Source organism: Streptomyces sp. V3I8 (assembly GCF_030817535.1).
GTDB lineage: Bacteria > Actinomycetota > Actinomycetes > Streptomycetales > Streptomycetaceae > Streptomyces.
Genome location: NZ_JAUSZL010000002.1, coordinates 513,798 through 738,045, shown reverse-complemented (window position 1 = coordinate 738,045; position 224,248 = coordinate 513,798). Strand labels below are relative to the sequence as shown.

Genomic DNA, 224,248 nt, shown 5'->3' with positions numbered 1-224,248 from the left:
GCCAGCACCCCGAGCCCGACCCCGGCCGGCACCAGCAGCACGACGGTGAGCGAGGCGAGCAGGAGCGTGGGACCGAAGGCGTCCGAGAGGTACGAGCTGACGGGCCGCCCCGATGCCAGGGAGGTGCCGAAGTCCGCGTGCGGCAGTCCGGCGGCCCAGTCCGCGAGCCGTTCGTACGCGGGCCGGTCCAGCTCCATCGCCTCACGGATGGCGGCGACGCGGGCCGGGTCGGGCTGGTCCCCGGCGAGGGCCACCGCCGCGTCGCCCGGCAGCGCCTCGGTGAGCGCGAAGACCAGCAGCACCACGGCCACGGTCTGCGCGCCGCCGAGCAGCAGCCGCCGGACGGCCCACGAACCGAGTCCGCTCACGCCAGCCAGACCTTGTCGAACCGCGCCCAGTCCAGCGTGTTCGCGGGGGCCTGCTCCTCGACTCCCTTGACCCCCTCGGCCGTTCCGATGATCCAGTCGGCGAACCCCCACACCAGGAAACCGCCCTCCGCGTACAGCCTGCGCTGCATCCGCCCGAAGACGGCGGCGCGTTCCTCGGCGTCCCTCGTGGCCTGCGCCTGCCGGTAGAGCGCGTCGAAGTCCTTGTGGCGCCACCTGGTGGCGTTGGTGGTGGAGTCGGTGAGGAGGCGCTGCGAGATGTGCGCCTCGATGGGCATGGCTCCGGAGCGGTAGCAGCACAGGGTTCCGGAGTCGAGGACGTCGGCCCAGTACGAGTCCTTGCTGCCCGTCCTGACCTCGACCGTGACGCCGGCCTTCGCGGCCTGGTCCCGGAAGATGCTCGCCGCCTCGGTGAACCCGGCCGCGACCGCCGAGGTGTCCAGGGTGACCTTCAACTTCTCCGCACCCGCCGCCTTCAGCAGTGAGCGGGCCCGGTCGAGGTCCTGCTCGCGCTGGGGCAGCGCGTCGGCGTAGTACTCGTACCCCTTGCCGAAGAGATCGTTGCCGACCACACCCGCACCGGACAGCGCCCCGTCGACCAGCTCCTGGCGGTCGGCGACGAGGAAGAACGCCTCCCGGACCCGCCTGTCGTCGAAGGGTGCCCGGTCGGTCTTCATCGCGAACGCCTGCATGGCGCTGTTGCGCAGCCGTACGATCCCGATCCGTCCCCGGCCCTCGTGGGCGCGCGCGGTCGTCGGGTTCAACTCGTGGGCGTACTCGACCTGCCCGCCCAGCAGCGCGTTCACCCGCGCGGACTCCTCGTTGGCGACGACGAACTCCACCTCGTCGAGGTGCGGGGCGCCGTCCCAGTAGGCGTCGTTGCGGCGGAAGACCGCCGAGCGGCCCGGCGCGAACGACACGAAGCGGAACGGTCCCGAGCCGACCGGCTTTCCGTCGAAGTCGGACCCCGAGGACCCCGCGGGCACGATGTACGCGCCGAACGCGGCCAGGACGTTGGGGAATTCGGCGGTCGGCCGCTTGAGGACGAACTCCACGGTCCGCTCGTCGACGGCCCGGCTCGCCGCCAGGTCGACGGGTTCGAGGGACGCCTTCGCGCGGAACGCCTGCTCGGGGTCGGCGATGCGGCGGTAGCTGAACAGGACGTCCTCGGCGGTGACGGCCTTCCCGTCGTGGAAGTCCGCCTTGCGCAGGGTCACCGTCCAGCGGTCGAGGCCCGCGTTCGGCTCCCAGCCGGAGGCCAGGCGGGGCCGGGCGGAGAGGTCGTCGCCGTAGTCGGCGAGCTTGTCGAAGAGCGCCTTGGCGCGGGCCACGTCGGCGAACAGGTTGGCCAGGTGCGGATCGAGCGTCTCGCTCGCGCCGCCGCCCGCGAAGGCGGCCCGCAGCCGCCCGCCGCGCCGGGGCTTCCCGTCGCCGCCGCTGCCGGAGCCGCGGGTGTCCGGGTCGTTCGGACCGCCGCAGCCGACGAGGGCGAGCGCGCCGATGCCGGAGGCGGCCGCGAGGAGGCCTCTGCGGCGGAGGCCGGGGTGATCTTGCATGGGCATGTCCTTGCTGTGAGGTGTGGGCAGTGAGATGTGGCGCGGCAGGCAGGCAGGAGGAGGGGCGGGGCGCGGCCGGGTCAGCCGGTGCGGCGGGCCACCACGTGCAGCCGGTCGGCGTCGGCCGGACCGGCGGGCAGGTCGCCCTCCTGCCACGGCGGTTCGGTGCGTGGCCCCGGCCCGTCGTGCAGTTCCAGCACGGCGAAACCGTGCGAGGCCAGGAAGTGACGCAGTTCCTGGGGGAGGAGCAGCCGCCAGGCCGAGCGTTGTTCGACGGGCGCCGAGCCGTCGTCGGCGGTCCAGACGCGGGTACGGCGCAGGAGCTGCGCGGTGCGGTCGACGTGCAGAGTGGTCACCGAACGGTACGAAGTGCCCTGCCACAACAGGGTGTTGTGCCTCGGTGTGTCCAGCAGGCCGTCCCGGCCGAGGAAGTAGGCGCCGTTGCGCATCTCCGCGACGAGGAGCCCGCCGGGAGCCAGACTCCGGCGGCAGGAGGCCAGGAACCCGTCCAGGTCGTCGTTGGTGTGGCAGTACAGCAGGGCGCTGTCCAGGCACACCACCGCGTCGAAGGCCCCGGTCGGGAAGGAGAAGTCCCGCAGATCGGCGCGCACGTACCGCGGGCCCGGGTGGCGGGCGCGGGCGTACGCCAGCATCGCCCCGGAGAGGTCGGCGCCGACCACGCGGCGGCCCGCCGCGTGCAGGTGCGCCGCGTCCCGGCCGGTGCCGCATCCCAGGTCGAGGACGGCGGGACCGGCCCCGTGCCGGCGCAGGCAGTCCTCGGCCCACCGCCCGGCCAGCCGCCCGGGATCGGGGAACCTGGCCTCGTACAGCTCCGGGTGGTCGGTCAGCAGGTTGCCGCTCGTCATGCCGGCGCCCCCACCACGACGGCGCGTGCGGGAAGTGCTCCCCGGCGGCGCAGCCAGGTGACCGCGGACGCCGAGGCCAGACCGCACACCACGCAGCAGGCCCAGGGCAGCCAGGCCGTACCACGCTGGTCCCCGGCGTCCATGGCCCAGCCCACGACCGTGTTGCCCACGGCCGCGGCGACCCCGGACACCATGTAGAAGATCCCGAAGTACGTGCCGGTCAGCTCCGGTCTGCCGAATCCGGGAACCAGCTCCATCACGAAGGGCTGCGCGACCATGATCCCGACGTGGAGGAGCAGGACGCCCGCGAGCACGGGGACGGCGTGCCACGGGCGCGGGGCGGCCCCCGACACCAGCATCGGCGGGAGGAAGGCGAGCCCCATCAGGGCGAGTCCGGTGCCGACGGCCCGTCCGCCGTGCGCCTTCAGGGCCCGGGTGAGCCGCAGCTGCAGTGCGAGGCCGGCGAGCGTTCCCACCAGGAACACGAGTCCGGCGGCGCCGTCCCAGCCGGTGGCGCGGCGGACGCCGTCGGGCAGCAGCAGGTACAGCTGGTTCTCGAGGGTGAACATGCCGGTCATGGCGAGCGAGAAGGCGACGAACGCGCGGTCGCCGGCCACCTCGCGCCAGTCCGCGAGCACCCCGCCCGTGCTCGGCGGGACCGCCCGCGCCGGCAGTACCAGCGCCTGGGCCACGGTGAGCAGCGCGAAGATCCCGGCGGCGGCGAGCGCGCAGGCCCGGAAATCGACGAGCAGCAGCACACTGCCGAGCAGCGGCCCGACGAGCGCCCCGGTGGTCGCGAAGACGTTGAACAGCGCGAACGCCTCGGCCCTGCGCCCGCCCGCCTCCTGTGCGAGGTAGGTCCGCACAGCCGGGTTGAACAGCGCCCCGGCGAGCCCGCTCAGCACGGACGCGGCCAGCAGCACCGCGAGCCCGTCGCCGAGGGCGAACAGCGCGAAGCCGACCGTACGCACCGCGCAGCCGGCGATGACGACCCCCCGCGCCCCGAGCCGGTCCGCGGCCGAGCCGCCGATGAGGAACAGTCCCTGCTGGCTGAGGTTGCGCACCCCCAGCACGATCCCGACGACGGCCGCCGACATGCCCAGGTCCTCGCCCAGGTGCACGGCCAGATAGGGGATGAGCAGGTAGAAGCCGGCGTTGACGCCGAACTGGTTGAGGAGCAGGAGCCGGATCGCGGGCGGGAATCCGCGTATCTCGTACAGCGTTCTCACGGGCCGTCCGCCTCTCCGGTACGCCTCTCGCGTACGCCGAGCCCGGGCAGTCCACCGGCCCGTACGACACCGTCGGCGCCGCCGATCCCGGTCCACGGGTCGTCGGCGAGCAGCAGGTGGCCGTCGAGGTCGGCCCAGCGGGCCCGGTCGGCGAGGTGCACGGCGGGCGCGAGGCCGAGCGTGCTGGCGGTGAGGCAGCCCAGCATCAGGCCGGTGCCGCTGTCCGCGAGCAGCTCGGCGATCCGCAGGGCCGCATGGGGGCCGCCGCACTTGGCGAGCTTGACGTTCACCCCGTGCACACGGCCCGCGAGCCGTCGTACGTCTTCGAGGCCGACCGCGTCCTCGTCGGCGATCAGGGGCAGCGGCGAACGCCCGGCGAGCCGGGCCAGGGCCTCCGGGTCACCGGGGGCGACGGGTTGCTCGACGGCTTCGACGCCCAGCTCCGCGTACCGGCCCAGGAGGCGGTGGGCCTGTCCGGGGGTCCAGGCACCGTTGGGGTCGAGCAGGAGCCGGGTGCCGGGAGCGGCGGAGCGGACGGCGCGTACGCGGTCGAGGTCGTCCTCGGGGTCCGGGGCGCCGGCCTTGATCTTGAGGAGCGTGAATCCGGCGTCCGCCAGGGCCCGTGCCTGCGCGGCGGCGTGCGCGGCCGGGACGATGCCGATGGTGCGGGCGGTGCCGGCGCTCGGAGCGCTCGCGGCGCCGAGGAGCCGGTGGACGGGGGCGCCGGCCCGTCTGCCGCACAGGTCCAGCAGCGCCGACTCGACGGCCGCCCGCACCGCGGGGGGCCGCTCCCGTGCGCGGTGCCCGTCCGCGGAGTACGCGTCCGCCAGGTGCCCGCGCAGTGCGCTCTCGGGGTCGGGGAAGCGGCCCAGGTCGCGGCCGGACTCGTACAACTGCCGTTCCAGTGTGCCGGTGTCGAGGCCGTGGTAGACGCTGGTGACGGCCTCGCCGTGGCCGTGCAGGCCCTCGTGCCCGATCGTCAGCCAGACGGCGTCGCGGGCGGCCGTCGTCGAACGGGAGATGCGCAGCGGCTCGGCGAGGGTGAGCCGCACGGTGCGCAGGGTGGCCTTCACGAGCTTCCTTCCAGGGGGTGCGGGGCGGCCGGGCGGCCGGTCGCCGGGAGGGCCGCCGGGTCCGTCACCGGGTCGGTCACCGTGGTGCAGCGGGCCCAGCCGGTGGCCTCGACGGCGCGTGCGTGCGGGATCTCGACGGGGCGGGTGGCGGCGCCGGCCGGGTCGAGGCCGTGGGCCGCGGCGAAGTCGTCGTCGTAGACCGTGCCGAGGTAGCGGTGGGGCCCGTCGGGGAAGACGGTGGCGACCACGGCGCCGGGATGGACGCGGGCCGCCCAGGCGGAGACCAGCGCGACCGCGCCGGTGCTCCAGCCGCCGCTGACGAAGCTGCCGCGGGCCAGGCGCCGGCAGGCGTCCGCCGCCTCGGCCGGACCGACCCAGTGCACCTCGTCGAAGGCCTCGTGGGCCACGTTGCGCGGATGGATGCTGCTGCCCAGACCGCGCATCAGCCGGGGCCTGGCGGGCTGGCCGAAGATGGTGGAGCCGGTGGCGTCCACGCCGATCAGCCGCAGAGCGGGCCAGTGCCTGCGCAGCGGACCGGCGATCCCGGCACTGTGCCCGCCCGTGCCGACACTGCACACCAGTACGTCCAGGTGGTCGAGCTGCGAGGCGAGTTCGGCGGCCAGCGAGGCGTAACCGGCGACGTTGTCGGGGTTGTTGTACTGATCGGGCCAGTACGCGTCCGGCAGTGTCCCCAGCAGTTCGCGCAGCCGGGCCAGCCGGGCCGCCTGCCAGCCGCCCGTGCTCGCCGGCCGGTCGACGAGTTCGAGCCGGGCTCCGTACGCGCGCAGCAACTGCCGCATGGACGGTTCGAGTTCGGTGTCGCCGACGAGCACGATGGGGTGTCCCAGAGCCTGTCCGGCGAAGGCGAGGCCGATGCCGAGTGTCCCGGAGGTGGACTCCACCACCGGTGCGCCGGGACGCAGTTCACCCCGGGCACGGGCACCGAGCAGCATGGACACCGCCGCCCTGGCCTTCATCCCGCCGGCGGCGAGCCCTTCCAGCTTGGCCCAGAAACCGGGCTGCGGATGCGGCAGGTCGGTGGTCACCCTGGCCAGCGGCGTGCGGCCGAGCAGGGAGAGCAGGTCGGGGTTGGCGGTGCGCGGGCGCAGCGCGGTCGCGGTCACAGCGCGGCCCCCGTACGGCCGTGACGGTGGCCGTAGCGGTGCAGGACGCCCGGGCCGCCGTCCAGCCAGAAGAAGGGGTACGGCTCCGCGCACACCGCGCCGACCCCGGCGCCGAGGAACCGCGGCAGCACGGCACTGCCGGTCTGCGCGAACATCACCAACTGCCGTCCGGTGCGCAGGGCGTGCTCCCGCAGGGGTTCGAAGGAACCGTTGCCCAGGGTCATCCCCGAAGCCAGCACGGCGTCACAGCGGTCGAGTTCGGCGAGGGCGTCGGTGACGACGTGCTCGCCCCACTCCGTCGTACCGCCCTTGAGGTCACACGGTATGTACGTGATGCCGCGCGAACGCAGCGCCTCAAGAAGCGAGTTGACGACGCCGACGACGAGGACGGTCTGTCCCGGTCCGACATCCAGCAGCTCGACGACGGCCCGTGCCCGCGCCCGGGACTTCTCCAGGGAACTCCCGGCGGGCAGCGGGCAGGGAAGTGCCCCGTGCTCCGGCGAGTGGGGGCGCACGTGCATCAGATAGGCGTCCAGTGCCGCGACGCGCACCGCGGGGAGCGGATGCTCCAGCAGATGTGCGACGTCCGCCCCGGCGCAGTCGTCCACCGCGCCGCCCGGCAGCGCGCCGGGCTCGACCGCGCAGGAGCCGACCGCCCGGCCCAGGCGCAGGCTGAGCACCTCGTTGCGGTAGCCGCCGCGGCGCCCGTCGTGCCGTACCGCCTGACTCGTGGTGAACGCCACGGCGGTGCGCAGGGTCCGGGGGTCCGGGCCGAGTCCGCCGGCCAGGACCTGCCGGACGAGGCCGTCGTACGAGAGCGGACCCGTTCCCTGCAGGGCCGTGGCGGCGGGTTCCACGCCGGTCCGGGCCCTCATCGGACGGACACCCGCGGTCGCAGCCCGGAGAGCAGCGACTCGACCCGGGCCCGCGCGCCGAACCCCTCGGCGTCGCCCGCCATCACATGCCCGAGGTACTCGTTGTTGCTGCCCGCCACCCTCACCGCGCGCCCCGGTTCGGCGAACCGGACCTCCAGCACCGGCGGTTCGGCGCGCACCCGGTCCGCGCCCTCGATCGACTCCAGCGTCCCCGCGGTGTCCGGCACGAGGAAGCCGACGGCGGCGCTGCGCAGTCCGGTGTCCCGCCGTCGCAGGTCGGGGGTGCGGCCGAGGGCCACGTCCACGCAGACGGCGGCCAGGTCGAGACCGGTGACGTGACGGATCAGCTCGGTGATGCGGTTGCCGGCCGGACGCGGGTTGACCTCGACGACACGGGGCCCGGCGGCGGTCAGTCTGATCTCGGTGTGGGCCACGACGGAGTCGAGGCCGAGCGCCTGGACCGCCCGCACCGCGGTGTCCCGGGCGGCCGCCGCGTCGTCCGGGGCGAGGGCGGCGGGGAACATGTGCCCGGTCTCGACGAAGGCCGGTGCCCCGCCGAGGCTCTTGTCGGTCACCCCCACCACCCGCGTCCTGCCGTCGAACGACACGGTCTCCACACTGACCTCGGGTCCGTCGAGAAGTTCCTCGAGCAGCAGGACGGGCGCCCGCGTCTGGCCCCGGGCGTTCAGCGGGAAGTCCGCGATCGCCCGGCAGGCGTCGGCGAGTTCACGCGCGTCGTCCACCCGCCGTACGTACATGCCCGCACAGAGGTCGACGGGCTTGACCACCAGGGGGAAGCCCAGCTCCCGCGCGGCCCCCTCGGCCGCGGCCCGGTCGGCGCAGACGGCGAAACGGGGTCCGGGAACACCGGCTTCGCCGAGCACCCGCCGGGTGCGGTCCTTACGGCACGCGTCCTCGACGGATCCGGGCGTCGGTCCGGGGAGTCCCAGCCGGGCGGCGATCCGCGCCACGGTGGGCAGGTAGTAGTCGCAGGACGTCACCACCGCGTCGAAGCCGAGTGCCCCGTGCAGCCGCTCCGCCTCGGGGAGCAGGGCTTCGACGTCGTTCGTCTCGGCGGTCAGCACGTTGCGGGCCGCCAGCAGGGGGTGCGCCGTGCCCTCCGGGGCCGAGCGCAAGTAGTGGTGCAGGTCCCGGGTGAGGAAGGTGAACTCGTGCCCGCCCTCCCGGATCGCCCGTGGCAGCAGTCTGCTCATCGATCCGACCCAGCTTTCGACCACCAACAGATGAGCCACAACTCCCCTTCCGCGCACTCCGGTTGAGTGTCAGGGCACGCCGGTGGCTCCCCTCGGCGGGGTGCGGCGGGCGTGACCGACGCACACGTTATCGACAATCATTTTCATTGTCACTTGGCGGGACGAGTTTGTTGCCGTCACGGCAAAAACCGGTGGACAGGCCCCGGTCGCGGCCGCGTACAACGGAGGGCGCGCTCCGGCCCGCACCACCTGCCCCCTTTCCTCGGACCGAAGGAATCCCAGAAGTGGATCTGCCACGTAGCTTCACCGTCCGCGAGGGCGGACACCGCATACACAACCCGTTCACCGACGGGAAATTGGCGACCCTGGGCCGGGCCATCGACCCGCCGCCCGGGACCCGTGTGCTCGACCTCGCCTGCGGCAGCGGCGAGCTGCTGTGCACCTGGGCGCGGGAGCACGGGGTGACCGGCACGGGGGTGGACATCAGCACCGCCTTCCTGGCGAAGGCGAACGCCCGCGCCGCGGAGCTCGGTGTCGCCGACCGGGTCGTCTTCCGGCACGGCGACGCGGCGGGCCATGTCGCCGAGGAACCCGTCGGGATCGCCGCGTGCGTCGGTGCCACCTGGATCGGCGACGGGGTGGCGGGCACCGTCGAACTCCTGCGCCGGAGCCTCGCCCCCGGCGGGATCATGCTCATCGGCGAGCCGTACTGGCGGCGCGAGCCCGAGGACCGGGCCACCGTCGAGGGCTGTTCGGCCGGCAGCAGGGACGACTTCCGTTCGCTCCCGGAACTGGTCGAGCACTTCGGCCGGCTCGGCTGCGACCTGGTGGAGATGGTTCTGGCCGACCAGGACAGCTGGGACCGTTACGTGGCCGCGCAGTGGCTGGCCACCCGGCGCTGGCTGGACGCCCACCCCGACGACGAACTGGCCGAGGAGATGCGCGCGGACCTCACGGCCGGGCCGCTGCGCCATGTCCGCTATCAGCGCGAGTACTTGGGCTGGGGCGTCTTCGCACTGATGAACCGCTGACACACGTTCACCGGACCGACCCGACCTGGCCCGGACCGACCCGACCTGGCCCGGACCGACCTGACCTGGCCCGGACCGACCGCCCGGCGCCGCGGGGCGGCCGGGCACCGCGCGACGGCCCGGCATCGTGCGCCTGTTCGGCGCCGCCTCGTTGAACCGCCGGGCGGGGCTCCCCGTATCCCTTCTCGGTAGGGCCCTTCTCAGCAGCGCCCGGAGGGAGAGCAGGGTGTCGACACCGTTCGACCCGCAAGAGCCGTCGCGTCGTTCGGCGCTGGAGCCGACCCACGTCCTGCGCCGCAGGCAGCCAGGGTCGTTGGCGGACCTGCTGCGGCAGGTGCAGGAGAAGGAGAAGGAGAAGGAGAAGGAGCGCGACCCGGACGAGGACTACGAGGTCGTCGCCGTACCGGAGGCGTGGGGCGCCGCACCGTCCAGGCCGGTGGAGGACGACACGCAGGAACTGCCGCCGGTCGCCGGAGGCGCGGACCGGGACGCGCACCGGAGCGCGGACCGGAACGAGGGCGAGGACGGGGGTGACCGTGACGCCGGGCCGGCGCCACGAGGCCGCCGCCCGGCCGGACGCGGACCGGCGCACGGCCGCACCGGCGCCGTGTTCCGCCGTACCGCGCTCGGAGCGGCCGCGGTGGCCGCCGCGCTGGCGGGATTCGGTACGGCCCTCCTGCTCACCTGGGACAGGGACACCACCGGCGCCGCGGACGTGCCGCCCCCGGCCGCGTCGTCCGCGCCGCCCGCCTCGGCCCCCGTGCCGCAGGGCGCCGACCCGGACGGCCCCGGCACCCTGCGCGAGGGCGACAGCGGGCCGGCGGTGAGCGATCTGCAGCAACGGCTGCTGCGTATCCCCGACGTGTACGACCAGGGAACGCCCAGCGGCGTGTACGACGCCACGCTGACGGCGGCGGTGGCGCGTTTCCAGCTCTGGTACGGCATCCGGGGCGACGAGACGGGCGTGTACGGCAACGACACCCGCCACGACCTGGAATCCCGCACGGCACCCGGAGCGACGCGGGCCCCCGGAACCTGACGCGACGGTCCTGCGGCGTGCGTACTGCGCCGACGCCGCGAGCCGCTGGTTCGGGCGGCCCGCGACCACCGAGGAGACGGACCGGGGCTGACCGATGACGGGGCCGAGCTCCTGACGCCCTCCACCGGGCAGTTCGCCCCGTGGGCAGTCGCGGGTGGGTGACCCGCACCCGCGACTGCCCGGAGGGTTCACCCGGCCGCCCGCCCCACGAACTCCCACCCGCCGTGTCCCACCTCGTACACGACGAACCCCGGCTCCACCCGGACGAATTCCGCGCCGCCCGGAGCGCGTACCGCCGAGCGCGCCGGTGCCGGTACGTGCACCTCCGCCGTCGAGCCCACCGGCACCCGTACCGAGAGCCGGACCGAGCCGTCCACGGTCGACCAGGCGGCCGAGGCCTTGCCGCGGACCGTACGCAGGGACGTGTGGGCCCAGTCGACGCCCGTACGGCCGTCGGGGCGCACCGTGAAGGTGCGGTACCCCGCGTCGCCGGGGCGCAGGCCCGCCACGTTCTCGTACAGCCACTGCACGACCGTGCCCTGGAAATAGTGGTCCCGGGAGCGCGAGTCGAGCGGCCACATCTCCCACATGGTGTCGGCGCCGTTCTCGAACCAGTGGCCCCAGCCCGGGTACGTGCGCTGGGTGGCGATGGCGTGGGCCACCTCGGGATGCCCCTGCGCGGACAGCTGCCGCAGCAGGACGCTGGTGCCCAGCGCGCCGGTGTTCAGGTGGTTGCCGCGGCGTGCGATGTCGGCCAGCAGCGAGTCGACGACACTGGCCCGCGCGCCCGCCGGGACCAGGCCGAAGGCGAGCGGAACGCAGTTGTTCGTCTGGCGGTAGTCGGGGTCCTTCGCCGTGCGGTAGTGGCCGTCCGGCCCCAGGAACGCCGCGTTGAACGCTTCCTTGAGTCCGTTCGCGGTCGTCCGGTAGCGGTCCGCGACCGCCGTGTCGTCGAGCAGGTCCGCCAGCTCCGCCGTGCCGACGAGCGCCCGGTGCAGGTAGGCCGTCGCGGTCAGCCGGGTGTCCTCGGGCGGGTTGCCGCCGTACCCCGGCGGCAGGTAGTCGCCGAGCGCCGTCACGGCCAGGCCGTCCTTCAGGCGGGAGATCTCCCAGTCCAGGTAGCGGGTGAGCGGCTCCCAGTGGTCGCGGGCCAGCCGCTCGTCCCCGTACACGCGGTACATCTCCCGCAGCAGGAAGGGGTACACCGTCGTCCACTCGGGGGACGGACCGAGGTCGCCGTACCCCCAGCCGCCGCTCGGCACGATCACCGGCAGCTGCCCGTCGCCGTTCTGGCTGTCGTTCAGGTCGCCGAGCCACTTGGACAGGAAGCGGTGCACACCGAGCGCGTACGCCATGACGGGCGCGCCCAGCTGGGCGTCGCCGGTCCAGCCGTTCTTCTCGTACATCGGTGTGTCCGTCGGGATGCCGTGCAGGTTGTTCAGGAGCGTGCGCCGCATCGCCCGCTCCAGCTTCTCGTAGAACGGCTCGGAGCAGGCGAAGGACCCCGTCGCCTCCACCGGCGTGTGCACGACGCGGCCCAGCACCTGTGACGGTTCCGGCTTCGAGGGCAGCCCGCTGACCTGCACGTACCGGAATCCCTTGTACGAGAACTTCGGCTCCCACACCTCGTCGGCGCCGCCGCCCGCGCACACGTACTCGTCGGTCTGGAACCGGCCGGGCACGTGGCCGGTCTCGGCGTGCACGCTCCCGTCGGAGTTCAGCTTCTCGCCGTGGACCAGGCGCACGGTCGTCCCCGCCGGAGCGCGCACGGTCAGCCGTGTCCAGCCGGCCGTCGTGCGGCCCATGTCGACGACGTACACCCCTTCGCGCAACTCCTCGACGGCGACCGGGCGTACGGTCTCCACGATCTCGATCGCGTCGTGCGGCTGGGCGCGCAGCGTGCCCTTCGGGGCGGCCCGGCGCTCCGTGGCCTGCCAGCCGCTGTCGTCGAAGCCGGGGCGCGTCCATGCGCGGGGTGCCTTGCGCGCGTCGTAACTCTCACCCGCGTAAAGGGAGTTGGAGCGGGTCGGGCCCTCGGTGATGCGCCACCGGTCGTCCGTCGCGATCGTGGTGCGTGAGCCGTCGGGGTGGTCGATCTCCAGCTGGCCCAGGAGCCGCGGTTCGCCGTGCCACGGGGGGCGGTGCCAGTTCCAGACGTTCGGTGTCATCATGCCGAAGAAGCCGCGGCCGAGGGTCACGCCGATCGCGTTGGCGCCCCGGCGCAGGTGGTCCGTCACGTCGTGGACCGCGTACAGGACGGTCTCGTCGTAGTCGGTGAACCCGGGGTCGAGGACCTGGCGGCCGACGCGTTCGCCGTTGATCTCCGCGTCGTAGTAGGCGAGCCCGCTGATGTACAGGCGGGCCCGGGCGACGGGCTTGGGAACCGTGAACTCGCGGCGCAGCAGCGGCGCCGGCTGCTCGGGCGCCGTGAGGGAGACCCCGTCCCCCCAGGGGCCCTGTCCGTAGGGGGCGAGCACGGCGGCGGCCGACCACGAGGAGTCGTCGAAGTCCGGCTGCTGCCAGCCCGGTTGCTCCTCCTCGGCGCACCGCCAGCCGTCTCCCGTGACCAGTTCCGTGGTCGTGGTCCCGGTCCCGTGCTCCAGGAGGAGCCGTACGAGCAGACCGCCGGGGTTGACCGACGCGTTGCCGCGGTTCGTCGCGAGGGCGGCCACCACGAGGCGCCCCGGACCCGCGCCCCCGGGGTCCGCGGAAGCCGCCGACCTCACCTGCTCCGTGACATCGACGAGGTGGCCCTGGCGCCACGCGTCGACCTGTTCGGCCTGGTGCGCCACCTGCCGGCCGTCGAGGTACAGGGTGAAGTCGTCGTCGGCCGTCGCCAGCAGCGTGGCTCTGCGGATCTCCGCGCCCGCCGGCGGCGTCAGCGCACCGCGGAACCAACGGGGCCCGTTGGGTGCGTCGTTCGCGGTCGAACCGGGCGACCAGATCCAGGACGCCCCCTCGAACACCGGCGGTTCCGGAGCGGCCGCCGCACCGATCCAGAAGCCCTGCCAGGCATCCTTGGACAACGTTGTCTCCCACCAGCGCGGCGCGCTCCACGCCGAGGGCCGGCCCTCGGCGTCCCACACCCTGACCTGCCAGTGGTAGCGGGTGCGCGGCTTCAGGGCGGGACCCGCGTACGCGACCCCGACGCTGCGGTCCGACGCGACCCGGCCGGAATCCCAGACGGCGCGCCGCCCCTCGCGCAGCCCCTGTTCGCTCAATGCGACCCGCACGCGGTAGGCGCTCTGCCGGGCTCCGCGCCCGTCGGCGGCCAACTCCCATGTCAGCCGGGGGTGTTCCACCTCGGTGCCGAGCAGGGTCTCGGCGTACTCGACGGTCGTGCGCTCGACGCGCAGCCTGCCCGGCAGCGCCACGCCGTCCGTCACGGGCGCCGAGGCGGAGGCGGCGGCGGTGCCGGTGGCGAGGGCGGCGGAGGCGCCCGCTCCGGCCACCGAGCTCCGGAGGAAGGCGCGGCGGTTCCAGCCATTGGTCATGTGGGGTCCCTTGGGTGCGTGTGTACGTGCGCGGATGCGGGTGACGGAGCGAGCGGCCGGGAGGCGGGGTGTCGGGAGGCGCGGCGTCGGGAGGGGGTGGCATCGGGGGGCGTCGAGAAGTGCGGCATCGGAAGGGGTGGGGCGCGTGGGACACGTGCAGCGGGTTGAAACGTTTCACGCGTTGTTCAACGATCCTATGGGTGCCGCTGTGGGGCTTCAAGAGGCGTGCATGTGCCGGCATGGCGCGGTGGACGGGGGATCCGCGAACGCGAACGCGAGCTGGACCGGCTGGCCGCCGCCGCCAGGGACGCGGCCGACGGAGCCGGTTCCGTCGTGCTCGTCCACGGTGAGGCGGGCATCGGCAGGTCGAGTCCGGTGAAGGCCATGCCGGGCGGCGACCGGCCCCGGGTCTACGACGCGCTGCGGGCGGAACTCGTCGCGGCCCCGCACCCCGCCGTCCTCGTCGTCGAGGACGTGCACGGGGCCGACGTGGCCTCGCTCGACGCGCTGCGGTTCCTGGTGCACCGGGTGGAACGCCTGCCGGCCGTGCTGGTCCTGACCTACCGGGACGACGCATTCGACCGCCGCCACCCCTGCACCACCTCCTCGGCCAGGTGTCCCGGGCCGAACGCGTCCACCGCCTGCCGCTGTCCCGGCTCTCCCCGGACGCCGTGCGCAGACTCGGCGCGGTGAGCCGCCTCCCGGACAACCTGTTCCGGCTCGACCGGAACATCCGGCCGGCCGCGCGGACCTGACCGGCCCGGCCGGTCCCGGCTCCGGGTCCTGACGCCGACGGGGTGTCAGGGCCTGCGGGCCACCCCGCCGTACACGTCCGTCGGCCGCGGGTCGGTGCCCGGCTCGGGGCGCCACAGCGGGCAGGACACGATGCCGGGCTCCAGCAGCTCCAGGCCCTCGTAGTACGCGGCGACCTGCCGCGGGCTGCGCAGCACGTACGGCACGGCGCCGGTGTCGTCGTAACCCTCCTGCGCCCGCTTCAGCTCGGCGTCGGTGTCGGTGCTGTCGTAGTGCACGAAGTAGCTGCCCGGCGGCAGGGCGGCCTGCAGGCGGCGCACGATCGACCTGGCCTCGTCGTAGTCCTGGATGTGGCCCAGGATGCCCATCAGCATCAGTGCGACGGGCCGGCCGAGGTCGAGGATCCCGCTCGCCGCGGCGATGATCTGCTCCGGCTCGCGCAGGTCGGCGTCGATGTAGTCGGTGACCCCCTCGGGCGTGCTGGTGAGCAGCGCCTGGGCGTGCCGCAGCACCAGCGGGTCGTTGTCCACGTAGACGATCCGGGACTCCGGCGCCACGCGCTGGGCGACCTGATGGGTGTTGTCGTAGGTGGGAAGGCCGGTGCCGATGTCCAGGAACTGGCGGATGCCCAGCTCACCGGCGACGAACGTCACGGTACGGATCAGGTAGCCGCGGGAGGCGCGGGCCATCGTCTCGATGTTCGGCGCGATCCGGCGGTAGGCGTCGCCCGCCTCCCGGTCGACCTCGTAGTTGTCCTTGCCGCCCATCCAGTAGTTCCAGATGCGGGCCGAATGCGGCACCGTGGTGTCGATCCTGGACAGGGCGTCCTGGTCGGGGAGGGGCCGGCCGTCTGTCATGGGGGTCTCCTGCTGTGCGTCCAGCGGTCCTTCCCCAACGTACCGTCAACCTGCTTGCACGGTACGGACGTTGGGAAGCCGGGGCGTCGTGCGCGCGAATGGGGTGAGCGGATGTCACGGTGCCGGCCGTGACGACGGGGACATGCCGGGCGGGAGTGCGGGGCGCGCGGTCGTGGGCCGTGGCCGCCGCCGCGCTCCCGGCGAAGTCGAGCGCCTCGATCCAGGTCACCCGGGAGTGCCCGCGACGCAGCGGCCCGTGGACGGGTTCGGGGAGGAAGCCGCTGTCGGCGACCAGGGTCCCGTACGGCGCGACGGCCTCGTGGAGCGTGCGCACGGCACTCCCTCCGGGACGGCCGACCCCCACGGCGCGGCCGGACGCCCCGGACGGCACGAGGGGCGGGCCGGCCGTGTCCGGCGGGTCAGGCGACGAGGAAGTCGGCCTGACCGGATTTCGCACCCCGCAGGAACGCGATCATCTCGTCCCGGGTGTAGACGAGGGCGGGCCCGTCCGGGTCCCTGGACTGGCGGAAGGCCACGCTCCCGTCGGGCAGCCGCTTGGCCTCGACGCAACTGCCGCCGTTGGTGCCGCTCCAGGGCTTGTGCCACCCCTCGGCGCCCAGGTCGGTGGCCGGCACGCCGCTGTGCACGGGATCCGTGGAACTCATGGCTCACAACTCCTTACGCAGTTCACCCAGGATGGCCCTGGTCCGAGAGACCGGCTCCGCCTGCACGGACATCCGGTCCAGCACTTCGAGGTACGTCACGACGTCGGCGGGCTGGTCGACGTAGACCGAGCCGACGAGGCTCTCGGTGTAGACGACATCGGGGAGTTCGGAGAAACCGAAGCGGAAGTAGTGGAACGGGCCGAACGCGCCGGGGTGCGCGCCCGCCGAGAAGCGGAGGACCTGGATGCGGACCTTCGGCATGTCCAGGCACTCGGCCAGCCGGTCCAGCTGGGCCCGCATCACCTCGGCCCCGCCCACCGGGCGGCGCAGCACCGTCTCGTCCAGAACCGCCCAGACCGCCGGGGCGTCGGACTTGGCGAGCAGGTCCTGGCGCTTCAGCCGCAGGGCGACACGGCGGTCGACCTCCTCTTGCGTCTCGTTGGGGAAGCCGGTGCGCATCAGCGCGGCCGCGTAGTCGTATGTCTGCAACAGGCCCGGAACGTAGTGGGGTTCGTAGAGACGGATGACATCGGCCTCGCTCTCCAGGCTCACGTACGCGCTGAACCACTCCGGCAGCACATCGCGGTACGAGTACCACCAGCCGGGCCGGTTGGCCTCCCGCGCCATCGACAGGAAGTCGTCCACCTCCGGCGCGGGCACCCCGTAGGTGCGCAGCAGTTCCTTCACGTAGGGGATGCGGAGACCGACCTCGGCCTTCTCGATGCGACGGACCGTCAAGGACGTGACCTCTATGGCGCGCGCGGCGTCCTCGAACGAGACTCCGGCCCGCTCCCGCAGGTGCCGCAGCCGCTTCCCGAGGACCATCCGCAGGACGGTCGGCGCGCTGCCGCCGGAGCGGTTGTCGCTCACGTCCTGTCTCCCGGAACGGCCGTCACAGCCAGCAGTGTGCCACGCCGTGACGGACACAGACAGGGGTGCGCGGATCGTTCCGAAATTATCAGAACGCTTGTTTCGGCTCGCGCGTGTACGCAATCATAGGGAGCGAGTGACCTGCCGCACGGTCCGGCGGCCACGGCGCACGACGGCGCCCGATCCCGGCGCATGTGACGCCCCCGCAGGACGGTCGCCTCCGCGGCACCCCGATGCGAGACCTGGATGGCCACCGTGACCGACGTGAGCGACGAGACCCGGGCGGGGCGGGACAGCACGGGGCTCGCGCACGACAGCGCGTGCGACGGCGGCGTCCACGACGGGCGGCGGGACCGGGACGGCCGTCCGACCGTGGCTCCGGCACTCGCGTCCGCCCTCGCCCGTGAGCTGGTCCGCCGGGTGGAGGAGGAGCACCGGGCGATGACGCAGGCGCACCGCACCCCCACGCCGGCCGCCCGGCGCCGCGTCGACCGGTGCCGCGAGGACAACGCGGAGGCGCTCAGGACGATCGTGCGGCGCCACGCCTGGCCGACCGCGGAGCTGATCGGGGCACCCGCCTCCACGGCGGCCCTGATGATCCTGCTGCACGCCCCGGACCTCGACTTCCAGCTCGCGTGCCGTGACCTGATCGCCCAGGCCACGGCGGACGGCCGCTGCCCGGCGCCGCACCACGCGTACATCGCCGACCACTGCGCCGTGGAGCTGGGCGAGCCGCAGTTCTACGGGACCCGGGTCGACCCCGCGACCATGCGCCCGTACCCGGTCCGCCGGCCGGGGACGCTCGACGAGCGCCGCCGTGATGTCGGACTCGCCCCCCTCGACGTGCAGATGCGGACCCTGCGCCTGGGCGGATGAGGCCGTTGGGCCCGACGGGTGAGCCGCCGCCCCGGCGCACCGGCGGGGGCGGCCCCGAAGCGGCTCCCGGCCACGGCGGGCCTACGGCTCGAGACGCAGTTCCCGCTCCTGCTCCTGGTCGCCGGAGGCCGCGCCCCCCTCCTGGACCTTGAAGGCCGCGGAGAGCGTCTCGTCGGCCCGGCGCACCGCGTCGGGACTGCCCTGCAGGGTGACGGTCACGGACGTGCTGAGCCCGGACCCGGCGGGCGCCTCCTGGTTCCCGTCACCCTGCGCGTCGGTGTCGAAGGTCACCGTGTAGACCGTGGCGCCGTCGTCGCCGGGCAGGGTGTCCGGCGAGCCGAAGACGGGTTGGAGCGTGTGGACGACAGCCCGCGCGTCGGCGGCCGAGCCGCCGGTGAGAGTGAGCGTCAGAGCGAGATGCGTGCCGGACGTCATGAACAGCCACCTTTGTTTGTACGGATGCGCGCCACCGCTCGGGTAACCGGTTGCCCCCGGCACAAACGGCGGCTCGGTCCTGTGTGGACCTGTTCCCATGACACCGCCATCGGCCCGGCCCCGCAGCCCCGGCGGCCCGCCCGGCCCGCCCTTCACCCCGACGCGGTCGGTTCCGCCCGGACCAGCCCCTCGCGGTACGCGATCGCCACCGCCTCCGTACGGCTCGCGGCGCCCAGTTTCGCGAGGATGTTGGAGACGTGCACGCTCGCCGTCTTGCCGCTGATGAACAGCTCCTCGCCGATCTGCCGGTTGGTACGGCCCCGCGCGAGGAGCAGCAGGACGTCGTTCTCGCGGGAGGTCAGCGCGGGGATCCCGTCCGCCGCCCGGGGCGCGTCCGCCAGCCGGGCCCGGCGGACCAGCCGCTCCACGTCCTCGCGCAGCGGCACGGCGCCCAGCCGGACGGCCGTGTCGTGCGCCGCGTGCGCCTGCCCGGCGGCCTCCTCACGGCGCCCCGACGCCACCAGGCTCTCCGCGAGCCGGAGGCGGCAGCGGGCCTGCTCGTAGATGTCTCCGTAGCCGAACGCCGCGACCGCCTTCTCCCAGGCCGCCGTGTCCGGGTCGCCGCCGGCCCGCGCATGCTCGGCCTCGGCGCGCGCCAGCCAGGCGCGTCCCTCGGGCCCCTGCGGCATACCGTCCTCGCCCTCGGCCGCCGTGACCCGGGCCGGACCGATCAGCTCCGACGCGGTCCGCGTCCAGTGCCGTACGCCCTCCTCGTCGCCGGTCCGGCGGGCGGCCACGGCCGCGTCCGCCACGGGGGCCAGGGCGAGCGCCGCGAGCCGCACCGCCACGTCGGGCGTCGCGCCGTCGTCGTCGTCGAGGGCCGCGAGCGTCGTACGGACCTGCTCGACGGCCGCCCCGGGATCGTGGCGCAGCACCGCCGCGTCGGTCAGGAGGATGCCCGCCACGAGCGTGGCCATCCAGTCGAACGGTCCGTCCAGGAGCGCCCGGGCCCGCTCGGCCACCCCCTCCTCACCGCGCGCCAGCGCCACGGACAGCGCCGGGGCGATCGCGTACCCGCCCGCGGTGGGCAGCCCCTCGGCGTCGCTCTCCGCCTCGCGCACGCACGCGTCCCACCGGCCCAGCGAACAGAGCACCAGCAGGCGCAGATAGCGCATCTCCAGCGGATAGGACGCGGAGAGCAGTCCGGCGCGGCCCGCCCGCTCCAGACCGTCCGAGAGCCAGGCCAGGCACTCGTCCAGGTCGCCGGACTCGTACGAGCCGATGGCGAGGTTGAACAGCGCGCGTATCTCTATGGAGGTGTTCCCCGCGCCCCGGGCCAGCTCCCGTGCCTCCTGCAGCCGAGCCCGCCCCTCCGGGACGCTGCGCCCCGCGCCGTCGAGGCCGACCAGGGAGATCAGCAGGTCGGCCCGGGCGTCGGGCAGGCCGAGCGTCTCCGCGACGCCGAGGGCCTGGCGGGCCACGCGGTGCGCGGTCTCGTCGTCGCCCACGTAACGTGCCGCCATGACGTGGGTGGACGCGGCCCAGACCCAGGTGCGCGACGGAGGGTCGGCGGGGATCATCGCGAGGGCCTCGCTGCTGTACGTGAACGCCGCCGCCAGGTTGTCGGTCCGCATGAGGTCGCCCGCGAGCGTGTAGCGGACCCGGGCGGCGAGTTCCGCGTCCTCGTCCGAGCCCACGCGCGCCAGCGCGGCCCGGGTGAGCGAGACCGCCCGGTGGGTCTCACCGGCGTGCGCGGCGGCCGCCGAGGCGCGCAGCGTCAGCGTGACCGTGTCGAAGCCGTCCGGGCGGGCTCCGGGGGGCACCGCGGACCACAGGTCGAGGGCGGCCTCCAGGTGGTGCAGTTCTTCGGCGGGGGCACGGACCCGCCCGGCGTGGTCGGCGGCCTCCAGCGAGGCCGCGAGCGCGTCCGGCAGGTCGTGGCTCTCGCGGGAGTGGTGGGCGCGCTCCGCCGCGCACTCGGCGGGCAGGCCCCGTGCGGCCAGCACCCGCGCGAACGACCGGTGCAGCCGCACCCGTTCGCCCGGCAGCAGGTCGGCGTAGACCGCCTCGCGGATCAGGGCGTGCCGGAAGGAGTAGGTGCTGTCCCCGCCGGAGTCGCCGCCGGAGACGAGGAGCTGCCGTCCGACGGCCTCGCGCAGCGCCGACTCCAGTTCCTCCTCGGGCAGCTGGACGGTGTCGCGCAGCAGGTCGTGCTCGACACGGCGCCCGGCCACCGCCGCGGTGCGCAGCACCTGCTGTGCGGTCGGCGGCAGTTGCTCGAAACGGATGAGCAGCACATCGGCCAGTCCGCTGGGCACGGCTGACGCGGACCCGGACCCGGATCCGGACCCGTTCCCGGACCCGGGAACGGTCTCCGCGGTGGCGGCCAGCAGCTCCTCGGCGTAGAACGCGTTGCCCTCGGCGCGCTCGACGATACGGCGGACCGTGGCGTCCGGCACGGGCGCGGACCGCTGGGCGCGGACGAGCCGGGCCATCTCCCCGTCGGGCATCGGCCGCAGCTCCAGCCGCTCGACGGCGGGCAGCCGCACCAGCTCGGCGAGCAGCGGCCGCAACGGGTGCCTGCGGTGCAGGTCGTCGGCGCGGTACGAGGCGAACACGGCGAGCCGCTGACCGGACCCCTCGCCCGTGGCTCCCGCGCCGTCCACGGCTCCCGGACCGGATGCTGCCCCGGTCGTCCGCAGTCGCGCCCGCGGGTTCTGCAGGGTGCCCCGGCTGAGCAGGAAGCGCAGCAGGTCGCGGGAGGACTGGTCCGCCCAGTGCAGGTCCTCCAGGACCAGCAACAGTGGCGCGACCTCGGTCAGTTCGGCCAGCAGCGCGGCCATGCCCTCGAACAGCTGGGGGCGCCCGCCCGCGTCCCGCGCCCCGTCGCCGCCGTCACCGAGCAGGCGGTCGACCACGGGGTGTGCCGCCATCGCCCCCGCGAACCGGTCGTCCGCGGCCAGCATCCCCAGGATCTCGGTGAACGGCAGGTAGGGCAGACCCACGTCACCCAGGTCCACGCAGTGCCCCGTGACGACCGTCGTGCCCGTCCCGGCGGCGTGTCCGGCGGCCTCGGCCAGCATCCGGGTCTTGCCGACCCCCGCGTCCCCGGCGACCAGCACGGCGCGCGCCTCGCCGGCCCGGGTCCGGTCCAGGACCCGGGCCAGGCGGGCGAGTTCGTCCCTGCGCCCGATGAACGGCGCGGTGAAAGCGGTGGTCGACACGGATCCATCCTGGCACGCGCCACGGACAGCCCCCGGGCCCGGTCAGCGCAGTGTCTGCGCCCAGTTCGCCGGCACGCGTCCCGCGGGTCCGGGCGCGGGCTGGTCCGACGGGTGGCTCAGCGGCGGGGCGAGGTCGGGGCCGGACTCGTACAGCTCGGACGTCTCGAAGTTCCAGAACCAGGCCTCGCCCGGCTCGAAACTGCGGATGAAGGGGTGGCCCGTGCTCCGGTGGTGGGCCGTGGCGTGCTGGGAGGGGGAGTCGTCGCAACAGCCGACGTGTCCGCACCGGGCGCAGCGCCGCAGATGGAACCACCAGCCGCCCGAGGCGTCGCACTCCACGCACCCCGTGCCGCTCGGCGGCACGCCCGGGTCGATTCCGTCCAGGTCCGAAGTGCTCATGACGCCTCCTGAGGGGTGCCGGGTTGCGTGTCGTCGGTGTCGGTGTCGGTGTCGGTGTCGGGTTCCGCCGCCGTGAGCGGGAGGAAGACCTGGAAACGGGTGTCGCCGGGTACGGAGTGCACCTGCAGGTGCCCGTGGTGTTTGTTCACGACGATGCGCCAGGAGATGTCCAGGCCCAGCCCGGTGCCCTCGCCCACGGGCTTCGTCGTGAAGAACGGGTCGAAGATCCGGCCGCGGATCTCCTCCGGCACGCCGGGCCCCGTGTCGCGGAACTCGACGAGCAGCTGCTCCCGTTCGAGCGCGGTGCGCACGGTCAGGGTGCCCTCGCCGCCCATCGCCGAGGCGGCGTTGTCGATGAGGTTGGTCCACACCTGGTTCAACTCGCCCGGGTAGGCGGGGATCCTGGGCAGCGAGCGGTCGTAGTCCTTGACGACCCGGACGCCGGGGCCGGTCTTCCCGGCGAGCATCATCAGGGTGCTGTCCAGCAGTTCGTGCACGTCGGCGACCTGGTAGGGCGCCCGGTCGAGCTGCGAGTACTGCTTGGCCGCGTTCACGAGGTTCGAGACCCGGGTGGTCGAGTCCTCGATCTCGTTCATCAGCAGCTCGGTCTCGACCGTGTAGTTGAGCCACCGGACCGCGCCCTCGAGCGTCCCCTCGTCCACGGTCGCCGCCACCTGGTCCAGCCAGTCGGTGTCGAGGCCGGCCTGCACGAACGTCGGCGCCAGCTCCCAGCCGCCCGCGATGCCGTGGTCGTCGAACCAGTCGCCCAGCGCGTCCTCCCGGTCGGAGGCCTCCAGCGGACTCAGGGGTGTGGCCTTGGCGACCTGCTCGGCGGTACGTTCCTGGATCTCGACCAGCGTTCCCAGGGCGTCGCGCGCGAACGGGCCCGTCGCGATCATGCCCAGTTTGTGCCGCATCCCTGCCACCCGCTCCCGCAGCGCGGACGTGGCCCGCACCGCCGCCGCGGCCGGGTTGTTCAGTTCGTGCGTCAGTCCGGCGGACAGCGAGCCGAGCGCCAGCAGCCGCTCACGCTGTCCGACGGTCCGCTGGGTGTTCTGACTGCCGAAGAACAGCCCCTCCAGCAGGTGCACCGCCATCGGGAACCACTCCCGCAGGATCGCCGAGAACGTCTCGGCGGGCAGCACGAAGAACCGCGAGGGCTCGGTGACCCGCATCGAGCCCTTGTAGCGGGCCTCGTCCGGGACGGCCAGGTAGGCCTGCATGGCGCCCGCGTACACCCCGCGCTGTGACGTACGGCTGATCTCCACGTCGTCGCCGCCGACCCGGCGCGACATCACGACCGTGCCCTCCAGGAGGACGAAGAAGCAGGTGGCCGGCTCGCCCTCCTCGTACACGTAGCCGGGTTCGAAGAGCTCCACCCGGCCCTCGGCGCACAGCCGCCCGAGCTGTCCGGCGTCCAGCTCCTCGAACAGGAACAGCGAGCCCAGCTCCGTGATGTCGCACGGCATCGGCCGCCCGCTCACGACTGCTCCAGGTACCGGTGGACGAGCATCACGGCCATGGCTCCCTCTCCTACGGCGGAGGCGACACGCTTCGCGGACTCGGCGCGCGCGTCACCCGCCACGAACACCCCGGGCACGTTGGTCTCCAGGTGGTACGGCGGCCGGTCCAGCTCCCAGTCCGACGGCGGCCGCCCGTCGGCGGTCAGGTCGGGCCCGGCGACGATGAACCCGCGCTCGTCCCGCAGGACCGTGCCGTCCAGCCAGCCGGTCAGCGGCGCCGCGCCGATGAACACGAACATCCACTGCGCGTCGACGAGTTCGGTGCGGCCGCTCGCCAGGTCGCGCAGGGTGAGCTGCTCCAGGTGGTCCGAGCCGTGCACGGCGTCGACGACCGTCCCGGTGCGCACCGAGATGTTCGGCGCGCCCGAGATCTGCTCGATCAGATAGTGGGACATGGACGCGGTCAGGGAGGAGCCGCGCACCAGCAGGGTGACCGACTTCGCGCCCCTGGCCAGGTACATGGCGGCCTGTCCCGCGGAGTTCGCGCCGCCGACGATGTACACGTCGTGCCCCTGGCACGCCGGGGCCTCCGTCAGCGCCGACCCGTAGTAGACCCCGCACCCGGTCAGGTCCTGCGCGCCCGGCGCGTCGAGCTGCCGGTACGACACCCCCGTCGCCAGGATCACGCTGTGCGCGGCGATCGCCGAGCCGTCCGAGAAGCGCACGGTGCGCGAGGCGCCCGTGACCTCCAGGCCGGTCACCTCGCGCGCCGTCAGGATCTCGGCACCGAACTTCGACGCCTGGCGCCGCGCCCGGTCGGTCAGCTGGCCTCCCGACACCCCGTCCGGGAAGCCGAGGTAGTTCTCGATGCGGGAGCTCTGGCCGGCCTGTCCGCCGGTCGCGGAGCGCTCCACCAGCACGGTCCGCAGGCCCTCCGAGGCGCCGTACACCGCCGCGCCCAGTCCGGCGGGGCCGCCGCCGATGACGACGAGGTCGTAGAACTCGGCCGCCGGCGTCGTGGCGAGACCCACCCGGGCGGCCAGCTCCGGATCGTCCGGCTCGACCAGCACCGCCCCGTCCGCGGTGACCACGAGCGGCAGCCGCTCGCCGTCCACTCCCGCGCAGGCCAGCAGCCGCTTGCCCTCCGGCTCGTCCGAGGAGTACCAGCGGTACGGCACCTGGTTGCGGGCCAGGAACTCCCGTACGTCGGAGGAGCGCGCCGACCAGCGGTGACCGACGACCTTGGCGATCGGCACGGCCCGGTGGTCGGAGGCCCGCCAGGCGGCCAGCAGATCGTCCAGGACGGGGTAGAGCTTCTCCTCCGGGGGGTCCCAGGGCTTGAGGAGGTAGTGGTCCAGGTCGACCACGTTGATCGCGTCGATGGCCGCGTTCGTGTCGGCGTACGCGGTCAGCAGGACCCGGCGCGCACCCGGGTACACGTCCAGGGCCTGCTCCAGGAACTCGATGCCGTTCATCTGCGGCATGCGGTAGTCCGCCAGGATCACCGCGACCAGGTCGCCGCGCAGCTTCAGCTCGCGCAGGGCTTCGAGAGCGCTCTCCCCGGACTCCGCGCGCACGATGCGGTACGTCTCGCCGTACCGGCGCCGCAGGTCACGGGCGACGGCACGCGAGACTCCGGGATCGTCGTCCACGGTCAGGATGACGGTCCGTGCTGCGTCGGTGCCCTGTGCCATTCGTCTCCCACCCCGAGCGGATCGGTGTCCCGGCGCGGTTGCGCGCGACACCCTTGCGGTTGCGCGTCCATCGTATGTTCGATCCTGCCGATCCGCTGCGAAAAAGGGACGTATCCCCTGGTCGCGACCGCAGGGTGTCGTACGGCCCAGCCGGGGCAACCGGAGACGGGAGGCAAACGATGAACGCAGGAACGTTGACACGAGGCAGCCGGGTGGGGAAGCAGAAGGCGGCCCCTGCCATCGAGGGGGCGGCGCGGGCGGGTTTCACCGCACGCGGTGTCATCTATGTGCTGGTGGGCCTGCTGGCGCTGCAGATCGCCTTCGGCGGCAGCGGCAAGCAGGCGGACCAGGGAGGTGCGCTCCAGGAGGTCTCCGGGAAGCCCTTCGGGGCGGTCGTCCTCTGGGCGCTGGGCGTCGGACTGGTCGGCATGGCGCTCTGGCGGCTGTCCGAGGCGGTCTTCGGCGCGGCGGGCCCCGACGGCCACAAGGCGAAGAAGCGGCTGGCGTCGGCGGGACGGGCCGTCTTCTACGGTTTCGTCGCCTACTCCGTCCTGTCCTTCGCGGCGGGTTCCGGCGGGAGCGGTTCGAGCGACGGCAAGTCCCGGGACGCGACGGCCAAGGCCATGGACCTGCCCGCCGGGCAGTGGCTCGTGGGGGTGGCCGGCGTGGTCATAGGGTGCGCCGGTCTGTGGATGGCGGTGCAGGCGATCCGCCGCAAGTTCCACAAGCACCTGCAGCTCGGTGCGATGTCGCGCAAGGTACGGCAGGCGGTCGACGTGACCGGCGTCGGCGGCGGTGCGGCCCGCGGTCTGGTGTTCGCCGTCGCCGGGGGCTTCGCGGTCAAGGCGGCCGTGGCGTACGAACCGGACAAGGCCAAGGGCATGGACGACACCCTGCGCTCGTTCACCGAGACCCCGGCGGGGCCGTGGCTGCTGGTGCTCATCGCCGTCGGCCTGATGCTGTTCGGGGTGTTCTCGTTCGGCATGGCCAGGTACCGCAAGGTCTGACCCGGCGGTCACCGAAGACGACCGTGGCCCCGAGTCCCGACGGACTCGGGGCCACGGTCGTGTCAGGTCAGCGGGGCAGTCCGGCGGGCGCGGTCGCCCACCGGGTGTCCGGCTCCGCGACGAGGCGGTACCTCAGGGTGCCCCCGGTGCGCAGGAGGCCGCCGTCCGTCCAGGACCGGTCGTGCGGACGGCCGTCGAGGCGGACTCCGGCCACATACGCGTGGGTGGCGTCGGCGGCGGGCGCGTCGATGACGATGTCGCGGCCGGGCCGGTCGATCACCGCGTGCGGGAACAGCGGCGCGCCCAGCAGGAGGTCGGCGCTGCCCGGTGTCCGCGGGTAGACGCCGAGGGCCGAGAAGACGTACCAGGCGGACATGGTGCCCAGGTCGTCGTTGCCGGGCAGTCCGGCCGGTCCCGTGCCGTAGACGGTGTCGACGATCTGCCGGACGGTGGCCTGGGTCTTCCACGGCCGGCCGAGCGCGTTGTAGAGCCACGGGGCGTGGATGCCGGGCTCGTTGGTCGGGTCGTAGCGCAGCGCGTCGCCGCCCTTCACCGACCAGGACCCGTCGGCCTTGTGGAAGAAGGCGTCGAGCCGGCCCGCGGCCGCCTCACGTCCGCCCATCGCCTCGGCGAGGCCCTGCACGTCCTGCGGCACCATCCAGGTGTACGTGGCGCTCGTGCCCTGGGCGAACCCGCGGTCGCTGCCGGGGCTGAACGGCGTGACCCAGGAACCGTCCAGGTTGCGCGCCTGGACGTACCCGGTGGTGCCCGCCCCGTCCGTGGCCGCGGGGTTGAAGACGTTGCGCCACCAGCCGCCGCGCTCGGCGAAGCCGGCGGCCTGCTCGTCGCGGCCCAGCAGCTTCGCCCACCGGCCCAGCGCGTCGTCGGCGACCGAGTCCTCCAGGGTCTCGGCGGCGCCGCCCCAGCAGTGGCACACGTCCTGAGCGGCGTACCCGGAGCTCATGTACTGCGCCAGATTGGGCCGTTGGCCGGTGCACTGGCCGGGGCAGCCCGCGTCGGAGAGCCCGTCCGGGTGCGGCACGGTGGCCTGCTTCGCCAGCGAGTCGAAGGCGCCGCGGTAGTCGAAGTTGCGCACCCCCATGGCGTAGAAGGTGGCGAGCGTGGCCGCGGTCGGGTCGCCGGTCATGACGTGCGTCGGGCCGTTGATGTGCACCCAGCGGTCCCACACCCCGCCGTTCTGCCGCGCGAAGTTGTACAGCGACTGCGCGAAGTCCCCGGCGATACGCGGCTTGAGCAGGGCGAGCAGCTGGATCTGCGCCCGGTACTGGTCCCAGCCGGAGAAGTTGCTGTACTGCGCCCCCTGCCCGCGGGCGAGGCGATGGGGCCTGCCGTCCATGCCCGGGTAGCGGCCGTCGGTGTCGCTGACCAGGTTGGGCTGCTGGAGGGAGTGGTAGAGCGCGGTGTAGAAGGCGGTCCGCCGGGCCTCACTGCCCCCGCCGACGCGCACGGACCGCAGTTCGCGGTCCCAGGCCCTGCTGCCCGCCGCCGCGACCTCCTCGACGCCCGCCCTCGGCGCTATCTCCTCGCGGAGGTTCGCCTCGGCTCCCGCGAGACTCACGTACGAGATGCCGAGCCGCATGTGGACATCGTTGTCGGACCCGGTGTCGAAGCCGACGTAACCGCCGGAACCGCGGCCCGCGCGGTCGGCGCCCGTGGCGTACCCCTCGCCACCGCCGCCCGTGGTCGAACCGGGGGAGAGGGTGCCGTCCTTCCAGGTGCCCGTGGACGAGAAGGCACGGTCGAACGAGGCGCTGAAGTACAGCCGGTAATAGCTCTTGCGGTTGTTCGCACCGCCGTTGGCGCGCCGGCCGCAGAACGCGCCCGTCAGTACCGACCCGGTCACCTTGCGGTTCGCCCGGTCGATCTCGACCTGCGCGTCCTCGCTGCCGTTGAGCGAGTTGGAGACCCGGAAGAGCAGGTTGGCGGGCTTGTCGGCGGGGAACGTGAAGTCGGCGACGCCGGCCCGCTGCGACACCGCGAGGTCCGCGCGGGCGCCGGAGTCGAGCCCCACGGAGTAACGGCCCGGCACGGCCCGCTCGTCCGCGTGCGAGAAGTTCGCCGCGTAGACGGAGTCCGTGGTGTCCGCCGAGGGCGAGGAGGTGACGTCCCCGACGAACGGCATGATCGGCACGTCGCCCGCGGCGCCCGGGTTGCAGCCCGCGCCGTTGACGTGGGTGAGACTCAGTCCGCGCAGCCGGGTCACGCCGTACTCGTAGCCGTTGGCCGCGCCGGTGCTGGTCTGGTCGCCCCTGGTGCTGGTCGGCGACCAGCCGATCATGCCGTACGGAAGATTGGCGCCGGGGTAGGTGTTGCCGCCGTTCGCGGTGCCGATGAGCGGGTCGACGTACGCGGTGGGGCGGGCCGGCGCGGCGATGGCGGCGTCGGCCGCCGAGGAGACCGGGCCGGGCAGCGCGGCGGCGAGCGCGGTGGTCAGCGCGAGAGCGGCCGCTCTCCTGCCGAACCTCCGCCCGCCGGTGGATCTGAGGACCATGTGCGAGGGAACCTTCCGTGTGGACGGGCGGCGGGTCCGGCCGTCTGACGGCGGACCGGACCCGCGGGGTGCCGCCGACGAGCGTAGGCCGCCGGAACACGGGGCGGACCGACGCCGGCGGCAACCCCGGTGAACGGCCGGTGAACCCGGGGCACGTGCAGCGCCCCGTCAGGGGCGCGGGGCCGTGACACGGTGCGGCTCCGCCGCGCGGGCGCGCCCGGCTGCCCGAAGCAGGCACGCGGCGCCGGGCCGCGTCCCGGCAGGGGCGCGGGGAACTGCGCTCTCAGCCCCCGCGACCCGCGGGTGACATCCCCCGTGCGGAGCGCTGAGGTGCCCCGCTACGGGACCCGTGCGGGCAGGAAACGGCCCCGCCACCTCCGGCGACGGGGCCACCCCGCACTGCTACGGCGTCACGCCGTGTGCAGCGTCAGCCCGTACCGGTTGAGGATCTCGTTGATCGGCTGGTACCAGGTCTCGCCGCCGGTGGAGCAGTTGCCCCAGCCGCCCGACGTGACGCCCTGCGCCTGGTCGCCGCTGATGAAGGAGCCGCCCGAGTCGCCCGGCTCCGCGCAGACACTGGTCTTGGTCATCTGACGCACGGCGCCCTGGCTGTAGTTGACGGTCTCGTTCTTGGCCAGCACCGCGCCGCAGTGCCAGTGCGAGGTCGACCCCGACCGGCAGATGGACGCGCCGACCGGTGCCTCGTTGGAGCCGCGCACGAGCTGGTCGGAGACGGTGCCCCAGCCCAGTACGACGGGCACCGTCCACCAGCCGCTGCCGACGTTGACCCAGGCGTAGTCGTTCTCCGGGAACGACGAGCCCTGGATGTTGCCTATGTAGGAGCGGTCCCAGCCGCTGACGCCCTGCCCGGCGCCGCCGCAGTGCCCGGCGGTGACGAAGCCGCCGTGCACCGAGAAGCCGATGGAACAGCGGACGTTGCCGGTGTAGAAGGGGTCGCCCCCGACCGTCCCGGCCGCGAAGGTCTTAGGCGCCTTCGCGGTCTCCTCGACGGTGACGGGGCCGGCGGCCCCGGCCCGGTCGAGGAAGGAGCGGACATCGTTGTCAGCGCGCTGGGCGGCGACGACGCCCACGACGACCGAGCTCGACTCGGCGTCGACGTACCAGTTGCTGATTCCCTCGGGCGCGTCCAGCTCGTCGATGCGGGCCTTGGCCGCGTCGAGCTGCCGCGCGCTGTACTTGACGGTGCGGACGGCCGCTCCGGTGTCGCGTACGGCGTCCAGCGTGCCGGCGGACGCGCCGGACCTGACGGCGACGGTCAGCCTGCCGCTGTCGGCGTCGAACCAGGAGCCGCCGTACGCGGCTCCGGCCGCGCGTTCGGCCTTCGGTTCGACGGCGGTCGCCTTCTTCTCGGCGGCGAGCCGTGCCTCGGCCCCGGCCTTGGTCAGGCCGAAGTCCCTCTGCATGGCGTCGAGGAGGGCGTCGGAGGCGGGAGCCTTCGAGGTGGGGGCGGCTTCGGGGGCGGGGGCGGCCGAGGCGGATCCGGTGCCGACGGCTGCCCAGGCGCCGATCAGCAGGAGGGAGGCCAGGCCGGTGCTCAGGGTCGTGGTGCGTCTCAAGGCGGTAGCCCTTCGTTGTTCCAGCAAGGTGGGGGCGGAACAGCTGAACGGTGAGAGCGCTCTCATGAATGCGGGGCAGAGCTTAGCGGCTGACCATCGACAGGTACAGACCAAAAACAACGGTTGTTGAAGGGGTAAGCGGACGGGCCGGTCCGAACGGGCCGGCCCGGACAGGCCGATTCGGCCGGGGTGGTTCAGCGTGCGAGGGGAATGCCGTACGCGCGCTCCACCCGCAGCCGCAGCACGAGCCGGCCGTCGCGGACCATGGCGGCCCGGTAGTCGTCCCAGTCGGGGTGCTCGCCCTGGACGTCCCGGTAGAGCCCGATCAGCTCCTCCACCGTCTCGTCGTCCACGTCGCGGGCCACGGGGGAGAGGTCGGCGACACCCTCGGCGACGGTGTAGGCCCAGCGGTCCGCGCTGGTCACGTGGTACGAGGCCCGCGGGTCCCGGCGCAGGTTGCGGGTCTTGGCGCGGCCGTCGGTGAGCGAGACGCGCACGATCCGCTCGGCGGGGTAGTAGGCGTGGTTGACGTTCGACAGCTGCGGGCGGCCGTCGCGCTTGAGGGTCGTCAGCACTCCGCCGTCGTACTCGGAGAGGAGCTGGAGCAGTGTGTCCTGGCTGATGTCATCCGTCATGCGCTGGTCAATACCCGTGACGGTGCCGGGCATTCGGGTCCGCGCGGACGGCTTCATGCGTAACCCGCGTCCCTACGGGTACTCCGACGGGTCGGACGTGGCGCGGCGACCGGAACCGCCGCGCCATGTCTGCGTACCGATCCCTGTGTCGATCTCTGTACGGATCTCCGCGCCGACCTCTGCGCCGGCCTCCGTGCCGTCGGAGGCGGTTCAGGAAGCGCTGCACGAACCGATCGCCGGTGCCGCGGAGTTGCCGTTCTTCATGACGGTGAAGCCGAAGCTCGTCGACGCACCCGCCGCGAGGTTTCCGTTGCCGTTCGGCTTCATGGTCATCACGTTGCCGCTGGAGTCCCAGCTGGGCGTGCCGTTCCAGGTCGCGGAGACCTTCTGCGGGGAGGTCACCGTGACGGTCACGGTCCAGCCGGTGACGGCGGCACTGCCCGCGGTCACCGTCACGCTCCCGTTGAAGCGGTCGCTCCAGTCGTCCGTCCTGCTGTACGACACCGTGCAGGCGGCGTTGCCGCCTCCGCCCCCTCCGCCACCCCCGCCCGACCCGCTGCCGCCGAGCGCGGTGAGCACGGCGGTGTAGGCGGCCTTCTTGGTGTAGTTGCCGTCGAACAGCAGCGGTGTGCCGCTCGCCCGCCAGGAGTACTTGTCGGTGACGCCCCAGACGGTGATGCCGGTGCAGCGCGAGACGGCCAGGCAGGCGTTCACCACATTGGTGTAGTTCGCGGCCTGCGCGCTGCCGGAGCCCTCGATGTCCAGCTCGGTGATCTGCACGTCGACACCGAGGTCGGCGAAGCGCTGCAGGTTCGCCCGGTAGTCACCGGGCACCGGGGAGGCGCTGTTGAAGTGGGACTGGAAGCCGACGCAGTCGATCGGCACACCGCGTGCCTTGAAGTCCTTCACCATGGCGTAGACGGCGTTGCTCTTCGCGTTGACCCCGTCGGTGTTGTAGTCGTTGTAACAGAGCTTGGCGGCCGGGTCCGTGGCGCGTGCGGTGCGGAAGGCCTCCTCGATATGGCCGTCGCCGAGCTTGTCCTGGAAGGGCGAACTGCGCCGTGCGCCGCTGCTGCCGTCCTGGAACGCCTCGTTGACGACGTCCCACGAGTGGATTTTGCCCTTGTAGTGCTGCATGACCTGGGTGATGTGGTTGTTCATCGCCGACCTGAGGTCGCCGGCGCCGAGCCCGCCGACCCAGCCGGGCAGCTGCGAGTACCACACGAGGGTGTGCCCGCGGACCTTCATGCCCTTGCTCTGGGCGTGGCTGACGATCTGGTCGGCGTTCCCGTACGAGAAGGAGTTGCGGCTGGGTTCGACGGCGTCCCACTTCATCTCGTTCTCGGGGGTCACCGAGTTGAACTCCGTGTCGAGCGTCGAGGCGTACGCGGCTTCGCCCAGGTGGTTGGCCGCGACCGCGGTGCCGAAGTAGCGGCCCTTCTCCGCCGCCGCGGCACCGAGGGTGCCGGCCGCCGCGGCCGGTTCCGCGAGAGCCGCGACACCGGCCGTGGCGAGCAGGCCCGCCACGGCGAAAGCCAGGGCTCTTCGGGTGGGGGACCGGCGGGGCGGTGGGGTTGCCGTGCGGTCCGTGAACGTGCGGGTGATCATGTCGTCCCCTTCTGTTGTTTCGAAAGTTTCGAGCATGTTTCCGAATGGCTGCGCAGACCTTACGGCTGACCTCACGGACCGTCAACGACTTGCGCCGCACCGAATTTCGGTTGGCTCAAGATGATCGGGCCGCCCCATGCGTCGCCCGCATCCCCTTGCCTGACGGTTCATATCTGCCTACATTTCCCAGAACAATCGTCAGTAGCGTCGAATGTTTCGAAGACGGGCGTGCCGAACAGAAGGTGGGTGCGAGTTCCCCGTACGGGACGGCCCCGCTCAGACGCCGAGGGAGTTTCCTCCGGTGCCTCCCCGCTCCCCCTGACGGGTGGTGCCGGTACCAGGATCCGTGGTCCTGCCCACAGGAGGGGCCTGGTTGCCCGGGCGCCCCTGGTGCACCGTGGACGCATGGACACCACCCAGCAGCCGACTGATCAGCAGGCGACGGATCAGCAGGGGGTCAGGATCCGTGTGACACCGCTGCGTCGCCTCGGCGGCGGCGTGTACGTGCCGCGCGGCGCGCCGCCCAGGGGTGCGGGGAACCGCGCGAGCGGCCCACGACGGGCCGCATCCGCCGCCCCGCCACCGGAAACGGACACGGCGGCGCCGCCGCGCGGCCGGTTGCGCAGTTCCCCCCGCCCCTGAGATCCGTGTACTTGAGATCCGCGCCCCCGGGGTCCGCGGACCCCGGAAAGCCCTACGGGCCCCAGGACATCCTGGGGCCCGTAGGGCTTTTCGACCGCGCTCGGGGCCGGGGCGGCGGGCGGCGCGGGTCAGTCCGCCGCCCGGTTCGAACCGGCCAGCTGCCGTACGTCGGGCCGCGGGCGCGGCCGCTTCGACGCCAGGAGCGTGACCAGCGCCGTCAGGGCCCCCAGCGCGGCGAGCACGGCCGCCAGGCCGGCGAGCCACTGGGGCGCGAGGGTCAGCTCCAGGGCGCGGGACAGGCCGGGCGAGGTGACGCGGCCGTCCAGCAGCTGGGCGATGGCGAGTGCCGCCGGAACCAGGATCCCCGCGGCGAGCACCGGCAGCGTGCTCCGACGGACCAGTGCCAGACCCAGCAGGACGCACAGGGCGGCTGCGCCGAGGGCGAACCCGTAGGCGCCGGCGGAGGCTCCGTCCCGGCTCGGCGGGAAGTGCGCCGCGCCGCACAGGACGAGCAGCAGCACCGCGGCCAGGCGCGGCCAGGCGGGGGAGACGCCGTTCTGCGCCGGCCGGCCTCCGCGTCCCCGGGCCGTACGGCCGACGGGGACCGTGCCGGCCGCGGCGAGGAGCGGGTCCCCGGCGGGCGGACCGTCCTTGAAGGAGGCCGCGCGCGCCTTCCCGGAGGCCGACTTCGTCCCCGTCCGCGCGTCCGCTCCCGCCTGCAGCAGGTCCTCGCGTACGCCCTGCTGATGGGCCATGCGGCCGATGAGCTCCACGAGTTCCTCGACCGGGCGGCTGGTGGCGGCCGCCCGCACCGCGGCCTCGCCGCAGTGGGGTTCGAGCGGGGGCCGGTGCAGCAGCGCCATCAGCTTGGTGACCTCTTCCACCGGCCGGCCCCGGGCCGCCGCGCGGATCGCCTCGTCGGCGCTGTCGGCGTTCCTCGGCGGCCGGGTCAGCAGGGCCACCAGCCGACTGACGTCCTCCACGGACCGGTCCGTGCCGGCCGCCCGCAGCGCGTCGACCGTCGCCCGCGCGTACTGCGGTGACTGCTCCAGCATCTCGATGAGCTGGATCACCTCTTCCAGCGGCCGGTCGGCGACGGCCGCGTGGACCAGCCCGTCGACCGGGTTGTCGTACGACGGGTCGGGCTCCACGGGAGGCTCGGCGTACCGGTCCTCGGCCTCGTCGTCCGCCGTGGTGCTGCCGGCCGGACGGGGGCGCGCGCGGTCGGGTTCGTCGGCCGGCTCGGCGTACCGGCGGCCGGAGTCGTCGGCCGGCCCCGGGTACCGCCGGTCGAGCTCGTCGGCCAGGTCGGTGTAGCGGCCGTCCCCGTCGTTCCGGTCGGCAGGGTCGGCGTACCGGTGGTCGGGCTCGTCGGCGGGGTCGGGGTACGCGTGGTCGGGTTCGTCGGCCGGATCGGCGTACCGGTGCTCGACGGCGTCGGCCGGCTCGGCGTACCGGCGGCGGTCGACCGCGTCGGCGTACCGGTGTTCAGCCCTGCGCGTCGGCCTGTCCGGCGCCTCGGCCGGCGGCGTGTGCCAGGGGGCGGAGACGGGTGGCGGCGGCATGGGGGCCTCGACCACGCTCTCGGGAGATATGCCAGGTCGGTCGGAGTCGAAAGGCGAACGGGTTGTCATACTCGGCTCCCTACGAAGGGTGCAGTCGCTGTCGTGGCCCGGACGTGCGGCCCGAGAGTTGCTGTTCGACCTTCTTTCTAAGCGCCCGCGCCGAAGGCCGCCAACCGGATGAGGCACACGTGTGACGCGGGCCGGGAGCGGGGCCTGTCACCGCGTCAGCTGTCGGGTGTGCCGTACAGCCACAGCCGCAGCAGCCGGCTGAGCCCCGGCATGACCAGGTACGTGAGCACGGGCAGCAGCACGAGCGGGAAGACGGCGGCGCGCAACGGCAGGGGCCAGGACGTCGTATTGGGTGCCACCAGCCACTGGATGAGGAAGGTCATCGGATAGGCGCCGAGGAACGTCGTCAGGACCATCTTCCAGCGCGGCGGGGCCTTCACGGTGGTGCCCGGCAGACGGAACCAGCTCTCCAGTCCGGTGGTCGACTGGCGCTCGTCACGGACCTCGGTGGCGATGCCCTGGATACGCGCGTGCCACTCCGCGCGCTCGGCCGAGACCAGCCAGTCGGTGAGCCGCTGGGGGTCGGAGAAGCGGAGCACCGCGTGGAACCGGTGCCCGGGCTCGGGGCGTAGCCAGGACAGTCCCTGACTGCCGGGGAACCGGGCGACGCAGTCCGCGACGCCCCGGGTCCACTCCTCGAAGTCGGCTTCGTGGCCGGGGCGTACCTGCCAGGTGAAAACCGTGGTGACGGGTTCGCCGCGCGAGGCCTGCGTGGTGCTCATGACCATGACGAGTTCCATGGGCCGCGCGGGTCATGCGCGGTCGGGCCGAAGGGGTCGGGCCGAAGGGTGGGACGGGAGAGGCCGGGCCGAAGGGGCCGGACCGTCCGGCTTCAGCCGTCCGCGTCGTGCACGCCCGGGGTCACTATCTCGTCCAGCGCCTTGCGCACCGCCTCGTAGGTCCGTCCGCGCAGTTCGGCGTCGCGCGCGCCGTCCGGATCACCGGTCCTGAGCTCTTCGCCCCGTGCCTTCCATGTCTGCTCCTCCCGGCCGGCCCAGGAGCGGGCCCGCTGGATGCGGCGCAGGAGTTCGTCGGAGTCCACCACGTCAGTCATGAGATACGGGTACCCGCGCGGACCCGTTCGACGAGTGCGGATCGGTGCCGCGTCTGTGAACGTGATGGGGACATGACGCGGAGAAGGCCGCCGACCGCCCCGAAGGAACGGCCGGCGGCCTTCGTGCCCGGTGCGAGCGGGAACGCGGCGGCAGGAATCAGGTCGTCGGCGGCGTGGAGAGCTGGGGGAGCCCGCCGCCCGAGCCGCCGGTCAGCAGCCCCAGCACGGACGACAGGACCTTCGGCACCGTGCCGACGATCCCGCCGATGTCGAGGGCGGCCAGCGACGAGACCAGACTGTCGACCGACGTCTCCAGGTCGGTCGCGGTGTCCCGCCCGGGAGCGTCCGCCGCGGACCCCACCGGCGCCATGGAGTCGGCGCTCGTCGTTCCCTCGAACGGTGCCGGGTCGGTCACGGTGTCTTCGGGCGTCGTGGCATCGGCCGTGTCCCGCAGCTGCTGCTGGAGCAGGGCGGTGGTCTCCTTCACGGCCTGCGCCTGCTCGGCGGCCACGGCCGCGTCGAGGGTGCCGCCCTGCCCGCCGCCGACCAGACCGGTCAGGTCGGCCAGTACGGTCAGGAGGGGGGCGAACGCGTCACCCTGTTCCGTGTCGGCCACCGTGCGCAGCCGTTCCGGCGTCATGTCCGTGCCGGGGAGCCGGGGCTCCGTGGCACGGGCGTCCGGGGTGCCGGGCCGTACCTCGGCGGCGGTGGCGACGCCCACCGGACCGAGGACGAGCGCGGCGCAGACGAGGGGCGGGAGGAGCAGCCCGCGGGATACCAGGGCGCGCATACGGTTTCCTTTCCAGAACGGCTGTCGTGTGCCCCCACCGTGGAAAACCCCCGGGCCCGCCGCAACCGGTCGCGCACCCGCGAGCGGTTCGGGGAACCCGGCTGCCGTACCCCCGGACCAGGACTTTCGCCCGCCGACAGGTGCGCTCCCGGTGCCCCCGCGGCGTACGGCCGTCGGAGTAGCACGGGAGGCGACGCCGCGGACCGGGAGTCCGCGTCACTCCTGACGCGTGCCGTCGTCCGTCTCGCGGTGGAGCACGAGGTGCTCGTGGAACAGGACCCCGTCGCGGACGTCGCCGGTGGCGGTGAAGCCCGTGTCGTCGAGGTAGTCGATATGGCTGCCGGTCACCGTGTACCTGCCGGTGTACGCGCTCGCGCGGGTGCCGCGGGCCTCGTCGTAGCGGCCGTCGGGCAGCAGTTCCTGGCGGATGTGGCCGTCCGCGGTCACCCACATCCCGACGTACGGGTGCGGGGCCGTCCCGACGTACGGGTGCGGGGCGCGGGACGAGCCGTTGTCCGGGCTCGGGTTCGTGGTCGTCATGGGTCCAACGGTCGCCCCGGTCCGGCACCGCGACCAGGCCGCCGTTCTCCCCGGTGCGCGTTTCCCGGGTGCCGCACACCCAGGAAACGGTGGCTCGGTCACCACAGGGTGTCCAGGAACCCGGCGAGGTTCGCCCGGGTGCGCCGGATCTTCTCGTCGACGCCGAGGGACTCCTTGGGGTGCCCGCCCGGCTGCACCCGCTTGAGACCCCGCACGTACAGCGAACAGGACAGGTCGCTGCAGATGTAGGTGCCCACGGTGTTGTAGGCGTCGCCCGTGGAGCGGGCCTTGTGGGCGGTCATCAGCTCCACCCCGTTCGCCGGGTGCGTGGTCAGGCACAGCGAGCACATGCTGCGGTGATGCGACCCGCCGACCCGGGAGGCGCGACGGAACTCGACCCCGACCCATCTCCCCCGGTGCTCCGTCACGATGTAGCTGCGTTCCGGCGCCGACGGGTCGCGCCATCCCAGGAAATCCAGGTCGTCCCAGGGCAGTTCGGTCAGGAGTCGGGGGACCGAAAGGCGCTTGGCCGCCCCTTTCGAGCAGTTGACGAACGACGCACGAATCACCGGCTCACTCAGTTCCTTCATGACGCAGCACTGTAGCGCAGAAATACCTAGGGCTATTAGGTGTGAGTCAAGTGGTGCTAGCTTCGGTAGGACTGGGGACCTTGCGTGGGGGCGGTCCGGTCCGCCGCCCTGCCCGCGCACCACGGTCCGAGCGCACCCGTGGTCCGCAGCTGACCGCCTTCGGGGCGTTTCGCAAGGAAAGCGGGATCTCGCACCGGAATCCACTTCCGGGAACGAGTCGGTATACGCGCCTTCCGGCCCCGTACGTCCAGAAGCCCGGATGCACTAGGATTCTTTTATGAGGCCAGGAAGGGCTGATGCGTGATATGGGAGTGCATGCGGGTCTGACGGTCGACCGGATCACCCGGGCCGCGGCGGAGCTGGCCGACGATGTCGGTATCGAAAAAGTATCCGTCTCGGCGCTCGCCAGAATGTTCGGGGTGAAGGACGCCAGTTTTTACTCACATGTCAAAAACCTCCAGGAGATTCGAATCCGGGTGGCCGTCCTGGCGTCCGGTGAGATGAACGACCGCATCGGCACCGCGATCGCCGGGCGGTCCGGCGGTGAGGCGCTCGCCGCCTTCGCCGACGCCTATCGCGGATACGCGCTGCGCCACCCGGGCCGGTACGCGGCGACCCAGTTGCGGCTCGATCCGTCGAAGATCGCCGACACCACGGTCTTCGCCCGCAGCGTCGAGCTGACTTATGCGGTGATGCGCCACTACGGGCTGGAGGAGCCCGACCTGACCGATGCGGTCCGGCTGCTGCGCAGCACTTTTCACGGCTACATCAGCATCGAGGCCGTCGGCGGCTTCAACCACCCGCGCGAAGTGGAACGCTCCTGGCGCAAGGCCGTCTCCTCCCTGCACGCGATGCTGGAACAGTGGCCGCGTACGGAAGAAAAGGCCGAAACCGCTGCCGTGAGCTGAATACCGGCTATCGGCTACCGGCTACCGGTCAAGACCGGCACCGCTCATTCGTCAGCGGACGGATCTCCGACAGCGCCCCGGTTCGAACCACCGGTAGGCTCACGGCCGATGCCGGAAAACCGCCAGCCTTCCCCACCGTCTCCCGCGCCGTCCTCGACGGCACTCAACGGCGCGGGCCGGCTCCCGCACGGCTACCACCTCGACACGCACTCCCATGACGCCGGTCAGCTGGTGTACGCGGTTGCGGGCGCGGTGGCCACCACGACCGAACGCGGGACCTGGGTCGCCCCGGCCGACCGCATGACGTGGACGCCGCCCGGCTTTGCGCACTCCCACCGCTTCTACGCTGAGACCGATGTCCGCCTGCTGACCGTCCCGGCCGGCCTGTGCGACACGCTGCCGGCCCGTCCCGGCGTGTTCGCCGTGAACCCTCTGCTGCGCGAAGCCCTCCTGGCGCTGACCGAGCGGGCACAGATGCGCCCGGAGGCCTTCGAGCGGCTGCTCGCGGTCGTGATCGACGAGGTCGCCGGGACGCCCGAGCAGTCCCTGCATCTGCCCGAACCGGCCGACGACCGCCTGCGCACCGTCACCCGTCTCCTGCACGCCGACCCCGGCCGGACCGCGACCCTGGCCGAGCTGGGACGTGCGGCCGGGGCCGGTGAACGCACCCTGAGCCGTCTGTTCCACACCGAACTCGGCATGAGTTTCCACCGCTGGCGCACCGTGCTGCGTATCCACCACGCCCTGGTGCACCTCACCGCCGGCCGGTCGGTCACCGACACCGCGACCGAGTGCGGATGGTCCAACCCCTCCGGCTTCATCGACGCCTTCACCGAGGTCGTCGGCCAGACCCCCGGCCGCTACCAGGCGGAGCTGCGCGGCCGTACGAGGTAGCCCGTCCGCAGGTTGGCGGGTTTTCGGTATCTCGGGTTCATCCACCGGTTGGCGACAGCGCCGGCGGATTCCACAGTGGTGGTCGGAAGATCCGAACCCACTCGAACCCGTCCGTGCCGGCACGCCCTCCACGCTCCGCCAGGACCGCGGGCCGCCACTTTCCGAAAAGGCTCCGACATGACAGAAACATCCGAGACCACGACCGTCGTCATCGTGGGGGCCGGGGTGGCCGGGCTCACGCTCGGCACCCTCCTGCTCCGCAACGGCATCGACTGCATCGTGCTGGAGAAGCGCAGCCGCGCCTACGTCGAGCAGCGTCAGCGCGCCGGCACCATCGATACCCGCGGAGTGCGTCTGTTCCGCGCCTGGGGACTCGAAGAGGTGCTGGCGGGAAATCCCGTCACCGAGTCGCAGGGCGGCTTCTTCATCGACGGTGAGGAGATGCCGATCGACACCGGTGACGACAACGAAAGCCTGTACTGCCCCCAGCAGGTCCTCGTCCGCAACCTCACCGACGTCTTCCTCCGCGACGGCGGAGACCTCCGCTTCGAAGCCGCCGACGTCGCCCTGGAAGGCATCCAGGGCCCCCGCCCTCTGGTGCGCCACCGGGACGCCACGGGCTCGGCCGTGACCATCGGCTGCGACGTCGTCGCCGGCTGCGACGGCTACCACGGTGTCAGCCGCGCGAGCATCCCCGAAGGCGTCCTGACCCGCTTCTCCCACGCGTACGGATACTCCTGGCTGAGTGTTCTCGCCGGCATACCCGCAAGCCACCCCTCAGGGATGGCGATCCACTCCCGCGGCCTGGCAGGGCTGATCCCGCGCGGCGCGAACGCCAGCCGCATCTACCTCCAGTGCCCGCTCGACGACACCGTCGAACAGTGGCCCGACGAGCGCATCTGGAGCGAGCTGGGCGCCCGCTTCGGCACGTCCGTGACCACCGGGCCGATCGCCGAGAAGCGAATCCTGCCCCTGCGCAGTGTGGTGCACAGCCCGATGAGCCACGGCAGGCTGTACCTGCTCGGCGACGCCGCCCACATCGTCCCGCCCATGAGCGCGAAGGGCATCAACCTCGCCCTCAACGACGCCGAGGTCCTCGCCCGCGCCCTCGTCCGGTACAGCGGGCAGGGCGACACGAGCCTCCTCGACAGCTACTCCGACGCATGCCTGAGCCACATCTGGAACTACCAGGCGTTCGCGGCATGGATCACCGAACTGATGCACAACGCCGGTGACGCCTCCCATGCGGGAGAGTTCCGCAAGCAGATCGCCCGGGCCGAACTGCAGCGCCAGTTCACCTCACCCGCCGCGAACCAGCTCTTCAGCGAGCTGACCTCCGGGGTGAACTGACTCCGAGGCGGTGGACCGGCTCCGGGCGGCCGGACCGGTCACCTGCCGTTGTCCTCGGCGAGCGTGTGCGCGACCAGCGCGTTGGCGTGTCCGTGACCGATTCCGTGCTCGGCCTTGAGCCAGGACACGAGTTCCATGTGCTTCGTCAGGGGCGAGGACCGGATCAGGTCCTTCCACTCGGCGACGGGGCGCCCGTACGTGGCCTCGATCGAAGGGAAGTAGCTCGCGGGGCCCTTCACGGTCTCGCTCATGTCCGTGTCCTGTCTTTCGGTGTCGCGCGTCTTGCCGATGTCGCGCGGTGGAAGCTGTCGTGGTCTTGGACCGGCGGTACGGCCCGACATCATCGCCCACAGGGTGTGATCCGGGTCACTGGTGACCGTCGGTTAGGCTCGGCTTCTTGATCAGCACGTCATGGCAGCTGCACTGCGGGCGTGGCACACGAGGAGGACACATGGCGGTCGAAGTCAAGGACGTTCCCGAGGCGCGGCGTTACGAGGCGCGGCTCGACGGGGCGTCGGCGGTCGCCGGTCACGCGGACTACATCCGCACCACCGAACTCATCGCGTTCGTCCACACCGAGGTGAGCCCGGAGTGCGAGGGCAAGGGGATCGGCTCCGCGCTGGCCCGGGCCTCCCTCGACGAGGCGCGCGCCGCCGGCCTGCGGGTGCTGGCCACCTGCCCGTTCTACGCCGGCTGGATCGCCCGCCACCCCGAGTACGGTGACCTGCTCTACCAGGCCCGCAGCAGGGTCAGCGACTGAGACCCCGCACCGGGGAACCGCTACCCCCGGCGGGCCGACGGCTGCCAGCCGAGGGCCGGACCGAGCACGGTCGCGATGTCGGTGAGGATCTGAACGTAGTCCGCGTGCTCGAAGGTGAACGGCAGCGCGAACGCCACCTCGTCGATCTCCCGGAACGCGGCGTGCGCGTACAGCCGTTCGGCGATCTCCGCGGAGGTCCCGACCAGGTCGGGCGCGAACATCATGCGCGCGGGACCCTGGGGGGCCGTGGTGCGCGGGGTCCGCTTCCCGGCGTACGCCTCGTACTTCGCGCGCTGCTCCGGAGTGGCGCTGTCGGTGGGGATGACGACGAGCCCCTGCGAGACGCGGGCGCGGTCGCCGTCGGGGTGGTGGGCCCGGAAAGCGCGTACGTGGGACAGCTGGATCTCGGCGAAGTCCTCGGACTCCTCCGCCTTGACGACGCTGCTGGTCAGAAGGTTCATCGCGTGCTCGCCCGCCCACCGGGCCGACCGCAGGCTGCCGCCGCCGTACCAGAGGCGGCCGCCCAGGCCGGCGGCGTGCGGCTGGACGCGGTCCGAGAACACCTCGAACCCCTCGACCCCGCTGAAGTCGGTGGCCGGTCTGCCCCGCACGAAGTCCAGCAGCCGGGACACCCGCTCGTGGCCGAAGTCCTCGGCGTCGGCGGTGTCCGGGTAGAGCGCGCCCTTGACCTGGTCGTAGTGCATCGGCGGACCGACGCTGACGCCGGGGTTGAGGCGGCCCCCGGACAGGATGTCGACCGTGGCCAGGTCCTCCGCCAGCCGCAGTGGATTCTCCCAGCCCAGCGGGATGACCGCGGTGCCGAGCTCGATACGGGTGGTGCGCTGCGAGGCCGCGGCCAGGACGGCCACGGGGGAGGAGATCCCGTACTGGAGGTGGCGGTGACGCAGCCACGCGCTGTCGAAGCCCAGCCGTTCACCGAGCTCGATGATCTCCAGCGTCGACTCGTGGCCCGTACGGGGATCTGCCTCGTCGAACAGCCCGATGGTCAGGAAACCCAGCTTCCGCAACGGTCGTGAGGGCAGCGGCACGGGGACTCCTCCGTCGTCCGGGGGCGCACACTCTCGAACGTATGCGCTGATCCCATTCTGTCAGGCGATCACCGGGACTCGCGCTCGGCCTGCTTGTCCTTGATGCGGGCTGCTTCCTTGCGGACCTCGGCCTGGGTGGCGCGCTCCTTCCGGAGCCATTCCGGGGAGTCCTGCTTCAGCGCCTCGATCTGCTCCGTGGTGAGGGCGTCGTTCACGCCGCCGCGGGCGAGCCCCGAGATGGAGATGCCGAGCTTCGCCGCGATCACCGGCCGGGGGTGCGGGCCGTTGCGCCGCAGCTCCCGCAGCCACTCGGGCGGCTCGGCCTGGAGCGCGGTGAGCTCGGAGCGCGAGACGACACCCTCCTGGAACTCGGCGGGTGTGGCCTCGAGGTACACACCCAGTTTCTTCGCCGCGGTCGCGGGCTTCATCGTCTGGGTGTTCTGGTGCGACGTCATGCGGCCAAGGGTATCGAGCATGTGAACCGGCCCCGACCACGGCGGGTAACCTGGCCAGGTGACAGGCGCCCAGGACCCCCCTTCGTTCCGGCTCGCGTACGTCCCGGGAGTGACGCCCGGCAAGTGGGTGAGGATCTGGAACGAGCGACTGCCCGACGTTCCCCTGACGCTCCTCGCGGTGTCCGCCGCCGAGGCGCCCGACGTGCTGCGGCGCGGTGACGCCGACGCCGGTCTCGTGCGCCTGCCGGTCGGCGGTACGGATCTCAGCGCCATCCCCCTCTACGCCGAGACCAGTGTGGTCGTCGTGCCGAAGGACCACGTCGTGACCGCGGTGGACGAGGTCACCGCCGAGGACCTGGCGGACGACGTCGTGCTGCACCCCCTGGACGACCTCCTCGACTGGGAGCGCCCGCCGGGCCGTCCCGCGATCGAGCGCCCCGCCACGACGGCCGACGCGGTCGAACTGGTGGCGGCGGGGGTGGGACTCCTCGTCGTCCCGCAGTCGATCGCCCGCCTGCACCACCGCAAGGACCTGACGTACCGGCCGGTCACGGACGCCACCGAGTCGCGGGTCGCCCTGTCGTGGCCCGAGGACAGGACCACGGACCTGGTCGAGGACTTCATCGGGATCGTCCGGGGCCGCACCGCCAACAGCTCCCGGGGCCGCTCGCAGCCCGCTGCGGACGCCGGTCCGAAGACGGCGGCCGCCGGCAAGGGCACGACCCGGCGCGGAGCCGCCGCGGGCAGGACCAGCGGCAAGAACCCCCGGACGGGCTCCGGCACCTCCAAGGGCGGCAAGGGAGCCAAGGGGGCCAGGGGAGCGAAGGGCGGCAAGCCCCGCCGCCGCTCCTGACCCGCCTTCGCGTGCGGTCCCCGCTGCCGCCGGGTGGCGGGACGCGTTACGGACCGTGCGGGACCTCGTCCGTGTCGCACACCAGGCCGGCGACATGGTCGGTGATCGTGTCGAGGATGTCCGCCCACGCCGAATCGTCGCCCAGGACGAGGAAGTTGAGGGTCAGCCCGTCGGTCATGGCGGCCAGATAGCGGGCCAGCACCGGTACGGGCACGCGCAGCGTGAAGTCCATGTCGTGGGCGAGCTGCCCGACGAGTTCGGCGTACGTGTCGCGGTACAGCTCGTACTGCCGCCGGGCCAGGTGCTCGAACCCCGGCCGGCGCAGGGCGTACTGCGTCAGCTCGTAGGTGAGCATGTGCTCGCCGGGGTGGGCCGACACATGCTCCCAGTAGGCCCGGAAGCCGGCCGCGACGGTCTCCCGCAGGGTTCCCCTCGGCCGGATCGCCTCGCGCACCACCGCGACGGAATGGCTCGTGATCGTCTCGATCACCGACTCGACGAGCGCCTGCTTGGAGTCGAAGCAGTAGTGGAAGACGCTCAGTGACACGCCCGCCTCGGCCGCGATGGACCGGGTCGTCGTCCTGGCGACGCCGTCCCGGGTCATCACGCGGATGGCCGCCTCGGTGAGCTGACGGCGCCGTTCCGCCGACGGCCTGCGGACCATGGGGCCCCTTTCGAGCCTGCTGCCGGACGGCGGGCGTCAGCTGCCGTGGACGCCCACCTCGTACAGGGAGTAGCCCCAGTCGGTGCCGCGGTCCAGTGCGTGGACCCGTACGTGGCGGGCGGGCACGCCGGCGAACAGGACCGTGTCCAGGCCCCCGTCACCGGTGGTGGTGGACCACACGGACCGCCAGTTCGTGCCGTCGGCGGAGACCTCCACGCGATACGCCTTCGCGTAGGCGCGCTCCCAGTCGAGGGTGACGCGCCCGACCGTGTGCGTGGAGCCGAGGTCGATCCGCAGCCACTGGTCGTCGCTCCAGCCGCTCGCCCAGCGCGTGTCGCGGTTGCCGTCCACGGCCCGGCCGGGCGCGTAGCTCGTGAAGGGGTTCGACTCCGCCGAACTGGCCGTGGCGGGCGCGCCCGCAGCGAGGTCCACCGCGGCCTCGTGCCGCTCGGAGGCACCCCAGGTGCCGAGGTAGGACTCGGCGCCCCGGAACAGGTCGTCCACCACCTCCTGCCCCGCGACCACCCGGATGTCCTCGATCCAGTCCGGTACGAGCCCGTAGTGGGCGGCCCCGTCGGTGTTGATGTCCCAGGTGCGCTGTCCGGTGGTCTGCCGGTCGATGACCGCCGTGCCGTCGGTGCTGCGGAACGGATACCGCACGGGGTTCGAGGTGTCCGCGCCGCGCGGGGCCGGCCAGCCGCCGACGCCGTTCATGTCGGTGCCGTACCCGTAGCCCACGCCGTACTCGTCGCGCAGGGCCTTCGTCCGCGCGGCCTCCGCGCCGAACTGCTGCGAGCCGTGCATGTACTGGGCGATGAAGCCGCCGAGGCGGTAGACGCGCTCGGTCCAGTTCAGGTCCATCCAGCTGTGCGAGGAGATGACACCCGGGTAGGACTCCGCCTCGAGGAGGTCGAGGGCCCGGCCGGTGGCCTTGACGCCCATGTGGTCGATCTCCAGCATCATCTTGCGCTTCATCAGACCGCGCACGGCGTACTCGCCGAGATCGGTGAGCCCTCGTTTGTTGCACCGCGCGTCGTCGTCGTACGACGGGACCTCGACACCCGCCGGCAGTTCCTTCTCGGCGCCCGGTGCCGCGGCGCCGCCGATGGGGTTGTCGTGCTGCGGGCCCGTGCACTTCTCGGTCTGCCAGAACGTGCCCGTCGACAGGAACTGGCCGACGTTGATCGCCGTACCGAGGCCGCCCTCGTCGAACCGGACCCCGCACAGGGCGTTGTCGAACTTGTGGCACAGGAACATGCTGCGCACGCCGAGGTCGTACAGCTCGTCCAGTCCCGCGTCGATGTCGGCCCTGTCGCACTGCGCGACGTCCAGGATCTGCTTGCAGCCGAACGGCTCGGAGGTCTCGACACCGAGAACGACGGCCAGCTTGCCCTGCTCGACGACCCGGCGGGCCTGCGCGCTGTCGGTGACGATCCTGAACCAGCCCTTGCCGGGGCCGCCGTACATCGCGTCGATGTAGTCCTGCATGTCGTACGTCAGCTTCGCCTGCAGCCGGATCGAGGTCATCTCGTCGCAGCCGCGGTCCTTGAAGGGGTAGACCGAGCAGATCACCCCGTTGGTGACGAGGTCGTTGACGAGGACGCGCTGGCCGCCGCGCCAGGCGCGTTCGACCCAGGCGTAGTAGTTCTGCTGGTGGGTGAGCGAGTCATGGGCGGGCCAGTCCGCGAACGTGGGCCAGCCGTCGGGATCGTGCCTGCCGTCACCGCCGTTGGTGATGAAGTCGAAGATCGCCAGCGAGCCGTCGGGATAGTGCTCGGGACAGTCCTTGAGGGCGGCGGCCACCCCCGCCGTCGAGAAGGGCTTGCCGCAGATGAGCCGCCCGCCGAACGCCTCGTTGGCCATCAGGTGGTTGTGCGCGTCGACGAACCCGCGCACCTCGCCCTGCGCGCCGGTACCCCTGAACGGCTCCCCGGTCACGTTGATCTGCGAGTCGGGCGCGGGTCGCGCGGTCGGGTTCCACCAGTCGGTCCCGGCCGCCGAACTGGGCGTGGGACCGAGCGACATCGCCAACACGACGAGCAGCAGCGACAAGGCCGTGAGGGGTCTGCGCCGGTGGAGGGGCTGCCGGGTCATGGTCATCACCCACGTCTTCGGTCTTCGACTTTTGTCATGACTCGTGCAAAAGCTGTGACGAGAATCCCGGCCGCCGCGGGGGGAGTCAAGGGTCCGGGACGGATGACCTGATGACCCGTCGGGCGCTGCGGCTCCGCACCCGCGCCGGCCGGGCACCCCGCCGGGGACGCGGGGGAACCGCGCGACCGGTCCCCACCGGCCCGTACGGGATGATAGAAGCGGGACATGACCATGTGCTCCACCTGTACGCGCACCGGCACCGATACCGGCGCGACCCCCGCCGCCGCCCGCCCCTCCTCCCCGGCCGGCACACGATGACCGCGGGCATCGACACCCCCGACCGCAGGGGCCGCACCGGACTCGACCGGGCCGGCCTGGACCTGACGGGCAACCCCCGGGTCAAGGTGCGGGACGTGACCCTGTTGTCCTGCCACTGGTACGTGGGGCGGACCACGACCTTCGACCTCCAGCGCGCCGACGGCACCTGGTCCACCCAGGAACGCGAGACGCACGACCGCGGCAACGGCGCCACGATCCTGCTGTACGACACCGCACGCGAAACCGTGCTGCTCACGCGGCAGTTCCGCTACCCCGTGTACGTCAACGGCCACCCCGACGGCATGCTCGTCGAGACACCGGGCGGCCTGCTGGACGAGGAGGACGAGCACCCCGAGGTCGCCGTGCGCCGCGAGGTGACCGAGGAGACCGGGCACACGGTCGGCGAGGTCCGGCGGGTCTTCGAGGTCTACATGAGCCCCGGCTCGGTCACCGAGCGCGTGACCTTCTACGCCGCCTCCTACGGGCCCTCCACCCGCACCCACGAGGGCGGTGGCCTGGAGGAGGAGGGCGAGGACATCGAGACCGTCGAACTGCCCTTCCGCCAGGCCCTGGCCATGATCCGCACCGGCGGGATCGCCGACGCGAAGACCATCATGCTGCTGCAGTGGGCGGCGCTGGAGGGGCCGTTCAGCGGAGCAGCAGCTGGATGAGGGCGGCCGTGCCGACCGTCACGATGAGGATGCGCAGGACCAGCGGGCTGAAGCGGCGGCCGACCGAGGCCCCCAGCCGGCCGCCGAGCGCGGAACCGACGGCGATCAGCGCGACCGCCGTCCAGTCGAAGTCGGCGACGAAGAGGAAGAAGGCCGCGGCGACGGTGTTGACGACCGCGACCAGGACGTTCTTGACCGCGGTGAGGCGCTGCAGGGGTTCGTCCAGGAGCACCCCCATCAGCGACATGTAGAGGATCCCCTGCGCCGCCGCGAAGTAGCCGCCGTAGACGCTGGCGAGCATCAGGCCGACGAACAGCGCCGGACCCCCGTCGCCGTGGGCGGGAGCCCGCTCCGGAGCGCCGTCGGGGCCGGGACCTGCGCCTGCCGCCGGTGCGGTGGCCGTGGCCGACGCCCGGCGGCGGCGCAGGTACCCGGTGATCAGCGGCTGGAAGGCGACCAGGACCAGGGCGAGGCCCACCACGACCGGCACGATCTTCTCGAACGCCGTCGCGGGCAGGGCGAGCAGCAGCACGGCGCCCGTGAAGCCGCCCAGCAGGGCGCCGACGCCCAGTGTGAGGATGCGCCTGCGCTGACCGCGCAGTTCCCGCCGGTAGCCGAAGGCGCCGCTGACGGCCCCGGGGATCAGCCCGAGCGCGTTGGAGACCGTCGCGGTGACGGGCGGCAGACCGGTCGCGAGCAGGACGGGGAAGGTGATCAGGGTTCCGGAGCCGACGACGCTGTTGACGGCGCCCGCGCCCACGCCCGCCGCGAGGACGGCGACGGCCTCGACAGGTGTCACGCGGCGCCCCGCCCCCGCCGTGCGCCGCGGCCGTCCGGACCGGGGGACGGCCGGGCGGCCGCCGGTCCGGTGCGGCATGGGATGCGTCGAGTGCGCGGGGCGACGGTCATGCCGGTGACGTTAGAGGGCTGACGCTTCGGCGCGTGCCGCACCGTCCCGGCACGCACCGCCTCCGTACCGCCGTACGACGGGTCACTCGAACCGCGTGACGTCGCCCGCTCCCTTGCGCACGATCTCGGCCTCGCCACTGGAGAAGTCGATGACCGTGGTCGGCTCGGTGCCGCAGTCGCCGGAGTCGATCACCGCGTCGACGGAGTGGTCGAGCCGCTCCTTGATCTCCCAGCCCTGGGTCATCGGCTCGTCCTCGTCGGGCAGGAGGAGCGTGCTGGACAGCAGGGGCTCACCGAGCTCGGCGAGCAGGGCCTGGGCGACCGTGTGGTCCGGGATGCGCACGCCGACCGTCTTCTTCTTGGGGTGGAGCAGTTTGCGCGGAACTTCCCTGGTCGCGGGCAGGATGAAGGTGTAACTGCCGGGCGTGGAGGCCTTGATGGCACGGAACACGTCGTTGTCGACCTGGACGAACTGGCCGAGCTGCGCGAAGTTCTGGCAGACGAGCGTGAAGTGGTGACGGTCGTCGAGCCGGCGGATGGAGCGGATCCGGTCGATGCCGTCACGGCTGCCCAGCTGGCACCCCAGCGCGAAGCAGGAGTCCGTGGGATACACGACGAGCGCACCCGCGCGGATGGAGTCGGCGACCTGGGTGATGGTCCGCTGCTGAGGATTCTCGGGATGAACGTCGAAGTACTTTGCCACCCGTCGAGCTTATGCCCCCCGTCCCTGTCACCGTCGCAGGCACCCTGCACCCTGCACCCCGGCCTTCGGGGACGCGGGGAATCCGCGCGGGCAACCCCGCCGGGCCGCACCGGACACGCGACCGCGCCCGGTGCCCGCCCAGGCGTCCGGTCAGTCCCGGAGCCGGTCGATCTGCCGGATCTTGTTGGTGGCGTCGAGCGCGGCGACCTTGTAGGACTCCGCGAGCGTCGGGTAGTTGAAGACGGCGTCGACCAGATAGTCGACCGTACCGCCGCAGCCCATCACCGACTGGCCGATGTGGATCAGTTCGGTGGCGCCCGTACCGAAGCAGTGCACGCCGAGCAGTTTGCGGTCGTCGGGGGAGACGAGCAGCTTGAGCATGCCGTGCGAGTCGCCGATGATCTGCCCCCGGGCGAGTTCGCGGTAGCGGGAGATGCCGACCTCGAAGGGCACCCGCTCCTCGGTGAGCTGGTCCTCGGTCTTCCCGATGAAGCTGATCTCCGGGATGGTGTAGATGCCGATCGGCTGGAGGTCGTGCATCCGGTTCACCGGCTCGCCGCACGCGTGGTACGCGGCCGTACGGCCCTGTTCCATCGAGGTCGCCGCCAGTGCCGGGAAACCGATGACGTCGCCGACGGCGTAGATGTGCGGCACCTCGGTGCGGTAGTGCTCGTCCACCTTGATCCGGCCGCGCCGGTCGGCGGACAGGCCGGCCTTGTCGAGGCCGAGGTCGTCGGTGAGGCCCTGCCGGCCCGCGGAGTACATCACGGCGTCCGCCGGGATCTTCTTGCCGCTCTCCAGGACGGTGAGGGTGCCCCGCGCATGGCGTTCGACGGCGGCGACCGTCTCGCCGAAGCGGAAGGTGACGGCCAGTTCCCGCAGGTGGTACTTGAGCGACTCGATCACCTCGACGTCGCAGAAGCCGAGCATCCCGGGGCGCTGTTCGACCACGGTGATCTTGCTGCCGAGGGCGGCGAACATGGAGGCGTACTCCATGCCGATCACACCGGCCCCGACGATGACCATGGACCGGGGCACCCGCTGCAGGTTGAGAACGTTGTCGGAGTCGAGGACCGTCAGCTCGTCGAACTCGACGGTGGCGGGCCGGGCCGGCCGGGTGCCGGTCGCGATGACGACGGTGTCCGCGGTCAGCAGCTTCTCGTTGCCGGTCACTTCGCGCAGGGCGACGGTGTGGTCGTCCACGAAGCGGCCGGTGCCGGCGAACAGGGAGACGTGGTTGCGGGAGAGCTGGCTGCGGATGACGTCGACCTCGCGGCCGACCACGTGCTGGGTGCGCGCGGTCAGGTCGGCGACGGTGATGTCCTCCTTCAGCCGGTAGCTCTGGCCGTAGAGGTCGCGTTGGGTGAGACCGGTGAGGTAGAGGACCGCTTCCCGCAGGGTCTTGGAGGGGATGGTCCCGGTGTGGATGGAGACCCCTCCGACCATGTCGGGGCGGTCGACGACGGCGACCCGGCGGCCGAGCTTGGCCGCGGCGATGGCGGCCTTCTGGCCGCCCGGGCCGGATCCGATGACGAGCAAGTCGAAGTCGCGCACCACCAGAGTCTGTCAGCCGGGCGTGCCGCCCGAAAGGGTGAACAGGTGACAGTTGTCCTGCGGACGGCCCGCGGATCGATCACCGCCGCGGGCCCGGTGGTGGGGGGGGGTGGGGGCGCACCGTCCCGCAGTCCCGCAGCTACGAACGACCCCCGCAGCCCGCCGCAGGCGTCCGCGCCACGCGGAACCCCACGTCGTCGACCTGGTAGCTCGGGTGGCTGCGCCGCCGCGCGGAGGCGCGGCAACTCCAGTGCTCGTCGAACCAGCCCCCGCCGCGCAGGACCCGGTAGGTGCCGTAGACCTCCGCGTCGTAGACGTCCCAGCACCAGTCCCAGACGTTGCCCAGCATGTCGTGCAGGCCCCACGGGTTGGGCCGCTTGCCGCCCACGTCGTGCACGCGCTCCTGCGAGTTGTCGCGGTACCAGGCGATCTCGTCGAGCGGTCCGTAGCGCGGTCCCGGCGTACCGGCACGGCAGCCGTGCTCCCACTCGGCCTCGGTGGGCAGCCGGTAGCCGTCGGCGGTCCTGTCCCAGGCGACGTCCTCGCCGTCGGCACGTAACGAGTAGGCGGGGGTCAGCCCCTCGTGCCGCGACAGGGCGTTGCAGAACCGGACCGCGTCCCACCACGACACACCCTCGACGGGCAGCTGGTCGCCGTCGGCGCTGCTCGGCCGTACACCCGTGACCCGCGCGTACAGCGCCTGCGTGACCGGGAAGGCCCCGAGCCGGTAGGGAGCGAGCCCGACCGACCAACTGCGTTGTGTCCGCCGGTCGGACAGCGTGACCCGGCCGGATGGGACAGCGATCATCTCGTACACCGCGCGTGTGTCCATGAACAGGCAATCCTACGGACGATCCCGCCGGCCCGCGGCGCATGGTGGCACGTACCGCCCGGTTATGCCAAGGTCATCCGGCCGGACTCGTCCAGGTACCCTGCTCGGCGGAGCGGACCATCGCGTCCAGCGCCTCCGCACTGTGCACCGCGTCCTCCAGGGTGGCCCCGTACGGTGTGCCCTCCGCGACGGAGCGCAGGAAGTTGTACGCCTCGACGACCTTCAGGTCGTCGTAGCCCATGCTGTTGGCCGCGCCGGGCTGGAAGGCCGCGTACTCGCCGTGCCCCGGTCCGACGTACAGGGTGCTCACCGGCTGGTCCTGGAACGACGTGCCGCGGCTGACGCCCAGTTCACCCATACGACGGAAATCCCAGAAGACCGCGCCCTTCGTGCCGTGGATCTCGAAGCCGTAGTTGTTCTGCTCGCCGACCGAGACCCGGCAGGCCTCCAGGACGCCCCGGGCACCGGAGGTGAAGCGCAGCAGACAGGACACGTAGTCGTCGTTCTCCACGGGGCCCGATTCGCCGCCCGTGGCGCGGGTGTGGCCCGCGGTCGCGCCGGTGGGCCGGGCCCGCCGAGGGACGAAGACGGCCGTGTCGGCGGTCAGCGACGCGATCTCACCGAGCAGGAACCGGGCCAGGTCCACACCGTGCGAGGCGAGGTCGCCGAGCACTCCGCTGCCGCCGCGCTCGCGCTCGTACCGCCAGGTCAGGGCGCCTTCGGGGTGGGCGGCGTAATCGCTGAAGAGACGGATGCGGACATGGGTGACGGTGCCGATCTCACCGGCGGCGATCAGCTCGCGGGCGGCGGCGACGGCGGGCGCGTTGCGGTAGTTGAAGCCGACCGTGCCCTGGACGCCCGCTCCGGCCACGGCGCTCGCGACGGCCCGCGCGTCCTCGGCGCAGAGGCCGACCGGCTTCTCGATCCAGAGGTGCTTGCCCGCCTCGGCCATGGCGACGCCGATCTCGCGGTGCAGGAAGTTCGGGGCGGCCACGCTGACGGCCCGGACCCGGGGATCGGCGGCGATCTCACGCCAGTCCCGGACCGCCGTCGCGAACCCGTACTGCGCGGCGGCCTCCTCGGCGCGGCCCGGCACCTCGTCGGCGACGGCGACCAGTTCGGGCCGCAGGGGCAGTCCGGGGAAGTGGTGCGGCACGCGCGTGTACGCCTGGGCGTGCACCCGTCCCATCCAGCCGAACCCCACGACGGCGACGCCGAACGTACTCCCCATGACTGTCCCTCTTCGGATCGGTTCCGGATCGCTTGCGGTCTGGCCCTGGCCCTGGCTCTGGTCCTGGCCTTGGCTCTGTGTCTGGCTCTGGTCCTGGCTCCGGCTCGGTTTCGGGCCGGTTTTGGATCGGTCCAGAGCCGTTCCGGATCACACTGGAGTTCGTCACCGCAGGTGTCAACCCTTTGACTTCCCGCCAGGCCCTGTGGAACGGTCCAACTCATGAGGCCACCGACGATCCGCGATGTCGCCGAACGGGCCGGAGTGTCGAAATCCCTGGTCTCACTCGTGCTGCGCGGCTCCGACCGGGTACGTCCCGAGAAGCGGCGGGCCGTCCTGGCCGCCGTCGAGGAGCTCGGCTACCGGCCCAACGCCGCCGCGCGCAGCCTCAGTGAGCGCCGCGCCCCCCAGGCCCTGGACCACGCCCGTTCGGGAGGCAGGCCGCTGGTCGGGGTGCTCCTGAACGACCTGCGCAACCCGTGGTTCGTCGAGCTGCTGGACGGCCTCAACTCGCTGCTCGACGCCCGCGGCCTGCACATGCTGCTGGCCGACGGTCACCTGAACCGGCGGCTCGGCGAGGACCTCACCCGCCTGTTCACGGACCTGCGGGTCGACGGCCTCGTCGCGGTCGGGACGCTGCCCGGTCCGCAGATGCTGCGGTCGGCGGCCGCCCGGCTGCCGACCGTCGTCGCGGGCGCCCGCGAGCCGGTGCTGCCCCGGGCGGACATCGTCGCCAACGACGACGAGCACGGCGCCCGGCTCGCCACGGAGCACCTCGTCGGCCTCGGTCACCGGCGCATCGCCCACATCGCCGGCCTGGGGACGGTCGGCGAACTGCGCCGCCGCGGCTTCGAGACCGTCATGCGCGAACACGGACTGACCGGCACCGCCGTCGTGGAGCAGGGCGACCTCACCGAGGAGGGCGGCTACCGCGCCACGGTCCGCCTGCTCAGCGCTCCCGAGCGGCCCACCGCCGTCTTCGCCTTCAACGACATCGCCTGCGTCGGCGCACTCTCCGCAGCGGAGGAACTCGGCCTCCGGGTCCCCCGGGACCTCTCGCTCGTCGGCTACGACAACACCTACCTCGCCCGGCTGCGCCACCTCTGGTTCACCACCGTCGACGGCGCGGGCCACGAGGTGGGCCGCCGCGCCGCGCAGTGCCTGCTCGACCGGATCGCCGACCCCGCCCGTCCCGCCCGGACCGTCCTCGGCACGCCCGTCCTCGAGGTACGGGGCACGACCGCGCCGCCCTCCGGAGCGGCTGTCCGGCACCGGTCGTGACCTGGCCGTGGACGAGGTGCGGGGCGTCTTCCGGGCGGAGATCCGAGGGCCGGGCGGCAGGCCGTCCCGTAGGGTGACGGGCATGGCATGCCGTATCAGTGAACTGGTCATCGACGCCGTGGACCCCGAACGGCTGGCCGCCTTCTGGAGCGACGTCCTGGGCTACGTCGAGCTGGACCGGGAGGAGGACGGAAGCATCGAGATCGGCCCGCCCGACGCCGGGTTCGGCGGCCCGCAGCCCACTCTCGTCCTCAGCCCGACCGGTGATCCCCGGCCGAAGAAGCTCCGGCTGCACATCGACGTCAACGCCACCGACCGCGATCAGGACGCCGAGCTGGAACGGCTGCTCGCGCTCGGCGCCCGGCGCGCCGACATCGGCCAGACCGGCGCCGAGAGCTGGTACGTCCTGCTCGACCCGGAGGGCAACGAGTTCTGTCTGCTGCGCAAGCGGCTCAAGCCCGTGTGAGCCGGCCCCCGCGTCCGGGGCACACAGCGGCCGGCCCGTTCCCCGGTTCAGGGTTCCGCCTCCTGGTGCGACCGGCCCGCCCGGTCCGTCCGGTCCGCGGCGAGCTGGGCCACGGCCGCGGACAGGTGCCGCCGCAGGGACTCGGGCAGCGGCTCGCCCCGGACGGTGGCCACCATGTCCTCGGCGAGGTGGTGCAGCTTGACGTTGGCGTTCTGGGAGACCGTGACGAGGACGCTCCACGCGTCCTCGGGGCTCAGCCCGAAGGTCGCCATGAGGACTCCGCGGGCCAGGTCGATGACCGGCCGGGTCCGCATGGCGCGCTTCAACTGGACGACCTCGACACGTAGTTCCCGCTCGGCGACGACGGGGCCGGCCGGGTCACGGACATCGGCGCCGTCGACGGTGTCCGTGGCGTCGTGGGACGACGGGCTCTCTTCCGTGGTGCCGTGCGCGGTGCCGGTCCCTCCGCCGTCCGCCGGTGCGAACAGCGGCGCCGTTCCCGTGAGGGTGAGCAGCCGCTCGACGGCGGGGCTCGCGGACCGGATGACGACCGTCCTGCCGTTGGCCGCCGCGAGCCGGTGGGCGAGCAGCAGGACGTTGAGCCCGGAACAGTCGCAGAAGCCGATGCCGCTCAGGTCGAGGTCGATGCCGTGGCCCGAGGCGTCGAGGGCCGTGCCCAGCAGCTTCCGCAGTTCCTCGCGGGTGTCCATGTCGATGTCGCCGGCCGCCACGACGGTCGTCCGTTCACCGTCGGGGCGTGTCCTGATCCGCAGCCGCGTCGGCGGACGCTCCCGTGCGGGGCCGGGCGACGCCGTGCGGGAGGTGGCGTTCCGGCCCGCAGGCCGGGCTGAAAGTACTGGTTCCGACATGGCCGCCGCTCCCCGGGCATCCACCGTCACTGTCCCCTCCAGGTTCGGCTCCAGGATTTCACACGTCAAGGGATACACGAAAACTGTTTCACCCTTTGTTTTACGCGAACGTCAGCTCGTATGCTGTGGTCCATGGGTGAAGTACCTGAGACACACAACGGCTGGACGTTCCTCACCAACCACGCCCGGGTGCTGGCGGCGATCGCCGAGGACCAGAACACCCGTATCCGGGACATCGCGGCGCGCTGCCGCCTGACCGAGCGCGCCGTCCAGAAGATCATTTCCGACCTGGAGCAGGACGGCTACCTCACCCACACGAGGCAGGGGCGCAGCAACGAGTACCGCATCCAGCCGGGGACGATCCTGCGCCACCCGGCCGACGCGGGCCTGAGCGTCTCGGGCCTGCTGGCGGTCCTCGCCCAGCACGACGCGGTACCGCGGGGACAGCAGCAGGCCGCCGTCCACGAGCAGGGTCCCGGGGCGGCCGACCGGTGACGCCGTGGCCGCGGACGGCCCGTCCGGCGGCCATGTGTGGGTCCATCCGTACGGGGGACTGGCAGGGGTGGTACAGAGCGGACCCGGCCAGAGAGGCACACCCCATGAAGGACTCCGAGCAGCGCAACCCCGTCGAACAGCACGCCCGGCCCGACTTCCCGCAGCAGGAGCAGCAGCACCCCGGCTGGACCGGCCCGATGGACCCGCCGCCGGACCACGGCGAGGAGTCGTACGAGGGCAGCGGTCAGCTCACGGACAGGAAGACGGTCCTGACCGGAGGGGACTCCGGAATCGGCCGGGCCGTCGCGGTCGCCTTCGCGCGGGAGGGCGCGGACGTCCTCTTCACGCACCTGCCCGAGGAGGCCGACGAGGCCCGTGAGACCGCACGGCTCGTCGAGGAGGCGGGCCGCAAGGCGGTCGCCGTGCCCTGCGACATCCGTGAGGAGGAGCAGTGCCGCCGGCTCGTCGAACGCGCGGTCGCGGAGTTCGGACGCATCGACGTCCTGGTCAACAACGCCGCGTACCAGATGTCGCAGCCCGACGGCATCGCGGCCATCACGACGGAGCAGTTCGACCGGGTGATGCGCACCAACCTCTACGGCATGTTCTGGCTGAGCAAGATGGCGCTGCCGCACATGCCCGCGGGCGGCTCGATCATCAACACCACCTCCGTGCAGGCGTACCAGCCCAGCCCGCACCTCCTCGACTACGCCATGACCAAGGGCGCGATCGTGACGTTCACCCAGGGGCTGGCGCAGATGGTCGCCGGGGACGGCATCCGGGTCAACGCGGTCGCTCCCGGGCCCGTCTGGACGCCACTGATCCCGGCGACCATGCCGGACACCTCCGAGTTCGGCAAGCAGTCGCCGATGGGCCGGCCCGCCCAGCCCGCCGAGATGGCACCCGCCTATGTCTTCCTGGCCTCCCAGCGGGCGAGCTTCATCACCGCGGACATCGTCAACGCCACCGGCGGTACGCCCCTGCCGTAGCGGCGACGCAACCTGCCGGGCCCGTGTCCCGCGGGCCCGGCGGCGGCACTTTCCGCAGGTGGTCCCGCGCCCGATTCGGTCGGCGGGCAGGGGGAACTCGGCGCCCATGACTGGTAACACCGACGAGCAGACGTCGTACTGGATCGAGACGGCCCCCCCGGGGAACCTGCACGCGCCACTGGCGGCCGACATCACGGTGGACGTCGCCGTGATCGGCGCCGGCATCGCCGGGCTCAGCGCCGCCCGGGAGCTGGCCCGTGCCGGTCGCAGCGTGGCCGTGCTGGAGGCCGACCGGATCGCCACGGGTGTCACGGGGCACACCACGGCCAAGCTGAGCGCCCAGCACACGCTGGTCTACGAGCAGCTGCGGCGCACCCGGGGGGCCGAGGCCGCGAAGCTGTACGGGCGCTCCCAGTCCGACGCGATCCGCCACGCGGCGGCGCTCGTGGCCGAACTGGGCATCGAGTGCGACTGGGAGGACACCGAGTCCTACACCTACACCCTGGACCCCAAGAGGACCGGGGAGCTGGAGGCCGAGGCGGACGCCGCCCGCGAGGCCGGACTGTCCGCGCGGTACGTGACGGAGACGGACCTGCCGTTCCCCGTCACCGGCGCCGTCCGGGTCGCGGAACAGGCCCAGTTCCATCCGCGCAAGTACCTGCTGGCGCTCACCGAGGACCTGCTGCGGCACGGCACCCGGATGTACGAGCACACCAGGGTCGTCGGTCTGAAGGAGGGCGAGCCGTGCCGCCTCACGACCGAGGCGGGACCGACCGTGACCGCCACGGACGTCGTGGTCGCCACGCACTACCCGATCTTCGACCGGGCCCTGCTGTTCACCCGCCTCTCCCCGCACCGCGAACTCGTCCTCACCGCCCCCGTGGCGGCCGACCGGGCTCCGCTGGGCATGTACATCACCCCGGAGCAGGGCAAACGCTCGGTGCGTACCGCTCCGTACGCGGACGGGCAGCGGCTGCTCATCATCACCGGGGAGAGCTTCCTGCCGGGGACGGCCGACACCGAGGAACGGTTCGGGCGGCTCGCCGGCTGGGCCACGGAACACTTCGGGCCGCTCGACTTCACCCACCGCTGGGCGACGCAGGACAACAGTTCCACCGACTCCGTGCCGCTGGTCGGGCCGTTCCACGCGGGCAGCCACCACACCTACGTCGCGACCGGCTTCGGCGGCTGGGGCATGAGCGGCGGCATCATGGCAGGCCGCCTCCTGTCGGACCTGATCACCGGGCAGAGCCCGCCGTGGGCCGGACTGTACGATCCCCGGCGGGTGCGGACGGCCGTACGTGAGGCACCGGCCTTCCTCAAGCACCAGGCCGTGGTCGCCAAGCACTTCGTCGGCGACCGGCTGCCGCCCACGTCGCACTCGGTGGACGACCTCGCCCCGGGGGACGGCGCGCTCGTCCGCATCGACGGCCACCGCTGCGCCGCCTACCGCGACGACGACGGAAAGCTCCACGCCGTCTCGGCCCGCTGTACGCACATGGGCTGCCTGGTCGCCTTCAACCGCGCGGAGCGCGCCTGGGAGTGCCCCTGCCACGGTTCCCGGTTCGACCCGGACGGCGCGATTCTCCAGGGCCCCGCGACCAAGCCGCTCGAACGGCGCGCCGTGCCCGGTGTCGACGCGCCGGCCGCGGACACCCCCGCGGAGGGTTCCTGAGCGCTCCCCGGTGCCCCGGAGCGGGTTTCCGGCCGCCGCCGCGGGGGACCCGGTAGCGGTCATCCGACCTACGGCAGCAACATGACGCAGCCCCGGCCCCGTGCGGGGCCCGGGCGCGGAAGGAATGTGAGAGTCGTGACCGCGTACGGCAGCATCCAGGACACCACCCGCCGCCCCGAGACCGGCTGGGCGCAGGCCCGCCGGCGCCGCGTCGGCGGCGTACGCATCTGCCTCCCGGCCACGGCCGACAGGGACGCGCGCCGCTCCGCCGCGCAGCCGGAGGGGAACATCGTGCGGGGCGAGGACTGACGGTTCAGGGCAGTGGCTGTTCGGCCCAGATGACCTTGCCGGCGGGGGTGTAGCGGGTGCCCCACCGCTCGGTGAGCTGGGCGACCAGGAACAGACCCCGCCCGCCCTCGTCCGTCGTCGCCGCGTACCGCAGGTGGGGCGAGGTGCTGCTGCCGTCGAAGACCTCGCAGATCAGGCTGAGGTCGAACAGCACGCGGACCCGGATGGGGCCGTTCCCGTACCGGATCGCGTTGGTGACCAGCTCGCTGAGGATCAGCTCCGTCGTGAACTCCATGTCCTCCAGGCCCCACTCGGTCAGCTGCCGGGTGACCGAGGCGCGCACCTCGCCGACGGACGCCGGGTCGGACGGCACCTGCCACTCGGCGACGCGGTCGGGGTCGAGCGCCCGGGTGCCCGCGACGATCAGCGCGATGTCGTCGCCCGGCTTGGACGGCAGCAGGTCCTCGAGGACGATCCGGCAGGTCTCCTCCGGCGACCGGTCGGCCCCGGTGAGGGCGGTACGCAGGAGTTCGAGGCCGGCGTCGATGTCCCGTTCCCGGTCCTCGACGAGCCCGTCCGTGTAGAGGACCAGTCTGCTGCCCTCCTCCAGGGTGAGTTCGGCCGTCTCGAAGGGCAGACCGCCGAGACCGAGCGGCGGCCCGGCCGGCACCTCCGGGAACTCGACACCGCCGTCCGGGCGGATCACCGCGGGCGGCGGGTGGCCGGCCCGGGCGACGGTGCACTGCCGGGAGATCGGGTCGTAGACGGCGTACAGACAGGTGGCGCCCGTGACGGCGGCGCTGCTCTCGTCGGCCGCCTCGTCCTGGTCGATCCGGCCGACCAGCTCGTCGAGGAGACCCAGCAGCTCGTCGGGCGGCAGGTCCAGCGCGGAGAAGTTGTGGACCGCCGTCCGCAGCCGTCCCATCGTGGCCGCCGCGTGCAGCCCGTGGCCCACGACGTCGCCCACGACCAGGGCGACCCGGGCGCCGGACAGCGGCAGCACGTCGAACCAGTCCCCGCCCACGCCCGCCTGGGCGGGGAGGTAGCGGTAGGCGATGTCCAGGGCGCTCTGCTCGGGCAGGCTGCGGGGGAGCAGACTGCGCTGCAGGGTCACGGCCATGGTGTGCTCGCGGGTGTAGCGGCGGGCGTTGTCGATGGAGACCGCGGCCCGGGCGACCAGTTCCTCCGCGAGGGCCAGTTCCTCCTCGTCGAACGGCTCGGCCTGCGCGGAACGCCAGAAGTTCGCCACGCCCATCACCAGGTGCCCGGCCCGCAGCGGGACCGTGATCAGCGAGTGGATGCCGTAGTCCACGATGCGCGCGGTGCGCTCGGGGTCCTGGGCGAGCCAGCCGTGTGCCTTCCTGAGATCGGGCGCCATCACGGCCTCACCGGTGCCGAGGCTGCGGGCCTGCGGCGTGGAGGCGATGAATCCGATCCTCTCGCCCACCGGATACAGCGGAGCGTCCCGGCGGATCCCGCTGAACGCCGTACGGCGCAGCGAGGTGCCCGCGTCCGGCTCCTCCCCGCTCAGCACGGCCTCGGCCAGATCCACCGTGGCGAAGTCGGCGAAGCGCGGTACGGCCACCTCCGCCAGCTCCTGGACGGTCCGGGTCACGTCCAGGGTCGTACCGATGCCCACCCCGGCGTCGTACAGGAGCTTGAGATGCTCGCGGGCCACCTCGGCCCGGCCGGACAGCGCGCGCAGCTCGGTCGAGTCGCGCAGGGTCGCGACGCTGCCGGCCGGGCCGCCCTCGAGGTCCGTGGGGCGCTGGTTGATCGCCAGCAGCCGGTCCCCGACGAGGTGCACCTCGTCCGTGGCGACGCGCCCCGAGGCCAGCAGACCGGCGGTGTCGGTGTCCAGGCCGAGTTCGAGGACGTGGCGCCCCTCGGCGTTGTCGGGCAGGTCCAGCAGGCGGTGCGCCTCGTCGTTGGCGAGCAGCAGGCGCCCCTCGCCGCCGACGATGAGCACGCCCTCCCGGACGGCGTGCAGCACCGCGTCGTGGTGCTCGTACATCCGGGTCATCTCGAACGGTCCCAGGCCATGGGTCTGGCGCAGCAGCCGCCCGCTCACCAGCGCTGTGCCCGCCAGGGCCACGACGAGCGCGAAGGCCGCGGCGGTCAGGAGCAGCGGCAGCTGCCGGTCCCCGACACCTCCCACGTTCTCCGTCGTGATGCCCGCCGACACCAGGCCCACGACCGTGCCGTCGTCCGCCTTGACGGGCACCACGGCCTGCACCAGGGGCCCGATGGTCCCGGTGATCTCCTCGGTGAAGGACTTGCCGGCCAGCGCCGGAGCGAGCGTCCCGACGAACTTCTTGCCGATCCGGTCCGGCTTGGGATGGGTGTAGCGCACGCCGTCGGTGTTCATGACGACGACGAAGTCCACCTCGGACCGCACACGGGCCGCCTCGGCGCGCGGCTGGAGCACCGCGGTGGGATCGGGGGCGGTCAGCGCCTCGCGGGTGCCCGGGGCGCTGGCGAACGTCTCGGCGACGGCCAGGGAGCGGTTGCGCGCCTCCGTCGTGCTGTCGTGGCGTACCTGCAGGACCAGCGCCACCGCCGCGGCCACGACCAGCAGCAGCACGATCGCCACCTGCAGCAGGAAGACCTGGCCTGCGACGCTGCGGCCGGTCAGGACCGAGCGCACCCACGCGGGTCCGCGCCGGGGTGCGTCCTGCGGGGAGCGGGCACGCGCGCGGAGGCCGCCGGGGCGGGAGGTCGACCGGGCCCAGGATCGACCCGAGAGTCGGACCATATGCCCATGTCTACACTGCCGGGGGCCCGGAGGCGAGAGGCACCCCGTGGGGCGGTGCCGCGGGCACGGCCCTGCCGGGCCGCGTCGTTCCCCGGCCCCCGGAAAAACCGCGCGGTTCCCCGCGACCGTCCGGGCGCCCGCCGGGCCGGATCGCGCTCCGCCGTCCGTGTGGTCCGGGCGCATGACGGAAGGGGGTGCGTCCGTGCCCTTCGTGGGGGACGCGTGAGTGGAGACCTTCCTACGGACTCCGGACCGCTACCGGCCCGCCTTCGCCCGCGGGGGTACGGGGACCGGCGCGGACGAGGTGGTCGTCGGGCCGGGCGGCGACCCGGTCTGCGGCCACCGGACGCTCGGTGCGCACCGGTACGCACCGGTACGCGTCGGCCCGCGTCGGCCAAGTCGCTCTCCGGGGCCGGGCTTTCCCACGACCGCGTGGCCGTGTGGCCGACGCGTCGGCACTGACGGAACGCCCTTCCCCCATCAGACCGCAGGAAAACGTGACTGCCCGGACACGGTTCTCGCAAACGTCTGGTTCGTGAGAGGTTTCTATGAATCCGAGATGTCTCTGAACACTCGGAGCTTCATCTCCGTATGAGGCGGGGGATTGCCATGCCGGTCGGCAACGAAGCGTAGGAGTAGATCCTTGGGACGCAACACGCGCAGACGCCCAACAGGCGCACGACGCGCGACCATCGGGGCGGTCGCACTGATGCTGGGAGGAGGCGGGATCGTAGCGGCGAACGTCTACGCCACGGCCTCCGAGAGCACCTCGGAACAGGCCGGCCAGGTCCTTGCCTCGGGTGCCGCCACGATCGACTGCCCGGACGTCGGCAGTGAGCTGGCGGCGGTGCCGGAGGGGGCCAAGGCGGAGGTCGACAAGGAACTCGCCCTCCTGGACAAGCAGATCGCCGAGGCCTACCAGCGGCTGCAGGGTTCCGCGGACGCGATCAAGCAGGACGGCGGCTTCGCCCAGAACTCGATCATGAATCCGCTCAAGGACAAGCGAGCGGCGACGATCGAGCGCATCGTGGCGGCCGTCGACGCCGCGGGGGACCGCCCGGAGGGGCTGGACGCCTTCGCGCCCTGCATCCTGCGTGCCTCCGGCAACCAGGACGAGCCGGGGACCGGGCAGGACGGCGCGGAGACCGGCGAGCAGACCGGCGACGGCCAGGGCGACGACGCCGGTGACGGCGCAGGCCAGGACGGCCAGGACCAGGGCGACGGTCAGGACCAGGGCGGCGAGCAGGACCAGGGCGGCGAGCAGGGGCAGGGCGAGCAGCCTCCCGGCAACGGCGGCCAGGCCGGGAACGGCCCCGTGGCGGCGGACTTCGTGGACATCTCCACCGTCCAGCCCAACGTGTCGAAGCCGGCCGCCCAGAGCGACGCCTCCACGGGCTCCTTCGTCACCAAGTGCGGTGTGAACGAGAACGGCCTGTTCAACTCCGACAACGTGATCGTGGCTCCCGGTGTCACCAACGGCGCCCACCACTTCCACGACTACGTCGGCAACCAGTCCAACGACGCCTTCGCGAGCGACGAGGACCTGGCGAACGCCGAGACGTCCTGCGAGGACGAGGGCGACAAGTCCTCGTACTTCTGGCCCGTGCTGCGGCTGCAGAACGGCACCGAGGAGAAGGACGCGGCGTCTCCCGGCGGCGGCATCGAGGGCAACGCCGGCGAGATCGTCAGGCCCAAGGCGGCCACGATGTCGTTCGAGGGCAGCCCGAGCGGCGACGTCACGGCCATGCCGAAGCTGCTGCGCATCATCACCGGCGACGCCAAGGCGTTCGTCAACGGCCCCGCCAACGCCAACGCCTCGTGGAGCTGCACGGGCTTCGAGGACCGGCAGCTGAAGGACAAGTACCCCCTCTGTCCCCAGGGCAGTGACGTGGTGCGCACCTTCAGGTTCCAGAGCTGCTGGGACGGCCGGAACATCGACAGTGCCAACCACCGCACCCACGTGGCCTTCGCCGGCGCCGACGGCAACTGCGCGAACGACTTCAAGGCCATTCCGCAGCTGGTCCAGCGCATCGTCTACGACGTCGACGCGCCCAGCGTCGCCGACGGGGGCAGGACCAAGCCGCTCTTCGCGGTCGACTCCTTCCCCGAGCAGCTCCACAAGCCGGTCACCGATCACGGTGACTTCATCAACGTCTTCGACGAGGCGCTGATGAGCGAGATGGTGGACTGCATCAACGAGGGCCGTAAGTGCGACGGCGCCGACGACGGCGGCGGCAACGGCGGCGGCAACGGTGGCGGTGGCGAGGAGCCGACCGACCCGCCGGCGCCCTCCCCGGACCCGACGGACGGCAACGAGCAGCCGGGCGGCGACGAGCCCGGGACCGAGCAGCCGGGCGGCGACGACCAGCCCGGTGACGGCGGCCAGGACGAGGACCCGGCGGACAACGGCGGCGACAACGCGCCGGAGCCCTCCGAGAGCAGCGCCCCGCCCGCGGACGACGCGGACCAGGGCGACGCGGACCAGGGCGACGCGGACAACGGGAACGCCGACAACGGGAACGCGGGCAACGGGAACGCGGGCGACAACGGCGCGGGCAAGGACAACGAGCCCAAGGCGGCCACCTCCCCGTCGGCGGTCCAGAGCGACGCGGCCGGTTCGACGGGCGGTTCGGGCTCCGACACGGCCCTGCCCGGACCCGAGCCCGAGGAGGCCGGCGGAGTGACCGAACCGCAGGCCGTCACGGGCGGACTCGCGGAGACGGGTACGCAGCTGTGGCCGGCCGCGGCCGGCGCGCTGCTGGTGCTCGGAGGCTTCGTCCTCCTGCGCCGCATCTCCAGCAGGTCGAGCTAGCCGGGCGATCCGCACCACGGGGAGGGCGGCCGGACCTGCGCACGCAGGACCGGCCGCCCTTCCCGGTTCGCCCGGCGAACGGCCGGATCAAGACAATCCGGTGTCTCAACTTCTCCCGCGCGGCGCACTTCTTGCCGTCCGGTGTGGCCGACACGGCTCTTGTTTGACATATTTGCCTACCGAGTTGGGCGCGCTGGAGCCCGTGCCGGTGGTCAGTATCGAGGATTCGGCGGACGCCGTACGACGGTGCCCGTGCTGAGGTTCACGGGGAGAGCGGTGCGCACAGGCAGAGCCAGAGAGATGCGGAACCTGATCGGTCAGCTGGTCGACGGGATCAGTCTGCCCGTGCCGACGGACCCCGACCTGCTCTTCGCCGCGCTCATCACGGTCGTCGGCGAGCTGCGGGGCCGGGAGGTCCGGCTCGTCAAGGAGGAGTTCCCGCAGCAGACCGCCAGCGGACTGTGGCTCGACCTCCCCGCCTACGACCTCATCGTGGTGGACAAGCGGGCCACGCCCCTGCACCAGCTGGCGATCTTCTTCCACGAGGTCTGGCACATGCTCAGGGGCGACTGCGGCAACCATGTGGTGGGCAAGGCGGTGGCGGCCCGGATGCTCTCGACCGGCGCCGAACTGCCCGAACTGCAGGAGCCGGCCCGCAAGGTGGCCGCCCGTACCGAGTTCGACCGGCGGGAGGAGGCGGACGCCGAGCGGTTCGGCCTGCTGGCGGTCACCCGCTTCCGCGTCTGGCTGGAGGGGGAGGCCGACAGCACGGCCGTGGACCGGGGCCGGATCGCCGGCCGCATCGGTGCGTCGCTGGGACAGCGCAGGCCACAGGGCTGAGCCGTGGACTCCTCGGACTACTACATACCGGCCGTCGCCATGCTGATCGGCCTGGCCGTCAAGCTGCCGGGCCTGGTCAAGGACTGGCGCGACCCGCTCGTACGGTCCGTCTGCCTCGTGATCGCCCTCGGCGGGGCGGGTTTCCTCTTCGCCGCACCCCCCACCATCACCGCCGTCAACGACGCCACCGGCACGGCCAACTTCTCCAGCCTGCTGGTGTACGGCATCATCAGCGCCTTCAGCGCCGCCTGCCTGCTGCTCATCGTGCACTGGAGAGGGGGCCCGCCCGAGCACGTACGGCGCGTCTCGCGGCGCTGGCAGGCCGGGTACGGCCTGGTCATCCTCCTGCTGGTCGTCCTCTTCGCCCTCGGTGACGCCCCGGTGGACCGGCTCACCGACTTCGACACCTACTACGCGACGACCCCGTTCATCCGCGAGATGATCGTGCTGTACCTGGTCGCCCACATGACCGCCGCGCTCGTCACGACCGTGCTGTGCTGGCGCTGGGCGCTCCAGGTCCGCGGCTGGCTGCGGGCCGGCCTGTGGATCCTCGTCGTCGGCTGGCTGCTGAACCTGACCTTCAGCGGCCTCAAACTGGCCGCGGTGGCGGCACGCTGGGCCGGCCAGGACTGGGGGACCCTCAGTACGACCCTGGCGCCCCTCCTCTCCGCGCTGTCCGCCCCCTGCGCCACCGTCGGATTCCTGCTGCCCCTGGTGGGACCCTGGGTGGTCTGGAACTGGCGGGCGGCCAGGACCTACCGCAGACTCGGCCCGCTGTGGCGCGAACTGGGCTGCGCCTCCCCGCGTACGCCGCTCGCCGGACCCATCGCCTGGTACTCGTCGCCCCAGGTACGGCTCACCCAGCGGGAGGCGGGCATCCAGGACGGGCTGAGCCTCGTGGCGCCGTGGTTCGACACCGAGGTCCGTACGCGTGCGCAGGCCGAGGCGACCGCCGTCGGACGCACCGACGACGAGGCGCTGCGGATCGGGCAGGCGGCGATGGTCGCCGCCGCCGTCCGGGCCGTCCGGCGGGGCCTGCCCGTCGGTGCCCGCGTCCGCCCCGACCACGCCGGGATCACCGCGGTGCGCACCGCCCCCGTGGGCGTGTCGGCCGCGCTGCGTACGTCCCCGATCGTCGCGGCGGCCCGTGCGCACCCCACGGCGGCACCGGCCGAGGACGGCGAGAAATCCCCCACATGAACCACCTGGGCACCGCAACCGAACCCGGCCCGCCCTTCCCGAAAGGCCGGTGAAGCCATGGACGTCGTCTTCTACATCCCCGGCGTGATCCTCCTCGCCACCGCGGTCTTCAACCTGTCGGGCATGCGGGGGTACTGGCGCGACCCCCTGATGGCCGCGAGCTTCTCCGTGCTGCTCATCGGCGCCGTCGTGTGCATCCTGTCGGCGCCGCCCACCATCGGCGTCGTCAACGGGCTCACCGGGATCACGAACTTCTCGGCGCCGCTCGTCTATTCGGGGATGTCGGCGCTCAGCGCCTGCTACCTCGTCCTGATGATCGCCTGGCGGGGCGGGGAGCCCGAGCGGGTCGCCCGCTCGTCCGGTCTGGTGATCTGCGTCTACGTGCTGGTGATCGTCGGCATCGTCGTCCTCTTCGGCCTGGCCGACGTGCCCGTCGAGCGCACCCGTGACCTGGACACGTACTACGCCAGGACGCCGTACATGCGCGAGATGATCCTCCTGTACCTGGTCGCCCACACCGCGGCCACCGCCGCGCTCGCGGGCATGTGCCTGAACTGGCTGCGGAAGGTGCGCGACCTCACCCGCACGGGACTGGCCCTGATCGTCGTCGGCGTGCTGTTCGACCTGTCGTACCAGATCGCCAAGTACCTCGCCATCGGCGCCCGTTGGTACGGCCACGACTGGGACTTCCTCTCCACGAGCGTCTCGCCGCCCCTGGTGGCGGTCGCGGGCGTCACCGTCGCCGCCGGCTTCGCGCTGCCGCGCGTGGGCCCCTCGGCCGCGGCCAACTTCCGTGCCTGGCGGCGCTGCCGGCTCCTGCGGCCCCTCTGGCTGGAGATGCGGGACCTCAGGGACCCGGTGGCCGACACGCACTGGTGGGACCTTCCCGTGGTGCGTCTGGTCCAGCAGGAGATCGCGATCCTCGACGGGGTCCTGGTGTGCTCGCCCTACCTCGACAACGAGGTCGGCCGGACCGCCTGTTCGGAGCTGCGCGCACAGGTGGCCCCGTCCGCCGCCCCCGCTTCCGCCGCCGTCCCGCACGCGGACCCGTATCCGCACCCGCCCGGGGGGCGACGGGTGCTGGACCACGCGGAGATCGTGGCCGAGGCGGCCATGCTTGCGGTGGCCAGGACGCGCGTCCGCTCGGGCCCGGACGCGGAACGCCCCTCGGACGTGGGCCGGTTGCGGTCCGTCGCGCAGCCGCACCTGATGGTGGCACTCGCCCGTGCCCTGTCCTCCTCGCCCCTGGTCGCCGAGGCTCGGCAGCGGGCGGCCCGGCAGCGGACCCCGGACGGCTGAGACGGCGGGAGCCATCGCCCAACTCGGTTTCCCGAGACTCCCGTTGGCTGTCCGGGGTCCGTGTCGGCCCGCCGGATCGATCATGGTTCGATCATGGTTCGATCCATGGGGCCGGATCGAAGGGGATCCCGGCCCCCGCGCTCCGACCGGCGAGCGCGGACACACGCGCGACCCGCGTGCCGCGCCGTGCGCCGCCGGCCGTCAACAGAGAGGGCCCACACCCATGCCTGACACCCACTCCGCCACCGGGCGCAGCGCGATCGTCGTCGGGGGAGGCATGACGGGCATGCTCGCCGCATCGGTGCTCGCGCGGTACGCGGACGTCACCATCATCGAGCGGGACCTCCTCCCCGAAGAACCCAGGCCCCGCAAGGGCCTGCCGCAGGCCCGGCACGCGCACGTCCTGTGGTCCGGCGGGGTGAAGGCGCTGGAGGAGCTCCTGCCGGGCATCGTCGACCAGCTGGTGCGCCGCGGCGCCCGCCGCACACCCGTCATGGCCGACCTGGTGTCCAAGGCGCCGTCCGGGCAGTGGTTCCGGCGCTTCACGCACACCCGGCACGTCAGCCTCATGTGCAGCCGCGATCTGCTCGACGCGGTGATCCGCGCCAGGGTGCTGGAGGACGACCGCATCACCTTGCGCCAGGAGACCGAACTGCTGTCCCTGCGGGGCGATGCCCGGCGGGTCCGCGCGGTGCGCGTACGGTCGGCGGGCACCGACAGCACCCTGCCGGCCGACCTGGTGATCGACGCCAGTGGACGGGGCAGCCGCGCCCCCGCCTGGCTGCGGGACCTGGGGCTCCCGCCGGTGGCGGAGCGCACGGTCGACGCCGGCTTCGGCTACGCCAGCCGGATCTACCGCGCCCCCGGGACGACCGCCGACGGCTTCCCGATCGTCAACGTGCAGGCCGACCCGCGGCAGAACCCCGGCAGGGGCGGCATCATCACCCCCGTCGAGGGCGGCCGCTGGCTCGTCACGCTGGCCGGAACGCGGGAGGGCAGGCCGAGCGCCGACAACGCGGAGTTCGTGCCCTTCGCGCTCGGACTGCCGCACCCGGTGATCGGGGAACTCCTCGCCGGCGCCGAACCCCTGACGGATGTCGTCACCACCCGCAGTACGGCCAACAGACGGCGCTACTACGAGAGGGCGGCCCGCTGGCCCGACGGGTTCGCCGTCCTCGGCGAGGCGGTGGCCGGCTACAACCCGGTGTACGGCCACGGGCTGAGCGCCGCCGCGCAGAGCGTGGTCGTGCTGCGCCGCGTCCTGGAACGGCGGGACCTCCGCGCGCCCGGGACGGCCCGGCGCATCCAGAGGGGGGCGGCGCGCCCGGTCGAGAACGCCTGGAACCTGGCCGTGGGCCAGGACGTGTTCTACCCGGGCGCCGCCGACGAGCCCCCGACCCGGCGCGAGAGGGCCCTCGCCGCCTTCGTGGACAGGGCGGTCGACGCCGGCTCGCGCAATCCTCGCGCCCTGCGCATCCTGCTGGACGTGATGAGCATGGAGAAGCCGCCTGCCCGGCTCCTCATGCCCGACATGCTGGCCCTGGTCTGCTTCGGCCGCAAGAAACCGCCCCTCACGGGCCCGCCCCTGTCCCGCCACGAACGCGAGGCCGCCACACCCTGAACGCTCCCACCCCCGTCCCCGCGGCTGCCCCCGCCCGGCGGCCGGTGTCCTTCAGGGCGCCTTCGGGTGCGGGGCGTCTGCCGGCCTGCCGTGTGCCGTCGTGTCGGTGGGTCCGCTCCGGGAGAGCGAGGCAAGGAGACGCAGCTTCTCGTCGCTGTCGCTGTCCTTGTCGGGGTAGTAGACGACGAGGATGACGTCGTCCACGGGGAGTTTGTCGCGGTGGAGCCGCAGTGCACCGACGACGGGGTGGTGGACGGTGGTGGTGCCTCCGTCGAGGTTGCGGACGTCGTGCCGGGCCCACAGGGTGCGGAACCGCTGACTGGCCAGTGCGAGCTCTCCGACGAGCTCGACGAACCGGGGGTCGTCGGTGTCGTCCCCGATGGTGGTGCGAAGAGCGGCGACGAAGCTGACGGCGGCTTTCGCCCAGTCCTGCTGGAAGGCCTGTTCCTCGGGATCGAGGAAGAGGGAACGCAGCCGGTTGTGGCCGGGCCGCAGGCGCGGGGAGAGCGCGACGGCCATGGGGTTGGAGGCCAGGACGTCGAACGCGCGCCCTTCGACGAACGCGGGAATCGGAAGGTGGGCGAGGAGCTGGTGCACCCGTGCCGGCACGTGCTCGGGCCGTTTGCGGCGCGGCGCCCTGGGATGTGCCGCCGTGAGGCCGAGCAGATACGTCCGCTCGACGTCGTCGAGGTGCAGGACGCGCGCGAGTGACGCGAGGACCTGGGGCGAGGGGTTCTTGTCGCGGCCGCGTTCCAGTCGCAGGTAGTAGTCGGGGCTGATTCCGGCGAGCAGGGCGACCTCCTCACGGCGCAGACCGGGCACCCGGCGGTTGCCGCCGGGCGGGAGCCCTGCCTGACCGGGGGAGACCAGCTCGCGCCGGGCGCGGAGGTAACTGCCGAGCCGGTTGCCGGATTCGTCGTCCTTCATACCGACACCGTAATGCGGTGTGCGGGATGCGGAGGGGGCCCTGGCAGGGCCAGGGAGGACGGGGGCACTGTCACACCCGGCGGATGCCGCCAAGACTGGAACAGCGCCGTTCGCGAGGACGGAGCACACCAACGGAACACCTTGTACGACGCGCCGCGGGCCTGAACGCCGGCGGCGCCCTGGACCGAAGGGAAGATCTGGTGGATCTCTCCAACCGCACCGTTCTCATCGTCGGCGGAACCTCGGGTATCGGGCGGGAGCTGGCCCGCCGGTTCGCCGCGGCGGGCAGCACCGTGGCCGTCGGCGGCCGCAGCCCGGAGGCACTCGTGGAACTCGCCGGAGAGGGTTTCGGCACGGTCGCCGTCGACGTCACCGACAGTGCCTCTGTCGCATCCGCCCGTGACGCCGTGCTCGCCCGGTACCCGGAGCTGGACACCGTCGTGACGATGCCCGGCGTCATGCTCCTGGAGGACCTGCGCGACCCCGCGCACTTCGAGGCGGCGCAAACGACGATCGACACCAACCTGGTGGGGACCATCCGGGTCATCGACGCCTTCACCCCGCACCTCGTCCGGCGGGGCGCCGGCACCTTCGTCACCGTCACCTCCGGCATCGCCTTCCTGCCCTTCCCGCCCATGCCCACCTACGCCGCCTCGAAGGCCGCGGTGCACGCCTACTCCGAGGCACTGCGCGCGCAACTCGACGGCACCGGCGTCGGCGTCGTCGAACTCGTCCCGCCGGCCGTCGCCACAGCGGGCCAGGAAAAGGTGAATCCGCACGCGCTGCCGCTCGACGACTTCGCCACCGAGGTCATGCAGCTGCTCTCGGCGGACCCCACCCCCCGCGAAATCCTGGTGAAGGGGGTCCGCATGCACCGCTGGGCCGAGCGCGACGGCACCTACGACGACCTCGTCGCCCAGCGGTCCCAGGCCCTGGCCATGCTCCCCGGCCGCGAAGGCTGACACCCCTCCCCCTCGGCGGAGGCGATCGCCACGCCCCCCGGGCCCCTCGGCCGGTTCCGGTCCTCCGTCACCCCCTTGACCGGTGACGCGCGCTCTGTGATGATCGCCACCGGTACGGCAGCTGACGTCGTGCAGTCGTGGGTCCGAGACACAGGAGGCCGGGATGGCGCAAGAAGAGCAGGTTTCGGATGTTGCCGGGGCGGCACGCCGCGCGCGGTTCGGCGCGCTTCCGGAGCGGATCCGCCTCGCGGACACCGTCGAGGAGAAGCAGGCCATCGCCCCGGACCCGGCGCGGAGCGCGTACGACGACGAGTGGCTCGTCCGCAACTGCGTCTGAGACGTACGCGCCCGCGGTGACCTTCGTGACCGGTGACGGTCCGGCAGGAGACGGCCGAACGGGTGACGGCCCGGCGGGCATGGCACGGATCGGGTAAGCGACGGGGTACGGGCGGCGTGACCCTTGACTCTTCAGGGCTTCCGCGCCACATTCCTGACTCCGCACCGGAACCGGGACGGCCGGACCTGAGGCCGTCCCGGGGCACAGCACGCTCTCCCCCTCCTCCGCCCGGTTGGAGCGCCCCTGCCATGGCCACGAACGCGGACCCCGCGAGACGCACCGAGCGCCCGCCCCGCCGACCCCCACCGCCCACCCTGCCCCCCACGCCGCCCGCGCCCACCGTGCCCGCTCCGGACGGCCCGTCGCGGCGCCGGATGCTCGGCGCGGCCACCGGAACGGGGCTCGCGCTCGCGGCCGGCCTCCCCGCGACGGCGGGTGCGGCCCGGGCGGCCGACCTACCCCCGCTCGGCACGTACGACGTCGTCGTGATCGGGTCGGGCGCGGCGGGGATGACCGCCGCGCTGACAGCCGCCAAACAGGGTCTGAGCTGCGTCGTCGTGGAGAAGGCGGCCACCTTCGGCGGTTCGGCGGCGCGCTCGGGCGCCGGGATCTGGATCCCGAACAACCCGGTCGTCCTGGCCGCGGGCGTGCCCGACATACCCGCGAAGGCCGCGGCCTATCTGGCCGCCGTGGCCGGACCCGAGGTCTCCGCCGACCGCAGACAGGCCTTCCTCGGACACGGGCCGGCCATGCTCTCCTTCGTCATGGCCAACAGCCCGCTGCGCTTCCGCTGGATGGAGGGCTACAGCGACTACTACCCGGAACTGCCGGGAGGCCTGTCCGGCGGCCGCTCCGTCGAACCCGACCAGCTCGACGGGAACATCCTCGGCGGCGAACTCGCCCGCCTGAACCCGCCGTACCTGGCGGTTCCGAGCGGCATGGTCGTCTTCGGCGCCGACTACAAGTGGCTCGCCCTCGCCGCGGTCAGCGCCAGGGGTGCCGCCGTCGCCACCGAGTGCCTGGCCCGTGGCACCCGCGCGGCGCTTCTCGGCCAGAAGCCGCTCACCATGGGGCAGTCACTGGCGGCAGGCCTGCGCGCCGGCCTGCTGGCGGCCCAGGTGCCCGTGTGGCTGAACACCCCGCTCACCGAGCTGTACCTGGAGGGCGGAGCCGCCACCGGAGCCGTCGTGACCAGGAACGGCACCCCCGGCCTGATCAGGGCGAGGCGCGGCGTGATCGTCGGATCGGGCGGCTTCGAGCACAACGCCGCCATGCGCGACCAGTACCAGCGACAGCCCATCGGCACGGCCTGGACGGTCGGCGCCAAGGAGAACACGGGTGACGGAATCAGGGCGGGCCGACAGGCCGGCGCCGCACTCGACCTGATGGACGACGCCTGGTGGGGCCCGGCCGTTCCGCTGCCCGGCGAGCCGTACTTCTGCCTCGCCGAACGCACCCTGCCCGGAGGGCTCCTGGTCAACGCGGCCGGAGCGCGCTTCGTCAACGAGGCGGCCCCCTACAGCGATGTCGTGCACACCATGTACGAGAAGGACGCGAGCGCCCCGCACATCCCGGCCTGGCTGATCCTCGACCAGAACCACCGCAACCGCTACCTCTTCAAGGACATCGCCCCGACCTTCGCGTTCCCCGACGCGTGGTACGCGGCCGGTGCCGCGCACAAGGCCTGGACGCTCGACGCCCTCGCCCGGTCGATCGGTGTGCCGGCGGCCGCCCTGCGCACGACCGTCGACCGCTTCAACGCCCTGGCGCGCGGCGGCACCGACACCGACTTCCACCGCGGCGACAGTGCCTACGACCACTACTACACCGACCCGGCGGTCCTGCCGAACTCCTGCCTGGCACCGCTGTGGCTGGCCCCTTTCCACGCCCTCAGGATCGTCCCGGGCGACCTGGGCACCAAGGGCGGCCTGCGCACGGACGCCCGGGCGCGTGTGCTGCGCCCGGACGGATCCGTCATCCCCGGCCTGTACGCCGCCGGGAACGCCAGCGCGGCTGTCATGGGACACAGCTACGCCGGCGCCGGCTCGACGATCGGACCGGCCATGACCTTCGGCCACATCGCGGCACGGGACATCGCGCACGGGACGCCGTGACGGGCACCGGGGCCTGAGACCCGCCCGCCGTCGGGTCAGTTGTGGAAGCGGATGTAGCCGTTGCCGTCGGAGTCCGAACCGCTCTTGGTGTAGGCGTGCACGTCGGAACGGCTGCGGGAGGGCTTGTAGAGGTAGATCGTGTCGCCCGGGTTGTTCCACAGGAAGTTGCAGTTGTCGCGGTAGACGACGTTGCGGCTGTCGGAGTCGGTGCCGTGGCCGCCGCGCAGCTTCACGTAGTCGCCGGGCTGGAGGTAGTGGTTCGCGGTGAAGAGGAACTGATTGCCGGTCCTGTCCTTCACGAGGTAGTTCTTCAGGTTGACGGTGGCCGAGGACGAGTAGTTCTTGATCGTCAGGTACTCCTGGGCCGTGTTGCCGGTGGCGCAGCTGTTGGAGTCGCTGCCCGGTGCGTCGTACTGGACGCCGCGGACCTTGAGCGCCGACCGGTACTCGGCCGCCTGGGCGGGCGCGGCGGCGACGACGGCCAGCGCGCCGGTGGTGACAGCGGTGACGGCCGCGGCTATGACTGGGTGCTTGCGCATGAGAAATTCCCCCTCCGGAAACGTGCAAGGCTCCGGATCTTAACCATGTCGTGAAACATCCGTGCGAGATGGATGGAAAATATCTCTTCTTTCATGGAAACCTGATAAGAGACGCCATCAGGTGAACGGTTCCTCTCCTCCCCGGTGTCGGCCGAGGGGCGAAGAACCCGCTCACAGCACTTGTGGGAGCGCTCCCACAGCGGTCAGGATGCTCGTCATGGATCCGCAGCCGAGAATCCGTCCCTACCGACTCGCAGACCGTGCCGCGGTCGCCACCGTCTGCGTGCTGACCGCGCTCGACGGAGGGGACTCCCGCGGGCGTTACCCCGACGAGGAGTTGATGCCCTCCGTCTTCGCCGCCCCCTACTGCCATCTGGAACCGGAACTGGCCTTCGTCCTGGACGACGGACGGGGCAGGGCGGTCGGGTACGTCATCGGTACCGCGGACACCCCGCGGCTCGTGAAGGAGTTCCGCGAGACCTGGATACCGCGCGTCGCCGGCCGCTACCCCGCGCCCACGGCGCCGCCCCGCACCCCCGGTGAGGAGATGGTCGCACTCCTGCACACCCCCGAGCGGATGCTGCTGCCGGAACTGGCGGCGTACCCGGCCCACCTGCACATCGACCTCCTGCCTCCATGGCAACGGCGGGGCTTCGGGCGGGCGTTGACGGACACGTTCCTGGCCGCCCTGCACGACCGCGCGGTCCCGGCGGTCCACCTCGGCATGGTCAGCGCCAACACCGCCGCGCGCGCCTTCTACGACCGTCTCGGCTTCCACGAGATCCCGGTGCCCGACCCCGGCCCCCTCACCTACCTCGGCAGGTCGACGGCCGCCGACGTGCGGTAGGGACCGCCCGCCCGGGGACGGCTGTCGTACCCGTCCTCTATGCTCCCGCGCATGAGCGAGGCGGACTCCGGCAGACGGGTCATCGACGGACGGTTCCGGCTGGAGGCACGGCTCGGCGGCGGCGGAATGGGCACGGTCTGGCGTGCCACGGACCTCGCCCTGCACCGGAACGTGGCCGTCAAGGAGGTGCGGCCGCCCGACGTCGACCTCGCCGAGTACGACCCGGCGGGCGCCCGGACACTGCGGGAACGGGTACTGCGTGAGGCCCGGGCGCTGGCCAGGATCGACCACCCCAATGTCGTGACGATCCATCACATCGTCGACGGCGGTGAGGGGACGTACCCCTGGATCGTGATGGAACTGGTCGGCGGCGGCTCGCTCGCCGACCGGCTGGAGCGCGGCCCGATGGACCCCGCGCAGGCGGCGCGGACCGGGCGGGAGGTGCTCGCGGCACTGCGCGCCGCGCACGGGGCCGGCATCGAGCACCGGGACGTCAAACCCGCCAACGTACTGCTGCGCCCCGACGGCCGCCCCGTGCTCACGGACTTCGGCATCGCGGCGATCCGGGAGTCCACGGCCCTCACCGCCACCGGCGCGATCATCGGCACGCCCGACTACATGGCGCCCGAGCGCATCGCGGGCCACGACGGCGGACCGGCCTCGGACCTGTGGTCGCTCGCGATGATGCTGTACGCCGCCGTCGAGGGCGAGCACCCGCTGCGCCGCGGCACGACGCTGGCCACCCTCGCGGCGGTCCTGTACGAGGACGTGCCGCCGCCCCGCAGGGCCGGCCCGCTGACGGACGTACTGGTGCGGGTGCTGGTGAAGGATCCGGCGGCCCGTCCGGACGCCGGCTCGCTGGACCGGATGCTGGCGGCCGCGACCGGGTCCCGTACGGAACCCACGTCCTACCGGCTCCCGCCCCCGCCGGACCCGGGCCCGCCCCCGCAGCGGCCGACGGCGCCGGACGCGCCGTCCCCCGCACGGCCGGCGGGACGGCGGCGCCGGACCACGATCGCGCTGTCCGTCGTGGGGACGGTGCTCGTGGGCGTGCTGGGGTGGACCCTGCTGCCCGACGGGTGGAGGTCGGACGCGTCCTCCACGAAGGATCCGGGGACCGGGGTGACCGCGGATCCTTCGGACAGGACGTCCTCGTCGGCCTCCCCCGCCGGCACCGGCACCGGCCCAGGCACCACGCCCCGGCCGGCCGAACGGGACAGGACCACCGGTCTGTTGACCGGGGACGGCATCCGCACCGCGATCGAGGCCCTGGAGAAGGAGACGGGCCGTGACCGGTACGGCAGCTTCTCGGTGTACCCCGACTTCGTTTCCGCCCAGGTGCTGGTCAAGGGCAGCAGGACCAGTTACGACCAGTACACCTACTACGTCGGCCGGGGCGTGCAGGAGAGCATCGTCAAGGGGCAGCTGGCCGGCGGGGCCCAGCCGATGAGCCTGGACGGCTTCGACTGGGACAAGGTCCCCGCCCTCTTCGCCGAGGCGGGGAAGAAACTGAACGTGGACGACCCCACGAGCCGCTATCTGCTCGTCGTCCCGCCCAACGACGTCTTCGACAGGCCCGCGTACATGGCCGCCTACCTCGGCGACGAGTACAGCAGGAGCGGCTACCTGCAGGCGGACGCCCGCGGCAGGGTGACCAAGGTGATGCCGGCCGGCGACTGACGCGTCAGCCGTCGGCCGGCACCGGGGGAGCGCAGTGCCGCACGGTCATCGAGGCCAGTTCCTCGGCGGTGCGCGGGCCGGGGGAGGTGCCGGTCCAGAGGCCCCGCGCGCGCAGGAGTTCCGTCACCGCGATGCCCCACGGCAGCCGCAGCCCCGCCGCCGCCAGCAGGTCCGTGCGGGCCAGGGTCGCGGCGGCGGGGCCGGTGACCGCTCCGGACGGGGTGAGGAGCGCCACGTCGTCGGCCCAGCGCAGGGCCAGGTCCACGTCGTGGGTCGCCATCACCACGGTGGTGCCGCTCCCGCGCAGCCCGTCGAGGGTCGTGAGCAGCCGCTCCTGCCCGTCCGGGTCGAGCCCCGCGGTGGGCTCGTCGAGGATCAGGACACGGGGACGCATCGCCACGGCGCCCGCGATCGCGGTCCGCTTGCGCTGCCCGTAGGAGAGCAGATGGGTGGGCCGGTCGGCCAGGGCCGTGATGTCCAGGGCGGCGAGCGCCTCGTCCACCCGGGCCCGTACCTCGGCGTCCGGCAGGCCGAGGTTCAGCGGCCCGAACGACACGTCCTGGCCGACCGAGGCGGCGAAGAGCTGGTCGTCGGGGTCCTGCACCACCAACTGGACGGTCGTACGCAGCAGGGTCAGGCCCTTGCGGTCGTGGCGGACCGGGCGGCCCTCGACCGTCAACTGCCCGCCGCGCGGCCGCAGTCCGCCGCTGAGCAGCCGCATCAGTGTGGTCTTGCCGCTGCCGTTGCGGCCGAGCAGGGCGAGCGCGCGCCCCGCGCGCACCTCGAAGTCCAGGCCGTCGAGCACGGTCGGCCCGTCCTCGTACGCGTAGGACGCGCCCCGCAGGGCGACCAGCACGGGCTCGCTCATCGCAGCGGCCTTTCCAGTACGAAGGTGAGTGCGGCCAGGCCCGCGAGCAGGGCCGTGCTCAGGAACGTGAAGCGCGCGGAGATCCGCGCCGGCGGCACCAGGACGCGCAGGGTGCCGTCGTAACCGCGCCCGGCGAGCCCGGCCTGCAGCCGGGTCGCCCGGTCGAAGGCCCGCACGAAAGCGGTGGCGCCGAGCCCGGCCAGGGAGCGCCAGGAGGCGGCCCGTGTGGTGTGCCCGAGCCGCGCGGCCTGCGCCTCCCTGATCCGACGTACCGAGTCCAGGAGCAGAAAGCTCATCCGGTACGTCACCAGGGCGACGTCGACGACCGGCGCGGGCACCCCGGCGTTCACCAGCCGGGGCAGCAGGTCGGACAGGGGAGTGGTGAACGCGAACAGCAGCACCCCGAGGGAGGCCGCCGAGGTGCGCAGCAGGAGTTCGCCGGCGCGCACCGGCCCGCCCCCGGCCAGGGTCACGAACCCGTCCGGACCGCCGACCTGGAACAGCAGCGGCAGCGCCCCGGTCACGCAGAACCCCAGCGGCACCCGGTAGGCGCGCCAGAGCCTGCGCCCGGGTACGGCGGCGGGGCCCAGCAGCACGACGAGGGCGGTCACCAGCACCAGGGCGGCGCCGGGCCAGGGCGGGAGCGAGATCGCCAGCACGGTCAGACCGAGCCCGAGCACGGCCTTGTCCACGGGGTGGCGGTGGCGCCAGCGGCTGCTGTGCGCCGCCGCGTCGATGGGCAGCACGAAGACTCAGGCCCGTCGGGACACGGACTCGGCGGTACCGCCGGCCGCGGACGTGCCGTGTGCCGCACCGGTACCGCCGGCCGGGGACGTGGCATGCGCCCTGTCCTGGCCGTCCTTTGTGGCCAGGGCCCGCAGTTCGCCCTGGCGGCGGCCCCGGCGCAGACCGAAGTAGTAGGCGAGGACGCCCGCGCCGAGGGCGGCCTGCAGGGCGAAGAGCGCCGACTCGATCTCCCCGGACGGCGGCTCGTACAGGGGCGAGAACCACGGCTCGTAGTCCGGTTCGATCTCGGTGATCGCGGTCTCCGCCTCCGCGTCGGAGCCTGTGAACGGTTCCTTCTTGTGGTCGCCCAGTCCCAGGGCCAGCGGCAGTACCGCGAGGGCGGCCACGACGAGCAGCAGCAGGGTGTTGATCTTCGCGTTACGGCTCATCGGGCCACCGCCTCCGTCGTGTCGGCCGTCCCGGTCCGGGACCGCTCCTTGGTGAGGAGCACGCCGAGCCGGGTCAGTTCGCCCTTGCTCGACTGCACCAGCAGACGCATCACGAGCACGGTGAGCAGGCCCTCGCTCACCGCGAGCGGGATCTGCGTGACAGCGAAGATCGAGCCGAACTTGCCGAGCGCGCCCAGGAACCCGCTGCTCGGGTCGGGGAACGCGAGCGCGAGCTGCACGCTGGTGACGCAGTACGTGGACAGGTCGGCGACGAACGCGGCGAAGAACACCGCGACCATCAGCGGCGCGCCGAACAGCCGGAGCAGCCGGTAGATCCCGTAGCCGGCCCAGGGCCCGGCGATCGCCATCGAGAAGACGTTGGCGCCGAGCGTGGTCAGCCCGCCGTGCGCGAGCAGCAGTGCCTGGAAGAGCAGGGTGATGGTGCCCAGCACCGCCATGACCGGCGGCCGGAACAGGACGGCACCGAGGCCCGTGCCGGTGGGGTGCGAGCAACTGCCGGTCACCGACGGCAGTTTCAGTGCGGAGAGGACAAACGTGAACGGCCCGGACGCCCCGATGAGCAGCGTGCTCTCGGGATGCTCCCTGACCTCACGGGTGAGCGACCGGACTCCGTGGACGACGAACGGCGCCGACGCGACGCCCCAGGCGACCGCGTGCGCCGGAGGAAGGAAACCCTCGGCTATGTGCATGGCTCTGCAGACCCTCTCCAGCACCTCGTGGATGGTTGACGCGCCTTGGCCGGTCTCCTGGCTTACGGGTCAAAACCGCCCGTGCTCCGCCTTCCCGGGTCCGAGGACCCAGTGGCTGCCCGTGAGGGCCGGAGCCGGACTTCCCGATCACAGTGGCGAGGGCCGCACCGGCATCACACCGATTTCCCGAGCACCAAGGCGTGGTGACACTAGTGCGCGTACCGGGGTGGTGACAAGCGGCCCCCCAGGGGCGTACGGGTGGTCACGGTGCCTGGGGCGGCCGGCGGTTCTTCACACCTGTTACGCGTCGGAACGTGCGTCAAGTCTTGACGTGCCCCTGACGAAGTGACTCTATGGGAGCGCTCCCACCCATCCGAAACTCACGTTTCTTGGCGCTCACTTTCTGGAGTCGCAGTGAGAAGAACAAGAAGCACGACTCGAAAGACCCTCGTCAGCGCGCTGCTGGCCGGGCTGGCAGCGTTCCTCGGGCTTGTCGTTCTCGGCGCCCTCGTCCCGACCGCCGCACATGCCAAGTCCCCGGACGTCCTCGCGACCGGCCTCCACATCGACGACGGACGCCTGCTCGAAGGCAACGGCAACGACTTCGTTATGCGCGGCGTCAATCACGCCCACACCTGGTATCCGAGCCAGACGCAGTCGCTGGCCGACATCAAGGCGTTCGGTGCCAACACCGTCCGCGTCGTCCTGTCCAACGGCCACCGCTGGACCAAGAACAGTGCCGAGGACGTGGCCGGCGTCGTCGCCCAGTGCAAGGCCAACCGGCTGATCTGCGTACTGGAGGTGCACGACACCACCGGATACGCCGAGGAGAGCGCCGCAGCCACCCTCGACCAGGCCGCCGACTACTGGATCGGCCTGAAGAGCGTCCTCGCCGGCGAAGAGAACTACGTCATCATCAACATCGGCAACGAGCCCTGGGGCAACACCGATCCGGCGGGCTGGACCGCTCCCACGATCGCCGCCGTCAAGAAACTGCGCACCGCCGGGTTCGAGCACACCATCATGGTGGACGCACCCAACTGGGGCCAGGACTGGCAGAACGTCATGCGCACCAACGCCCAGGCCGTCTACGACGCCGACACCACCGGCAACCTGATCTTCTCGATCCACATGTACAGCGTCTACGACACCGCACAGGAGATCACCGACTACCTGAACGCCTTCGTCAACGCCCGACTGCCGATCCTGATCGGCGAGTTCGGCGGACCGGCCGACCAGTACGGCGACCCGGACGAGGACACCATGATGGCCGCGGCGCAGCAGCTGCGGCTCGGGTACCTCGCCTGGTCCTGGAGCGGCAACACGGATCCGATCCTCGACCTGGTGATCGGCTTCGACCCCGGTCGGCTCAGCTCCTGGGGGCAGCGCATCTTCAACGGCGTCAACGGCATCGCACAGACCTCGAAGGAAGCCACGGTCTTCGGCGGCGGGAACCCGGGCGACACCCAGGCCCCGACCACTCCGGGAACCCCCGCCGCGTCCGCCGTGGCTGCCACGTCCGTGACCCTGACCTGGACCGCCGCGACCGACAACGTCGGCGTCACCGGCTACGACGTCGTGCGCGTCGGCACCTCCGAGAGCACGGTCGCCGCGTCCACCATGAACACCGCCACCGTGACCGGCCTCACCGCGAACACGGCCTACACCTTCGCCGTGTACGCACGTGACGCGGCCGGGAACCGGTCGGCCCGCTCGGCCACGGTGAACGTCACCACGGACGACGGGAGTTCACCCGGTACGACCTGCTCCGTCGGCTACCGCGTCGGCAACGAGTGGCCGGGGGGCTTCCAGGGCGAGATCACCATCCGCAACACGGGCACCACCGTCATCAGCGGGTGGCGGCTGGTCTTCGCCTTCGCCAACGGGCAGACCGTCTCCAACATGTGGGGCGGCACCCCGACCCAGAGCGGCGCCTCGGTGAGTGTCGCCGCGGCCTCGTACACCTCCACCATCCCCGCGAGCGGCTCGGTCACTGTCGGTTTCACGGCCAACAAGGGGACCGTCAACGCCGTTCCGACCGCGTTCGCGCTCAACGGCGCCACCTGCGCCGCCGTCTGATCCGGCGACCACCGGCCGGCGGGGTTCACCACGCCCCGTCGGCCGTCCGGTACGGGTCAGGCGGTATCCGGCGCCTGTTCGGTCCCGGTCTCGGTGACCTGCGTGGTCTCCGCGGTGTCGCCGGGAGCCGCGGCGGCCGCGGCCGTCGTGTAGAAGACGGACGACCCCTGCTTGGTGCGCTGGACCTGCCCCTTGGCGACCAGCCCCTCGATCGTGGTGCGGACCACCTTGGGCTTGATCTCGCGATCCGGGTGGGCCTCGGCCAGCGCGGTGGCGACCTCGGCGGACGAGCGCGGCTCGGACTGCCGGCCGAGGTGGTCACGGATGAGCTCGACGAGGGTGGGCCGGGCGGGGGCCGGCTTCGCGAGGGCCGGCTTCGCGGCGGCGGGCTTCGCGGCGGCGGATTTCGAGGCGACGGATTTCGAAGCGGCGGACGCCGAACTCCCGGACTCGGCCGCCGACTTCGTGGCGGCCGGTCCGGTGGCCGTCTTCTTCCGCTTCGCCGTGGTGGCCGCCGCCTGGGCGGAGTCGTCACCACCCAGCGCCCGCTGCAGCTGCGCCAGCAGGGTCCGGTCGTGCCGCAGGCCGCGCAACTGCTCCTCCAGCGAAGCCACTTCGGCGCCGATACGTTCCTGCTCCTTGGTGTTGCGTTCCAGGTCCGCGGCGACCTGGGCGGCGTACTGGGTCTTGAGCTGCGTGGCGGCCGATTCGACTTCGGACATGGCGGTGACCTTTCCTCGTCATCGTGTGCTGCTGGGGCCGGATGCTACCTGGATCCCGTCGCGTCATCCGGGCCATGATCCAGAACGCGTTCGCACCCGCCCCCGTGTCCGGGGCCACCCGGCCCGCACCTTTTCCGTCACGACCACGAGCCTTGACAGGCTGCATGCTGTTTCGCGAAGTGTGAGCCCCCGTCGAACACTTCGGGTCCCGGCCGTCGGCCGTCGGCCGGGGAACGTGCATCGACGGACGACGGACGACGGACGGCGGACGGCGGAGGCCGCGGGCCGGGAGGGCGCGCGGATCATGGACCTGAGCCGTGGCGACAAGGAGTACAAGGACCGGCTCAAGACGCGGGAACTGTGCGTGGGGGAGGGCTTCGCGAGCCGCCCCCGTCCGGTGGCGGCGGTGCACCGGCTGGGGCGCAGACCGGTGCGCGGCCTGCGGAACACGGTCCTGGCCCATCACCGGCTGCGCGACCCGGCCGGCCGGCCGGTGTCCCGGACGCGGTCGGTCCCGTACGTCAGCGGTGGTCGTCCCCGGCTTCGCCCGGGGAGCCGTCGGGCCTGCCCAGGGACCAGCCGGAGATGTCCGTGAGCCGCCCCCGCCACAGGGGCATGACGACGGGTCCGCCCGCGCCGACGACACTGGTGGCGTCCCGTAGGTGGATCCACTGGGGCAGTCGCTGCGGGGCCGGGCGCCCCTGCTTCTCGGCGACCGCCTGGTCCACCTGCTCGGGGAACCGCTCCAGCAGCTGTGCGCCGGGTCCGTCGACGCCGCGCAGGCTCTGCGCCCAGTCGGTCGTCCACGCCTTGTGCGAGATGAGGTCGCCGTGCAGGAGACCACCCCCGATGATCAAAGTGATCGGCAGGGCGGCCTGCGGGTCCTGGCCGACCAGCCGTACCAGCATCTGCAGCTGCAGATCGGGCGCGGGCTCGGCCACGATCGGCGCGGCCGCCTCACGGAGCGGATCCTGCTCTTCACTCACGGCTCTGCCGGTCCTTTCGATCCCTTGGCTCTGCTGTCGCTCGCGTCGCCGCCGGCGCCTAAGGTGCCGTCCCGACCGGAGAACGCATCGCCCGTCTCCTGCCCACTGTGCCCGCGGACATGTGCGCACGGACCCGACGGATCCTCGATCGTCGCGTTCGCCGCTCCCGGCGCCGCGTGTCCGGGAAGCCGGAGTACAGTCTGCTCGCCGCGCCCGTGCCGGACCGGGCCGCGTGCATCCTCCTGTCTCCTCCCCGTGCCGGCCGGGTGATGCCATGACCAGTACGAAGGACCAGTTGCAGAAGACCTCCCCCCGCGCCGGGACGCCGGCCGCGCCGGTCTACGAGGACCGTGCGCAGCGGATACGCCGGCGGCTGGAGAGACTCATCGGTATCGCGGCGACCGAGGGCAACACCCTCACCGCCCTGCGCAACGGCGACGAGATCTTCGCCGCGATGCTGGCGGGCATCCGGTCCGCCGAACACACCGTGGACATGATGACCTTCGTGTACTGGAAGGGCGACATCGCCCGTGAGTTCGCCGAGGCGCTCACCGAGCGGGCCCGGGCCGGTGTGCGGGTGCGGCTGCTGCTGGACGGGTTCGGCAGCAGGCTGATCGAGAAGGACCTGCTGGCGGCCATGGAGCAGGCCGGGGTGCAGGTGGCGTGGTTCCGCAGGCCGCTGGCGCTCTCACCGTTCAAGCAGAACCACCGCTGCCACCGCAAGGTGCTCGTCGTCGACGAGCAGACGGCCTTCACCGGCGGGGTGGGGATCGCGGAGGAGTGGTGCGGGAACGCGCGCAACGAGCACGAGTGGCGCGACACCCACGTCGAGGTCCGCGGGCCCGCCGTGGACGGTGTCGCCGCCGCCTTCGCGCAGAACTGGGCCGAGTGCCACGACGAACTCTTCGACGGGCGCGACCGGTTCGTCGGACACGAACCCGAGGGCGGGGCCGTGGTGCAGGTGGTGCGCGGCTCGGCCAGCTTCGGGTGGCAGGACATGCAGACCCTGCTCCGGGTGATGCTGGAGTCGGCCGAGGAACGCTTCCGGCTGGCCACGGCCTACTTCGCGCCGGACGCGTTCTTCATCGAGCTGCTGTGCGCGGCGGCCCGCCGGGGTGTGGAGGTGGAGATCCTGCTGCCCGGCCCGCACACGGACAAGCGGGTCTGCCAGCTGGCGGGCCAGCACTACTACGAGGACCTCACCGCCTGCGGCGTGAAGATCTACCAGTACCAGCCGACGATGATGCACGCCAAGGTCATCACCGTGGACCGGGTCGCCGCACTGGTCGGCTCGACCAACTTCAACCGCCGCTCGCTCGACCACGACGAGGAGATCATGCTCGCCGTCCTGGACGAGGAGTTCACCGCCACCCTCGACGCCCACTTCGAGGAGGACATCGCGAACGGCGTCCTGATCGAGGAGGGCCGCTGGAAGCGGCGCTCGGTCGTCCAGCGGGCCCGGGAAGCGGCGGTCGTCCCGATCCGCCGCTTCCTGTGAGCCCGCCGCCAGGAGGCACGGGCACGGCGGGCGAGGGGCCCGGCGGAGCGCGGCCCGGCGGTCAGCCGGGCCTCTCGCCCGTACGGCAGATCTGGCGGGCGATCTCGCGCACTTTGACGTTGCGGTCCTGGGAGGTCTTCTTGAGCACCTTGAAGGCCGCGTCCTCGGCCAGGCCGTAGCGCTCCATGAGGATGCCGATGGCCTCGCCGATCTCGTGCCGGGTCTCCAGGGCGTGACTGAGCTGCTGGTGCGTACGGGCCGCCGAGAAGGCCACCGCCGCGTGCGAGGCAAGGATCCAGCCGGCGCGTCTGGCGGCCTCGTCGAAGGTGTCCGGCTCGTGCGAGTACAGGTTCAGGGCGCCGAGGTCGTCGTCCTCGGTGAAGAGCAGGAAGCCCATCATGCTTCCCATCCCCAGCTCCCTGAGCCGGGGAGTGAAATGCGGCCACTGCTTGCTCGGCTTCGTCATGTCCTCGATCGTGTAGACCTGCTGACGGTCCGTCACGGCGTCGAAGCACGGGCCTTCCTGCAGGTCCTGCTGGATCCGGTCCGCGTGCCGGACCACGTCGCCCGTCGCCGCCAGGGCGTTCACCTTCCCCTGCCGTACGGTGAGGATGCCGGCTTCGTCACACCCGTTGATCAGGACCTTCGCGTGCTCCACGACCCGGTCCAGGGTGCCCTGGGCGGAGTCCTGCGCCAGCAGGTCCCGCGCCATCTCCGCCACGGCGATCGCGAACTGCTCCCAGACCTCGCCCGGCTGCTGCGACATGCGTCACCTGCTTGTTCGTAGAAATGTCCCGGCCGTGGCCCATGGAGATCCCATCTTGTCACCCGGGTGCCCCCGTCGTGCCGAGGCCGGGTCCCCCGGCGCCCCGCGCGTACGTGATCGCCCGTGCTGCCGGACACCGGAGCAGCACTGTCCCACAAGACTCCTTGTTTCACCGGTGCCGTCGTGGGTGACCCGGAGGGGGAACCGAACCCCGTGAACGACATCATCACCACCCAAGGAGGCACTCATGGAAGGCTGGCGCGAGGACGCGGAATGCCGCACCGTCGATCCCGATCTCTTCTTCCCCATCGGCAACACGGGCCCGGCGCTCGTGCAGATCGAGGACGCGAAGAGCGTGTGCCGACGCTGCCCGGTGCAGGCGCAGTGCCTGGAGTGGGCGCTCGAGACGGGCCAGAGCATCGGTGTGTGGGGCGGCAGGAGCGAGGGTGAACGACGCGCCCTGCGGCGCCGCGCCGGTGGCCGCGCCTCCCGCGGCAGCGCGTAGCCCCCGCCGCGCGCGCCACCCGACGTGGCGACGCGTTGACGTGATGACGCGTTGACGTGACGACGTGACGAAGCGTTGCCGTGACGACGCCTTGACGTGGCGCTTCGTCGGAGCCGGCAGGTGTCGGACCGTGTATGGGGGGCAGACGGGAACGGGACCGCTGAGGGAAGCGATCAGCGCCATAGCCGAACGAGGTGGAGCGGTGGGTCTGGAGCAGGACCGGGTGTCCGGTCTCGTCGACGACATGAACGACGAAGTGGCGGAGCCGTCCGACGACGAGCGTGACGCCTGGGCACGGGTACGGCGCTCGGCCACGGGAATGCGCCACCACGAGGCGAAGGAAGCGCTGGAGCGCGCCCGCGGGGCGGCCGGGGACGGGACGCTCACCGGCAGGGACGCGCTGGTCGCGCAGGCGGAGATCGAGGAGTGGGAGCGCATCACCGAAGCGCTCTTCGACCACGCCGGGGTGTACGACAGCGCCGACGACCCCTTCGTCCAGGGCGAATTGGAGGGCCGCGCCCACCACGGCCCGATCCCGCCGGACCACCGGTGAACCTGGACTCCCGGGGCCGGTACGGAGTGGCCTCGGCCGCATTGTCAGTGCCCTCCGGAAGAATGCAGAGCATCAAGACGTCATCGTCCCCGGTGACACGCGATCGAACCCGTCCGTCGAAAGGCCGCCCGCACATGACGCCCTCCTCCCACCTCCGTGCCGTGCCGCGAGCCGCGGACGGGAGCGCCGACATGCTGCGGGCCCTCTCGCGTACCCCCGCGCCACTGACCCCCGGCGGTGCCGAGGTGCTGCGCCTCATCCAGGTGCAGCGGGTCCCCGTCTGCCTGACCGTGCACGCCAACGGCCGCCGCAGGTACGGCTACTGGCAGTCCGTCAGCGCCGGTTCGGCGTACGGGGGTTGCTATGTGGCCCTGCCCACGGACGAGTGCGACGCGCTGCACGCGGCGGGCCGGATCGTGCTCGGGGATCCGGTGACGGACCCGGCCAAGACCACCTACCCGGTGCGTCCGGTGGCGCGCGGCACCTCGTCGACGAGCGTGCCCCGACAGGCCGTCCCGGCCCGGCAGGCCCCCGCGGCCTGGCAGACCCCCACGAACCGGCAGCCCCGCCCGGCAGCGGGACAGGCACTCCCGACCCGGCAGTCCCTCCCGACCCGGCGGGCGCTCACGGCGTAGCGGTGCAACGGCGTCACGGTCCTTCCCTGCCCATCGTCCGGCCCGTCCTCCGCTCCGTCCTGAGCGGTGTGTGCGGGCCGGCGATTTTCTGCGGACACGGGGGTAGTCGTCCCCAGGACCTGATGACCACCGACCACCGGGGAAGGCACACCGCACATGTCCGAGACGCACGATGTCGTCGAACTCATTCTTGAAGACCACCGCACGATGGAGGACCTCTTCCGGCGGATGCGCAGTGTCGAGGCGGACAGGGCGCAGGCGCTGGAGGAGTTCTCCCACCTCCTGATCGCCCATGCCCTCGCCGAGGAGGCCGAGGTCTACCCGGCCCTCAAGCGCTACCGGAACATCGACAACGAAGAGGTCGAGCACGGCGAGGAGGAGCACGAGGAGGGCAACGAGGCGCTGCTCGCCCTCCTGGAGGTCGACGAGGTCGGCTCCGACGAGTGGGACGAGAAGCTGGAAGAGCTCGTCGAGGCCATCACGCACCATGCCGACGAGGAGGAGCGCACGATCCTCAACGGCGCGCGCGAGAACGTCGCCATGAAGCGCCGCGAAGAGCTCGGTGTCGCCTTCCTGAAGGAGCGGGCGCACCAGCTGGGGTCCGGCTGCGGCTCGGTCGAGAACGTCCGCGGCATCGTCAAGGGCTGACCCGGGCGGGAGCGGCACACCCCTGTCCGTGACGACCGGGCGCCCCCGCGGGGGCGCCCGGTCGGACGTCTGCCGTGCCGGAGGGACGGGCCCGCGACGGCGGGGCTCACGGGTGGGCGAGCGGTACCACGGCCGTGATGCGCTTCCCGCCGGTCCGCAGCTCCGAGATCGTGATGTCGCGGGCCAGCCGGCAGACGATGGGCCAGCCATGGCCTCCGGGGCCCATGTATCCCCGCTCGCCGTCGTCGCGCTTCGGCGCGGGGTACTCCCGGCTGCTGTCGCTCACCGACAGGCGTACGACCTCGTCGTCCAGCGCCACTTCGAAACCGGTGACACCGCCGCCGTGCAGCATCGCGTTGGTCGTGAGTTCCGTGGCCACGAGCAGGGCGTCGCCGATGATCTCGTCGCCGCCCTGGGCGATGCGCCGCCGGGATCGCTGGGCCTCGGCCAGCGCGTGCCTCAGCTCCTCGCGCACCTCGGCCGGGCTGCTCGGCCGGGACGGGGCGCGCCGCGACGGCTCGGCCGTCAGGCCGTGGGGAGAAGACGTACGGTACTCCGCGAGCATGTTCTCGCTCCTTCTTAAAAGAAGCGGGCCCGCCGCAAGAGCGTGCGGCGGGCCCTGCGCATCGGCTGGCCCCTCAATGCCGGAATGCGTCCTTGGTCTTCTCCTTGGCCTGGCGGGCGTCACCCTTCGACTGTTCCGCCTTGCCCTCGGCGGTCATCCGCTCGTTGCCGACGGCCTGGCCGAGGGTCTCCTTGACCTTGCCCTTGGCCTGCTCGGTCTTTGCCTTGGCCTTCTCGTCCTGTGCCACTGCGGATCACGTCCTCACTGATGCTTCGTCGCTCTGTCCGTGCGATCTACTGGTACGGCTGACCGAACGAGGCCGGTCCAAACCCGGCTTTTCGAGAATGCGACGGGCTTCCCCCGAATGGCCTGATCACTCCCGCGAAGAATGCGGAAAACGAAATCGAATGACGACGGACGGCGTCGGGGGCGTGAAAGCGACGACATCCATGAACGATCTTCGGCGTACGTGTCCTGCCGGAATGCGCCGCGAATTGACGGCCTGTCCCACGGCCGTCCGCGGACAACTCACCCGCGGCGGGGGAGGCCGCCGGGACGCCGTGCGGCGATGGTGGCGGTCGCGGGGCGCGACACCGTGCCGGGACATGCGATGCCCGGCGGCGCTCCGGCACGGAAGGAGCACCGACCATGCGACGCTATCCCCCCATCGCCGACCACGGGCTGGTAGGCGATCTGCAGACCGCCGCACTGGTCTCCTCCGACGGCACCGTCGACTGGCTGTGCGCGCCCCGGTTCGACTCGCCCAGTGTGTTCGCCTCGCTCCTCGACCACGACCGCGGCGGCCACTTCGCCGTGTCCGCCGACACCGAACGGCCCCCGGTCCAGCTCTACCTCCAGGACACCGCGATCCTGGTGACCCGCTTCCTGGCCGAGTCGGGCGTCGGCGAGGTGGTCGACTTCATGCCGGTGGACCGCCCCGAGCGCGTGGCGGGCAGGCACCGGCTGGTCAGGATCCTGCGGGTCACCCGCGGCCGGGTCCGCTTCACCCTGCGGTGCCGGCCCCGCTTCGACTACGCCCGCGCCGGACACCGCGTCGACCTGGCCGAGGACGCCGTGCGCTTCGACGCCCCCGGCGCACAGGCGGTGCTCCAGACGGCCGGCGCGGTGCGATGGGCCCGGGACGGCGACGACGTCCGCAGCGAACTGACCCTGAGCGAGGGCGAGTCCGCGGCCGTCGTCCTGACGGTGGGCGACGCCGACGACACCCCCGTGCCGCCGCTGACGTACCCGGACGTCACGGCCCTGTTCGAGAGCACCCGGGACTTCTGGCACGCGTGGGTACGCCGCAGTCACTACCACGGACGCTGGCAGGACATGGTGAACAGGGCGGCCATCACCCTGAAACTGCTCACGTACGCGCCCACCGGAGCGCCCGTCGCCGCCCCCACCATGGGGCTGCCCGAGCAGATCGGCGGCGGCCGCAACTGGGACTACCGCTACACCTGGGTGCGGGACGGCTCGATGTCGGTCGGCGCGCTGCTGGGACTGGGCCACGTCGAGGAGGCCCACGCGTTCCGCGGCTGGCTCGGCGACCGGCTGAAGGCGGGCCGCACGGTCAGCGGGGAACCCCTGCAGATCATGTACCGCGTCGACGGCGACCCCGAGCTGACGGAGGAGCCCCTGGATCACCTGGAGGGCTACCGCGGATCGGCGCCGGTGTACGCGGGCAACGGCGCCGCGGGACAGCTCCAGCTGGACATCTACGGAGAGGCGGTGCTCGCCCTGTCCCAGGCGGTGCAGGACACCGGGGAAGCACCGCCCTACGACGGCTGGCAGGCCCTGGCCGGCGTGCTCGACTGGCTGGTCAAGGCCTGGGACCGGCCCGACGAGGGGATCTGGGAGACCCGGGGCGGACAGAAGGACTTCACCTACAGCCGCCTCATGTGCTGGGTCGCCTTCGACCGGGGCATCCGGATGGCCCGCGACTTCGCCCGGCCCGCCGACATCCCGGAATGGACCACGGCACGGGACGACATCCTGCGCCAGGTGATGGAGCGCGGCTGGAGCACGAGCCGGCGGTCGTTCGTCCAGAACTACGAGGACACCACCCTCGACGCGTCCCTGCTCCTGATGCCGTCCGTCGGCTTCATCTCGCCGAAGGATCCGCGCTGGCTGTCGACCCTCGACGCGATGGAGCACGAACTCGTCTCCGACAGCCTCGTGCAGCGCTACGACACACAGGCGTCCCCGGACGGCCTGCGCGGCAGCGAGGGCACGTTCTCCCTGTGCAGCTTCCTGTACGTCGACGCGCTGGCGCGGGCGGGACAGCTCGGCCCGGCCAGGTACGGCTTCGACAAGATGCTGACCTACGCCAACCACGCGGGCCTGTTCGCGGAGGAGATCGGGTCGACGGGGGAACAGCTCGGCAACTTCCCCCAGGCGTTCACCCACCTGGCACTCATCACGGCCGCCCTCTCGCTCGACCACGAGATGGACGCCCTCGGCTGACGGCACGACGCACGCGTACGAGGGAGGCGGTGCGGACCGCCGTACGCGGACCGCGAATGCTGTGACCACGAGCGGCGCCGGAGGGAAACGACGATGTCCAGTACCGGGCAGGCCACGCCCCGGACGGTACGCAGGGCCGAGCGCCGGGCCCGGGCCGACTGCAGCGGTGCCGTCTACGGGTCGATGCTCGCGGCCTCCGTGATCATCGGCGCGGGCACGCTCGGCTCCTTCCCCCGCGTCGAGATGGTGCTGTTGCTGCTGCTCACCGGCCTGGTGTTCTGGATCGCCCATGTGCACGCACAGCTTTTCGGCGCGAGCCTGGCACAACAGAGCCTGGACCGCCGGGTGGTACTGCGGGTGTGCCGCGACGAGTGGCCGATCGTCGAGGCCGCCGTCCCGCCGGCCTTCGCCGTGGCGGTCGGCCCCCTGGCGGGTCTCGGGATCCAGGGCACGCTGTGGCTGGCGCTCGCCGTCGCCGTGGCCGGCCAGGTGGGCTGGTCGACGGCCGCGGCACGGCGCGCCGGCGCCTCCCGGCGCATGGTGGCCGGCACGGCGGCGGTGAACCTGGTACTCGGCCTGCTGATCATCGCGTGCAAGCTGTTCCTGACCCACTGAACGCGGCGGGCGCGGGGCGTACGGCCGGCGGCGTGTCACCTCCGGACGAAGGCGGTCGCGCCACTCGCCGTGTCCCCGCGCGCTCCCAGAAGCCCGAGGAGCCTGAGAAGCCCGAGAAGCTCCGAGAGGTTCTCGAAGGCTCTCAGAGGTTCTCGGCGGTGACCCTTCCGAGGCGGACGGCCGCGCCCAGTGCCTCGAAGTCCCGTTCGTTCTGGTCGGCGTAGGCCTGCGCGAACCCGGCGAGCGCACGGTCGAAGCGGTCGCTGCCGCCGAGGTACGCGGCGATGGCCACGGGGTCGCCGGAACGGGCGTGGGCCCGCGCCAGGCAGGCGCCGCACAACTGCCCGAACAGGCGCAGGAGTCCGGGGTCCATGGTCTCCGGCCGGGCGATGCCCTTCCAGTCCCGTAGCTGGCGTACGTAGAAGTCGCGGCCCAGGCCGTCGAGGCCCACCACGTTCGTCCAGCCCAGGAAGATGTCACTGGTCGTCTGGATCAGCCGCTGTCCCGCCACCACCCGGCGGCCCTGGTTGTCGTAGTGGTCGCCGCCGTTCGTATAGGGGGCGAGGACCGATTCCTGTGCCTCCTTGGCCTGCAGCAGCAGGGGGTCCCCGTCGTCCCTGCCGAGCATGAGCAGGATCCAGCAGCGTGTTCCGACACTGCCGACGCCCACCACCTTCCGGGCCATGTCCACCAGCCGGTAGTGACGCAGCAGGTGCCGCCGCTCCGAGGACAGGGTCCGCGCGTACCCGTCCAGGACGTTCCTCAGCTCCTTCTCCTCCTCGTCCCCGGAGGAGTCCGCGAGCAGGTCGCGCAGCGGGGTGAGCAGCGGCGGGTCGGGTGCGATCCGCCGGCCCCCGGCCGTGACGCGGGTGAGCTTCTCGAAGGCCTGCAGGTGCGTGCGCGTCCTGGCCTTCGCCGTCGCGTCCGCGGTACGGCGCCTGGTGCGTTTGTCCATCGAGGAGGCCAGCAGTTCCCGTATCCGGTCGACGTCGTCCTGCGCGTACCAGATGTCGAGCGTGCTCATGCCGGCGAACCGGCGCATCCGCTGCCGGTAGGCCTGCACACAGGCCCGTACCGCTCTGTTCTGCTGCTTGACCGAGAACCCGTTGGCCCGGCCGGCGATCGCGAGGCTGGCGGCCAGCCGTTTGACGTCCCACTCGAACGGGCCGGTCAGGGTCTCGTCGAAGTCGTTGATGTCGAAGACCAGATGGCGCTCCGGCGAGGCCAGCAGCCGGAAGTTCAGCAGATGGGCGTCTCCGCACAGCTGCACCGGCAGGCCGGTGCCGGGGACGGGCCCGAGGTCCGCGGCCATGACCGACGCGGCGCCCCGGTAGAAGCGGAACGGCGACTCCAGCATGCGTCCGTAGCGGATCGGCACCAACGCGGTCAGCCGTGAGGCCGACTGGCGCTCTATCACCTCGACGGGGTCGGGCCGCTGCTGCTCGGCCTCGAACCAGCCGTGGCACGAACGGGAGGCCCGCTTGCGTGCTTCCCTGCCGTACGCCGCCCGTTCGGCGGGAGACAGGGAGGCCGTGAAGGCGACCGGTATGACCATGGCGCGAACCTCCTGAACCCGTGTCCCGGCACCAGGGGGTACCGCTCGTGCCGGGAGCGACGCGTGTCTGCGTCTCCACCTCAGCGCCGTCCCTCCGGTGCCGGATCACCCGCCGGGGGTGATCCGGTGGCCGGTGGCCGGCGCGACGCTGGCGGCGAGGTCACCACCCACCGTCTCGCCGGCGGTCCGTCCGCGGTGCTCCGCCGGCCGCGCGAGGAGGAGCCATGACCGTGTCGCGTGGTTCGGCACCGCGTTCCGCACCGCAGTCCCCGTCCGCCGGGGCCGCCCCGGGGGCCGCGGCGGATCCGGCGGAGGCGCTGGGCAGGCTCGGGCGCTCCTGGACGTGGATCCTCGGTTCGGCGCTGGCGACGTTCGTGTCCGGCATCCTCGTCCTGGTCTGGCCGGACGGGACGCTGCACGTCCTCGGGGTCCTGGTCGGTCTGTACCTGCTGGTGACGGGCGGCTTCCGGTTCGTCGCGTCCTTCGCGCGCGACGACCCCGGCGAACGGCTGCCGGGTCTGCTCCTCGCGGTGCTGTACGTCCTGGCCGGGGTGCTGTGCATGCGCAATCCGCTGCAGACCGTCGCCGCGCTCTCGCTGATCGTCGGGGTCCTCTGGCTGGTGTCCGGCATCCTCACGCTCTACACGGCCATCGTGGCCAGGGGCCTGCCCCACCGCGGCTTCCTCCTGGGCGCCGCGGTGATCGGCATCCTCGCGGGCATCGTGGTGCTGGCCCTGCCGACCGAGTCGGCCCGGGCACTGACCCGCCTGCTCGGCCTGTGGCTGGTCCTGCTCGGCCTGGCGGAGGTGGTGGTCGCCTTCGCGTGGCGGGCGGCGCCGAAGAGGGGGAGCGCGGCGGGACCGCACGGTTCCGAGGGCTCTGAGGGCTCCGTGCACTCCGCGGGTTCCGCCGGCGCCGCGTCCTGGCCCGGCCGCGCCGGGACCGACTGAGATCCCTCGCCGGCGCCGGGCGCCGCGGACCCCGTAACCCGTCGGCAGCGTGCCACTGCCGGACGTACACCTCCGAGGAGGAGCCATGGTCCCGGGCAGCAGTTCCGTACCGCCGCACTCCGGTGGCCCCGCGGGGACCGGCGAGGTGCTGGACCCCGCGGAACGCGCGGAGTACGACCGGCTGCGCACGGCCGCGACCCTGCGCCACCGGCGGGCACGCCGGCTGGGCGCGACGGTCCTGCTCCTGGCGGCGCTCCTGCTGGCACCCCTGGCGGTCGTCGCGGCCTGGGTGCACGACACGGTCTCCGACACCGGACGGTACGTGGAGACCGTCGCCCCCCTCGCGTCGGACCCGGCCGTGCAGAAGGTCGTGACCGACCGGCTGACCGACCGCGTGGTGCGGCAGGTGGACGTCGGGGCGGTGGCGGCCTCGCTCACGAAGGTGCTCGCGGACGCCGGGGCACCGCCGCGCGTGGTGGCGGGGGCACAGGCCCTCACCGGCCCGTTGGACACCGCGGTGCGGACCGTCGTACGGCGCAACGTCGACCGGGTGGTCACGAGCGACCTCTTCCGGCAGACGTGGGAAGGATCGAACCGCCGGGCGCACGCCGCCGTGCTGCGCATGCTCACCGGAGAGCGGCACGGTGCCCTGCGTGCCACCGGGGACGCCGTCGAACTGGACATCGGGTCCGTGGTCGACCAGGTGCGCCGGCGCCTCGTCGACCAGGGTTTCGAGAAGGCCGCCGCCATCCCGGACAGCGACCGGACCGTCACCCTGTTCCGCACCGCGGAACTGGCCAGGGCGCAGGACGCGATGCGGCTGCTGGACGTCGTCGGCACCTGGCTGCCCGTGCTCACCGTCGCCCTCGCGGCCCTGGCCGTGTGGACCGCCCCCGGACACCGCGTGATGCTGCTGGTCACGGCACTGGGCACCGGCCTGATGATGGTGGTGCTGCTCGTCGCGCTGGCGGTCGTGCGCCGGGTCTACCTGGACACGGTCCCGGCCGCCGCGCTGCCGCCCGAAGCCGCCACCGCGGTCTTCGACACCTTCGTACGCTTCCTGCGCGACAGCACGCGCACCCTTCTCGTCGTCGCGCTGATCACGGCATCGGCCGCGTACCTGCACGGCCCGGGACGGGGGGCCGTCGGCCTGCGGACCGGCGTCCGGCGGAGTGCGGGCGCGGCCGGGCGGGCGCTGGGCCGGGCCGGTGTGCGCATCGGTCCGGTGGGGCGCCGGCTGGCCGCCCGCCGGTCGGTGGCCACCGGCGTCGTCATCGGGGCGGGCGCCCTGGCCCTGGTGCTCTGGAACCACCCGACGGTCGGCGCCGTGGCGCTCGTCCTGGTGCTGGTCCTGGCGGTGCTGGCCGCGGTGGCGGTGCTCGTCGCCGTCGCGGCCGCCACCCCGGCGGGCGGCAGCGCGGCCCCCGGTCCGGCCGTCCCGTGAACGGCGCGGACGCGCCCCTTCCCGCCCCGCGCGGCAGGCGCCCGGTCCTCTCACCCGCTCCGGGTGAAGCCGCCGGGTCCCTGCCCCGGCACGCTGAAACCGGTGGAAAACGGCTGGGCGAACGCCCAGAACGGAGGAAAGACATGTATCTCGCCTACGACTATCCGCTCATGAGTGTCTTCTGGTCCATGCTGGTCTTCTTCCTGTGGATCATGTGGTTCGTCCTGCTGTTCCGGATCGTCGTCGACATCTTCCGGGACGACGACATGAGCGGCTGGGGCAAGGCGGGCTGGCTGGTGTTCGTGGCTTTCCTGCCCTTCCTCGGCGTCTTCGTCTACGTGATCGCGCGGGGCAAGCACATGGGGCACCGCGAGGTGGCGCAGGCGCGCGCACAGCACGAGGTGTTCGAGTCGTACGTCCGGGAGACCGCCCGGAGCGCGGACCGGCCGAGCAGCGCCGACGAACTCGCGAAGCTGTCCGAGATCAAGGCCCGCGGCGACATCACGGAGGAGGAGTTCCACCGGGCGAAGGAGCTGGTGCTGAGCGGCTCCGGCGCCTCGGTACGGACGGGCGCCGGCGCTTCGGCGGCCGGTCACTGACGGCATCGCACGACACTGAATCGAGGCATCGGGATGACTGCGACACACACCGGCCAGGCGCGCGCGCACTCGGCCGGACGGCACTGGGCCGAAGGCCTGACGGTCTTCGCGGCGATCATGCTCATGATCGCCGGTGTGCTCGACATCCTCCGGGGGGTCATGGCGGTCGCCGAGGACGACATCTTCGTCAACACGCCCAACTACGTCTTCGAGTTCGACCTCACCAGCTGGGGCTGGATCCACCTCGCCCTGGGTACCGTGGCCGTGATCGTCAGCGTCGGACTCTTCCAGGCGTCGACGTGGGCGAGAGTCGCCGGCATCGCCATCGGCGGGCTCATCATCATCGGCAACTTCCTGTCCATGCCGTACTACCCGGTCTGGTCGATCATCATGATCGCCGCCTCGGGCTTCATCATCTGGGCTCTGAGCGTGGTCCGGCAGGAGGACTTCGACGAGTCGTTCACCACGCCGCCGCGGGGCCGGTGAGACGGGACCGGTGAAGCGGAGCCGGTGACCGGAACCGGTGAACCGGAGCCCGGACGCCCCCAGGGGTGGCCGGGCTCCGTGCGCCACCAGGGGGTCCACAAGCTGATACGGCGTACCGTACAGTGACACGCATGCCCCAGAACTCTCCGTCCCTGGACCGCGCGACCCCCGACCGCATCGCCGGGGCCGCCCTGCTGCTGGTCGACGAGGCCGGGCCCGGGGCGCTGACGTTCCGCGCCCTCGCCGCGCGGCTGGGGATCTCGCTCGCCTCCCTCCAGCGGCGCTGCACCGACCTGGCCGGACTGCTGGACCTGTGCACCGACCAGCTGGCCGCCCGCCTTCCCGAGATCGGGCCGGGCACCGACTGGGCCGCGGCCACCGAGACGCGGTTCACCGCCCTGTACCGGCTGCTGTCGGCCCACCCCGGCCTGCTCGCCCTGCGCGGCGCCCGCCCCTGGCTGGGGCCGAACCTGCTGGCCCGCCTCGTCGAACCGCAGCTCGCCGACAGCCTCGCGGCCGGGATGACCGCGGAGGAGGCGATCACCGCCTACCGGCGGATGTACCTGCTCACCCTCGGCAGCGCGAGCTTCGTCGACCACCGCGACCCCAAGGGCACCCAGGCGCTCACCCGCACCGCCCTGGCCGCCCTCGACCCGGACGATCATCCGGTCCTGTCGGGGAACATGGCGGCGATCCTGCCCGCCCTGACCGACCACGAGGTCTATTACGGCGCACTGCGCCAGCTCATCCGGGCCGCCGCACCGCGGCCGCCCGCCGCCGGCACGTCTCCCACCGTCCACGTCCAAGGAAAGCCAGGACCGCAGGCATGAACGACAGCACCACCGCGACCGCCCGTATGTTCAGCAGCGACAACGCCGCCGGCGCCTCTCCCGAGATAGTCGAGGCCGTGGTCCGGGCCGCCACCGGACAGGCCTCCCCGTACGGGGCGGACGACGTCACGGCCGGTGTGCGCCGCCGGCTCGGCGAGATCTTCGAACGCGACGTCGACGTCCTGATCGTCTCCACCGGCTCCGCCGCGAACGCCCTGGGTCTCGCCGCCCTCACCCCGCCGTGGGGCAGCGTGCTGTGCCACCGCGACAGCCACATCAACAACGACGAGTGCGGGGCGCCGGAGTTCTACACCTCGGGCGCGAAGCTCGTCGCGCTCGGCGGCCACGACGCCCGGATCGACCCGGCCGAACTCCGTGCGGCCGTCCGGCACAAGGCCGGAGACGTGCACAGTGTGGAGCCCTCCGTGGTCAGCGTCACCCAGGCCACCGAGACCGGCGCCGTCTACACCCCCGAGGAACTGCGCGCCCTCGGCTCCACGGTCCAGGAGGCGGGGCTGCGCCTGCACATGGACGGTGCCCGCTTCGCCGGGGCCGTCGCGGCCCTCGGTGCCACCCCCGCCGAGCTGACCTGGCGGGCCGGTGTCGACCTGCTGTCGTTCGGAGCCACCAAGAACGGCACGATGACGGCCGAGGCGATCGTCGTCTTCGACCGTTCCCTCACCGCCGAACTCTCCTTCCGTGCCAAACGGGCCGGCCAGCTCGCCTCCAAGATGCGCTTCCACGCCGCCCAGCTGGAGGCCTACCTGACCGACGACCTGTGGCTGCGCAACGCGGCCCACGCGAACGCGATGGCCGCCCGTCTCCAGGAGGGCCTCAAGGCGGTGCCCGGAGTCGACCTCCTCGGCTCCGCGGAGGCCAATATTCTTTTCTGCCGGCTGCCGCAGCAGGTCACCGAGGGCCTGCTGGCCGACGGGTACGTCTTCTACCACGACCGCTGGGAGCCCGGCGTGGTCCGCTTCGTGGCCTCGTTCGCGACGACCGCGCAGGACATCGACGGCCTGCTCGACGCCGTCCGCCGGCACGCCGCCTGACGCTGCGCCGGACCGGATCCGCGCGCCCGGTGCCGCCGGGCCCATGGCGACCGCGACCGGCCGGTGCCCGGCCCGGTCCGGACGCCGGCCGGACGCACGTGCGATCATCTCCCGCCGGTGACGGCTGAATCCCCGACGACCGGCAAGACGGTACGAAGGGCTCGGCCGGGGACCGAATCACCGGCGTCCGGGGCCGGACGACACGAGGAGACATACGCGATGGGTACCGCCGTGCACGTCCCGCAGACGCGGGACATGATCGGGGAGGAACTCTCCGGGGACGAGGCACTCACCGCGCTGCGGCGCTACGGAGGCCGCCGGCTGCTGGTGGACGCGTTCTCCCGCTTCCGCTACGCCGACGGCTTCAGCCACGCGCGCTCCCTGGCCTTCCAGGTGGTGGTGGGCATGGTCCCCTTCGCCATCGCGCTGGTCGGTGTCGCCACGACCGTCCACACCGAGAGCATCGGGCGGATCATCGAGCTCACCCTCGGCCGGATCGTGCCCGGTGCCAGCGCCGCTCTGGTCGAGGAGGCGCTGGACAAGACGGCGCGCAGCGCCGGGTCCGGCGCCTGGGGCGCCCTCGCGATGTGGCTCGGCCTCGCCTTCGCGGTGCTCAACCTGGCCTCGGCGATGGGCCAGGTCGAGCGGGGCGCCAACCGGATCTACGGCATCGAGCGCGACCGTCCCTTCCTGGTCAAGTACGGCCGCTCCCTGCTTCTGGCCCTCGCCGCGGGCATGCCGCTGGTGCTGGGGTTCCTCGTCCTCGTCGCCGGTGACGCGGTGGGGGAGTCGGTGGTCCAGGCCCTCGGCTGGTCCCGGGACAGCCTCGACTGGTGGGGGCCGGTCGAGGTGCCGCTGGGTGTCGCGCTGGCCTGGGTCGCCTCCGCGGTGATCTTCCGCTGGGCCCCTCGCAGGGACCAGCCGGGATACACCTGGCTGGCCTTCGGCTCGGCGGTCCACCTGGTGCTCTGGGTCGTGGCCACCTGGCTGCTGGCGCTCTACGTCGCCAGGAGCGGGTCGTTCGGCGCGGTCTACGGGCCGCTCACCGCGTTCGTCGCACTGCTGCTGTGGGCCAACCTCACCGGCATCGCGCTCTTCCTCGGCGTCGCCTTCGCCGCCCAGCTCGAGGCCGCCCGGGCCGGCATCACCGACGCGGTGGAGCCGGATCCGGGCTCCGGCCCCTGAGGCTCCGGCCCCTGAGACCCGTGTCCGGGGCCCGCGGGCGTCCCGGATCACCGTCCGCGGACCACCGGGTTCTCGGTGCGGTGGTCGTAGTAGGCCCACAGCCCGACCGCCACGACAGCGGTGGCCCCGGCGGCCACCACCCGCAGGACGCCCGAGGTGGACAGGGCGACCAGGACGGTCGCCCCCGCACCGCCCAGCATGGCCGCGCGGCTCAGGAGACGCTGCCGGGGTGACTGCGGTTCCTCCCGGTCCTTGAGGTCGTGCAGGGCGTCGTGGCCCGGATGCCCGGAGCCGCGCCGGGTGCGCGCCCGGTACGCCAGCGCGTAACTGATCAGTGCGTACAGCGCGAGGGCGCCCAGGGCCCAGAGCCAGGATCCGGGATCGCCGCCGCCTCCACGTGCCAGATGCATGACACCTCTCCTCCCCTTCGGCATCCGGATTCCCCTGAAAACCCGGAGCACGCGGAGAGAGCCGTCACCCGGCGGACGGCGCGGGACGCGGAGCGAAAAGAACGACGCAGAACCCTAGGGACCGACTGGACGGTATGTCATTCTACGGGGCAGGACGAGACAGGTGCCGACCATCGCGGGGGACCGCGGCCGACAGGTGGCCGCACAGGGACCGCCGCGAGCGCACCGCACGGAGCCGACGCCCCGGGAGAACGCGATGCATCAGGCAGTACGGTCCCGAGTCGAGCTCGGACACGGACCGCCGTCCGTCACGCTGTCGCGTGCCCCGAAGGTCCGTTCGCTGATCGACGCCGACGCCCTGCGCGTACTGCACCGGTCGGCCCGGGTGCTGCTGAACAACCTCCCCGAGCTGACCGACCGGCTCGTGGCGGTGCTGCGGGAGCGGGAACCCGCCTACCGGAGCACACTGGAGAGCGATCCGGTGGGCACCTGGCAGGAGGCGCACCGCTCGCTGCGGCACAGTGTCGGTTCCCTGCTCGACCCGCGCGGCGCGCGGGAGGCGGCGCTGCGCTGCTCGTGGAAGATCGGCGCGGCGCGTGCCGAACAGGGCCTGCCGCTCGATGCGCTCCTGCACGCCTTCCGGCTCGGCGGATCCCTGATCTGGCAGACGCTCGTCGAGGAGACCTCCCGGACCGCCCCCGAGGACGTCCGGCTGCTCGTCCACGTGGCGGCCGACGTGTGGAACTTCGTCGACGAGCACTGCACCCTCGTGGCGGACGTCTACCGCAAGGTCGAACGGCAGCACGCCTGGCGCCAGGAGCACCGCGTGCGCCTGCTGACCGCGGCCCTGCTCGACGGCACGAGCCGGATCGCCGACGTCGCCGAGACGGCGGAGGCCCTCGACCTGCCCGAACAGGGCCGCTACGCCGTGGTCGCCGTCGCGGGCGGACGCCGGAGCGGCCGCGCCCCCCTGCACGCCGCCGTCGTCCCGTCCGGTGCGCGCGTGTACTGGCACACCGGCGTGGACGTCGACCACGGCATCGTCCTGGTCGACGGCGCGGACCTGCCGGGACCGGGGCAGGGGCTGCGGGCCCCCGCGGGTACGAGGGTCGGCGTCGGGCCCCTCGTGACGGGGCTGGCCGCGGTGGGGGACGCCCGCAGGCTGGCGGACATGGCGCTGAGCATGTGCGCGGCCGACGGGGACACCGTACGGCTGACCGAGCAGTTGCCCGCGGCTCTGGTGATGTCGTGCCCCGAGCTGGGCGCCGCCCTCGCCGAGGAGGTCCTCGGACCGCTGCTGCGTCTGGAGCCGTCCGACCGCGACATCCTGCTGGACACGCTGGCGGCGTGGCTCGAGTGCGACGGGTCGGCGCAGCGGGCGAGTGTCCGCCTGTACTGCCATCGCAACACCGTCCTGAACCGGCTCAAGCGGTGCGAACAGCTGACCGGGCGCTCGCTCACCCGCCCCGCCGACATGGTGGAGCTCAGTCTCGCGCTGACCGCCCGCCGTCTGCTGCGTGCGTGATGCCCAGTTTGTGATCGTTCGAAAGTTACCTCAGGGTATGGCGTGACTTCTCAGGGGGCTCCCAGTAGAACCCGTTTCACTCTATGGAGAGTGAGGAGCTGCGCATGAACGACGATTCCCCACGTGGGACCCGCCTCAGAGGTGTCTCCCGTAGAAAATTCATCACTGGAACCGGTTCTCTTCTCGGCTCGGCCGCGCTCGCCGGGCACACGGCCGCGGCGCACGCCGCCACCGCTGCCGCGACCGCCGTGATCGAGCCGGGGGCGCGGGTGCCCGCGCTCGTGATCGGCACCGGGTACGGCGGTTCCGTTGCCGCGCTGCGGCTGGCTCAGGCCGGGGTCGACGTCCACATGATCGAGATGGGCATGGCCTGGGACACCCCGGGGCCGGACGGCAAGATCTTCGCCAACACGACCAGCCCCGACCAGCGGTCCTACTGGCTGCGCACCAGGACGAAGCAGCCGCTCAGCAACTTCCTCGGCTTTCCCATCGACAGGGACGTCCCGCGCTACACCGGCGTCCTGGACGCCGAGGAGATGGGCGGCATCATCGTCTACCAGGGCCGCGGCGTCGGCGGGGGCTCGCTGGTCAACGGAGGCATGGCGGTCACCCCCAGGCGGGAGAACTTCGGTGCCGTCCTCCCGTCGGTCGACGCCGGCCCGATGTACTCCGTCTACTACCCGCGCGCCAACGCGGGTCTCGGTGTCGGCACGGTCGACCCGGCGTGGTTCGAGACCGCCGACTGCTACCAGTACGCCAGGGTCGGCCGTAAGCACGCCCAGCGTTCGGGCTTCCCGTTCGTCTTCGTGCCCGACGTGTACGACTGGGACTACATGGAGCAGGAGGCCGCCGGGACCGTCCCGAAGTCCGCACTCGCGGGCGAGATCCTCTACGGCAACAACTACGGCAAGAAGTCCCTGCAGAAGACCTACCTCGCCCGGGCGAGGGCGACCGGACACGTCTTCGTCTCACCGCTGCACAAGGTCACCTCGGTCGCCCCGGCCACCGGCGGCGGCTACCTGGTCGTCATCGACCAGCTCGACACCACCGGCGCCACCACGACCACCAAGACCGTCACCGCGGACCGCGTGTTCTTCGCGGCGGGCAGCGTCGGCACGAGCAAACTCCTGGTCCGGCTCAAGGCCACCGGCGCGCTGCCGAACCTCAACGGCGAGGTCGGCAGGGGCTGGGGCGACAACGGCAACGTGATGTGCGGCCGGGCCAACCACCTGTGGGACCCCACCGGCGCCCTGCAGTCGTCCATCCCGTGCTCCGGCATCGACAACTGGGCGGCGGGCGGCGCGTTCGCCGAGGTGGCGCCCCTGCCCACCGGCATCGAGACCTACGCCTCGTTCTACCTGTCCATCACCAAGAACCCGAACCGCGCCCGGTTCTCCTGGAACGCCTCCGCCGGCCGGGTCGACCTCGACTGGCAGACCGCCTGGAAGCAGCCGTCCATCGACATGGCCAAGACGATCTTCGACAGGATCAACGCCAAGGAGGGCACGATCTACCGCACCGATCTCTTCGGTACGTACAAGATCTGGGGCGACCACCTCACGTACCACCCCCTGGGCGGCGCGGTGCTCGACAAGGCGACCGACAACTACGGCCGCCTGCACGGACACCCCGGTCTGTACGTCATCGACGGGGCGCTCATCCCGGGCAACACCAGCGTCAACCCGTTCGTCACCATCACGGCGCTCGCCGAGCGGAACATCGAGGCGATCATCGCCGCGGACCTGTAGTGACACCCGTACCGGGCCGGGGCCGCCCCACCGGACGGTCCCGGACCCCTCTTCCGGGGGCCTATCCGTGCCCCGGCAGTACGCACATGGCGTCGAGCCCCAGGACGCGGTTGAGGCGGCCGAACGCCAGCCAGGAGCCGAGGCTCATGGTCAGTTCCACGATCTCGGCCTGGCTGTAGTGCGCGGTCATCCGCGCCCAGAACTCCTCGTCGAGACCGTGGTGGTCCAGGGCGTACCGCTCCGCGTACTCGGCGGCCAGGCGGGTGCGCGCGTCGAGGGCGTCGGCCGTGCGCCACCGCGTCACCGCGTCGGCGAACCCCTCCTCGACCCTGCGCCCGTCCCGCTCGGTCCGCCAGTCGAGGCAGAAGAGGCAGCCGTTGATCTGCGCGATCCGCAGCCGCGCGGCCTCGAACTCACGCAGCCCCAGGGTCGTGTGGGCGTACACGGCGAGCGAGAAGTCCGCCGCGGCGGGTCCGATGCCGGGGACCATCTCGCCCCACACGTACTCGATCGGGTTCCTGCCGTCGGGGACGTCGACGTTCATCCGGGGCTCCTTCGCCTGCGCGGTGTCACTTCCTGCCGAGCCGTCCGGCCGCGGGGCGCAGCGGGACGTCGAGCGCGTCGTACAGTCCCGGCTCCGCGGCCACGAGCCACTCGACGGCGCCGACCAGCCGGCCGACCGCCGTGGCGTTCCCGCCCGCCGACCGGTTCTCGCCCTCGTCGGTCGCCTGGACGGTGACCTCGATGCGCGGGCGGCCCTCGACGATCACGCGGTGCGCCCCGTCGCCGCCCGGCGGCACCGGCCAGTCCGGGGCGCAGGAGGGATGGATCCGGGTGACGTGCTCGACGACGATGCGCGGCTCGCCCCCGACGAGGCCCTGCACCTCGAAGCGCACCGCGCCCTGGGTGCCGGCCTCGAACACGCCCATCGTCCGGGTGCGTACGGTGACGTCGAGCGGGCGCCGCTCCAGGGTCTCGCGGATCTCGTCGATCTCCACCGCCAGGGCCCTGGCCATCAGCCGTATCTGCCCGCCCCACACCATCGTCGGGATCGACGGGGCGAGCATCGGCGGCTCGTACTCCATGGGCTGCCCCATCCCGACCAGGAACCGCACCGACTCCTCCTGGTCGTACGTGGAGTAGTCGAAGATCTCCTGGCAGCGGATGCCGTCGACGACCGTGCCGAGCCCGCTCACCAGCAGCGGCAGCACGTCGTTGCCCCAGCCCGGGTCGACACCGGAGACGAACAGCGACCCGCCGCCGGCCGCGACGGCGGCGAGCACGGGCTCGCGGAACTCGGGCGGGGCGTTGCGCTGGTCGTAGAGCGGGTACAGCGACGGCGTCACCACCACGGCGCCGCTCCGGATCGCCCTGCCGACGTCGGCCAGGGCCTCGTCGGGCCGGATGTCGCCCGACGCCGCGTACACGACGGCCCGGGGGCGGGCGGCCAGCACGGCGTCGACGTCGTCGGTCGCCGCGACACCCAGGCCCCGGCCGAGACCGCCGAGGTCGCCCGCGTCGCGGCCGACCTTGCCGGGACTGTGGACGAGCACCGCGGCGAGGCCGAGCGCCGGGTGTGCCTCGACCGCGCGGATCGCCGCGCGGCCCACGTTTCCGGTACCCCAGACCACCGTGGGAATCATGCGCGGAGCGTAACCTGACGAGGCGTCAGTTTCCAGAGTCGTGCACCGGCCGGGCACCGGCCGTGCGGTCCGTACGTAACGGTTCTCGAGAGGTGTCGCCGTGCCGTTGCCTGACGGGCCCTGCGTGCTAGTCTTGATCCAGTTGCAGTTGTAGTTCCCGCACACTTCAAGTGCCGCAGGCGAATTCGTATTCGTCGGGCACTTTTGTATTTCCGGCATTTCATTCCGGACGGGGTCAATTGCGGCGTCACAGGGGTCCACACAGTGCGGGCCCCCGGGTACTGCCCCGAAAGGGATAAAAAAATGGCTACTGGAACTGTCAAGTGGTTCAACAGCGAAAAGGGCTTCGGCTTCATCGAGCAGGACGGCGGCGGCCCGGACGTCTTCGCCCACTACTCGAACATCGCCACCCAGGGCTTCCGTGAGCTCCAGGAAGGCCAGAAGGTGACCTTCGATGTCACGCAGGGCCAGAAGGGCCCGCAGGCGGAGAACATCACTCCCGCCTGATGCCGTAGCGCAGCAGAGCAGCTGGGGTCCCACCTCGCGGTGGGGCCCCAGCTTCTTGTGTTCTTGACGACCCGGGTCCCGCGGCGGGAATTTCCGTCGCGTCCGCGCTGTTGCGACCCGGTGTGCCGCGTCGGCGTGGCCGGCCGGGTTCTGACTTACATTCGGCTCGTTCTTGCAATTCATTCGGCTTTTTCCTGTGCCGAGAATTCCTCGATACGTGCCATATCGAGGAAGGTTCTCCATGAACCGATCAGCTCGCACGAACGATCGTTTCGCAAGCAACCGCAAGGACGGATCCGGCGGCTTCGACCGCGGTGGCCGCTCCCGCTCGCAGGGGCAGGGCCGTCCCGGCGCCCGTCCGGGTGGCAACGGACGGCGTCCCGCCGCGGTGCAGGGGGAGTTCGCGCCGCCCGCCACCCTCACCCCTGCCCTCCCGGCGGTGGCGTCCTTCGGTGAACTGGGCCTGCCCACGGAGCTGTTGGAGACGCTCACCGGCCTCGGCGTGCAGGAGCCGTTCCCGATCCAGGCCGCCACGCTGCCGAACTCGCTCGCGGGCCGTGACGTACTGGGCCGCGGCCGTACCGGCTCGGGCAAGACCCTCGCCTTCGGCCTCGCGCTGCTGGCCCGCACGGCCGGGCGGCGCGCCGAACCGCGGCAGCCGCTGGCCCTGGTCCTCGTCCCCACGCGCGAGCTGGCCCAGCAGGTCACCGACGCGCTCACGCCGTACGCCAAGGCCTTGAAACTGCGGATGGCCACCGTGGTCGGCGGCATGTCGATCGGCCGGCAGGCCGGCGCGCTGCGCTCGGGCGCCGAGGTCGTCGTCGCGACCCCGGGCCGCCTGGCGGACCTCGTCGAGCGCCGGGACTGCCGGCTGGACCGGGTCGGCATCACCGTCCTGGACGAGGCGGACCAGATGGCCGACATGGGCTTCATGCCCCAGGTCACCGCGCTCCTGGACCTGGTGAAGCCGGACGGGCAGCGCCTGCTGTTCTCGGCGACCCTGGACCGCAACATCGACCTGCTGGTACGCCGCTACCTCCACGACCCGGTGGTCCACTCGGTCGACCCGTCGGCGGGCACCGTCACCACGATGGAGCACCACGTGCTGTACGTGCACGGTGCGGACAAGTACGCCACCGCCACGGAGATCGCCGCCCGGGACGGGCGTGTGCTGATGTTCCTGGACACCAAGCACTCCGTCGACCAGTTCACCAGGCACCTGCTCGGCAGCGGGGTGCGGGCCGCCGCCCTGCACGGCGGCAAGTCGCAGCCCCAGCGGAACCGGACGCTCGCGCAGTTCAAGTCCGGCGCGGTCACCGTGCTGGTGGCGACCAACGTCGCGGCCCGCGGCATCCACGTCGACGATCTCGACCTCGTCGTCAACGTCGACCCGCCCGGCGACCACAAGGACTACCTGCACCGCGGCGGCCGTACGGCCCGCGCGGGCGAGTCCGGCAGCGTCGTCACGCTGGTCCTGCCCAACCAGCGCCGCGACATGACCCGCCTGCTGTCCGACGCCCGTATCCGGCCGCAGGTCACGCAGGTCCGCTCCGGCGAGGCCGAGCTGAGCCGCATCACCGGCGCGCAGACGCCGTCCGGCGTCCCCGTCGCCGGCGCCGCCCCGATCACGGAACGCCCGCAGCGCGGCGGCGCCCCGTTCCGCGGCATGGGCACCCGCCCGGGCCGCTCCGGCGGTGAATCCCGCCGCTCGGCGGAGGCCCGCCAGACGGCGGAGGCCCGCAAGGCGGCCCGGATCCGCCGGGGAGCGTAGCCCGGGCGCGGGACATCACGGCACCGGGGCGAGCGGGTCCGCCCGCCCCGGTCCGGCGGCGATATCGGGTGGTGGGGTGCCGGGCGGCGGGGTGTCCGCCGATCCAGCATTCTGGAGGCAGATGCGATCACATTGCCCACAATGGGGAAGTCGAATCCCATGACTGAATCAGAGTTCCCGCCGGAGGGCCGGCCCGTCGACCTCTACCTCGATCTGTTGCGTGTGCGGATGACGCCGTCGGACTACGCGCTCCTGCTCCGCATGGTCGAACCCGTGCTCGAAGCCATGCAGGAGCAACGGGCCGGACCGATCGAGCTCAATCTGGAGGGCGAGGACGGCGCCGGCGTCTCGCAGGAGATCCGTGACGAGGCGTCCCTCGTCGTGGCCGTCGCCGTCACGGGGCGCATGGACAACCAGATCGTCGAGATCGAGACGGAGGAGGGCGGTCCCGTCAGGGTCGTGACGGACTCCGGCACCGCGGCCGATCCCGTCCGGTGCCAGGAGATCGCCGAGTTCATCGGGGAGCGCCACCGCCAGGACGAGGAGCTGCGGGGCATCGCCGAGGTCAGCGGGCTGCCCACCGACGTCTGACACCGCCCGCCGCCGAGCGACGCGTCACACGGCACGGTGTTCCGTCATGTCCGGGGCGTGACCCTGCGATGCTTGCGCCCGTGTCGATCACCTCATCCGTGCCGGAGCCGATCACGCCGGACGCTCCCCTCGTGCTCCACCGCCCGCTGCTGACGCAGGAGTGGCTGGACCTCACCTTCGTGCACTGGGCCGTCGACCCGGCGGCCGTGGCGGGGCTGCTGCCCGCCGGCACCACCCCCGACACCCTGGACGGTGTCACCTTCGTCGGCCTGGTCGCCTTCCGCATGCACCGGGTGGCCTGGTGGCGGATGCCGGGCGTGCCCTACTTCGGCTCGTTCCCGGAGACCAACGTGCGGCTGTACTCGGTGGACGGGTACGGGCGGCGCGGTGTGGTCTTCCGTTCCATGGACGCCTCCCGGCTCGTACCGGTGCTCATGGGGCGCCTGGGCTTCCGGCTGCCGTACGTATGGTCCCGCATGTCCGTGCGCAGCGACGGCGACACCGTCGCCTACACCAGCGCGCGACGCCTGCCCGGCCCGCGGGGCGCGTACAGCCGTCTCGTCGTCAGGCCCGCCGGGCGGATAGCCGAGCCGACCGTGCTCGAACACTTCCTGACCGCCCGCTGGGGCATGCACAACCCCTTCTCCGGCGGTGCCGGCTTCCTGCCCAACGACCATCCGCGCTGGCCGCTGCACCGCGCGACGCTGGTCGCGTGCGAGGAGGACCTCGTCCGGTCCGCCGGGCTGCCCGCGCCCCTGGGGGAGCCGGTGAGCGTGCTGTACTCGCCGGGGGTCCCGGTACGCCTGGGCCGCGCCATGACGGGCCCGCCGCCCGGGTGAGCCGCGCGCCGCCGCCGAAGCGGCGTGAGAGGGCCTCAGCCGTGCGAGCGCGGCGTGACGCGGCGCGTGGCGAGCAGGAGCGCTATGTCGTCGGGGCGGTCGGCGACGTGCCGTGCCTTGGCGGTGAGCCGGTCGGCGATCCCCGCGAGCGACCGGCCCCCGGGACGCGCGGCGGGCGCTCCGGCCCGGGCCAGGGCGACGCGCAGCGCGGTGATGCCCTCGTCGATGTCGACACCGGGCCGCTCGACCAGCCCGTCGGTGTAGAGCGCGAGGACGGCCCCGGGGTCCAGCCGCAGCTCCGTCACCGGATAGTGGGCCTGCGGGTCCACGCCGAGGACGATCCCGCCGGGAATGTCCAGGACGTGCGTACGGCCGTCCGGGTACCGCAGGATCGGCGGCGGGTGCCCCGCCCGGGCCACCCGCGCCAGCCCGGTGAGCGGATCCAGCCGGATGTAGCAGCAGCTGGCGAACAGACCGGGGTCGAGGTCGATCAGCAGGTGGTTGGTGCCGCTCATGACCTCGTCGGGCGACCGGTCGCCGAGCGCGAAGGCCCGTACGGCACTGCGCAGTTGCCCCATGGTGGCGGCGGCCTGGACGCCGTGCCCCTGGACGTCCCCGATGACGAGCGCGAGGCCGTGCCCCGACTCGACGACGTCGTACCAGTCGCCTCCCACGTCCATCCCCTGGGTGCCCGGCAGATAGCGCCCGACGGTCTCCAGCTGCGGGTGCGCCGAGAGGCGGCGGGGGAGGAGCGCCTGCTGCAGGCCCCGTGCGAGTGCGGCCTCGCTGTCGTAGCGCTGTGCCTTCTCCATGGCGTGGGCGATCAGCCCGGCGAGGGCCGTGAGCACCGTGCGCTCCTCGGTGCTGAAGCCGCGCGGGCGGTCGAAGCCCAGGATGCAGGACCCGACCGGGCGGCCCGAGGCGATCAGGGGCAGGAAGGCCCGGGAGCCCTCCGTCGCGTCGAGGGGTATGCCCGGGTAGGCGGCCGCGAGCTGCTGCATCGACTCGAAGAACAGCGGGCGGCCGGTGGTGAGGGTCTCCGCACCGGGAATGCGCGCGTCGAGCGCGACCCCTTCGAACGGTGCCAGGAAACCCTGCGGGAAGCCCGTCTCCCAGGCCAGGTAGAGGTGTCGTTCCTGCAGCAGGTAGATGGCGAGCCGGCCGCCGCCGAAGGCCGGCAGCAGCTCCTGCATCACCACCGCGGACACCTGCCGCGCGGTGACCGCCTCGGTCAGCGCGATCGCGAGGACGATCGGCCGGTAGAGCGGGGCCATCGAGGTGACCCCGGCGGCCGGTCTTTCGGACAGGGGCACACCCGTGGCCGCCGATCCCTCGTGCGCTGCCGTGGGGACGGGGTCGGCCACCCGGTTCGCGGACACGATGGTGCAGGTCAGGATGTCGGGTCCGGGGTAGACGGAGATGGCCATCCAGTCACCGCCCGCGGGCCCCGGCACGGGCGCCTCCCCGTGCCGGGCACCGTCGTCGAGCGGCCGTACGACATGGAAGTGCACCGGCTCCGAGGACAGCAGGGCCTCGCGGAGGTGGTCCTCGTAGGCGGACCGCTCCAGCCACGGCACCTCCTCGCCCAGCGGCCGGCCCAGGAGCCGCGTCCGGGGACGGTCCAGCAGGTGGGCGGCCCGCTCGTTCGCGTAGACGATCAGACCCAGCCGGTCCAGGCAGAACACGCCCTCGGGGAGCAGGTCGGCCGCCCCGTCGCCGGCCGAGCCGATGTCCGGGTCGAGGACGAGACCCCGCACGGTGTGCGGCCGCGACGGCACGGGCAGGTCCTCCGGGGTCCACAGCTCCAGCAGCCGCAGACCGCCGTCGGCCGCGTGCACCGGCAGGGGCAGGGGCGGCGGCCTGCCCACGGACGTCTCCCGCAGGGCGGACAGGATCTGCGGGGAGTCGGCGGGCGCCACCGCGTCCGCCAGGCCCTGCGGGGTGTCCGTGAGCACGCCCGGCGGTACTCCCAGCAGGGCATGCAGACGGCTGTCCGCGGTCACCACGCCGGACGCCGGGTCCCAGGTGAACCGCCCCATGCGCCCGGCGGGCGGATGGCTGGCCAGGGGCCGTACGCAGAGCGGCTCACCGTCCCAAACGACCTCGGGCCCGCCCTCCTCCTCCAGGTTCCACAGGGCCTCGCCCAGGTCGTCGGCCAGCTGTGCCATGCGGTCACGGTCGGGCAGCACCTCGGTGGTGTCCGACACCGAGGGGCGCAGCAGCGTCAGTACGCCGTACGTCGTCGACCTGCCCACGACCGGCACGTACAGGGAGCCGAACTGGAACGGCAGACCCGCCGCGAACTGGGGGTAACGGCGCATCGTCTCCGTGGCGTCCGCGAGCACCACCTGGACGCCCAGCCGGAACGCGTCGGCCACCGGGAACCTGCGGTCCACGTGCACGCGCGACCAGGGGCGGAAGAGCGGGCCGGGCAGGCCCGAGAGCACCGCCAGCCGCAACAGCCCGGGGGTGCCGGAGCGCAGGTACACGCCCCCCGCGAAGCCGCCGGCCGCGCTGATCGCCTCCGTCGTGATCCCCGTGAGCAGCGGGTCCAGGCGTCCGGGCGTCCGGGTCCCGTGCTCGGCTCTCCCAGTCATCGGCCCTACCTCGTCCGTCGCCGCCCGGGTGGCTGACACAGCAAGAATGCGCCACGACGCCCTCTGCCTGCACCCGGGAGAAGCCGTGCGCGCATGGATCCGACGAGGCTACCGGGGTGCACGCGGACGGTGGGCATCCGGTGACGACCGTGTTCTCCCGCTCCCGGTGCCCGCCGTTCCCGGACACCGGGGGCGCGGCGGAAAGGGGAGGTCACGGGCGCTGCCCGCCGGCCGCCGGGGACGGCCCGCATTTCCGGGCGGAGGCGGGGAACGCGGAACGTGGATCACCTGCGAGCCGGTGGGGCGTACACCGGGCGGGTCACGGCCGGGAGGAGCGGATCACATGCAATCAGGACAACACGGGTCGCCGTCGTCCGTGCGCCGCCCGGTCCCGCCGGCGGCGGACCCCGCCGCGGCCGGCTCCCGGCTCGTACGGTCTTCGACCATCCGGTGTGTCCTCGTCCGTAAGGAGTTCCCATGACCACGTACGTCATCACCGTCCCCGGCACGTTCGTCAACGGCGTGCCGGACGCCGCGCGCTCCGACATCGAACGCAGGCTGCGTCCCCGGGATCCGCAGAACACGGACCTGGGCGAGAGCGAGGAGCTGAGTCTGCTGACGGTCGAGGACGGCGGCATGTTCTCCGCCCGCATCGAGGTCGAGGCGGCGGACCAGGCCGGCGCCGAGACCGAAGCGGTCCGACTGGTCTCCGGTGCGCTGCGCGACAGCGGGTTCGCCGAGAAGGACGCCCCGCTGGGTCCGGCGTTCGTCACCGGCATCGACAGCGAGTTCTGAGGACGGCCGGGACGCCCCTCCCGCACGCGGGTGCCGCCCGCCGGGCGGCACCCGCGTGCTGACCGGCCGGACGAGTGGTGTCGCCCCGTCCGGGACCGATACGCGCGCGCATCACCCCCAGGGCGTTTCTTTTGGACCAGCCCGGGTCCGCGGCGCCCGGCACGGCGCCTCGCGGCGTTGTCGCACGACCCGGGTACGCCCGGTACGCGGATCATGCTCCGCCGTGCGATGCACCGCACCGGACACCGCGGCCTGATCCGACCTGATCCAAAAGAGAACGCCCTAGGCTCGGGGCGGCGGGCCCCGGGCCCCGGGCTCCGGCCGCACACGCGCAGGAGGGGTGGATGGACCACACGGACTACTACGACCTCGGCAGTCACGGCCGCACCGTGACGACACCGTCCCTGCAGGCCCGGTCGTGGTTCGACCGCGGTCTGGTCTGGTCCTACGCCTTCCACCACGAGGAGGCCGTCGCCTGTTTCGAGGCCGCCGCCGCGGCGGACCCCGACTGCGCCATGGCCCACTGGGGCATCGCCTACGCGCTCGGGCCCAACTACAACAAGCCCTGGGAGTTCTTCGACGGCGAGGACCTGGCCCGTACCGTCGACCGCACGCACGCCGCCGTGGAGCTCGCGCACCGGAAGGCGGCCGGTGCCACCCCCGTCGAGCGCGCCCTGATCGGCGCGCTGCGGGCCCGTTACCCGCAGGCCGGGACCGTCGAGGACTGCTCGGTGTGGAACGAGCCGTACGCCGACAGCATGCGCGCCGTGTACGAACTCGCCCCGGACGACCTGGACGTGGCCGCGCTCTACGCCGACGCCCTGATGAACCTCACGCCCTGGCGGCTGTGGGACCTGCGCACGGGCGAACCCGCCGCCGGTTCGCGTACGACGGTGGCCCGGGCGGTGCTGGAGCGGGCGCTCGCCACCGACGCCGGAGCCGGCCACCCGGGACTGCTGCACCTGTACATCCACCTGATGGAGATGTCCCCGGCCCCCGAGGCCGCGCTGCCCGCCGCCGACCGGCTGCGCGGTCTGGTCCCCGACGCCGGCCACCTGCGGCACATGCCCACCCACCTCGACGTGCTGTGCGGCGACTACCGGCGGGTCGTGGCCGACAACGGCGCGGCGATCGCCGCCGACGAGAAGTACCTCGCGCGGTCCGGGGCGATGAACTTCTACACGCTGTACCGGGCGCACAACCATCACTTCAGGATCTACGGCGCGATGTTCCTCGGGCAGTCGCGGATCGCCCTGGAGACCGCCGCGCAGCTCGAGGCCGCCGTTCCGGAGGACCTGTTGCGGGTGCAGAGCCCGCCCATGGCGGACTGGCTCGAGGGCTTCCTCGCCATGCGGGTGCACGTCCTGATCCGGTTCGGCCGCTGGGCCGACATCCTGCGCCTGCCGCTGCCCGCCGACCCGCGGCTGTACTGCGTGACGACCGCGATGCTGCACTACGCCCGCGGTGTCGCCCACTCGGCCACCGGCCGGACCGAGGAGGCCGAGACCGAGCGCGACCTGTTCCGGGCGGCGGTCGCGCGGGTCCCGCGGACCCGGATGCTGTTCAACAACACCTGCGCCGACCTCCTGGCGGTCGCCTCCGCGATGCTCGACGGCGAGCTGGAGTACCGCAAGGGCGACTTCGAGGCCGCCTTCGCCGCGCTGGAGCGGTCGGTCGAACTGGACGACGCGCTGCCCTACGACGAGCCCTGGGGGTGGATGCAACCCACCCGGCACGCGTACGGCGCCCTGCTCCTGGAACAGGGGCGCGTCGCCGAGGCGGAGGCCGTCTACCGGGCCGACCTCGGGCTCGACGACACGCTTCCCCGCGCCCTGCACCATCCCGGCAACGTCTGGGCCCTGCACGGGTTCCACGAGTGCCTCGTCCGGCTCGGCAAGGAGGGGGAGGCGCGGATCGTGGCCCAGCAGCTGAAGATCGCCGCCGCCGTGGCGGACGTACCGGTGGAGGCGTCGTGCTTCTGCCGCCTCCACCTCGACGAGGTCGCGAAGCCCGCCGGCACCGGTTGTTGCTGAGACCCGGTGCCCCTGCCAGGATGGCGTTCCGCGAAGATCTCCCGGTGCCTCTTGTCCTGCTCGAACGGCTGACCGTACGCTGACAAGTCATAGAAGTTCGGGCGTGATTGACTGGGGGAGCCGTCATGTCCTGGGACCACAACGACCCGCGTCAGGGAACCGACCCGCGGCAGGGGTTCGTCGTACCGCCGATGCCGACCGCGCCACCGCCGGCGCCCGCGGACGGCTGGAGAGCGGCCGCGGTGGCGCTGCTGAACCTGTGCGGACTGGGACTCGGCTACGCGCTGGTGCGGCGCTGGTGGCTGACGGCGGCCTGCTGGGTGGCGACCGCGGTCCTGCTGCTGGTGGCGCTGCCCGCGGACCCGGACGGCGTCTCCGCCGGCGTCCTGGTCGCCTACCTCGTCCTCCTCGCGCTCGCGGCCGTCCACGGCGCGGTCGTCGGGCTGCGCACCCGGCTCTCCTGGCCGCCGGCGGCCTGGGTCGCCGTCGTGCTCGGGATCGTGCTGCTGGCCGTGCCCGCCGGTGGTGTCGTCCTGTACGGCGACGCGCGCGACGAGGCCACCGAGCAGATGCTCCTCGACCGCCTCGAGCGGGCGGACGAGCTGGTCCGGACAGCGGGGAAGCAGCCGTTCTCCACGGCGGAGCCCGACTACCGCCAGGCCTTGACCGCCTACCGGGACCTGCGCGGCGAACACCCCGGTTCGAGGGCGGCCGACCGGGTGCCGGGCCGGCTCAAGAGCTTCTACACCAGCGTCGCCTCCCCCTACGACGAGCGGAACTACTGCGACGCCGTGGCCCCCTTGAAGTACCTCCGCACGGTCCCGCGCACCATGGGCGGGAACGAGGTCGGAGCGCTCAGGACGTGGCCCGACGACCGGCTGGCCACCTCGCTCTACGAGTGCGGGGCGCGGTCACTGTCCGGCGGGGCCGCCGACTGGACCGCGCACTTCGGTGAACTCCTGTCGACCTTCCCGGACTCGGAGCAGGCCGCGAAGGTGGAGCCCTCGGTCGCGGCGGCGGTCGACAAGGCCGTCAAGGACGTGGGCGGCGACGACCCCTGCAAGGCGGTCGAGCACCTCGGCACCCTGAACACCCAGCTCGCCGGGTTGCGGGGGCAGGACGCCACGGTGACCGATGCCCTCGACAAGGACGCCGCCCGGGCCCGGAAGAACGCGGACTCGGGTACGTACGCCTGCGGGGTGGACCAGTACAGGGAGAAGAGCTTCGCCGAGGCCGTCACCACCATGAACGACTTCGCCAAGAGCAATCCGAACCACCGGAACCGGGACCGGGCCAAGAAGATCGCCATAGCCGCCGAGGTCGCCCAGACGGTGCCCGCCGCGGGCAAGCGCCTGCCGACCACGGCATCCGGCGGCGGCATCTCCGTCACCGTCAAGAACGACAGCCCGGACGACATCACGGTGCTGTACACGGGACCGGTCACGGGCAGCTTCACGCTCAAGGCCTGCGGGAAGTGCTCCTCGTACTCCCTCGCGAGCACGGTGACGCGGGGCTTCGAACCGTGCAGCGACAGCGGCAGGAACTACCCCCAGCGGACCATCAGCCTGCCCGCCGGCACGACGTACTTCGTGCACAAGTCCCAGAGCGGCACCGGAAAGACCCCGGCGTCGGACACGGCCAAGCTGTCCTCCGGGTACATATACACCGAGTGCGCCTATACGACGAGTTTCGGTTACTGAACACATAGGCGCGCATTCCTTTCCGCAATGCGGCTTTCACCGGCACCCCGTGTCCTCTTGAGGGCCCGGTAACAGGTGTGTGGATTCTGTGACCCCTTGGTTCCGCGGGGATGAGCCGCTGGTCACCGGGCAGGTGTCCAGTAAACTTACGGATCTTGGTTGGGCCTGCGGAAATATCAATCGCGCATCAGCTAGGTGAGTCATGAATCTTTTCAGCAGAGGTGCTTCTCCCCGGCGTGCGGACACGCTGGTCGAACCGAAACGGGCGGCGGGCCGGCCGGCCTCCTCGCAGGGCGGCCGGCCGGGAACCGACCTGATGGACCTGACGGGGAACTGGATCGTCGACCCGGCGCACAGCAGGATCGGCTTCTCCGTCCGGCACGCCATGGTGACCACGGTGCGGGGCGCCTTCACCGAGTACCGGAGCCGTCTCTTCTTCGACGGCCGTGACCCGTCCCGCTCGGGGGCCGAGATCCTGCTGTCCACGGCGAGCGTCGACACGGGGGTGGACCAGCGGGACAGCCATCTGACCGGCCGGGACTTCCTGGACTCCGCGTCCTACCCGCACATGCGGTTCCTGAGCACCGCCGTGAAGACGGCCGGCCCCGACGTCTACCTGATGACCGGCGACCTCACCATCAAGGACGTCACGCGTCCCGTCGTCCTCGAACTGACCTACATAGGCCATGTCACCGACCCGTTCGGCTACGAGCGCGTCGGCTTCGACGGCACCACGACCATCAACCGCTCGGAGTGGGGCCTGACCTACGACAGCAGGCTGGCCGAGGGCGGCGCCATGGTCAGCGAGAAGGTCCGCCTGCAGTTCGACATCGCCGCCATCCGCAGCGACTCCTGACCGGACGGGCGCAGGCAGGCCTGCCTGCGCGGCTGCCGGGTACCCGGTCGGTGACCGGCGGGGTACGGACGACAGGAACGGGAGTGGACAGGTGGGGGTCAAGGCGATGGGCTGGGCGCATTCGTTTCCCGTGTCGGGCGGGGTGCGCGCCGGACGGGAATGGACGCGGGAGCATCTGGAGTCCCTGCCGTGGACCGCGGCCGAGCCCGACACGGTGGACGCCATCGTGCTGGCCGTGTCCGAGCTGATCACCAACGCCCACGTCCACGCGAACAGCGACGCGCACCTGGTGCTCACCTGGGACGGCGACTGCCTCCATGTGAGCGTCCACGACGAGGACTCGACGCTGCCGCGCCAGCGGGAACCGGAGATCGGCGAACCGTCCGGCCGCGGGGTGGGCATCGTGCAGATGCTCGCCGACGAGTGGGAGACGCGGTGCCAGCGTCACGGCAAGGTGGTGACGGCCTGCTTCCGCCCGGCGACGGCCGATCAGCAGGCCGACGACTGAGCCGGACCGACGACCGGGTCCCGCCGCCCGAGCCGCCGGTTCACCCACGAGGGCTGTCGGTCACCCCCGGGCGGCCCGGCCGAAGGCGCCGTCCGGACCGAAGACCTGTTCGGCGAAGCGTTCGCCGATGCGGCGGTGGGTGGCGGCGTCCGGGTGGAGCTGGTCGGGCAGCGGCAGCTCGGCGTGGTCGGCCTCGCCGTACAGGCACAGTCCGTCGAGATGGTGCAGACGGGGGTCCTCCTCGGCCCGCTGCGCCACGATGCGGGCCAGTTCGTCGCGGACGACGCGCAGCGTCAGTTTCCCGGCCGCCTTCTCCGCCGGGTCGCCCATCGCCACGAACCGCAGCCGGCCCTCCTTGAGGTGGCTGAGGTCCGGGGCGCTCGGGCCGGGCGTGTCCTCGTGGATGGGGCACAGGATGGGTGAGACGACCAGCAGCGGTGTGTCCGGGTGGCCGTCGCGGATCGTGTCGAGGAAGCCGTGGACGGCCGGGGTGAACGCGCGGACGCGCATCGCGTCGGCGTTGACCACGTTGATGCCGATCTTGAGGCTGATCAGGTCGGCGGGGGTGTCCCGCAGGGTGCGCGCGGTGAACGGGTCGAGCAGCGCGCTGCCGGCCAGCCCCAGGTTGACCAGCTCCACACCTCCGAGGGAGGCGGCGACGGCGGGCCAGATGGCCGTGGGCCCGGCGGCGTCGGAGCCGTGGCTGATGGAGCTGCCGTGGTGCAGCCACACCGGGCGCCCCCGGTCCGGCGCGGGTTCGACGGGTGCGTCGGTACGCAGGGCGACGAGCTCGGTCGTCTCGTTGTGCGGCAGCCAGATCTCGACGTCCTTGCTGCCGTCGGGCAGGCCGTCGAAGCGGACGGTGCCCGCCGGACCGGCCCGGAACTCGGTGCCGCCGGTGGTCATGTCGATGGTCAGCGTGTTGCCGTCCTTGACGCTGCCCCGGCCGAAGAACCGCTCGTCGACGAGCAGTTCGTACAAACCGTCCGGGCGGGGCGGGGCGCCCGTGTAGTCCCGCTTGGTGGGCCGTGCGTCCAGTTCGACGACGGTGGCCCGGGTGCGGAACACGAGCCGTACACCCGACGGCTGGGACTCGGCCATGGCCAGTTGTCCGTCGGCGTACTGGGCGCGGACCCAGGCGGGCAGCCGGTGCGGCAGGACGCCGTGCTCGGTGCGCTCCAGATCGAGGGCGCCGCGCAGAAGGTCCGCGGTGATGGGTGTGGTGATCCAGTTGTCCTGGGTGTGCATGATGTCGACCTCGTCGGTTCGGTCGGTCGGATGAAGGGCTCCGGCCCCGGCCCCGGCTATTCGGCGGGCCAGTTGCGCAGAAGGGTGTCGAGGGCGTCGAGGACGCGGATCCAGGTCTCCTGCGAATCGGGTGCGCTGTGGCTGAACCCGCCGGCCAGTTCCAGGCTGACGTAGCCGTGGAAGACGCTGCCCAGCAGCCGGACCGCGTGTGTCTGGTCGGGTTCGGCCAGGTCGTAGCCGCGCAGGACGGCCCGCGTCATCCGGGAGTGTCTGCCGCCCGCGCTCGCGGCCGCCGCCTCGGGGCCGAGCCTGAACTGGGCGGCGGCGTAGCGGCCCGGGTGCTCCGCGGCGTAGTCGCGGTAGACGTTCGCCAGCGCGGTCAGGGCGTCCTTGCCGGCCCGTCCGGCCAGTGCGGCCGCGCCCCGGTCGGCGAGTTCCTCGAGGGCGAGCAGCGCGATCCGCGTCTTGAGGTCCTGGGAGTTCTTCAGGTGCGAGTACAGGCTCGCGACCTTGACGTCGAACTGCCTGGCCAGCGCCGAGACGGTCACCTGGTCGAAGCCGACCTCGTCGGCGAGCTCCGCGCCCGCCCGCACCAGTCGTTCCGTCGTCAGTCCCACGCGGACCATAAGGTTCCTCCCTCTCGGCAGAACCGATTATGCATCTGCCTAAAGTGTTTAGGCAAATGGCCCTGAGGTGAAGGGAGGGGCCGTGAGGTGACGGGAGCCGGGGGGGGAGGGGTGCGGGACCGCCCGGTCAGTGGTCGATGGAGTCGATCAGGTCCCGTGCTCCCTGGCGCAGCAGGGCGACGGCCACGGAGGTGCCGAGCGTGGCGGGGTCCAGGCGTCCGGCCCACTCGTGGGCGTTCAGCCGGGTCTTGCCGTCGGGGGTGAACACACAGGCCCGCAACGACAGTTCACCGTCCCGGCCGGCCGTGGCGTAACCGGCGATCGGCGAGTTGCAGTGGCCCTGGAGGACGTGCAGGAACATGCGCTCCGCGGTGGCCTCCCGGTGGGTGTCCGCGTCGCCGAGCGCGCTGACGGCGTCGATGACCGCGGTGTCGCCCTCGCGGCACTGCAGGGCGAGGATGCCCGCGCCGATCGGCGGCATCATCGTCTCGGGGGAGAGGATCTCGGTGATCACGTCGGTGCGTCCGATGCGGTCCAGGCCCGAGGCGGCGAGCAGCAGCGCGTCCGCCTCGCCGGCCGCCAGCTTCTCCAGACGCCGGTTGGCGTTGCCGCGGAACGGCACGCACGTCAGGTGCGGCCGGGAGGCGGCGAGCTGCGCGACACGGCGTACGGAGGACGTCCCGATCCGGGTGCCGGGCGGCAGTTCGTCGAGACGGAGCCCGCCGGGATGGATCAGCGCGTCACGGATGTCGTCCCGCTCGAGGAACGCGGCGAACATGGTGCCGGCCGGGAGCGGCCGGTCGGCGGGCACGTCCTTGACGCAGTGCACTGCCAGGTCGGCCTCGCCGGCCAGCAGCGCGGCGTCGACCTCCTTGGTGAACGCCCCCTTGCCCTCCACCTGGGAGAGGTCCCCCATCCACTTGTCGCCGGTCGTCTTCACGGGGACGACCTCGGTGCGCGTGCCGGGACGGAGCGCGGCCAGCCCGGCGCGGACGCGTGCCACCTGGGCCAGGGCCATGGGCGAGTCGCGGGAGACGATACGGATCAGCTCGGGAGCGTGCATGCGGCCCACGATAGACCGTGGCGCTCGAACGCACCGGGAGTCGCCCTCGAGCGGCCGTCCCGCCCGCCACCGGGATCAACCGCGCCCGGTCTACGGGGAGTTCGCCGTTCTCCCGCCCGCCCGTAGGCCCGCCGGTCCACGTGCCCCGGTCCACATGCTCCGGCCTCGCGGCCCCGTGTCAGTGGCCGGGGTGGTCCAGGTCGTCCTCGGCCGACGGCAGGACGTTGGAGCCTTCCGCCCAGTGGTTGACCCAGCCGCAGTACGAGCACGCGTACCTGTTGTTGAGCCCGCTCACCTGGGCGCCGCACTGACGGCAGTCCGTCGTGGTGATCTCCGCACCGGCCGGAGCCGCACCGGCCGGAGCCGCGGCGGCCTCACCGGACTCGGTTTCTCCAGGCCCCTCCTGCGTCATACAGGCAGCGTACCCGCGCCCGTCCGGCCCGCCGGAGGCACCGTCACAGGAGGTGGCCGGGGCCCCTGGGCCCCGGCCACCTCCGTCTCCTCCCCGTCACGGGAGCCCGTTCACCGGACCGCGTTCCCTCCGGGCGGCCGGCGTGCCGCGTACCGTCAGCCGGTCGGCATCAGGACGGTGTCGATGATGTAGACGTTGGCGTTCGCGGTCTTCACGTTGCCGCAGACCACCTTCGCCGAGTCGTTCACCTTGTACGACTCGCCCGAGCCCGACGTGGTGAGCTCGGTCTTCTCCAGCGTGGCGAAGGAGCCGTTCTCCAGGTCCTTCGGGGTGAGCTTCTGGCCCACCACGTGGTACGTGAGGATCTTCGTCAGCTGGGCCTTGTCGGCGAGGACCTTGTCCAGGGTGTCCTTCGGGATCTTGGCGAAGGCGTCGTTGGTCGGAGCGAACACCGTGATGTCCTTGGCGTTGTTCAGGGTGTCGACCAGGCCGGCCTTCTTCACCGCGGTCACCAGGGTGGACAGCGCCGGATTGTTGGACGCGGCCGTCGCGACCGGGTCCTGGGCCATGCCGTCGAACGAACCGGAGCCACTGGCGGGCACCGACGAACAGGCCGGGCCGAACGGCTCGTCCGCCGTGGCGGTGTCGCCGGAGCTGCCCATGCTGTCGTCGGACGCCGTGGCGGAAGCCGGCGCCTCGCTGGAGGAGTCCGACTTCGCGGAGTCGCTCCCGCTGTCGGAGCAGGCGCTCAGGGACAGCGGCAGGACGGCGGCCGCGGCCACGGTGACGGCGATACGGCGGATACGGGTGTTCATGATGTTTCTCCTAGGGGTCGACACAGCCGGGGCTGCGTTCGTTCGGGGGGTCGGAAAAGTGGTTCTCAGGGGTCAGTCGACGCTGACCACGACGGAGTGCCGTCCGCTGGCGCCGTCGGGGACGGTGCCGGTCCGTTTCGCGGTCTGCACCTCGCCGGTGCGGTCGGTGGCGCGCACGGTGAGGGTGTGACCGCCCCGGGTGGCCCGCCAGTCGTAGGACCACTGGCGCCAGGTGTCGCGCGAGTCCTCGGCGGCGAGCCTGGCCTCCTGCCAGGGGCCGTCGTCGATACGGACCTCGACCTTGTCGATGCCGCGGTGCTGGGCCCAGGCGACCCCGGCGACCATGACAGGACCGGCCTTGGGGCGGGCGAACGGCTTGGGGGTGTCGATCCGGGACTGCGTCTTGACCGGTGCCTCACGCGCCCACTTCCGCTTGACCCAGTAGGCGTCGTAGGAGTCGAACGAGGTCAGCTCGATGTCCTCGATCCACTTGCAGGCCGAGACGTAGCCGTACAGGCCGGGCACCACCATGCGGGCCGGGAAGCCGTGCTCGAACGGAAGCGGCCGGCCGTTCATCCCCACGGCCAGAAGGGCGTCCCGGCCGTCCATGACGTCCTCGACCGGACTGCCGATCGTCATGCCGTCCACGGAACGGGCCACCAGCTGGTCGGCACGGCCGCCCCGGGAGGGCGGCCTCACCCCGCACTCGGCCAGCAGGCCGGCGAGGTGTACGCCGATCCAGCGCGCGGTGCCCGCGTAGGAGCCGCCGACCTCGTTCGACACGCAGGTGAGCGTGATGTCGCGCTCGATCAGCTCGCGCCGCAGCAGGTCGTCGAAGGTGAGCGTGAGCGGCCGCTGGACGCCGTCGCCGTGGATGCGCAGCCTCCAGGCCGCCGCGTCCACCTTGGGCACCACCAGTGCGGTGTCCACACGGTAGAAGTCCTTGTTCGGGGTGACGAAAGGACTGACGCCGGCGATGCGCAGCCGGGCGCCCGCGGGGATGGCGGCCGCCCGGGAGGCCGGGACGGGCAGCGTGACGCCGGCCCGTGAGGCGACCGCGTCACGACTCGTCGAGCCGCTCAGCGCACGGCCCAGCAGACCGGCGCCGGCGGACGCCGCCGCGACGGCGGTCGCGGTGATCACGAATCCCCGGCGGTCCCAGCCGGGTTCCGGGGACGGGCCGCTCCCTGACTCCGTCCCGGCCTCCGCCGCCGTGCCGGCCGTCGCGGAACCGGCGCGACCGGCTCCGGAAGGCGCGCAGGGCCCGGAAGCGGCGGTCCGCAGTGTGGCGGCGAGGAGGAACAGGACCCCCGCCGCCACGACCGCGCCCACCACGGAGGGCAGCGCGTCGGTGAATCCGGCCGAGTCCGGCCGGCTGATCGCCGCCGCGGCCCCGACGACACCGAAGAGCAGAACTCCCGCGGCTGCGGAGCGCCGGTACCGCAGGGCGAGAACACCCAGGCCGATCGCGAACAGCACCAGGACGGCGAGAATCCCGAGCTGCAGGACCAATTTGTCGTCGGTGCCGAAATTCCGGACCGCCCAGTCCTTCACGGGCGTGGGGGTGCGGTCGATCGCCGCGCCTCCGACCACGATGACGGGACCGGCCTGCGGGCGCACCAGCGCCGCCGCCAGTGCGGCGACGGCGAGCGCGGCGAAACCCGCCAGGAGGCCGCTGAGCGCACCCAGCGCCGGCCGCACCCCGTTGTGGGTGATCCGCGATTGCTTCTCGTCGTCCGTCACGTGGGGAATCCGGTCCTGGAAGCAGGGCGGATTGGTCGATCATTCGATCGGGCGGAATTCTTTTTCCGACCAATCCGCGGGTGCCGGGGCTACGGATCAAGTAATTCGGATCCGCATATTCTCGACGGCGATCGCTGTTGTACAACCGGACGATGATCTATCACGCTGTGCCGCTCGGTGACTGGACCGCCCGCCCCGAGGCTCCGTACGCGCCCGCCTCCCTCGCCGAGGACGGCTTCGTCCACTGCTCTCCCGACGAGGCGACCACACTGGCCGTGGTCGACACCTTCTACCGGGACGCGCCCAGGCCGCTGCTCGTGCTGCTCCTGGACGAGGAACGCCTCACCGCCAGGCTGGAGTACGAGGCGGCGGCCCCCGCCCCGCCGCCCGGGGTCGCCGAGGACGTCCTGTTCCCCCACCTGTTCGGGCCCGTCGACCGGGACGCCGTCGAGCGCGTCCTGGAGGTCCAGTGGGACGACGGGGGACGGGCGACGGGCATGAAGGAGACGGACACGAGGGCGAACGGCACGAAGCGGGCGACATGAAGCGGGCGACATGAAGACGACGGGGCGTCAGTGACGTGTGTCGCGGGAGCGGGCGTAGTGCCGCCGCACCCGCTCGCGGTTGCCGCAGTCGCCGGTCCGGCACCACTGCCTGGTGTGGCTGCGGCTGCGGTCGAGGAAGAACCATCCGCAGCCCGGCCCCCGGCAGCGCCGGAGGTTCGCCAGCGGTCCGGACAGCAGTTCCGCCGCCTCCAGCGCCAGCGCCCGCACGACGTCGTCCGGCGCGGTGACGTCCAGCTCCGGCCGCAGCGGCAGGGCCGCGGCGAACTCCGCCCGGTCCCAGGCGTCGCGGAGACAGCGGCGCACCACGGCCAGGTCCTCACGGCGGGGCGGCAGGCCGTCCACGGCGGCGTCGAGCAGGTGGAGCAGGGCCGTCCGCAGCCGCCGCGCCGCCCGCAGGGTGTGCGCGGCCCCGTCCGGGTCCGCCTCCGCGACGCGCAGGAGCGCCCGGGCCCGGTCCGCGTCCAGCAGACCGCTCGCACCGGCCCAGGTGAGCAGCTCCGCCGGGCCGGAGACGCGGTCCACCGTGCGCCGCTCGTCGAGCCGCCACGCGATCGTGTTGGCGAAATCCAGTACCACGTGCCCGCCGATCAGCTCCGGCGTCGTCGCCTCCATGCCGTCATCCTAATACCCGTCGAGCACTATGACTGTTAGCCTGTTCGTATGGACCGGACACCTCCGCAGACCGAGGGCCGTACGACCCGGGCACCGGCCCGCGACGCACGCCGGCAGGGTTTCCTCGCGGGCGTCAAGGTGGGCGCGGGTCTGGCCGTGGCCGGTTTCGTCCTGGCCGTCACCTTCGGCGCGTTCGCCCGCTCGGAGGGCTGGGGGATCCTCGCGCCGATCGTCTGCTCCCTCGTCGTCTTCTCCGGGTCCGCCCAGTTCGCCCTCGCCACCGCGCTGGCGGGCGGCGGGGGAATGGCGACGGCCGTCGCGGCGGCCGCTCTCATCAACGGCCGCTTCGTCCCGATGGGCGTGGCCGTGGCGAAGGACCTGCGCGGCGGCCGGATCCGCCGGGCACTGGAGGGCCAGGCCGTCGTCGACGGCTCGTGGGTGGCCGCGCACCTGGGCGGCGGCCGATTCGACCGCTACAAGCTGTTCGGCGCCACCGCCGTGCAGTGGCCCGCATGGGTGGCGGGAACCGTGCTCGGCGTCGTCGCGGCCCCGCCGGAGAGCCTGGTGCGGACACTCGGTCTCGATGTCGTCTTCCCGGCCTTCTTCCTGCTGCTCCTGCTGGACGAGCTGCGCGGCTCCCGGGCGGCCCGGGCCGCGGCGGCACTGGGCGCGTGCGTCGCCGCCGTCCTGGTGTTCCGGGCGCCGGCCGGGCTCGCGCTGCTGGGGGCGAGCGCGGCGGCCCTCGTCGGGATACGCAACGGACTCGTCCCGCGCGACACGAAGGAGGCGGACGGATCGTGAACCTGTGGTGGGCCATCGGCTGCGTCGCGCTGATCAGCTTCGCGTTCAAGGCGGCGGGCCCCGCGGTGCTGGGGGACCGCGAGCTCCCCGCGGCGGCGCGCGGCGTCATCGCCCTGCTGGCACCCGTGCTGCTCGCCGGACTCCTGGTCGTCGACGTGGCGGGCCCGCGCTGGACGGAACTGGACGCGACCCTGCTGCTCGGACTCGCGGCGGTGGTCGCGGCCAGGTGGCTGCGCGCACCGCTGCTGCTCGCGATCGTCGCCGGAACGGCCGTGACGGCGCTGGCCCGGCTGCTGGCGGGCTGATGACCGGCGCCGCACCGCCACCTGTCCCAATGGCCTGATCCCAGCCCGGTGGGACGCGATGTCCCGTATCGCGTTTCGTTCGGCGGATCGCGTCAACCGGTAACAAATGGCCCAGTCGATGCGAGAGACAGAGCGAAAGTACGAGGTTCCCCCGTCCGCCGACGACTCCTGGTGGTCCGGACTGGAGCGCGTGGACGGGGTCGCGGCGGTCGTCGACCGTGATCTGCAGGAGCTGGACGCCGTCTACTACGACACCGCGGACCTGCGGCTGTCCGGCTCCTCGGCCGTACTGCGCCGCAGGACCGGTGGCGGCGACGCCGGGTGGCATCTCAAACTGCCGCTGTCGGGCGACAGCCGGGAGGAGATCAGGTCGGCACCGGCCGACACCGTTCCGGACGACCTGCTCGACCTGACCGTGTCCCGCACCCGCGGGGCCGAGCTGACTCCGGTGGTCCGCATCCGTTCGACGCGCGAGGTGCGGCACCTGGTCGACGCCGACGGCACCGTGCGTGCCGAGCTGTGCGTCGACACGGTGCGCGCGGACTCCCTGCGCGACGGGGGCACGAGCGCCGCGTGGAACGAACTGGAGGTGGAGCTGGCCGGGGACGCCGACCCCGCTCTCCTGGACGCCGTGGAAAAGAGGCTCCGCAAGAAGGGGGTCACCCGGGCACAGGCTCCGTCCAAGCTGGCCCGCGCACTCGACGAGACGGCGACCGAGACCGCGATCACGACTGCGACCGCTGCTTTGGCCGGAGCGCCCGACGGGCTCGCCCCGGACCGGGCGGGCGCGCAGATCCACGCGTACCTGCGCGAGCAGGTCCGGACGCTGACCGCGCTCGACCCGGCCGTGCGGCGCGACCGGCCCGACGCGGTCCACGGCATGCGGGTCGCCTGCCGTCGCCTGCGGAGCTGCCTGCGCTCCTACCGGTCCGTCCTCGATCGCGCGGTCACCGACCCGGTCCGGGACGAACTGAAGTGGCTGGCCGGGGAACTGGGCGCCGAGCGCGACCAGGAAGTACTGCACGAGCGGCTCAGCGAGGAGATCGACGCCCTGCCGGACGAACTGCTCCTCGGCCCCGTCGCCGCGCGGCTGAGGGTCTGGGACGTCGCCGTCGGCGCGGAGTCCCACCGGCGCACTCTCGACGCCCTCGGCTCGCGCCGCTACCTCGCCCTGCTCGACTCCCTCGCCGCACTGCTGGAACGGCCGCCGCTGAGCGCCGAGGCCGGCAGGAAGGCCGGCAAGGTCATGGCCAAGGCCGTGCACAAGGAGTACGGACGACTCGCCGGGCGCATGACGACGGCCCTGGAGCTGTCGCCCGGACCCGAGCGCGACGTGGCTCTGCACGAGGCACGCAAGGCGGCGAAGAGGGTCAGGTACGCGACGGAGGCGGCGCGCCCGGCGCTCGGCAGGCCCGCCAAGGACCTGGGCAGGCGGATCAAGTCCGTGCAGAAGATCCTCGGCGGCCACCAGGACAGCGTGGTGGCCCGGGGCGTCCTCAGGGAGCTGGCCGTGGCGGCCCAGACCGCGGGCGAGGCCGGCTTCACCTGGGGTCTGCTGTACGGCACCGAACAGGCCCGCGCGCACGCCGCGGAGCAGGAACTGCCCTCCGTGTGGGAGTCGGCCTCGGAACCCGCACCACGTCGGCGGATCGGCCGGTGATCCGGAGACGTACGACTAATCCGGAGGCGTACGACTAGGTGTCGCTGTCGCCGGAGAGGAGCGCGTCCAGGTCGGCGGCGAACATGTCCGCGCCGGGGAACACGGCGTCCTGAGCGTCGGGCGGGCCGCCGTCCCGCCCGTCACCGGGGCCGCCGAGCACCTGCTCGGTCCAGATGCACTTGCCCGTCGGTGTGTAGCGCACCCCCCAGCGCTCCGAGAGCGCCCTGACCAGCTGCAGTCCCCGGCCCCCTTCGTCGCTCTCCTCGGCGCGGCGGATGCGGGGCATGGTCAGGCTGCCGTCGAACACCTCGCAGATCAGCTCGGCGCCGTACAGGAGGCGCAGCCGCACGGGACCCTTGGCGTGCCGTACGACATTGCCCACCAGTTCGCTGACCAGCAGTTCCGTGGTGGGTGCGAGAGCGTCCAGACCCCAGTCGGCCAGTTGCCCGCGGACGTGGCGGCGGGCCTGGCCGGCTGCCTTCGGGTCCTTGGGCAGCGGCCAGGCGGCCATCCTGTCCGCGGGCAGGGCGTGCAGCCGGGCGACGAGGAACGCCGCGTCGTCGGCCGCCTGCTGCTCGGCGGGGAGCAGGCCGGCCGTCAGCGCGTCGCAGAGACGCTCCAGGTCCGCGCTGGTGCCGTCCTCGTGGGTACGGTGCAGGAGCCGGCCCAGCTCCGCCATGCCGGTGTCGATGTCCCGCTTCGCCGACTCGACCAGGCCGTCGGTGTAGAGCACGATCAGGCTTCCCTCGGGCACCGCCATCTCCAGTGTCTCGAACGGCGGCCTGGCCGCACCGAGCGGCGGGTCGGCGGCCGGCTCGGGGAAGTGCACGGAGCCGTCGGGGTGCAGCAGGGCCGGCGGGGGATGGCCGGCCCGGGCGATGGAGCAGGTCCGGGTGGTGGAGTCGTAGAGCGCGTACAGACAGGTCGCGTACGACTCCTCGTTCAGGCTGCCGACGACGTCGTTCAGGTGGCTCATGATCTCGTCGGGGGGCAGTTCGAGGTCGGCCAGCGTGTGGACCGCGGTGCGCAGCCGGCCCATGGTGGCCGCCTCGGACATGCCGTGGCCCATGATGTCGCCCACCACCAGCGCGACCTGGCCGCCGGACAGCGGGATGATGTCGTACCAGTCGCCGCCCACGTCCATGCCCTGGCCCGCGGGGAGGTAGCGCGCGGCGGCCGTGCAGGCGGCAAGGTCGGGCAGGCTCTGGGGGAGCAGGCTGCGTTGCAGCTCGCGGGACCGGGCGTGCTCGGCGTCGTAGAGCCGGGCCCGTTCCAGGGCCTGTGCGACGAGGGCGCTGATGGTCGTCAGCAGGGTGCGTTCCTCGTCGGTCAGCAGGCGTGGCCGGTCGAAGGAGACGACGCACACGCCGAACGTCTGGCCGGACGCGGCCAGGGGCAGGAACGCCCACGCCTGTTTGCCGGCCAGGGCGGGCACGTCGGCCAGCGCCGGCGAGTGCGCGACGAACTCCTCCATGGACGACAGGAACAGCGGGGTGCCCGAGACGACCGGGTCCCAGGCCGGGTCGCCGAGGCTCCTGGTGCGCTCTTCCCGCAGGTTCAGGAATTCCTGCGAGTAGCCGACGGCACCGACCCGGTGCAGCCGGTCGCCCTCGACGACCTGCATCAGCAGCCCGGTGGCGGCGAACGGCGGCAGCACCCGGCGAGCCACGGCGGCCACCACGTCCTGCGAGGTCGTGGCCTTGGCGAGGTCCGCGGTCAGCTCGGTGATCCGGGCCGCCCGCTCGGTCGTGGCCCGCTCGGCCGTCCGCCGCTCCACGGCCTGGCGCCGCTGGTCGGTCACGTCGGTGAAGTAGAGCGTGCGGCCGTCGGGCCCCGGGACCAGCCGTACGTGGAAGAGGCGCCCGGTCTCGGGCGCGCGGACGTCGAAGCCGACGGGCTCCCCCTGCGCGGCGGCCGCCCGGCAGCGCTTCTCCAGACCGGGGACCTTCGTCGCGGAGGGCAGGTCCCACAGGAGGCGCCCGAACAGCTTCTCCTCGGAGAGGCCCAGCGCGCGTTCCGCCTCCAGGTTGGCGAAGGTGATCCGCCAGTGGTCGTCCACCGCCAGGAAGCCGTCGCTCATGTGGCGCAGGGCCCGGCCGAGGGCGTCGCGGGCGGAGCGGGACTCGTTGCTCTCCCAGCCGACGCCGATCATCCGCAGGGCTTCACCCCCGTCGTCGTACGTGACCCGGCCGCGGGCCCGGGTCCAGCCGTACGAGCCGTCCGGGCGCCGCACCCGGTACTCGGCCTCGTACACGCCCCGGTCCTGGATGGCCCGCTGCGCCGCCGCCAGGGTCGGGGCGAGGTCGTCGGGGTGGACGACCCGCATCCAGTCCTCGATCCGTCCGGTGAACTCCGCGGGCCGGGTGCCGTACAGCTCCAGCGCCGCCTCGTCCCAGATCAGGGCGCCGGTACGGATGTCCCAGTCCCACGACCCGACGCTGACCTCCTTCAGCGCCTGCCGCAGGCGTTCACCGTCCGGCTCGGCGGGCACGGGCGCGGACGGTCGCGGCGCCTGCAGGATGCGCTGCTCGGCCCAGGCGACGACCGCCCGCAGGAAGTCCCACTGCCGCGCGGTGGGCTCGCCCCCGTCGCCGGTCAGGACGGTGAGCGTGCCGATACGCCGGTTCCCGCTGGACACGGGCAGGGCGGCGAGACCGGAGCCGGGCCAGGAGGGGCCGCCGGTGCCCGCCCCGTCCTTCGGCACGACCGGTGCACCGTGCTCCGGCGCGACCCATGCGCCGCTGCCCCGGTGGAGGGCGAGCGCCGGTGCGGACGGTCCGTCCTGGTCGACGATCTCCCACGAACGGACGAGGGCGGACGGCAGACCGACCGCGGACACCAGGCGCAGCGCGGACATGGGACCGCGGAGGTGGACCGCTCCGCCCAGCGCGCCCAGTTCTCCCACCGCGTGCTGCAGAGCCAGCCGGAAGACCTCGCTCTCCGGGGCACCGGGCGCCACCGTGCCGAGCAGATCCAGCCGTGCGTTCATGCCGGGAACCCTATCGCTCCCACCTCGGTCGAAACCGTGCTTCGCGGGACTCCCCCGCCCGTTTCGGACCTTCCCGAGGGTCCCGGGGAGGGGGGAATACAACCCCGGTGGGCCTGGTTGTACCGCATGTGAATGACATGGCCCCATCAATCCAGATGGGTGTCCGGGGTGTGAGAGGAGACGTTCATGGCTGCCAGAGGTGCGCGTCCGGTGGTGACGTTGAGGTCCATGGCCGGAACCGGTGCGACCTATGTGACGCGGAAGAACCGTCTGAACGACCCCGACCGGCTGGTCCTGCGCAAGTACGACCAGGTGGCGGGGGAGCACGTCCTCTTCCGCGAGGAGCGATGAACCAGGCCGTGGCCCTCCGGCGTACGGCCGCAAGGAAGGAAACCCCATGAAGCTCGGTATTCATCCCGTGTCCCGCCCGGTCGTCTTCCGCGACCGCGCCTCGGACGTCACGTTCCTGACCCGCTCGACCGCGGGTTCGGCGGCGACGATCGAGTGGGAGGACGGCACCACCTATCCGCTGATCGACGTGGAGGTCTCGTCGGCCAGTCACCCCTTCTACACGGGGAACGCGCGGGTCATGGACGACGCGGGCCGTGTGGAGCGGTTCGAGCGGCGCTACGGCCGCACGGCATCGGCGACCCGCTGACGGACGGGCCGGCGCCGGAGCAGGAGGAGGTACAGCCATGAAGGTGCGCAAGTCGCTGCGCTCGCTGAAGGCCAGGCCGGGAGCGCAGGTGGTGCGCCGGCGGGGGACGGTCTTCGTGATCAACAAGAAGGATCCGCGCTTCAAGGCCCGCCAGGGCTGACGCGGCGCGGGTAGGTTGTGGGGCCCGGTCCCGGGTGGGGCCGGGCCCCGTCCGTTCGGCCGCGCCCCGATTGACGGATTGGCCCCGGCCCTTGCTGGGCAAGGAGCCAGGGTGTTATGTCATGTGCACGACTACCTTCCCCCCACAAGGAGGTCGACCATGCACGTCCGAAAGCTGACCGGTGGACTCGCCGCCGTCCTGGCGGTGACCTTCTCCCTGCTCGGTGGCCAGGCCGTGGCCGCCCCGGCCCCGGCCCACAGCGCCGCCGCCCGCGTCGTCACCTACGACGCGAGCGCTTCCGCGGAGTTCAGGTCCGCGGTCGACCGGGGCGCCGCGATCTGGAACGAGAGCGTCGACGCAGTCGAACTGAGGCCCGTCGCGTCCGGGCAGCGCGCCAACATCCGGGTCCTCGCGGACAACGGCTGGCCCCGCGCGCTGACCACCTCACTGGGCAACGGAACCGTCTACATCGGACGGGAGGCGGTCGGCCAGGGCTACAACACGATCCGCATCTCGTCCCACGAGCTGGGGCACATCCTGGGTCTGCCGGACCGTAAGCCCGGCCCCTGCACGAGCCTGATGTCCGGTTCCAGCGCAGGCACCGCGTGCACCAACCCGTACCCGAACGCGGCGGAGAAGTCCGAGGTCGAGGGCAACTTCGGTGGTGCGCTCGCGCGGACGGGCGGGGCGGCGGTACCGGTGGGTGCGGTGATCGTGGACTGACCCTCGCCCGCCGAGCCGCCGCACGGCTCAGGAGAACGGTGGTACGCCCCGGAGCGGATGCCGCGCTTCCGGGGCGTACGGGCGTATAGGTGTACGGGCTCACGGGCGTACGGACGCGCGGGTGTGTGGGCGCACGGACGTATTCGGACGTACGCGGGACGCCGGGCCGGGACCGGTTCAGCGAGAGGCCGGGCCGGGGTCGGTGAGAAGGGCGATCCGGGCCGTGACGTGTTTGCCGACCGGCTCCTTGCGCACTTCGAAGTCCTCGCAGACGGCCATGACGATCTCCAGGCCGTGCTGGCCCACCCGTCCGGGATCCGTGGCCTTGGCCACCGGCAGCACCGGGTCGCTGTCCCAGACGGACACCTCGAGCGTTCCGCCGACGATGCGCAGGTCGAGCAGGACCGGCCCCGGCGCGTACTTCATGGCGTTGGTGACCAGCTCGCTCACCACCAGCTGGGTCAGGTCCATCGCACGGGCCGTCACCGGCAGGCCGTGCTCCGACTGGGCCTCCGCGAGGAAATCGGCCGAGAGGTGACGCGCCTCGGCGATGCAGTACGCATCGCCTTCCAGGGCGACGGCGGTCTCTATACGGCCACGTTGCGGCGCCATCCGGCCTCCGCCCTCGATCAATGATTTCATGCAGTCCGCCTTCACCGTGTGCTCGCCCGCATGTACCCCCTCCTCCGTCCCGTACGCACCTGGAGTCCGAGAATTCGGGTTGACGGAAAGAACGGTGGAGTAAGCCCGGGAAGCGGGGGTACCGGCCCCATGTCGCGGGAAAGCGGGATGTGGAGCCTGGGGAGGTCGCACATCCCGCTTTCCCGCACCCTGCGGCCCCCGACGCACGAGTGATTCCGGATCCGTTGAACGATCCGTTGAACACGGGGCACCACCCACCGCGTACTCCTGGTGACTGATGACCGGGAGCAGGACTTCAGCGAGGGATGGACATGGGCAACGCGGGTCCTACTGCGAACGGGCTGGTCGCCGGCAGGTACCGGCTGCAAGAGGTCGTCCACCGTGAGGTCAACAGCGTCTGCTGGTACGCCGAGGACACCGAACAGGCGCGTCCGCGGCTGCTGACACAGACGCAACTCCCGCCCGGCACACCGCAGAGCCCGGCCGAACACACCCTGGCGCGGATCACGCACGCCTCCGAGGTCATGGGAGTGCGCTGTCCGGGCGGGGTCGCGAACGTCGTCGACGTCGTCGACGTGGCCGAGGAGTTCGGCAGTCTGTGGACGGTCGTCGAGTGGATCGACGGCATTCCGCTGGGCGAGTTCCTCGAACAGTACGGCGCACTGGACCCCGTGCGGGCCGCCGGTGTCGGGCTCGACCTCCTCGACGTCCTGGAGTCCGCGCACGAGCAGGGACTCGTCCACGGTGAACTGAGCCCCGGCCAGGTGTTCGTACGCGACCACGGCGGGGTGGTCGTGGCCGGCTACGGCCTGGCGGGGGCCGGTCCGGTGGCACGGATCGGCGCACCGGCCTACGCGTCCCCGGAGCAGGCGCGGGGGGAACCGTACGGCGCGCCGGCGGACCTGTGGGCGCTGGGCGCGCTGCTCCACACGATGACCGAGGGGCGCCCGCCCTTCCGGGACCGGGGCCGGCCGGAGGCGACGCTCAGGGCGATCGTGCGGCTGCCGCTGCGCAGTCCCCGGCATGCCGGGCCACTGGCCGAGGCCGTGCAGGGACTGCTCCGCAAGGACCCGTACGAACGGCTGACCGGGCCGGAGGTCCGTGAGGCGCTCGGCCGCGTCCTCGGTGAGGACATCGCGGCCGTACCGGTGACCGCGGCGCAGGCGGGGTCCTCCGCGCACGGCCTCGTGGGCACGGCGCGGGAAAGACGCAATCTCGGCCGGGCGGCGCTCGCCGGGGCCGCGGTCGTCGCCGCCGTCGCCGCGACGGCCACGGCCCTTGTTCTGACCGGCGACGACTCCGGTACCGGCTCCTCGGCGGTCGCCGACGCGACGGCCTCCCGGCCCGCGGCCGTTCCCCCGGCCGCCGGCGACGGGACCGGACCGGACGCGCCGCGCCCCGGCCCGACCTCGGCGTCCCCCGGACGGTCCGCCTCCTCGTCGCCCACTTCGGCACCCCGGCCCTCGCCGTCGCCCTCCCGCACCGGCGGGGCCCTCCCGGACGGCTTCCATGTCCGTACGGCGCCGGAGGGGTTCGCCGTCGCCCTGCCCGAGGGCTGGCAGCGGCTCGACACCGGGCGCGCGAAGGACGGTTCCTACCGGGTCGTCTTCGGCGACGAGGGCGACCCGCGGAACCTGGCCGTCACCTACAGCACTCAGGTGGGCCCCGACCCGGTCGCGGTGTGGCGGGACACCGTCGAACCCGCGCTCCGGCAGGGGCCGGGCTACGACAGGGTGGGCGCGATCCGCGCGACGACCTACCAGGGGCGCGAGGCCGCGGACATGGAGTGGGTCGACGAGTCCGACGGCACGCGCGTGCGTACGTTCGGCCGGGGGTTCCTCATCGGCGGCGGCGAGGGCTTCTCCCTGCGCTGGACCACCCCGGACGCGGACTGGGACACGAAGGCCAACCAGCAGGCGCTGAAGACGTTCCTGGCTACCTTCCGCGGTTCGCCGACCTGACCGGCGTGCGGCGCACGCGCGTGGACCGGGCGCGGAGGCGAAGGGTGAGGCAGCCGGCCGCGGTGAGCAGGGCGCCGGCGCCGAGGCCGGTGCCGAGAGCGATGTCCCGGTCCGAGGGGCGGGAGGCGGAGGCGCCACCGACACCGCCCCGTACCCCGAGCGTGGGCCGGGCGGTGGCGGGAGTGCCGGTGGCCGGAGTACCGGTGGCGGGGGCACCGGTGGCGCGGGCACTGGCAGGGGGAACGCTGACGGCCGGAGTGGCGGCCCCCTGAGTGGCGACAGGGCGTCGGGGCAGGGCCTCGCAGGCTATGCCGTCGTCCGCGCCCCGGTCCTCGTCGAGCCGGTTCGGGTCGGTGGGGTCCTGGTTGTACACGGACTGCGCGTCTTCCTGGTAGGTGAAGTCGCTGCAGTTGACGTCCTGGGCGTGGGCGGTGCCGGCGAGCGGTGCGATCGACGCGACTGCGAGGGCCATGCCTGCGGCGATGCCGGTACGACGTGTCATGAGCGCCTCTTTCGGGCTGGAACGGTCGATACCCGGACGCTAGGGAACGATCGGTCGGCGCGCGCGACGCGAGGGGCCGAACGGGTGGCCGTGCGGGGGCTCCGCCTCCGGCGGCCCCCCGGGCCCCACCGGGTGCCGGTGAGGGCCCGGTGGGACCCGGAGGGCGATGCTCCGCGGCGGTGGCTCCGCCTACTTGCTGTCGACCCTTCCCAGTGCGTCCGGGCCCGTCGTCAGTTCCTCGCATGTCGTCCGCCAGGCGGGGTCGCCGGGGTGGAGCTCGCTGCGGAGGTAGGCCGTCGTGAGCCGCTGGACGACGGAGACCCGCTCGGGGTTCTCGTCCGTCGTCTCGGCGACGTCGTAGCCGGAGATGCCGCCGAGCCCGTGCTCCGCGCCGAACAGGGTGAGCAGGGTCTTGCGGCCGGGGGAGAGGACGTACGGATCGGCGTGCCAGTCCGGGCCCATGACCGTCAGATGGGCGGAGGCGTCCTTGTCGCCCGCGACCACCAGCGTCGGTGTCGTCATCCGGGAGAAGTCCGGGGTCGAGAAGAAGGGCCAGTTCTCGGCGACGGCCCCGGTGAGGGCGTCACCCCCTCGGCCGGGCGCGGCGAGCAGCACACCCGCCTTGATGCGCGGATCGGCCAGGTCCACCACCGTCCCGTCGTCCGGATCGGTCAGCCGCGCGCCCAGCAGCAGGCCGGCGGTGTGCCCGCCCATCGAGTGCCCGGCGACGGCGACCTTGTCCCGGTCCAGGCGCCCGCGCAGCTGCGGGACGGCGGCCTCGACCGCGTCGAGCCGGTCGAGGACGAACCGCATGTCCTCCGCCCGCGATCGCCAGTACAGCGGCGCCCCGGGGGTGTCGGCGGGCAGGGTCAGGGTGCTGGAGCTCAGGTGGGTGGGCTGGATCACCACGAACCCGTGCGCCGCCCAGTGGTTGACGAGCGGCGCGTAGCCGTTCAGGGAGGAGAGGTGGTTCGAGTGGCCCTGGCCGTGCGACAGGAGGATGACCGGCAGATCGTCCCCGGTCACCGGCGCGGAGACCCGTAGGTGCAGGTCCACCGCCCGGTCGGGAGCCGGCAGCACCACCGGAGCGACCGACAGGACGGGCGAGGGCCCGCTGAAGGTGGTCGTGGTGCCGGTGGATTCGCTCATGGGTTCGCTCATGATGTGTGGGTCCGTTCGCAAAGAGGGCTCGGCTTCCACGGAGCGCGCGCCTGACGGGCGGCTTCGGATAAGCTGAAGCGGAGCGTTGTTCCGTTTAATATACGGAGCGCTGTTCCGCTTTGTCAACGGCCCTCGTGGCCATCGGAAAGGAGAGCGCGGTGCCCAGTGCAGTGCCCAGTACGGACGAGCCGGGCGGGTCCGGGAAAGCGCCGGCCAGGAGCAAGCGGGTCGACGCGCAGCGGAACCAGCAGACGCTGCTCACCGCCGCCGCGGCCGTCTTCGTCACCTCCGGGATCGATGCGCCGATCCGTGAGATCGCGGCCAGGGCGGGCGTGGGGATGGGGACGATCTACCGTCACTTCCCGACGCGCGCGGACCTGGTCGTCGCCGTCTACCGCCACCAGGTAGAAGCCTGCGCCGAGGCCGGGCCGGTCCTGCTGGCCGATGCCGGCTCCCCGCTGACGGCCCTGCGCCGGTGGGTCGACCTCTTCGTCGACTTCCTGGTCACCAAGCACGGGCTCGCCAACGCGATGCAGTCGGACAGCAGCGGCTTCCAGGCGCTGCACACCTACTTCCTCGACCGGCTGGTGCCCGTCTGCGCGCACCTGCTCGACGCGGCGGCCGAAGCCGGCGAGATCAGACCCGGTACGCAGGCCTACGAACTGATGCGCGGCATCGGCAACCTCTGCATCGGACGGGACGGCGACCCCCGCTACGACCCCCGCCGGCTGGTCGCGCTGCTCCTCCAGGGCCTCCAGCGACCGCAGCCCTCCTGAAAGGGGTCAAGGGAGTCAAGGGCGTCGAGGCCGTCGGCGAGCGCCGGCGGGGTGGGCGCCGGTGTGTCCGGGCGGGTGCGGAACCGTGGTGTGATGGCGTTGTGAGCCGTGCCGCAGAGGAGAGCAACCGCCGTATGCTCCGGGCCCGGGACGCGATGGACCGTGCGTACGCGCAGCCGCTGGACGTCCCTGCCCTGGCCCGCGTGGCCCATGTGTCCCCGGCGCACTTCACGCGCACCTTCCGCGCCACGTTCGGCGAGACACCGCACCGCTACCTGCAGCGCCGCCGCGTCGAACGCGCGATGTCCCTGCTGCGCGAGACCGACCGCAGCGTGACGGACATCTGCTTCGAGGTCGGCTTCGGCAGCCCCGGAACCTTCAGCCGGACGTTCCGCGACATCGTGGGCCGCTCCCCGCGGGCGTACCGCAAGGAAGCCGGACGGGCGGCGGACGGGGGAGCGGCGACAGCCGTGGGCGTACCGACGTGCTTCGCGATGGCGTGGATGCGGCCGCACACCTGACCGGCGTGCGCTCGGCCCCCGCCCGCGCCCTCGTCCCTGCCCCGCCCCCGCCTCTGCCCCGCCCCGCCCCTGTCCCGCCCTCGCCCCGCAAGCCCGCCGACAGAGCAGTTTCGGATAAGTTTTCGTTCGCTCCCGTCGCTAACGTGGTGCGCATGTTCACCGCCATCACGCACTCACAGATCTACGTACTCGACCAGGACGAGGCCCTCGACTTCTACGTCGGCAAGCTCGGCCTCGAAGTCAACGCCGATGTCGACCTCGGCTTCATGCGCTGGCTGACCGTCAACGTCCCCGGCCGGCCGGAGCGCCAGATCCTGCTGGAGAAGCCGGGCCCGCCGGCCATGTCCGAGGAGACGGCGCAGCAGGTCCGCGAACTGCTGACCAAGGGCGCCGTGGGCGGCCACCTCATCTTCGGCACGGAGGACTGCCGCAAGACGTACGAGGCACTGCTGGGCCTGGGGGTCGAGTTCACCGAGGAGCCCACCGAGCGTCCGTACGGCATCGACTGCGGCCTCCGCGACCCCTTCGGCAACAGCATCCGCTTCACCCAGCCGAAGGCTTGACGCCGACCGCCGGCCCTCGCGGTTCCGTGGGGTGCCGGCCCGGTCCGTCGCTGTGCGGCGAGAGCGGTGTGGGGGAGAGGTCCGTCGGTTCCTCGCCGGCCTCCAGCAGGGTGTTGGCGGTGCCGATGATCCGCGGGTCGGCCGCTCCGACGGCCTCCTCGTCCTTCGACGCGTAGTCGCACAGCAGGAGCAGATGACGCATGGCCTCGAGGCGGGCCCGGCGCTTGTCGTTGCTCTTGACCACGGTCCACGGGGCGTACGGCGTGTCCGTCGCGCGGAACATGTCGACCTTCGCCTCCGTGTAGGCGTCCCACAGGTCGAGCGAGGCCAGATCGGTGGGGGACAGTTTCCACTGCCGGACGGGGTCGATCTGCCGGATGGCGAACCGGGTGCGCTGCTCGGCGCGCGACACCGAGAACCAGAACTTGACCAGCACGATCCCGGCGTCGGTCAGCATCTTCTCGAAGACGGGCGCCTGCGCGTGGAAGAGCTTGTACTCGGCCGGGGTGCAGAAGCCCATGACGCGTTCGACGCCGGCCCGGTTGTACCAGGACCGGTCGAAGAAGACGATCTCGCCGGCGCCCGGCAGGTGCGGTACGTAACGCTGGAAGTACCACTGCCCGGTCTCCTTCTCGGTGGGCTTGTCCAGTGCCACCACGTGGGCGCCGCGCGGGTTCATGCGCTCGGTGAACCGCTTGATGGTGCCGCCCTTGCCGGCCGCGTCGCGCCCCTCGCACACCACGACGATCCGTTGCCCGGTGTCCCGCACCCACTTCTGCAGTTTGAGGAGTTCGATCTGCAGTATTCGCTTCTGCTGCTCGTAGGGCCGCCGGCGCAGCTTCCTCTCGTACGGGTAGTTCTCGCGCCAGGTGTCGATGGGCTTTCCCTCGCCGTCCAGCAGGACGGGCTGCTCGGGGCGTTCCTCGTTCACCAGCAGTCCGGCGAGCAGCTCCGTCTCGAGGGAGGAGGCTTCGTCACTGTCGGAGGCCGACGCCTTCCGGGGTTCAACCACGGGTGGTCCCTTCATGGTCCGGGCAGCCTGAGTGCCCCGGAACGGTCATGGCCGCCCGTACCGGACGCTCGGATGCCAGGTACCCGGATGCCACGGACAATCACCGCGGACCGTGGTGGTGCGTGCGTCGGGCCCGGCCGTCATGCGCAGGTCCGGACCGCCGGTGCCTCCGATGCCTCCGATGCCGCCGGGGTGCCGTGCCAGTCCAGGATGATGACGGTGGCGTCGTCGGTCAGGTTCCCCTGACAGGTCTCCCACACCTTCGCCGTCAGGATCCGGACGGCCTCCCTGGGATGCAGGTCGCGTGTCTCGTGCACGAGCCCGGCCAGGTCGACGGCCGCGGCCGCGCGGTCCTGCATGCCGTCGGTGAGCAGTATCAGCCGGTCACCGGCCCGCAGCAGCAGTTCCTGTTCCCGGTACGGCATCGGCGCGGGCACGCCGAAGGGCAGGTTGACGCCGAGCCTGACCTCTTCGACGGCGCCGTCGCGCAGCCGCAGCGGCCACGGATGTCCGGCGTTGACCAGCCGGCACAGGCCCGACTCCAGTTCGATGCACAGCAGTTGCCCGGTGGCCAGACCTCGGCTGTGCTTCATCAGCGCCTGGTGCGCCCGCTCGGCCTGGGCGACCGGGTCGCAGCCACCGCGCCGGGCCCCGCGCAGCGCGCCGAGCAGCAGGGTGGCCAGCAGGGCGGACTCGGTGTCGTGGCCCATGGCGTCGGTGATCGACAGATGCAGGGTGTCGCGGTCCAGCGTGTAGTCGTAGGTGTCGCCACCGATGTCGTCGGCCGGGATCAGTCCCGCGGCGAGGGCGAACTGCGACGCCTCGCAACTGGGCGCCGTGGGGAGCAGCTGGTGCTGGATCTCCGCGGCCAGGCTGGCCCGTGTGGTGCGCCGGTGCAGGTGGTACAGGTCGGTGAAACGACGGTCCGTGACGATGATGTACGCCAGTGCGTGCGCGGCCTCCCGCACCTGTCTGAGCACGGTGTCGTCGGCGTACTGCAGGGTCACCTCGAGTACGCCGAGACAGTCGCCGCGGTTGCTGACGGGCGTGATGACGCGCCGGCCGCCCTGGCCGTCCGGCTCGACATGCTGGCGCTGGCTCTGCAGCACCGTGTCGTAGATGCTCTCCCGCAGCTCGATCGGACCGGTCCGCTCGACGACATCGCCGGCACCGGCCGCGTTCAGCCGCACCAGCTGCTGACCGATGAGGTCGACGAACAGGAAGGACACACGCTCCGCGCCGAACCTCTTCTGCAGGTTGCGCGCGACCACGTCAACGGATTCCCCGGGTGGCGCGGCTTCCGCCGCAGCCAGCAACGCACCGAGTTCCAGATCTCCACCGTCCACGACAACCTCCCATCGGGTTCAAAATCTCCTTCCCCGACTTTCTTCGACCTCACTTGGTGTGTGTCTCCTCACGGGGAGGTGTCTTCGCACGCATGTACGGGAATGGCGCCGCGCGCTGGGCGGGCGACCCGCACGTGGTGGGCGTGCAACCTACGGGCGCCTCGCGTGTCTTCCTTCCCGGGGGTGCCATGGGAGCGGAACAGCAGATCGCGTATTTCCTGCGGGAACTGGCCGGCGCGGACCCGGGGCGGCGCGCGGCGGCGGCGAAGGGACTGGGCAGGACCGGCGGACCCGAGCACGCCGGAGTCCTCGTCGGAGCGACCGGTGACCCCGTGCCCGGGGTGCGCGCGGGGGCGGCCCGCGGACTGGGCCGACTGGGGGTCCCGCAGGCGGGTGCCACGGTCCTGCCGCGGCTGATGCGTGACACGGACGCGGACGTACGCCGCCGGGCCTCGCTCGCCGCGATCCGGCTCGGCCTGGCCGGCCGGGAGGTCACGGAGGCCTTCGCGAGCCTGCTCGGCGATCCCGACCACCACGTGCGGATCAACGCCCTGGCCGGTCTGGCCACGCTGGACGTGCCCGGCGACGCCGTGGCGCTGGTGCGGCTGCTCGGCGATCCGCGGGGGCAGGTGTGGGGCCACGCCCGGATGCTGGTGCACCGGTTCGGCGCCGACCCGGCGGTCGAAGCGGAAATGCTCCGTACGGCCCGGGAGGGCGAGAGCGCCGCCCGTGCGAGGGCCCTGGACATGCTGTCGCGGGACCGCACCGGGACGCTGCTCGACTCGCTGCTCGCGGGCCTGCGCGACCCGTCTCCCGAGGTGCGGCGAGCGGTGGCGCCGTGGCTGCTGGACCTGGAACGGCCCGCGGTGCGGGACGCGCTGGTCGCCGCCCTGCGGACGGAACGGGACCCGGGGGTCGCGGACCTGCTGCTGGGCGGACTCGGGTGGCGCGGGGAGCACCGGGTGACCGGCCTCGCGGCGCGGTGGCTCCGTGATCCCCTGACCGGCCGGGGGGCCGCGCGGACGCTGGGCCGGCTGGGCGGCCGGGCCGCTGTCGACCTCCTCGGCGATGTCCTCGACGACAGCACGCTGCCGGCCGGCACCCGGGCGGCCGCCGCGGAGGGGGTCGGCGAAGCCGGCAGGTGGGACGCGGTGTGGGTGCTGCTCCCGCTTCTCGACGATCCCGACGCGGCCGTCCGGGCGGGGGTGATCGGCGGTCTGGGCAGGCTCGTGCACGAAGGCCTCCGCCTCTGGGAACGCCGTCCGGTGGCCTGGGCGCTCACCGGCCACCTGGCGTCCGGCAAGGACGCGGCCCGGCGCACGACCGACGCCCTCCACGGGCTGGCGGAGGCACTTCCCGCCGTCCGGCGCCTGGCGGACACGTCCGCCTCGGGCGAGGTCCGCGCTGCCGCCCTGTCGGTGCTGGACGCGGAGGACGCACCCGACCGGAGGACGGCCCGGCAGGACGTACGGCGTTTCGAGCGCGGCCTCGACGACGAGCACGAGGACGTCCGCCTCGAGGCGGTCAGGGGTCTGGCCCGCTGGGCGGCGCAGGGCGCACTGCCACCGGTCGGCAAGGCGGTCCGTGCCCGTCTCACCGCCCTCGCCGGCGACGAGGCCTCCTCGCCGTCCCTGCGCCGGGAGGCCGCCGAACTCCTCATGGCACCGGACGCGAACCGCGAGGAGTGACGACGCCGGGCGAGCCGTGGACCCCGGCCGCGGGGCAGCAGGTGGTCGACCGTTCCCGCCGGTGCCGTGCGCCGGTTACTGTCGCTGGGGCTGCGGGACGCGGGAGTTCGACTCCAGGGCCCTGTCCATCGTGCGCAGGCGGCGGTCGTGCGTCGCGCCGGCCGTCGCCGTCCAGCCGAGAAAGAGCACGGTGAGCAGGGCCATGCCGACGGTCTGGCGCAGACCGCCGGACAGGGCCGTCAGGACGGTGACGGAGCAGAAGAGGACGCCGAGGAAGATCAGGGCCGGCACCCGGTGGCGCGTACGGTGCAGGCGCCGGCCGACCAGTGCGCGCATGGCCTCGCGCTCGGCCGGGTCGGTGGGCACGTCGCCCCGGCGCAGCCTGCGGTCCAGTGCGACGAGGCCGTCCGTGCTGCCCGCGGCGCGCTTCTCCTTGCGCCGGGTGGCCAGCACGACGGCGATGCCGCCGACGGACATGACACTCGTGCGGATCACGACGGAGAGCACCGAGGGCCCTGGGAACAGGAGCAGGACCAGGGCACTGGCGCAGAGGACCGACAGCACGAACTGCAGCCACAGGTGCTTGCCGAGGAAGGTGTTGACGCGTTCCGTCCGTGTCACTTCGTCTCCTCCCCGGGTCAGATCCGCGTGCGGCGGCGGACGGTGGCGACGCGCAGGGTGAGGGCGATGGCGAGGAGGACCCAGGCCACGGCGCTGTAGGCCCAGTGGGCCGCTCCGTCCACCACGTCGAAGATGCTCCACACGGCCCACAGGGCCAGGACCGTGCACAGCGCGGTCCAGGCGATGTCCATGAGGCGGACACGCAACTGCCCGCGCTGCCCGGTGCCGTGCTCCAGGGTGCCCAGCCCGGACACCTCGGTCGTCTCCTGCGCTCTGCCTCGCGTCGTCACGGCGGGTCTCCTTCTCTGCTCGTGCTCGTACGTTCAGGTGTGCTCGTACGGTGCTTCCGCGTACCCCGCGACCTGCCCCGCAACCCGTCAAGACGTCAGCGGCAAGCGGAGGTTCAGGGTCCGGGTGGTGCGGTGCCGTTGCCGGTCGCGCGACGCCGTGCGCCGTGGTGCACGGCGCGGCGGCGCCGCCGCCCGCGCCTGCCGTATTTGTGAGCTTTATCCGTTTAGCATGCGGTGATCCGCGTCCTGTGGCCCTGCCGTGCACAGCCCGTGGGTCCGTTGTGCCGTCAACCGCGAGAGGAGCCGTCCTATGGCCCCGGCAGGCCGTCGCAGACCGCTGACGCAGGACACCTCGTCACGCCACGATCCCGAACTGCACGCCGCCGCCCGGCATTTCGGGCGCCGCCGCTTCTTCACGGTCACCGCCGCGGCAGCCGCCCTGGCCTTCTCCGCCAACCTGCCCGCCCGCGGCGTCGCGGTCGGCAAGGAGCTGGACGGGGCCAGGATCCCCAGCGATCCGTTCACACTCGGCGTCGCGTCCGGGGATCCGCTGCCCACCTCCGTGGTGCTGTGGACCCGGCTCGCCCCGGCTCCGTACGAGCCCGGCGGCGGCCTGCCCGCGCAGTACGTGGGCGTCGAGTGGGAGGTCGCGAGCGACGAGCGCTTCGCCACGGTCGTCCGCTGGGGCCTGGTCATCGCCCACCCGGAGTACAACCACAGCCTGCACGTCGAGGTCGAGGGCCTGGAACCCGGCCGCGTGTACTACTACCGGTTCCGGACCGGCACCTGGATCAGCGAGACCGGACGCACCCGCACGGCCCCGGCCACGACGGCCGCCGCCGCGACGCTCACCTACGCGGCCGTGGCCTGCCAGGCCTACCACGACGGGTACTTCACCGTGCACCGCCATCTGGCGCAGGACGACGTCGACGTGGTCTTCCACCTCGGTGACTACCTGTACGAGTACGCCGTGAACTCCGCGGGCGGCGCCCGCAACTACACCGACCGCAAGCTCCCCGGCCTCTACAACCGCGAGGCCAGGACCCTGGAGGACTACCGGCTGCGGTACGCCCTCTACAAGAGCGACCCGGACCTGCAGGCCGCACACGCGAAACACCCTTTCGTCGTCACCTGGGACGACCACGAGACCGAGAACAACTACGCGGGTGCCGTCAGCGAGAACAACGACCCGCCGCAGGAGTTCCTGCTGCGGCGCGCCGCGGCCTACCGGGCGTACTGGGAGAACCAGCCCCTGCGCGGCACGCAGCGGCCCAGCGGCCCGGACATGCAGCTCTACCGCCGTCTCCAGTGGGGCACGCTCGCGCAGTTCGACGTCCTCGACACCCGCCAGTACCGCTCCGACCAGGCGTACGGGGACACCCTGCACGCCCCGGGACCCGAGACGGACGACCCGGCGCGCACGCTCACCGGCACGACGCAGGAGAACTGGCTGATCGACGGCTGGCGTGCCTCGCAGGCCCTGTGGAACGTCATGCCGCAGCAGGTGTGCTTCTCGCAGCGCAGGTTCGACGTCGGCGCCGAGGCCAGGACGTCCATGGACGCCTGGGACGGCTACCGGGCCTCGCGCCGGCGCGTCCTCGACGGCGCGAAGTCGGCCGGGGTCGACAACCTGCTGGTCATGACGGGGGACGTGCACGTCGGGTACGCCTTCGAGATCAAGGAGGACTTCGACGATCCGGCGTCGAAGACGCTGGGCACGGAGATCGTCGCGACCTCGGTGGCGAGCGGCAAGGACGGCGCGGACAAGCCCGGCAACTGGGACACGTACATGAAGGCCAACCCGCACCTGAAGTTCTACAACGGGCGGCGCGGTTACGTGCGGGTCTCCCTGGACCGCGAGAAGGCCCGGGCCGACTTCCGGACGGTCACCGCCGTGACGACGCCGGGCGCACCGGTCTCGACCGCGGCCTCCTTCGTCACCGAGGCGGGCAACCCGGGCCTCGAACCGGTCTGAGCGGTCGGGCGACAGCTGTCCCCGGTCTCCGTACCCGGTATGACGGTCCGTCGGCACCCGGTACTCCGCCGGGCGGGTCCTTCGTGTCGCCCGAAGCGGCCGAACCGCGGGCCGCCGGACATTTTCTGAGTGCATGTCGGCAAGGACTGTGTTCTCGACCCCCTGTCGCGACCGAATTCCCGAGAACGAGGAGTCACCCGATGGTCCACAGACACGCCGACGGAGCCGCCCGGACCGCCCTGACCGCGCTCGGCGCACTCGTGCTCACCGGGCTGCCCGCGGCCGCGGCCGTCGAACCCCCCGCGCCGGCGCCCGCCTCCGCCGCGCAGACGCTCGGTGCCGACAGGCCGTCGGCGGCCCTCCTGCGCGCGCTCCAGCGCGATCTGCGGCTGACAGGTCCGCAGGCCAGGGCGCGGCTGGTGAACGAGGCGGAGGCGGGCACGCGCGCCGGCCGCATCCAGAACACGCTGGGCAAGCACTTCGCGGGTGCCTGGGTCCAGGGCACGACCTCCGCCGACCTGACCATCGCCACCACGGATGCCGCCGGGGTCGCCGCCATCAAGGCCGGCGGGGCGCGGGCGAAGGTCGTCGGGAACACCCTGGAGGACCTGACCGCCGCCAAGGCGAAACTGGACGCCGCCGCGGTGGGCGGCTCCCTCGACACACCGGTCCGGTACGTCGACGTGCGGACCAACCGGGTGACGGTGCAGGCGACCAGCGACGCGGCCGCCGACAGGCTCGTGACCGCGGCCGGGATCGACCGCCGGCTCGTGGAGGTCAGGGTGTCGGCGGACCGGCCCCGCGCGCTGCACGACGTCCGCGGCGGCGACGCGTACTACATCGACGAGAAGGCCCGCTGTTCGGTGGGGTTCTCCGTGACCAAGGACGACAAGCAGGGTTTCGCCAGCGCCGGACACTGCGGGAAGGCGGGCGCGAAGACGACCGGCTTCAACAAGGTCGCCCAGGGCACCTTCGAGGCGTCGGTCTTCCCGGGCAAGGACATGTCCTGGGTGAGCGTCAACAGCGAGTGGACCGCCACGCCCGCCGTCAAGGGCGAGGGCGAGACGAACGTGCAGGTCGCCGGTTCGGTGGAGGCACTGGTGGGCGCGGCGATCTGCCGGTCGGGCTCCACCACCGGCTGGCACTGCGGAACGATCGAGCAGCACGGCACCACCGTCGAGTACGCCGAGGGCGCCGTCGCCGGGGTGACGCGTACGACGGTGTGCGCGGAGCCCGGCGACTCCGGCGGCTCCTACATCTCCGGCACCCAGGCCCAGGGCGTCACCTCCGGGGGCAGCGGCGACTGCACGAAAGGCGGCATCACCTTCCACCAGCCGGTCAACCCGCTGCTCACGGAGTACGGGCTCACGCTGAAGACCGTCGCGGGCGGCACCCCCGGCGCGCAGGACGGCCACTCGGGCAGCTGGAGCGCGGGCAGGGTCTACGGGACCGGCGTACGGGTGACCTACGACGACGTCACCTACGAGTGCCTGCAGACGCACCAGGCGCAGGGTGTCTGGCAGCCCGCCCTCACGCCGGCCCTGTGGCGGCGCGTCTGACGAAGGGCCCAGGGACCCGGCGCGGGGTCCGGCGCCCACGCGGTGGCACGGCGGCGCCTCACGCCTCGGCGAGGAGCGCGTACGCCGTCGCCACGAAGGTGTCGCGGACGCGGAAGCGGCGGGTGGACACGGCGGCCAGCGCCGTTCCGGTGTCGGGCCTGAACCCCAGGAAGGCCTGCTGGCCGAGGGTGGCCCCGCAGTGGAAGTACATGGGGCCGTGCCCGGTGGGGTGCTGGAACCAGCCCACCGTGTGCACGTGCCGGTGCCCGTGACCGCGTCGCAGGACGGGACGGCGTACCGCCCGCAGCGCACCGGCCAGGGGCCGGCCCGCCGGTTCCAGGTGGGCTTCGAGGAAGGTCAGCAGGTCGTGCGGGGTGGCCCGGACGGCGCCGGCCGGCCGGAACCCGCCGACGGTCAGCGGGGGCGTGGGCGTCGCACCGTCCCTGCGGTGCCCGACGGCGTCGGTGTCCGGTCCGGCGGGTCCGAGGGCGGTGCCGCGCAGTTCCAGGGGCAGCAGCACCTGCGTGGTGAGCAGGTCGTCCCAGCGCGTCGCGGTGGCGGCGGCGAGGGCCTGACCGAGCACGGCGACACCGAAGTTGGAGTAGCGCCAGCGGGTGCCGGGCCGCCGGGGCTGCCGGCGGCGCAGGAAGGCGTCGACCACCCGCTGGTCCGGATACCCGGCATAGGGGTTGGTGTGCCACGTGGGCAGGGCGCGCGGGAAGAAGTCGGCGGGCAGGGCGGGCAGCCCGGACGTGTGGGTGATCAGGTGCGCGAGGGTGACGGGGTCCCGGCCGGCCGGCCGGGACGGGTCCAGGCAGGTCACGGCGGGCTCGCCCGCGGACAGCACGCCCGACTGCGTCAGCTGGGCCAGGAGCAGCCCGGTGAACGTCTTGGAGGCCGAGCCGATCTCGTAGCGCAGCCGGTCGCGGGGGACGGGCGGGGGCGGGCCGGTGCCGCCGCTGCGCACGGTGCGGTGACCGTCGCGGGAGAGGGCGAAGACGACGTCGGGCGCGTCCAGGCCGCCGACGGCGTCGTCGAGCCGCTGTTGCACCGCCGCGCCGTCCGCACGTGCCGCCGTGGTCGGGCGCCGGAGCGGGAGCCGGCCGGTGGCGCCGAACGGATCGCCCGGCCAGGGCTGGGTACGGGGAGTCATGCGGGTGCGTGCGCCAGCTGCGTCAGGGCGCGGGACGTGGCCAGTACCGAGGCGAAGGCGGCGACCAGGGTCGGGTGGTAGACGAGGTCGAACAGCTCGTCGCGCTCGCCCCGGGGCATCGTGCGTACGGCGGGCATCGCCCCGTCGGGCTGCTGGGCGGCGGCGAACCCCTCCCAGGCCCGCTCGTCCAGGGTGGGACGCGGCAGACAGGCGTCGACGACGAGCAGTTCGCCGAGCAGGTCCCAGCGCTGCAGGTCGAGCCAGTCGTCCAGCCAGGCCGGCAGCCAGGTGGCGAGGTAGTCGGCGAGGGGGGCCGGCAGGCCGTCGGGGTTCTCCCCCCAGTCGGTGAGGTGGAAGACGGTGTGCGTGATGTCGTAGGCGGTGTGGCCCTCCACCGTCCACGGCTCGGGGGTGCGTCCGAGCCAGGTCCTGCCGACGATCTCGGCCTCGGGCGGCCGCGGCTGCAGTCCGAAACGGCGTTGGAAGGCCGACAGGCCCAGGCGTCGCACCGGCGGCAGCTCGTGGGCGGCGAAGCTCTCCAGCCGCTGGTTGAGCCGGAAGGCCTGCTCGGCCTCGGGGTTGCTGTAGCCGAGTTCCTTGAACGGCAGGTAGACCTCGAAGGGAATGGGGGAGAGGGGCTCGATGCGCTGGCCGCGCACCAGCATCCGGCCGCCGTCCAGCGTGTCCCGCCAGGCGTGGTCCAGCAACTGCCGTGCCAGCTCGGTCTGCCGGGAGCCCGACACGCCTTCGCGGAACAGCACCTTGCAGATGACGGCCAGTTCACCGACCGGCTTGAAGCGCTCCAGGAAGCCCACTTCCGGGTCGACGTCCTGCTCCAGGCGGAACTCGTCGCGGTGGGCGTGCAGCCACTCCAGGGCGCCGGTGCCGACGGTGTGGATGAGACGGGTACTGGTCATCTCGGCCCTCCTCGGCCGCCCTGCCCCGGCCGCGCCGCGTGCTCGAGGACGAGTGTCTTTCCCGCCGCCGCGCCGTCGTCGACGTACGCGCGCAGGCGGTAGGTGGTCAGTACGGCGGCGAAGGCCGTCATCAGGGTCGAGTGGTAGCAGCCGACGAAGTCGTGGGCGACCGGGTGCCCGTCCCGTCCGGCGCCGACCTCCGGAACGGCCCCGGAGGCGTCCTGGGCCCGCGCGAGCCTCGTCCAGGACTCTTCGAGCACCGCGCGGTCCGGCGGGCCGGGCAGGCTGCCCGCCACGGCCAGCAGCTCGCAGCCCAGGTCCCACTGCTCGTCCTCCAGGCAGGTGTCGAGCCAGGGCGGGAGCCACTGCCCGAGGTAGTCGGCGACCTGCGGGGGGACGCCCCGCGGGGTCAGGCCCCAGTCGGTGAGGTGGAAGACCACGTGGGTGAGGGTGTAACCGGCGGCGAGCTCGAACGTCCACGGTTCCGGCAGACCGCCCAGCCAGGTGCGGAGCAGCGCCCGCGGCATGGCGTCGTGCTGCGGGATGCCGCTGCGCTGCTCGGAGTTGAGGACGCTCAGGCGCCGGTTGGGCTGCTGCTCCGTCAGCCGCCAGCCGCGGGTGCGGGCCACCGTCGCGGTCGCCCGCTCGTACTCGGGGTGGCGCAGCCCGTCGGACGCGAACGCCGCGTAGATCTCCAGGGGGTACGTCGCGAAGGGTTCGAGGCGCTGCAGTTCGAGGAACAGGCCGCCGTGGCCGGTCTGCCGCCAGGCGAAGGCCAGCAGATCGGAGGCGGCCCGGTGCAGTGGGTCGGCCGGTTCGGTGTGCCGGCGGATGCTGACGCAGACCTGCGCCAGTTCGCCCAGGGGCTTCCAGGTGAGGTTCACGTTCGCGTGTTCGGCGAGTGCGTCGTCACCGAGCGCGAACTCGTCCCGGTGGGCGGACACCCAGGCCAGGGCGGCCTCGCCGAGCCCGTGGACGTCGCGCGCCCTCACACCCGCACTCCGGCCCGCATCAGCCGCGCCGCCTCGACCTGCAGTGCCACGCGTGGATCGTCGCGGCCCATCTGCGCCACGAACTCGAGCCCGGCCGCCAGGCCGAGCGTCTCCGGGACCCCGTCCAGGAGCACCAGCCAGCGCCCCGCGCCCGCCGCCTGCAGCCAGTCGCGCCGACGGACCGCGCGGACGAATCCCCGGGCCACGTCGACCGGGCGGCTACGGGCCACCCGTGTCACTGCGCAGTCCGCGGCGGGCACCGCCAGCGGGGCCAGCACGGCGAGCTGATGGGTCAGCGACTGCCAGGAGGCACCCTCGAGCCACCCGGCCCGGGGTTGCGAGCCGTTGCCCGGCATGCCGTTCGAGGCCCCGTCGACGGACCCCTCCAGTGCCAGCAGGGTGCGTTCCATGGCCCAGTGGCTCCACACCGAGGCGGGGGAGGCGTTCGCGGGGGGCGGGTAGGCGTGCACGGCCCTGCCGAACACGGCGAGGTCGTCGGGTTCGGCAGGGGTGTGGCGCAGGACGCTCGGCAGAACGGCGTCGGCCCCCACCACGCGTACGGCGGCGAGGGTGATTCCGTCGGCCGCCCCGGGGCCGTCGGCCCCGGGGACGCTGCCGGTCAACCGGAACGGGCCCCCGCTCCGAAGAGCGGAGACCAGTTCCGAGGTGAGGTCCTGCACCGCGCCCGTCAGACGGGTCGAAGTGCCTGACTGCTCCATGTGGCTTCTCCCGTCAACCCTTCTTCGGCCGGGGGGTGGGCGGGGACAGCAGCAGCTGGTTCGTTCCGGCCTGCAGTGCCAGCGCCGCGCACTCGCGGCTGTCACGGTAGGAGCCGTCGGCCTCGGTCGGGTCGAGAGCCGCCTCGACGTCCACGGTGACCTCGGTGAGTTCGGCGGACATGAATTCGGTGGACATACCACCATCCCCTTTACGAGAGACGTGATGTTCTCCACCACGAGTGTCCCCTTCGAGATGATCTATTCATGAAAATCCAGATATGTCTGCTTCGGTCGATTCCGGGACCGTGAAGCGGGGGGCGCCAGCCCTCGTGCCGCGCGTTCACTCGACCGTGCGACGGTATTCCGGGTGCGGCGGGGTAATGGGGTGTCGACCAGCCCCCGTGGAGATGAGCCGACGATGACCGACGACGCCTACCTGTTCCTGCTCGACGACGCCGCCGTGCGGCTCGGTGTGCCCCCGGCCGCCGTCGGTGACCTCGCCTGTATGGAGACTCCCGCGGTACGGGCGTGGCTGGACGCGCAGGGGACCGCACCGACCGCCCCCGAACTGCGGCTGCTGCCCCCGGAGGAGACCGGAGCCGTCCCCGAGGGCGCGGAGCGGCTGCCGGTGCCGCTGAGCGACGAGGAGCTGAGCCGCCTGCGGCAGCGGTCCGGGCCGGAGGCGCTCGCCCGGATCGAGAAGGAACTGCTGTACTACCGCGACTGCGCCGACGGCCGGGACGGCCTGATCGGCCGGGCACTGGCCGCGGGCGTACCGCCCCACCGCGTCGCGGAACTGACGGGGGAGGACCCGGCGACGGTGACGGCCGCGGCGGGCGTCTGACGCTCCCCGCCCGGCCCGCCGGTGCCCGGCACCCCCCGGTACGCGTGCGTCGGCGTGCGGGAATGTGTGACGGGCCGCAGCCTGGATACGTGAGCTGCGTGGTTCCGAATGCCGTCGGAAGGTCATGAACAGCATGGGCAGCCGAAAAGACAGCGCGGGCGCGGACGACGGGTCCGGTCGCCACCACTCCGAGGTCGCGTTCCGGGTGAACGGCGCACCGCACACGCTCACCGTCGACAACCGCTCCGTCCTGCTGGACGTGCTGCGCGAACAGCTCGACCTCACCGGCGCCAAGAAGGGCTGCGACCACGGCCAGTGCGGCGCCTGCACGGTCCTCGTGGACGGCCGCCGCGTCAACAGCTGTCTGCTCCCGGCGGTGGCCCAGGACGGCCGGGACATCACGACGGTGGAGGGACTCGCCGACGGCGACGGCCTGCACCCGCTGCAGCGGGCCTTCCTGGAACGTGACGCCTTCCAGTGCGGCTACTGCACGCCGGGGCAGATCTGCAGCGCGATCGGCGCGGTGGCCGAGGCGGAGGCCGGCCACCCCTCGCACGTGACCGATCCCGAGGCCCCGTCCGGGCGCCCCGTCCCGCTCGGCCCGGACGAGATCCGCGAACGGCTCAGCGGCAACCTCTGCCGCTGCGGCGCCTATCCGAACATCGTGCGGGCCGTCGAGGACGTGATCCGGTGAAACCCTACGCATACGCGCGGGCCGGCAGCGTCGAGGAGGCCGCCGAGCTGTACGCGGCGCACCCCGGCGCCCGCTACCTCGGCGGCGGCACCAACCTGATCGACCTGATGAAGCTGGGCGTGGAGGAACCGGCCGCCCTCGTCGACGTCAGCCGGCTGCCCCTCGACACGGTGGACGAGCTGCCGGACGGTTCGCTGCGGGCCGGCGCCACGGTCCGCAACAGCGACCTCGCCGCCCACCCCCTGGTGCGCGACCGCTACCCGGTCCTCTCCCGGGCACTCCTGGCCGGCGCCTCCGGACAGCTCCGCAACGCGGCCACCACCGGCGGAAACCTTCTCCAGCGCACCCGCTGCCCGTACTTCCAGGACACCGGCAAACCCTGCAACAAGCGGACCCCCGGTTCGGGTTGCGGCGCCCGGGACGGCGTGCACCGCGACCACGCGGTGCTCGGGCACTCCCCGCAGTGCGTCGCCACCCATCCGTCGGACATGGCCGTGGCGCTGGCGGCCCTGGACGCGGACGTCGAGCTGTACGGGGCCGACGGGCCCCGGACCGTGCCCGTCGCCGAGTTCCACCGGCTGCCCGGCGACCACCCGGAACAGGACACGGTGCTCCGTCCCGGCGAACTGGTCACCGGGGTGCTGCTGCCGGCGGCCGCGGCCGGTCTGCCCTCGCTCTACCGCAAGGCCCGCGACCGTGCCTCGTACGCCTTCGCCCTCGCTTCCGTCGCGGCGGTGCTCGGCGTCGAGGACGGCGTCGTGCGGCATGTCGGGCTCGCCTTCGGCGGGCTGGCCCACCGCCCGTGGCGGGCCCGGCGGGCGGAGGAGGCCCTGCTGGGCGCCGCCCCCACGACGGCGGCGTTCGAGCGGGCCGCGGACCTCGAACTGGCTGCCGCGCAGCCGCTGCGGGACAACGCGTACAAGGTCGGGCTGGCCCGCAACCTCGCGGTCGACGCCCTGGAACGGCTCGCGCGGGCCGCCAGGACCTGAACGCGCACCTGAACGCGCACCTGAACGCACATCATCAGGAGGAGCAGGATGGCCGACACCGGCACCAGCACCGGCCGCACGCTGGGCGCGCCCGCCGAGCGCCGGGAGGGCCGGGACAAGGTCACCGGCAGTGCCCGTTACGCCGCCGAACAGACCGACGCCGGCCGGGTCCACGCCTGGCCGGTGGCCGCCGGGATCGCCCGCGGGACGATCCGTACCGTCGACACCGCCGCCGCGCTGGCGCTGCCCGGGGTCCTCGCCGTGCTCACCCACGAAAACGCGCCCCGGCTGGCCCTCGCGGACGATCCCACGCTCGCCGTCCTGCAGGACCCGCGGGTGCCGCACCACGGCTGGTTCGTCGCCCTGGTCGTCGCCGAGACCCTGGAGACGGCCCGCGCGGGCGCCGCCGCGGTCCGCGTCGCGTACGACGTCGAGGACCACGACGTGACCCTGACCGAGGACCACCCCGGGGCCTACGCGCCCGAAAAGGCCAACGGCGGCCACCCCGCACGCCGCGAACAGGGCGAACCGGAGCAGGCGTTCGCGGCCGCGCAGGTGCGCGTCGACACCCACTACCGCGTCCCGCCGCTGCACAACCACCCCATGGAGCCGCACGCGGCCACCGCCCGCTGGTCCGACGGGAAACTCGTCGTGCACGACTCCAGCCAGGGCGCCACGACCGTACGCGCCACCCTGGCCTCGCTGTTCCGGCTCCCCGAGGACGACATCACCGTCGTCAGCGAACACGTCGGCGGCGGGTTCGGGTCCAAGGGCACCCCGCGCCCGCACGTGGTGCTCGCCGTGATGGCGGCACGGGAGACCGGCCGGCCCGTCACCGTGAACCTGCCCCGGCGTCTGCTGCCCTCCGTCGTCGGCCACCGGGCGCCCACCCTGCACCGGTTCCGGCTCGGCGCCGCCGCGGACGGGACCCTGACCTCGTCCGTCCACGAGGTCACCACCCACACCTCCCGCATCAAGGAGTTCGTCGAGCAGGCCGCCGTGCCCAGCCGGGTCATGTACGCCGCGCCGCACCGGCTCAGTGCCCACCGGGTGGTGCCGCTGGACGTGCCCAGTCCCTCCTGGATGCGTGCGCCCGGCGAGGCACCGGGCATGTACGCCCTGGAGTCGGCCATGGACGAACTCGCCGTGGAGACGGGCCTGGACCCCGTGGAACTGCGCATCGTCAACGAGCCCGACACCGAACCCGACAGCGGCAAACCGTTCAGCAGCCGCCACCTGGTCGAATGCCTGCGCGAGGGCGCCCGGCGCTTCGACTGGGCGCGGCGCGACCCCCGCCCCCGGTCCCGCGCCGAGGGCCCCCTCCTCGTCGGCACGGGTGTGGCCGCCGCCACCTATCCGGTGATGGTCAGCCCCGCGAAGGCCACGGCCCTCGCCCTGCCCGACGGCCGCTTCGTCGTCCGGATCAACGCCACGGACATCGGCACCGGCGCCCGCACCGTCCTCGCCCAGGTCGCCGCCGACGCCCTCGGTGCGCCCCTGGAGCGGGTACGCGCCGACGTGGGCAACAGCGACCTGCCGTCGGCCCCGCTGGCGGGCGGCTCCTCGGGCACGGCGTCCTGGGGCTGGGCCGTCCACGAGGCGTGCACGCGGCTCGCGGCGCGGCTGGCCGAGCACACCGGACCGCTGCCGGACGCCGGGCTCCGGGCGGACGCCGACACGGCGGGCAGCGCCGACGCCGACAGCGACTACGCCCGGCACGCCTTCGGGGCCCACTTCGCCGAGACCACGGTCGACACGGTGACCGGCGAGGTCCGGGTACGCCGCCTGCTCGGCGTGTACGCCGCCGGCCGCATCCTCAACGCCCGCACCGCCCGCTCCCAGTTCATCGGCGGCATGACCATGGGCCTGGGCATGGCGCTGACCGAGGGCAGCACGACGGACGCCGCGTCCGGCGACTTCATGGAGTCCGACCTGGCCTCCTACCACGTCCCGGTGCACGCCGACGTCCCGGACATCGAGGCGCACTGGATCGAGGAGGACGACGCGCACCTCAACCCGATGGGCAGCAAGGGCATCGGCGAGATCGGCATCGTCGGCACGGCGGCCGCCATCGGCAACGCCGTCCACCACGCCACCGGCGTCCGCTTCCGCGAACTGCCCCTGACCCCGGACCGGGTGCTGGCGGGACTCGCGGACGCACCGCGCTAGCGGGCGCGGGACGGGCCGGACCCCGGCCGCACTCGACGAACGCGCCGGGCGGCTCCACATCACCGACTCGGTGCTCGGCACGGTGTGGACCGTCCCCGTCACCGGTGGCACACCCACCGCGTGGTCCACCGCCCCGAACTCGCCCCGGCGGGCTTCCTCGGCGTCGACGGGGCGAAGGCGCACGACGGCGCGCTCCGGGTGACCAACCTCGACCGGGGCACCCTCCCGCGCATCCCGATCCGCCCCGGCAACCGCGCGGGCACCCCGAAGGCCGAGGCGTCGGGCCTGACCGGCATCGACGACTTCGCCTTCACCGGCCGGGGCGAGAGCGTCCTCGCGGCGCTCAACGGCCCCGGCACGGTGGTGCACATCCGCCCCGACGGCACCCGCACCACGGTCCTGGACGCCTCCGACGGCCTCCAGAACCCCTCCGCCGTGGCACTGCGCGGCAAGGAGGTGTACGTACTGGGCGCCGCCTGCACCACGGTCACGGACCCCACCCTGCTGCGCGCCAGGATCGGCGGCCGCCTGTAGTCCCCGGGGAGCGCGGGGGCGGCGGCCCGTGGCCCCGGGACCACGGGCCGCCACCCCCGGCGGCATGATGGCCGTCATGCGCATCCGTATCGACGCAAGTGACCTGCCCGGCCCCACCGCCCCGGCCCGGCCCGGAAGCAACGGGCCGCAGGAGCACCGCAACGTCCATGTCGCCGTACAGCGCCGCGACCGCCCGGGCGAACTGCTCGAACCCCACCCCGCGGACGCCGGGTCGGCGACCTGGACCCTGGAGTGCACCGCGGCGCCGACGCCCACCGGCGGCACCGACGTGCGCGGCCCCTACGTGCAGGACCGCCTGGGGCGGCGGTTCATCTACCTGTCCTGGGGCACGGTCGACGAGGCGGGCGTCTTCTCGATGTTCCGCCGCGCCAAGCTGATGCTGGACATGGTCCCCGCCGACGTGCTCGCCACGGCGGCCCGGCAGGGCCTCCTGGTGGCCCGGCTCGGGCTGACCGACCCGCAGGGCGGACCCCTGTGCGCACGGGTCGTGCCCCCGCACGTCACCTGGACCGCCGAACGCGGCACCTGAACACCCGCTGCCATCCGCACCCCCCCGCACCCCCCGTGCCGCCCGCGCCACCACGAGGACCCGGACGCCGCGAAGCCCGTCGTCGCGAGGGCGGCCCGCCGGGCGGGCCGACGCCGCACGGCGGCCCGAATTCCGTCCCGCCCCCTTGCCCGCCCGAATGCGGGGCACACGCTCGCATACGGGTGCCGCTCCGGACCGTGTGCGCCCGCACCGGAGCCGGGCGGCGCACGACGGGCCTGGCGGGGCCGCTCCCCGGCGGTCTCCGACCCGGAGGTGTGCCGACGTGCGGGAGTCGCCGGGAACGGGCCTTCGCGCGATGAGCGGATGGAGGTGTGATGTCCACGCGGACCCACCGCCTGATCATTACCGAGGTAACCGACAGCGACCACTGCGCGGTGCTGCGGATCAGCGGCGAACTCGACCAGAGCTGCGAGGAGTACTTCCTCGGTACCCTCGCGGCCATCGTCGACGCCGGGCGCCGGCACCTGGTCCTCGATGTGACGGCTCTCGTCTTCTGCGACTCACGCGGACTCAACTGCCTGCTCGCCATCCGCTGGCTGCTCAGGCGTATGGACGGCAAGCTCCTGCTGGCCGGGGCGGGACGCAGGCTCTCGGAACTGCTCGTACAGACGGGCAGTACGGAGATGCTGCCCGTCCGGCGCACGGTCGGCCTGGCCCTGTTCGACCTGCCCGCGGCCGAACGCCCCCGCTGGCCGCCGAGCCTGGAGAACGACGGGAAAGAGGAAAAGGACCGCAGCGGCGGGAGTGACGCGAAGGGCGGGAAGGACGAAAACGCCGGGCCCGCCACTACGGGGGGAAGCGACGGGCCCGGCTGAGGTACAACTTGCCACACCCGCGCGAGAAAAACGTCGTTCTTCACCCGGTCGGCGAGAAAAGAATGCCGGCGGTGTCCGGACGCGGGCGCGGGAGGACCCGTCCGGACCGCCGGACACCACCCGGTACCGGCGGCACGATCGGCGGCTAGGATTCCCCGGCGCGCATCGGGCGCCAACGGGGCAGGTGGGGGACATGGCCGAGGATTCCGGCGATTTCGGGAAGAGGGTGAACGTGGGGGCACAGGCCCTCGCGGCGGTGCTGGTGGTCGGAGGCATCGGGGGAGTGCTGTGGGCCCAGAACACGTTCCAGGGCGGTGCCTACGAGGCGGCACCGGCCACCTGTTCCGACTCGCGCACCGGGGCGCCGTCGAAGTACGTGTCGGGGCCGGAGCTGTGCGAGGCGCTGAACCGGCCCGATCTGCCGACCCTGCTGGGGACACCGAAGGAGCGGGCGTACACCGCCGTGGGCGGTGACAGCACGGTCACCTTCGCCGGCGGCACGAAGACGGCCACACCCGAGGCGACCGTCGGGCTCGAGACCTACTCCGTGCAGCTCTCGGCACTGGACAACGGCCTCTCGGTCGCCCGGTCCGTCCGGCTGATGGGGGACGGGGCGGAGCCGAAGTCGGTCCTGGGACACCCGGCGGCCCTCTACTCGGACCGGACCATCGCCCTGTCCTTCGGCGGTGACCGGTCCGAAGCCGGTCAGGGCGGTGTGGCCCGCTGCCTGATGGTCGCCGGGGACGAGAAGGACGGCGGCGCATCCTACGAACTGGTCATCTGGCGCCAGGACGGCGTGACCCCCGACGACGCGGCGTTGTTCCGTGTCGCCGAGCAGGTGCTGCCGACCGTTCCGGGCTGGACCGGGAGCTGACCGGCGAGGCGTCCGCCGGTCACCACCCGGTCAGCAGCAGGTGGTTGAGGAGCAGGGCGAGGACGGCCTGGGCGGCGAGCCAGGCCCTGGGGCGGGGGAGGAGCGCGCAGGCCGGGAGCAGCCACATCGCGAAGGGCAGCCAGATGCGCTCGGTCTCGGCCTTGCTCATCCCGGACAGATCGGCCACGAGCAGGGCGAGCAGACCCCCGAGGACCAGCAGGGCGAGCCGGGTGTCGGCGGTCGCTCCGGTCGCTCGGGTCGCTCCTGCCGGTCCTCGGGGCCCGGCGCCGGGCCTGTGCGAGTCGGCGGTCCGCCCTCGTACCCCGTGCCGCCGCAGCGCGGAGAACGCGTGCCGTCCACCGGCCGGCATGCTTGCGGCCCGCCCGAGCCCCGCCGCCGTGGCGAGGCCCGTGATGAGGACCGTGCACGCGAGGTTCGCCCACACCCAGTAGCCGTAGGGCCGGACGCCGCCCGCGCCCTGGTGGTAGCGCTCCACCAGGAGGTGGTACGCCTCCCACCAGTTGAAGCCGGCAAGGGTGAACACCACGGGGACGACGGCGGCACCGGCGGCGAGGAAGGGCAGCGTCCGGACACGGCTTCGCCCGAGGAACAGCACGGCCGCGCCGATCACCGCGAGGAGCGTGAGCCCGTACGACAGATAGCAGGTGAGGCCGAACAGCAGGCCGGAGCCGAAGGCGGCGAACCCGGCACGGCGCCGTGTCGACGCGGTGACGGCGAGCGCGAACACCGCCACGGTCCAGGCGGCGACGGCGGCGAAGTACCCGTCGGCCGACGTGCCCATCCACACGGCGGCCGGTGCGAGGGCCAGGAACGGGGCCGCGCGCCGCGCCAGGTCCTCGTCGGCGAGCCTGCGCACGGTCACCAGGACGGCGACGCATGCGGTCGCGCCGGCCGTGATGCACCAGGCCCCCGCCCAGCCGCCGCCGCGCAGCCCGATCCGGTCGAGGAGGACGAAGGTGAGGGTGGCGGCGGGCGGGTGCCCGGCCACATGAGGGGGCCAGTGGTCCGGTGAGCCGAGCAGGATGTGGTGGGTGAAGTCCCCCAGGGCGGCCGGGATGTCGTGGAAGCGGTCGATGACCTGGAGGTACTCGTAGCGGGTGGTGAGCCGCACGGCGACGCCCCGGTGCCATCCGTCGATCAGGGCCAGCGACCAGGTCCAGGCCATGGCGGTGGCCCAGGCGGCCCCGAGCAGCGCGCGCCACGGCAGTCGCACGGCGAGAACAGGGCCGTACCCGACGACGAGGAGCGCGACCGTCACCGCGGCCGGGGTGCCCGGACCGACGTGCGGGCCCCAACTCGCCCACAGCGGCGGCCAGTCGGCGAACAGGGTGTGGTCGGTGCGCTCGATGCGGCGGCCGATGAGTACGGCGGCGAGGACGAGCAGCGCGGCGGCCGACGCTGCGGCCAGGTCGCGGAGAGGGGAGCGGATCACAGGGGAACGCTAGGGCGGAAGAGGCCGTCCGCGGCCGCCGGCCGCACGGACGTCAGCGTTTCGTCATGGGTTCCACACCCCTTACGAGGCCCCTTCCTGCCTACGGTCGGGCCATGCGCGACCACACCCCACGGCTTCCCACCTCACCCGGTTTCTGGCGCAGTCCGCTGCGCGGACCCTGGCTCACCTCGGTACTCGGCCTCGTCCTCCTCGTCGGCATCACGGTGCTGTTCGTGACGGGTCTGCTCTCCTACGCCGCCTACAACCCCGGTCTGTCACCGCTGAACGACAAGACCCCGGACAAGGGACTTCTCGGCTTCTACCTCTTCGCCTGGCCCACGCGTCCGCACTGGCTGTACCGCCTCACACAGGGCGTCCACGTCACGCTCGGAGTCACCCTGGTCCCCGTCCTGCTGGCCAAACTGTGGTCGGTGGTGCCGAAGTTGTTCACCCTGCCACCGGTCCGCTCGCTCGCCCACGCGCTGGAGAGGCTCTCGTTGCTGCTGCTGGTCGGGGGCGCGCTGTTCGAGTTCGTCACCGGCGTGCTCAACGTCCAGCTCGACTACGTCTTCCCGGGCTCCTTCTACCCGCTGCACTTCTACGGGGCCTGGGTGTTCTTCGCCGCGTTCCTCGCCCACGCGGCGCTGAAGACACCGGCCGCCGTGCGGAACGTACGCCGCATGCGGGAGCGAGGGAAGCTGGAGGAGCTGGAGGAGTTGGGGGAGCGACGGGAGGAGGGAGAGGCGGGTCAGGAACTGGTCTCCTCGCGTCCGGATCCCGCGACCGTCTCCCGGCGCGGAGCGCTGTGGTTCGTCGGCGGCGGGTCCCTGCTGCTGTTCGGGACGACGGCGGGACAGAGCCTCGGCGGACCGCTGCGGCGCACGGCCCTCCTCGCGCCGCACGGCGGTGCCGACCCCGGTAGCGGCCCGAACGGCTTCCAGATCAACAAGACAGCCGCCTACGCGGGTGTCGACGCGAAGGACACGGACGAGGACGCGTGGCGGCTCGTGGTCGTGGGACGGACGGGAACGGTCCGGCTGAGCGGACGCGAGCTCCGGCAACTGCCGCTGCACAGCGCGGCGCTGCCCATCGCCTGTGTCGAGGGCTGGTCGACCTCCGACCAGTGGTGGCGCGGTGTGCGACTGCGTGACCTCGCGGAACTCGTCGGCCACGACGGCGATCCGCCGGACCTCCTCGTCGAGTCCGTCCAGCGGCACGGCTCCTTCCGGCGCGCGGCCCTGCGCGCCAACCAGGTGGCGGACCCGGACTCCCTGCTGGCCCTGCAGGTCAACGGCGAGGACCTGAGCCCGGACCACGGCTACCCGGCACGGGTGATCGTGCCCGCCGCGCCAGGAGTGCTCAACACGAAGTGGGTCGCCCGGATGACGTTCGGAGACCTGCGATGAGGGCGGTACGCGGAAGGGGAAGGCCGTCGTCGGTGCGGTCGGTGCGGTCGGTGCGGTCGGTGCGTTCGGCCGTGGTGGGCAGCCCGCTTCAACTCCTGCTCCTGGTCTGCAGCTTCGCGCTCGCCGGGCACGCGGGTGTGCGGCTGCTCGCCGACGACCGGTCCGCTGTGGTCCTGTGGTTCGTGGGGGCGGCCCTGCTGCACGATCTGGTGCTGCTGCCCCTGTACGCGGCGGTGGACCGCGGGGTCGTCCGCGCGTTCGGCGCGGCGGGCCGCCGGGAGCGGACGATGTACGTGCGTGTCCCGGCGGCGCTGTCCGCGCTGCTGCTGCTCGTGTGGTTCCCGCTGATCACCGGTCAGGTGGACCGGCGGTACCGGATGGCGACCGGGATGCCGGCGGACGGCTTCCTGGGCCGCTGGCTGCTGATCACCGCCGTCCTCTTCGCCGGCTCGGCGCTCCTCCTGCTGCTGCGGGTGCGCAAGGAGACGAAGGACCGGCCGCCGGACGTCCACTGATCGACGACGGTCCAGTCCGCGCGCGCCGCGTACCGCAGGAGGGCGCGGGTCCCGACCCGCGCCCAGGGGAACGGCGTACCGGGGGAGCCGTGCGCGTCCGTGATGTGCACGCGGACGCGCTCGTCGACGTCCGAGGACACGGCCTCGGCGATCAGCAGACCTCCGGGCGCCAGCAGCTGCCCCGTGCGCGCGAGGAGCGCGCGGGGATCGCCGCCGATGCCGACGTTGCCGTCGACGAGCAGCACGGTGTTCCAGCGGCCCTCCGCGGGGAGCGGTTCGAAGACGGAGCGGTGCAGGGCGGGTCCGCCCAGGCGCGTGGTCCGGGTCACGGCCGCCGCGCTGACGTCGATGCCGAGGACGCGCCGGCCCTGCCCGGCCAGCTCCGCGACGAGCCGTCCCGGACCGCAGCCGACGTCGAGCACGGAACCCTCGCACCGGCCCAGGATGTCCAGGTCCACCGCGTCCGCGCGGGCGCACCAGCGTTCCACCTCCAGCGGCAACAGCCAGCCGTCCGCCCGGCGCAGGAAGAGCGGCCCGCGGCCGGTGCGCAGTGCGCGGGTGTACGGGTCGGCGCTGGACCACGCCGGGTGCGCGGCCGGCGGGGCGGGGTCGTCGAGGGCGAGTTCGCTCGCGGGCCGGTTCATCGGTCGGCGACCGCCGGGAGCGGGGCGAGCCGGGCGAGCCGGGCGGCGAAGCGGCTGTGCGGCGCGCTCGCCGCCACCGCCACGGCATCGGCGGCCGTGTCGACGTCCCTCAGGCGCGGCAGGTCGCGCACGCGCAGTCCGGCGCCGACGAGCCGCTCGCGCTGCACGGCACCGGTGCCGGGCACCGACATCGGGACCCCGAGCAGCAGCCGCGGGTCGGGCTCGGCCAGTCCCAGGGCCCAGAAGCCGCCGTCCTCGGCGGCCCCGAAGCAGGCGTCGTAGCCGGCGAAGTCCGCGGTGAGCAGGGCCGGGGTGACCTGGGGCGTGTCCATCCCGATGAGCAGGGCCGGTCCGTCGCAGCCGGCGAAGGCCGCGGCCAGCCTCTCGTCCAGGCCGCCGCCGCACTGGGGCACGACGTCGAAACCGGGCGGCAGCCAGGGGCCCGGCGCTCCCTCCAGGACCAGGACCCGCCGGGTGGCCGGTGTCCGGGCCACGACGTGCAGGGTGTCGGACAGGGCCGCCTCGGCGAGGGCGGCCGCCTCCACCGGGGTGAAAGGCGGCGTGAGGCGGGTCTTCACCCGCCCCGGCCGCGGTTCCTTGGCGATGACGAGCAGGGTGGTCATCGGGCGGTGCCTCCTCGGAGGGCGTGGGGATCGGGTTCGGCGAGTACGCGGCTCATGTCCCGTACGGCCTGCCAGGTGCCGCGCCAGGTGCCGGTCACCTTGGAGGCGCCCGTACGGGGCAGGTAGGGCACGTCGTGTTCGGCGATCCGCCAGCCCGCGTCGGCGGCGCGGACGACCATCTGCAGCGGATAGCCGCTGCGCCGGTCGGTGAGCCCGAGCGCGAGCAGCCGCTCGCGGCGGGCCGCCCGCAGCGGGCCGAGATCGTGCAGCCGCAGCCCCGTGCGGCGGCGCAGCAGCCGGGCGAGCGCGAGGTTGCCGGCCCGGGCGTGGGCGGGCCAGGCGGACCGGCCCTGCGGACGGCGCCTGCCCAGCACCAGGTCGGCCCCGCCGCCGCGCACCTGGCGTACGAAGGGGACGAGGAGCGACGGATCCAGGGAGGCGTCGCAGTCGCAGAAGCAGACGATGTCGGCGGTGGCGGCGGCGAGCCCCGCCTGGCAGGCGGCCCCGAAACCACGGCGCGGCTCGTGGACGACGCTCGCGCCGAGCGCGCGGGCGACGTCGGCCGAGCCGTCGGTGGAGCCGTTGTCCACGACGATCGCGCGCCAGCCCGGCGGAATCCGGGCGAGGACCCAGGGCAGGGCCCCGGCCTCGTCCAGACAGGGGAGGACCACATCGACATCAGGGGGAGAAGGAGGGGTTGTCACGCCGTTCACCCTACGAAGACGAACTGCACATAAAGGACATCGCATCCTTACGAAACAAGGACGTCGAGGTCCGGGGACCGTGCGGGCGGCGGCGCGGTGCGAGGCTTGGCGCATGCACCAGCCGTACGAACCCGCGCCCGCTCCCCCCGACCCCTCCCGCTCCGCCGGAGGGCCCCGGGTCCTGGTGGTCGACGACGACCCCACCGTCGCCGAGGTCGTCTCCGGATACCTCGACCGCGCCGGCTACCGCGTCGACCGGGCGGGCGACGGCCCCGAGGCCCTCGCCCTCGCCGCCGCCCACCGGCCCGACCTCGTGGTCCTCGACCTGATGCTGCCGGGCATGGACGGCCTGGAGGTGTGCCGCCGGCTGCGCGACCGCGGGCCGGTGCCGGTCGTCATGCTCACCGCCCGCGGCGACGAGGACGACCGCATCACGGGGCTCGAGGTGGGCGCGGACGACTACGTCACCAAGCCGTTCAGCCCGCGCGAACTGGTGCTGCGGGTGGAGTCGGTCCTGCGCCGCACCCGCCCCGCCGGCACGGCCCGGCCGCTCGCCGCGGCCGGCCTGGCAGTCGACCCCGCCGGCCGCCGCGCCACGAAACACGGCACGGAACTCGCCCTCACCCTCCGGGAGTTCGACCTGCTCGCCTTCTTCCTGCGGCACCCCGGCCGCGCGTTCGGCCGGGAGGATCTGATGCGTGAGGTGTGGGGGTGGGACTTCGGGGACCTGTCGACCGTGACGGTCCATGTGCGGCGGCTGCGCGGCAAGGTCGAGGACGATCCGGCGCGGCCCCGTCTCATCCAGACCGTGTGGGGCGTCGGCTACCGCTTCGCCCCCACCGGCGACGATCCCACCGGCGACGGCCACCTCCCCGGCCCGACCGGTGACCGGGCCGACGGGGAAGGGGCCGGCCGTGAATGACACCGTCCTGATCGCCCTGTACGCCGGTGCCGGCGCCGCGGCCGCCGGTCTGGCCGGAGCGGGTGCGCTGCGCCTGATCCGGCGCCGCTCGCTCACCGCCTCGCTCGCCGTGGTGGCCGCGGTGGCGGTGACCGCGATGCTGGCGGGGACGCTGGCCGTGGCACAGGCGATGTTCCTGTCCGCACACGACCTGAGCGTCGTCACCACGGTCGTCGCCATGGCGGCCGTGGTCTCCATGGTCACCGCGCTGCTGCTCGGCCGGTGGGTCGTCGCCCGCAGCCATGAACTGGCCGTGGCCGCCCGCTCCTTCGGTGACGGCGGCGACTTCACCGTGCCCCGGACCCCGGCGACCGCCGAACTCGCCGCAGTGAGCCGCGAGTTGGCGGCCACCAGCGCCAGGCTCGCCGAGTCCCGGCTGCGTGAGCGTGCCCTGGAGTCCTCCCGCCGCGAGCTCGTCGCCTGGATCTCGCACGACCTGCGCACCCCGCTCGCCGGGCTGCGGGCGATGTCGGAGGCGCTGGAGGACGGCGTGGCCACCGACCCGCAGCGCTACCTCCGCCAGATCCGCACCGAGGTCGAGCACCTCAACGACATGGTGGGCGACCTCTTCGAGCTCTCCCGCATCCATGCCGGCACGCTCGTCCTGTCCCCGTCCCGCATGTCGCTGTACGACCTGGTCGGCGACGCCCTCGCCGGAGCGGACCCGCTCGCCCGTCAGCACGGCGTACGGCTGGTCGGCGACCGTGTCGAGCCGGTACCGGTCGAGGTGGACGGCAAGGAGATGAGCCGGGTCCTGGGCAATCTCCTGGTCAACGCGATCCGGCGGACCCCGGCCGACGGCACGGTCGCGGTGGCCGCCGAACGCTCGGCCGACGGTGTCGTCCTGTCCGTCACCGACGGCTGCGGCGGCATCCCCGAGCAGGACCTGCCCCGCGTCTTCGACACGGGCTGGCGCGGCTCCGACGCGCGCACGCCCCCGGCGGGCGCGGGCCTGGGGCTGGCCATCGTCCAGGGCATCGTCGAGGCCCACCGGGGACGCGCCACCGTGCACAACATCGCCGGCGGCTGCCGCTTCGAGGTGACACTGCCCGCGGCCGCCACCTGACACGCGCCCTCACCCACCGCGCAGGCGCGCCGTCGCGAACTCCTTCATGCCCTCCTCGAACCCGACCCGCGGCCGCCAGCCCAGGTCGGTGCGCAGCCGGGAGGAGTCCGCGGTGATGTGCCGCACGTCCCCCAGCCGGTACTCACCGGTCACCACGGGGTCCGGCCCGCCGTGCGCGCCGGCCAGCGCCGCCGCCATCTCGCCGACCGTGTGCGGCTCCCCGCTCCCGGTGTTGTACGCGGTCAGCGTGGCGCCGGCCGGGTCCGCCTCCAGGGCCGCCACGTTGGCCGCGGCCACGTCCCGTACGTGCACGAAGTCCCGCCGCTGACCGCCGTCCTCGAAGACCCGCGGCGCCTCCCCGCGGGCGAGCGCGGAGCGGAAGAAGGACGCCACCCCGGCGTACGGGGTGTCACGCGGCATCCCGGGCCCGTACACGTTGTGGTACCGCAACGACACCGCGGTGCCGTCCGTCGACCGTGCCCACGCGGCGGCCAGGTGTTCCTGCGCGAGCTTGGTCGTCGCGTACACGTTGCGCGGGTCGGCCGGGGCGTCCTCGCCTACCAGGCCGGGAACCAGCTCCGCGGCGCAGGACGGGCACCGGGGCTCGAAACGCCCCGCCGTCAGATCGGCGGCCGACCGCGGCCCGGGCCGCACCGCACCGTGCCGGGCGCACGCGTACCGCCCCTCCCCGTACACCACCATCGAGCCGGCCAGCACGAGCCGGCGCACCCCGGCCCCGGCCATCGCCGCCAGCAGGACGGCGGTCCCGAGGTCGTTGTGGGAGACGTACTCCGCCGCGTCCGCGACGCCCTTGCCCAGGCCGACCATCGCCGCCTGGTGGCAGACCGCGTCGACCCCGGCCAGGGCCGACGAGACCGCGTCACGGTCCCGGACGTCACCGCCCGCCCCCGCTCGTACGTCGAACACCACGGGTTCGTGTCCGCCCGCCCGCAGCGCCTCGACGACATGGGACCCGATGAACCCGGCACCGCCGGTGACCAGTACACGCATGGGCAAGACCCTAGGCGCGGTGCCGTGCTCCGGCGTGGGGCGCGCGCCTCACGTCACCGGTCCGTAAGAGGTGCCCCGGCCGCCGCGTGCGCGTAACGGCGGGCCAGCGTGGCGAAGGCGTCCCTGAGTTCGCCCGGTCCGACCACCTCGATGTCGGCGTCGTACCTCCCGACGGCGGCGGCGAGGCCCGCCCACGACCACGAGCCCATGGTCAGCCGGCAGCGGTCCGGGCCGAGTTCCTCGACGACGCCGTCCGGCGTGTGGGGGGCCACGGCAGAGGCCGGCAGGCCGAGGACCACCTCACCGCGGCAGGGCCAGCCGGCGGCGCTGCCGAGGGCGCCGGAACCGTCCGCGCCACGGAACCTGGCGGCCACGAACGCAGCCACGTCGCCGCCGGGCAGTTCGCGCGGTGCGAAGCGGGGTCCGGTGGGGACGCGCGGGGTCATCCGGTCGGCGCGGAAGGTCCGCCAGTCCTCCCGGTCCAGGTCCCAGGCGACGAGGTACCAGCGCCCGCCCCAGGTGACCAGGTGGTGGGGCTGGACCCGCCGCGGTGGCGGCGGGGCGGGGGCGTCGTCGCCCGTGCCCGGCGGGAAGGCCGGGGCGTAGTCGAAGCGCAGCACCTCCCGGGCGTGGACGGCGGCGCCGAGCGCCATGAGGACGCCGCTGTCGGCCTGCGGCTTCGACCGCGGCGCCGGCCGTTCGACGACGGTCACCTCCAAGGCCTCCGTGCGGTGGCGCAGCCGGGCGGGCATGACCTGCCGCACGGTGGTCAGCGCGCGCACCGCCGCCTCCCCGATGCCGGCCCCGGCGGTGGTGGCGATCTGCAGTGCGACGGCGAGGGCGACGGCCTGTTCGTCGTCGAACAGCAGCGGCGGCAGCTCCGTACCGGCGTCGAGGCGGTACCCGCCGTCGGGTCCCTTGAACGCCACGACGGGATAACCGAGTTCGCGCAGGCGGTCGATGTCGCGGCGCACGGTGCGCGCACTGATGTCCAGCCGCTCGGCCAGCAGCGCCCCGGGCCAGTCCCGGCGCGCCTGGAGCAGCGAGAGCAGCGACAGCAGTCGTGCGGATGTCTTCTGCATGACCTCATCCTGCACCGAGAAGAGGACACGAACTGACCGCATCCCCTGAGACCGTCGTCCCGTGCCCGACAGCAAGAACAGCAAGAACAGCAAGAACAGCAAGAACAGCAAGAACAGCAAGAACAGCAAGAACAGCAAGAGCAAGAACAGCAAGAGCAACAACAGCGACAGCAACAACAGCGACAGCAACAACAGCCGCAACGACCGGAAGGACCCGATCACCATGACCGCCACGACCACGCCGTCCCGACCTGCCCTGGACGCCGAGCGTGCCGACCTCCTCGCCGCGCTCGCGACCGCCCGTTCCACCCTCACCGCCACGACCCGCGGGCTCGGCGACGAGCAGGCCGGCACGGCCCCGACGGTCAGCGCGCTGAGCCTGGGCGGGCTGGTCAAGCACGTCGCGGCCATCGAGGAGGGCTGGCTGCGCTTCGTGGTCGACGGCCCGTCGGCGATGTCCTACGACCTGCCCGAGGGCGTCACCTGGGCCGACCTCGAAGCCGGTACCGCCCGTGAGGTCCCGCAGTGGGTGACCGACCACCAGGACAACTTCCGCATGCTGCCCGGCGAGACACTGGCCGGCGTCCTGGAGCGGTACGAGCAGGTCGCCGCCCGGACCGAGGAGATCACCGCCGTCCTCCCCGACCTGTCGGTCACGCACCCGCTGCCGCGGGCACCCTGGCACGAACCGGGGGCGCGGCGCAGCGCGCGCCGGGTGCTCATGCACGTCATCGCCGAGACCGCCCAGCACGCCGGGCACGCGGACATCCTGCGTGAGACGCTCGACGGCCACAGGGCGACCTGAGCACCATGACCGTTCTCGGCACGCGGGCCCTCAACCGCGCGACGCTGGCCCGGCAGTCGCTGCTCGACCGCGCCGACCTGCCGGCGGCCGACGCCGTCGCGCACCTCGGCGGTCTGCAGGCGCAGGAACCGCAGGAACCGTTCGTCGGCCTCTGGTCCCGGCTGCGCGCGTTCGACCCGTGGGAGCTGTCGGACCTGCTCACCGGGCGGCGGGTGGTGCGGACCCACCTCATGCGCCGCACCGTCCACCTCGTCACCGCCGAGGACGCGCTGACCTGGCGGGCCCGCCACGAACCCATGCTGCGGCAGCGGGTCCTCGGGACCTACCGCCGTGAACTCGCCGGGGTCGACCTGGCGGAGCTCGCGGCGGCGGGCCGGGCGGTCATGGCGGACGGCGAGCCCCGCTCGACGGGCGAGCTGGCGAGGGCGGTCGCCGGGCGCTGGCCGGACCCGGGACCGCGGCCGCTCGGCGAGATGCTGGTCGCCGCGCTCGTCCCGATGGCACAGCTGCCGCCGCGCGGGCTCTGGCGTACGAAGGGGGGAGTGCGCAATGCCGTGCTCTCCTCGTGGCTGGGCCGCGGGATCGACCCGCCGGCCCCGGACGGCTCCGATCCCGTCGGCCGGGCGCTGGTCCGGCGCTACCTGGCCGCGTTCGGGCCCGCCGCCTCGGCCGACCTGCGCGCCTGGTGCGGTCTGGCCGGCCTGCCCGCCGCGGTCGCCGCCGTACGGGAGGAGCTCGTCTCCTTCCGGGACGAGCGGGGCCGGGAACTGCTCGACCTGCCCGGCGCGCCGCGCCCGGATCCCGGCACACCGGCCCCGGTGCGGTTCCTGCCCGCGTTCGACAACGCGATCCTCGGCTACCAGGACCGGAGCCGGATCGTCGACGACGCGCACCGCGGGCTGTCGGTGGCCGGCGAACGGGCCGTCCTCGTCGACGGCCGGGTCGCCGCGACCTGGACCGCCAGGGACGGCACGGTGACGGTCACCCCGCTGCGGGACCTCTCCCGGACCGACCGCACCGCCGTGGCCGAGGAGGGGCGGGAGGTGGCCCTGTTCCTCTCCGACCAGGACAGCGACCGCATCCGGATCGCCGCGCCGCTCTGAGCGGGGCGGCCGGTCTCCCACGACGGGCAAAGGGGCGGGCCCGGCGCCGTCCGCGCCGGGCCCGCCCCTTTGCCCGTCCGTCACCGCCCGGCAGGGCCGCTCAGTCCGTGCCGAACTCCATCGCGGCGCGGTCCAGCAACTCGTCGTCCTCGGACACCGCTCCGCGGGACGCGATCGCCTCGGCGCCGCCCTGCGGCATCTCCGGCATGCTGCCGATGAGCCCGGTCGAGGCCGCCTGGGCGGCACCGATGGAGGGGCTGCCGGTGCCGATCAGGCCGAGCTCGGCGTACTGCTCCAGCTTGGCGCGCGAGTCGGCGATGTCGAGGTTGCGCATGGTGAGCTGGCCGATCCGGTCCACCGGGCCGAACGCCGAGTCCTCGGTGCGCTCCATGGACAGTTTGTCCGGGTGGTAGCTGAACGCGGGGCCGCGGGTGTCGAGGATCGAGTAGTCCTCACCGCGCCGCAGCCGCAGCGTCACCTCGCCGGTGACGGCCGCGCCGACCCAGCGTTGCAGCGACTCGCGCACCATCAGGGCCTGCGGATCCAGCCAGCGGCCCTCGTACATCAGCCGGCCCAGGCGCCGTCCCTCGTTGTAGTACTGGGCGATCGTGTCCTCGTTGTGGATCGCGTTGACCAGGCGCTCGTACGCGGCGTGCAGCAGCGCCATGCCGGGCGCCTCGTAGATGCCCCGGCTCTTCGCCTCGATGATCCGGTTCTCGATCTGGTCCGACATGCCCATGCCGTGGCGGCCGCCGACGGCGTTGGCCTCCATCACCAGGTCGACGGGGGAGGCGAACTCCTTGCCGTTGATCGTGACCGGGCGGCCCTGGTCGAAGCCGATCGTCACGTCCTCGGTGGCGATCTCGACCTCGGGGTCCCAGAACCGCACGCCCATGATCGGCTCGACCGTCTCCACCCCGGTGTCGAGGTGCTCCAGCGTCTTGGCCTCGTGGGTGGCGCCCCAGATGTTGGCGTCGGTGGAGTACGCCTTCTCCGTGCTGTCGCGGTAGGGCAGGTCATGGGCGACCAGCCACTCCGACATCTCCTTGCGGCCGCCGAGCTCGGTCACGAAGTCCGCGTCGAGCCACGGCTTGTAGATCCGCAGGTGCGGGTTGGCCAGCAGGCCGTACCGGTAGAACCGCTCGATGTCGTTGCCCTTGAAGGTCGAGCCGTCGCCCCAGATCTGGACGTCGTCCTCGAGCATCGCCCGGACCAGCAGGGTGCCGGTGACGGCGCGGCCGAGCGGCGTGGTGTTGAAGTAGGCCCGTCCGCCCGAGCGGATGTGGAACGCCCCGCAGGTGAGCGCGGCCAGGCCCTCCTCCACCAGCGCCGCGCGGCAGTCCACCAGGCGCGCCAGCTGGGCACCGTAGGCCTTCGCGCGGCCGGGCACCGAGGCGATGTCGGGTTCGTCGTACTGGCCGATGTCGGCGGTGTAGGTGCACGGGACGGCGCCCTTGTCGCGCATCCACGCGACCGCGACCGAGGTGTCGAGTCCGCCGGAGAAGGCGATACCGACGCGCTCGCCGGCGGGAAGGGAGGTGAGGACCTTAGACATAGGAAGAGTATGCATGACATCGCATGGTCATGCAAAGAGGGGTTACGGTGCTGTCCCGCGACCCCGGGGCGGACGCCGGTCCGCCCCGTGTGGCGCCGTCGCCCCGCCGGCCGTGGGGCGGAGGCCGGTGGTCAGTCCAGGACCGCGATGGCCTCGACCTCGACCAGGTGCTCGGGCACGTCCAGTGCCGCCACGCCGATCAGCGAGGCCGGTGCCATCGGTGTGACCCCGAGTTCCGCCGCCGCCCGCGCGATGCCCTCCAGGACCAGCGGCATCTTGTCGGGGGTCCAGTCGACGACGTACGCGGTCAGTTTGGCCACGTCCTCGAAGGACCCGCCGGCCGCCGCCAGGGCCGTGCCCACGTTCAGGTAGGCCCGCTCGACCTGTGCGGCGAGGTCGCCTTCGCCGACCGTGACCCCCTCGGCATCCCAGGCGACCTGCCCGGCGACGAACACGAGCCGTGATCCGGTCGCGACGGACACCTGCCGGTAGACGTCGATCTTCGGCAGTCCCTCGGGGTTCAGCAGGGTGATGGCCATGCCGTCCGCCTCCTTCTCGTGCGGGTCCCGGCTCGGGACCCGCTCTCTTGTGGTTACTGGAGAACCGTAGGAGAGTGAGTGCTGACATGGAAGAACGCACTTTTCAGTGACTGGGGAACCTCATGGTGACCAAGCAGTACAGCGGCTCGCCCGAGGACGCGGACCTCACCCGGGCGGACTCGCTCGCCCGTGAGCTGTTCTCGGACATCGCCAACAAGTGGGCGCTGCTGATCATCGAGATCCTCGGCGAACGCACCCTGCGCTTCACCGAGCTGCGCAACGAGATCGAGGGCATCAGCCACAAGATGCTCACCCAGAACCTGCGCATGCTGGAGCGCAACGGCCTGGTCGAGCGGGACGTGCACCCCACCGTGCCGCCGCGGGTCGAGTACACCCTCACCGGGCCGGGGCAGGCACTGAAGAGGACCGTCGACGGCATGTGCGACTGGACGCACCGCCACCTCGGCCACATCGAGGCCTCCCGCCACCGCTTCGACACCTGAGACGCCCCAGGACACCCGCGGAGCGGGCGGTACGCGGCCGGTGGGCCGTGTGCCGCGTCCGGTTCCGGCTCAGCCGCCGCCGGGATTCAGCCAGGGCAGCGGATCGGTGTAGCGGCCGTCGAGGATCACCTCGAAGTGCAGGTGGGGGCCGGTGGACAGGCCGGTGGAGCCGACCAGCCCGACCGGTGCCCCGGCGTCCACCGCCTGGCCGACGGAGACCTGCAGGGACAGGAGATGGCTGTACGTCGTCTCCAGGCGCTTGCCGTCGACGGTGCCGTGGTCGATCACCACGCGGTTTCCGTACGCGCTGGTCATCGCCGCGAACACGACCTGGCCCTTGGACGCGGCGGACACCTGCGACCCCTGCGGCGAGGCGAAGTCGATCCCGGTGTGCAGCTTGGTGACCCCGGTCAGGGGGTGCTCACGCGATCCGAAGGGCGAGGTGACGGTGAGGTCGGCCACGGGCGCCGCCAGTACGGCGCCGGGCACCTGGTTCACGGCGCCGCCGGAACTCTCCCGGTCGACCGAACGGTAGCGCGAGGACAGCGACTTGACCTCGGTGATGTAGGTCTCGGCCTCGGCGGGGACGCGTCCTGCCCTCTTGACCGCGTCCGTGCCCGACGCGTACGCGGCGAGGGTCAGGTTCACCAGGTCCCCGTTGACGATGCCCTCGGTCCTGAGGTCGGTCACCTCCCGGGCGAGGGAGCAGTCCCGCCGGCCGAGCGCCATCATGGCGTCGGCCGGATCGCGCGGTGACGAGCGCCCGTTGCCGTCGTCGTCCTTGCCCCAGGTGCGCCACTGGGCGTCCGTGAACGCGGCGATGCCCTTCTCGCCGGACAGCGCTCCGGCGTCGTTGTTCCAGCCGGAGAGCCGGTCGATCTGGGCGGCCAGCACCGACGGCTTGACGACCGTGCAGTCCGCGACCGCCTTGCGGAGCCAGGGGACGTACGAGGCGTCGACGCGCGCCCCGCGGGCCTCGGGAGTGCCGGAGCCCTGGGACCAGGCGTCGGACAGGCCGCCCGTCATCGCCAGGAAACCGGCCACTCCCATCAGGGCGAGCAGTCCCGGCAGGACGAGCAGGGTGAACGGGCCGGGACGGCGGCGGGCGCGCTTCGGGCTCGTCTCCGGTTTCGGTTCCGATTCCGGTTCCGTTGGTTCTCCAGGTGTACGGGTCTGCGGGCCGGCCGTCTGCGTCCCGCCCCCGCCGGTACGGGGATCGCCCGTACGGAGATCGATCGTCCCGGGCTCGGGCGGCCGGTCGTCGATCACCGGCGGACTTCCCGGACGCCGGCGCGGGTCATGGTGCTCACGCGCACGACGCTAGCGGGATGCCGGCCGCGTGACACCGGGCGCGGAGGCACGGTGGCGTGCCCGAACGGGCAGAGCCGGCGTCCGCCGGTCGGACCGTGGGGGAGCGGGTCAGGCCCGCGGGGTGTCGGTCAGGTCGTCCAGTTCGGCCGCGAAGAGCAGGGCGGTGTCGAAGCCCATCCCGGCGAACTGGCCCGCCAGTTCGAGCGAGAGGACACCGTGCAGCCGGGTCCAGACCGTCAGGGCGCGGTGCAGGGCGGCGGGCTCGGCGGGATGGCCGTCCGCCCACTCCCTGTGCTCCGCGAGGTGGGAGTGAAACGGCCTTGCGGGGCCTGTCGGGGGCAGGGCGGCACAGGCGTCGAGCAGGGTCGTCATGATCTCGCGGGCGATCGCGGTGATGTCGTCGGGCGCGTGGTAGCCGGGGACGGGCGTGCCGTAGACGAGGAAGTAGCGCTGCGGGTCGCGCAGGGCCCAGTCGCGCAGGGCGTGCGCCAGCGCGGGCAGGTCGGGGCCCGGGGCGCCGGCCGCGCGCAGGGTGTCGGCGAGGCTGCGGTACGCGTCCCGGATGAGCTCGGTGATCAGTTCGTCGCGGCCGGCGAAGTACCGGTACAGCGCGGGTCCGCTCAGGCCCATCCGCCTGGCGATCGCGTTGAGGGAGAGCGCGGAGGCCCCTGCCGTGGCGAGCTGCTCCCAGGCGTGCTCCTTGATCTCCGTACGCACCTGGGTGCGGTAGCGCTCGCGCGGTGTCCCGGTGCCCGTGTCCCCCATGAACCGTCGCCTCTCCGTGCTTCTGCGGTGTCACGATTTAGTTAGAGGCTATCACGGTCGCTATTGACTCCTCCCTTCGCGATGAGTTACAACTTCTAACAAGCGTGAGCAGCCGTAAGGCGCAACGCAGGCAACCCCAAGCAACCGAAGGCAACGGAGACCGTCATGAACGCCGCAGAACTCGTCGAGGTCGTACTGCCGGGCAAGGTGGAGCCCGAAGGTCTCCAGGTCCGTCGTGGTGAGGTCCCCGTGGCGGGGCCCGGCCAGGTCCTGATCCGGATGGAGGCGACCGGGGTCTCCTTCGCCGAGCAGCAGATGCGCCGGGAGCGCTACTACGACCAGCCGCCCTTCCCCTTCGTCCCCGGTTACGACGTGGTCGGGACGGTGCTGGCGACCGGGGCGGGCGTCGAACCGGGCCTGGCCGGCACCCGGGTGGCCGCCCTGCTCAAGGTCGGCGGCTGGGCCAGCCACGTGCTCGTCGACGCGGCGGACGTGGTGGAGGTGCCGGCCGGGATCGGCGCGGCGGAGGCGGAGACCCTGGTGCTCAACGGCATCACCGCCTGGCAGATGCTGTACCGCAAGGCGCGTGTCCGGCCGGGGGAGACCGTCCTGGTGCACGGCGCCAACGGCGGTGTCGGCTCGGTTCTCGTCCAGCTCGCCCGGGCCGCCGGCGCGCAGGTGATCGGCACGGCGTCCGCGCGCCACCACGAGGCGCTGCGCGAGAAGGGCGTCACACCCGTCGACTACCGCGACCGGGACATGGCCGCGCGGGTCCGCGAACTCGCTCCCGGCGGAGTGGACGCCGTCTTCGACCACGTCGGCGGCCGCAGCGTCGTCGACTCCTGGAAGCTCCTCGCGCCCGGCGGCACGCTGGTCTCCTACGGCAGCGCCTCCACCCGGGACGACACGGGCTCCAAGCAGTGGCCCGTTTTCAAACTGCTCGGCAGGGTGTGGCTGTGGAACGCGCTGCCCAACGGCCGCCGCGCCTACTTCTTCAACGTCTGGGCCGGCCGGGCCCTGTCCAGGAACAGGTTCCGGGCCCGTCTGCGCACCGACCTCACCCAGGTCTTCGCGGCGTTCCGGCGCGGAGAGGTCACGGCCCAGATCGCCGCCCGGCTCCCGCTCGCCCAGGCCGCCGAAGCCATGCGCCTGGCCGAATCCGGCACGGTCGCGGGCAAGGTCGTACTGAATCCGTAGGGTCCGGCGCGGCGACGGCGGCCCTGCGCCGCGGACTCCCCGCACGGGGCGGGGCGGTGACCGGCCGGGACGGACCGGTGCCGATCGCCGCACCCAAGTGGGTTGCGCACAAAGGCCGTTCGGGTGTGGAAGGCTTCCGCCGTGACCATCGATCATCTGACGACACTGCACGGGCTGCCCGTCCACGACTTCCCGGCCCCGGGCGAGGAGAGCGGTCCGCCGCCCGCGGTCGGCGAGGTCGCCTGGCGACTGGCCCGCGACCAACTGGCGAACGACGTCGAGCCCTTCGCGACCGCATGGGACCGTTTCCTCGACACCGTGGACCCCGCGCGGGTGCGGGCCCTGATCCTGGGAGCGGGCGCCTACGGCTCCGAGGACGACGGGGACGATCCCGCCGAGACGGCCGACCGGCTCGTGGCCGCCGCCGACCGCCTCACCGGGCTCGAAGCCCTCTACCTCGCCGACCTCAACTTCGAGGAGGCCGAGCTGTCCTGGATCGTGCAGGGCGACGTGACCCCGGTCCTGACCGCCTATCCCCGGCTCCGGGAGTTCGGCGTACGCGGCTCGGGCAGCGGCTTCGGCGGTGGTCAGGGGTTGCGGCTGACGCCCCTGCGCCACGAGCACCTGCGCGTCCTGCGCCTGGAGAACGGCGGTCTGCCCGGCGAGGTGGCCCGCGCCGTGGCCGCCAGCGACCTGCCGGCCCTGCGCCGGCTGGACCTGTGGCTGGGCGCGGAGTACTACGGCTGCACCACCACCCTGGCCGACCTGGCCCCCGTCCTCGACGGCGACCGCCTGCCCGCGCTGCGCCACCTCGGGCTGCGCAACAGCGAGATGCAGGACGAGATCGCCGCCGCCCTGGCCGGTGCCCCCGTGGTGGCCCGGCTCGCCTCCCTGCACCTGGGCCTGGGCACCCTGAGCGACACTGGCGCCGCGGCCCTCCTCGCCGGCCAGCCCCTCACCCACCTGGAGGAGCTGGACCTGCGTCACCACTTCCTCTCCGAACCGATGATGCGGCGCCTGCGCGAGGCCCTGGAACCGTACGGCGTCAAGGTCGACCTCGACGAACGGGAGCAGACCGGGCAGGACGAGAACCGGTACGTGGCGGCGGGGGAGTGAACTAGGAGGGGACCGCGGCACCCGTCTGCGGCTCGTCGGCGCCGGGCTCCTCGGGCGGCTCGGCGAGCTGCTCGCGCAGGTAGTTCCAGAACACCGCGATCATCGCCGCGACCGGGACGGCGAGGAGGCTGCCGACGACGCCCGCCAGGCTGCCGCCGAGCGTCACCGCGAGCAGGATCACCGCCGCGTGCAGCCCGAGCCCCCGGCTCTGGATCATGGGCTGGAAGACGTTGCCCTCCAGCTGCTGCACGGCGACGATGATCGCCAGCACGATCAGCGCGTCCGTCAGCCCGTTGGACACCAGGGCGATGAGCACCGCGACGAAACCGGCGAACAGCGCGCCCACGATCGGCACGAACGCGGAGACGAAGGTCAGCACCGCCAGCGGAAGCACCAGGGGCACGTCCACGACCCACAGACCGATGCCGATGAAGACGGCGTCGAGCAGACCGACCAGTGCCTGCGAGCGCACGAACGACCCCAGGGTGTCCCAGGTGCGCGCGGCCACGGCCGGCACGTGGACGGCTAGCCGGCCGGGCAGCTGACGGGCGAGCCACGGCAGGAACCGCGGGCCGTCCTTGAGGAAGAAGAACATCAGGAAGAGCGCGAGGACGGCCGTCACCACACCGTCGACCACGGTGCTCACACCCGCGACGACCGTGGTGGTGATGCTCCCGGCGCTCTTCTGGATGCGTTCGACCGCGCTGTCCAGGGCGTTCGCGATCTGGTCCTCGCCGATGTTCAGCGGGGGACCGGCGGCCCAGTCACGCACCTTGTTGATGCCGGCCACCACGCCGTCGCTCAACTCGCCCGACTGGGAGGACACCGGGACCGCGATCAGCGCCACGACGGCTGCGGCGACCAGCAGGAACACCACGGTCACGACGGAAGCCGCCAGGGCCGGATGCCACCCGCGACGCCGCAGGAACCGGGCCGGGGGCCAGGTCAGCGTCGTCAGGAGCAGCCCCACTATGAGCGGCCAGACCACGGACCACATCCGGCCGAGGAGCCAGAGGGTCACCGCGGTCAGTACCAGCACCAGCAGCAACTCGACAGAAACGCGCGCCGATACGCGCAGCGCGGCGCGCGATCTGGCGGAACTCAACGAGGCAGACATGCGATCACCCTATGGGCATCCTGGAGCCCCTCCGCGAACCCCCGCCGCCGCGGCGGCGCCCGGGTGTGCCGGACACCGCCGCGCGACGGCGGGGAAGGCGTACCGCGCCGCGTACCACGTGGTGAGGCTACGTGGTGAAGCGGTGGGTGCCCGAACCGACCCGGTACACCGCGCAGCCGTCCTCGCTGCGCAGGAACGCCGCGGTGGTGTGGGTGACCGCGGCGGGGGCGTCCGCCGGGATCCACACCTCGGCGGTCGTGTTGGGAGGCACGGAGCAGGTCAGGGTGAACCCGTCGGACCGCTGCCGCCACTGCGTGGAGACGGGACCGTGGACCGAGGCGAACGTCGCGCGGGCCGAGGTCACACCTCCGCCCGGCCGCGGCCGGACCACGATCTCCCGGTAGCCGGGCCCGCCCGCCGCGATACCGGCGATGTTGGCGTACATCCACTCGCCCACCGAGCCGTAGGCGTAGTGGTTGAAGGAGTTCATGCCGGCGTCCTGGAAGCTGCCGTCGGGCCGGATGGAGTCCCAGCGCTCCCACATCGTGGTGGCGCCCTTGTCGATCTGGTAGCCCCAGCTGGGGAACGAGCGCTGCACGAGCAGCCGGTAGGCGACGTCGGTGTGCCCCGTGTCGGTCAGGACGGGCAGCAGGCGCGGCGTACCGAGGAAGCCCGTCGACAGGTGCCAGTCCTTGGCCTCGATCAGTGCCACCAGCCGGTCGGCGGCCGCCTCGCGCAGGCCGTCCGGCAGCAGGTCCATCGACAGGGCGAGGACGTAGGCGGTCTGCGTGTCGCCCTTCACCCTGCCGCCGGCGCCGACGTAGGCCTCCTGGAACGCGGTGCGTATGCGCGCGAACAGGTCCGCGTACGGGGCGGGGTCCTTGCCGAGTTCACCGGCGATGCGGGCGGCGAGGTCGGCGCTGTGGGCGAAGTACGCGGTGGCGACGACGTCCTTGGGCGTCTCGTCGGCGATGTTCAGCCAGTCGCCGTACCCGCTCGCCGGCCGCAGCAGCCCGTCGCTGTTCCTCTCCAGGTACTTCAGCCAGTCCTGGACGGACTGCCAGGCGTCCTCCAGGACCTGCCGGTCGCCGTAGGCCCGGTACAGGGACCAGGGAACCGTGACACCCGCGTCGCCCCAGCCGGCCACCCCGTTGCCGACCGTGCCGACCATGGGTGCCACATCGGTGAAGGCGCCCTCCGCGGTCTGCCCGTCGCGCAGGTCCACGAGCCACTTGGTGAGGAAGCGGGCGGACTCCATCGTGTACGCGGCGGTCGGCGCGAAGACGTTGATGTCACCCGTCCAGCCGAGCCGTTCGTCGCGCGCGGGCGTGTCCGTCGGAACGGAGAGGAAGTTGCCGCGCTGCCCCCAGGTGATGTTGCTGTGCAGCGTGTTGAGCATCGGTACGTCGGTCTCGAAGTCGAGGGTGAAGGGGGCGGACGTGTGCATGACGCGGCCGGTCAGGGCGCCCGCCGGCGGGGTACCGGGGAAGCCGGTCACCTCGACGTAGCGGAAGCCGTGGAAGGTGAACCGCGGCTCGTAGGTCTCCTCGCCACCGCCCTTGAGGGTGTACGTGTCGGTCGCCGCGGCGGTCCGCAGGTTCGCCGTGTAGAGGGTGCCGTCCGGGTTGAGCACCTCGGCGTGCCGGAGCCGGACGGTCGTACCGGCCGCCCCCGAGACGCGCAGTCGGACCGAACCGACCATGTTCTGGCCCAGGTCGAAGACGAAGACACCCGGTCCGGGCTGGGTCACCTTCTTGACCGGCAGTTCCTTGGCGACCCGGACCGGGCCGTCCACCTGGGCGACGATCAGCGGGGGAGCGGCGTCGTCCGCGGCACGCACCACGTCGAGCCAGGCCGAGTCGTCGAAGCCGGGCGAGGTCCAGCCGGCGGTCTCCTTGCGCGCGTCGTACGTCTCGCCGCCCAACAGGTCGGCGGAGACGATCGGTCCCGCGGTGGCCCGCCAGCCGGTCCCCGAAGTGATCTGCTCACGCGTCCCGTCGGCGTACTCGACCTCCAACTGGGCGCGCAGCGCCGGGCGTTCACCGTACTGATGCGGTCCGAACATGCCGACATCGCCCGCGTACCAGCCCGGCGCCACACAGGCGCCGAAGGCATTGGCGCCGGAGCGCACCAGCGTGGTGACGTCGTAGGTCTGGTACTGGACGCGTTCGCGGTAGTCGGTCCAGCCGGGGGCGAGCTGGTCGCGGCCCACACGGCGGCCGTTGAGGTGCGCCTCGTACACGCCGAGGGCCGTGGCGTACAGCCGGGCCCGTGCCACCTTCTTGGGCGGCAGCCGGAACTCGTGCCGCAGCTGGTTGGCCGCGTAGGAGGCGGGGACGACCCTGCCCCACGGCCCGCCGCCCCACGCGGCCGCCACCTTCGCCGTCGGCCAGCCGGTGTCGTCGAAGTCGAGCCCCCGCCAGCCGGCGGCGGGCTCCTGGTCCGTCGATCTCCAGGAGCCGTCGGTGACGATCCGCCGTTCGCCGGCCGCCGTCCGCAGGGTGAGGGCGGCGACCAGACCCGCGGGCCCTTCGGACGCGTTGGTGGCCGCGACCGCGAGGACGTTGCGGCCCGTACGCAGCTGGGCGAGGACCTCGACGACGGCGGGGCGGCGCCAGCCGTCGTGGTCCGTCTCGAGATCGGTGCGGGCCACCTCGGCGCCGTTCAGGGAGACGGCGTACACGTTGTCCGCGCTGAGGGCCAGGGTCGCCGCCGTGACCGCGTCCGCGGACTCGAAGGTGCGGCGGAACCAACGGGTGCCCGCCGGCACGCTGTTGGCCGGATCGCCCGCGGCGAACCAGATCCAGGCGCTGCCTTCGAGGGAGGGCGCGTCGGTGAGGACGGGGGGAGCGCAGACCCAGTCCGCGGACCACTGCGCGGCGTCCATGAGCCCGGTCTCCCACCACGACGGCTCGCTCCAGGAGGAGACGCCGCCGTCGGTGTCCCACACGCGCACGGACCAGAAGTAGCGGGTACGGGGCTTGAGTTCGGGGCCCGCGTACGGGACGAGGACGGAGTCGCCGGACGTGACCTTCCCGCTGTCCCAGACATCGGGACGGGCGAGGCGTGCGGCGCTGGAGGCGACATGGAGCTGGTAGGCGCTCTGGCGCGCGCCCGCCTCGTCCGAGGCCGACGGCCAGCTGAGCCGGGGGTGTCGCGCGTCGGTGCCGAGGGGGTTGCGGACGTACTCGACGGTCGGCGCGGTGACGCGCAGGGCGCCGCGCCGCGCACCTGCCCCGGCCGGTGCGGACACGGGCGCGGCCACCGCGGATCCACTGCCGGCGGCCGTCGCCGTGACGGCCATCGCGGCTGCCGTACCCGCGAGGATGTTCCTCCTGCTGATCACTGCGGCTCCTCGGGTAGGAAGGGTGAATCGATTCACTCACGGTGAACGTAGGGGCGCGAGGGGTGAGGGTCAATGAGCGTGCAGCACATTCTTGACGGGGTGTCGGATGCGGTAGTTGCCGCGAGGTGGCCTGATGTGCCCGGGACTCCATCGATTGAACGGTTTCAATCGACCGGCGTTCTCAGGGGCCCGCTGGTGGCCCCGGTGCGGGGGCCGCCCCGGTCACGCGGAGGCCAGCCAGGCGGCGGTGTCGCGGGGGTGGGGGAACCGGAGGGTGTCGAGGGGGGCGAAACGGGGGTCGCGCGTCCGGTGCTCGATCTCGCGGCGGCGGCCCGCGTGCTGGGACCAGGCCCACCAGGCCGGGTGTTCCCCGCTCAGCCAGCCCGTCCAGGTCTCCCTGTTGCCGCCGAAGAGGCTCTCGCGGGTGACGGTGCGCCTGACGGAGCGGCGCAGGACGCGAGGCATCACGACGCGCTTGTCGTAGTCGAGCCAGAGCACGGTGTCGGCGCGCTCCCAGAGCAGATCGCGCACATCGGGGTGGCCGAGCGAGTCGATGATCCAGCGGGGCCCGTCCGTGACGCGCGAGACGGTCTCGGCGAGCCGGTCGTCGGTGGCCCAGCCGGGGCCCGTGAAGTGCAGCGCGTCCATCTCGTGGTAGGGCAGGTCCAGCCGTTCACCCACCGCCCGGGCGAGCGTGGTCTTGCCGGCGCCCGTGGAGCCCACCACCAGGATCCGTTGCACGGAGGCACTTTACAGCGAGGATCGAGGGCTGCGAGTGCCGCGAGAACGGAAGGGTTGCGGGGCCGGGCGGGGATACGGAAGGGTCCGGGAGCGGGAAATGCGGCGATGTATGGACAAAAGCTGCTGAATGCACGGCCTTCGGCAGGTGGCGGCCCGCGCCCGAAGAGGCCGCCCGGAGGGACGGATCCGTCATACGAGGCACGTCGTCCACCGCGCCCTTTCGTTCTCCCGCCGCCGATAGGATCTAATGGGCAGTCGCGCGCGAGGCGCGCAGGTGCCGATCATCATCGGTCGACCGCTCCGCCTCTGATCCGCGCGACTCCCGACTCCGGATGGTTTTGGATGCCTGCCTCTTCGCATCGCGACCCTGCACGTCCCGTGCAGGACACGGCGCCCGCTTCGGCCGCGCCGCAGCACCACGGTCTTTTCCTCCAGCCGCAGTACACGGTGGAGCTGCCGCCGCTGGACGACGAGGAGGAGGACACCTTCTCGCCGCCTCCGCCTCCGCCCCCGCCGGCCCAGCGGCGACGGGGGGCACCCAGGGCCCGCTGACCCTGCTGCCCGGTCGCGGCGGGCGGTGTCACGGGCCGGTGTCCCGGCGGCGCCTGCGGCCATGGACGGACGGTGGGTCCCGGTGGCCGGGGCCTGCCTTCGGTCAGGGCCTGCCCTCCGTCATGATCTGCCTTCCGTCAGCTCCCGGGCGTCGAGCGGCAGCCGGAGGGAGGCGCGGCGGCGCAGAGCGGCGAGGTCCTCCCGCAGCGGCGACGGCGGCAGGGCCAGTACGGGACAGACGGCGTGCGCGAGGCAGTACCGGGCCACGGACGGGAACAGGACGCGCCGCAGCCTGCCGCGGCAGCCCGCGCCGATCACCAGGAGGTCGTCGGGCCGGTCGGCGCTCTCCACCAGGGCGCGCCCCGGAGTGCCCCGCGCGACGAGCGCCTGCAACGGGACACCGGGCCCCGCGTCGCCGAAGGCGGTGTCCAGCGCCGTGAGGAGCCGTGCGCAGGCCTCCTGCCGCAGTGCGGTCACCGGCACCGGGTACATACCGCGCCGGTGGGCGAGTTCCCCGGCGGGCGGTTCCCAGGCGAGCACCGCCAGCAGTTCGGCACCGGTACGGCGGGCCTCACCGGCCGCCCGGTGGAGGGCGGCCAGGCTGCCCGGAGAGCCGTTCACCCCGACGACGATCCGTCGTCCCCGCTCGCCCTCGGCCATCGTGGACCATCCCTTTCGCGTACGTGCGCCCGGACACCGGCCTCGTCGAAGCGCCCGAGCGGGCGGCGGACCGTGGCGCCGGCGCTCGACCGGCGCCGGCGGGGCGGTTCATGACGTCTTTCCTGCGTGCCTGCTCCCACCTGCCCCGGTTTCGGGCGATGAAGCCGCACAGCGCGGCACGGTCGCGCCCTCAGACCGGGTAGGCGTGGGTCTGGGCCGCCTTCACGGTGGCCCAGACCGTCGCGCCCGGGTGCAGTTCGAGTTCGGCGGCGGCGACCGTCGTCAGGTCCGCGACGAGGGGCAGCTCTCCGGCGAGATCGGCGCGGATCTGGTCGCCGTGGGTCTCCACGCCCGCGACCTCGCAGCGCCACAGGTTGCGGGCGCTGACGCCGGTCGGGCGGTCGCGGTACAGCGTGACCGCGCCCGGCGGGAACGCCACGAAGACCGGACCGGACAGCGCCTCCGTGGTGGTGATGGACGGCCCGGCACCGAGCCGGACGACATGCCCGTCGGACTCCCCCCGGTAGAGGTTCAGACCGACCAGCTGCGCGATGTAGTCCGTACGGGGGTGGCGGGCGATGCCGGACGGGGTGCCCTCCTGCACGACCCGGCCGTCCTCGACGACGACCAGGCGGTCGGCCAGCACCATGGCGTCCAGCGGATCGTGCGTGACCAGGACGGCGACGGCCTCGAACTCCGCCAGGTGCCGGCGCAGCTCGGCCCGTACCTCCAGGCGGGTACGGGCGTCCAGGGCGGCGAGCGGCTCGTCGAGCAGGAGCAGCCGGGGACGGGTGGCGAGCGCGCGGGCCAGGGCGACCCGCTGGGCCTGTCCGCCGGAGAGACGGCGTGGCCTGGCACCGGCGTGGTCCGCCAGCCCCAGCCGGCCGAGCCATTCGGCGGCCCGCGCCCTCGCCGCCGCCTTGGTCGCCCCCTGGCAGCGCGGTCCGAAGGCCACGTTGTCCAGGGCGGTCAGGTGGGGGAAGAGCAGGTAGTCCTGGAAGACGACACCGACCGGGCGGGACTCCGGCGGCGTACGCTCCAGCGCCGCGCCGTCCAGCCGCAGCCGGCCGCCGGTGAGCGGGGTCAGCCCCGCCAGGGCGCGCAGGGCGGTGGTCTTGCCGGCGCCGTTCGGGCCGAGCAGGGCGACGACCTCGCCCGGCGCGACCCGCAGCGCCACGTCGAGCCGGAAGGTGCCGCGCTCGACGACGAGGTGCGCGTCGAGCCCTTCCCCGGAGGCCGCGTCGTGGGGGGCGGAGCCGGCCCCGTGGCGTTCGGTCATGCCGCTCGCATCCAGCGGTCGCGCAGGCCGGCCAGTACCGCGACGGACACGGCCAGCAGGACCAGGCTGAGGGCGATGGCGGCCTCCGGGTCGCTCTGCAGGGCCAGGTACACGGCCAGCGGCATGGTCTGGGTACGGCCCGGGAAGTTGCCCGCGAAGGTGATCGTCGCCCCGAACTCGCCGAGCGCCCGCGCCCAGGCCAGGACCGCGCCGGCGGCGATGCCCGGCGCGATCAGCGGGAGCGTGACCCGGCGGAACGCGGTGAACCGGGAGGCGCCGAGCGTGGCGGCGGCCTCCTCGTAGCGCGGATCGGCGGCGCGCAGGGTGCCCTCGACGCTGATGACGAGGAACGGCATCGCGACGAACGCCTCGGCGATGACGACCCCCGCGGTCGTGAAGGGGAGCGTGATCCCGAACCACGCGTCCAGCCACTTCCCGACGATGCCGTTGCGGCCCAGCGCCATCAGCAGGGCCACACCGCCGACCACCGGCGGCAGGACGAGCGGCAGCGTGACGAGGGCCCGTACGAACCCGCGCCCGGGGAACTCGACGCGGGCCAGCAGCCAGGCCAGCGGCACGCCGATGACGAGGCTCACCGCGGTCGCGGCCGTGGCACAGACCAGCGACAGCCGCAGCGCCTGCCACACCTCGGCGCCGGTCAGCAGCTCGGGCAGACTGCGCCACGGGGCCCGTACGAGCAGCGCGAGCAGCGGCACGATCAGGAACGCCAGACCGATCAGCGCGGGCACGAGCAACGGCAGGGGCACACTCCGGCCGCCGCCTCTGCCGACGCGCCGGCGCCGCGGCTCGCCCGTGAGGGTGCCGGCCGTGGTGCCGGACCGGTCGCCGGTGGACGTCACGGCTTGAGGAACCCGGCCCCGGTCAGGACCCTCCGGCCGTCGCCGGACCGCACCAGCGCGATGAACGCCTCGGCGGCGTCGGCGTTCTCGGTGCCCTTGAGCCGGACGATCGGGTAGTCGTTGACGGCGTCCGCGGACTCGGGGAACTTCACGCCCTCCACCTTGTCACCCGCCGCGTGCACGTCGGTCCTGTAGACGACCGCCGCGTCCGCCTCCTTCAGCTCGACCTTCGTCAGGGCGGCCTTCACGTCCTGCTCGTAGGAGACGGGCGTGAGCTTCAGTCCCGCGGCGTCGAGTGCCTTCTGGGCGGCGGCGCCGCAGGGCACCGCCTTGTCGCACAGCACGACCTTCAGGTCCGGCCCGGTGAGGTCTTCCAGGGAGGCGACCTTGTGGGGATTGCCCGGCAGGGTGGCGATCTCCAGCTCGTTGCGCACGAAGGTGGCGGGCGCCCCCGACGCGTCGCCGGCGTCCGTCACGATCTTCATCGTCTTGGGGCTGGCCGAGGCGAACACGTCCGCCGGGGCGCCGCCGGTGATGCTCGCGGCCAGGGAGTCGCTGCCGCCGAAGCTGAAGGTGACCTTCGTACCCGGGTGCTCCTTCTCGAACTCCTCACCCAGCGTCGTGAAGCTCTCCTTGAGGGAGGCCGCGGCGAACACGGTCACCGTGCCGGACAGCGTGTCCGACGCGGCACCGGACGCGGAGGAGCCCGACGCCGTCGACGAGGAGTCGTCGGACGACGAGCAGGCACTCAGCGCCAGCAGGGCGGCGGCGCCGGCGCCTGCCGCCCGCAGGGTCCGGCGGCCGGGGCGCGCGGTACGGGTCATCACGGGTCCAATCCCTCGGGTCGGTCACCAGGTCATCAGGTCACCGGGCCATCACGTCACCAGGTCGCCGGTACGGCCGGCCCGCCCACGGCGACCGCCGCGCGCCGGCCCCGGCACAGGGTGATGATACTTCCGCAGATGCGAGGCGAAAGTACCCTGTTGCTTCGCACCAGCTGGATCTGGTTCGAATGAGGGTGGCATGTGCGTTCGTACGGGATCCGAGGGCGCGACACGGGAGCGGGGGGATGGAAGGTCCGGGCGCGCCCTCAGGCCCGGTCGATGTGCACGTTCGTCGACTTCACCCGGGCGGTGGCCTCCACCCCGACCTCCAGGCCCAGCTCCTCCACCGCCTCCCTCGTCAGCAGGGACACCAGCCGGTGCGGACCGGCCTGGATCTCCACCTGGGCGGCGACGTCACCGAGCTTCACGGCGGTGACGATGCCGGGGAAGGCGTTGCGGACGGAGGTGTACGAGGTGTCCTCCTCGCCGTCGCCCTTGGCCAGCTCGACGGAGAAGGCGGCCAGGTCCTTGCCGTCGATGAGGCGTCGCCCGCCCTCGTCCCGGTGCGTGATCATCCGGCCCGCGTCCGCCCAGCGCCGCGCGGTGTCCGGACTCACTCCGAGCAGACGCGCGGCCTGGCCGATCGTGTATGACTGCATGGGCGCCAACATAGGCGATCACCGACGCGGGGGCCCGTGGTGGTCGCCGCCGTCAGGGGTTTCGGTACGGCCCCGGCTCAGTACCCGACGCGGAACGTCGCGTCCTGCTTCTCCGTCGCCGTGGAGACCGGGTCGATACGCAGCACGTAGTCGGAGTGGCGTATGTAGCGGGTGGCGTTGTTGTAGGAGCGGAACGACGCCCAGGAGGCGTCGGCGAGGCCCGCCGTGCGGTGGAAGGTCGCGTCGCCCGCGAACACCGACGTGCCGTCGTTCACGTCGAGCCGGAGCACGTAGTCGTAGTGCCGCAGGTAGCGGGTGGGATGGCTGACCGACTGGAAGGACACGGCGGAGCTGTCGGCGAGGCCGGGCACGAGCTTCCACTGCGCGTCGGTGTACGGGTCGAAGGGGTAGACGTCGATCCGGGCTGCGTAGTCGGCGTGCCGGACGTACCGGTCCGGGTAGTTGTAGGACTTGAGCCGGTTCCAGGCCGGCGCGCCCCACTTGGCGAGCAGGTTGTCGTACTCGGCCGTGGTGATCGTCGCGATGCCGCAGTGCTTGGAGTTGACCGGCTGTGTGTAGGTCTTCTGGTCCAGTGCGGTCCAGGTGCCGGCGGACAGGTCGGTGGACCGCCAGGCGTAGAAGACGCCGTTCGGCGTGTAGGTGTCGGCCCAGAGGTACCAGGTGTTCGAGGTGAGCGACTTGAACACGGTCGGGGCCTCGGTGCCGCCGTGTGCGACGCCGGCACCGAACTCGGTGAAGCTGCCGGGGTCGAGGGAGGCCGACCGGGCGGCCGCGATGGTCTGGTTCTTCTTGAAGAAGAGGTAGTTGACGCCGTTGACGCCGACGGCCACATTGCCGTCGATGACGTCGTAGCCGGGGTCGAAGAAGACCTGCGGGGCCGAGGCGGTGACGAAGTCCGCGGTGTGGTTCACCATGATCACGTTGTGGCCGCTGGAGTCGACGGAGGAATAGACGACCGCGTACCGGCCCCGGCCCGCGTCCCAGAACGCCTCGGGCGCCCAGCTGTGGGTGGCCATGCCGTGGAGCTTGAGGCGGCGGTACCCGGTGAAGGTGCGCAGGTCGACGGAGTCCCAGACGTGGATGTACTGGCTGTTGTAACTCCAGTCGGTGCCCTTGAGGTCGGTGGCGAGGACGACGAAGGTGCCGTTCTGCTTGCGCAGGAGGAACGGGTCGCGCAGGCCGAGGGCGCCTGCCGTGGGGGTGACCAGGGGGTTGTTCTGGTTGAGCGGCGTCCAGTTCGACGCGTCGGTGCTGACGGCCAGGTGGAGCCCGTAGTCGGTGCCGGTGCCGAGGTTCGTCGACTCGGTGAAGTAGCACATCGCGTACGCCGAGTCCGCCGCGTGGGCGGTGCCCGCGCCGAGGGCCAGTACGCCGGACGCGGCCAGGGGAGCGGCGGCGGTCATGCCGAGGAAGTGGCGTCGGGACGGCTGGGGTCCTGCGCTCATCTTGGTCTCCAGGTGGGGGCGGGGGTGGAGTGAGCGGCGGTGCCTGACATGCGAAGTGGTCGATATGTCGAACGTGGTTCGGAGGGGCGATCAGAAAGTAGGGTCCTGGACGAGGCGCGTCAATGACTTCGACGAACCGGGCCCTCCAGGGGGCGGGGCGGCGCAGGGCCGCGGCACAGGAATGTGCGGGCGCGCCGTGGCCGGCCGCACGGTTGCCCGCGCCCCTGGGAGGCCGGGCGGCTCGCGGTGTGCGCCGGGCCGAACCGTGGTCGGATGAGAACCGGCGGCCCCACCCGCATCCGGGTCCGGCCGTCTCCGGGAAGTGTCCGCATCGGCTCGAAGGCGATCACAGGAGATCGAAGAAGACCTGAGCCCGGCACGAAGGGAGCCCCATGGAACACGATCCGCTGCGTGGCCGCACGGTGGTGGTGACCGGCGCCGCCCGGGGCCTCGGCGCCGCGCTGGCCCGGGACCTCGCCGGCCGGGGCGCCCGGCTGGCACTCCTGGGGCACGAGAAACCCGCCCTGGAGGCGCTGGCGGCCGAGCTGCCCACCGAGGCGGCCGGCTGGGAGGTCGACATCACCGACGACGCCGGCATGGCCGACGTCGCCCGCGAGGTGCGCGAGAGGCTCGGCAGGCCCTCCGTGGTGATCGCCAACGCGGGGATCGCCGAGGGCGGTCCCTTCGCCGAGTCGGACGCCGCGTCCTGGCGCCGGGTGATCGACGTCAACCTGACCGGCAGTGCGATCACCGCGCGCACCTTCCTGGCCGACCTGGTCGACACGGCGGGCTACTACCTGCAGGTCGCCTCGCTGGCCTCCATCGGCGCCGCGCCGATGATGAGCGCGTACTGCGCGTCCAAGTCGGGTGTGGAGGCCTTCGCCCACTCCCTGCGCGCCGAGGTGGCGCACCAGGGGGTCGCGGTGGGCGTCGCCTACCTGAACTGGACCGACACCGACATGATCCGCGACGCCGACCGGCACGCCGTGCTGCGGGAGCTGCGGGGCCACATGCCGCCGCCCGCCCGCCGGGTCTACCCGGTGGAGACGGTGGCGGCCCGGCTGACGGGGGCCGTCGAGCGCCGGCGCACCTCGGTGTACGTGCCGCGCTGGCTCCTCGCCGCGCAGCTGGGCCGCGCCGTGCTGCCGCCGGTCGTGATGCGCCTGTCCCGCTGGACCCTGCCCCGGCTGGCGGCCCGGGAGCCCTTCCGCCCCACCGGGCTCCTCGGCGCGGGCGGACGCGCCGACCCCACCGCGGCTCCCTCGTCCGGGACCTCGCGGGAGCCCTCCTGAAGCCGTCGGGTCCGCTCGGTTGAACCGCGCATGCCGGGGGACTCGGCTGCGGTCACTCCGTTACCGGCGGGTGCGAGACGAGGGAGGCAGTTGTGGGCGTACGCCACCGGCTGATCAAGAAGAGCCCCAAAGAGGTGTGGGCCGTCCTGGCCGACGGCACCCGCTACGCGGACTGGGTCGTGGGGACGGCCTCCTCGTACCCCGTGCGCGGACAGTGGCCCCAGGTGTACTCGGCCATCGGCTACGAGGTGCGGGTGGGGCTGTGGAACCTCACCAACCAGACGGTCGTACGGGCGTGCGAAGAGGGACGCGAGCTGGAGCTCGAGGCGATCGCGGGCCCGCTCGGCACGGCACGGATCGCCATCGAGCTGCGTCCGTGGGGCGAGTACACACTGGTGATCATCGACGAGCACCCGCTGCAGGGCGTCGGCGGCTTCCTGCACAACGCGGGCCTCGAGGCATTCATCCAGGTGCGGCACCGGACGATGCTCAAGCGACTGGCCGAGGTGTGCGAGGAGGGCCGCGGCGAGTCCCGGTCCACCCCGTCCGCCCCCGCCCGGCCGAAGCCGGCGTGAGCGGCGGCATCCGTACGCGGCCGGCGGTGCCCGCCGACCGCCGGCGGTGTCCGGAACCGACAGCGATGACATCCGTGCAGCGAGACGGGAGGCGTCCATGCCGGACGCGGTAGTGATCGGGGCCGGCCCCAACGGGCTCGTCGCCGCCAATCTGCTGGCCGACGAGGGCTGGAGCGTCGAAGTACTGGAGGAGCAGGACGAGCCGGGCGGCGCGGTCCGGCACGACCACGGGGTGGACCCGGACTTCGCGAACGACCTCTTCAGCTCGTTCTACCCGCTGGCCGCCGCCTCGCCGGTGCTCGCCGGACTGCACCTGGAGCGGTACGGGCTGCACTGGAGCCACGCGCCGCGGGTGCTGGCCCACCCGCTGTCCGACGGCCGGTGCGCCGTCCTCGGACGCGACCTCGACGACACCGCCGCCTCCCTGGACGTGTTCGCCGACGGTGACGGCGACGCCTGGCGCGAACTGCACCGGATCTGGGAGCGGCTGCGTCCCGACCTCCTGGAAGCGCTGTTCACGCCCTTCCCGCCGGTGCGCTCCGGCGCCAGGCTGGCCCTGCGCCTGCGGACCGCGGGCGGGCTGCGGATGGCCCGCTCGATGGTGCTGCCGGTACGGCGCCTGGGCGAGGAGGAGTTCCGCGGCGAGGGCGGCAGGCTGCTGCTGGCGGGCAACGCGCTGCACGCCGACCTGGCCCCCGAGGCCGCGGGCAGCGGCGGTTTCGGCTGGCTGATGTCGATGCTGGGCCAGACGTACGGCTTCCCCGTGCCCGTGGGCGGTTCGGGCGCCCTCATCGGGGCGCTGACCCGGCGGCTGCAGGAGCGCGGCGGGGTGCTCCGGTGCGGGGAGCGCGTGAGCGGCGTCGTGGTCCGGGAGGGCAGGGCCGTGGCGGTGCGCACCGCCGGCGGTGAGACGGTGTCCGCGCGCCGCGCCGTGCTCGCGGACGTGTCCGCGCCCGCCCTGTACGGCGACCTGGTCGACAGCGCCGACCTGCCCCGTCAGGTGCTGGACGACCTGCGCCGGTTCCAGTGGGACTTCGCCACCTTCAAGGTCGACTGGGCCCTCGACGGCTCCGTGCCGTGGCAGGCCCCCGAGGCCGCCCTCGCGGGCACCGTCCATCTGGCGGACGGCGTCGACGAGCTGACGCGGTTCGCGGCGCAGGTCGCCATGGGGCAGGTCCCGGACCGCCCGTTCGCGCTGTTCGGGCAGATGACGACCTCCGATCCGACCCGCTCGCCCGAGGGCACCGAGTCGGCGTGGGCGTACACCCACGTCCCGCACCGCATCAAGGGCGACGCCGGCGACGACGGACTGACCGGCAGCTGGGACGCGAAGGAGCAGGAACTCATGGCCGACCGGGTCGAGCGGCAGGTCGAGCGCTTCGCGCCGGGCTTCCGGTCCCTGATCCGGTCCCGGCGCGTCCTGGCCCCGCCCACCCTGCAGGCCATGAACGCCAATCTGCACGGCGGTGCCATCAACGGCGGCACCACGGCCCTGCACCAGCAGCTCTTCTTCCGCCCCGTCCCGGGCACGGGACGCCCGGAGACACCGGTCAAGAACCTCTTCCTGGCATCGGCCTCCGCGCATCCGGGAGGCGGGGTGCACGGGGCGCCCGGCTCCAACGCCGCCCGCGCCGCGCTGCGCAAGAACCTCCCGGCCGGCCTGACCCGCGCCCAGCGCCTGCTGGCCCGGCGCGACCGCGAAGGCAGGCACACCTCCGGACCGGGCACCTGAACCCGTTGTTCCCCGCGGCCGGCACGGCGGTCACCCGGGGCCCGGGTCCTGTCCGAGCCGGCTGGTCGGGGCCCACCACCAGTGCAGCGCGCCCAGCAGCGGCCGGGACCTGAGGGCCTGCGGGGTCACGGCCCTCGGGCATCCGAGCCCGTCGTGGAGCCGTCCGTGGCGGCCTTCGTCATCCCCCGGCCGGTCGCGCGGTCGCCCGCGCGCCCCGGGGGCGCCGGCGCCGGCCGGACGGCAGGGGGACGGGCTCGGTCCCCGCAACGACGGTGCTGGTGAGCGTGCCGACGCCCTCGACGGTGAGGGTGACGGTGTCCCCCGGCTTCAGCGGCGGCGGGTCCTGTTCGCCGCGCCGGCCCCACAGTTCGGCGAGGCAGCCGCCGTTGCCGCAGGTCCCGGAACCGAGGACGTCACCCGGTACGACACGGGTGCCGCGGGAGGCGTAGGCGGTCATCTCCTCGAAGGTCCAGCTCATGCGGGACAGCAGGTCCTCGCCGACCACCCGGCCGTTGACCTCGGCGGTCAGGGCCAGCCGCAGGAAACCGTCCGCGTCCCGGTACGGCTCCAGTTCGTCGGCGGTGACGAGGTACGGGCCGAGCGTGGTGGCGGTGTCCTTGCCCTTGCACGGCCCGAGCCCGACCCGCATCTCCGCCGACTGCAGGTCACGCGCGGACCAGTCGTTGAGGACGGTGTAGCCGACGATGTGGTCGCGGGCCTGCCCGGGGGTGAGGTCCCGGCCCTCCCGTCCGATCACGGCGGCCACCTCCAGCTCGAAGTCCAGGACGCCCGACCCGGGCGGCACGGGCACGTCCTGGCCCGGGCCGTGGATCGCGTGCGGGTTGGCGAAGTAGAAGGTCGGCGCCGCGTACCACTGCTCGGGGACCCCGGCGACGCCGTCGACCGAGCGGCGTACCCCCTCGACGTGCTCCTCGAAGGTGACGAAGTCCCGTACGGACGGGGGCTGGAGGGGCGGTGACAGCCGTACGTCCCCGACGTGCGGGCCGGGCGGCGCGTCGAGGGCCGCCGCACCGGCGGCGAGCAGTCCGGGCAGACCGCCGGTCTCCGCGAGCAGCGCGGTGAGCGAGGTGACACCGGCCAGCGGGAAGAGGGTGCCGTCCTCCTCCACGACGGCCACGTGGTGACGGTGCGGGTCTTCGTAGGTGGCGAAACGCACGGCGGGGCTCCTGGCGACGGGACGGGGCGGATCAGACCGGCGGGGCGACGAACACACCGCGGTCGGGGTCGTTGAAGGACTCCTTGGCGACGAGTTCGTTCATGGGGTTGGCGGTGCCCCACTGGTCGGTGACCTCGGGCCGCGAGAAGTCGTAGACGTGCGGGTGCCAGGTGTCCTCGTCCAGCACCTCCAGCTCCGTCGTGTACTCCACGGTGTTGCCGTGCGGGTCCAGGAAGTAGGTGAAGGTGTTGTCGCCCGCCATGTGCCGGCCCGGACCCCAGATCTTCCTGAAGCCCGCGCGCATGACACGGCCCGAGCCGCGCATGTACTCGTCGAGGCCGCGCATCTCGAAGGACACGTGGTGCAGCGCGGTGTGCGGGCCCTTGGCCAGGGCCATCGAGTGGTGCTGGTTGCTGATCCGCATGAAGTGCATGACCTCGCCCATGTGCGGCGAGCTGAGCGTGTCGGAGAGCCGGAAGCCGAGGTGGCGCTCGTACCACTCACGGGTGCGGTCCAGGTCGGGGGAGTTGAGGACCACGTGCGACAGCTTGACGGGGATGGCCTCCTTCTCCTCGATCCTGCGGTGCCGGCGTACCTCGACGTCGGCGGACACCTCGACGGTGCGGCCGTCGACGTCGAAGAAACGGAACCCGTAGCCGCCGCCGGGCGTGTCGACCTTGCCCGGCCGGGAGATCAACCGGACCCCGCCGGCGAGGAGCCGTTCGGCGAGGGTGTCGACGTCGGCCGGGTTCGCGGCCCCGTAGGAGACGAGGTCGAGGCGCTTCTCCTCGGCCTTGCGCAGCCGCACGACGTACTGCTCCGGGGAGCCCTCGGCGGCCAGGAAGGAGATGCCGGAGTCCTCGGCGACCTTGGTCAGGCCCCAGACGCCGGAGTAGAAGTCGAGCTGCTTGTCGTAGTCGGGCACGGCGAGGTCGACGTGCCGCAGGTGGGTGAGCAGACGCATGGTGTCAGTCCTTCCGGAGGAGGGCGGCCGCGTTGCCGCCCCGTACTGCCTCGAAGTCGGCCCCGGTCAGGTGTGCCGCGCGCAGGGCGCCGACCGGGTCCTCGGTGCCCATGTCGAAGGGGAAGTCCGAACCGAGCAGGACCCGGTCCGCGCCGGCGACGCGCACCAGCTCCCGCAGTACGTACGGGTCGTGGACGAGGGAGTCGAAGTACAGCCGGCGCAGGTAGCTGCTGGGCGGGTGCGCGCAGCCGGCGCCCGCGTCGGAGCGGGCCGACCAGGCGTGGTCGGAGCGGCCGATGTGGGTGGGCAGGTAGCCGCCGCCGTGGGCCGCGAGCACCTTGAGGCCCGGGTGGCGGTCCAAGACGCCGGAGAAGATGAGGTGGGACAGGGCGACGGCGTTCTCGGTGGGCTGGCCGACGCTGTTGGACAGGTACCACCGGTCGAGCCGCTCGTCGAGCGTGCACCCGAAGGGATGCAGGAAGACGACCGCCCCGGTCTCCTCGGCCCGGGCCCAGAAGGGCTCGTAGGCGGGATCGGACAGTTCGCGTCCGGGGGCGTGGCTGGAGATCTCCACTCCCACCAGGCCCAGCTCCCGTGCGTGGTCGAGCGCGTGCACGATGAGGTCCGGGTGCTGGAGCGGTACGAGTCCGAGGCCGCGCAGCCGGTCCGGCGCGGCCGAACAGTGCGCGGCAATCGCCTCGTTGGCGAGCCGGCACACCTTCTCGGCGGTCCCGGCGCCGGCCCAGTGGTGGTAGTGCGACGGGGAAGGGCTGACCAGCTGGATGTCCACGCCCTGGCCGTCCATCGCGGCCAGCCGTACGGCCGGGTCGGTGAGCCGCGGAAGGCGCTCGCGCACCATCGGCCCGCTCACCGCCAGGGCGGCGGGACCGTTGCGGCGGGCGTCCAGGGCCCTGGCCGCCTTGTGTCCCGGCCGGCCGGCCACGAGTGCCTCCACCTCGGGCAGCAGGACGTGGGCGTGCACGTCCACGGTGGGCGAGGACCGCACACCCGTGTGCGGCGCGGCACGGTCGGATGTGGTCACGGCAGCTCCCGGAGCATGGTCATGGTGCGGGCCATCAGGCCCGGCACGTCGGCGTCACGCACCCCGTCGAGCTGCCACCGGCCGATCTGCACGGATGCCTCCACGACGGGACGCACCCGGGTGATGCGCCGCTCGTGGTACGCCTGGAACAGCGCGTCGTCCCAGGTGTCCGACCCGGTGAGCGACCGGGCCAGCACCCACGCGTCCTCCAGGGACAGCGCGGCGCCCTGCGCGAGGGTGGGCGGGCAGCAGTGCGCCGCGTCACCCACCAGCACGACTCGGCCGCGGTGCCAGGAACCCTCCACCAACAGCCGCTCGAACCAGGTGTGGTTGACCTTCGCGGGATCGGTGATGTGCTCGGTGATCTCCGGCCAGAAGCCGCCGTACGCCGAGGCCAGGCGCCGCATCTCGTCGGCGTACGACCCGGCCGGTACCGAGGCACGGTCGCGGCACGCCTCGACGACGTACGCGTACAGGGTGCTGTCGCCGGTCGGGCAGTAGCCGGCGATGTAGGCGGGACCGCCGTACGCGAGGTCGGTGCGGGTCACCCCGGCCGGACGCGGGGCCTCGACGCGCCAGATGGCCATGCCGGTCGGCTCGGGCCGGGCGGTGATGCCGATGGCGGCGCGGGTCGCGGAACCGAGGCCGTCGGCGGCGACCACCAGGTCGTAGCGGCCCTCGCGGCCGTCGTCGAAGCGCACGCGGACACCGTCCGCGTCCTGGTCCACGATCTCGGCGGTGGTGCCCAGCCGGACGGTGGCGCCACTGGCGCGCACCGCCTCGATCAGGATCCGCTGGAGCCGGGGCCGCTGCATGCCGACGGTGGCGGGCAGGTCGTCGCCGCCGGTCCGCAGGTCGTCCTGGACGTGCAGGACGGTGCCGTCGGGGGCGGTGATGCCGACCGAACCGAAACCGAAACCGGAGGCCCGAACCTGGTCCCAGACGCCCAGCTCGCGCAGCACGCGCAGGGCGTTGCCCTGGAGGGTGATGCCGGAACCGGCGGTGGCGTTCCAGTCCTTCCTGACCTCGACCAGGTCCACCGCGAGGCCGGCGCGACGCAGCAGGACGGTCACGGCGCTACCGGCCGCGCCACCACCGATCACCAGGACCGTACGAGCTCTGCTCATGGGGAACTCCTTTGTTCCTCGCACTACTTGACGGCGATCGGATTGACGGGGGAGCCGACCGCGCCGGTGATGGGCAGGGGCGCGGCGGTGAGCCAGAACTCGTACACGCCGTCGCCCGCGCAGTCCTCGGCGAGCGCGTCCAGGTCCCACATCTCACCGATCAGCAGGCCGATGTGCGGGATCGCGACCTGGTGCAGGGGCTGGAAGGCGTGCTCGAACTCGTTGGGCCGCACCTCGAAGCCCCAGGTGTCGGTGGCGACCGCGGCCATCTCGGTGCCGTGCAGCCAGCCGGCCGCGGTGAAGGACAGGCCGGGCGCGGGACCGCCCGCGTAGTCGCCCCAGCCGTCCCGCCGGGTCCGGGCGAGCTGCCCGGTGCGCACGAGCACGAGGTCGCCGCGGCCGACGGCCACCCCCTGGGCCCCGGCGGTCGCGGTCAGGTGGGCCCCGGTGATCGCGAACCCGTCGGGCAGTTCGCCGTCGGTGCCGATCGCGCGGCCCACGTCCAGGAGCACGCCGCGGCCGGCCACGTACGGGGCCATGTGCTCGATGCCGGTCACCAGGTCGCCGTCGGAGGTGACGACCTTCTCCGCCGAACGGCCGTTCCACGCCTTGCCGTGGTCGAAGATGTGCCCGAGGCCGTCCCACTGGGTGGAGCACTGCAAGGGCATGGCGATCACGTCGTCGGCGCCGCCGATGCCGTGCGGGAAGCCCTGGTTGCCGAGCGCGGCGTCGGTGCCGGTGTCCAGCATGGTGTGCACCGGGTTGGTGCGGCGCCGCCAGCCCTTCTGCGGACCGTCCATGTCGAAGCGCTGGGAGAGCGAGAAGCTGACGCCCCGCCGTACGAGCGCGGCACCCTCACGGCGCTTGGCCTCGTCGAGGAAGTTCAGCGTGCCGAGCACGTCGTCCCCGCCCCAGCGGCCCCAGTTGGAGTACGCCTCGGCCGCCCGAGCGACCGAGCCCTCGGGGTCCGCGCGGTCCGGGGTCACCGGGTCACCTCCGCCACACAGCGGGTGCGCTGGGCGCCGAGACCCGTGATGGAGCCGTCCATGACGTCTCCGTCGCGCAGCAGCCGTCCCCGGTGCATGCCGTTGCCGGCCGGGGATCCGGTCAGCACCACGTCACCGGGCAGGAGCCGGGCGCTCTGCGAGGCGTAGGACACCATGCGCGCGACGTCGAAGATCATGTCCTTGGTGGACTCGTCCTGCATGGTCTCGCCGTTCAGCCTGAGCACGAGCCGGAGGTCACCGGGGTCGGCGACCGACTCGGCGGGCACGATCCACGGGCCGAGCGGGGTGAAGCCGGGCGCGTTCTTGCTGCGCAGCCAGTCGGTGCCGATCTGCGGCATGTCCCGGCGGAAGACGGTCGCCCGGTCGGTGAGGTCGTTGGCGATCGTGTAACCGGCGACGTGCTCCAGCGCCTCCTCGACGGACACCCGGTGCGCCGGCCGGCCGATGACGGCCGCCAACTCCAGCTCCCAGTCCGGCTTCTCGGCCCACGCGGGCAGCACGACGTCGTCGTACGGGCCCGTGATCGCACTCGGCAGCCCGAGGAAGACGTACGGCAGGTCCTCGGCCGCCCGCCGGTCCATGATCTCGGCGGCCTCGGCGCGCCGCTCCTCCTCGGGCCGGTCGTCTCCCGGTGCGCGGTGCGCGACATGCAGATCGATGACGTGCTGACGGTAGTTGGCACCGGACTGGAACACCTGGCGCGGTGCGACGGGGGCGTGCACCCGGAAATCCGCCAGCGGCCGGTACTGCGCACCGGCGCCGTCTGCCCCCGTATCCGCGTCGGCATCCGTATCCGCGGCGGCCAGCGCCGACAGCCGCGGCAGGGCCGTGTCCCAGGCTTCCAGCAGACCGCGGACGGTCAGGTGCTCGTCGCCGAAGGCGGCCCGCAGGTCGCGTACCCGGGCGCCGGCCGTGACGAGGGCGGGGAAGGCCGGCCCGTCGGGGGCCGAGAGTGTGGCGAGGGCGAAACGTCCGGCGAACAGCGCGGACGCGGCTTCAGGTTTCACGGACATGTCCTCCTGATTGCGGTGCGACTAATCTGGACCCGCCACCTGTGATCAGGGAAATCGATTCTGTGGATGACCGGCATCCACCGTGTTTATTCGTTGCTGGTCAGAGACCTACAGCTGAGGGAAACGCCGTGAATCTGGCCCGCCTCGACCTCAACCTCGTCGTCGCCCTGCGCGCCCTCCTGCAGGAACGCAACGTCACCCGCGCCGGGGAGCGCGTCGGGCTCAGCCAGCCGGCCATGAGCGCGGCGCTCGCCCGGCTGCGCCGCCACTTCGGCGACGACCTGCTCGCCCGGGTCGGCGGCCACTACGAACTCACCGCTCTCGGCCAGGTCCTCCTGGACCGCACCTCCACCGCCTACGACCTGCTGGAGCGCCTCTTCGCCAGCCAGGCCCACTTCGATCCGGCCAAGGAGGACCGCGAGTTCAAACTGCTGGCCTCCGACTACGCCGTCGCCGTCTTCGGCACCGCGCTGGCGCGCGTCGTGCACGAGGAGGCGCCCGGTATCCGGCTGCGTTTCAGCCAGACGCCGCCCACCGTGGCCGACGACACCGGCAGCCTGCTCAGCGGCACCGACGGACTGCTCATGCCGCACGGTGTCATCAGCGGGTTCCCGGCCACCGACCTGTACGAGGACCGGTGGGTGTTCCTCGTCTGCGCGGACCATCCCGGTGTCGGCGACCGGCTCACCCGGGCGGACCTGGCCCGGCTGCCCTGGGTCACCTACCAGCGCACCTACGACTCCCCGCCGGTACGCCAGCTCGGCATGCTCGGCATCGAGCCGCGCGTCGAGGTCTCGGTCGACAGCTTCCAGCTGCTTCCGCTGCTGGTGGCGGGCACCCGGCGCGTCGCACTGGTCCAGGCGCGGCTGGCCAGGCTCCTGGCCCCGCTGGCCGCCGTCCGCGTGGTGACGCCGCCGTACGAGGCGGTCCCGCTCCGGGAGGCCCTGTGGTGGCACCCCGTGCACACCCACGACGCGGCCCACATCTGGCTCAGGGAAACGGCGGCGAGGGTGGGAAAAAACCTGACGACCACGCCGGAACCGTAAGCGTTCCCCCCGCTCCTGAAGGGGCGCGGGGAACTGCGCGGGCAACCACGACGCCCCCGCGGACGACGAACGAGCCGGGCCCCGCCCCCCCCGGGGGCGCGGTGAACTGCGCAACCAGCCCCCACACACCCGCAGACGCCCCGACCACCCGGCCGGACCGACGGGACCCGGGTCGAGCCTCGGCCCGGGCCGGATCCGTCACCGCGGGACGGCGCCGGCCCCCTCCCCGTCCCGCTCCTCCACCGGCGGCATGAAGGCCCGCAACCACCGCTCCGTCTGCGTCACATGTGCCTCCGCCGCCCCCGCGGCGGCACCGGGGTCGCGGTCGGCGATCGCGGTGGCCAGCACCCGGTGGTCCGCGTCGCTCTTGCGGCGCAGTTCAGGCCCCTCGGGCAGGGTGAAGACCTGGTACTTGCGGGACCGGGCGCGGAAGACCGCCAGCAGGGAGGCCAGGGTCGGATTCTCGGCGGCCCGCGCGATCTCGGCGTGGAAGCGGTGGTCCAGCTCCGAGGCCTCGGTGGGGTCCTCGGTGGCCTCCATGGCCTCGATGAGCGAGAAGAGCGACCCCACCGTCTCCGGGCTCCGGCGCGCGGCGGCCTTGGCGGCGACATGCGCCTCCAGCACCCGCCGGATCTCGTACACCTCCAACAGGCCCGGCAACGGCAGGAGTTCCAGGGTCAGCGAAAGGCTGCCGATGATGTCCTCCGGCCTGAGCTGGGACACGAACGTGCCCGAACCGTGCCGCGGTTCGACGACGCCCAAGGCCGAAAGCATGCGTACGGCCTCGCGCAGCGGACCCCGTGAGACACCGAGTTCCTCGCCGAGCTCGGCCTCGGGCGGAATGCGCTCTCCCGGGCCGAGGCGGCCCGTCGCGATCATGTGACGCAGACCGTGGAACGCCCTGTCGACTGCGGACATCCGATTCCTCCCCTGACGGGCCGGCGGCGTCGCCGTGGCCCCCGGGCACTCTAGCGAGTCGTAGTCATCAGATGTCTCCGATGTATCGACTCAAAGTCATCTGATGACTGTTGCCGCACAACCCTTGCGTGGCGCAAAAATGCCGTGCAGGATGCCGAGTCATCATACGTGTCCCGCTCGGCGTTAGATGTCTGCAGACCGCAGACAGGAAGTCCGATGTCGGCGGACACCCGGGTTCGGTAGATGTGGAGTGATGTGAGCGAGACCGAGGTCACCACCGCCCCGCGCCCCTTGCTGCTGGCGGACGGCCGGCCCGCCGCCCGGGCGTGGTCGCTGGACCCCGTCATGAAGCACCTCAACCACGGCTCGTTCGGGGCCGTCCCGCTGGTGGCGCAGGAGCGGCAGAGCGAGTTCCGTGCCGAGATGGACAGCTCCCCGGTGGTGTGGTTCCCCGCGCTGCCGCAGCGGATCGCCGCCACCCGGGTCGACCTCGCGGCCTTCCTGCGGGTCGCCCCCGACGATCTGGCCCTGGTGCCGAACGCGAGCGCGGGCATCAGTGTCGTGTTCGCCTCGCTCCAGCGGCGCCGGGGCGGCGGGATCGTCGTCACCGACCACGGCTACGGCGCGGTGACCATGGGCGCCGAAAGGCTCGCCAGGCGCTGGGGCGGCGAGGTGCGTACAGCCAGGGTGCCCCTGGGGGCGAGCGAGGAGCAGGCGTACGAGGCCGTGATCGCCGCGGTCGACGACGACACGGACCTGATCGTCCTCGACCAGATCACCTCCGCGACCGCCCGCAGGCTGCCGGTGGAGCTGGTCGGCGCGGAGGCCCGGCGGCGCGGTGTCCCCCTGCTCGTGGACGCCGCCCACGCCCCCGGCCTGATCGAGGCCCCGCTGGATGGTCTGACCTGCGACTTCTGGGTCGGCAACCTGCACAAGTGGGGCTGCACGCCACGCGGTACCGCCGCACTGGTCGCCCGTGGCGGGCTGCGTGAGGAGCTCTACCCCCTGATCGACTCGTGGGGCGCCGCCGATCCGTACCCCGACCGCTTCGACCAGCAGGGCACGATCGACGCCACCGGCTACCTGGCGGCCCCGACGGCCCTGGACTTCGTCGAGGACACCTGGGGCTGGGACACCGCCCGCCGGTACATGGACGACCTGGCCGGCTACGGCGAGCGCGTCATCGGCGCGGCCTTCGCGGAACTGACCGGCGACTCCGGCACCGTCGACGTGGGCATGCCCGTCCCCGGCATGCGGCTGGTACGGCTGCCCGACGGCCTGGCCGGCAGCCGCGTCGAGGCCGACGCGCTGCGCGACCGGGCGGCCCGCGAACTGGGCGTGGAAGCGGCCTTCACCAGTTTCGGCGGTGTCGGCTACATGCGGCTCTCCGCGCACGTCTACAACACCGCCTCCGACTACGAGTACTTCGCCGAGGACTGCGTCCCCCTTCTCGGCCGGTGGGCCCGGGCGGCCCAGGAACACCCCGGCGCGTCGTAGGCGCACCCGCGCCCGCACGGCAACGCCCCGTCCGAAGCCGCACCCAGTGCGGTCGTACCAGCGGCCCGATCCGCGGCCGTACCAAAGGAAAGGTCGGCACGATGAGAAGAAGGACGGCAGCTCTCGCCCTCGGCACCGCCGCCACGATGGTCCTGACCGGCTGCAGCAGCATGAGCGGCTCACAGGCCGACGGCACGGTCACCCTCAACATGGTCGAGAGCCTGACCAACCCCGCCCGCACGGACCTGATCAAGGGCCTCATAGCGGACTTCCAGAAGCAGAACCCCAAGATCAAGGTCAACCTGATCTCGCCGCCCACCGAGCAGGCCGACCAGAAGATCCAGCAGATGCTCCAGTCCGGCAGCGGGGTCGACACCCTCGAAGTGCGGGACACCACCGTCGGACCCTGGTCGAACAACGGCTGGATCTACGACATGAAGAAGGACCTCACGCCCTGGAAGGGCTGGGATGCGATGACGGAGAACGCCGTCAAGGCCTCCCAGGACGCCGACGGCAAGACGTACTTCGTCCCGTACGGCTTCTACGGCCTGAGCGTCTTCTACCGCACCGACCTGATCAAGGAGGCCGGTTTCGACAAGCCGCCGGCCAGCTGGGACGAACTCCTCGAACAGGCCTCCGCCATCCACGACCCCGCCAAGCGCCGCTACGGGTACGCCTTCCGCGGCGGGGCCAACGCCCAGGGCAACGCCACCGCCGTCATCGAGGCGTACGTCGCCGACGAGATCGACCCCGCCGACGGCTTCAAGCTGAAGGACGGCAAGACGATCTTCTCCGCGCCGGAGGCGCTGGACGCCATGCAGACCTATCTCAAGCTCTTCAAGGAGGCGTCCCCCAAGTCGTCCGTCTCCTGGGGCTATCCCGAGATGGTCGAGGGCTTCTCCAACGGCTCCACGGCCTTCCTGCTGCAGGACCCCGAGGTGATCGCCACCGTCTCGGAGTCCAAGTCCATCAAGAAGGACCAGTGGAGCACCGCCCCGCTGGTGGCGGGCCCGAGCGGCAAGACCGTACAGCCGCTGGCCACCGCCGGCTGGGGCGTCGCGAAGGGCAGCAAGCACAAGAAGGAGGCCGTCAAGCTGGTCGAGTTCCTCTCCGAGGGCGAGGCGTCGACGAGCTTCACCAAGAAGAACAGCCTGGTGCCGATCCTCAAGTCGGCCGCCGAGGACCCGTTCTACAAGACCGGTCCGTGGTCCAGCTACGTCACCATGACGGAGAACCCGGACACCTACCTCAACGTCAGCCAGCCGCGCGGGGTCTCCTGGTGGGCCGAGTGGCAGCAGAAGGCCGACGCCGACATCCAGAAGATGGTGCTCGGCAAGACGTCGCCCAAGGAACTGCTGGCCGGCTGGGACGCGTACTGGACCGAGAAGCGGCAGCAGGAGAACTAGCCATGCCCACCGCGTCCGAAACGACGGAACCGAAGAGGACGGCAGCGGCGGGGGCCTCCGGCAACGGGGGCGCCCGGCCCGTCCGCAAGGCGCAGCAGGGCCGCCGCAAGCCGGAGTTCACCGCCAGGCGCGGTTTCCTCATCACGGTCTTCATGGCTCCGGCCGCGATCTTCGTGGCGGTCTTCACGTACTACCCGATGATCGCCGGCAGTCAGATGGCCTTCCGCCACTGGAATCTGTCCGACCTGACCGACACGTCCTGGGTGGGGCTGAAGAACTTCCACGACGTCTTCGCCGACCCCGCCTGGGGCACCGTGCTGAGCAACACCGCGATCTGGGTGTTCGGCTCGATCGTGCCCCAGCTGGTGATCGGCTTCGCCCTGGCCCTGTGGCTGCGCCGCAGGTTCCGCTTCCGGGGTCTCTACCAGGCGCTCGTCTTCTTCCCCTGGGCGATCTCCGGGTTCCTCATCGGCATCCTGTTCCGCTGGATGTTCAACAGCGAGTTCGGTGTCGTCAACGACCTGCTCCAGAAGGTCGGCCTGATCGACGAACCGGTGGCCTGGCTGGCCGACCCGAAGACGGCGATGTTCGCCGTCGTGGTCGCCAACGTCTGGTACGGGGTCACCTTCTTCACGATCATGATCCTGGCCGCACTGCAGTCCATCCCCGAGGAGCTGTACGAGGCCTCGGCGCTCGACGGCGCCGGCAAGGTGCGCACGCTGTTCCAGATCACCATTCCGTACATCAGGGTCACGCTCGCCCTGACCGTGCTGCTGCGCATCATCTGGATCTTCAACTTCCCCGACCTGATCTTCGGGATGACCGGCGGCGGACCGAACAACGAGACGCACATCGTGACCACCTGGATGATCAAGATCACGCAGCAGGGCGACTACGGCAGGGCGTCCGCGCTCGGGCTCATCGTCGTCGCCACCCTGCTGGTGTTCGCGACCTTCTTCCTCCTGGCCACGCGCGAGAAGCGAGAGGTGAAGCCGTGATCGGCAAGGAGTCCACGGCGGGCCGGGTCACCAAGTTCACCTTTCTGGGGCTGTGGCTGCTCTTCACCGTCTTCCCCCTCTACTGGATCACCATCACGTCGCTGAAGGCGCCGGGCGACATCTTCGCCTTCCCGATCGCCTACTGGCCCGAGCACTTCTCGCTGGAGAACTACAGCGGGCTGTTCGGCAAGGCCGACTTCGGGGTCTACCTCACCAACAGCCTCATCATCGCCACCGTGGCGGCCGCGGTCGCCACCGTCATCTCGATGCTCTCGGCGTACGTGCTGGCCCGCTTCGAGTTCCGCACCAAGTCCGCGCTGCTGATGGCGGCCCTGGTGACCCAGATGATCCCGACGTTCATCGCGCTGGGGCCGCTGTACCTGCTGATGACCGACCTCAAGATGGTCGACAACCGGCTCGGGCTGATCCTCGTCTACATCGCCGTCTGCATCCCGTTCTGCACGGTGATGCTCCGGGGCTTCTTCGAGAACATCCCGGACGCGCTGGAGGAGGCCGCCATGATCGACGGCCTGTCCCGGTTCGGGGCGCTGTTCCGGGTGCTGCTGCCGGTGATGCGGCCCGGGATCGTGGCGGCCTTCATCTTCAACTTCGTCAACTGCTGGAACGAGCTGTTCCTGTCGGTGACGCTGATGAACAGCGACAGCAACAAGACCGTGCCGACCGCCCTGAACGGCTTCATCAGCAGCTTCAACATCGACTGGGGCTCGATGTCCGCGGCCGCGGTGCTCACCATCCTGCCCACGATGCTGCTGTTCGCCTTCGCCAGCCGCCACATCGTCCAGGGACTCACGGCGGGAGCGGTGAAGGGCTGACGGCCGCCGTCCTCCCGCGGGGGTCGTGGGGAGGCCCGTCGAGGGGCGCGGGGAACTGCGCGACCGGCCACGACCGGCCCGCGGCGACGGACGAACCGAATCACCCCGTCCCCCCGGTCTCCGTCCCCCCCGGTCTCCGTCCCTCCGTCCCCCCTCGGCGAACATCGGCGGGCATCGGCGGGCAGGCGCCACGGCGTCCGCCCGTCAGTGCCCGCCGCCCAGCTCTCCGCTGAGCTTCCCGTGGATCCGGGCACTCGGCTCGTTCAGGCCGATGATCTCCACCGTCTTGCCCCGCTGCGCGTACTTGGTCTCGACGGCGTCCAGGGCCGCGACGGACGAGGCGTCCCAGATATGCGCGGCGGTCAGGTCGATGACGACCCTGTCGGGATCGGCGGCGTAGCGGAACTGGCCGACCAGGTCGTTGGAGGAGGCGAAGAACAGCTCACCGGTGACGCGGTAGACGACCCGGCCGCCGTCCGGGTCGGTGACCGGGGTGACCTCGGCCAGATGGGCGACGCGCCTGGCGAAGATGACCATCGCGGTGACGGAGCCGACGACGACGCCGATGGCGAGATTGCCGGTGGCGACCACGCAGGCGACGGTGACGACCATGACGGCGATCTCGCCGACGGGCATCCGCCTGAGCGTCTTGGGCGCGACGGAATGCCAGTCGAAGGTCGCGAAGGACACCATGACCATGACGGCGACCAGGGCGGCCATCGGAATGTCGGAGACGACCGGGCCGAAGACGATGCACAGCACCATCAGGAACACGCCGGCCAGGAAGGTGGACAGGCGGGTGCGGGCGCCGGAGACCTTCACGTTGATCATCGTCTGACCGATCATGGCGCAGCCGCCCATACCGCCGAAGAACCCGGTCACGATGTTGGCGATGCCCTGCCCGATCGACTCGCGGGTCTTGGAGGAATGGGTGTCGGTGATCTCGTCGACCAGCTTGGCCGTCATCAGCGACTCCATCAGGCCGACCAGCGCCATGGCGAACGCGTAGGGGGCGACGGTCGTCAGGGTGTCCAGGGTGAACGGCACGTCGGGCAGGCCCGGCACCGGCAGGGAGGACGGCAGCTCGCCCTTGTCCCCGACCGTCGGCACGGCGATCCCGGCGGCGACGGTGACGACGGTGAGGATGACGATGGACACCAGCGGGGCCGGGACCACGGTGGTGATCCTCGGGAAGAACACCATGAGGGCGAGCCCGCCGGCGATCAGTGGATAGACGGGCCAGGGCACGTCGTGCATCTCGGGGACCTGGGCCATGAAGATGAGGACGGCGAGGGCGTTGACGAAGCCGACCATCACGCTGCGGGGCACGAACCGCATCAGCTTCGCGACGCCGAGCGCGCCGAGCGCGATCTGGAAGACACCGGCCAGGATGACCGCGGCGACCAGGTGACCCAGGCCGTGCTCGCGGTTGAGCGGGGCGATGACCAGCGCCACGGCTCCGGTGGCGGCGGAGATCATCGCCCGGCGTCCGCCGACGACGGAGATGGTCACGGCCATGGTGAAGGACGCGAACAGTCCGATCGCCGGGTCGACCCCGGCGATGATCGAGAACGAGATCGCCTCGGGGATCAGCGCGAGCGCGACCACCAGGCCGGCCAGCATCTCGGTGCGCCAGACCTTCGGGTCGGAGAGCCAGTCGGGACGCAGACCGCGCAACCGCGCGAGCGGGGACAGCGGGGACAGCGGGGGCGGTGGGGACGGAACGGGCGTGGGCAAGAAAGGAACCTGTCGTGCTCGGGCACGCCCGGCATCACCCTGGCGTGGCGGAAAAGTGGCAGAGGGGGAGAGGGAGGCGGAGGGGGTGGTGTCCGGGCGGCACACCGGCGCCCTTCAGACGCGGACGGCCGCGGACACGTTCGCGATCACGGCGGACAGACGGCGGCGCCGAACGCCCTGCGTATGCGCACGCTCTCTCCCGCGGACGTCGTCCTTCACCCGGCCCGGCCCGACGCGTCGTCGTCGTCGCCCCGGCACGGTCGGCGGCCACGGGAACATTTCTTCCGTACCACGGAGTGGGAACGACATGGAGCCGACCTGATGATCACATACTTTACCTCGACGTCACGGTAGCGATCGACGTCGGCCGCCCCATGGCCCGGGCGACGGACACAGACGAGACAGACGAGGTAGGGCGTCCGAATGAGCAGCGAGCACATGCAGATCGGCGAGGTCGGCGCACGCACGGAGCTGGCGCTGCGCACGATCCGGTACTACGAGGCGACCGGCCTGGTCACCCCCTCCGCCTGTTCCGCGGGCGGTTTCCGCCTCTACACCAGGGAGGACGTCGCCCGGCTGAAGGCCATCCGCCGTATGCAGCCACTCGACTTCAGCCTGGACCAGATGCGTGAGCTGCTGGCCCTCACCGACCGTCTCGACTCCGACGACGGTCTGACGGCGTACGAACGGCAGTCCCTGCTGCTGCGCGTCCGCGAGTACGAGCAGCACGCCCTCTGGCAGGTGGAAAGGCTCCGCACGCAACTGACGGAGGCCGAGGAGTTCGCCCAGACACTCCGCAAGCGCCTGAACCGGGACCGGGACAAGGACCGCGACAAGGACCGGGACCGCGATCGCGGCCGCGAGCGGACCCGGGCCACCACGGCCTGAACCGTCCGCCCCGGTCGCCCACCCCGGTCACTCGAACGCGCATCCGGGGTTCGGGGCGTCCTCGGAGCAGGGTGCGCATGAGCGGGGCCTGTCGGGGCGGTTGTCCGTGGACCGGCTCAACGCCACGCGTGGCGGATGCGCAGCCGTCCCATTCCCATGACCCCCGAGATCCGGATCCTCGGCCCGCCGCCGGGCCGGGAGTGCCGCGGGGGCCGGTAGCGCAGGTCCTTCCATGTGGTGCGCACCCCCTCGACGTCGACGACCGCGTCGCGGGGGACCGTGATCTTCGCCCGTCCGGTGCCGAGCTGCAGCTCGATGTCGACCACCGGATGCTCGAAGGCCGCCCGGGACAGGTTCAGATGGACCCGGCCCATCGCGGACTCGACCTTGAGGAACCGCGGGACGCGCCACGCGCCGCGCCGCTTGATCCGTCCGGCGACGGCGCCGATCGTGGACGTGGTGCCCGGGTCCTCCGCAGGAAACGCGGCCAGGGCCGACGCCAGCTCGCCGTGCGTCCTGGCGGTGAGCACCCGGTGGAGGAGTACGTCCATCTCCTCGTGCGGGACGTGCCCTTGGGCGTACGCGTCCTGCAGGCGCCGCACGGCGACGTCGCGCTCGTCCTCACCGAACAGCGGCTGTGCGTCCTTCGACAGAGAGGTCACCGTGTCACTCTAGTGCCGCACCCCCTCGATGCGTCAGCCGCTGAACGGACCGGGACGGCCTCTACCTGTGGTGCCGGATCGCGGGGCGGGTGCGGGTCCGCGCGGATCCGGTCGCGCCTCCCGCGGGGCCCGTGCGGCGCTCAGTGGACGGAGAAGCCGCCGTCGACATGCAGCGACTGCCCGGTGACGTACGCCGAGGCCGTGCTCGCCAGAAAGACCGCCGCGCCCGCGAAGTCCTCCGCCAGGCCGTTGCGGCCAACCAGCGTGCGGGCCGCGAGGGCCGCCACCTTTCCGGGGTCGGACGACAGGCGCCGGTTCAGCGGTGTCATCACGAAACCGGGCACCAGTGTGTTGACCGTGACGCCGTACGGCGACCAGGCCTCCGCCTGCGAACGGGCCAGCGACTCCAGCGCGCCCTTGGAGACGCCGTAGGCACCGCTCTGGACGAAGGCGCGGTGCGCCTGCTGCGAGGTGATGTGGATGATCCGCCCGAAGCCCCGCTCGGCCATCGCCGGGCCGAACCGCTGGCCCAGCAGGAAGGGCGCGTCCAGGTTCAGCGCCATGGTGGCGTCCCAGACCTCCTCGCCCAGCTCGCTCATCGGCGGCCGCAGGTTGATCCCGGCGCAGTTGACGAGGATGTCGGGCTCGCCGAAGACGCCGGCCGCCTGCTCGGCCGCGTCGCGTACGCCCGCCCGGGTGCTCAAGTCCCCGCCGACCCAGGCCGCCCGGGCACCAAGAGCGGTCAACTCGTCTGCGGTGGCCGCCAGTTCGGCCTCCTTGCGCGCCACGAGCACGACGTCCGCCCCGGCGCGGGCCAGGGCTTGAGCGATGCCGCGCCCGATGCCGGAGCTGCCCCCGGTCACCAGGGCGGTCCGGCCTTCCAGGGAGAACAGGTGCGCGAGGTAGTGCTGCGAGTCCATGGCGGCACCCTAGAAGGACGCCCCCGCCCGCGGACCGGCGGGGGAGTGGTTCGGTGTCCGTGACGGACCCTCGGGCCCCTCGGCCCAGGACGGGCGGGAGCCGGGGGGCGAGGTCACCCGGTACGACCGGCACGGCCGGACGACCGGTCGAAGTCCTCGTCCATGACCTGCTCACCTACTCGGAGCGGTCCCCGCCGGGCAGCATCTCCTGCACCTTGGCCTTGAACCCCTGCCTGATCACGGAACCGCGGTCGCTGTCGCCGTGCAGGATCGCCGAGGCCGCCGCCTCGATCTGGTCCAGGGTGGCGTGCGGCGGGATCGGCGGCACGGCCGGATCGCAGCGGAAATCGATGACGAAGGGCCGGTCGGCGGCCAGGGCCCGGTCCCAGGCCGGCTCGACCTGCTCCGGCTTCTCCACGCGTACGCCGTCCAGGCCGAAGCTGCGGGCGATCTCGGCGTAGGGCAGGTCGGGGATGTGCTGCGACTCCTCGAACTGCGGGGCGCCGGACATGGCCCGCATCTCCCAGGTGACCTGGTTGAGGTCGCCGTTGTTGAGCACGGCCACGATCAGCCGCGGATCGGACCACTCGTGGCAGTACTTGGCGGCCGTCACCATCTCCATCATGCCGTTCATCTGCATGGCCCCGTCCCCGACGAGGGCGATCGCCGGCCGGTCCGGGTGGGCGAACTTCGCGCCGATCGCGTACGGCACGCCCGGCCCCATCGTCGCCAGCGTCCCGGACAGGGAGCCGCGCATCCGGCCGCGCAGCCGCAGGTGGCGGGCGTACCAGTTGGCCGCCGACCCGGAGTCCGCGGCCAGGACGGCGTCCTCGGGCAGCCTGGCGTCCAGGGCGTGCACGACGTACTCGGGATTGACCGGGTCGGCGTCCACGGCGGCCCGCCGCTGCATGACCTCCCACCAGCGCGAGACGTTCTTCTCGATCTTCTCCCGCCAGGCGCGCCCCTCCTTGCGCCGCAGGTGCGGCAGCAGTGCGCGCAGTGTCTCGCCGGCGTCCCCCACGAGGTTCACCTCGAAGGGGTAGCGCAGGCCGATCATGTGCGGGTCGATGTCGATCTGGACGGCCCGCGCCTGGTCCAGCTCCGGCAGGAACTGCGTGTACGGGAAGCTGGAGCCGACCACCAGCAGGGTGTCGCAGTCCCGCATCAGCTCGTAGGACGGGCGGGTGCCGAGCAGCCCGATGGACCCGGTCACGTACGGCAGGTCGTCCGGCAGTGCGTCCTTGCCCAGCAGAGCCTTGGCGACCCCGGCGCCGAGCACCTCCGCCAGCTCCTCGACCTCGGCGCGCGCTCCCCGGGCGCCCTGGCCGATCAGCACGGCGACCTTCTCCCCGGCGTTCAGGACCTGCGCGGCGCGCAGGACGTCCTCGTCGGCCGGCACCGGCGCGGAGCGCCCGAGGCCCAGGCTGGACGGCACCATCTTGAACGCGTGGGTCGGCGGGCTGTAGTCCAGCTCCTGCACGTCGGCGGGCAGGATGACCGCGGTGACGGTGCGCCGCGCGTACGCGGTGCGCATCGCCCGGTCGATCAGGTTCGGCAGCTGTTCCGGCACCGTCGCCGTCTCGCAGAACTCCGAGGCGACGTCCTTGTACAGGCTCGCCAGGTCCACCTCCTGCTGGTACGAGCCGCCCATGGCGGTGCGGTCGGTCTGCCCGACCAGCGCCACGACCGGGACGTGGTCGAGCTTCGCGTCGTACAGCCCGTTCAGCAGGTGGATCGCCCCCGGTCCGGAGGTGGCCGCGCACACGCCCACCCTGCCGGAGAACTTGGCGTACCCCACGGCCTGGAAGGCGGCCATCTCCTCGTGCCGCGCCTGGACGAACTTCGGCTTGTTCTCCGCCCGGCCCCAGGCCGCCAGCAGCCCGTTGATCCCGTCGCCGGCGTAGGCGAAGACATGGTCCACGTCCCACTCACGCAGGCGCTGCAGGATGTAGTCGGACACCTTCATGCCGGCCATGGTCACTCCGTTTCGGCTCCCGCGACGTCTCCGGTCAGTGCCTGGGTAACCGTGCGGCGTGGAAGGAAACGTCAGCTCGTCAGGACGACGAGGCGCTGGGTCGCCCGGGTCATCGCGACATAGCGGTCGACCGCCCCTTCGACGCCCTCGCCGAACCCGGCCGGGTCGACGAGGACGACCAGGTCGAACTCGAGCCCCTTCGCCAGCCGCGGGGTCAGCGACCGCACGCGCGGCGTCGGCCCGGAACGTGGGGTCGCCGATGACACAGGCGATCCCGTCGCCCCGCGTATCCAGCCAGTCGTCGAGGACCGCGTCCCGGTCCGCGACGGATCCGTGCACGACCGGGATGCCGTTGCTGCGGATGGAGGTGGGCACGTTGGCGTCCGGGAGCGCGGCCCGGATGACCGGCTCGGCCGCCGCCATGACCTCCTGCGGCGTCCGGTAGTTGATGCCCAGCGAGGCCACGTCGATCCGGTCGAGCCCGATCCGCTCCAGCCGCTCCCGCCACGACTCGGTGAACCCGTGCCTGGCCTGGGCGCGGTCCCCGACGATGGTGAAGCTCCGGGACGGGCAGCGCAGCAGCAGCATCTGCCACTCGGCGTCGGTCAGCTCCTGGGCCTCGTCCACGACGATGTGCGCGAACGGGCCGGCGAGCAGGTCCGGATCGGCGGTGACCAGCTCGGACTCGTCGACCAGGCTGACCCCGGCGTCCTCGCCGCGCAGCATCCGCACCAGGCCCATGCCCTCGTCCCCGTCGGCGCCGGAGGCGGTGGCCGCCTCGATCAGGTTGTCGACCACCTGCGTCATCCGCTCGCGCTGGGCGGCCAGGACCGCCTCCTGCCGGCGCCTGCGCCGGACCGTCAGCGGGTCGCCGAGCCGCTGCCGTGCCGCGTCCAGGATCGGCAGGTCGGACACCGTCCACGCCTGCGGGTCCGCGCGCCGCAGTTTCCGTACGTCGTCGGGGCCGAGCCAGGGGGCGCACATCCGCAGGTAGGCGGGCACGGACCACAGGTCCCCGACGACGTCGGCGGCCTCGAGCAGCGGCCACGCGCCGTTCAGGGCCGCGGTCAGCTCCTCGTCGCGCAGCAGCGACCCGCGGAACACCTCGGGCGGGACGTCGCCGTCGTGCTTGTCCAGCAGGATCGCGCACAGGGCCTCCCAGACCTGCTCGCGTGCCTCGTTGTGCGGCGTACCGGGTCCCGGTGCCCCGAAGGCCTCGGCCCAGTCGTCGGCGCTCAGCGGGATGTCGGCCCAGGGGGTCGTGACGACCAGGTCCCCGGTGGGCGGTGTCTCGTAGAACCGGACGGCCTTCTCGACCGCCCGCACCATGTCCGCGGACGATTTCAGGGCGGCCACGTCCGGGTCGGTCTCGTCCGGCGCCCCGGCCCCCTCGGCGACGAGGTCCCGCAGGGTGCAGGTCTGCACGCCCTCCTCGCCGAGACTGGGCAGGACGTCGGCGACGTAGGCCAGGTAGGGCTGGTGCGGGCCGACGAACAGCACACCGCCCCGGCGGTGGCCCAGCCGCGGGTCGGAGTAGAGGAGGTAGGCCGACCGGTGCAGGGCGACGACGGTCTTGCCCGTACCCGGGCCGCCGTCGACCACGAGGGCGCCGCGGGAGCCCGCGCGGATGATGGCGTCCTGGTCGGCCTGGATGGTGGTCAGCACGTCCCGCATCCGGGGCGAGCGGGTGCTGCCCAGGCTCGCGACGAAGGCGGAGTGGTCGTCGAGCGCGGCGTGCCCCTCCAGTCCTTCGGCGGTGAACACCTCGTCCCAGTAGTCGCTGATCCGGCCGTTGGCCCAGCGGTACCTGCGGCGGCTCGCCAGTCCCATCGGGTCGGCGTGGGTCGCCGCGAAGAACGGCTCCGCCGCGGGGGAGCGCCAGTCGGTCAGCAGCCTGTTCCCGCCGCTGTCGGTGAGGCCGAGCCGCCCGATGTACAGGGGCTCGGAGCCGTCGGCGCCGACGATGTGCCCCAGACACAGGTCCAGGCCGAAGCGGCTCAGGGCGCGCAGACGGACGGTCAGCCGGTGGATCTCCGCATCCCGCTCCATCGCCTCCCGGCCGGTGCCGCCGGGCGCCCGGCGCTCGGCCTCGAGCCGGCCGGACAGTTCGGCGGTCGTCTGCCCGAGGCTTTCCGCGACGGCCGCGAAGTGCCGCTCGTCGCGGCCGATCAGCAGCGGGTCGGCCTTCGCGGCGAGATGGTCGGGCAGGTCGAACGCGCTGGTGGTCGATGAGTCCATGTCACCGCCGCCGGCCGGAAGGTGTGAGCTGACGACAACACGCGCACTTCGCACTTCGCATATCCCCATTTCCGCAGGTGACGACCTCAAGAACAGCGATTGTGCGGTACGACCGGGGCCTTGCCGCAAGCCCCCCGGTGCGCTATAAGTTGAGAGTGGCAAGGAGTGGGTTCTCCTGCTTGCCCTCCTCTTTCCCGTTCACCCTTCTCCGCCGGGTCGGGCGGGCCGCAGCTCGAACCAGTCGAAGGCCGCGGCGCCTCGCGTGGCGTACATGCCGATGACGCGGCCGGTGAATCCGCCCGCCACCTCGGTCGTGAGGTAGCGGCCGTCGAGTTCGGCGAGGACCTCGAAGTGGCCGCCGTCCGTCTCGTACCCCAGGCGCAGGGTGTCGGGGCCGCCGCCGCGCAGGCCGGGCGGGGGCGGTGACTGCGGGTCGCGGGAAGTGATCGTGGGCGGCAGGACGTCGGAGGTCGTGACGTCGATCCGCAGCGTCAACGGGCCTGCGGGGACCGGTCGTTCGGCGATCGCACGGCTCAGCGGGCCGATCCTGGCGACCGCGCGGACCGTACCGTCACCCACCTCCACCTCGTAGTGGTGCGCCTCGTCCAGGCGGACGGCGAGACCGCCCCGGCCGTCCCCCGCGACGTCGACGAGCGTGCGCGCCGTGCAGTCGGGGTCGCGCTGGCGGCGGCCGACGAAGAGCGCGCCGGGTGTGTCGAGGCTGTCGGCGCGGGCGTGCAGGACCAGGTGGCCGGGCCGTTCGCCGGGACGGACGGCTTCCGGGTCGCTCCGGCGCGGCGACACCCAGCAGGGCGCGAGGGCGGGGGAGTCGAAGTCGTCCCGGTCCGGCTCCCGCGGCCAGGGGTGCGGTTCGAGCGCCGGTGCCTGCGCCCGCAGCTCCACCGGGCCCGGCAGCGGCCATCCGTCCTCCCACCGCACCGGCGCCAGGAACGTCTCCCGGCCCATGCCGTGGTACATCGGGGTGTCACCGCGGGGCCTGGTGCCCAGCAGCACGATCCACCAACTCCCGTCGTGTGCCTGGACCAGGTCGCCGTGGCCGGTGTTCTGCACCGGATGGTCCGTACTGCGGTGCGACAGCACGGGGTTGGCCGGGTGCGGCTCGAACGGCCCCGGCAGCGTACGGGACCTGGCCACCGACAGGGCGTGGCCGCGCTCGGTGCCGCCCTCCGACAGCAGGAGGTACCACCAGTCGCCGACGCGGTACAGATGCGGGCCCTCGGGATACTGCAGTCCGCTGCCCGACCACATCGGCACGGGATCGCCCAGCAGCCGGCCGGACGAGGGGTCGATGCGGACCCCGTGGATACCGTCCGCCGAGTACACGCACCAGCAGGTCCCGTCCTCCTCCCAGGCCAGGTCGGGATCGATGCCGGGAACGCCGACCGGCACCGGGTCCGACCAGGGTCCCGCCGGGTTCTCGGCGGTCACCAGGACGTTGCCCGCCCCGGCGACCACGGTGGTGATCAGTTGGAACAGGCCGTCGTGGTGGCGCAGGGTGGGCGCGTACACCCCCGTGGACGACGGCGCGGTGTCGGGCAGGGCCAGTTGCGAGGGCCGGTCCAGCGCGTGCCCGATCAGCCGCCAGTTGACCAGGTCGCGGCTGTGCCACAGGGGCACGCCCGGTGCGTACTCGAAACTGGACGTCGCCACGTAGTAGTCGTCGCCCACCCGGCAGATGCTCGGGTCCGGGCTGAAGCCGGGTATGACGGGGTTGTCGAAGAGTGCCATGTCCGTCCCTGGTGGGTGTGGTGGGGAAGATGCGCTCGCGGCTCGCAGGAGCTTATGGCGCATGGGCGCCGTTGCCGTCAGCCCGCGCACTTCCGGCGCTTTCGGCCGCGTTTATATCACTTAGTAACTCACATGTGCGGATAGCGGAATTGAAACTTCCGGCCCGGCAAGGCGGAGGGGTACGGGCGCCGAAGCGCGCGGCGTGAGCCGTGGCCTTCTGCACCTCCGGGGCGGAAACCATCAAGGAGACTGAATGACCACCACGGCATCCGCGACCGACCGGGAGCAGCCGGCACCCTCGACAGCGCTGATCACCCAGATCAGGGTCCAGGTCCTGGCGGCGGACGAGGTGTCGACGGACGCGATCAGCCGCGTCCACCTGGGCTTGGGGGGACGGGAGTTCCGGCTGGCGAAGGGCGGCGACGAGTTCGCGCGCGGTACGCAGACCACCTTCACGCTGGGAGAGGGCACCGATGTCGACCACAGCTGGATGAACGACCCGCGCACACCCCGGCTGACCCTGGCCGACCTGGCGCACCGACCGCTCTACCTGCGCCTGGAGGTCGGCTCCGAACCGCACTGGCTGCTGGAGCGCGCCCTGCTCACGGTCAACCCCGGCACCGACACCGCCATCCAGTTCGACACTCCGCGCCTGGCCGAACTCCAGCCGGGCCACAAGTTGTGGCTCGGCGCCGACCAGGGCCTGGCCATCCACCTGGACCAGGTCCGCGGCTCGTCGGCCCACTGACCGCCGGGCTGTCGCCCTCGAGATCCGTACTCCTTGGTTCGGTCGCCGGGGACTGCGTCAACCACAACGTGCACGTCGACGACGGCCGGGTCGCGGGCCGCTTCACCTACCGGGCGACCTTCCAGGGCCCGTTCATGGGACTGCCGCCCACCGGCCGCCCGGTGACGATGCACTCGACCGGCATCCGGCGCGTCGTCGACGGGATGGCCGTCGAGCACTGGGACCAGCTCGACGAACAGGCGTTCTTCGCGCAGCGGGCCGGCGACACACGACGAACAGGGAGGGTCCGGGCCGACAACGGCACCGACGCGTGCGCGGCGACGCCGGGAACGGAAACGGGCCGACGCGCGCAGGCCGATCCTGTCCCCGGCCCGTGACGTGGCCCGCCGTGACGGGTGGGACGCGGTGACCATGCGCCGGCCGGCCGACGGGATCGAGTACTCCGCGAACTTCGCCCACCGGTACTTCACCGGCCGCGACGACATCCTGCTCACCCTGGTGCGCGAGGGGTTCGCCCGGCTCCGGGACGCCATGGCCACCGCCGCCGCGCCGACGGGACCCGGCCCTGCCGGCGGATCCACGGCGGGCGCTTCGGGTCCGGCCGCCGCAGCCGCGCGGAGAGCGGCCCACATCGAGGCGGCGCCGGGGCGGCGTCGCGAGCGTCACTCGGTCGCCGCGACACCGACTCCGATCGCGATGAACAGCCAGCCGCTCACGAGTTCCCAGCGGCGACGGCACGCCGGGCCGAAAGCGGTGCGCAGGCGCCCGGCGACGCTCACCAGGGCGAGCCAGTAGACGACTCCGACGGCCACGTCGAGGACGCCCAGCAGGAAGATCTGCCGGGTCGGGGAACCCCCGTGGCCGACGAACTGCGGGAGGACGCTGAGGAAGAACAGGGCCGCCTTGGGATTGAGCACATTGGTGAGGAAGCCCTGCAGGAAGCTGTCGCGCCGGGTGAGCTGCCGACCGGGTGCGGCGGCGGGACCGCCCACCGCTGTCCTCGGGGGCGGGGCGGACCTGTCGTGGTCGCGGCGGCGGGCGTCGAGGAGCGCACGGACGCCCAGGAAGACCAGGTAGGCGGCGCCCGCCAGCTTGATCACCGTGAAGGCGAGCGCCGAGCGGGTGGCGACGGCGGAGAGGCCCAGGGCGGCCGCGCACATATGGACGCACAGCCCGGCCTGGGCGCCCAGACCGGCCGCCCTGCCCAGCGCGGGGCGCCGGGCGGCCGCCCGCACGACGACCAGGAAGTCGGGACCCGGGATCAGGTAGGCGAGCAGCACCACGGCGAGGAAACCAGTCAGGTCGACCGACATCGGTCAGCTCCGTCCGTCCTGTGCGTCCGTCCCTCGGACACATGTGCCTTACGGAGTTCCACCCCGCGCCCGGGTCATGTGGCCGGCTTCCGCCGGACACCGGGCGGCAGCGCTCAGGACGCCGCGTTCATCAGGTCGAGTGCGCTGTGCTGGCGTGCCGCGTCCGTCTTGTCCAGCGGGCCGTACCAGCGCAGGCCGTACTGGTCGAGGGCGTTGCGGTCGGTGGCGTGGGCCTGCGCGGCCTGCTTGGCGAGGTAGGCCGTGTAGGGGCGGTCGGACAGGGCCGCGTTGAGTTTCGCCAGGCCGCGTACGTCGGCCCCCTTGAAGGACGCTCCGTCGCCGCCGCAGTCACCGTTCTCGCAGGGGTCCCTGAGGATGCCGGCCGGGGTGTTGAGCTTGGCGGAGACGGTGTTGGCATCGGCGATCCGGCGGGCGGCGGCGAGCACGGAGGCGTCGCCGGTGGCGCGGTGCAGCTCGGTCAGACCGCCGATGAGCTGGCCCTGGTTGTAGGACCAGACCGTGCTGTCGCCGAGCTTGCAGGTGCTCGTGCTGAGACCGTCGCTCACCGTCTGGTCGGCGTTGATCATGCCGGTGCCCTGGAACCAGTTCCAGTCCGCCTTCGCCCGCTGCAGGTAGGTGGTGTCACCCGGGATGCGGTTGTGCAGGGCCGCGTTGAGCTCGATGTAGAGGGAGTTGGGGATGGCGTTCTTGACCGTCTTCGCGGTGGTCCACCACACCCCGCCGCCGCAGGTGCTGTCCCAGTAGCGGGCCATGTGGTCCGCGTCCGCCCGGGCCGTGGCCAGGTAGCGGGGGTCGCCGGTGAGGTCGTACGCCGCGATCCACGTCAGGCCCCACCAGCCGGTGTCGTCGATGTACTCGTTGCGGAACTGCCCCTCGGCCGAGTTGAGTTGCAGGTCGTAGGTGCGGGCGATGGCGTACCGGTAGCTCTGCATCCCGGTGACCCGGATGTTGTCGATGACGGAGTGCAGCGCATTGGCGGAGTTCCACCAGCCGGTGGTGTCGAACAGACCGGTGCCGTAGTTGTAGAACTGCATCTGCGCGGTGGCCGCCGCGGTGCGCCGGTCGGCGGCGTTCCAGGTGGACCGGGCCCAGGGCGTGCAGACGATGTCGGCGCGGTCGACGGCCTTGCCGCAGGCGCGCAGGGCGCCGACGCCGTGGTTCGCCCAGTCGTCGACGTTGTACATCAGTGTCCGCCAGCCGGTCCGGCCCGCCGGGATCCTGGTGGCGCCCAGTCTGCTGTTCGAGGACCAGGTGCGGCCGCCGTCGAAGGAGCGGTCGATCCACACCTCGTCCCCGGGGCTGCCGTTGCCGACGGAGGCCCAGCCCATCGCGTCGGCGTCGTCGAAGTGCAGCACGAACGAGCGCGAGAAGAGCGAGGCCGTGACAGGTGTGCGGTCCTGGCCGCTCAGGGCCGGATCCCGGGCGTCGCAGTACGTGTTGCACACCGTCGCCGCCGCGGCCGAGGGAGCCGCCGAAGAGGGTGGCGCGGCCTGCACTACCAGGGCCGACATCGTTGTCAGAGAGAGGGCGAGAGCGGCGAAGGACGATCGCAGGGCGCGCATGGATGAACTCCCGAGGCTTGCCGAACACTGCGGTGGGGGGCACAGGTGCTGGTCCTAGGAAAGGCTCGGCGTGGACGCTAACCGGCTGACGGGAGCAGGTCAATGGTCCGGACGAATGTGCCGTATGCCGGAGGGTGATGCCGGGGCGGCGCCGGAGGGTGACGGCGTGCGGGAGTCCTTCTCCGTCGCGTGCGGAGTCCCTCCGCATCGCTTGAAGAAGTCGTGCCGCGCCTCTTGACCGCTGCCGGTCGAACGCTTCACAGTTCAGGTTATGCGCATTACTTATACGCATTAGTAGAGAGGTCGGCCGGAAACCGACCGGGTGAGGAGCATGGTGGAGCAGCCCAGCAAGCGACCCAGGCGGGGGCGGACCCCCGGGGCGGGCGGACGTCCGTCCCGGCCGCGGCAGGCGGAGGTCGCCCGGCTGGCCGGGGTGTCCCAGGCCACGGTGTCGCTCGTGCTGTCGGACAAGGCGCAGGGATCGGCGATCTCGGACGAGACGCGGCAGCGGGTGCTCGACGCGGCCCGCAGCCTCGGCTACGTACCGGACGTGGCGGCCCAGCGGCTGGCGGCGGCACGCAACAACCTGCTCGGCGTCTACAGCTTCACGGCCACCTTCCCCACGGACGTGGAGCACTCGTACTACCCCTTCCTCGTCGGGGTGGAGCGGGAGGCGGCCGCGCGGGGGTACGACCTGGTGCTGTTCACGGGATCGAGCTCCGGCGGCGCCAAGGCGGCCGGGCCCGAGGCGCTGAACCGCGTCCGGCTCGCGGACGGATGCCTGTTCCTCGGCCGTCATGTGCCGCTCGCCGAGCTGAAGCGGATGGTCGCCGACGGGTTCCCGGTCGTGCACCTCGGCCGCCGCGAGGAGCTGGAGGGACTGTCGTGGGTGGGCGCCGACTATGTCAGCGCCAGCCGCGAAGTGGTCCGTCACCTGGTGTCGTCGGGGCATCGGCGGATCGTCCTGATCCGGGAGGACGACGACGCGCCGGCCTCCGCGGACCGCCAGCAGGGCTTCCTGGAAGGGCTGGAGGCCGCCGAACTGGCCGGCGGGCCCGAGGCGGTGTTCCGCTGCGCCGACCCCGGGCGCGACGTCACCCCCGAGCGGCTGCGCCGCTGGCTCGCCGAGGGCGTCACCGCGTTCGTCGCGGAGGAGACCGACACCGGGGGCGCCTGGCGTGCCCTGCGCGCGGCCGTGGGCGAAGCGGGGCTGAGCTGTCCCGGCGACCTCTCCCTCGCGCTCCTCGGCAGCCCGCCGCCCGACCTTGCGGGCGATCCGCAGCCCACCGGATTCGACGTGCCGCGGCACCAGCTGGGCGCGGCCGCGGTCCGGATGCTGGCCTCGCTCGTGGCGGGGGAGGAGGCCGACGAACCCCTGGTCGCCTGCGCCTTCCGGGCCGGTACGACCACCGGGAGCCCACCGGAGCCGCGATGACACCGGCGGACGGGCACGAAGACATCGCGAACCGCCGGCGAGACGTACCACCGAGAACCATCAGCAGGGAGAAGCGTGAATCCGAAAGCCGACATCCTCATCGTGGGCGGCGGACTCGGCGGCGTGGCCGCCGCACTGGCCGCCTGCCGGGCCGGCCGCAGCGTCGTCCTCACCGAGGAGACCGACTGGCTCGGCGGGCAGCTCACCTCGCAGGCCGTGCCGCCCGACGAGCACCCGTGGGTGGAGCAGTTCGGCACCACCGCCTCGTACCGCCGGCTGCGCGAAGGCATCCGGCAGTTCTACCGGCAGTGGTACCCGCTGCGCTCCGAGGCGATGGCCCTCACGGACCTCAACCCGGGTGCCGGACGCGTCAGCAAGCTCTGTCACGAGCCACGGGTCGCGCTGGCCGTCGTCGAGGCGATGCTCGCGCCCCACCGGGCCGCCGGACGGCTCACCGTCCTCACCGACCACCGGCCCGTCGCGGCCGAGGCGGACAACGATGTCGTACGGTCCGTGACACTGGAGCGCCGCCCGGACGGCCGGCAGGTCACCGTCCCCGCCCGCTACGTCATCGACGCCACCGAGACGGGGGAACTCCTCGAACTGGCCGGTGTCGAGCACGTCACCGGGGCCGAGGCGCGGTCCGCGTACGACGAACCGCACGCCCCGGACGAGGCCCAGCCGCTCAACCAACAGGGCATCACCGTGTGCTTCGCGCTCTCCCACCACGAGGGCGAGGACCACACCGTCGACCGGCCGGCCGACTACGGCTTCTGGCGGGAGTACCGGCCCGACTTCTGGCCCGGACCGCTGCTCGGCTTCGAGGCCCCGGACCCGCGCTCACTGGAATCCGTGCCACGCACCTTCGTGCCCAACCCGGAGCTCGACCCGCTCGCGGTGAGCGCCGACCAGAGCGCCGACGCCGGCGACAAGGAACTGTGGGGCTTCCGGCGCATCCTGGCGCGCAAGCTGCACCGCCCCGGCGCCTTCGACTCCGACATCACCCTCGTCAACTGGCCGCTCAACGACTACTGGCTGAAGCCGCTGGTCGGGGCGGGCGCGCAGACCGGGGCCGAAGCGGTCTCCGGGGCACGGCAGTTGTCGCTGTCGGTCCTGTACTGGCTGCAGACCGAGGCGCCCCGCGAGGACGGCGGCACCGGGTTCCCGGGCCTGCGCCCCCGCCCGGACGTGACCGGTACCCCGGACGGCCTCGCGAAGGCTCCTTACGTCCGCGAGTCACGCCGTATCGAGGCGGTCACCACCGTCACCGAGCACGACGTGGCGATCGACCTGGTCGGACCCTACGGCGGCACCAGGTACCGGGACTCGGTCGGAGTCGGCAACTACCGCATCGACCTGCACCCCTCGACGGGCGGCGACAACTACATCGACATCGGCTCGGTGCCCTTCGAGATCCCGCTCGGCGCGCTGGTGCCCAAACGTGTGCGCAACCTGCTGCCCGCCGGCAAGAACATCGGCACGACGCACATCACCAACGGCTGCTACCGGCTGCACCCGGTGGAGTGGAACATCGGCGAGGTTGCCGGCGCGCTCGCCGCCCACTGCCTGGACGAGGACGTCGAACCCGCTCAGGTCCAGGCCGAGGACAAGCGGTTCGAGGAGTTCGCCCGCCGGCTCGACCGCGACGGGGTGCAGCGCCACTGGCCCGACGTACGGGGCTACTGAACAACGGTGTACACGGCGGCCCTTGCCGCCGTACCGCGGGCCCGAGCCGGAGCCGGGCGGGAGAGAGCCGTCCTGCCCGCCCGTCCGGCCGCCGCCCGCGCATGACTGACACAGCACAAGGAGGTGCCCGGACATGACCACCCACAGAATCCGCGTCGGCATCGACGTCGGCGGGACCTTCACCGACGCCGTCGCCGTCGACGCCACGACCCTCGGCCTGCTCGGCCAGGTCAAGGTCCCCACCAGCCACCACCACGAGGACGGCGTCGCCCACGGCATCGTCGAGGCCCTGGACCGGCTGCTGGGGCAGATCGGCCGCGATCCCGCCGACGTCGCCTTCCTCGCCCACGGCACGACCCAGGCGACCAACGCCCTGCTCGAGGGTGACGTCGCCACCGTCGGCCTGATCGGTGTCGGCACCGGCCCCGGGGCCGTCCTCACCCGCCGGCTCGCCGCCCTCGGCCGCCTCGAACTCGCCCCCGGCAAAAGGCTTCCGCTCACCTACGCCCACGTGGCCGACCCGGACGACGAGGATGCCGTCCGCGCCGCGGTCGACGAGGTCACGGCCCAGGGCGCCGAAGTCGTCGTCGCCACCGAGCCGTTCGCCGTCGACCACCCCGAGGGCGAGCAGGCCGTACTCGCCACCGCCCGCTCCGCCGGGCTCCCGACGACCGCCGCGCACGAGATCACCTCGCTGTACGGACTGCACAAGCGGACCCGTACCGCCGTCGTCAACGCGGCCATCCTGCCGCGCATGCTCGCCACCGCCGACCTCGTCGACGCGTCCATCACCAAGGCGGGCATCTGCGCACCGCTCATGGTTATGCGCTGCGACGGGGGCGTCATGGCCCTCGACGAGATGCGCCGCCGCCCGCTGCTGACCGTGCTGTCGGGCCCGGCGGCCGGTGTCGCCGGCGCCCTGATGCAGGAGCGCATCAGCGAGGGCGTCTTCCTCGAGACCGGCGGCACCTCCACCGACATCAGCGTCGTACGCCGCGGCAAGGTCGCCGTCCGGCACGCCACGATGCTCGGCAGGAGTTCGTACCTCAACGCCCTGGACGTCCGCACCGTCGGTGTCGGCGGCGGCTCGATGGTCCGCGTCGACCTGACCCGGGGCGACGGGGCCCACGGCGGCCGGGCCCGCATCACGGGCGTCGGGCCGCGCAGCGCCCACATCGCGGGACTGCCCTACGCCTGCTTCGCCGACCCGGCGGAGCTGCGCGACGCGACCCTGGCCACCGTGCGCCCGATGGCCGGCGACCCGGCCGACCACGCGGTCCTGGACGCGGCGGGCGGCCGGTACGCCATCACCATGACCTGCGCCGCCAACGCGCTCGGCCGGGTACCCGAAGGCGACTTCGCGCACTGCGACCAGGAGGTGGCGAGGGCCGCCGTCGCCCCGCTCGCCGCCGCGCTCGGCGTGGACGTGCCCACGGCCGCCGCCCGCATCCTCGACGCGGGCGCCGAGCAGGTGAGGTCGGTGGTGGACAAGGTCATGCGCGAGTACCGCCTGGACTCCGACACCGCCGTCCTCGTCGGCGGCGGGGGAGGGGCGGCCACCGTCACCCCCCACCTCGCGGTGCTCACCGGCATGGAGGGCAGGATCGCCCGGCACAACGAGGTCATCAGCCCGATCGGCGTGGCCCTGGCCCTGGTGCGCGAGCAGATCGAACGGATCGTCCCCGGCGCCACGCAGGAGCAGATCCTCGCCGTCCGCGCCGAGGCCGAGCGGGCCGTCGTGGCTCAGGGCGCCGCCGCCGACGGGGTCGAGGTCGAGGTGACCGTCGACCCGCAGACCAGCACCGTCCGCGCCATCGCCACCGGTGCCACCGAACTGCGTACCCAGGACCGCTCGCACAGCGCCGACGACGGCGAACGGCTCGCCGCGGCGGCCGCCAGCCTCAAGACCGACCCGGACCGGGTCCGCGTCCTCGCCGGCACGCCCGCCCACACGGTCTACGGCACCGAGGTGCGGCGCCGGCTGCGAGCCACCCGGCACCCCGTGCGCGTCGTGGACGCCGACGGAGTGGTGCGCCTGCACGCCGCCGACGCACAAGTGGCCGCCACCACCGTGGGAGCCGCTCCCGAACTGCTGGGCGACCTCGTCCGCGAGGCGACGTCGTACGGCGACGGCGGCGTCCGGGCCCCCGCGCTCAGGCTGCTCCTCGGCTCCCGTATCGCGGACCTCTCCGGAGTCCTCGACCCGCAGCCGCTGCTCGCCCTGGCCCGCAGCGAGATGCGGGACCGCGCCGCCGACGAGCCCGTGGTGGCCGTCGTGGAGGTACGGTCATGAGCCGCGCCCGGGCGGCGGCCGGGGCGAAGAAGGTCCCCGGGCCCGTCGCCCGTCCGGTCGAGGACACCGACGACCTGGATCTGGCGGTACGCCTGCTCGCCGCCACACCCACCCACGAGGGGCGGGACCCCGCCCTGCTGCGCCGCTGGGCCGAGGCCGCCGACGCGTTCGGCGCCGCCCTCGAACCCGGTCCCCGTACCGCCCGGATCGTGGAACGCGACGACGGGCTCGACGAACTGCTTCTCGCCCGCTACACCTCGCGTCCCGCCACCGTCGAGATCTGCACCGACACCGTCGAGCGTGCCGAGGAACTCATCGACGAACTCGGCTGGCGCTCCTGGTACCCCGTGGGATCGGTGCGCGCCGCGGCTCTCGCCCACGAGAGCGCGCACGAGCACTTCCACCACCGGGCGACCCGGACCGCGCTCAAGGAGGCGATCGGGCACACCGCGCTGAGGCTCGGCCGCTTCCGCGTCCTCGCCCATGTCGCGGGGGCCGAGGAGATCGCCGCCCACGCCCACGCCCGTACCGTCTGCGGACTCGGCCGCAGCCCCCTCCTGCTGACCGCCGCGCTCGCCGCCGCGGTCGGCGCACCCGGAAGAGAGAACTGAGCCATGGGTGTCGTCATCCTGCTCGTCATGGCCGCGGGTGTCGCCGCCATGCTCACCCGCAAACTGCCCACGGCGTTCGCGCTCGTCATCCTCGCCGTGGTCATCGCCTTCGTCGCCGGCGCCCCGCTGACCGGCGAGAACAGCGTCCTCGACACGGTCCTCCAGGAGGGCGCGCCCGCACTGGCCGCCACGATGATCGCCATCGTGCTGGGCTCCTGGCTCGGCAAGCTCCTCGAGGAGACGGGGGTGGCCGCCACCCTCGTCCGCAAGATTGTCGAGTTCG

209 protein-coding genes, 3 pseudogenes and 1 riboswitch (2 of these 213 only partly in view) are annotated in these 224,248 nt (G+C 72.6%); of the genes and pseudogenes, 103 read left to right on the top strand and 109 right to left on the bottom strand.

Going from position 1 to position 224,248, the window contains the following annotated elements; translation table 11 throughout:
- The 8 genes from QFZ75_RS03550 to QFZ75_RS03515 all read right to left on the bottom strand — a co-directional run.
- On the bottom strand, positions 1-368 hold the start of the coding sequence (locus QFZ75_RS03550) for an ABC transporter permease (protein WP_307533788.1). The gene continues 586 nt to the left of window position 1, outside the view; only the first 368 of its 954 coding nucleotides appear in the window; the start codon lies at positions 366-368; the stop codon falls past the left edge of the window.
- Positions 365-1,942: an ABC transporter substrate-binding protein gene (locus tag QFZ75_RS03545; protein WP_373465804.1), complete on the bottom strand. Its 1,578-nt coding sequence runs from the start codon at positions 1,940-1,942 to the stop codon at positions 365-367. The genes QFZ75_RS03550 and QFZ75_RS03545 overlap by 4 nt, the downstream gene beginning before the upstream one ends.
- Before the next feature lie 80 nt (positions 1,943-2,022).
- A complete protein-coding gene (locus QFZ75_RS03540; RefSeq protein ID WP_307533785.1) occupies positions 2,023-2,808 on the bottom strand; it encodes a class I SAM-dependent methyltransferase in 786 nt (261 codons plus the stop codon).
- A complete protein-coding gene (locus tag QFZ75_RS03535; RefSeq protein WP_307533784.1) occupies positions 2,805-4,037 on the bottom strand; it encodes an MFS transporter in 1,233 nt (410 codons plus the stop codon). The genes QFZ75_RS03540 and QFZ75_RS03535 overlap by 4 nt, the downstream gene beginning before the upstream one ends.
- The gene (locus tag QFZ75_RS03530) at positions 4,034-5,110 is read right to left on the bottom strand and encodes a dipeptide epimerase (RefSeq protein ID WP_307533783.1); all 1,077 of its coding nucleotides are present in this window, start codon (positions 5,108-5,110) and stop codon (positions 4,034-4,036) included. The genes QFZ75_RS03535 and QFZ75_RS03530 overlap by 4 nt, the downstream gene beginning before the upstream one ends.
- Complete coding sequence (locus QFZ75_RS03525) at positions 5,107-6,234, bottom strand: PLP-dependent cysteine synthase family protein (protein ID WP_307533782.1); 1,128 nt, start codon at positions 6,232-6,234, stop codon at positions 5,107-5,109. The genes QFZ75_RS03530 and QFZ75_RS03525 overlap by 4 nt, the downstream gene beginning before the upstream one ends.
- Positions 6,231-7,109: a Rossmann-like domain-containing protein gene (locus tag QFZ75_RS03520; protein WP_307533781.1), complete on the bottom strand. Its 879-nt coding sequence runs from the start codon at positions 7,107-7,109 to the stop codon at positions 6,231-6,233. Before QFZ75_RS03520 ends, QFZ75_RS03525 begins: the two co-directional genes overlap by 4 nt.
- On the bottom strand, positions 7,106-8,362 hold the full coding sequence (locus tag QFZ75_RS03515) for an ATP-grasp domain-containing protein (protein WP_307533780.1): 1,257 nt from the start codon (positions 8,360-8,362) through the stop codon (positions 7,106-7,108). Before QFZ75_RS03515 ends, QFZ75_RS03520 begins: the two co-directional genes overlap by 4 nt.
- Before the next feature lie 245 nt (positions 8,363-8,607).
- On the opposite strand from QFZ75_RS03515, the gene QFZ75_RS03510 reads away from it, so the two are divergent.
- Both QFZ75_RS03510 and QFZ75_RS03505 read left to right on the top strand, forming a co-directional pair.
- The gene (locus tag QFZ75_RS03510) at positions 8,608-9,354 is read left to right on the top strand and encodes a cyclopropane-fatty-acyl-phospholipid synthase family protein (protein WP_307533779.1); all 747 of its coding nucleotides are present in this window, start codon (positions 8,608-8,610) and stop codon (positions 9,352-9,354) included.
- A gap of 226 nt (positions 9,355-9,580) precedes the next feature.
- Positions 9,581-10,393, top strand: a complete 813-nt coding sequence (locus QFZ75_RS03505) for a peptidoglycan-binding protein (RefSeq protein ID WP_307533778.1) — start codon at positions 9,581-9,583, stop codon at positions 10,391-10,393.
- Positions 10,394-10,581: 188 nt separating this feature from the next.
- Here the strand turns inward: QFZ75_RS03505 and QFZ75_RS03500 are convergent, their stop codons facing one another.
- Entirely contained in the window at positions 10,582-13,887 is a 3,306-nt protein-coding gene (locus QFZ75_RS03500; RefSeq protein ID WP_307533777.1) for a family 78 glycoside hydrolase catalytic domain, read from the bottom strand.
- 231 nt (positions 13,888-14,118) lie between these two features.
- Between QFZ75_RS03500 and QFZ75_RS03495 the strand changes: the two genes are divergently transcribed.
- A complete protein-coding gene (locus QFZ75_RS03495; RefSeq protein WP_307533776.1) occupies positions 14,119-14,580 on the top strand; it encodes an AAA family ATPase in 462 nt (153 codons plus the stop codon).
- Between the two features lie 107 nt (positions 14,581-14,687).
- On the opposite strand, the gene QFZ75_RS03490 is transcribed toward QFZ75_RS03495, so the two are convergent.
- The 3 genes from QFZ75_RS03490 to QFZ75_RS03480 all read right to left on the bottom strand — a co-directional run bounded on the left by QFZ75_RS03490 (position 14,688) and on the right by QFZ75_RS03480 (position 16,987).
- Positions 14,688-15,497 carry an SAM-dependent methyltransferase gene (locus QFZ75_RS03490; RefSeq protein WP_307533775.1) on the bottom strand — a complete coding sequence of 270 codons (810 nt, stop codon included), beginning with the start codon at positions 15,495-15,497 and terminating at the stop codon, positions 14,688-14,690.
- A 419-nt stretch (positions 15,498-15,916) separates the two neighbouring features.
- Entirely contained in the window at positions 15,917-16,162 is a 246-nt protein-coding gene (locus QFZ75_RS03485; RefSeq protein WP_307533774.1) for a DUF397 domain-containing protein, read from the bottom strand.
- 3 nt (positions 16,163-16,165) lie between these two features.
- On the bottom strand, positions 16,166-16,987 hold the full coding sequence (locus QFZ75_RS03480) for a helix-turn-helix domain-containing protein (protein WP_373466022.1): 822 nt from the start codon (positions 16,985-16,987) through the stop codon (positions 16,166-16,168).
- 309 nt (positions 16,988-17,296) lie between these two features.
- Between QFZ75_RS03480 and QFZ75_RS03475 the strand changes: the two genes are divergently transcribed.
- Positions 17,297-17,908: a DUF6624 domain-containing protein gene (locus QFZ75_RS03475; protein ID WP_307533772.1), complete on the top strand. Its 612-nt coding sequence runs from the start codon at positions 17,297-17,299 to the stop codon at positions 17,906-17,908.
- A gap of 81 nt (positions 17,909-17,989) precedes the next feature.
- Here the strand turns inward: QFZ75_RS03475 and QFZ75_RS03470 are convergent, their stop codons facing one another.
- From QFZ75_RS03470 to QFZ75_RS03450, 5 genes are all read right to left on the bottom strand, one after another.
- Positions 17,990-18,343, bottom strand: a complete 354-nt coding sequence (locus QFZ75_RS03470) for a hypothetical protein (RefSeq protein WP_307533771.1) — start codon at positions 18,341-18,343, stop codon at positions 17,990-17,992.
- A 152-nt stretch (positions 18,344-18,495) separates the two neighbouring features.
- Complete coding sequence (locus QFZ75_RS03465; RefSeq protein WP_307533770.1) at positions 18,496-21,567, bottom strand: helix-turn-helix transcriptional regulator; 3,072 nt, start codon at positions 21,565-21,567, stop codon at positions 18,496-18,498.
- A gap of 42 nt (positions 21,568-21,609) precedes the next feature.
- Positions 21,610-21,966 carry a UBP-type zinc finger domain-containing protein gene (locus tag QFZ75_RS03460; RefSeq protein WP_307533768.1) on the bottom strand — a complete coding sequence of 119 codons (357 nt, stop codon included), beginning with the start codon at positions 21,964-21,966 and terminating at the stop codon, positions 21,610-21,612.
- Positions 21,963-23,450, bottom strand: coding sequence for an ATP-binding protein (locus QFZ75_RS03455; RefSeq protein ID WP_307533767.1), 1,488 nt, complete (start codon positions 23,448-23,450; stop codon positions 21,963-21,965). Before QFZ75_RS03455 ends, QFZ75_RS03460 begins: the two co-directional genes overlap by 4 nt.
- Positions 23,447-25,123 (bottom strand): FAD-dependent oxidoreductase, encoded by a 1,677-nt coding sequence (locus QFZ75_RS03450; protein ID WP_307533766.1) that lies wholly within the window; start codon positions 25,121-25,123, stop codon positions 23,447-23,449. The genes QFZ75_RS03455 and QFZ75_RS03450 overlap by 4 nt, the downstream gene beginning before the upstream one ends.
- Positions 25,124-25,302: 179 nt before the next feature.
- Between QFZ75_RS03450 and QFZ75_RS03445 the strand changes: the two genes are divergently transcribed.
- Complete coding sequence (locus QFZ75_RS03445) at positions 25,303-26,130, top strand: DUF1206 domain-containing protein (protein ID WP_307533765.1); 828 nt, start codon at positions 25,303-25,305, stop codon at positions 26,128-26,130.
- 67 nt (positions 26,131-26,197) lie between these two features.
- On the opposite strand, the gene QFZ75_RS03440 is transcribed toward QFZ75_RS03445, so the two are convergent.
- The 10 genes from QFZ75_RS03440 to QFZ75_RS03395 form a co-directional block, all read right to left on the bottom strand.
- Positions 26,198-28,642 (bottom strand): GH92 family glycosyl hydrolase, encoded by a 2,445-nt coding sequence (locus QFZ75_RS03440; protein WP_307533764.1) that lies wholly within the window; start codon positions 28,640-28,642, stop codon positions 26,198-26,200.
- Positions 28,643-29,052: 410 nt separating this feature from the next.
- Entirely contained in the window at positions 29,053-30,219 is a 1,167-nt protein-coding gene (locus tag QFZ75_RS03435; protein ID WP_307533763.1) for a S1 family peptidase, read from the bottom strand.
- A gap of 194 nt (positions 30,220-30,413) precedes the next feature.
- Positions 30,414-30,854 carry a PPOX class F420-dependent oxidoreductase gene (locus QFZ75_RS03430; RefSeq protein WP_307533762.1) on the bottom strand — a complete coding sequence of 147 codons (441 nt, stop codon included), beginning with the start codon at positions 30,852-30,854 and terminating at the stop codon, positions 30,414-30,416.
- A gap of 210 nt (positions 30,855-31,064) precedes the next feature.
- Entirely contained in the window at positions 31,065-32,462 is a 1,398-nt protein-coding gene (locus tag QFZ75_RS03425) for an endo-1,4-beta-xylanase (RefSeq protein ID WP_307533761.1), read from the bottom strand.
- A gap of 770 nt (positions 32,463-33,232) precedes the next feature.
- A complete protein-coding gene (locus QFZ75_RS03420; protein ID WP_307533760.1) occupies positions 33,233-34,669 on the bottom strand; it encodes a hypothetical protein in 1,437 nt (478 codons plus the stop codon).
- A gap of 224 nt (positions 34,670-34,893) precedes the next feature.
- Positions 34,894-35,460: an antibiotic biosynthesis monooxygenase gene (locus QFZ75_RS03415; RefSeq protein WP_307533759.1), complete on the bottom strand. Its 567-nt coding sequence runs from the start codon at positions 35,458-35,460 to the stop codon at positions 34,894-34,896.
- A 110-nt stretch (positions 35,461-35,570) separates the two neighbouring features.
- Positions 35,571-35,792, bottom strand: coding sequence for a hypothetical protein (locus tag QFZ75_RS03410; protein ID WP_307533758.1), 222 nt, complete (start codon positions 35,790-35,792; stop codon positions 35,571-35,573).
- Positions 35,793-35,949: 157 nt separating this feature from the next.
- Positions 35,950-36,582: a hypothetical protein gene (locus QFZ75_RS03405; protein ID WP_307533757.1), complete on the bottom strand. Its 633-nt coding sequence runs from the start codon at positions 36,580-36,582 to the stop codon at positions 35,950-35,952.
- Between the two features lie 216 nt (positions 36,583-36,798).
- On the bottom strand, positions 36,799-37,122 hold the full coding sequence (locus tag QFZ75_RS03400) for an Atu4866 domain-containing protein (protein WP_307533756.1): 324 nt from the start codon (positions 37,120-37,122) through the stop codon (positions 36,799-36,801).
- 98 nt (positions 37,123-37,220) lie between these two features.
- Complete coding sequence (locus tag QFZ75_RS03395; protein WP_307533755.1) at positions 37,221-37,712, bottom strand: FBP domain-containing protein; 492 nt, start codon at positions 37,710-37,712, stop codon at positions 37,221-37,223.
- Positions 37,713-38,017: 305 nt separating this feature from the next.
- Here QFZ75_RS03395 and QFZ75_RS03390 point away from each other — a divergent pair, with 305 nt between their 5' ends.
- The 3 genes from QFZ75_RS03390 (at position 38,018) to QFZ75_RS03380 (ending at position 40,864) form a co-directional block, all read left to right on the top strand.
- Positions 38,018-38,620, top strand: a complete 603-nt coding sequence (locus QFZ75_RS03390; protein WP_307544200.1) for a TetR/AcrR family transcriptional regulator — start codon at positions 38,018-38,020, stop codon at positions 38,618-38,620.
- Between the two features lie 108 nt (positions 38,621-38,728).
- Complete coding sequence (locus QFZ75_RS03385) at positions 38,729-39,514, top strand: helix-turn-helix domain-containing protein (protein ID WP_307533754.1); 786 nt, start codon at positions 38,729-38,731, stop codon at positions 39,512-39,514.
- A gap of 177 nt (positions 39,515-39,691) precedes the next feature.
- Positions 39,692-40,864: a 4-hydroxybenzoate 3-monooxygenase gene (locus QFZ75_RS03380; RefSeq protein ID WP_307533753.1), complete on the top strand. Its 1,173-nt coding sequence runs from the start codon at positions 39,692-39,694 to the stop codon at positions 40,862-40,864.
- A gap of 38 nt (positions 40,865-40,902) precedes the next feature.
- On the opposite strand, the gene QFZ75_RS03375 is transcribed toward QFZ75_RS03380, so the two are convergent.
- Entirely contained in the window at positions 40,903-41,115 is a 213-nt protein-coding gene (locus QFZ75_RS03375) for a DUF4287 domain-containing protein (protein WP_307533752.1), read from the bottom strand.
- A 200-nt stretch (positions 41,116-41,315) separates the two neighbouring features.
- On the opposite strand from QFZ75_RS03375, the gene QFZ75_RS03370 reads away from it, so the two are divergent.
- Entirely contained in the window at positions 41,316-41,624 is a 309-nt protein-coding gene (locus QFZ75_RS03370) for a GNAT family N-acetyltransferase (protein WP_307533751.1), read from the top strand.
- A 20-nt stretch (positions 41,625-41,644) separates the two neighbouring features.
- On the opposite strand, the gene QFZ75_RS03365 is transcribed toward QFZ75_RS03370, so the two are convergent.
- Both QFZ75_RS03365 and QFZ75_RS03360 read right to left on the bottom strand, forming a co-directional pair.
- On the bottom strand, positions 41,645-42,673 hold the full coding sequence (locus tag QFZ75_RS03365) for an LLM class flavin-dependent oxidoreductase (protein ID WP_307533750.1): 1,029 nt from the start codon (positions 42,671-42,673) through the stop codon (positions 41,645-41,647).
- Positions 42,674-42,741: 68 nt separating this feature from the next.
- Positions 42,742-43,128: a DUF5997 family protein gene (locus QFZ75_RS03360; protein ID WP_307533749.1), complete on the bottom strand. Its 387-nt coding sequence runs from the start codon at positions 43,126-43,128 to the stop codon at positions 42,742-42,744.
- Between the two features lie 58 nt (positions 43,129-43,186).
- Between QFZ75_RS03360 and QFZ75_RS03355 the strand changes: the two genes are divergently transcribed.
- Positions 43,187-43,981, top strand: a complete 795-nt coding sequence (locus QFZ75_RS03355) for a LysR substrate-binding domain-containing protein (RefSeq protein ID WP_307533748.1) — start codon at positions 43,187-43,189, stop codon at positions 43,979-43,981.
- A 46-nt stretch (positions 43,982-44,027) separates the two neighbouring features.
- Here the strand turns inward: QFZ75_RS03355 and QFZ75_RS03350 are convergent, their stop codons facing one another.
- Both QFZ75_RS03350 and QFZ75_RS03345 read right to left on the bottom strand, forming a co-directional pair.
- On the bottom strand, positions 44,028-44,645 hold the full coding sequence (locus tag QFZ75_RS03350; RefSeq protein ID WP_307533747.1) for a TetR/AcrR family transcriptional regulator: 618 nt from the start codon (positions 44,643-44,645) through the stop codon (positions 44,028-44,030).
- A 36-nt stretch (positions 44,646-44,681) separates the two neighbouring features.
- Positions 44,682-46,745, bottom strand: coding sequence for a discoidin domain-containing protein (locus tag QFZ75_RS03345; protein ID WP_307533746.1), 2,064 nt, complete (start codon positions 46,743-46,745; stop codon positions 44,682-44,684).
- Between the two features lie 308 nt (positions 46,746-47,053).
- On the opposite strand from QFZ75_RS03345, the gene QFZ75_RS03340 reads away from it, so the two are divergent.
- Positions 47,054-47,728 carry an NUDIX domain-containing protein gene (locus QFZ75_RS03340; protein ID WP_307544199.1) on the top strand — a complete coding sequence of 225 codons (675 nt, stop codon included), beginning with the start codon at positions 47,054-47,056 and terminating at the stop codon, positions 47,726-47,728.
- Here QFZ75_RS03340 and QFZ75_RS03335 read toward each other — a convergent pair.
- The 5 genes from QFZ75_RS03335 to QFZ75_RS03315 form a co-directional block, all read right to left on the bottom strand.
- The gene (locus QFZ75_RS03335) at positions 47,706-48,527 is read right to left on the bottom strand and encodes a sulfite exporter TauE/SafE family protein (protein ID WP_307533745.1); all 822 of its coding nucleotides are present in this window, start codon (positions 48,525-48,527) and stop codon (positions 47,706-47,708) included. The two genes, QFZ75_RS03340 and QFZ75_RS03335, sit on opposite strands and share 23 nt — an antisense overlap.
- Positions 48,528-48,719: 192 nt before the next feature.
- The gene (locus QFZ75_RS03330; RefSeq protein WP_307533744.1) at positions 48,720-49,340 is read right to left on the bottom strand and encodes an L-threonylcarbamoyladenylate synthase; all 621 of its coding nucleotides are present in this window, start codon (positions 49,338-49,340) and stop codon (positions 48,720-48,722) included.
- Between the two features lie 150 nt (positions 49,341-49,490).
- Entirely contained in the window at positions 49,491-50,894 is a 1,404-nt protein-coding gene (gene sthA / locus QFZ75_RS03325; protein WP_307533743.1) for a Si-specific NAD(P)(+) transhydrogenase, read from the bottom strand.
- 139 nt (positions 50,895-51,033) lie between these two features.
- Entirely contained in the window at positions 51,034-51,726 is a 693-nt protein-coding gene (locus QFZ75_RS03320) for an SUMF1/EgtB/PvdO family nonheme iron enzyme (RefSeq protein ID WP_307533742.1), read from the bottom strand.
- Between the two features lie 73 nt (positions 51,727-51,799).
- Complete coding sequence (locus tag QFZ75_RS03315) at positions 51,800-52,957, bottom strand: Gfo/Idh/MocA family protein (protein ID WP_307533741.1); 1,158 nt, start codon at positions 52,955-52,957, stop codon at positions 51,800-51,802.
- A 219-nt stretch (positions 52,958-53,176) separates the two neighbouring features.
- On the opposite strand from QFZ75_RS03315, the gene QFZ75_RS03310 reads away from it, so the two are divergent.
- Positions 53,177-54,235, top strand: coding sequence for a LacI family DNA-binding transcriptional regulator (locus QFZ75_RS03310; RefSeq protein WP_307533740.1), 1,059 nt, complete (start codon positions 53,177-53,179; stop codon positions 54,233-54,235).
- A gap of 82 nt (positions 54,236-54,317) precedes the next feature.
- Positions 54,318-54,701, top strand: coding sequence for a VOC family protein (locus tag QFZ75_RS03305; RefSeq protein WP_307533739.1), 384 nt, complete (start codon positions 54,318-54,320; stop codon positions 54,699-54,701).
- Positions 54,702-54,748: 47 nt separating this feature from the next.
- Here the strand turns inward: QFZ75_RS03305 and QFZ75_RS03300 are convergent, their stop codons facing one another.
- A complete protein-coding gene (locus QFZ75_RS03300) occupies positions 54,749-55,570 on the bottom strand; it encodes an anti-sigma factor antagonist (protein ID WP_307533738.1) in 822 nt (273 codons plus the stop codon).
- 132 nt (positions 55,571-55,702) lie between these two features.
- On the opposite strand from QFZ75_RS03300, the gene QFZ75_RS03295 reads away from it, so the two are divergent.
- The 4 genes from QFZ75_RS03295 to QFZ75_RS03280 all read left to right on the top strand — a co-directional run bounded on the left by QFZ75_RS03295 (position 55,703) and on the right by QFZ75_RS03280 (position 59,038).
- A complete protein-coding gene (locus QFZ75_RS03295; RefSeq protein WP_307533737.1) occupies positions 55,703-56,065 on the top strand; it encodes a winged helix-turn-helix domain-containing protein in 363 nt (120 codons plus the stop codon).
- A gap of 104 nt (positions 56,066-56,169) precedes the next feature.
- Positions 56,170-57,054, top strand: a complete 885-nt coding sequence (locus QFZ75_RS03290; protein ID WP_307533736.1) for an SDR family oxidoreductase — start codon at positions 56,170-56,172, stop codon at positions 57,052-57,054.
- Between the two features lie 106 nt (positions 57,055-57,160).
- Positions 57,161-58,729, top strand: a complete 1,569-nt coding sequence (locus QFZ75_RS03285) for an FAD-dependent oxidoreductase (protein ID WP_307533735.1) — start codon at positions 57,161-57,163, stop codon at positions 58,727-58,729.
- A gap of 135 nt (positions 58,730-58,864) precedes the next feature.
- On the top strand, positions 58,865-59,038 hold the full coding sequence (locus QFZ75_RS03280) for a hypothetical protein (protein ID WP_307533734.1): 174 nt from the start codon (positions 58,865-58,867) through the stop codon (positions 59,036-59,038).
- Between the two features lie 4 nt (positions 59,039-59,042).
- Here the strand turns inward: QFZ75_RS03280 and QFZ75_RS03275 are convergent, their stop codons facing one another.
- Positions 59,043-61,772 (bottom strand): SpoIIE family protein phosphatase, encoded by a 2,730-nt coding sequence (locus QFZ75_RS03275; RefSeq protein ID WP_307533733.1) that lies wholly within the window; start codon positions 61,770-61,772, stop codon positions 59,043-59,045.
- A 709-nt stretch (positions 61,773-62,481) separates the two neighbouring features.
- Between QFZ75_RS03275 and QFZ75_RS03270 the strand changes: the two genes are divergently transcribed.
- From QFZ75_RS03270 to QFZ75_RS03250, 5 genes are all read left to right on the top strand, one after another.
- Complete coding sequence (locus tag QFZ75_RS03270; protein ID WP_373466021.1) at positions 62,482-64,584, top strand: DUF1996 domain-containing protein; 2,103 nt, start codon at positions 62,482-62,484, stop codon at positions 64,582-64,584.
- A 300-nt stretch (positions 64,585-64,884) separates the two neighbouring features.
- Complete coding sequence (locus tag QFZ75_RS03265; RefSeq protein WP_307533731.1) at positions 64,885-65,424, top strand: toxin-antitoxin system, toxin component; 540 nt, start codon at positions 64,885-64,887, stop codon at positions 65,422-65,424.
- A 3-nt stretch (positions 65,425-65,427) separates the two neighbouring features.
- Positions 65,428-66,624: an MAB_1171c family putative transporter gene (locus QFZ75_RS03260; RefSeq protein ID WP_307533730.1), complete on the top strand. Its 1,197-nt coding sequence runs from the start codon at positions 65,428-65,430 to the stop codon at positions 66,622-66,624.
- A 57-nt stretch (positions 66,625-66,681) separates the two neighbouring features.
- Positions 66,682-67,923, top strand: a complete 1,242-nt coding sequence (locus QFZ75_RS03255) for a hypothetical protein (protein ID WP_307533729.1) — start codon at positions 66,682-66,684, stop codon at positions 67,921-67,923.
- A gap of 223 nt (positions 67,924-68,146) precedes the next feature.
- Complete coding sequence (locus QFZ75_RS03250; protein ID WP_307533728.1) at positions 68,147-69,544, top strand: NAD(P)/FAD-dependent oxidoreductase; 1,398 nt, start codon at positions 68,147-68,149, stop codon at positions 69,542-69,544.
- Positions 69,545-69,595: 51 nt separating this feature from the next.
- Here the strand turns inward: QFZ75_RS03250 and QFZ75_RS03245 are convergent, their stop codons facing one another.
- A complete protein-coding gene (locus QFZ75_RS03245) occupies positions 69,596-70,471 on the bottom strand; it encodes a helix-turn-helix domain-containing protein (RefSeq protein WP_307533727.1) in 876 nt (291 codons plus the stop codon).
- Positions 70,472-70,671: 200 nt separating this feature from the next.
- Here QFZ75_RS03245 and QFZ75_RS03240 point away from each other — a divergent pair, with 200 nt between their 5' ends.
- The 3 genes from QFZ75_RS03240 (at position 70,672) to kstD (ending at position 73,884) form a co-directional block, all read left to right on the top strand.
- Positions 70,672-71,433 carry an SDR family oxidoreductase gene (locus tag QFZ75_RS03240; RefSeq protein ID WP_307533726.1) on the top strand — a complete coding sequence of 254 codons (762 nt, stop codon included), beginning with the start codon at positions 70,672-70,674 and terminating at the stop codon, positions 71,431-71,433.
- Between the two features lie 163 nt (positions 71,434-71,596).
- Positions 71,597-71,770, top strand: a complete 174-nt coding sequence (locus QFZ75_RS03235) for a hypothetical protein (protein ID WP_307533725.1) — start codon at positions 71,597-71,599, stop codon at positions 71,768-71,770.
- Positions 71,771-72,144: 374 nt separating this feature from the next.
- Positions 72,145-73,884 (top strand): 3-oxosteroid 1-dehydrogenase, encoded by a 1,740-nt coding sequence (gene kstD / locus QFZ75_RS03230; RefSeq protein WP_307544197.1) that lies wholly within the window; start codon positions 72,145-72,147, stop codon positions 73,882-73,884.
- 35 nt (positions 73,885-73,919) lie between these two features.
- Here kstD and QFZ75_RS03225 read toward each other — a convergent pair whose 3' ends face one another.
- Complete coding sequence (locus QFZ75_RS03225) at positions 73,920-74,423, bottom strand: lamin tail domain-containing protein (RefSeq protein ID WP_307533724.1); 504 nt, start codon at positions 74,421-74,423, stop codon at positions 73,920-73,922.
- 217 nt (positions 74,424-74,640) lie between these two features.
- On the opposite strand from QFZ75_RS03225, the gene QFZ75_RS03220 reads away from it, so the two are divergent.
- The gene (locus tag QFZ75_RS03220; protein ID WP_307533723.1) at positions 74,641-75,270 is read left to right on the top strand and encodes a GNAT family N-acetyltransferase; all 630 of its coding nucleotides are present in this window, start codon (positions 74,641-74,643) and stop codon (positions 75,268-75,270) included.
- A gap of 51 nt (positions 75,271-75,321) precedes the next feature.
- Complete coding sequence (locus QFZ75_RS03215; protein ID WP_307533722.1) at positions 75,322-76,950, top strand: serine/threonine-protein kinase; 1,629 nt, start codon at positions 75,322-75,324, stop codon at positions 76,948-76,950.
- A 4-nt stretch (positions 76,951-76,954) separates the two neighbouring features.
- Here QFZ75_RS03215 and QFZ75_RS03210 read toward each other — a convergent pair whose 3' ends face one another.
- The 4 genes from QFZ75_RS03210 to QFZ75_RS03195 are packed head-to-tail and all read right to left on the bottom strand — an operon-like array spanning position 76,955 to position 79,703.
- Positions 76,955-77,818 carry an energy-coupling factor ABC transporter ATP-binding protein gene (locus tag QFZ75_RS03210; protein ID WP_307533720.1) on the bottom strand — a complete coding sequence of 288 codons (864 nt, stop codon included), beginning with the start codon at positions 77,816-77,818 and terminating at the stop codon, positions 76,955-76,957.
- Positions 77,815-78,564, bottom strand: coding sequence for a cobalt ECF transporter T component CbiQ (cbiQ, locus tag QFZ75_RS03205; protein ID WP_307533719.1), 750 nt, complete (start codon positions 78,562-78,564; stop codon positions 77,815-77,817). Before cbiQ ends, QFZ75_RS03210 begins: the two co-directional genes overlap by 4 nt.
- Before the next feature lie 6 nt (positions 78,565-78,570).
- Positions 78,571-78,993: an energy-coupling factor ABC transporter substrate-binding protein gene (locus tag QFZ75_RS03200; protein WP_307533718.1), complete on the bottom strand. Its 423-nt coding sequence runs from the start codon at positions 78,991-78,993 to the stop codon at positions 78,571-78,573.
- On the bottom strand, positions 78,990-79,703 hold the full coding sequence (locus tag QFZ75_RS03195; RefSeq protein WP_307533717.1) for an energy-coupling factor ABC transporter permease: 714 nt from the start codon (positions 79,701-79,703) through the stop codon (positions 78,990-78,992). Before QFZ75_RS03195 ends, QFZ75_RS03200 begins: the two co-directional genes overlap by 4 nt.
- A gap of 29 nt (positions 79,704-79,732) precedes the next feature.
- Positions 79,733-79,916, bottom strand: a riboswitch (cobalamin riboswitch).
- A 201-nt stretch (positions 79,917-80,117) separates the two neighbouring features.
- On the opposite strand from QFZ75_RS03195, the gene QFZ75_RS03190 reads away from it, so the two are divergent.
- The gene (locus QFZ75_RS03190; RefSeq protein ID WP_307533716.1) at positions 80,118-81,782 is read left to right on the top strand and encodes a cellulase family glycosylhydrolase; all 1,665 of its coding nucleotides are present in this window, start codon (positions 80,118-80,120) and stop codon (positions 81,780-81,782) included.
- Between the two features lie 56 nt (positions 81,783-81,838).
- On the opposite strand, the gene QFZ75_RS03185 is transcribed toward QFZ75_RS03190, so the two are convergent.
- Positions 81,839-82,504 (bottom strand): BlaI/MecI/CopY family transcriptional regulator, encoded by a 666-nt coding sequence (locus tag QFZ75_RS03185; RefSeq protein WP_307533715.1) that lies wholly within the window; start codon positions 82,502-82,504, stop codon positions 81,839-81,841.
- A gap of 265 nt (positions 82,505-82,769) precedes the next feature.
- Here QFZ75_RS03185 and QFZ75_RS03180 point away from each other — a divergent pair.
- Positions 82,770-83,099: pseudogene (locus tag QFZ75_RS03180) on the top strand (cellulose biosynthesis protein CelD); the annotation flags it as partial.
- Here QFZ75_RS03180 and QFZ75_RS03175 read toward each other — a convergent pair.
- Positions 83,026-83,490 carry a hypothetical protein gene (locus tag QFZ75_RS03175; protein WP_307533714.1) on the bottom strand — a complete coding sequence of 155 codons (465 nt, stop codon included), beginning with the start codon at positions 83,488-83,490 and terminating at the stop codon, positions 83,026-83,028. The pseudogene QFZ75_RS03180 and the gene QFZ75_RS03175 sit on opposite strands and share 74 nt — an antisense overlap.
- 274 nt (positions 83,491-83,764) lie before the next feature.
- Here QFZ75_RS03175 and QFZ75_RS03170 point away from each other — a divergent pair, with 274 nt between their 5' ends.
- The gene (locus QFZ75_RS03170; protein WP_307533713.1) at positions 83,765-84,988 is read left to right on the top strand and encodes a phosphatidylserine/phosphatidylglycerophosphate/cardiolipin synthase family protein; all 1,224 of its coding nucleotides are present in this window, start codon (positions 83,765-83,767) and stop codon (positions 84,986-84,988) included.
- 61 nt (positions 84,989-85,049) lie between these two features.
- Here the strand turns inward: QFZ75_RS03170 and QFZ75_RS03165 are convergent, their stop codons facing one another.
- Positions 85,050-85,754, bottom strand: a complete 705-nt coding sequence (locus tag QFZ75_RS03165; RefSeq protein ID WP_307533712.1) for a GAF and ANTAR domain-containing protein — start codon at positions 85,752-85,754, stop codon at positions 85,050-85,052.
- Positions 85,755-86,001: 247 nt separating this feature from the next.
- Between QFZ75_RS03165 and QFZ75_RS03160 the strand changes: the two genes are divergently transcribed.
- The 4 genes from QFZ75_RS03160 (at position 86,002) to QFZ75_RS03145 (ending at position 88,095) form a co-directional block, all read left to right on the top strand.
- Entirely contained in the window at positions 86,002-86,259 is a 258-nt protein-coding gene (locus QFZ75_RS03160; RefSeq protein ID WP_307533711.1) for a WhiB family transcriptional regulator, read from the top strand.
- Between the two features lie 202 nt (positions 86,260-86,461).
- A complete protein-coding gene (locus QFZ75_RS03155) occupies positions 86,462-86,812 on the top strand; it encodes a hypothetical protein (protein ID WP_307533710.1) in 351 nt (116 codons plus the stop codon).
- A 134-nt stretch (positions 86,813-86,946) separates the two neighbouring features.
- Positions 86,947-87,447, top strand: coding sequence for a hypothetical protein (locus QFZ75_RS03150; protein ID WP_307533709.1), 501 nt, complete (start codon positions 86,947-86,949; stop codon positions 87,445-87,447).
- A gap of 156 nt (positions 87,448-87,603) precedes the next feature.
- Entirely contained in the window at positions 87,604-88,095 is a 492-nt protein-coding gene (locus tag QFZ75_RS03145) for a hemerythrin domain-containing protein (protein WP_307533708.1), read from the top strand.
- Positions 88,096-88,201: 106 nt separating this feature from the next.
- Here the strand turns inward: QFZ75_RS03145 and QFZ75_RS03140 are convergent, their stop codons facing one another.
- Positions 88,202-88,660, bottom strand: coding sequence for an ATP-binding protein (locus tag QFZ75_RS03140; RefSeq protein WP_307533707.1), 459 nt, complete (start codon positions 88,658-88,660; stop codon positions 88,202-88,204).
- Between the two features lie 73 nt (positions 88,661-88,733).
- The gene (locus QFZ75_RS03135) at positions 88,734-88,907 is read right to left on the bottom strand and encodes a CsbD family protein (RefSeq protein WP_149510020.1); all 174 of its coding nucleotides are present in this window, start codon (positions 88,905-88,907) and stop codon (positions 88,734-88,736) included.
- Positions 88,908-89,308: 401 nt separating this feature from the next.
- On the opposite strand from QFZ75_RS03135, the gene QFZ75_RS03130 reads away from it, so the two are divergent.
- Positions 89,309-91,129, top strand: a complete 1,821-nt coding sequence (locus QFZ75_RS03130; RefSeq protein WP_307533706.1) for a glycoside hydrolase family 15 protein — start codon at positions 89,309-89,311, stop codon at positions 91,127-91,129.
- A gap of 93 nt (positions 91,130-91,222) precedes the next feature.
- Positions 91,223-91,744, top strand: coding sequence for a hypothetical protein (locus QFZ75_RS03125; RefSeq protein ID WP_307533705.1), 522 nt, complete (start codon positions 91,223-91,225; stop codon positions 91,742-91,744).
- 142 nt (positions 91,745-91,886) lie between these two features.
- Here QFZ75_RS03125 and QFZ75_RS03120 read toward each other — a convergent pair whose 3' ends face one another.
- Positions 91,887-93,299 carry a DUF2252 domain-containing protein gene (locus QFZ75_RS03120; protein ID WP_307533704.1) on the bottom strand — a complete coding sequence of 471 codons (1,413 nt, stop codon included), beginning with the start codon at positions 93,297-93,299 and terminating at the stop codon, positions 91,887-91,889.
- 224 nt (positions 93,300-93,523) lie between these two features.
- On the opposite strand from QFZ75_RS03120, the gene QFZ75_RS03115 reads away from it, so the two are divergent.
- The 7 genes from QFZ75_RS03115 to QFZ75_RS03085 all read left to right on the top strand — a co-directional run bounded on the left by QFZ75_RS03115 (position 93,524) and on the right by QFZ75_RS03085 (position 99,845).
- Positions 93,524-94,249 (top strand): HdeD family acid-resistance protein, encoded by a 726-nt coding sequence (locus QFZ75_RS03115; RefSeq protein ID WP_307533703.1) that lies wholly within the window; start codon positions 93,524-93,526, stop codon positions 94,247-94,249.
- 85 nt (positions 94,250-94,334) lie between these two features.
- Entirely contained in the window at positions 94,335-95,693 is a 1,359-nt protein-coding gene (locus tag QFZ75_RS03110) for a hypothetical protein (protein WP_307533702.1), read from the top strand.
- Between the two features lie 143 nt (positions 95,694-95,836).
- Positions 95,837-96,292, top strand: coding sequence for an SHOCT domain-containing protein (locus QFZ75_RS03105; RefSeq protein ID WP_307533701.1), 456 nt, complete (start codon positions 95,837-95,839; stop codon positions 96,290-96,292).
- Between the two features lie 33 nt (positions 96,293-96,325).
- A complete protein-coding gene (locus tag QFZ75_RS03100) occupies positions 96,326-96,778 on the top strand; it encodes a hypothetical protein (RefSeq protein WP_307533700.1) in 453 nt (150 codons plus the stop codon).
- 131 nt (positions 96,779-96,909) lie between these two features.
- Positions 96,910-97,608 carry a TetR/AcrR family transcriptional regulator gene (locus QFZ75_RS03095; RefSeq protein WP_307533699.1) on the top strand — a complete coding sequence of 233 codons (699 nt, stop codon included), beginning with the start codon at positions 96,910-96,912 and terminating at the stop codon, positions 97,606-97,608.
- Positions 97,605-98,660, top strand: a complete 1,056-nt coding sequence (locus QFZ75_RS03090; RefSeq protein ID WP_307533698.1) for a low specificity L-threonine aldolase — start codon at positions 97,605-97,607, stop codon at positions 98,658-98,660. The genes QFZ75_RS03095 and QFZ75_RS03090 overlap by 4 nt, the downstream gene beginning before the upstream one ends.
- Before the next feature lie 219 nt (positions 98,661-98,879).
- A complete protein-coding gene (locus QFZ75_RS03085) occupies positions 98,880-99,845 on the top strand; it encodes a YihY/virulence factor BrkB family protein (protein ID WP_307533696.1) in 966 nt (321 codons plus the stop codon).
- 47 nt (positions 99,846-99,892) lie between these two features.
- Here QFZ75_RS03085 and QFZ75_RS03080 read toward each other — a convergent pair whose 3' ends face one another.
- The gene (locus QFZ75_RS03080) at positions 99,893-100,255 is read right to left on the bottom strand and encodes a hypothetical protein (protein ID WP_307533694.1); all 363 of its coding nucleotides are present in this window, start codon (positions 100,253-100,255) and stop codon (positions 99,893-99,895) included.
- 256 nt (positions 100,256-100,511) lie between these two features.
- Here QFZ75_RS03080 and QFZ75_RS03075 point away from each other — a divergent pair, with 256 nt between their 5' ends.
- Both QFZ75_RS03075 and QFZ75_RS03070 read left to right on the top strand, forming a co-directional pair.
- Positions 100,512-101,780, top strand: a complete 1,269-nt coding sequence (locus QFZ75_RS03075) for a CdaR family transcriptional regulator (RefSeq protein WP_307533693.1) — start codon at positions 100,512-100,514, stop codon at positions 101,778-101,780.
- A gap of 104 nt (positions 101,781-101,884) precedes the next feature.
- Positions 101,885-103,528, top strand: coding sequence for a GMC oxidoreductase (locus tag QFZ75_RS03070; protein ID WP_307533692.1), 1,644 nt, complete (start codon positions 101,885-101,887; stop codon positions 103,526-103,528).
- 61 nt (positions 103,529-103,589) lie between these two features.
- Here QFZ75_RS03070 and QFZ75_RS03065 read toward each other — a convergent pair whose 3' ends face one another.
- Complete coding sequence (locus QFZ75_RS03065) at positions 103,590-104,072, bottom strand: carboxymuconolactone decarboxylase family protein (RefSeq protein ID WP_307533691.1); 483 nt, start codon at positions 104,070-104,072, stop codon at positions 103,590-103,592.
- 25 nt (positions 104,073-104,097) lie between these two features.
- The gene (locus tag QFZ75_RS03060; RefSeq protein ID WP_307533690.1) at positions 104,098-105,171 is read right to left on the bottom strand and encodes a dihydrodipicolinate reductase; all 1,074 of its coding nucleotides are present in this window, start codon (positions 105,169-105,171) and stop codon (positions 104,098-104,100) included.
- Positions 105,172-105,474: 303 nt separating this feature from the next.
- Between QFZ75_RS03060 and QFZ75_RS03055 the strand changes: the two genes are divergently transcribed.
- The 4 genes from QFZ75_RS03055 (at position 105,475) to QFZ75_RS03040 (ending at position 108,879) form a co-directional block, all read left to right on the top strand.
- Positions 105,475-105,678, top strand: a complete 204-nt coding sequence (locus QFZ75_RS03055) for a cold-shock protein (protein ID WP_055510728.1) — start codon at positions 105,475-105,477, stop codon at positions 105,676-105,678.
- Positions 105,679-105,919: 241 nt separating this feature from the next.
- Positions 105,920-107,449, top strand: a complete 1,530-nt coding sequence (locus QFZ75_RS03050) for a DEAD/DEAH box helicase (protein ID WP_307533689.1) — start codon at positions 105,920-105,922, stop codon at positions 107,447-107,449.
- 159 nt (positions 107,450-107,608) lie between these two features.
- Complete coding sequence (locus QFZ75_RS03045; protein WP_307533688.1) at positions 107,609-108,040, top strand: hypothetical protein; 432 nt, start codon at positions 107,609-107,611, stop codon at positions 108,038-108,040.
- Between the two features lie 68 nt (positions 108,041-108,108).
- A complete protein-coding gene (locus QFZ75_RS03040; protein WP_373465803.1) occupies positions 108,109-108,879 on the top strand; it encodes a YqjF family protein in 771 nt (256 codons plus the stop codon).
- Positions 108,880-108,914: 35 nt separating this feature from the next.
- On the opposite strand, the gene QFZ75_RS03035 is transcribed toward QFZ75_RS03040, so the two are convergent.
- Positions 108,915-111,476, bottom strand: a complete 2,562-nt coding sequence (locus QFZ75_RS03035) for a SpoIIE family protein phosphatase (RefSeq protein WP_307533686.1) — start codon at positions 111,474-111,476, stop codon at positions 108,915-108,917.
- Positions 111,477-111,953: 477 nt separating this feature from the next.
- Between QFZ75_RS03035 and QFZ75_RS03030 the strand changes: the two genes are divergently transcribed.
- The 5 genes from QFZ75_RS03030 (at position 111,954) to QFZ75_RS03010 (ending at position 117,368) form a co-directional block, all read left to right on the top strand.
- Positions 111,954-112,271, top strand: coding sequence for a hypothetical protein (locus tag QFZ75_RS03030; protein ID WP_307533685.1), 318 nt, complete (start codon positions 111,954-111,956; stop codon positions 112,269-112,271).
- Positions 112,272-112,615: 344 nt separating this feature from the next.
- Positions 112,616-114,304, top strand: coding sequence for a hypothetical protein (locus tag QFZ75_RS03025; RefSeq protein WP_307533684.1), 1,689 nt, complete (start codon positions 112,616-112,618; stop codon positions 114,302-114,304).
- A gap of 125 nt (positions 114,305-114,429) precedes the next feature.
- Positions 114,430-116,004, top strand: a complete 1,575-nt coding sequence (locus QFZ75_RS03020; RefSeq protein WP_307533683.1) for a hypothetical protein — start codon at positions 114,430-114,432, stop codon at positions 116,002-116,004.
- Between the two features lie 202 nt (positions 116,005-116,206).
- Positions 116,207-116,860 carry a YceI family protein gene (locus QFZ75_RS03015; RefSeq protein ID WP_307533682.1) on the top strand — a complete coding sequence of 218 codons (654 nt, stop codon included), beginning with the start codon at positions 116,207-116,209 and terminating at the stop codon, positions 116,858-116,860.
- 91 nt (positions 116,861-116,951) lie between these two features.
- Complete coding sequence (locus QFZ75_RS03010) at positions 116,952-117,368, top strand: ATP-binding protein (protein WP_307533681.1); 417 nt, start codon at positions 116,952-116,954, stop codon at positions 117,366-117,368.
- Between the two features lie 60 nt (positions 117,369-117,428).
- Here QFZ75_RS03010 and QFZ75_RS03005 read toward each other — a convergent pair whose 3' ends face one another.
- The 6 genes from QFZ75_RS03005 to QFZ75_RS02980 all read right to left on the bottom strand — a co-directional run bounded on the left by QFZ75_RS03005 (position 117,429) and on the right by QFZ75_RS02980 (position 123,275).
- Complete coding sequence (locus QFZ75_RS03005; protein WP_307533680.1) at positions 117,429-118,616, bottom strand: GDSL-type esterase/lipase family protein; 1,188 nt, start codon at positions 118,614-118,616, stop codon at positions 117,429-117,431.
- Positions 118,617-118,672: 56 nt separating this feature from the next.
- On the bottom strand, positions 118,673-119,242 hold the full coding sequence (locus QFZ75_RS03000) for a TetR/AcrR family transcriptional regulator (protein WP_307533679.1): 570 nt from the start codon (positions 119,240-119,242) through the stop codon (positions 118,673-118,675).
- A 127-nt stretch (positions 119,243-119,369) separates the two neighbouring features.
- The gene (gene hemC / locus QFZ75_RS02995) at positions 119,370-120,305 is read right to left on the bottom strand and encodes a hydroxymethylbilane synthase (RefSeq protein WP_307533678.1); all 936 of its coding nucleotides are present in this window, start codon (positions 120,303-120,305) and stop codon (positions 119,370-119,372) included.
- A gap of 178 nt (positions 120,306-120,483) precedes the next feature.
- Positions 120,484-120,717, bottom strand: coding sequence for a hypothetical protein (locus tag QFZ75_RS02990; protein ID WP_307533677.1), 234 nt, complete (start codon positions 120,715-120,717; stop codon positions 120,484-120,486).
- 155 nt (positions 120,718-120,872) lie between these two features.
- Complete coding sequence (locus tag QFZ75_RS02985) at positions 120,873-121,532, bottom strand: fasciclin domain-containing protein (protein WP_307533676.1); 660 nt, start codon at positions 121,530-121,532, stop codon at positions 120,873-120,875.
- Between the two features lie 72 nt (positions 121,533-121,604).
- Positions 121,605-123,275: a sulfite oxidase gene (locus tag QFZ75_RS02980; RefSeq protein ID WP_307533675.1), complete on the bottom strand. Its 1,671-nt coding sequence runs from the start codon at positions 123,273-123,275 to the stop codon at positions 121,605-121,607.
- Positions 123,276-123,427: 152 nt separating this feature from the next.
- On the opposite strand from QFZ75_RS02980, the gene QFZ75_RS02975 reads away from it, so the two are divergent.
- Positions 123,428-123,820, top strand: a complete 393-nt coding sequence (locus QFZ75_RS02975; protein ID WP_307533674.1) for a DUF952 domain-containing protein — start codon at positions 123,428-123,430, stop codon at positions 123,818-123,820.
- Positions 123,821-123,847: 27 nt separating this feature from the next.
- On the opposite strand, the gene QFZ75_RS02970 is transcribed toward QFZ75_RS02975, so the two are convergent.
- Positions 123,848-124,453 (bottom strand): CGNR zinc finger domain-containing protein, encoded by a 606-nt coding sequence (locus QFZ75_RS02970; protein ID WP_307533673.1) that lies wholly within the window; start codon positions 124,451-124,453, stop codon positions 123,848-123,850.
- Between the two features lie 48 nt (positions 124,454-124,501).
- Between QFZ75_RS02970 and QFZ75_RS02965 the strand changes: the two genes are divergently transcribed.
- The 3 genes from QFZ75_RS02965 (at position 124,502) to QFZ75_RS02955 (ending at position 127,219) form a co-directional block, all read left to right on the top strand.
- Entirely contained in the window at positions 124,502-125,254 is a 753-nt protein-coding gene (locus QFZ75_RS02965) for an AzlC family ABC transporter permease (protein WP_307533672.1), read from the top strand.
- A complete protein-coding gene (locus QFZ75_RS02960; RefSeq protein WP_307533671.1) occupies positions 125,251-125,559 on the top strand; it encodes an AzlD domain-containing protein in 309 nt (102 codons plus the stop codon). Before QFZ75_RS02965 ends, QFZ75_RS02960 begins: the two co-directional genes overlap by 4 nt.
- Positions 125,560-125,665: 106 nt before the next feature.
- Positions 125,666-127,219: a CYTH and CHAD domain-containing protein gene (locus QFZ75_RS02955; protein WP_307533670.1), complete on the top strand. Its 1,554-nt coding sequence runs from the start codon at positions 125,666-125,668 to the stop codon at positions 127,217-127,219.
- A gap of 34 nt (positions 127,220-127,253) precedes the next feature.
- Here the strand turns inward: QFZ75_RS02955 and QFZ75_RS02950 are convergent, their stop codons facing one another.
- Positions 127,254-130,208: a SpoIIE family protein phosphatase gene (locus QFZ75_RS02950; protein WP_307533669.1), complete on the bottom strand. Its 2,955-nt coding sequence runs from the start codon at positions 130,206-130,208 to the stop codon at positions 127,254-127,256.
- Between the two features lie 186 nt (positions 130,209-130,394).
- On the opposite strand from QFZ75_RS02950, the gene rpmG reads away from it, so the two are divergent.
- From rpmG to QFZ75_RS02930, 4 genes are all read left to right on the top strand, one after another.
- Positions 130,395-130,559, top strand: coding sequence for a 50S ribosomal protein L33 (rpmG, locus tag QFZ75_RS02945; protein ID WP_307533668.1), 165 nt, complete (start codon positions 130,395-130,397; stop codon positions 130,557-130,559).
- 46 nt (positions 130,560-130,605) lie between these two features.
- Positions 130,606-130,866, top strand: a complete 261-nt coding sequence (locus tag QFZ75_RS02940) for a type B 50S ribosomal protein L31 (RefSeq protein ID WP_307533667.1) — start codon at positions 130,606-130,608, stop codon at positions 130,864-130,866.
- A gap of 37 nt (positions 130,867-130,903) precedes the next feature.
- Positions 130,904-131,026, top strand: a complete 123-nt coding sequence (gene ykgO / locus QFZ75_RS02935) for a type B 50S ribosomal protein L36 (protein ID WP_058921773.1) — start codon at positions 130,904-130,906, stop codon at positions 131,024-131,026.
- Between the two features lie 159 nt (positions 131,027-131,185).
- Complete coding sequence (locus tag QFZ75_RS02930) at positions 131,186-131,749, top strand: snapalysin family zinc-dependent metalloprotease (protein WP_307533666.1); 564 nt, start codon at positions 131,186-131,188, stop codon at positions 131,747-131,749.
- A 177-nt stretch (positions 131,750-131,926) separates the two neighbouring features.
- Here the strand turns inward: QFZ75_RS02930 and QFZ75_RS02925 are convergent, their stop codons facing one another.
- On the bottom strand, positions 131,927-132,391 hold the full coding sequence (locus tag QFZ75_RS02925) for an ATP-binding protein (RefSeq protein ID WP_373465802.1): 465 nt from the start codon (positions 132,389-132,391) through the stop codon (positions 131,927-131,929).
- A 305-nt stretch (positions 132,392-132,696) separates the two neighbouring features.
- Between QFZ75_RS02925 and QFZ75_RS02920 the strand changes: the two genes are divergently transcribed.
- Positions 132,697-134,352, top strand: coding sequence for a protein kinase (locus QFZ75_RS02920; protein ID WP_307533665.1), 1,656 nt, complete (start codon positions 132,697-132,699; stop codon positions 134,350-134,352).
- Here QFZ75_RS02920 and QFZ75_RS02915 read toward each other — a convergent pair.
- Both QFZ75_RS02915 and QFZ75_RS02910 read right to left on the bottom strand, forming a co-directional pair.
- On the bottom strand, positions 134,327-134,854 hold the full coding sequence (locus QFZ75_RS02915; RefSeq protein ID WP_307533664.1) for an excalibur calcium-binding protein: 528 nt from the start codon (positions 134,852-134,854) through the stop codon (positions 134,327-134,329). The two genes, QFZ75_RS02920 and QFZ75_RS02915, sit on opposite strands and share 26 nt — an antisense overlap.
- A gap of 189 nt (positions 134,855-135,043) precedes the next feature.
- The gene (locus QFZ75_RS02910; protein ID WP_307533663.1) at positions 135,044-136,003 is read right to left on the bottom strand and encodes a chlorophyllase; all 960 of its coding nucleotides are present in this window, start codon (positions 136,001-136,003) and stop codon (positions 135,044-135,046) included.
- 170 nt (positions 136,004-136,173) lie between these two features.
- On the opposite strand from QFZ75_RS02910, the gene QFZ75_RS02905 reads away from it, so the two are divergent.
- The 3 genes from QFZ75_RS02905 to QFZ75_RS02895 all read left to right on the top strand — a co-directional run bounded on the left by QFZ75_RS02905 (position 136,174) and on the right by QFZ75_RS02895 (position 137,875).
- Positions 136,174-136,791 (top strand): TetR/AcrR family transcriptional regulator, encoded by a 618-nt coding sequence (locus QFZ75_RS02905; RefSeq protein WP_373465801.1) that lies wholly within the window; start codon positions 136,174-136,176, stop codon positions 136,789-136,791.
- 101 nt (positions 136,792-136,892) lie between these two features.
- The gene (locus tag QFZ75_RS02900; protein ID WP_307533662.1) at positions 136,893-137,312 is read left to right on the top strand and encodes a helix-turn-helix domain-containing protein; all 420 of its coding nucleotides are present in this window, start codon (positions 136,893-136,895) and stop codon (positions 137,310-137,312) included.
- A 152-nt stretch (positions 137,313-137,464) separates the two neighbouring features.
- Entirely contained in the window at positions 137,465-137,875 is a 411-nt protein-coding gene (locus QFZ75_RS02895) for a VOC family protein (RefSeq protein WP_307533661.1), read from the top strand.
- Here QFZ75_RS02895 and ppk2 read toward each other — a convergent pair.
- Both ppk2 and QFZ75_RS02885 read right to left on the bottom strand, forming a co-directional pair.
- A complete protein-coding gene (gene ppk2, locus QFZ75_RS02890; protein ID WP_373465800.1) occupies positions 137,856-138,887 on the bottom strand; it encodes a polyphosphate kinase 2 in 1,032 nt (343 codons plus the stop codon). The genes QFZ75_RS02895 and ppk2 overlap by 20 nt on opposite strands.
- Positions 138,888-139,027: 140 nt before the next feature.
- Positions 139,028-140,233 (bottom strand): PP2C family protein-serine/threonine phosphatase, encoded by a 1,206-nt coding sequence (locus QFZ75_RS02885; protein WP_307533660.1) that lies wholly within the window; start codon positions 140,231-140,233, stop codon positions 139,028-139,030.
- A gap of 92 nt (positions 140,234-140,325) precedes the next feature.
- Between QFZ75_RS02885 and QFZ75_RS02880 the strand changes: the two genes are divergently transcribed.
- Complete coding sequence (locus QFZ75_RS02880; RefSeq protein WP_307533659.1) at positions 140,326-141,921, top strand: HEAT repeat domain-containing protein; 1,596 nt, start codon at positions 140,326-140,328, stop codon at positions 141,919-141,921.
- Between the two features lie 75 nt (positions 141,922-141,996).
- On the opposite strand, the gene QFZ75_RS02875 is transcribed toward QFZ75_RS02880, so the two are convergent.
- The gene (locus QFZ75_RS02875; protein WP_307533658.1) at positions 141,997-142,542 is read right to left on the bottom strand and encodes a hypothetical protein; all 546 of its coding nucleotides are present in this window, start codon (positions 142,540-142,542) and stop codon (positions 141,997-141,999) included.
- A 17-nt stretch (positions 142,543-142,559) separates the two neighbouring features.
- Positions 142,560-142,832 carry a hypothetical protein gene (locus tag QFZ75_RS02870; RefSeq protein WP_307533657.1) on the bottom strand — a complete coding sequence of 91 codons (273 nt, stop codon included), beginning with the start codon at positions 142,830-142,832 and terminating at the stop codon, positions 142,560-142,562.
- A gap of 310 nt (positions 142,833-143,142) precedes the next feature.
- Here QFZ75_RS02870 and QFZ75_RS02865 point away from each other — a divergent pair, with 310 nt between their 5' ends.
- On the top strand, positions 143,143-144,807 hold the full coding sequence (locus QFZ75_RS02865; protein WP_307533656.1) for an alkaline phosphatase: 1,665 nt from the start codon (positions 143,143-143,145) through the stop codon (positions 144,805-144,807).
- 200 nt (positions 144,808-145,007) lie between these two features.
- The gene (locus QFZ75_RS02860) at positions 145,008-146,366 is read left to right on the top strand and encodes an alpha-lytic protease prodomain-containing protein (protein ID WP_307533655.1); all 1,359 of its coding nucleotides are present in this window, start codon (positions 145,008-145,010) and stop codon (positions 146,364-146,366) included.
- Positions 146,367-146,424: 58 nt separating this feature from the next.
- Here QFZ75_RS02860 and QFZ75_RS02855 read toward each other — a convergent pair whose 3' ends face one another.
- From QFZ75_RS02855 to QFZ75_RS02835, 5 genes are read right to left on the bottom strand one after another with little or no spacing between them, the layout of a single operon-like run.
- The gene (locus QFZ75_RS02855; protein ID WP_307533654.1) at positions 146,425-147,519 is read right to left on the bottom strand and encodes a serine hydrolase; all 1,095 of its coding nucleotides are present in this window, start codon (positions 147,517-147,519) and stop codon (positions 146,425-146,427) included.
- Positions 147,516-148,436 carry a hypothetical protein gene (locus QFZ75_RS02850; protein ID WP_307533653.1) on the bottom strand — a complete coding sequence of 307 codons (921 nt, stop codon included), beginning with the start codon at positions 148,434-148,436 and terminating at the stop codon, positions 147,516-147,518. The genes QFZ75_RS02855 and QFZ75_RS02850 overlap by 4 nt, the downstream gene beginning before the upstream one ends.
- The gene (locus QFZ75_RS02845; RefSeq protein ID WP_307533652.1) at positions 148,433-149,428 is read right to left on the bottom strand and encodes a hypothetical protein; all 996 of its coding nucleotides are present in this window, start codon (positions 149,426-149,428) and stop codon (positions 148,433-148,435) included. The genes QFZ75_RS02850 and QFZ75_RS02845 overlap by 4 nt, the downstream gene beginning before the upstream one ends.
- On the bottom strand, positions 149,425-150,147 hold the full coding sequence (locus QFZ75_RS02840) for a hypothetical protein (RefSeq protein WP_307533651.1): 723 nt from the start codon (positions 150,145-150,147) through the stop codon (positions 149,425-149,427). Before QFZ75_RS02840 ends, QFZ75_RS02845 begins: the two co-directional genes overlap by 4 nt.
- Before the next feature lie 13 nt (positions 150,148-150,160).
- Positions 150,161-150,343 (bottom strand): hypothetical protein, encoded by a 183-nt coding sequence (locus tag QFZ75_RS02835; RefSeq protein WP_307545097.1) that lies wholly within the window; start codon positions 150,341-150,343, stop codon positions 150,161-150,163.
- Between the two features lie 222 nt (positions 150,344-150,565).
- On the opposite strand from QFZ75_RS02835, the gene QFZ75_RS02830 reads away from it, so the two are divergent.
- From QFZ75_RS02830 to QFZ75_RS02795, 8 genes are all read left to right on the top strand, one after another.
- Positions 150,566-150,991, top strand: a complete 426-nt coding sequence (locus QFZ75_RS02830; protein WP_307533650.1) for a DUF6003 family protein — start codon at positions 150,566-150,568, stop codon at positions 150,989-150,991.
- A 133-nt stretch (positions 150,992-151,124) separates the two neighbouring features.
- A complete protein-coding gene (locus QFZ75_RS02825; RefSeq protein WP_307533649.1) occupies positions 151,125-151,685 on the top strand; it encodes a (2Fe-2S)-binding protein in 561 nt (186 codons plus the stop codon).
- Positions 151,682-152,674 carry a xanthine dehydrogenase family protein subunit M gene (locus QFZ75_RS02820; RefSeq protein WP_307533648.1) on the top strand — a complete coding sequence of 331 codons (993 nt, stop codon included), beginning with the start codon at positions 151,682-151,684 and terminating at the stop codon, positions 152,672-152,674. Before QFZ75_RS02825 ends, QFZ75_RS02820 begins: the two co-directional genes overlap by 4 nt.
- 48 nt (positions 152,675-152,722) lie before the next feature.
- Entirely contained in the window at positions 152,723-154,843 is a 2,121-nt protein-coding gene (locus tag QFZ75_RS02815) for a xanthine dehydrogenase family protein molybdopterin-binding subunit (protein WP_307533647.1), read from the top strand.
- Positions 154,844-154,927: 84 nt separating this feature from the next.
- Positions 154,928-155,377 (top strand): hypothetical protein, encoded by a 450-nt coding sequence (locus QFZ75_RS02810; RefSeq protein ID WP_307533646.1) that lies wholly within the window; start codon positions 154,928-154,930, stop codon positions 155,375-155,377.
- 76 nt (positions 155,378-155,453) lie between these two features.
- Positions 155,454-155,927, top strand: a complete 474-nt coding sequence (locus QFZ75_RS02805) for a DUF5990 family protein (RefSeq protein WP_307533645.1) — start codon at positions 155,454-155,456, stop codon at positions 155,925-155,927.
- A gap of 335 nt (positions 155,928-156,262) precedes the next feature.
- Positions 156,263-156,763: an STAS domain-containing protein gene (locus QFZ75_RS02800; protein ID WP_307533644.1), complete on the top strand. Its 501-nt coding sequence runs from the start codon at positions 156,263-156,265 to the stop codon at positions 156,761-156,763.
- 193 nt (positions 156,764-156,956) lie between these two features.
- Positions 156,957-157,637 carry a DUF6215 domain-containing protein gene (locus tag QFZ75_RS02795; protein WP_307533643.1) on the top strand — a complete coding sequence of 227 codons (681 nt, stop codon included), beginning with the start codon at positions 156,957-156,959 and terminating at the stop codon, positions 157,635-157,637.
- Between the two features lie 19 nt (positions 157,638-157,656).
- Here the strand turns inward: QFZ75_RS02795 and QFZ75_RS02790 are convergent, their stop codons facing one another.
- Positions 157,657-159,090: a hypothetical protein gene (locus tag QFZ75_RS02790; protein WP_307533642.1), complete on the bottom strand. Its 1,434-nt coding sequence runs from the start codon at positions 159,088-159,090 to the stop codon at positions 157,657-157,659.
- Positions 159,091-159,203: 113 nt separating this feature from the next.
- Here QFZ75_RS02790 and QFZ75_RS02785 point away from each other — a divergent pair, with 113 nt between their 5' ends.
- On the top strand, positions 159,204-160,496 hold the full coding sequence (locus QFZ75_RS02785; protein ID WP_307533641.1) for a molybdopterin-dependent oxidoreductase: 1,293 nt from the start codon (positions 159,204-159,206) through the stop codon (positions 160,494-160,496).
- Positions 160,493-161,011 carry a hypothetical protein gene (locus QFZ75_RS41040; RefSeq protein WP_373465799.1) on the top strand — a complete coding sequence of 173 codons (519 nt, stop codon included), beginning with the start codon at positions 160,493-160,495 and terminating at the stop codon, positions 161,009-161,011. Before QFZ75_RS02785 ends, QFZ75_RS41040 begins: the two co-directional genes overlap by 4 nt.
- A gap of 122 nt (positions 161,012-161,133) precedes the next feature.
- On the opposite strand, the pseudogene QFZ75_RS41035 reads toward QFZ75_RS41040, so the two are convergent.
- From QFZ75_RS41035 to QFZ75_RS02770, 3 genes and pseudogenes are all read right to left on the bottom strand, one after another.
- Positions 161,134-161,655, bottom strand: a pseudogene (locus QFZ75_RS41035) (class I SAM-dependent methyltransferase); the annotation flags it as partial.
- Complete coding sequence (locus tag QFZ75_RS02775; protein WP_307533639.1) at positions 161,652-162,278, bottom strand: DUF2064 domain-containing protein; 627 nt, start codon at positions 162,276-162,278, stop codon at positions 161,652-161,654. The pseudogene QFZ75_RS41035 and the gene QFZ75_RS02775, both read right to left, overlap by 4 nt.
- Entirely contained in the window at positions 162,275-162,991 is a 717-nt protein-coding gene (locus QFZ75_RS02770) for a glycosyltransferase family 2 protein (RefSeq protein ID WP_307533638.1), read from the bottom strand. The genes QFZ75_RS02775 and QFZ75_RS02770 overlap by 4 nt, the downstream gene beginning before the upstream one ends.
- A 103-nt stretch (positions 162,992-163,094) precedes the next feature.
- On the opposite strand from QFZ75_RS02770, the gene QFZ75_RS02765 reads away from it, so the two are divergent.
- Positions 163,095-163,904: a response regulator transcription factor gene (locus QFZ75_RS02765; protein WP_307533637.1), complete on the top strand. Its 810-nt coding sequence runs from the start codon at positions 163,095-163,097 to the stop codon at positions 163,902-163,904.
- Positions 163,897-165,009, top strand: a complete 1,113-nt coding sequence (locus QFZ75_RS02760) for a sensor histidine kinase KdpD (protein ID WP_307533636.1) — start codon at positions 163,897-163,899, stop codon at positions 165,007-165,009. The genes QFZ75_RS02765 and QFZ75_RS02760 overlap by 8 nt, the downstream gene beginning before the upstream one ends.
- A gap of 9 nt (positions 165,010-165,018) precedes the next feature.
- Here the strand turns inward: QFZ75_RS02760 and QFZ75_RS02755 are convergent, their stop codons facing one another.
- Positions 165,019-166,020 carry an NAD-dependent epimerase/dehydratase family protein gene (locus tag QFZ75_RS02755; RefSeq protein ID WP_307533635.1) on the bottom strand — a complete coding sequence of 334 codons (1,002 nt, stop codon included), beginning with the start codon at positions 166,018-166,020 and terminating at the stop codon, positions 165,019-165,021.
- Positions 166,021-166,073: 53 nt separating this feature from the next.
- Positions 166,074-167,102, bottom strand: coding sequence for a YafY family protein (locus tag QFZ75_RS02750; protein ID WP_307533634.1), 1,029 nt, complete (start codon positions 167,100-167,102; stop codon positions 166,074-166,076).
- 223 nt (positions 167,103-167,325) lie between these two features.
- On the opposite strand from QFZ75_RS02750, the gene QFZ75_RS02745 reads away from it, so the two are divergent.
- A complete protein-coding gene (locus QFZ75_RS02745; protein WP_307544193.1) occupies positions 167,326-167,907 on the top strand; it encodes a DinB family protein in 582 nt (193 codons plus the stop codon).
- Between the two features lie 5 nt (positions 167,908-167,912).
- Complete coding sequence (locus tag QFZ75_RS02740; protein WP_307533633.1) at positions 167,913-169,010, top strand: winged helix DNA-binding domain-containing protein; 1,098 nt, start codon at positions 167,913-167,915, stop codon at positions 169,008-169,010.
- A gap of 100 nt (positions 169,011-169,110) precedes the next feature.
- On the opposite strand, the gene argG is transcribed toward QFZ75_RS02740, so the two are convergent.
- Both argG and QFZ75_RS02730 read right to left on the bottom strand, forming a co-directional pair.
- The gene (gene argG, locus QFZ75_RS02735) at positions 169,111-170,565 is read right to left on the bottom strand and encodes an argininosuccinate synthase (RefSeq protein ID WP_307533632.1); all 1,455 of its coding nucleotides are present in this window, start codon (positions 170,563-170,565) and stop codon (positions 169,111-169,113) included.
- Between the two features lie 131 nt (positions 170,566-170,696).
- Positions 170,697-171,104 carry a RidA family protein gene (locus tag QFZ75_RS02730; RefSeq protein WP_307533631.1) on the bottom strand — a complete coding sequence of 136 codons (408 nt, stop codon included), beginning with the start codon at positions 171,102-171,104 and terminating at the stop codon, positions 170,697-170,699.
- A 122-nt stretch (positions 171,105-171,226) separates the two neighbouring features.
- On the opposite strand from QFZ75_RS02730, the gene QFZ75_RS02725 reads away from it, so the two are divergent.
- Positions 171,227-171,607 (top strand): helix-turn-helix domain-containing protein, encoded by a 381-nt coding sequence (locus QFZ75_RS02725; protein ID WP_307533630.1) that lies wholly within the window; start codon positions 171,227-171,229, stop codon positions 171,605-171,607.
- A 69-nt stretch (positions 171,608-171,676) separates the two neighbouring features.
- On the opposite strand, the gene QFZ75_RS02720 is transcribed toward QFZ75_RS02725, so the two are convergent.
- Both QFZ75_RS02720 and QFZ75_RS02715 read right to left on the bottom strand, forming a co-directional pair.
- Positions 171,677-172,843 carry a M23 family metallopeptidase gene (locus QFZ75_RS02720; protein ID WP_373466020.1) on the bottom strand — a complete coding sequence of 389 codons (1,167 nt, stop codon included), beginning with the start codon at positions 172,841-172,843 and terminating at the stop codon, positions 171,677-171,679.
- A 183-nt stretch (positions 172,844-173,026) separates the two neighbouring features.
- Positions 173,027-173,683, bottom strand: a complete 657-nt coding sequence (locus QFZ75_RS02715) for a TetR/AcrR family transcriptional regulator (RefSeq protein WP_307533628.1) — start codon at positions 173,681-173,683, stop codon at positions 173,027-173,029.
- 165 nt (positions 173,684-173,848) lie between these two features.
- Here QFZ75_RS02715 and QFZ75_RS02710 point away from each other — a divergent pair, with 165 nt between their 5' ends.
- Both QFZ75_RS02710 and QFZ75_RS02705 read left to right on the top strand, forming a co-directional pair.
- On the top strand, positions 173,849-174,880 hold the full coding sequence (locus QFZ75_RS02710) for a medium chain dehydrogenase/reductase family protein (RefSeq protein WP_307533627.1): 1,032 nt from the start codon (positions 173,849-173,851) through the stop codon (positions 174,878-174,880).
- A gap of 141 nt (positions 174,881-175,021) precedes the next feature.
- A complete protein-coding gene (locus tag QFZ75_RS02705) occupies positions 175,022-175,996 on the top strand; it encodes an STM4015 family protein (protein WP_307533626.1) in 975 nt (324 codons plus the stop codon).
- A gap of 1 nt (position 175,997) precedes the next feature.
- Here QFZ75_RS02705 and QFZ75_RS02700 read toward each other — a convergent pair whose 3' ends face one another.
- From QFZ75_RS02700 to QFZ75_RS02690, 3 genes are all read right to left on the bottom strand, one after another.
- On the bottom strand, positions 175,998-177,113 hold the full coding sequence (locus tag QFZ75_RS02700) for an AI-2E family transporter (RefSeq protein WP_307533625.1): 1,116 nt from the start codon (positions 177,111-177,113) through the stop codon (positions 175,998-176,000).
- Between the two features lie 127 nt (positions 177,114-177,240).
- The gene (locus QFZ75_RS02695; protein ID WP_307533624.1) at positions 177,241-180,459 is read right to left on the bottom strand and encodes an alpha-L-rhamnosidase; all 3,219 of its coding nucleotides are present in this window, start codon (positions 180,457-180,459) and stop codon (positions 177,241-177,243) included.
- Between the two features lie 222 nt (positions 180,460-180,681).
- Positions 180,682-181,200, bottom strand: a complete 519-nt coding sequence (locus tag QFZ75_RS02690) for an AAA family ATPase (RefSeq protein WP_307533623.1) — start codon at positions 181,198-181,200, stop codon at positions 180,682-180,684.
- 378 nt (positions 181,201-181,578) lie between these two features.
- Here QFZ75_RS02690 and QFZ75_RS02685 point away from each other — a divergent pair, with 378 nt between their 5' ends.
- Complete coding sequence (locus tag QFZ75_RS02685) at positions 181,579-181,752, top strand: hypothetical protein (RefSeq protein ID WP_307533622.1); 174 nt, start codon at positions 181,579-181,581, stop codon at positions 181,750-181,752.
- A gap of 120 nt (positions 181,753-181,872) precedes the next feature.
- On the opposite strand, the gene QFZ75_RS02680 is transcribed toward QFZ75_RS02685, so the two are convergent.
- From QFZ75_RS02680 to QFZ75_RS02655, 6 genes are all read right to left on the bottom strand, one after another.
- Entirely contained in the window at positions 181,873-182,412 is a 540-nt protein-coding gene (locus tag QFZ75_RS02680) for a universal stress protein (protein ID WP_307533621.1), read from the bottom strand.
- Between the two features lie 190 nt (positions 182,413-182,602).
- Complete coding sequence (locus tag QFZ75_RS02675) at positions 182,603-183,691, bottom strand: ABC transporter ATP-binding protein (RefSeq protein WP_307533620.1); 1,089 nt, start codon at positions 183,689-183,691, stop codon at positions 182,603-182,605.
- Positions 183,688-184,551, bottom strand: a complete 864-nt coding sequence (modB, locus tag QFZ75_RS02670) for a molybdate ABC transporter permease subunit (protein ID WP_307533619.1) — start codon at positions 184,549-184,551, stop codon at positions 183,688-183,690. The genes QFZ75_RS02675 and modB overlap by 4 nt, the downstream gene beginning before the upstream one ends.
- Positions 184,548-185,375 carry a molybdate ABC transporter substrate-binding protein gene (gene modA, locus QFZ75_RS02665; protein ID WP_307533618.1) on the bottom strand — a complete coding sequence of 276 codons (828 nt, stop codon included), beginning with the start codon at positions 185,373-185,375 and terminating at the stop codon, positions 184,548-184,550. Before modA ends, modB begins: the two co-directional genes overlap by 4 nt.
- Before the next feature lie 266 nt (positions 185,376-185,641).
- A complete protein-coding gene (locus tag QFZ75_RS02660; protein WP_307533617.1) occupies positions 185,642-186,034 on the bottom strand; it encodes a molybdopterin-binding protein in 393 nt (130 codons plus the stop codon).
- A gap of 77 nt (positions 186,035-186,111) precedes the next feature.
- A complete protein-coding gene (locus QFZ75_RS02655; RefSeq protein WP_307533616.1) occupies positions 186,112-187,500 on the bottom strand; it encodes a glycoside hydrolase family 43 protein in 1,389 nt (462 codons plus the stop codon).
- A 392-nt stretch (positions 187,501-187,892) separates the two neighbouring features.
- On the opposite strand from QFZ75_RS02655, the gene QFZ75_RS02650 reads away from it, so the two are divergent.
- From QFZ75_RS02650 to QFZ75_RS02640, 3 genes are all read left to right on the top strand, one after another.
- Complete coding sequence (locus QFZ75_RS02650) at positions 187,893-188,792, top strand: SDR family oxidoreductase (RefSeq protein WP_307533615.1); 900 nt, start codon at positions 187,893-187,895, stop codon at positions 188,790-188,792.
- A gap of 92 nt (positions 188,793-188,884) precedes the next feature.
- Entirely contained in the window at positions 188,885-189,367 is a 483-nt protein-coding gene (locus tag QFZ75_RS02645) for an SRPBCC family protein (RefSeq protein ID WP_307533614.1), read from the top strand.
- Between the two features lie 97 nt (positions 189,368-189,464).
- Positions 189,465-191,099, top strand: coding sequence for an NAD(P)/FAD-dependent oxidoreductase (locus QFZ75_RS02640; RefSeq protein WP_307533613.1), 1,635 nt, complete (start codon positions 189,465-189,467; stop codon positions 191,097-191,099).
- 178 nt (positions 191,100-191,277) lie between these two features.
- Here the strand turns inward: QFZ75_RS02640 and QFZ75_RS02635 are convergent, their stop codons facing one another.
- Genes QFZ75_RS02635 through QFZ75_RS02610 form a run of 6 tightly spaced genes read right to left on the bottom strand, consistent with a single transcriptional unit; the run spans position 191,278 to position 197,429 of the window.
- Entirely contained in the window at positions 191,278-192,276 is a 999-nt protein-coding gene (locus QFZ75_RS02635; RefSeq protein WP_307533612.1) for a fumarylacetoacetate hydrolase family protein, read from the bottom strand.
- Between the two features lie 31 nt (positions 192,277-192,307).
- Positions 192,308-193,240, bottom strand: a complete 933-nt coding sequence (locus QFZ75_RS02630; protein WP_307533611.1) for a VOC family protein — start codon at positions 193,238-193,240, stop codon at positions 192,308-192,310.
- Between the two features lie 4 nt (positions 193,241-193,244).
- On the bottom strand, positions 193,245-194,282 hold the full coding sequence (locus QFZ75_RS02625) for an amidohydrolase family protein (RefSeq protein WP_307533610.1): 1,038 nt from the start codon (positions 194,280-194,282) through the stop codon (positions 193,245-193,247).
- On the bottom strand, positions 194,279-195,409 hold the full coding sequence (locus tag QFZ75_RS02620; protein ID WP_307533609.1) for an FAD-dependent oxidoreductase: 1,131 nt from the start codon (positions 195,407-195,409) through the stop codon (positions 194,279-194,281). Before QFZ75_RS02620 ends, QFZ75_RS02625 begins: the two co-directional genes overlap by 4 nt.
- A gap of 23 nt (positions 195,410-195,432) precedes the next feature.
- Entirely contained in the window at positions 195,433-196,395 is a 963-nt protein-coding gene (locus QFZ75_RS02615) for a cyclase family protein (protein WP_307533608.1), read from the bottom strand.
- Positions 196,392-197,429 (bottom strand): fumarylacetoacetate hydrolase family protein, encoded by a 1,038-nt coding sequence (locus QFZ75_RS02610; RefSeq protein ID WP_307533607.1) that lies wholly within the window; start codon positions 197,427-197,429, stop codon positions 196,392-196,394. The genes QFZ75_RS02615 and QFZ75_RS02610 overlap by 4 nt, the downstream gene beginning before the upstream one ends.
- A 128-nt stretch (positions 197,430-197,557) precedes the next feature.
- On the opposite strand from QFZ75_RS02610, the gene QFZ75_RS02605 reads away from it, so the two are divergent.
- Positions 197,558-198,475, top strand: a complete 918-nt coding sequence (locus tag QFZ75_RS02605; RefSeq protein WP_307533606.1) for a LysR family transcriptional regulator — start codon at positions 197,558-197,560, stop codon at positions 198,473-198,475.
- Between the two features lie 198 nt (positions 198,476-198,673).
- Here QFZ75_RS02605 and QFZ75_RS02600 read toward each other — a convergent pair whose 3' ends face one another.
- Positions 198,674-199,393, bottom strand: a complete 720-nt coding sequence (locus QFZ75_RS02600) for a FadR/GntR family transcriptional regulator (protein WP_307533605.1) — start codon at positions 199,391-199,393, stop codon at positions 198,674-198,676.
- Positions 199,394-199,648: 255 nt separating this feature from the next.
- Here QFZ75_RS02600 and QFZ75_RS02595 point away from each other — a divergent pair, with 255 nt between their 5' ends.
- From QFZ75_RS02595 to QFZ75_RS02580, 4 genes are all read left to right on the top strand, one after another.
- Positions 199,649-200,890, top strand: a complete 1,242-nt coding sequence (locus QFZ75_RS02595) for an aminotransferase class V-fold PLP-dependent enzyme (protein ID WP_307533604.1) — start codon at positions 199,649-199,651, stop codon at positions 200,888-200,890.
- 101 nt (positions 200,891-200,991) lie between these two features.
- A complete protein-coding gene (locus QFZ75_RS02590) occupies positions 200,992-202,296 on the top strand; it encodes a sugar ABC transporter substrate-binding protein (protein ID WP_307533603.1) in 1,305 nt (434 codons plus the stop codon).
- Positions 202,297-202,298: 2 nt separating this feature from the next.
- Positions 202,299-203,294 carry a carbohydrate ABC transporter permease gene (locus QFZ75_RS02585; protein ID WP_307533602.1) on the top strand — a complete coding sequence of 332 codons (996 nt, stop codon included), beginning with the start codon at positions 202,299-202,301 and terminating at the stop codon, positions 203,292-203,294.
- Positions 203,291-204,127 (top strand): carbohydrate ABC transporter permease, encoded by an 837-nt coding sequence (locus QFZ75_RS02580; RefSeq protein ID WP_307533601.1) that lies wholly within the window; start codon positions 203,291-203,293, stop codon positions 204,125-204,127. Before QFZ75_RS02585 ends, QFZ75_RS02580 begins: the two co-directional genes overlap by 4 nt.
- Positions 204,128-204,331: 204 nt before the next feature.
- On the opposite strand, the gene QFZ75_RS02575 is transcribed toward QFZ75_RS02580, so the two are convergent.
- Positions 204,332-205,822, bottom strand: a complete 1,491-nt coding sequence (locus QFZ75_RS02575; RefSeq protein ID WP_307544192.1) for a SulP family inorganic anion transporter — start codon at positions 205,820-205,822, stop codon at positions 204,332-204,334.
- Positions 205,823-206,287: 465 nt separating this feature from the next.
- Between QFZ75_RS02575 and QFZ75_RS02570 the strand changes: the two genes are divergently transcribed.
- The gene (locus QFZ75_RS02570) at positions 206,288-206,752 is read left to right on the top strand and encodes a MerR family transcriptional regulator (RefSeq protein ID WP_307533600.1); all 465 of its coding nucleotides are present in this window, start codon (positions 206,288-206,290) and stop codon (positions 206,750-206,752) included.
- Between the two features lie 116 nt (positions 206,753-206,868).
- Here QFZ75_RS02570 and QFZ75_RS02565 read toward each other — a convergent pair whose 3' ends face one another.
- The 5 genes and pseudogenes from QFZ75_RS02565 to QFZ75_RS02545 all read right to left on the bottom strand — a co-directional run bounded on the left by QFZ75_RS02565 (position 206,869) and on the right by QFZ75_RS02545 (position 214,296).
- Positions 206,869-207,414: a DUF1707 domain-containing protein gene (locus tag QFZ75_RS02565; RefSeq protein ID WP_307533599.1), complete on the bottom strand. Its 546-nt coding sequence runs from the start codon at positions 207,412-207,414 to the stop codon at positions 206,869-206,871.
- Positions 207,415-207,554: 140 nt separating this feature from the next.
- Positions 207,555-208,334 (bottom strand): SDR family NAD(P)-dependent oxidoreductase, encoded by a 780-nt coding sequence (locus QFZ75_RS02560; protein WP_307533597.1) that lies wholly within the window; start codon positions 208,332-208,334, stop codon positions 207,555-207,557.
- A gap of 175 nt (positions 208,335-208,509) precedes the next feature.
- Complete coding sequence (locus QFZ75_RS02555; RefSeq protein WP_307544191.1) at positions 208,510-210,300, bottom strand: thiamine pyrophosphate-requiring protein; 1,791 nt, start codon at positions 210,298-210,300, stop codon at positions 208,510-208,512.
- Between the two features lie 80 nt (positions 210,301-210,380).
- Positions 210,381-212,547 (bottom strand): annotated as a pseudogene (gene helR / locus QFZ75_RS02550) (RNA polymerase recycling motor ATPase HelR).
- A 198-nt stretch (positions 212,548-212,745) separates the two neighbouring features.
- Positions 212,746-214,296, bottom strand: a complete 1,551-nt coding sequence (locus QFZ75_RS02545) for a glycoside hydrolase family 43 protein (protein ID WP_307533596.1) — start codon at positions 214,294-214,296, stop codon at positions 212,746-212,748.
- A gap of 253 nt (positions 214,297-214,549) precedes the next feature.
- Here QFZ75_RS02545 and QFZ75_RS02540 point away from each other — a divergent pair, with 253 nt between their 5' ends.
- Positions 214,550-215,044: a hypothetical protein gene (locus QFZ75_RS02540; RefSeq protein WP_307533595.1), complete on the top strand. Its 495-nt coding sequence runs from the start codon at positions 214,550-214,552 to the stop codon at positions 215,042-215,044.
- A gap of 68 nt (positions 215,045-215,112) precedes the next feature.
- Entirely contained in the window at positions 215,113-215,421 is a 309-nt protein-coding gene (locus tag QFZ75_RS02535; protein WP_307533593.1) for an ester cyclase, read from the top strand.
- Positions 215,422-215,706: 285 nt separating this feature from the next.
- On the opposite strand, the gene QFZ75_RS02530 is transcribed toward QFZ75_RS02535, so the two are convergent.
- Complete coding sequence (locus QFZ75_RS02530; RefSeq protein WP_307533592.1) at positions 215,707-216,357, bottom strand: LysE family translocator; 651 nt, start codon at positions 216,355-216,357, stop codon at positions 215,707-215,709.
- Between the two features lie 113 nt (positions 216,358-216,470).
- A complete protein-coding gene (locus QFZ75_RS02525) occupies positions 216,471-217,889 on the bottom strand; it encodes a glycoside hydrolase family 76 protein (RefSeq protein WP_373466019.1) in 1,419 nt (472 codons plus the stop codon).
- Positions 217,890-218,271: 382 nt separating this feature from the next.
- On the opposite strand from QFZ75_RS02525, the gene QFZ75_RS02520 reads away from it, so the two are divergent.
- The 5 genes from QFZ75_RS02520 to QFZ75_RS02500 form a co-directional block, all read left to right on the top strand.
- On the top strand, positions 218,272-219,375 hold the full coding sequence (locus tag QFZ75_RS02520) for a LacI family DNA-binding transcriptional regulator (protein ID WP_307533590.1): 1,104 nt from the start codon (positions 218,272-218,274) through the stop codon (positions 219,373-219,375).
- Positions 219,376-219,450: 75 nt separating this feature from the next.
- Positions 219,451-221,061 carry an FAD-dependent oxidoreductase gene (locus QFZ75_RS02515; RefSeq protein ID WP_307533589.1) on the top strand — a complete coding sequence of 537 codons (1,611 nt, stop codon included), beginning with the start codon at positions 219,451-219,453 and terminating at the stop codon, positions 221,059-221,061.
- Between the two features lie 133 nt (positions 221,062-221,194).
- Positions 221,195-223,354, top strand: coding sequence for a hydantoinase/oxoprolinase family protein (locus tag QFZ75_RS02510; RefSeq protein WP_307533588.1), 2,160 nt, complete (start codon positions 221,195-221,197; stop codon positions 223,352-223,354).
- Entirely contained in the window at positions 223,351-223,965 is a 615-nt protein-coding gene (locus QFZ75_RS02505; protein ID WP_307533587.1) for a hypothetical protein, read from the top strand. Before QFZ75_RS02510 ends, QFZ75_RS02505 begins: the two co-directional genes overlap by 4 nt.
- Positions 223,966-223,968: 3 nt before the next feature.
- On the top strand, positions 223,969-224,248 hold the 5' portion of the coding sequence (locus QFZ75_RS02500) for a TRAP transporter large permease subunit (protein ID WP_307533586.1). Its footprint extends 1,007 nt past the window's final position; 280 of the gene's 1,287 nt are visible here — the first part of the coding sequence; its start codon is at positions 223,969-223,971; its stop codon lies off the right edge, out of view.

Bases quoted from the DNA above. Each gene is read 5' to 3' on its own strand.
- ykgO (WP_058921773.1), top strand. From the start codon at position 130,904: ATGAAGGTGCGCAAGTCGCTGCGCTCGCTGAAGGCCAGGCCGGGAGCG.
- QFZ75_RS03250 (WP_307533728.1), top strand. From the start codon at position 68,147: ATGCCTGACACCCACTCCGCCACCGGGCGCAGCGCGATCGTCGTCGGG.
- QFZ75_RS03300 (WP_307533738.1), bottom strand. From the start codon at position 55,570: ATGTCGGAACCAGTACTTTCAGCCCGGCCTGCGGGCCGGAACGCCACC.
- QFZ75_RS03540 (WP_307533785.1), bottom strand. From the start codon at position 2,808: ATGACGAGCGGCAACCTGCTGACCGACCACCCGGAGCTGTACGAGGCC.
- QFZ75_RS03100 (WP_307533700.1), top strand. From the start codon at position 96,326: ATGACTGCGACACACACCGGCCAGGCGCGCGCGCACTCGGCCGGACGG.
- QFZ75_RS03500 (WP_307533777.1), bottom strand. From the start codon at position 13,887: ATGACCAATGGCTGGAACCGCCGCGCCTTCCTCCGGAGCTCGGTGGCC.
- QFZ75_RS02925 (WP_373465802.1), bottom strand. From the start codon at position 132,391: ATGAAATCATTGATCGAGGGCGGAGGCCGGATGGCGCCGCAACGTGGC.
- QFZ75_RS03150 (WP_307533709.1), top strand. From the start codon at position 86,947: ATGACGCCCTCCTCCCACCTCCGTGCCGTGCCGCGAGCCGCGGACGGG.
- QFZ75_RS03035 (WP_307533686.1), bottom strand. From the start codon at position 111,476: ATGACTGGGAGAGCCGAGCACGGGACCCGGACGCCCGGACGCCTGGAC.
- QFZ75_RS02895 (WP_307533661.1), top strand. From the start codon at position 137,465: ATGTTCACCGCCATCACGCACTCACAGATCTACGTACTCGACCAGGAC.
- QFZ75_RS03295 (WP_307533737.1), top strand. From the start codon at position 55,703: ATGGGTGAAGTACCTGAGACACACAACGGCTGGACGTTCCTCACCAAC.
- QFZ75_RS03445 (WP_307533765.1), top strand. From the start codon at position 25,303: ATGAACGCAGGAACGTTGACACGAGGCAGCCGGGTGGGGAAGCAGAAG.
- QFZ75_RS03130 (WP_307533706.1), top strand. From the start codon at position 89,309: ATGCGACGCTATCCCCCCATCGCCGACCACGGGCTGGTAGGCGATCTG.
- QFZ75_RS03070 (WP_307533692.1), top strand. From the start codon at position 101,885: ATGAACGACGATTCCCCACGTGGGACCCGCCTCAGAGGTGTCTCCCGT.
- QFZ75_RS02510 (WP_307533588.1), top strand. From the start codon at position 221,195: ATGACCACCCACAGAATCCGCGTCGGCATCGACGTCGGCGGGACCTTC.
- QFZ75_RS03425 (WP_307533761.1), bottom strand. From the start codon at position 32,462: ATGATCACCCGCACGTTCACGGACCGCACGGCAACCCCACCGCCCCGC.
- QFZ75_RS03080 (WP_307533694.1), bottom strand. From the start codon at position 100,255: ATGCATCTGGCACGTGGAGGCGGCGGCGATCCCGGATCCTGGCTCTGG.
- QFZ75_RS03235 (WP_307533725.1), top strand. From the start codon at position 71,597: ATGGCGCAAGAAGAGCAGGTTTCGGATGTTGCCGGGGCGGCACGCCGC.
- QFZ75_RS03065 (WP_307533691.1), bottom strand. From the start codon at position 104,072: ATGAACGTCGACGTCCCCGACGGCAGGAACCCGATCGAGTACGTGTGG.
- QFZ75_RS03480 (WP_373466022.1), bottom strand. From the start codon at position 16,987: ATGGTCCTCGGGAAGCGGCTGCGGCACCTGCGGGAGCGGGCCGGAGTC.
- QFZ75_RS03320 (WP_307533742.1), bottom strand. From the start codon at position 51,726: ATGGACACACGCGCGGTGTACGAGATGATCGCTGTCCCATCCGGCCGG.
- QFZ75_RS03340 (WP_307544199.1), top strand. From the start codon at position 47,054: ATGACCGCGGGCATCGACACCCCCGACCGCAGGGGCCGCACCGGACTC.
- QFZ75_RS03440 (WP_307533764.1), bottom strand. From the start codon at position 28,642: ATGGTCCTCAGATCCACCGGCGGGCGGAGGTTCGGCAGGAGAGCGGCC.
- QFZ75_RS03105 (WP_307533701.1), top strand. From the start codon at position 95,837: ATGTATCTCGCCTACGACTATCCGCTCATGAGTGTCTTCTGGTCCATG.
- QFZ75_RS03200 (WP_307533718.1), bottom strand. From the start codon at position 78,993: ATGAGCCGTAACGCGAAGATCAACACCCTGCTGCTGCTCGTCGTGGCC.
- QFZ75_RS03290 (WP_307533736.1), top strand. From the start codon at position 56,170: ATGAAGGACTCCGAGCAGCGCAACCCCGTCGAACAGCACGCCCGGCCC.
- QFZ75_RS03380 (WP_307533753.1), top strand. From the start codon at position 39,692: ATGACAGAAACATCCGAGACCACGACCGTCGTCATCGTGGGGGCCGGG.
- QFZ75_RS03040 (WP_373465803.1), top strand. From the start codon at position 108,109: ATGCTTGCGCCCGTGTCGATCACCTCATCCGTGCCGGAGCCGATCACG.
- QFZ75_RS02655 (WP_307533616.1), bottom strand. From the start codon at position 187,500: ATGAGCGCAGGACCCCAGCCGTCCCGACGCCACTTCCTCGGCATGACC.
- QFZ75_RS03115 (WP_307533703.1), top strand. From the start codon at position 93,524: ATGACCGTGTCGCGTGGTTCGGCACCGCGTTCCGCACCGCAGTCCCCG.
- QFZ75_RS02765 (WP_307533637.1), top strand. From the start codon at position 163,095: ATGCACCAGCCGTACGAACCCGCGCCCGCTCCCCCCGACCCCTCCCGC.
- QFZ75_RS03310 (WP_307533740.1), top strand. From the start codon at position 53,177: ATGAGGCCACCGACGATCCGCGATGTCGCCGAACGGGCCGGAGTGTCG.
- QFZ75_RS03020 (WP_307533683.1), top strand. From the start codon at position 114,430: ATGTCCTGGGACCACAACGACCCGCGTCAGGGAACCGACCCGCGGCAG.
- QFZ75_RS02950 (WP_307533669.1), bottom strand. From the start codon at position 130,208: ATGAACGCACGGCTGGATCTGCTCGGCACGGTGGCGCCCGGTGCCCCG.
- QFZ75_RS03195 (WP_307533717.1), bottom strand. From the start codon at position 79,703: ATGCACATAGCCGAGGGTTTCCTTCCTCCGGCGCACGCGGTCGCCTGG.
- QFZ75_RS03145 (WP_307533708.1), top strand. From the start codon at position 87,604: ATGTCCGAGACGCACGATGTCGTCGAACTCATTCTTGAAGACCACCGC.
- QFZ75_RS02855 (WP_307533654.1), bottom strand. From the start codon at position 147,519: ATGACTCCCCGTACCCAGCCCTGGCCGGGCGATCCGTTCGGCGCCACC.
- QFZ75_RS03165 (WP_307533712.1), bottom strand. From the start codon at position 85,754: ATGTCGCAGCAGCCGGGCGAGGTCTGGGAGCAGTTCGCGATCGCCGTG.
- QFZ75_RS02520 (WP_307533590.1), top strand. From the start codon at position 218,272: ATGGTGGAGCAGCCCAGCAAGCGACCCAGGCGGGGGCGGACCCCCGGG.
- QFZ75_RS02840 (WP_307533651.1), bottom strand. From the start codon at position 150,147: ATGGAGCAGTCAGGCACTTCGACCCGTCTGACGGGCGCGGTGCAGGAC.
- QFZ75_RS03305 (WP_307533739.1), top strand. From the start codon at position 54,318: ATGGCATGCCGTATCAGTGAACTGGTCATCGACGCCGTGGACCCCGAA.
- QFZ75_RS02880 (WP_307533659.1), top strand. From the start codon at position 140,326: ATGTACGGGAATGGCGCCGCGCGCTGGGCGGGCGACCCGCACGTGGTG.
- QFZ75_RS03360 (WP_307533749.1), bottom strand. From the start codon at position 43,128: ATGACGTCGCACCAGAACACCCAGACGATGAAGCCCGCGACCGCGGCG.
- QFZ75_RS02660 (WP_307533617.1), bottom strand. From the start codon at position 186,034: ATGCAGTCATACACGATCGGCCAGGCCGCGCGTCTGCTCGGAGTGAGT.
- QFZ75_RS02830 (WP_307533650.1), top strand. From the start codon at position 150,566: ATGACCGACGACGCCTACCTGTTCCTGCTCGACGACGCCGCCGTGCGG.
- QFZ75_RS03420 (WP_307533760.1), bottom strand. From the start codon at position 34,669: ATGCCGCCGCCACCCGTCTCCGCCCCCTGGCACACGCCGCCGGCCGAG.
- QFZ75_RS03375 (WP_307533752.1), bottom strand. From the start codon at position 41,115: ATGAGCGAGACCGTGAAGGGCCCCGCGAGCTACTTCCCTTCGATCGAG.
- QFZ75_RS02545 (WP_307533596.1), bottom strand. From the start codon at position 214,296: ATGGCACTCTTCGACAACCCCGTCATACCCGGCTTCAGCCCGGACCCG.
- QFZ75_RS02860 (WP_307533655.1), top strand. From the start codon at position 145,008: ATGGTCCACAGACACGCCGACGGAGCCGCCCGGACCGCCCTGACCGCG.
- QFZ75_RS03350 (WP_307533747.1), bottom strand. From the start codon at position 44,645: ATGGTCCGCAGGCCGTCGGCGGAACGGCGCCGTCAGCTCACCGAGGCG.
- QFZ75_RS02970 (WP_307533673.1), bottom strand. From the start codon at position 124,453: ATGGAGGCGACGACGCCGGAGCTGATCGGCGGGCACGTGGTACTGGAT.
- QFZ75_RS02540 (WP_307533595.1), top strand. From the start codon at position 214,550: ATGACCACCACGGCATCCGCGACCGACCGGGAGCAGCCGGCACCCTCG.
- QFZ75_RS02930 (WP_307533666.1), top strand. From the start codon at position 131,186: ATGCACGTCCGAAAGCTGACCGGTGGACTCGCCGCCGTCCTGGCGGTG.
- QFZ75_RS03265 (WP_307533731.1), top strand. From the start codon at position 64,885: ATGCGGAACCTGATCGGTCAGCTGGTCGACGGGATCAGTCTGCCCGTG.
- QFZ75_RS02730 (WP_307533631.1), bottom strand. From the start codon at position 171,104: ATGGCCATCACCCTGCTGAACCCCGAGGGACTGCCGAAGATCGACGTC.
- QFZ75_RS02710 (WP_307533627.1), top strand. From the start codon at position 173,849: ATGAACGCCGCAGAACTCGTCGAGGTCGTACTGCCGGGCAAGGTGGAG.
- QFZ75_RS02800 (WP_307533644.1), top strand. From the start codon at position 156,263: ATGTCCACGCGGACCCACCGCCTGATCATTACCGAGGTAACCGACAGC.
- QFZ75_RS02630 (WP_307533611.1), bottom strand. From the start codon at position 193,240: ATGCGTCTGCTCACCCACCTGCGGCACGTCGACCTCGCCGTGCCCGAC.
- QFZ75_RS02985 (WP_307533676.1), bottom strand. From the start codon at position 121,532: ATGAACACCCGTATCCGCCGTATCGCCGTCACCGTGGCCGCGGCCGCC.
- QFZ75_RS03055 (WP_055510728.1), top strand. From the start codon at position 105,475: ATGGCTACTGGAACTGTCAAGTGGTTCAACAGCGAAAAGGGCTTCGGC.
- QFZ75_RS02555 (WP_307544191.1), bottom strand. From the start codon at position 210,300: ATGAAGGTGTCCGACTACATCCTGCAGCGCCTGCGTGAGTGGGACGTG.
- QFZ75_RS03210 (WP_307533720.1), bottom strand. From the start codon at position 77,818: ATGAGCGAGCCCGTGCTGGTCGCCCTGCGGGGCGCGTCCTACGCGTAC.
- QFZ75_RS03030 (WP_307533685.1), top strand. From the start codon at position 111,954: ATGACCACGTACGTCATCACCGTCCCCGGCACGTTCGTCAACGGCGTG.
- QFZ75_RS03110 (WP_307533702.1), top strand. From the start codon at position 94,335: ATGGTCCCGGGCAGCAGTTCCGTACCGCCGCACTCCGGTGGCCCCGCG.
- QFZ75_RS02715 (WP_307533628.1), bottom strand. From the start codon at position 173,683: ATGGGGGACACGGGCACCGGGACACCGCGCGAGCGCTACCGCACCCAG.
- QFZ75_RS03385 (WP_307533754.1), top strand. From the start codon at position 38,729: ATGCCGGAAAACCGCCAGCCTTCCCCACCGTCTCCCGCGCCGTCCTCG.
- modA (WP_307533618.1), bottom strand. From the start codon at position 185,375: ATGACCCGTACCGCGCGCCCCGGCCGCCGGACCCTGCGGGCGGCAGGC.
- QFZ75_RS03170 (WP_307533713.1), top strand. From the start codon at position 83,765: ATGACCAGTACGAAGGACCAGTTGCAGAAGACCTCCCCCCGCGCCGGG.
- QFZ75_RS02915 (WP_307533664.1), bottom strand. From the start codon at position 134,854: ATGACACGTCGTACCGGCATCGCCGCAGGCATGGCCCTCGCAGTCGCG.
- QFZ75_RS03120 (WP_307533704.1), bottom strand. From the start codon at position 93,299: ATGGTCATACCGGTCGCCTTCACGGCCTCCCTGTCTCCCGCCGAACGG.
- QFZ75_RS02775 (WP_307533639.1), bottom strand. From the start codon at position 162,278: ATGACCACCCTGCTCGTCATCGCCAAGGAACCGCGGCCGGGGCGGGTG.
- QFZ75_RS03140 (WP_307533707.1), bottom strand. From the start codon at position 88,660: ATGCTCGCGGAGTACCGTACGTCTTCTCCCCACGGCCTGACGGCCGAG.
- QFZ75_RS02530 (WP_307533592.1), bottom strand. From the start codon at position 216,357: ATGTCGGTCGACCTGACTGGTTTCCTCGCCGTGGTGCTGCTCGCCTAC.
- QFZ75_RS02700 (WP_307533625.1), bottom strand. From the start codon at position 177,113: ATGTCTGCCTCGTTGAGTTCCGCCAGATCGCGCGCCGCGCTGCGCGTA.
- QFZ75_RS03430 (WP_307533762.1), bottom strand. From the start codon at position 30,854: ATGACGGATGACATCAGCCAGGACACACTGCTCCAGCTCCTCTCCGAG.
- QFZ75_RS03395 (WP_307533755.1), bottom strand. From the start codon at position 37,712: ATGAAGGAACTGAGTGAGCCGGTGATTCGTGCGTCGTTCGTCAACTGC.
- QFZ75_RS03215 (WP_307533722.1), top strand. From the start codon at position 75,322: ATGAGCGAGGCGGACTCCGGCAGACGGGTCATCGACGGACGGTTCCGG.
- QFZ75_RS03160 (WP_307533711.1), top strand. From the start codon at position 86,002: ATGGAAGGCTGGCGCGAGGACGCGGAATGCCGCACCGTCGATCCCGAT.
- QFZ75_RS03400 (WP_307533756.1), bottom strand. From the start codon at position 37,122: ATGACGACCACGAACCCGAGCCCGGACAACGGCTCGTCCCGCGCCCCG.
- QFZ75_RS02525 (WP_373466019.1), bottom strand. From the start codon at position 217,889: ATGTCGGCCCTGGTAGTGCAGGCCGCGCCACCCTCTTCGGCGGCTCCC.
- QFZ75_RS02640 (WP_307533613.1), top strand. From the start codon at position 189,465: ATGCCGGACGCGGTAGTGATCGGGGCCGGCCCCAACGGGCTCGTCGCC.
- QFZ75_RS02920 (WP_307533665.1), top strand. From the start codon at position 132,697: ATGGACATGGGCAACGCGGGTCCTACTGCGAACGGGCTGGTCGCCGGC.
- QFZ75_RS03545 (WP_373465804.1), bottom strand. From the start codon at position 1,942: ATGCAAGATCACCCCGGCCTCCGCCGCAGAGGCCTCCTCGCGGCCGCC.
- argG (WP_307533632.1), bottom strand. From the start codon at position 170,565: ATGTCTAAGGTCCTCACCTCCCTTCCCGCCGGCGAGCGCGTCGGTATC.
- QFZ75_RS02910 (WP_307533663.1), bottom strand. From the start codon at position 136,003: ATGAGCGAATCCACCGGCACCACGACCACCTTCAGCGGGCCCTCGCCC.
- QFZ75_RS03450 (WP_307533766.1), bottom strand. From the start codon at position 25,123: ATGGCACAGGGCACCGACGCAGCACGGACCGTCATCCTGACCGTGGAC.
- QFZ75_RS02745 (WP_307544193.1), top strand. From the start codon at position 167,326: ATGACCGCCACGACCACGCCGTCCCGACCTGCCCTGGACGCCGAGCGT.
- QFZ75_RS03060 (WP_307533690.1), bottom strand. From the start codon at position 105,171: ATGATTCCCACGGTGGTCTGGGGTACCGGAAACGTGGGCCGCGCGGCG.
- QFZ75_RS02940 (WP_307533667.1), top strand. From the start codon at position 130,606: ATGAAGCTCGGTATTCATCCCGTGTCCCGCCCGGTCGTCTTCCGCGAC.
- QFZ75_RS02585 (WP_307533602.1), top strand. From the start codon at position 202,299: ATGCCCACCGCGTCCGAAACGACGGAACCGAAGAGGACGGCAGCGGCG.
- QFZ75_RS03410 (WP_307533758.1), bottom strand. From the start codon at position 35,792: ATGACTGACGTGGTGGACTCCGACGAACTCCTGCGCCGCATCCAGCGG.
- QFZ75_RS02975 (WP_307533674.1), top strand. From the start codon at position 123,428: ATGATCTATCACGCTGTGCCGCTCGGTGACTGGACCGCCCGCCCCGAG.
- QFZ75_RS03050 (WP_307533689.1), top strand. From the start codon at position 105,920: ATGAACCGATCAGCTCGCACGAACGATCGTTTCGCAAGCAACCGCAAG.
- QFZ75_RS03415 (WP_307533759.1), bottom strand. From the start codon at position 35,460: ATGAGCACCACGCAGGCCTCGCGCGGCGAACCCGTCACCACGGTTTTC.
- QFZ75_RS03275 (WP_307533733.1), bottom strand. From the start codon at position 61,772: ATGGTCCGACTCTCGGGTCGATCCTGGGCCCGGTCGACCTCCCGCCCC.
- QFZ75_RS03520 (WP_307533781.1), bottom strand. From the start codon at position 7,109: ATGAGGGCCCGGACCGGCGTGGAACCCGCCGCCACGGCCCTGCAGGGA.
- QFZ75_RS03225 (WP_307533724.1), bottom strand. From the start codon at position 74,423: ATGCGCAAGCACCCAGTCATAGCCGCGGCCGTCACCGCTGTCACCACC.
- QFZ75_RS02805 (WP_307533645.1), top strand. From the start codon at position 155,454: ATGCGCATCCGTATCGACGCAAGTGACCTGCCCGGCCCCACCGCCCCG.
- QFZ75_RS03460 (WP_307533768.1), bottom strand. From the start codon at position 21,966: ATGAGCACTTCGGACCTGGACGGAATCGACCCGGGCGTGCCGCCGAGC.
- QFZ75_RS03125 (WP_307533705.1), top strand. From the start codon at position 91,223: ATGTCCAGTACCGGGCAGGCCACGCCCCGGACGGTACGCAGGGCCGAG.
- QFZ75_RS02990 (WP_307533677.1), bottom strand. From the start codon at position 120,717: ATGACGCAGGAGGGGCCTGGAGAAACCGAGTCCGGTGAGGCCGCCGCG.
- QFZ75_RS03005 (WP_307533680.1), bottom strand. From the start codon at position 118,616: ATGCACACCCAGGACAACTGGATCACCACACCCATCACCGCGGACCTT.
- QFZ75_RS02785 (WP_307533641.1), top strand. From the start codon at position 159,204: ATGCGCGACCACACCCCACGGCTTCCCACCTCACCCGGTTTCTGGCGC.
- rpmG (WP_307533668.1), top strand. From the start codon at position 130,395: ATGGCTGCCAGAGGTGCGCGTCCGGTGGTGACGTTGAGGTCCATGGCC.
- QFZ75_RS03255 (WP_307533729.1), top strand. From the start codon at position 66,682: ATGGACGTCGTCTTCTACATCCCCGGCGTGATCCTCCTCGCCACCGCG.
- QFZ75_RS02815 (WP_307533647.1), top strand. From the start codon at position 152,723: ATGGCCGACACCGGCACCAGCACCGGCCGCACGCTGGGCGCGCCCGCC.
- QFZ75_RS03085 (WP_307533696.1), top strand. From the start codon at position 98,880: ATGGGTACCGCCGTGCACGTCCCGCAGACGCGGGACATGATCGGGGAG.
- QFZ75_RS02835 (WP_307545097.1), bottom strand. From the start codon at position 150,343: ATGTCCACCGAATTCATGTCCGCCGAACTCACCGAGGTCACCGTGGAC.
- QFZ75_RS41040 (WP_373465799.1), top strand. From the start codon at position 160,493: ATGAGGGCGGTACGCGGAAGGGGAAGGCCGTCGTCGGTGCGGTCGGTG.
- QFZ75_RS02740 (WP_307533633.1), top strand. From the start codon at position 167,913: ATGACCGTTCTCGGCACGCGGGCCCTCAACCGCGCGACGCTGGCCCGG.
- QFZ75_RS03315 (WP_307533741.1), bottom strand. From the start codon at position 52,957: ATGGGGAGTACGTTCGGCGTCGCCGTCGTGGGGTTCGGCTGGATGGGA.
- QFZ75_RS02725 (WP_307533630.1), top strand. From the start codon at position 171,227: ATGGTGACCAAGCAGTACAGCGGCTCGCCCGAGGACGCGGACCTCACC.
- QFZ75_RS03285 (WP_307533735.1), top strand. From the start codon at position 57,161: ATGACTGGTAACACCGACGAGCAGACGTCGTACTGGATCGAGACGGCC.
- QFZ75_RS03470 (WP_307533771.1), bottom strand. From the start codon at position 18,343: ATGACGTCCGGCACGCATCTCGCTCTGACGCTCACTCTCACCGGCGGC.
- QFZ75_RS03270 (WP_373466021.1), top strand. From the start codon at position 62,482: ATGCTGGGAGGAGGCGGGATCGTAGCGGCGAACGTCTACGCCACGGCC.
- QFZ75_RS02505 (WP_307533587.1), top strand. From the start codon at position 223,351: ATGAGCCGCGCCCGGGCGGCGGCCGGGGCGAAGAAGGTCCCCGGGCCC.
- QFZ75_RS02965 (WP_307533672.1), top strand. From the start codon at position 124,502: ATGGACCGGACACCTCCGCAGACCGAGGGCCGTACGACCCGGGCACCG.
- QFZ75_RS02570 (WP_307533600.1), top strand. From the start codon at position 206,288: ATGAGCAGCGAGCACATGCAGATCGGCGAGGTCGGCGCACGCACGGAG.
- QFZ75_RS03075 (WP_307533693.1), top strand. From the start codon at position 100,512: ATGCATCAGGCAGTACGGTCCCGAGTCGAGCTCGGACACGGACCGCCG.
- QFZ75_RS02610 (WP_307533607.1), bottom strand. From the start codon at position 197,429: ATGTCCGTGAAACCTGAAGCCGCGTCCGCGCTGTTCGCCGGACGTTTC.
- QFZ75_RS03015 (WP_307533682.1), top strand. From the start codon at position 116,207: ATGAATCTTTTCAGCAGAGGTGCTTCTCCCCGGCGTGCGGACACGCTG.
- QFZ75_RS03390 (WP_307544200.1), top strand. From the start codon at position 38,018: ATGGGAGTGCATGCGGGTCTGACGGTCGACCGGATCACCCGGGCCGCG.
- QFZ75_RS02675 (WP_307533620.1), bottom strand. From the start codon at position 183,691: ATGACCGAACGCCACGGGGCCGGCTCCGCCCCCCACGACGCGGCCTCC.
- QFZ75_RS03405 (WP_307533757.1), bottom strand. From the start codon at position 36,582: ATGCGCGCCCTGGTATCCCGCGGGCTGCTCCTCCCGCCCCTCGTCTGC.
- QFZ75_RS03025 (WP_307533684.1), top strand. From the start codon at position 112,616: ATGGACCACACGGACTACTACGACCTCGGCAGTCACGGCCGCACCGTG.
- QFZ75_RS03095 (WP_307533699.1), top strand. From the start codon at position 96,910: ATGCCCCAGAACTCTCCGTCCCTGGACCGCGCGACCCCCGACCGCATC.
- QFZ75_RS03000 (WP_307533679.1), bottom strand. From the start codon at position 119,242: ATGGTCCGCGTGGGACTGACGACGGAACGACTGGTGCGGGCGGGCGCG.
- QFZ75_RS02755 (WP_307533635.1), bottom strand. From the start codon at position 166,020: ATGCGTGTACTGGTCACCGGCGGTGCCGGGTTCATCGGGTCCCATGTC.
- QFZ75_RS02620 (WP_307533609.1), bottom strand. From the start codon at position 195,409: ATGAGCAGAGCTCGTACGGTCCTGGTGATCGGTGGTGGCGCGGCCGGT.
- QFZ75_RS02600 (WP_307533605.1), bottom strand. From the start codon at position 199,393: ATGTCCGCAGTCGACAGGGCGTTCCACGGTCTGCGTCACATGATCGCG.
- QFZ75_RS03245 (WP_307533727.1), bottom strand. From the start codon at position 70,471: ATGAAGGACGACGAATCCGGCAACCGGCTCGGCAGTTACCTCCGCGCC.
- hemC (WP_307533678.1), bottom strand. From the start codon at position 120,305: ATGCACGCTCCCGAGCTGATCCGTATCGTCTCCCGCGACTCGCCCATG.
- QFZ75_RS02850 (WP_307533653.1), bottom strand. From the start codon at position 148,436: ATGACCAGTACCCGTCTCATCCACACCGTCGGCACCGGCGCCCTGGAG.
- QFZ75_RS03485 (WP_307533774.1), bottom strand. From the start codon at position 16,162: ATGAGTTCCACGGATCCCGTGCACAGCGGCGTGCCGGCCACCGACCTG.
- QFZ75_RS03220 (WP_307533723.1), top strand. From the start codon at position 74,641: ATGGATCCGCAGCCGAGAATCCGTCCCTACCGACTCGCAGACCGTGCC.
- QFZ75_RS03490 (WP_307533775.1), bottom strand. From the start codon at position 15,497: ATGACAGACGGCCGGCCCCTCCCCGACCAGGACGCCCTGTCCAGGATC.
- QFZ75_RS03185 (WP_307533715.1), bottom strand. From the start codon at position 82,504: ATGTCCGAAGTCGAATCGGCCGCCACGCAGCTCAAGACCCAGTACGCC.
- QFZ75_RS02825 (WP_307533649.1), top strand. From the start codon at position 151,125: ATGGGCAGCCGAAAAGACAGCGCGGGCGCGGACGACGGGTCCGGTCGC.
- QFZ75_RS02955 (WP_307533670.1), top strand. From the start codon at position 125,666: ATGGCCCAGTCGATGCGAGAGACAGAGCGAAAGTACGAGGTTCCCCCG.
- QFZ75_RS03045 (WP_307533688.1), top strand. From the start codon at position 107,609: ATGACTGAATCAGAGTTCCCGCCGGAGGGCCGGCCCGTCGACCTCTAC.
- QFZ75_RS02865 (WP_307533656.1), top strand. From the start codon at position 143,143: ATGGCCCCGGCAGGCCGTCGCAGACCGCTGACGCAGGACACCTCGTCA.
- QFZ75_RS02795 (WP_307533643.1), top strand. From the start codon at position 156,957: ATGGCCGAGGATTCCGGCGATTTCGGGAAGAGGGTGAACGTGGGGGCA.
- QFZ75_RS02650 (WP_307533615.1), top strand. From the start codon at position 187,893: ATGGAACACGATCCGCTGCGTGGCCGCACGGTGGTGGTGACCGGCGCC.
- QFZ75_RS02750 (WP_307533634.1), bottom strand. From the start codon at position 167,102: ATGCAGAAGACATCCGCACGACTGCTGTCGCTGCTCTCGCTGCTCCAG.
- QFZ75_RS03090 (WP_307533698.1), top strand. From the start codon at position 97,605: ATGAACGACAGCACCACCGCGACCGCCCGTATGTTCAGCAGCGACAAC.
- QFZ75_RS03345 (WP_307533746.1), bottom strand. From the start codon at position 46,745: ATGACCATGACCCGGCAGCCCCTCCACCGGCGCAGACCCCTCACGGCC.
- QFZ75_RS02680 (WP_307533621.1), bottom strand. From the start codon at position 182,412: ATGGCCGAGGGCGAGCGGGGACGACGGATCGTCGTCGGGGTGAACGGC.
- QFZ75_RS03370 (WP_307533751.1), top strand. From the start codon at position 41,316: ATGGCGGTCGAAGTCAAGGACGTTCCCGAGGCGCGGCGTTACGAGGCG.
- QFZ75_RS02590 (WP_307533603.1), top strand. From the start codon at position 200,992: ATGAGAAGAAGGACGGCAGCTCTCGCCCTCGGCACCGCCGCCACGATG.
- kstD (WP_307544197.1), top strand. From the start codon at position 72,145: ATGCTCGGCGCGGCCACCGGAACGGGGCTCGCGCTCGCGGCCGGCCTC.
- QFZ75_RS02560 (WP_307533597.1), bottom strand. From the start codon at position 208,334: ATGGACTCGCAGCACTACCTCGCGCACCTGTTCTCCCTGGAAGGCCGG.